The organism is Cryobacterium sp. TMT1-66-1 (genome assembly GCF_004403435.1).
GTDB classification, from domain to species: Bacteria; Actinomycetota; Actinomycetes; order Actinomycetales; family Microbacteriaceae; genus Cryobacterium; species Cryobacterium flavum.
This window is the reverse complement of sequence record NZ_SOGP01000011.1, coordinates 56,922-285,916: the sequence shown is the minus strand read 5'-3', so window position 1 is coordinate 285,916 and position 228,995 is coordinate 56,922. Positions and strand designations below refer to the sequence as shown.

Sequence of the window (228,995 nt, the reverse complement as noted above, 5' to 3'; positions counted from 1 at the left end):
GACGCGCACGGAGACCGGCCAATACGTAGTCGAGATGGTCATCAATATCAATGAGGATGCGCGATCCAACCGTATCGCTGGGGGGCAGTGAGATCATGACTCGCAACAGACTATTCGGTGCCGTGCTGATCTTGATCATGGGCGCTTCGGTCGTTCTTGGTGGACTTTTGGGGATCGCGCCAAAACTGGACGAGATTCAGGCCGCGAACTCCCAACGCACGGCGGTATTGGCGCAAAATGCTGAGCAGGCGGCTGACCTGATCGTTCTCAAGCGGAATTTTGCCGGCATCGCGGAACTCCGCACCTACCTCTCCACCTTGCAGGACGCGGTCCCCGTTGATGCCGGGATTCCCAAATTTCTCGATGAGGTGGGAGTCATCGCCCGCCAGAATGGCGTAACACTGAATTCGCTGGCCATCAGCGATGCGGTTGCTTTTCTCCCCGCCCCAGTGCCGGCAGCTGACAGTGCAACAACGGCAGAGACCGTCACAGCACCTGCAGCAGACGCCACGGCGGCTAACGCGGCGGAGTCATCACTCACCCCGGAGAACTATCTGGCTGTGACCGTTTCGATGACGATTGCCGGCCCCCACAGTAATCTCTTCGACTTCGTGGCGGGCCTGCAACACGGCCAGCGAAGCATCGCTATTTCCACGGTGCAGACCGATACCGGTGACGGAGCGGACGAGAACACGATGACCATTACCGGCACGATCTACGTGCTGCTGGATCCAGCCGGTATTACGCGCGCCAAGTAACCCGACGCCACGCCTCAGTCCCCGATGCCTTGAGTGCCGGGGGCTTTCGTGTGCCCGCTGGCGGCTATCGTGGCGGCAGATTCACGGGCCCGCAGACCCCCAGATCGCGGGACTATCGCCGCACCGCCAGCCTCAATAACGTTGCGCCTTACGTAGACCTCTCGCGAACAAGACTTACCCTCTGGCTCCATTCTTGCGAGGCCTGCTTCGACCGTATGCCGCACCCTCGGCATCCGTTCGTGAACGACCCGCACGGCCGTACCTGTTCCGCGGCAATCAGTACCCGACACTTGCTCTGCGAAAAGGATTGAATATGGACGACCCGAAAATCTCTGCGCTGTTCGATCACACCGCGTCGCCAGACGGCGGCTTCGTGCTTGCCCCCCTGCCGGGCTTCACCCCGGTCTCGGCTTCCGCTGCCGTGAACGCCACCCACCGAGACGAAATCCGTGTGCTGCCCACGAACCGCAGGCACCGCGTGGCGCTGCGAAGCGTGCCCGGAGACCGCATTCTGCGCAGCGTCGACGCTGCGGTCCCGGACGTGCTCGGCGCACCAGACCCCGATCTAATCGAAGCGCTCACTGAGGTCGTGCTGCGCCAGGCTTCCGACCTGCACGTCTCCGTCGCCGCACCGCCGAGCATTCGCCGCGACGGCGATCTGGGCCCGGTGGGCATCGGCCCGGCCTGGTCGAGCCAGAAGGCAGACGTCGCGATTCGCAGCATTCTCACCTGCGCCCAGCAGGCCAGCTTTGATCGCGACCACGAACTCGACTTCGCCTACACGCTGGAGGACGCCGGTGTCACCGGCACGTTCAGCCGCTTCCGGGTCAACGTACACCAGCAGCGTGGCGCCGTCGGTGCGGTCTTTCGGCTCATTCCGAGCGAGATCAAAGACCTCAAAGCCCTCGGTATTCCGCAATCGGTGGCCGCGTTCGCCGGGCTGCCCCGCGGCCTGGTGCTCGTGTCCGGGCCCACCGGCTCTGGCAAGTCCACCACACTGGCCGCCCTCGTCGACCTCGTGAACAGCACCAGAGCCGACCACATCGTCACTGTGGAAGACCCGATCGAGTTTCTGCACGCGCACAAGAAATCAATCGTGACCCAACGCGAGGTGGGGCACGATACGGCGAGTTTCGCATCCGCTTTGAAGCACGTGCTTCGGCAGGACCCCGACGTAATTCTCATCGGTGAGCTGCGCGATCTCGAGACCATTCAGGTGGCGCTGACCGCCGCCGAAACTGGCCACCTCGTGTTCGCGACCCTGCACACCCAGAGTGCTGCCCAGACGATCGACCGCATCATCGACGTGTTTCCACCGCACCAGCAGAACCAGGTGCGGGCGCAGCTCGCCCAAACGCTGCAGGGTGTGGTCTGCCAGACCCTGGTGAAGTGGGCGAACGGTTCCGGCCGGGTTGCCGCCACCGAGGTGCTCGTCACCACGCCGGCCATCGCCAACCTCATTCGCGAGGGCAAAACGCACCAGATCGAATCCATGATGCAGACCGGCCGGGACAAGGGCATGCACACCATGGACCAGCACCTCGCCGAACTGGTCAACACCGGCCAGATCACCCGCACGGCCGCGCTCGCCAAGGCCCACGACGTCATCGGGGTTGAGCTGCTGATCCACCGCAGCGAATCGGCGGCGGGCAGCGGGGGCTTCGCCTTCGCGGACGCGAGCAGGTACAGCGGCGCCGGCACAGAATCGGCCGGCGGCTACGACACCGGCCGCGATGCCGACTACAACGCCGGGTTCGCCCGCGCGGTTCTCTGATGCCGCAGACACTGGTCTTCAGCTACACCGGCCGTGACACCCGGGGTAAGAACGTGAAAGGGCGCGTCGACGCGCTCAATTCGGGGCAGGTTGCCGCCAGACTCAACTCGCAGGGCATCGCGCCGGTGTCGATCGTGGAAGCCCCGCCGGCGACGGGAATGGCGCGGTCCATCTCGCTGCCGGGCTTTTCGCGCGCGGTCAGCCTGAAAGACCTCGCCATCATGAGTCGGCAGTTCGCGACCATGATCTCGGCCGGACTCTCGCTGCTGCGGGCGCTGCGCATCCTCACCGAGCAGACCGAGAGTAAGCCTCTCGCTGCGGTGCTCACTCTGGTGCGGGACGACGTCGAGGCCGGCCAGTCGATCTCGGAGGCGCTCGCGCAGCATCCGCTGGCCTTCCCGCCGATCATGGTCAACATGGTGCGGGCCGGCGAAACCGGCGGCTTTCTCGACCGGGCCCTGGACTCGATCGCCGAGAACTTCGAGAAGGAGGTCAAGCTGCGCGGCACCATCAAGTCGGCCATGACCTACCCAGTCATCGTGCTCTCGATGTCGGTCGCCGCTGTGGCGATCATGCTGATCTTCATCGTGCCCATTTTTCAGGACATGTTCGCCGGGCTCGGCGGTGCGCTGCCGCTGCCCACCCAGCTGCTCGTGTCGATGTCGGAGTCGATGATCTACATCGTGCCAATCGGCCTCGTCGCCGGCATCGCCTTCGCCCTGTGGTGGCGTCGCAACAAACACACCGACCCGGTACGCCGGGTGCTCGACCCGCTGCGGCTGAAGGTGCCGGTGTTCGGCCCCCTGCAGAAGAAGATCTCCGTGGCGCGGTTCAGCCGCAACTTCGCCAACATGCTCGGCGCCGGTGTGCCCATTCTGCAGGCCCTCAAGATCGTGGGGGAGACCAGCGGCAACTGGGCCATCGAGAATGCCCTGACCCAGGTGGCCGAGGGCGTGCGCCGCGGCCAGTCGATTTCGGAGCCGCTGCAGGAGCACGCGATCTTTCCCGCCATGGTCACCCAGATGATCGCCGTGGGAGAGGATGCCGGCACGCTCGAGTTGATGCTCGACAAGATCGCCGACTTCTACGATCAGGAGGTGCAGGCGGCCACCGAGCAGCTCACCGCCATGATCGAGCCGCTGCTGATCGCCTTTCTGGGCGTGGTCATCGGCGGCATGGTCGTCGCCCTCTACCTGCCCATCTTCAGCATCGCCAGCATGATTAAGTAGTCCTTTGGCTGCCAGCTGACCCCTGCCTCGGTGGGGGCATTTGGCGCGCCGTGTACGGACGGGTCGATCCCTTCTGGGTGCCCTTCCTTGTGGGGGTGGGTAAAACCCCAAATCACCCTCGAATGTGGGTCGTGCGCGAGAAAATCTCGCCCCTAATCTGAAGCTCCGATCGCACCCTCGGTCGCACAGCTTCACCGCAGCACGTTTCACAGCATCACGAGTCCTTACCCGGCTCGCTCTCGTACGGCCCACTCCAACCCGAATGGACACACCATGATCACTCGCCTGCTCGCTTCCCTCAACCTGCGCCGCGCACGCTTCACCGAGAACCAGAGAGGGTTCACGTTGATCGAGCTGCTCGTCGTCGTGATCATCATCGGAATTCTCGCGGCCATCGCCATCCCGGTCTACCTGGGTGTGCAGAACAACGCCAAGGACGCCAGCGTGAAGAGCGACCTCGCCAACGCCAAGACCGCCATCATCGCCGTTCAGACCGAGACCGGCGCCATGCCGGCTACCGCCCTCGACATCTCGTCGATCGCCGGCGCCGCCAGCTACGGCTACACCAAGGGCCCGAACACGACGTCGATCAGCTACAAGAACCTCACGACGACGACGTTCTGCATCGGCGCCACGAGCTCGACTACGGCCAAGTACTACGTGACCGAGTCGCTCGGAATCACCAACAACGCCACCACCGCTGCACCCGCGACCTGCACCTGGTAGTCAGGCAGCGGATGCGCCGGCCTCGCCGCAAGCATCCGCTCAAAGCATCGCTTCACCGATGCACCGGCGTGAGCCGGGGCGGGCCTTCGGGTCCCCCTGGCCGCGCGGCTCCGTCTCACCCTCGACCTGATTCTCGCGAAGGAGGCTCATGTGAACACCCTGCTGCGTCACCTGGACCGCCGCCTCGCCACCAACAGCAATGCAGAGGCCGGCATCAGCCTCATCGAAGTGCTCGTCGCCATGCTGATCTTCGCCATCATCGCCGTCGGCGTTGGCTACGGCATCGTCACCTCGCTTTACCTCAGCAACGACGCCCGGTCCCGCGAATCCGCCGTGAACCTGGCCGCGCAGGAGATCGACCTGGCACGCTCGGCTCCCAACGTCTTCGAGGTTCTCGCCCGCACCTCCACCGTGGTGCAGAACGGTACTACTTTCAGTGTGCACCGCTCCACCGACTGGGAAACCTCCACCGGCGCCGACGGCAACTGCGGTTCCGGCGGCGGCCAGCTTCGTTACCGCCGCGTCAACGTCACCGTCACCTGGGACAGCATGCGCGCCACAACCCCCGTCGTACGTGCCGACAGCGCGCTCGCCCCGGGCAGCCGCATCAACGATCCGGCGCTCGGCACCATCCTCGTCTCCGTGCTCACCGCCTCCGGCAGCGGCGCCGCCGGCGTGGCCATTTCCGCCGTGCCGAACGCGGTGCCGAACGGTGCCCAAACTCTTTCTGTCGCCCCACCGGCAACGGATGCTCAGGGCTGCAGCTACCTGCTCAAGGTCAAGCCCGGCACCTACGACGTCACCGTCTCCTACCCCAACTTCGTGAATAAGGACCAGGCGACCACGTCGACCCAGACGGTCGGCGTTGCGGCCGGCGGGGCGGCATCCGTCGCCTTCGCCTACGACCTGGCCGGCATCGTCACCGCCCGCTACGGCACCAACGTCACGTCGGGCTCGACCCTGCTGCCGAGCAACCTGAGCACCACCTTTCGGAGCACCTATAAGCCCTACGTGGCCGTCAACGCGACCAATGCAAACGTGCAGACCTTTCGATTGCATCCGTTCGCTGCCGGCTACGAAGCCTTCGCCGGCAGTTTCATAGCGGCTACCCCGAGCACCCCCGGCTGTGTGTCGGTCGATCCGGCCGCCTGGACCACCCCGGCCGCCGACGGAGCGATCGGCACTGCGGTCGCGCCCGTGGCTACGCTGCCCGGCGGCGGCGCGAACGTCGACGTGCCGCTCGGCGCATTCACGGTGGCCGGCCTGGCCGGGCAATACCTGCTGGCCGTCTCACAGCCGGCCGGAGTTGCGGCCGGTGACCCCGGCTGTGCTCTCGGGACCACTTTTAGCTTCGGGCCGCTGCCCGCCGGGGCCTCGGCCCAACTCGGCCTCCCGTTCGGTTCATTCGCACTGTTCTCTGGTGCTTCCAGCGCCACGACAATGGCACCGGTCCCGGCGTCGAACCTGGCCCTGCTCACTCGCGGCAGCATTGCCGGTTCCGTCGTCACGCTGGACCCGCGCCTGGTCGTGGCCCCGTGACGCGCTGGCAGCTGCTGCGGGCAGGCAACAGGGAGAGCGGGCTCTCCCTCGTTGAACTGCTCGTCTCGATCGTGCTGCTCGGCGTGCTCCTGACCATGACCTCCGGACTGTACATTTCTGCGACCCGGTCGCTCGATCAGGCCAAGTCGCTCGGCAGTAATACCCGACAGGTGTCCAACGGTATGAACGAGGTGGCCCGGGTCATTCGCGCGGCCACGGCGAACCCCGTGGCGGGGCATCCGCTCACCGATCCAGCGCTCGAGCAAGCGACCGCGGAAGCGCTCACGCTGTACGCCTACGTCAACCTCGGCATGTCGGCGCAGCGACCGGTAAAGATCCAGCTGGCGGTCGACGCCGACCGGCGCCTGATCGAGACCCGGTGGGCCTCGATCGCGCTCGCCGGCGGATTCTTCACCTTCGAAACGACTCCCCAGTCGACGCGCATCGTCGCCGAGACCGTCGCGCCGAGTCGCACCGCGTTGTTTCGCTACCTGGACAGCGCCGGAGTGCCTGTGGCCAGCGCCGGTGCTTTCACGGCCACCGAGCTGCGCAGCATTGCCGCCATTTCGGTGAATCTCACCGTGCAGGCCAGCGTGACAGATTCCCGCAGCGCCGTCACCCTACAGAATACGGTCGGTATGCCCAACGTGGCTCTGGCGGCCCGGCCATGAGCGCACGGTGGAACGCGCGCGACTCCGCCTTCGTGCGCGCAGCTCGCGCGCGCCTCGGGCGCGGGCCGAATGAACCGGACGCCGCCTCCGAACGCGGCGCGGCGCTCGTCGTCGTGATCGGCCTCGGGCTGCTGCTGCTCACGCTCGTGGCTACCGCTATGACCTTCTCGGTCAGCGGCAGCCTCAAGGCCACGAGTGACCAAAACTGGAACGGCGCTATGGCCGCCGCCTATGCCGGGGTCGCCGAATACGAAAGCCGCCTGGCCAACGACAACACCTACTATCATTACGGCAACTCGGCCGCCGCCTTCAGCGCCGGAAGCACGCTGACCCCTCCCTCGGCGCCCAATCCCGCGTTCGCCGTGGGAGCGGCGGGCGGCTGGGGTAGCGTTGCCGGCAGCGGCAGCGGCGGCACGGCCAGCTACCGGTACGAGGTCGACAACTCCGCCTATTCCACCTCGGGCGTTCTGCGCATCCGCTCCACCGGCCGGGTGGGCACCGTCACCCGTAGCATCGTTGCCAACCTGCGCCAGGACGGGTTCATTGACTACCTCTATTTCACGATCTATGAGATTCAGGATCCGGAGCAGAGCGGCCTGACCGCCTGCGCCGATACCTATGCCTGGGCGGGTCGCTCAGTACCCTGTAGCGATATCGCCTTCGGCGGCGGCGACGTCCTCAACGGTCCGGCGCACTCCAACGACACCATCCGCATCTGTGATGCCACGTTCAACGGGCTGGTCACCACCGGCAGCCCGGGTCCGACCGGGTCGAATTACCTCAAACAGAACTCGAACGGCGGCGCCTGCTCCGGTCAAGTATTCAACGGCGGCCAGCCGACCACCAGTCCGGTCGTCGCGATGCCGGCTACCAACATGCAGCTCAAGCAGGAAACCCGAACCGACGCCGGTGTCGACGCTCCGGGCTGCCTGTACACCGGCCCGACCAGCATCGTGCTGAACAGCGATGGCACCATGACCATCCGTTCGCCCTGGACCAAAAAGACCCGCATCGTCGGGGACCCGGCGACGTCGGGCAGCACACCGGCGGCCTGCGGCCTTCCGGGAATGGCCAATGGCCAGCTCGGCTCGACGGCCGGCGCCACCGTCCCGGTGTTGAACGCGAACCTGATCTTCGTGCAAAGCGTTCCGGGCATCATCACTGATCCGAACTATACAAGCAGCACCGTCTGGCCGAGCGGCCAAAGCGCGGCCACCTGCTCCGTCGGCAACGGTATCGGCTTTCCCGTGACGCATGAAACCGCGCCAAGCCCCCGGTCCTATGACTGCCGCAAGGGCGATGCCTTCGTCAAGGGAACCCTGGACGGCACGATGACCATCGCCACCGACAACTTTCTCTACGTCACCGGCGACATCATTTATTCGGATGCCTCCACCGACGTGCTCGGGCTGGTCGCGCAGAATGCCATCTGGGTCTGGAACCCCTACTGCGACAGTACGCATGGGGTGATTTGCCCGGGGGTTGGCCTCGGTGCAGGCGGTGCCATCCTGCCGGACAATCGGCGCATCGACGCGGCCATGCTCTCGCTCGACCACACCATTCAGGTGCAGAACTACGACCGCGGCGGCGCGCAGGGAACGCTCACCATCAACGGTTCCCTCGCACAGAAGTACCGCGGGATCGTGCGCTCCGGCAGCAACGGCTACATCAAGAATTACATTTACGATCCGCGCTTTCGCTACATTGCGCCGCCCAAATTCCTCTCGCCAGTGTCGGCCCACTACAGCGTGAACCTGCTGGTTGAAGTGAGTTCGGCGTTCACCGCGCGGGGTGCGACGGTTCCGTAGTGACCGGCCGCGCCCAGCATCCACTCGTCAGTTCACCCGTCACTATATATAAGGAGCATTCCTCGTGGCCCAGAGCGTCGTAGGAATAGACATCGGCACCGCGCACCTTCGTGCCGTCGAGGTTCGAAACCCCGGCAAGAGCCGGCCCACCGTGCTGCGCTACCACGAGGTGCCGCTGCCGAGCGGCGCGGTGAGCGGCGGCGAGGTACTCGAACCGCACACCGTCGCTGCCGCGCTGAAAGCCCTGTGGTCGAGTGGCGGGTTTCGCTCCCGCCAGGTCGTACTCGGCATGGGAAACCAGCGGGTGCTGGCCCGCGACCTGAGCGTGCCCAAAATGTCGCTCGCCCGCATACGCCAGTCGCTTTCGTTCGAGGTGCAGGACCTGCTGCCGGTCCCCGTCGCTGACGCCCTGCTCGACTTCTATCCCATTTCGGAATCCACCACCGAACACGGCCCCACCGTGAACGGACTGCTCATCGCGGCGGTCAAGGCCGCGGTGGTCGCCAACGTGTCGGCGGCCCGGCTGGCGGGCCTGACCACGATCGACGTCGACCTGATTCCGTTCGCGGTCAGTCGCCTGCTGGTCACCCGACCTGGCATCGACGGCGTCGTCGCGGTGATCGACCTCGGTGCCACGACCACGAGCGTGGTCATCACTCGGCAGGGCGTGCCGCAGTTCGTGCGCATCATCCCCACGGGCGGCGACGACGTCACGCAGGGCGTCGCTGCCGGCCTGAAAACGGATGCCGCCACCGCCGACCTCCTCAAACGTCGCGTCGGCCTGTTGGCCCGCGCTGCCACCGACGCCCGTCACGGAACCCCCCGAAATGCGGTCCCGTTCGACGGGGTTGTAGAGGGCGGATCAGGCCCGATCGACACGCGCGGCGCCACCATCATCGCGGAGATCATGAACGATCAGCTCGGCAGCGTCGTCAACACCCTCAACTACTATGCCAACACGCGGCCCAGCGACCCGGTGACCGCGATCGTGCTCAGCGGTGGAGGAGCCCAGATGCCGGGGCTGCCGGAGGCCGTGTCGAAACTGACCCGCCTGGGGGTGTCCACCGGGGATCCGCTGTCGACGGTGGGGTTGGCATCCGCTATCGATGCCGAGGGGCTGCGTCACGACAGCTCCGCCTACACCGTGGCCCTCGGACTTGCGCTCGGGCGTGCAGCATGAGGCGCCATGCGAAAGACGACCTGCTGGTCATCGGCGGCGACCAGCGGGTGGACCTGCTCCCGCCCGAGGTGCGCGCCGAACGTCGTGGCCAGCAGCAACGTCGGCGGCTGACCGTCGGTGTGGTCGGGGTGGCGGTAGTCGTAGCCCTGCTGGTCGGTTCGGCGAGCGCTCTCGCGTACACGGCCCAGGCGAATCTGGCCGACGAGCAGGCCCGCACCGCGACCCTGCTGACCGAGCAGGGCCAATATTTTGCCGTGCGAACGCTGCAGAATCAGGTCACGCTCACCGAGGCGGCCCAGCGGGTGGGAGCTTCCACCGAGATCGACTGGAAGACCTACCTCGACGCCGTTCAGAACACCCTGCCGCCCAGCGTGACGATCACCAGCGTGCAGGTCGATTCGGCAACACCGCTCGCGGCCTACACCCAGGCGACGGCTCCATTGCAGGGATCACGGGTGGCCACGGTGTCGTTCACCGCCACGAGTACCGTGCTGCCTGACATTCCGGCGTGGCTGACCGCGCTCGGCGCCCTCGACGGGTTCGCCGATGCCCTTCCCGGCTCGGTCGCCCTCGATCAGACCACGGGCATTTACACGGTCACCATCTCCATGCACATCAACGACTCCGCGTTCGCACACCGTTTCGACCCGACCGAAAAGAAGTAGCCATGGACCATAACAAACTCTGGCTCATCGGCTCCGTGCTGGTGACGAGTGTCATCGTCGTGCTCGGCGCTGTGCTGGGCATTGCGCCCCAGCTGGAGAGCATGAATGCCGCCAACGCGAGCCGCACGGTCGTGCAGGCGACGAATGCCGAACACGTCGCGCTCCTGGCCCGGCTCAAGCACGACTTCAAGAACCTAGACGCTCTCACGAGCGAAGCGGATGCGCTCGCCGAGTCGGTTCCGAGCGGCTCGGCCATGCCGGCCCTGGTCGACCAGCTCGACGCCCAGGCTGTCGCCACCGGGCTCATGCTCACCGGGATGACCGTGACCGAGGCGGTGGCCTACGTTCCGGTTGTTCCGGTCGTCGCGGCTGCGCCCGCGGTAGATGCTGCGGCGGTTCCGGCTGCTGTTGCGGAGGTTCCAGTGGCTGTTCCGGCGGTGGCGCCCGCAGCCCCGGCCAGCAGCACGGCGATCACCGCAACGAACTTCGCCGCCTTTCCGATGCAGGTCACGGTCACGGGCAGCTACGCCGAGGTGCTCGATTTCGTCGCGGGTCTGCAATCCGGGAGCCGGTTGTTCCTCGTCGACGGACTGGGCACGGTCGCGGCTCCCGGACTGCCGGGCCTGGTGAACGCGACCATCTCGGGGCTGGTGTATTCGCTCGTGGCGCCGGCGGCAGCATCCACTGGATAATAGGGCGGCGCGCCGAGTCTCCGTGGCATTTGCTGTGCCCTTGGTACAGTAGAAGTCAGTCACGGCGAAGGCCACGAGGAGTTCAGCATGAGCGACAACACGCCAACCGACGGCAAGAAGAACCCGGAAACGGATGCTGCCGCAGCGCCCGATTCGAGCGCGCCCGAGCAAGATTCCACCGACCAGAGCGGTGCCGCCGAGCACGCCGCGGTCGTGGTCGAGCCAACGGCTTCGGTCGCCGAGCCCGTTCAGGAACCCATCGTCATCGACTATGACGCCATCAACGCCAACCTGAGCGCTGCCGAGCGCGCCGACGCCGTATCCGCTTCGGCCGACGCCCGCAACCTGGCCCCCATGTCAGCGGCCGCTCCGGTCGCGCCCCGCGATGCCGACGCACCGAGCCTTGCCGACGACTACTCCGACTCCTACACTCCCGCCGAAACGGTTCCGGCCACGAGCGCCGCCATTGAGTCAGAGCCGGCGTCGCCCGTCGTGCCGGTCGCGCTCGTCGTGGGAACGGCCGCCACCGCGGAGACGCCGATCGACTACTCCGTCGTCGAGGCCCCCCGTGACGTGCCGGTCTCGACCCCGCCGTCGTACACGCCCCCGGCCCAGTCGCCGATCTACGTGCAGGCACCCACCAAGCCCAAGGACCGCAGCAACCGGGGCGGCGGCATTCTGATCGCCCTGCTCGCCACGGTGGTTTTCGCGGTGCTGTACGCCGTCGCGGCGTTCATCATCATCGGCGTGACGAGCGCGACCATGGCCGTCACCGTGAGCACCTTCACGTCCTTCGTCGGGCTGCCGAGATTCTACATTCCGGTCATCTTCTTCTTCCTGGCCTATGCCGCCCTGATTGTGCTGGTCAACCGCGGCGGCTGGTGGGCTTACGTGCTGTTCGGTTTCTTCGTCGGCGTCGTGGTGTACTTCTCCTACATCGGCGGGGCTATGCTCGGCCTCGTGATCGACGGCCAGTCTGACGGCCTGACCCCGACCGAACTCAGCCGCATCGTATCGACCCTGTGGCTGAACCCCGGCGCCATCGCTGCCGGGCTCATCGCCCGCGAGGTGCCGATCTGGGCCGGAGCCTGGATCGCCCGCCGCGGACGCCGCGTCACCGCGAAGAACCTCGAGGCCCGCACCGAGTACGAGCGCCTGCTCGCCGACGGCCCCCAGGTCTCCCGCCCCTAGTTCCTTGCGGACGGGGCCCAGGCCCCGTCCCGGGGCCCAGTTTATAAACCGGGCACATGGCTCGGGCCCAGGCCCCGTTCGGCACCGGTAGCCGGCGGGCGGGCCTACGCTGGAGCCATGCGGGAATATCGAAAGTACGCGATCACCATGGCGGCCTTCTCGGTCGCCCTCTACGTTGCCGTCATCGTCGCGGCGTTCGGCGTGCTCAGCCTGCTGCTCAATCGTGACGTCATCAACGAAACGGATGCAGGCGCCCTCCTCGGCCCCATCATGGTCACCACAGCGGTCCTCGCGTTGGTCTGGGTCATGCTCAGCGCGGTGCTGCGCTCGCCCGAACGGCTGACGCAGGTTCCGCCGTTGCCGATCTTCATTGCCGGAGTCGCTGCCTACCTCGGCTATTGCGTCTCCGGGGGAGTGGTCTATAGCCTCGGCGCCGGCGAACTCTTTCGCGCGGTCATCTTCATCGGCGGCGAAATGGTGGGCCCGTTCGCGATCGCCGTCGCCGTGAGCGGCTGGCTCATCGCCTTTTTGTTCTTCGTGGTGCTGCTCGCCAAACCCGCTGGCTCCGGCGCTCCCGAGTGGCCCTGGGAGAAGAACGACGACAACTAGCGCGCTGATGGGGCGTTTCGTGACGTCTCGCGCGAGCGGCACTCTCAGCAGCCCCATTCATGGGGCCGATGTTGGCATCTCGCGTACGACCCGCGTACGAGTACCCTTATGCACTATGGATAGGTCCATCGAGTCGCGCGTCAACCACGAGGTTGAGAACTGGCTGCGTTGGATCACCCGGTGGCGTCCCGCAACGCACCGCGGACGTGCCCGCCTGTGCCGCCAATGCTTCGGATCCCCGATCATCGACTCCGCCGGACTCGCCGTCGACGTTCCCCACGTCGTTCAGCACGCCCTTTCCATGCGCATGAAGATCGTCATCGACGCCTCGGTCGACGAATATACCGAGCGCAATCTGCCGCTGCTCGCGCACGAGCTCAACCTGAGCGAGCGCCGCGAATCCGCCCAGGCCTATCGGCCGGCTGAGGGCCTCGAACCGGAGTTTCGCGGGCTCGATCTCGACCCGCAACCCGCAGCGGATGCCCCCTACCTCTTCACCTTCAGCGAACTCGCCGACCAGCAGCCCGCCGAACTTCAGCCGGCACCCCCGTCCTCGCCCGATGCCGCAGAGCAGGAACTCCAGCTCGAGCTCCCCGCCCCGGCACCGTTCGAACCGCTTCCGCCGCTCAGCCCCGAAGAGAAGGCCGCCCTGAAGGCCGAGATGGCCCTCGCTGACGAGTTCGCCACCCAGGTCGGCCTGCGGGTTTGCGCCCAGCTCGCCCAACAAAAGCCCCGCTTGCTCGCCGCAATCGCGGAGTTCGTCGAGCCCCAGGTGCAGGCCCTGCTGGCTGACCTCGAGAGCACCCTCGACTCGCCGCTGTGGCCGCGCAATCCCTAGCCGAGCCGCAGCATCCGTTCTCGGTCCGGGCCCACCTTGTGAACGTGGGCCCAGTCTATAAACTGGGCCCACGGACGGGGCCCGGGCCCCGTCCGCAGAGGGCCTGTTCTGACAGTGCTAAACGGGGAAAAGGGCCGCGCGGCGGCGGGCCTGACGCGGGGCGCAACCCATTTGACCATGGAGGCCCAGCCGGGCTAGAATTATCCGGTGTGCGCTTTGTCGTGCACCTGAATTATGCCCTCTTGAGAGCACAGGTGCGAGATTCCACACATGTAGGGCTGGTCAAAGACCACGCCCCCACGGCATACCCACCAAAACACGCGCGAGCAATCGTGTGGGTTCAAGCGGGTCCAGATGAACTCGATCCCACCCGTCAGGACAAGATCGAATGCTAACCATCACAAAGCTGTCACCGTGCAGCAATATCAAGGAGTAATTAGTGCCCACCATTCAGCAGTTGGTCAGGAAGGGCCGTAGCCCCAAGGTCACCAAGACCAAGGCTCCCGCCCTGAAGTCCAACCCGCAGCAGCGCGGCGTTTGCACCCGCGTCTACACCACCACCCCGAAGAAGCCGAACTCGGCTCTTCGCAAGGTCGCCCGCGTCAAGCTTTCCAACGGCACCGAGGTCACCGCCTACATTCCCGGCGAGGGCCACAACCTGCAGGAGCACTCCATGGTGCTCGTGCGCGGAGGCCGTGTTAAGGACCTCCCCGGTGTGCGTTACAAAATCATTCGCGGCGCACTGGACACCCAGGCCGTCAAGAACCGTAAGCAGGCCCGCAGCCGCTACGGCGCAAAGATGGAGAAGAAGTAATGCCCCGTAAAGGACCCGCTCCCAAGCGCCCTGTCATTGCCGACCCGGTTTACGGTGCCCCCATCGTCAGCCAGCTCGTCAACAAGATCCTTCTCGATGGCAAAAAGGGCCTCGCCGAGCGCATCGTTTACGATGCCCTCGCCGGAGTCTCCGCCAAGAACGAGCTGGATGCCGTCGTCACGCTGAAGAAGGCACTCGACAACGTTCGTCCGACCCTCGAGGTGCGTTCGCGCCGCGTCGGTGGTTCCACCTACCAGGTGCCCGTCGAAGTGAAGCCGCACCGCGCCAACACGTTGGCCCTTCGCTGGTTGACCAGCTACGCCAAGGCGCGTCGCGAGAAGACCATGACCGAGCGCCTCACCAACGAGATCCTCGACGCGAGCAACGGCCTCGGTGCCGCTGTCAAGCGTCGTGAAGACACTCACAAGATGGCTGAAGCGAACAAGGCCTTCGCGCACTACCGCTGGTAGTTAGAACCATCGAGCATTCCTGATCAGCAGGCAGGCGCGTGTCAAACACGCGCCTGCCTGCTGCTAAGCGGATGCTCAAGGCCTTGTTCCGCATTCCCACCCCTACCCTTCCGGAGGACCCCCGTGGCACTTGACGTGCTCACCGACCTGAGTAAGGTCCGCAATATCGGCATCATGGCTCACATTGATGCTGGCAAGACCACCACGACTGAGCGCATCCTGTTCTACACGGGTGTCAACCACAAGATCGGCGAGACCCACGACGGCGCCTCGACGATGGACTGGATGGCGCAGGAGCAGGAACGTGGCATCACGATCACCTCCGCTGCGACGACCTGTTTCTGGGACAACAACCAGATCAACATCATCGACACCCCCGGACACGTGGACTTCACCGTGGAGGTGGAGCGTTCGCTCCGCGTTCTCGACGGTGCTGTTGCCGTGTTCGACGGCAAGGAGGGCGTTGAGCCCCAGTCCGAAACCGTGTGGCGCCAGGCCGACAAGTACGACGTGCCCCGCATTTGCTTCGTCAACAAGATGGACAAGCTCGGCGCCGACTTCTACTTCACGGTCGACACCATCATCAAGCGCCTCGGCGCGAAGCCGCTGGTCATCCAGCTGCCGATCGGTGCAGAGTCTGAGTTCGAGGGTGTCGTTGACCTCGTTCAGATGCGCGCACTGACCTGGCGCGGCGACTCCAAGGGTGACGTGGAGATGGGCTCGAAGTACGCCATCGAAGAGATCCCCGCCGACCTCGTGGAGAAGGCTGCCGAGTACCGCAAGCTTCTGCTCGAGACCGTTGCCGAAACCGACGACGACCTCATGGAGCGTTACTTCGCCGGCGAAGAGCTGACGGTTGCCGAGATCAAGGGCGCCATCCGCAAGCTCACCATCAACAGTGAGATCTACCCGGTTCTGTGTGGTTCTGCGTTCAAGAACCGCGGCGTTCAGCCGATGCTCGACGCTGTCATCGATTACCTTCCGACGCCGCTCGACGTGCCTGCCATTGAGGCACACGACCCGCGCGACGAAGAAAAGGTCATCATGCGTCACCCCGACGCCGAGGAGCCCTTCACGGCGCTCGCGTTCAAGGTTGCGGTGCACCCGTTCTTCGGTCGCCTCACCTACGTGCGCGTGTACTCGGGCCGTCTCGACTCCGGAGCCCAGGTCATCAACTCGACCAAGGGTAAGAAGGAGCGCATCGGCAAGATCTTCCAGATGCACGCCAACAAGGAGAACCCGGTGGCCTTCGTGACCGCCGGTCACATCTACGCGGTCATCGGCCTCAAGGACACCACCACGGGCGACACCCTGTGCGACCCGAACGCCCAGGTCGTACTCGAGTCCATGACGTTCCCTGACCCGGTTATCGAGGTCGCTATCGAGCCGAAGACCAAGCAGGACCAGGAAAAACTGGGCCTTGCCATTCAGAAGCTCGCCGAAGAAGACCCCACTTTCCGTACCGAACAGAACCAGGAAACTGGCCAGACGGTAATCAAGGGAATGGGTGAACTTCACCTGGACATCCTGGTCGACCGCATGAAGCGTGAATTCAACGTTGAGGCGAACGTCGGCAAGCCCCAGGTGGCGTACCGCGAAACGATCCGCAAGGCCGTTGAGCGTCACGACTACACGCACAAGAAGCAGACCGGTGGATCCGGCCAGTTCGCGAAGATTCAGATCGCGATCGAACCGATGGAAATCACTGCTGAGAAGTCGTACGAGTTCCTCAACAAGGTCACCGGTGGTCGTATCCCGCGTGAGTACATCCCCTCGGTGGATGCTGGAATTCAGGATGCGCTCCGCGTAGGCATCCTGGCCGGCTACCCGATGGTGGGTGTTCGAGCCAGCCTGCTTGACGGCGCTGCGCACGACGTCGACTCCTCGGAGATGGCCTTCAAGATTGCCGGCTCGATGGGCTTCAAGGAAGCCGTTCGTAAGGCGAACCCCGTTCTGCTCGAGCCGCTGATGGCCGTCGAAGTTCGTACCCCTGAGGAATACATGGGTGACGTAATCGGCGACCTCAACTCGCGTCGTGGGCAGATCCAGACCATGGAGGATGCGCAGGGCGTGAAGGTAATTCGCGCACACGTTCCACTGTCGGAGATGTTCGGATACATCGGTGACCTGCGGTCGAAGACCAGCGGCCGTGCGGTGTACTCGATGACGTTCGAGAGCTATGCGGAGGTCCCGAAGGCAGTTGCCGACGAGATCATCAACAAGAACAAGGGCGAATAGCCCCTAAGGTGGCCTTCGGGCCAAAATCGCTTCGGCCACCTGGCCCTAGTAACATAAGTAGACACATCCAGCGCATACCGGCCGCTCATAACGGCGGCCGTGAATTTGCACGCGAGTCCTGAGGAGGACCCACAGTGGCCAAGGCCAAGTTCGAGCGGACAAAGCCGCACGTAAACATCGGAACGATCGGTCACGTTGACCACGGAAAGACCACGCTGACTGCAGCGATCTCCAAGGTTCTTGCCGATAAGTTCCCGTCCAAGATCAACGTTCAGCGCGACTTCGCGTCGATTGACTCGGCTCCGGAAGAACGCCAGCGCGGCATCACGATCAACATTTCGCACGTTGAGTACGAGACCGACAAGCGTCACTATGCGCACGTCGATGCTCCGGGCCACGCTGACTACATCAAGAACATGATCACCGGTGCTGCTCAGATGGACGGCGCAATCCTCGTGGTTGCCGCTACTGACGGCCCGATGGCTCAGACCCGTGAGCACGTTCTTCTCGCCAAGCAGGTCGGCGTTCCGACCCTGCTCGTCGCGCTGAACAAGGCCGACATGGTTGATGACGAAGAGATCATGGAGCTCGTCGAGCTCGAAGTTCGTGAACTTCTCTCCAGCCAGGGTTTCGATGGCGACAACGCCCCCGTAATCCAGGTCTCCGCACTCAAGGCGCTTGAAGGCGACGAGAAGTGGACCGGCAACATCCTTGAGCTCATGAAGGCTGTTGACGACTTCATTCCGGACCCGATCCGCGACAAGGACAAGCCGTTCTTGATGCCGATCGAGGACGTCTTCACGATCACCGGCCGTGGCACCGTTGTTACGGGCCGCGCCGAGCGTGGAACCCTCAAGATCAACTCCGAGATCGAGATCGTCGGCATCCGCCCGACGCAGAAGACCACGGTTACCGGTATTGAGATGTTCCACAAGCAGCTCGACGAGGCTTGGGCCGGCGAGAACTGTGGACTTCTTCTTCGTGGCACCAAGCGCGAAGACGTTGAGCGCGGCCAGGTCGTCGTCAAGCCGGGTTCGGTTACGCCGCACACCGACTTCGAGGGTACCGCGTACATCCTCAGCAAGAACGAGGGTGGCCGTCACAACCCGTTCTACGCGAACTACCGCCCGCAGTTCTACTTCCGCACCACGGACGTCACCGGCGTCATCACGCTGCCCGAAGGCACCGAGATGGTCATGCCTGGCGACACCACCGACCTGACTGTCGCGCTGATTCAGCCGATCGCCATGGAAGAGGGCCTCGGCTTCGCTATCCGTGAAGGTGGCCGCACCGTCGGCGCCGGCACGGTGACCAAGATCATCAAGTAATTTCCTTTATTTAGATCTGAAGAAAAGGGGTCGGACCTTCGGGTTCGGCCCCTTTTTTGCACCCCTGACGCAATCGAATCTTTCAAGCGGATGACGATCGCTCACTACCCGACGCGGGATTGGGAATATCCGGTTATGGTCTGCGCATGCAGATATCGAAACTGGAAATGCGCATCCTCCTGGGGATCGCGATCGTTGTGGTGGCCATTCTCGCCGTGGTGATCGTGCCCCGCCTGGCCGGGTCCGCTCCCGCTGCCCAGTCATCGATCGCCCGGGTGACGCAGACGCCGACGCCGTCGGCGATCGCCACGTCCACGCCCGCACCAACGCCAACAGCCCAGACCGAACAGCAGATTCTCGACGGCATCGTGACCAGCACCGTCAGCGTCTACAGCGTGCTGGTCTGCGACAGCCTTAAACAATATGCCGCCCTGTCGATTCCCGAGATCATCACCAAGGTGCTCGCCGAATACCCGACCACCGGCCTGTCCGACCAATCCCGTCAGATCATGGCCCAGCGTGTGCTGACCGAATCCACCGCCAAGAGCTGCCCGGAACAAAGCCCGCGAGTGGCCGCCGGAATCGTTCAGGGCTAGGTCACCCGCCGCACTAAAACGGATGCTCGTGGCCGGTCGGCCGCGGGCATCCGCTGGTATATCGCGCGACACGCCGCGCGCGACACGCCCGGGTTGCATGTAATGGCAACTGTGTGGCAGACTCTTCTAGTTCAACATTTTCGGCGTGCGCTACGCGTCGCCGGAATCACTGCCAGGCAGTGCATAGTCGCGTCACACCCTTTCGAATAACACGTGTCGAAATGTGCAGATCGCAGGCTAGGCCGCAGGGAGCAGAGCGCAGCGTAAATCAACGATCTGGTCGGCGTGGGTAAAACCGTGCCGTCCCCCAGGTTCTGCTTCTGGGAGTCGGCGTTGACGATGAGCGTCGATTATTTGGCGTGAATCGAAATTGACATATGAACAGTGGTGCTAATAGCAGCAGTGCTACTACGGCGTCCAATGCAACCTCGGCAAATCCTGCCGTGGTCTGTAAGACGCCTCGACAGAGAGAGAGTTCGACATGGCGGGACAGAAGATCCGCATTCGACTTAAGTCGTATGACCACGAGGTCATCGACATTTCGGCGCGCAAGATCGTCGACACAGTGACCCGTGCGGGCGCTACAGTCGTCGGCCCGGTGCCGCTTCCGACCGAGAAGAACGTGGTGTGTGTCATCCGTTCCCCTCACAAGTACAAGGACAGCCGGGAGCACTTTGAAATGCGCACCCACAAGCGTCTGATCGACATCATTGACCCGACCCCGAAGGCTGTTGACTCGCTCATGCGCCTCGACCTTCCGGCCGACGTCAACATCGAGATCAAGCTCTAGGGCCCGCGATGTCTTACTCCGATACCAAGACCACCAAGGGTCTCCTCGGCAAGAAGCTCGGCATGACCCAGGTGTGGGACGAGAACAACAAGCTTGTTCCCGTTACCGTCATCGAGATCGCGCCGAACGTTGTCACGCAGATCCGCACCAAGGCCGTCGACGGCTACAACGGCGTTCAGATCGCCGCTGGCCCCATCGACCCGCGCAAGGTCAACAAGCCCCTTGCCGGTCACTTCGACAAGGCCGGCGTCACGCCTCGTCGCCACATCACCGAGCTCCGTACCGCGGATGCCGCTGATTACAACCTGGGCCAGGAACTCACCGTTGACGGTGTCTTCGTTGCCGGCTCCAAGGTTGATGTCATGGGCACCAGCAAGGGTAAGGGTTTCGCCGGTGTTATGAAGCGTCACAACTTCAAGGGTGTCTCCTCCTCTCACGGTTCGCACCGCAACCACCGTAAGCCCGGTTCCATCGGTGCTTCCTCGACCCCGAGTCGTGTCTTCAAGGGCATGCGCATGGCCGGTCGTATGGGTGGCGAGCGCGTAACCGTGCTGAACCTCAAGGTGCACGCTATTGACGCCGACAAGGGCCTCATGCTCGTCAAGGGTGCCGTTCCCGGTGCCCGTGGCCGCCTCGTATTCGTTCGCAACGCAGTGAAGGGAGCCTAGTCACTATGGCTACAGCACTCGACATCATTGACGCCAAGGGCAAGAAGGCAGGCTCTGCCGAGCTTCCCGACGAGCTCTTCGACGTTCCCGCCAACATTCCTCTCATCCACCAGGTCGTTGTTGCGCAGCTCGCTGCCGCACGCCAGGGAACGAGCAAGGTCAAGCGCCGTGGAGAAGTTTCCGGTGCCGGCCGCAAGCCGTTCAAGCAGAAAGGAACCGGTCGCGCTCGTCAGGGCTCCATCCGCGCTCCTCAGATGACCGGTGGTGGAATCGTCCACGGACCGACCCCGCGCAGCTACGACCAGCGCACCCCGAAAAAGATGATCGCCGCAGCCCTCAAGGGTGCACTGAGCGACCGCGCCCGCGGTGGCCGCCTGCACATCGTCGAGGCACTGTTCACGGCTGAGACCCCCAACACCAAGGTTGCCCTGGAGCTGCTCACGCAGATCGCCACGAGCAAGCACGTGCTGGTTGTTCTCGAGCGTACCGACGAGACCACGTTGCGCAGCATTCGCAACATCCCGACGGTGCACATCCTTTCGTGGGACCAGCTCAACGCCTATGACGTGCTCGTCAGCGACGACATTGTCTTCACCACCGGCGCGTTCAACGCGTTCGTGGAGAGCAAGACCAAGAAGGAAGAGGTGGCCGCATAATGACTATCGCGACCAACAAGGACCCCCGCGACATCATCATCTCTCCGGTTGTCTCTGAGAAGAGCTACGGCCTGATTGACGAGGGTAAGTACACCTTCATCGTTGACCCCCGCTCGAACAAGACGGAGATCAAGCTCGCGATCGAAAAGATCTTCAAGGTGCAGGTCGCTTCGATCAACACCCTGAACCGCGTGGGCAAGACTCGCCGCACCAAGTTCGGCATGGGCAAGCGCAAGGACACCAAGCGTGCCATTGTCACGCTCAAGTCTGGCTCCATCGACATCTTCACGGCCGTCGGCTAAGCGACAAGGCAGAGGGATAACTAATGGCTATTCGTAAGTACAAGCCCACGACCCCGGGTCGACGCGGTTCATCCGTTGCCGACTTCGCGGAAATCACGCGTTCCACCCCGGAGAAGTCGCTTCTGCGTCCGCTCTCCAAGACCGGTGGACGTAACAACCAGGGCCGCATCACGACCCGTCACATCGGTGGTGGCCACAAGCGCCAGTACCGTGTGATCGACTTCAAGCGCAACGACAAGGACGGCGTCAACGCCCGCGTCGCTGAAATTGAATACGACCCGAACCGCACGGCGCGCATCGCGCTCCTGCACTTCATCGACGGCACGAAGCGTTACATCATCGCGCCGAACAAGCTCAGCCAGGGCGACATCATCGAGTCTGGAGCCGGGGCTGACATCAAGCCCGGCAACAACCTGCCGCTGAAGAACATCCCCACCGGTACCATCATTCACGCGATCGAGCTGCGTCCGGGTGGTGGCGCCAAGATGGCCCGCTCCGCCGGTTCGTCGGTTCGCCTGGTCGCGAAGGAGGGCGTCTACGCCCAGCTTCGTCTGCCGTCTGGTGAAATCCGCAACGTGGATGCTCGCTGCCGCGCGACGATCGGCGAGGTCGGCAACGCCGAGCAGTCGAACATCAACTGGGGCAAGGCCGGACGTATGCGCTGGAAAGGCGTTCGCCCGACCGTTCGTGGTGTTGCCATGAACCCGGTCGATCACCCGCACGGTGGTGGTGAGGGTAAGACGTCCGGTGGACGTCACCCCGTCAGCCCCTGGGGCCAGAAGGAAGGGCGCACCCGCCACCCGAATAAGGAAAGCGACAAGCTCATTGTTCGTCGCCGCACCGTCGGCAAGAAGCGTAAGTAGGAGTAGACGATGCCAAGAAGTCTTAAGAAAGGCCCTTTCGTTGACGACCACCTGCTTCGCAAGGTGTTCGCGGCGAACGAAGCCAAGAGCAAGAACGTAATCAAGACCTGGTCGCGCCGCTCGATGATCATCCCCGACATGCTCGGACACACCATCGCAGTGCACGACGGACGCAAGCACATCCCGGTGTTCGTCACCGAGAGCATGGTCGGACACAAGCTCGGTGAGTTTGCGCCCACCCGCACCTTCCGTGGACACGTGAAGGACGACAAGAAGGGCCGTCGCCGCTAACGCGGGGACGTGAAGGAGGAGAAGAAATGGTGGAGTCGATCGCACGCGTGCGTCACATCCGCGTTACCCCCCAGAAGGCTCGTCGCGTCGTTGACATGATCCGCGGCAAGCAGGCGCACGAAGCGCTGGGAATTCTGAAGTTCGCGCCCCAGGGCGCTTCCGACCCGGTCTACAAGCTGGTGGCCTCGGCCATCGCCAACGCCCGAGTCAAAGCAGATGCAGCCAACACGTATCTGGACGAGCAGGACCTGTTCATCAGTCGGGCATTCGTTGACGAGGGTACGACCCTCAAGCGTTTCCAGGCTCGTGCCCAGGGTCGCGCATTCGAAATCAAGAAGCGCACCAGCCACATCACGGTTGTGCTCACCACTCCTGAGGAGGGTACGAAGTAATGGGTCAGAAAGTAAACCCCTATGGCTTCCGTCTGGGAATCACCACCGATCACGTATCGCGTTGGTTCTCTGACTCGACCAAGCCGGGTCAGCGTTACGCTGACTTTGTTGCAGAAGACGTCAAGATCCGTCGCCTGCTGAGCACCAGCCTTGACCGTGCCGGCGTCAGCCGTATCGAGATCGAGCGCACTCGTGACCGTGTTCGCGTTGACATTCACACCGCCCGTCCGGGCATTGTGATTGGTCGCCGCGGCGCGGAGGCCGAGCGCATCCGCTCTGACCTTGAGAAGCTCACCGCCAAGCAGATTCAGCTGAACATCCTCGAGGTCAAGAACCCCGAGCAGGATGCCCAGCTCGTCGCGCAGGGTATTGCCGAGCAGCTCTCCGCTCGTGTAGCTTTCCGCCGCGCGATGCGTAAGGGCCTGCAGGGTGCACAGCGCGCCGGCGCCAAGGGTGTTCGCATCCAGGTGTCGGGTCGTCTGGGTGGCGCCGAGATGAGCCGCAGCGAGTTCTACCGCGAAGGCCGTGTGCCCCTGCACACCCTGCGCGCGAACATCGACTACGGCTTCTACGAAGCCAAGACCACCTTCGGCCGTATCGGCGTGAAGGTCTGGATCTACAAGGGCGACATCACCAACAAGGAACTCGCTCGCGAGCAGGCCAACGCTAAGTCGTCCCGCCCCGAGCGTCGTGACGATCGACCGCGCCGTGCACCTCGTGCAGATGCTCCGGCAGCGGCACCGGTCGCAGCAGGAGTTGAGGCTAAATAATGTTGATTCCACGTAGAGTCAAGCACCGCAAGCAGCACCACCCGGGTCGCACCGGCCACGCTACCGGCGGCACCACGGTGTCCTTCGGTGAGTACGGCATTCAGGCGCTGACCCCCGCGTATGTGACCAACCGTCAGATCGAGTCCGCTCGTATCGCCATGACGCGTCACATCAAGCGTGGCGGAAAGGTGTGGATCAACATCTACCCCGACCGCCCGCTGACCAAGAAGCCGGCCGAAACCCGCATGGGTTCCGGTAAGGGTTCGGTCGAGTGGTGGGTTGCCAACGTCAAGCCGGGTCGCGTTCTGTTCGAGCTCAGCGGTGTCACCGACGCCGTTGCGAAAGAGGCGCTGACCCGCGCAATTCACAAGCTGCCCCTCAAGGCACGCATCATCAAGCGCGAGGAGGGCGACGCATAATGGCGATCGGAACCAAGGAGCTCGCCTCAGTCGAGCTCGATACTTTTGACAATGAGAAGCTGTTCGACGAGCTGAAGAAGGCCAAGGAAGAGCTGTTCAACCTGCGCTTCCAGTCGGCCACCGGTCAGCTCGAAAGCCACGGCCGCCTCCGCGCGGTCAAGCGCGACATCGCTCGCATCTACACGGTTCTCCGTGAGCGCGAGCTGGGCATCCGTGCCACCCCGGTCGTAGCCCCGGCTCCGGCCAAGGCTGAAAAGGCCGAGAAAAAGACCAAGAAGGCCAAGGCCGCAGTGGAGTCCACCGACGACGCTGCAGCTGAGGCCGTCGAGACGAAGGAGGCCTAGTCATGGCGAAGACTGACGAAACGGTCGTCGCGGGCGAAGCCACCGAGCTCGTACGCGGATACCGCAAGACGCTGCGGGGTTACGTGACCAGCGACAAGATGAACAAAACCATCATTGTCGTGGTCGAAGACCGCGTGAAGCACCCGTTGTACGGCAAGGTCATCCGCCGTACATCCAAGCTGAAGGCGCACGACGAGGCGAACTCCGCCGGCATCGGCGACCTGGTCCTGATCAGTGAGACCCGTCCGCTCAGCGCTTCCAAGCGCTGGCGCCTGGTCGAGATTCTTGAGAAGGCCAAGTAAGCCTCGCGCTTACTTGACGTAAAGGAGTTATAAAGTGCTTCAGCAAGAATCACGAGTCAAAGTTGCCGACAACACCGGTGCCAAGGAACTCTTGACCATCCGCGTTCTCGGTGGCTCAGGCCGTCGCTACGCCGGCCTCGGCGACGTCATCGTCGCCACGGTCAAGGATGCAATCCCGGGCGGCAACGTCAAGAAGGGTGACATCGTCAAAGCTGTCATCGTTCGCACCAAGAAGGAGACCCGTCGTCCAGACGGCTCCTACATCAAGTTCGATGAGAACGCTGCAGTGATCTTGAAGGCAGACGGTGACCCCCGCGGCACCCGAATCTTCGGACCGGTCGGTCGCGAGCTTCGCGACAAGAAGTTCATGAAGATCATCTCGCTGGCACCGGAGGTTATTTAATCATGGCCAGAATCAAAAAAGGTGACCTCGTTCAGGTCATCAGCGGCCGCAGCCAGGCTCGCGGCGGAGACCGTGGCAAGCAGGGCAAGATCATCTCCGTCGACGTCGAGAAGAACCGTGTCCTCGTTGAGGGCATCAACTTCGTGACCAAGCACGTTCGCGTCGGACAGACCCAGCGCGGCACCAAGACGGGCGGCATCGAGACCTTCGAAGCCCCCATCCACGTGTCCAACGTTGCCATCGTCGACCCGGAGACCAAGAAGCCGACCCGCGTCGGCTTCCGCCAGGAAGAGGTAACGAAGGACGGCGTCTCCAAGACGGTCCGCATTCGTTACGCCAAGAAGTCAGGGAAGGACCTCTAATGGCTGACACCGCAGTTGTTGAAGGCACTGTGGGCGCCGCGCCCGTCAAGGCCCTGCCGCGCCTGAAGCAGAAGTACCGCGATGAGATCAGTGCCAAGCTCTCCGCAGAACTCGGCTTCACCAACGTGCACCGCATCCCCACCCTGACGAAGATTGTCGTCAACATGGGTGTCGGAGAAGCAGCACGCGACGGCAAGGTGATGGACGGTGCGGTTTCTGACCTCACCAAGATCACCGGCCAGAAGCCGCAGGTCACCAAGGCCCGCAAGTCCATTGCGCAGTTCAAACTGCGTGAGGGACAGCCCATCGGCGCCCACGTCACACTTCGTGGCGACCGCATGTGGGAGTTCCTGGACCGGCTGCTCAGCCTGGCCCTTCCTCGCATCCGTGACTTCCGCGGTCTGTCCGACAAGCAGTTCGACGGTGCGGGCAACTACACCTTCGGTCTGACCGAGCAGGTCATGTTCCACGAGATCGACCAGGACCGCATTGACCGCGTTCGCGGCATGGACATCACGGTCGTCACGACCGCGAAGACCAACGACGAGGGTCGCGCGCTGCTCAAGGCGCTCGGTTTCCCGTTCAAGACGGACGACGTCAAGTAGGAGTTCCTCACTACAGAGGAACAAATTCAACTAGAGTTGGGAGCTTGCGCTTGCAAGCTCCCGACTATGGTTGGCCTCGCCCACAGTTTTTCACTGGGCGCACACAGATTTTCACCCCGGAATCCGATCAACCGATCGGGTTCCTCACCACCACAGGTCGTCATTCGTGTAACGGATGGGCGAAACCAGGCGAGAAAGGCACCACAAAATGACAATGACAGATCCGGTCGCAGACATGCTGACCAGACTGCGCAACGCGAACTCGGCGTACCACGACACCGTGTCGATGCCGCATAGCAAATTGAAAGCGCACATCGCTGACATCCTCAAGGCTCAGGGTTACATCTCCGCCTGGACCGTCAAGGATGCAACAGTAGGCAAGACCCTCACCCTGGACCTCAAGTTCGGTCCGAACCGCGAGCGCTCCATCGTAGGCATCAAGCGGGTTTCCAAGCCCGGCCTCCGCGTGTACGCAAAGTCGACTGAGATCCCCACGGTTCTCGGCGGCCTCGGCGTTGCCATCCTGTCCACCTCCAGCGGTCTGCTCACCGACCGCCAGGCTGAGAAGAAGGGCGTAGGCGGAGAAGTTCTCGCCTACGTGTGGTAACTGAGAATGTCACGTATTGGAAGACTCCCCATCCCGATCCCCGCTGGGGTCACGGTTGTGGCTGACGGCCAGGCCGTCTCCGTCAAGGGCCCGAAGGGCGAGCTCGCGCTCGTCGTTTCCAACCCCATCTCGGTGTCGATCGAGGACGGTCACGTTCTCGTCACCCGTCCGAACGACGAGCGCCAGTCGCGTTCGCTGCACGGTCTGACCCGCACCCTGATCAACAACCAGATCATCGGCGTAACCGTTGGTTACACCAAGGGTCTCGAAATCGTCGGTACCGGTTACCGCGCGGCGCAGAAGGGCACCTCCGTTGAGTTCGCCCTCGGCTTCTCGCACCCGGTCGTCGTCGAGCCGCCCGTCGGAATCGTTTTGACCGTTGAGAGCGTCAACAAGCTCACGGTCAGCGGAATCGACAAGCAGGCCGTCGGCGAGGTTGCCGCCAACATCCGTAAGATTCGCAAGCCAGAGCCCTACAAGGGCAAGGGTGTGCGTTACGCCGGCGAGATTGTTCGCCGCAAGGCCGGAAAGAGCGGTAAGTAACCATGGGACTCGGAACTAGAGGCAAGAGCAAGGCCGCAGCCCGCGGACGTCGTCACACACGTCTTCGCAAGAAGATCGAGGGAACGGCGCTTCGCCCGCGCCTCGTCGTCACGCGCTCGGCTCGCCACGTATTCGTGCAGGTCGTCGACGACAGCAAGGGTTTCACCCTTGCGTCGGCATCCACGCTCGAAACGGACTTGCGCACCTTCGATGGTGACAAGACCGCCAAGGCCCGCAAGGTCGGTGAGCTTGTTGCTGAGCGTGCGAAAGCCGCCGGCATCGAAGCCGTTGTATTTGACCGTGGTGGCAGCAAGTACGCAGGACGCGTCGCAGCCATCGCTGAGGGAGCTCGAGAGGGTGGATTGAACCTGTGAGCACTGAAAAGATCGAAACCACAGCACCTGTTGCTGCCGTTGCCGAGGCGCCGGTTGAAACCGCTGCCTCCACGACCCCGCCGCAGAACGAGCCTCGCGAGGCTCGTCGTGGTGGCCGTGAGCGCAACCCGAACAAGGACCGCGGAAGCCGCGATGCCGACAAGAGCCAGTTCCTGGAGCGCGTCGTCACCATCAACCGCGTGTCGAAGGTCGTCAAGGGTGGTCGTCGCTTCAGCTTCACCGCTCTCGTCGTCGTCGGCGACGGTAACGGCCTGGTCGGCGTTGGATACGGTAAGGCCCGCGAGGTCCCGACCGCTATCTCCAAGGGCGTCGAAGAAGCGAAGAAGAACTTCTTCCGCGTTCCTCGCGTTGGCCTGACCATCCCGCACCCCGTGCAGGGTGAAGCCGCAGCCGGCGTCGTTCTGCTTCGTCCGGCAGCAGCAGGTACCGGCGTTATCGCCGGTGGCCCGGTGCGCGCCGTACTCGAATGCGCTGGCATCCACGACGTGCTGAGCAAGTCGCTCGGTTCGTCGAACACCATCAACATCGTGCACGCCACGGTCGAGGCACTGCACCAGCTCGAAGAGCCGCGTGCGGTTGCGGCTCGCCGTGGCCTCGCCTATGAAGACGTGGCTCCGGCCCGTTTTCTTCGTGCCGACGCCGCTGCAGCTGCAGCGGCCGCAACCGCGAAGGCAGGTGCCTGATGGCCCAGCTGAAGATCACACAGATCAAGTCCAAAATTAGTGAGAAGCAGAACCAGCGCGACACTCTTCGCAGCCTGGGTCTGCGACGCATTGGCGCCGTCACCATCCGCGAGGACAACTCGCAGAACCGTGGCTACGTCAACACCGTCGCTCACCTCGTAAAGGTCGAGGAGATTGACTAATGGCTGACGAGAAGGAAGCTACCAAGGTAGCCGACAAGCCCGGCGCATTGAAGGCTGCTGCCCCCAAAAAGGCCGCAGCACCGAAGAAGGCTGCTGCCCCCAAAAAGGCAGCCGTTGCAGCAGAGCCCACTGAGCCCCGCGAGCACGTGCTGAAGGTACACCACCTTCGCCCGGCACCCGGAGCGAAGAAGGCCCGCCAGCGCGTTGGCCGTGGTGAAGGATCCAAGGGTAAGACCGCGGGTCGAGGCACCAAGGGCACGAAGGCACGCTACAGCGTGCGCGTCGGCTTCGAGGGTGGGCAGATGCCTCTGCACATGCGCACCCCGAAACTGCGTGGATTTAAGAACCCGTTCCGCGTCGAGTACCAGGTTGTCAACCTGGAAAAGCTCGAACTGCTCTATCCGGACGGCGGCGATGTCACCATTGCCAGCCTGATCGCCAAGGGTGCCGTTCGTGACAACGAAAAAGTCAAGGTTCTTGGAACCGGTGAAATTACCGTTAAGCTGAACGTGACGGTCGACAAGGTCTCTGCTTCAGCTGAGCAGAAAATTGTCGCCGCGGGTGGAGCTGTAAAGTAAGTCCGTAGACGCTCAATCGAGCTTGTCGAATCCGTCAATCGAGTAAATCGTTTGGTGTGATTCGACAAGCTCGATCGTTTTAAGTCGATCTGCCGCTTTACATCGACATGCACTGTCGATCTGCGTAAAAATCTGGAGGCCTTTTTGTTTAGCGCCATTGCGCGGATCTTCCGCACACCCGACCTTCGTAAGAAGATCGGCTTCACCCTGGGCATCATTGCTCTGTTCCGTCTGGGCTCGTTCGTACCGGCCCCGTTCGTGGACTTCGGCAATGTGCAGCTGTGTCTCGCAGCCAACCAGGGCACGAGCGGCCTCTACGAGCTCGTCAACCTGTTCAGTGGTGGTGCCCTGCTGCAGTTGAGCGTCTTTGCGCTCGGCATCATGCCGTACATCACGGCCTCGATCATCGTGCAGTTGCTGCGCGTGGTCATCCCCCACTTCGACACCCTCTACAAAGAGGGTGCATCGGGCCAGAGCACTCTGACCCAGTACACGCGTTACCTCACCATCGCCCTGGGTATTCTGCAGTCGACCACGCTGATCACGGTGGCTCGAAGCGGCGCCCTGTTCGGGACATCCGCCAGCACCGAGTGCACGCAGCTGATCACCAACGACGCCTGGTATGCCATCATGCTCATGGTCATCACGATGACCGCCGGCACCGGCGTCATCATGTGGATGGGTGAGCTCGTCACCGAACGCGGCGTCGGCAACGGCATGTCGCTTATGATCTTCATCTCGATTGCCGCCCTGTTCCCCGGCTCGCTTGCCTCGATCGGCCAGCAGCAGGGTCCCGACACCCTCATCATCGTTCTGATCGTCGGAATATTGGTGGTCGCCGGCGTGGTCTTCGTCGAGCAATCGCAGCGGCGAATACCGGTGCAGTACGCCAAGCGCATGGTCGGCCGACGCACCTACGGCGGCAACAACACCTACATTCCGATCAAGGTCAACATGGCCGGCGTGATCCCCGTGATCTTTGCCTCCTCGCTGCTGTACCTGCCAGCCCTGCTCGCGCAGTTCAACCAGCCGGCCGCCGGAACCGAAGCGCCGGCCTGGGTAGTCTGGATCTCGCAGAACCTCACCGGCGGCGACCAGCCGCTGTATATGGTCATGTACTTCCTGCTCATCATCGGCTTCACCTACTTCTACGTGGCCATCACGTTCAACCCCGAAGAAGTCGCCGACAACATGAAGAAGTACGGCGGGTTCATTCCCGGCATTCGCGCCGGCCGCCCGACCGCTGAGTACCTCGACTTCGTGCTGACCCGCATCACGCTCCCCGGCTCGATCTATCTGGGCCTGATCGCGCTCATCCCGTTGATCGCGTTCTCGGTTATCGGCGCCGACCAGAACTTTCCGTTCGGCGGCGCGAGCATTCTCATCGTCGTCGGCGTGGGGCTCGAGACGGTCAAGCAGATCGACTCGCAACTGCAACAGCGACACTATGAGGGGCTTCTTAAATGACGCGCTTACTACTGATCGGCCCGCCCGGCGCGGGCAAAGGCACCCAGGCGGAGCGTCTGGCGCTCGCCTTCGACGTTCCCGCTATTTCCACCGGTGACATCTTTCGCTACAACGTGACCAACAACACCCCGCTGGGGCTCGAGGTCAAGTCGTTCATGGATGCCGGCGCCTACGTGCCGGACACCCTCACCAACGCGATCGTCGCTGACCGTCTGAAAGAAGCGGATGCCACCAACGGTTTTCTGCTGGACGGCTACCCGCGCACAACCGATCAGGTCGTTGAACTCGACCGCCTGCTCGTTGCCGGCGGCACCCAGCTCGACGTGGTCGTTCTGATCACCGCCGACACCGACGAGGTTGTCGCCCGACTGCTGAAGCGTGCAGCCGAGCAGGGCCGCGCGGACGACACTGCCGAGGTCATCCGTCACCGTCTTGACGTCTACGCTGAGCAGACCGCTCCGCTCATCGATGTGTACAGCGCCCGCGGCCTCGTCGTCACCATCGACGGCCTCGGTGCCGTTGAAGTGGTCACCGACCGCATTCTCGCTGCGCTGGCCGAACGCGGCCTGCTCCAGGGCAGCAGCACTCTCTAGCAACAGTTTGGGGCTGGGCCGAAAGGCCCGGCCCATCATCATGTGCAGCACCAATTGAATAATCGCTCCCGTTCTCGGAGCTAGTTTGTAGGAAATCAGTGAGTCTTCGACGTTCCATCTACAAGAACCCAGCCCAGCTGCGCCTCATGGTGGCACCGGGTCTGGCCACCGCGGCATCGCTCAAAGCTGCCCGCGCGGCCATGGTCATCGGCGCGACCACCCTCGAGCTTGATGCCGCTGCTGAGGCCGCCATCGCCCTGCTCGGCGGTAAGCCGAACTTCAAACTCGAACAGGGCTACCACCACACTGTGTGCGCCTCGGTGAACGACGACGTCGTGCACGGGATCCCGTCTGCACGTCGCCTCGGCGCCGGCGATATCGTCTCGATCGACAGCGGAGCGATCATCGAAGGCTGGAATGGGGACGCCGCGTTCAGCTTCGTGCTGCCCGACGCCTCGAGGCCCGAGATCGTGGCGGAGCGCCAAAAGCTGTCCGACGTGACCGAGCAGTCGCTCTGGCACGGTATCGCCCGCCTGCACACCGCGCGCCACCTGAACGAGGTCGGCGACGCCATCGAGGACTACATCGAGTCGCAGGGCACCTACGGCATCCTCACCGACTATGTCGGCCACGGCATCGGCCGCTCCATGCACGAAGCCCCGCCGGTGTTCAACTACCGCGTGCGCCAGAAGGGCCCGGATGTGAAGCCGGGCCTCGTGGTGGCCATCGAGCCGATGGTCGTGCTCGGCTCGATCGACACCTACACCCGCGACGACGACTGGACCGTCGCCACGAGCGACGGCAAGGCCGCAGCGCACTGGGAGCACAGCGTCGCCGTGCACAAGGACGGCATCTGGGTGCTCACCGCCGAGGACGGCGGAGCTTCCGGCCTCGCCCAGTTCGGAATCGTTCCCGTCCCAATTCCGTAGCTGGCTGATCGCGTAGCTACTGGTCCATCAGGTGCACGTCGGCTCGGTCGGCGGGGGTGCTCGCCAGTTCCGGCGGGAGCGCGGTATCCCTGCTGGAGGCGATTCGCGCGGCTTTCCGCTTCGACCTACCCGGCGATTCGCAGAGCGCCGAGTTTCAACGCCTGCTGGCCGGGGAAGCCGCGCCGCGGATTGCGGAGGTGGTCTGCGGGCTGGCGCCGGGGCATCCGCTGTTTGACGCGGTCACCCGGGACATCGCCGCAGCCCAGCGGGTGAGCCGCTGCACCAGAACCCGAGCCGCGCCCACCGGCGCCCCTGACTCCTGCGGCCATACCTGCTTCCGCCGAGTCGGGGACGCTGGTGCGCGGGAGATTATAGGACTGAATTGCCAAAAGGCAATCTCATACCATAAGCTTGATCTTTGGTGTCTGGTGTCGTCTTTTGTGGCGTGTCAGGCATCAATCCCGCATGACCAGCAATCAATACAGAGCGACAGTGAGGGTATGGCCAAAAAAGACGGTGTCATCGAAATCGAGGGCGCAGTAGTCGAAGCTCTGCCCAACGCGATGTTTCGCGTTGAGCTGTCAAACGGCCACCGAGTTCTTGCCCACATCTCGGGCAAGATGCGCCAGCACTACATCCGCATCCTCCCGGAGGACCGCGTGATCGTAGAACTCAGCCCGTACGACCTGACCCGCGGCCGGATCGTCTACCGCTACAAGTAACGACTGCTGTAAGTAACGGCCCTCGGCATCCCGCGGGTACGAAGACAGCGAAAAACAAGGAATCACCATGAAGGTCAAGCCCAGCGTCAAAAAGATCTGTGACAAGTGCAAGGTCATCCGCCGTAACGGCAACGTGATGGTCATCTGCGAGAACCCGCGTCACAAGCAGCGCCAGGGTTAAGTCTCCCTTCGAGATTTACCTGAATAACTGAATATTTACTAGCAGTTCCGGGAGCCCGTGAGGGTGACACCATCGGTTGGAGGCCGGTGTACAGGAGCTGTTACAGACCTCCATCACTAACAGGAGACACAATGGCACGTCTAGCCGGCGTCGACATCCCGCGCGATAAGCGCGTGGAAGTTGCATTGACTTACATTTACGGTGTTGGCCGTACGAGGGCCCTCAAGACCCTCGCCGACACTGAAATCGACGGAAACATCCGCGTCAAGGATTTGAGCGACGACCAGCTCGTCCTTCTCCGTGACTACGTCGAGGGTTCCTTCAAGGTTGAGGGTGACCTCCGCCGTGAGGTTGCCGCTGACATCCGCCGCAAGGTTGAAATTGGCAGCTACGAGGGCATTCGCCACCGCAAGGGCCTGCCCGTTCGCGGACAGCGCACCAAGACCAACGCTCGCACCCGCAAGGGCCCGAAGCGCACCGTAGCCGGCAAGAAGAAGGCGCGCTAGGCCCTCGGCCTAGCCCGCTAACGCCTTTAGGATTCAGGAGAAATTCATGGCACAACCCAAGTCGGCCGTACGGAAGCCGCGTAAGAAAGAAAAGAAGAACATTGCTGTGGGCCAGGCCCACATCAAGAGCACCTTCAACAACACGATCGTGTCGATCACCGACACGACCGGTGCCGTCATCAGCTGGGCCTCGTCGGGCCAGGTTGGTTTCAAGGGTTCGCGCAAGTCGACCCCCTTCGCCGCACAGCTGGCCGCCGAGTCGGCCGCCCGCCAGGCGCAGGAACACGGCATGAAGAAGGTCGACGTGTTCGTCAAGGGACCCGGCTCAGGCCGCGAGACCGCGATCCGTTCACTGCAGGCCGCTGGCCTCGAGGTCGGTTCGATCAACGACGTGACGCCCCAGGCTCACAACGGATGCCGTCCGCCGAAGCGCCGCCGCGTCTAAAGCACTCGCTGTATCTCGACGGGCTCGGCACTTCGTTGCTGCCGAGCCCGTCGGGACTCTTTTCTTTCAACTTTTCACTCTCTCGTCATTGCAAGTGTCATATAGCGGACACTTAGCCGAAAGGAATCAACAGTGCTTATTGCACAGCGTCCAACGCTCACCGAAGAGAACATCTCGGAGTTCCGTTCACGGTTCATCATTGAGCCGCTCGAACCTGGCTTCGGCTACACCCTCGGCAACTCGCTTCGCCGTACCCTGCTCTCCTCGATCCCGGGCGCTGCTGTAACCAGCATCCGTATCGATGGCGTGCTGCACGAGTTCAGCACCGTTCCCGGGGTGAAGGAAGATGTCACTGAGATCATCCTGAACATCAAGGGACTTGTCGTCTCGAGCGAGCACGACGAGCCGATCACCGCGTACCTGCGCAAGCAGGGTGCCGGCCAGGTCACCGCCGCTGACATTTCGGCTCCCGCCGGCGTCGAGGTGCACAACCCCGAACTGGTCATCGCAACCCTCAACGACAAGGCGAAGTTCGAACTCGAACTGACCATTGAGCGTGGACGTGGTTACGTCTCCAGCACCCAGAACCGCAACGAGTTCTCCGAGGCCGGCCAGATTCCGGTCGACTCGATCTACTCGCCCGTGCTCAAGGTGACCTACCGCGTCGAGGCAACTCGTGCCGGTGAGCGCACTGACTTCGACCGCCTCGTCGTTGACGTGGAGACCAAGTCGGCTATCTCGCCTCGCGACGCCATCGCATCCTCTGGCCGCACCCTGACCGAGCTGTTCGGTCTGGCCCGCGAGCTCAACACCGCCGCCGAGGGCATCGAGATCGGCCCCGCGCCGGTTGACGCCGTGCTCTCGACCGAGCTTTCGATTCCGATCGAAGACCTCGACCTGTCGGTGCGCTCGTACAACTGCCTCAAGCGCGAAGGCATCAACAACGTCAGCGAACTGGTCGCCCTGTCGGAGACCCAGCTGATGAACATCCGCAACTTCGGGCAGAAGTCGGTTGACGAAGTGAAGGACAAGCTCGTTGAGCTCGGCCTGTCCCTGAAGGATTCGGTTCCCGGATTCGACGGCGCGCACTTCTACAGCGGCTACGAAGAAGAGACCAACTAAGGCTCGCGCTTCAACGCTGCCTTTCGATTTTTTGATACTGGAGAATACCAATGCCTAAGCCCACAAAGGGCCCCCGTCTCGGTGGCGGCCCGGCGCACGAGCGCCTCATGCTTGCGAACCTGGCCGCGGCCCTGTTCACCCACAAGTCGATCAAGACGACCGAGACCCGTGCCAAGCGCCTGCGTCCGCTCGCCGAGCGCATGGTGCAGTTCGCCAAGCGCGGCGACCTGCACGCCCGTCGTCGCGTCCTCGCGACGATCACCGACAAGTCCGTCGTGCACGAGCTGTTCACGGTCATCGCCCCGCAGGTCAACGAGCGTCAGGGCGGTTACACCCGCATCACGAAGCTCGGTTTCCGCAAGGGTGACAACGCGTCCATGGTGCAGATGGAGCTCGTTCTCGAGCCCCTGACCCCCAAGGTCAAGCGCTCCAAGACCGCGACCGTCGCCGCGACCCCCATTGGGTCCGAGGACGTCGTAGTCGAGGACGTCGTAGCTGACGATGTCGTCGTCGAAGACGCAGCAGCAGAGGCCGACAAGAAGTAGCATCACCCCCGCTCGCGAGAGCGCAAAAAGTGCCCGATTGGATCGCTCAATCGGGCACTTTTTGCGCTCTCGACGAAAGATAGGGTTGGGGGATGGATCTACACGAGACTTCGTTGGCCGAACGCGTGGGGGTCGCCCCGGCTCCGGTTCTTCCGCAGCACCCGGATGTCGCGGCGTGGCGGCCCGCCACCACCGCCGACATCGACGGCATCTGGCAGCTGCGCCGGGCCATGGGCGAAGTCGACCACCCCAACTACCTCACGGCTCGCGGTGCGATCGCCGCCGACTTCGGCTACTCCCACTTTCATGCGGAGCTCGATTCGCTCGTGGGCATCGACGCCGCCGGCAGCATCCTCGCGGTCGGCATGGTCATGTTCCCGCCCCGCCAGGTCAGCCTCGTGCGCTCGATGCCGATCGGCGGCGTACACCCCCGACTGCGCGGCCGGGGCATCGGCCGCCAGCTGCTGGAGTGGCAGCTCGGCCGGGCGAAACAGCAGCTAGCGAGCTCGACCACGACGCTGCCCGGCTGGATCCTCAGCTACGCCGACGAACGTTCCCCGCAGAACGCCGCCCTGTTCGAGCACGCCGGCCTCAGCCTCGCGCGCTATTTTCTCACCCTCGAACGCCCATTGGATGCGCCGGTGCGCGTGATCGACCCGGCCACCGGCATCCGTGTCGCCGCGTATACCGCGGCGGTCTCGGCCGAGGTGCACCGCACCCGAGATGACTCCTTCATGGACCACTGGGGCAGCCAGCCGATGAGTGACGAAAACTGGAATGCCTTCGTGGGCGGAAAATGGTTTCGCCCCGACCTGTCATTCGTGGCTTACGGCACCGACGCGGCCGGCACCGAGCAGGTCGTCGGCTTCGTGCTCTCGACAGCGAATGAGAATATCTGGGCCATGCAGGGGTTCACCGGCAGCTATATCGACCTGGTCGGCGTCTTGAGCGGATGGCGCGGCCGCCACATCGCGCAATCCCTCCTGGCCGCCCAGCTGGCTGCCGGGCAGGCACTCGGCCACGAGCGGGTGACCCTCGCGGTGGACTCTGCCAGCCCCACCGGCGCCCTCGGCCTGTATACCGGCATGGGTTTCGTGCCCACCCACAAGAAGATGGCGTACACGCTCGAGTTCTAGACCTGGCCCCGTTCGGGACGGCGCGGATAGGGTGAAGCATGACCGATCACACGACTCCACTCTCTGCGCGCGTGACCGCTCCCGCGCAGCTGCCCGTTCCTGAGCATGCCGAGGTCGCACTGTGGCGCCCGGCGACGTCCGACGATATCGACGCCATCTGGGAGCTGGAGAAGGCAATCGGCCGGGCCGACCACCCCAACTATGTGCTGGAGCGGGATCAGATCGCCGAGATCTTCGACTTCTCGTTCGTCGACCCGGCGACCGACACCCTCGTCGCTCTCGACGCCGACGGTCACGTCGTCGCCGACGGCCTGGTCGTGCTGCAGCCCGGGCAGGAAACCCTGGTGAAAGCCAACCTGAGCGGCGGGGTACTGCCCGCGCTGCGCGGCCGGGGCATCGGCCGTGAGCTGCTGGGCTGGCAGGTCGCCCGCGCCCACCAGCAACTGGCCACCTCTGGCAAGATGCTCCCAGGCTGGATCTCCACGTTCTCTGACGAGCGTGCACCCCAGAACGGGCGCCTCTACGCACGGTTCGGTCTGGCCTGCACGCGCTACTTTCTCACCCTCGACCGCCTGCTCACCGACCCGATCCGCGAGGTCACGGTGGGCGCGGGCATCCGCGTGGCCGGGTATACGCCCGAGCTGTCGGCGGCTGTGCACGCCGCGCGTGATGCCGCCTTCATGGATCACTGGTCCAGCCAGCCCATTCCCGACGAGAGCTGGAACGCGTACGTCACCGGGCCGTCGTTCACCAACGACCTTTCGTTCGTGGCGTTCGCGACCGAGCCCGACGGCAGTGAACACGTCGTTGGCTTTGTCATGTCGAGCGTGAACGAAGACGACTGGGCAGCGGCCGGCTACCGCAGCAGCTACATCGGACTGGTCGGCGTGCTGAGCGGATGGCGCGGCCGCCACATCGCGCAGGCCCTGTTGGCCGCGCAGCTGGCCGCCAGCCGGGCCGCCGGGCACGAGCGGGCCACCCTCGACGTGGACTCGGCGAGCCCGACCGGCGCGCTCGACCTGTATACGGGCATGGGCTTCTTCGCCACCAACCGGGAGCTCGCCTACGTGCTCGAGTTCTGAAGTGTCAGCGGTAGGGCGGCGAACTTGGCGCGTCGCGATCACGCATCAACCAGCTGGTGTCCGGCAGCGGCGGCACCGCCGCCAGACGCTGAACCGCGGCATGCACCTCGTCGGCGTAGAGCTGGCCGCCGGTCGGCCCCGGGTGCACGTGATCGCCGGCCAGCAGGTCGAGTCGCCCCGCGATCACGTCGTGCCAGCTCGCGAGTTCGACCCGGCGATTGCCCGAAGCGAACTCGGCGAGGCTGGCGTTGACGCCGTCGGTCCAATCCCGTTCGGCGTAGGCGTTCACGAGCACGAGCTGCCGGTCGGGCCCGAGAATGCGCAGAATCTCGGTGAGTTCGCTGGTCGTGATCGGCCCGTTGGTGCCGAGCCCGATCACCACAACCGGCTGCAACTGGCCCGCCGCCTCGAGCGCCAGCAATATGTCATCTGCGGAATACATCCCGCGGGAGACCGACGCGTCAACGGTCATGCCCGCGAAGGTCGCCTGCAATTCCGGAGCCGACGCGAGCATGACGGAGTCGCCGATCGCGGTGATCGGTCCGTCGACCAGGGCTGGGGTCGCGGTGGCCTGGCGGGCAGCCTCGGAGGCCGCAGCCTGCGCGGCGGCCCGGGCCGCGGCATCCATTGCCCGTTGGCCCCGTTCGATGCGGAGTTGCGCCGTGGTCTGCGCCGGCGCGGCCACGACGGCGGCGGTGGTGCCGCCGACCAGCAGCAGCGACAGGGCGGCCGTCGCAGCGATCAGGCGGCGGCGACGGGTGGGTCCGGTCCACAGCGCACCGATCTGACGGATGCTGCCGCGCACGCCGACCTGCCGGATCGGCACTTCCAGCCAGCGGTACGACACTGCGGCGAAGACCAGGGTGATGACCGTGGCAACGAGGCCGATCGGCAGCAGGCTGCTCGCGCGGGACGATGCCGGCCAGAGCAGCTGCACCAGTACGAGGATCGGCCAGTGCCACAGGTAGATGCCGTAGGAGCGCTCTCCGAGGTAGCGGAGCGGGGCCGCGTCGAGCAGACGCCCGAACCGGCCGCCGCGCACTCCCGCCCAGATGGCGACGGCTGTGGCGACGGAGACCGCGACGAGGCCGCCGCGGTAGGTGGCGGTGCCGTCTTCCGGCAGCCAGAGTGCGAAGGCGATGATCGTCAGGATGGCAGCCCCGCCGAGCCACGGACGCAGTCGGGGCACTTCGTTGCGTTGTCCGCTGGGTCGACGGAGCAGCAGGGCCAGGGCAGCGCCCGCGAACAGGCCGAAACTGTGGGTGTCGGAGCCGTAGTACACCCGGGTCGGGTCCGCTCCGGGCTGGTACAGCACGCCCATCCACAGGGCCGAGGCGATAAACAGCGTGGTGACGATGGCCAGCCGAACGCGCGGCCGGCCAATCAGCAGCACGCCCAGCAGGAGCAGCGGCCAGACCAGGTAGAACTGTTCTTCCACCGCGAGCGACCACAGGTTGCGCAGCAGTTCGGGTTCGTTGACGCTGAAATAGCTCGCATCATTGGCGATCGACACCCAGTTGTAGCCGAAGGTGCTGGCCCCGACGAGTTGCGCGCCGAGCCCGACCAACACGTCGCTGCCGATCACGAAGGCGATGGTGCAGCTGATCAGCACGACCGGAATGAGCGGGGGCACCAGCCGGCGGGCGCGGCGTTGCCAGAACCGGTGGAGCGAGATGCGCCCGGTGCGGGTGTGCTCGGAGACCAACAGTCCGGTGATCAGAAAACCACTGATCACGAAGAAAACGTCAACGCCGATGAAACCGCCGGGCAGCATCGCCGGAAAGAAATGGTACAGCGCGACGGCAATGACGGCGAGCGCGCGCAGGCCGTCGAGGCCGGCCAGGCGAGAGCTGCGCGGGGCGTTCGTCGGCCCCAGCAGGGGAGTGTTGACCGGCCCGAGTGCGGCGGTCGCTGGCCGAGTTCTCCCGGTGAATGGGAACAAACGCGGGGAACGAGTCATGGGCAACACAGGGTTTCTTTGGCACTCATTATGGGGGTGGGCCATGGGCCGGTTTCAACGATAACCCGAGCGCGCCGCCTAGGCTTACCCTCGTGAATCTTTTTGTGCCCCGCGCCGTGAACGCTGCGCTCGGCTCCACGCGCATCCGTCTTGACCTCTCCTACGATGGCACTGATTTTACCGGTTGGGCCCGCCAACCGGGCTTTCGAACCGTTCAGGCCGACATTGAAAATGGCCTTGCCGGCATTCTGCAGAGCTTTCCCCCGCACCCCACCCTGATCGTCGCCGGCCGAACGGATGCCGGGGTGCACGCCCGCGGGCAGGTCGCCCACTTCGACCTCACCGCCGAGCAGGTGCACTCCCTGGTGCGCATCCAGCGCGGCACCGGAAACCGCCCGCCGGTCGACCTCGGCACTGCCGTGCTGCGCCGCCTCGGCGGCATCCTGGTGACCAAGCCCGACATCGTGCTGCGCCGCGCCACGGTCGTGCCCGGCGGCTTCGACGCCCGGTTCTCGGCCATGTGGCGCCGTTACGAATACCGCATCAGCGACCCCCTCGCCCTACGCGACCCGCAGCAGCGGCTGCGCACCACGTGGCATCCGTTTAAACTCGACCTCGCGGCCATGGACGCCGCAGCCGCGACACTGGTGGGCCTGCACGACTTCGCCGCCTACTGCAAGCCGCGCCCCGGAGCGACGACCATCCGAACCGTGCAGGACTTTCGCTGGTCGCGCGACGACGACGGCCTGATCATCGCCACGATCAAAGCGGATGCCTTCTGCCACAGCATGGTGCGCGCCATGGTCGGCGCCTGCGTGGCCGTGGGGGAGGGGCGCCTCGACGGCAGCACTCTCGCACACCTGCACTTCGACAAGCACCGCATCAGCGAGTTCAAGGTGATGCAGGCGCACGGCCTCACCCTGATCGACGTCGGCTACCCCGACGACGCGTCCCTGGCGCAGCGCGCCATTGACACGCGCAACCGGCGCTCGCTTCCTGGGCAAGTTGCGTCCACGGTCGCCTCCGACTAGTGTTGACTCTTGGTGTCTGTGCGTTGCAGCGCGGCACCCGAACGTGAGCCCTCCATCGACAGTGTTCTCCTTTAGAACACGCCCGGAGCGGGATTCACGAACACCTCCGTTCGAAAAAGAAGAAAGCAGCACAACAGTGACGCGCACTTACACCCCCAAGGCAAGCGAACTCCAGCACGACTGGGTTGTCATCGATGCCACCGATATCGTCCTCGGACGTCTGGCCAGCCACGCGGCAATCCTGCTGCGCGGCAAGCACAAGGCCACCTTCTCCCCGCACATGGACGGTGGCGACTTCGTCATCATCGTCAACGCCGAGAAGGTTGCCCTGACCGGTAAGAAGCTCGACCTGAAGATCGCCTACCGCCACTCCGGTTACCCGGGCGGCCTCACGGCGACCAACTACTCCGAGATGCTCGAGAAGCACCCGACCCGTGCGGTTGAAAAAGCGATCCGCGGCATGCTGCCGAAGAACTCGCTCGGCCGCGCCCAGCTCACCAAGCTGAAGGTTTACGCCGGCCCTGAGCACCCGCACTCCGCTCAGCAGCCCAAGCCGTACACCCTCAGCCAGGTCGCGCAGTAGCGCCGGCAACCAGACTTCTCGACTCTCAGATACTTAGATACACGGATAAAAAGGATTCCCATCATCGTGGCGAAGATCGCAGACCAGATTGACCAGGCTCCGGAGAGCTACTCCACCGAGACTCCGGCCGAAACCGTAACCAAGGCGCCCCGCGCCGTCCTCAACGTTCCCGGCGCAGCCGTCGGCCGTCGCAAGCAGGCCATCGCCCGCGTGCGCATCGTCCCCGGCTCCGGCACGATCGTTGTCAACGGCCGCGAGTTCGCTGACTACTTCCCGAACAAGCTGCACCAGCAGCTCATCAACGACCCGTTCAAGGTTCTCGACCTGCTCGGCTCGTACGATGTCATCGCCCGCATCACCGGTGGTGGCCCGTCCGGCCAGGCCGGCGCGCTTCGCCTCGGCATCGCACGCTGCTTGAACCTGATCGACGAAGAGAACAACCGTGCCATCCTCAAGAAGAACGGCTTCCTCAGCCGCGACGCTCGAGTCAAGGAGCGTAAGAAGGCCGGACTCAAGAAGGCCCGTAAGGCACCTCAGTTCAGCAAGCGCTAACCCGATAGCCGACGACGAAATGACTCGTCTGTTCGGCACGGACGGCGTTCGGGGCCTGGCCAACCGTGATCTCACGGCTGGCCTGGCCCTGAGCCTTGCCCAAGCCAGCGCCGCAGTGCTGGCCAAGGGACGTCGTGCCCAAGCACGTCTTGAAGCGGGCCGCCGGCCCGTCGCCGTGGTCGCCCGCGACCCGCGAATCTCCGGTGAATTCCTGACCGCTGCAGTCTCGGCCGGCCTGGCCTCCAGCGGTGTCGATGTTCTCGACGCCGGCGTCATCCCCACGCCAGCCGCGGCCTTCCTGATCAACGACATCGGGGCCGACTTCGGTGTGATGATTTCTGCCTCACACAACGCGGCCCCCGATAACGGCATCAAGATCTTCGCCTATGGCGGAACCAAACTTCCCGACGACGTCGAGGACCGCATCGAGAGCCACATCGGTCGCGACACGCTGATGCCGATCGCCGGCGACGTTGGACGCATTCGTCGCTTTGCTGACGCCGAAGACCGCTACGTGGTGCACCTGCTCACCACCCTGCCGCACCGCCTCGACGGCATCCACGTCGTACTGGACTGCGCGCACGGCGCCGCCGCCGGCGTGTCGCCTCAGGTGTTCACGGATGCTGGTGCTCGCCTCACGGTGATCGGCGCCGACCCCGACGGCCTCAACATCAACGACGGTGTGGGCTCCACCCACCTCGACAACCTCGCCAAGGCCGTGCTCGAGCACGGCGCCGACGTCGGCATCGCCCACGACGGCGACGCCGACCGTTGCCTGGCCGTGGACAAGGACGGCAACATCGTCGACGGCGACCAGATCATGGCTATTCTCGCCGTGTCGATGGCCGAACGCGGTGTGCTGAAAGACCGCACGCTGGTCGCGACCGTGATGAGCAACCTCGGCCTGCGCAAGGCGATGGCGGCCAACGACATCGCCATGGTGCAGACCAAGGTCGGCGACCGGTACGTGCTCGAAGAACTCAACGCCCACGGGTATTCCCTCGGCGGCGAGCAGAGCGGTCACGTCATCATGACCAAGTTCGCCACTACCGGTGACGGCATTCTCACCGGGCTGCACCTCGTCGCCGAAATGGCGCGCACCGGTAAAACCTTGGCCGAACTGGCATCCGTTATGACCGTGTACCCGCAGATTCTGGTCAACGTGCGCGGAGTCAACCACAAGGGTCTCGGCGCCGACGACGTCATCGCCGAGGCTGTGCTCGCCGCTGAAGCCGAACTTGGCGACACCGGTCGCGTGCTGCTGCGCCCCTCGGGCACCGAGCCGATGGTACGGGTCATGGTGGAAGCCGCCGACCAGCACACCGCCGACCGCCTGGCGAACTCCCTCGCCGACGTGGTCCGCGAGCGCCTGGCCCTCTAGCCCGTCCCTGTCAGGACGGGTCAGACCTTGCGCAGGAGCACCGTGGAGACCGCGTGCGTGGGGTCCTTGCGCAGCACCAGGGTCGCCCGCGACCGGGTGGGGCGAATATTCTGCAGCAGGTTGGGCTGGTTGATGCTGGTCCAGATGCTGCGCGCCTTGCCGCGAGCCTCATCTTCGGTGAGGTCGGCGTAACGATGAAAGAACGAGTTGGGGTTGGCGAACGCGCCGCGTTGCAGCTTGAGAAAACGCTCCTCGTACCAGCGGGCAATGTCCTGGGTGCGGGCATCCACGTAGATGGTGAAGTCGAACAGGTCACTGACCGAGAGGCCGTGCCCAGGGCCGGGCGGCTGCAGCACGTTGAGACCCTCGACAATGAGAATGTCGGGCTGGCGTACCACAATCTGCGCGTCGGGCACGATGTCGTAGCTGAGGTGCGAGTAGAACGGTGAGCGCACCTCGGGGGCGCCGCTCTTGACCGCGCTCACAAAGCGCAGCAGGGCCCGTCGGTCGTAGGACTCCGGAAAACCCTTGCGTTCCATCAGCCCGCGGCGGTTCAGCTCGGCGTTCGGAAACAAAAACCCGTCGGTCGTGACCAGTTCCACCCGGGGGGTGTCGTCCCAGCGGGCGAGCATCTTCCGCAGCAGTCGGGCGGTCGTGGATTTACCGACCGCGACGGAGCCGGCCACACCGATCACGAACGGGGTCGGGCGGGCGCGTTCGCCCAGGAATCCACTGGTCGCGCGGTGCAGTGTGCGGGCATTGGCCGCGTAGAGGTTGAGCAGGCGGCTCAGCGGCAGGTAGACATCCGTCACCTCGTTGATGTCGAGCGGCTCGCCGATGCCGCGCAATTGCACGATCTCGGTTTCTTTCAGCGGCAGCAGAGTGGTCGGCGCGAGGGCCGCCCAGTCGGCCCGGTCGAGCTCCACAAAAGGGGTACCGTGACCGTTCAATACAGGGGCCAGCACCGGATCGGACATTCCCCCAAGCTTAGTCCGACTAAAATCGACTTCCATGTGCGGAATCGTAGGTTATGTCGGAAGCAATAAAACCGTTGACGTTCTCATGGGCGGGCTCGGACGGCTCGAATACCGTGGGTACGACTCCGCGGGAATAGCCGTCATCGATGAGTTCGGTGTACTCAACACCGCCAAGAAGGCCGGCAAGCTGTCGGCCCTCACCAATGAGCTGAAGGCTCACCCCATCAACGACGGCACGACCGGAATCGGTCACACCCGCTGGGCCACCCACGGCGGACCCAACGACGAAAACGCGCACCCGCACCTCGGCGACAACAACAAGCTCGCCCTCATCCACAACGGCATCATCGAGAACTTCGCCCCCCTGCGCGAGGAACTACTCAATGAGGGATACACCTTTCTGAGTGAGACCGACACCGAGGTCGCCGCGGTGCTGCTCGGCCGCGAATACCAGCGCGTCGGCGACCTCGCCGAAGCCTTCCGCATCATCGTCGCCCGTCTCGACGGCGCCTTCACGCTGCTCGCCGTGCACCAGGACCAGCCCGGCGTCGTCGTCGGTGCCCGCCGTAACTCCCCGCTCGTCATCGGCCTCGGCGAGGGCGAGAACTTTCTCGGCTCCGACGTGGCCGCGTTCGTCGAATACACCCGCCGCGCCGTCGCCATCGGCCAGGACCAGATCATCACGATCACAGCGGATGCCGTCACCGTCACCGACTTCGACGGTCACCCCGTCGAGACGGAAGAGTTCGACATCGCCTGGGATGCCTCCGCCAGCGAAAAGGGCGGCTGGTCCAGCTTCATGGCCAAGGAAGTCTCCGAGCAGCCGGACGCCGTCGCCAACACCCTGCGCGGCCGCATCGATGACGACCAGGTCGTCGTTCCCGAACTGACCGCGTTCGGCGATGACGTGCTCGCGGGCATCCGTCGCATCGTCATCGTCGCCTGCGGCACGGCCGCGTATGCCGGCCAGACCGCCAAGTACGCCATTGAAAAATGGGCGCAGGTGCCGGTGGACGTTGAACTGAGCCACGAGTTCCGCTACCGCGACCCGGTGCTCAGCGCCGATACCCTGGTGATCTCGATCAGCCAGTCCGGCGAGACCATGGACACGCTCATGGCCGTCAAGTACGCCATGTCGCTCGGTGCCAAGGCCATCTCCATCTGCAACACGCAGGGTGCGACCATCCCGCGCGAGAGCGACGCCGTCATCTACACGCACGCCGGCCCCGAGGTCGCAGTGGCATCGACCAAGGCCTTCGTCGCCCAGATCACCGCACTCTACCTGTTCGCCCTGCACCTGGCCCGCGTGCGCGGCAGCCTCACCGAGGCCGAACAGGCCGTGCAGGTCGCCGAACTGCAGGCCATTCCGGAGAAGATCCAGGCCGTTCTCGGCGTCGAAGACGAGGTGCGTCAGCTGGCCCGCTGGATGAGCGACACCCGCGCTGTGCTGTTCCTCGGCCGTCACGTCGGGTTCCCGATCGCGCTCGAGGGTGCGCTCAAGCTCAAGGAACTCGCCTACATCCACGCCGAAGGCTTCGCCGCCGGAGAACTCAAGCACGGCCCGATCGCGCTGATCGAACCCGGCCAGCCGGTGTTCGTGGTGGTACCGAGCCCGCGCGGCTCCGCCCACCTGCACCCGAAGGTCGTCTCCAACATCCAGGAGATCCGTGCCCGCGGTGCCCGCATCATCGCCATCGCCGAGGTCGGCGACGCCGCCGTGCTGCCGTTTGCCGACACCGTCATTCACATTCCGCTCGCGGCCCCCCTGTTCGAACCGCTGCTGGCCGTGGTGCCGCTGCAGATGTTCGCGATGGAGCTCGCGATCGCCAAGGGCCTCGACGTCGACCAGCCGCGCAACCTCGCCAAGTCCGTCACGGTCGAATAAGCCACGTTGAATCGAGCAGCGTGATCAAGGGCATCGGGGTTGACGTGGTCGACCTGGCGAGGTTCACCCGCCAGGTCGAACGCACACCGCGCCTCGTGCCGCGGTTGTTCACCGAAAACGAACGAAATCTGCCGGTGCATTCCCTCGCGGCGCGCTTCGCCGCCAAGGAAGCCCTGATCAAGGCCCTCGGCGACAGCGCGGGGGCCACCTGGCAAGAGATGGAAATCGTGAACGACCCGCACGGCAACCCCGAATTCAAGCTGAGCGGGGCTGCCCTGCACGCGCTGACCGACCGCGGCATCAGCCGGGTGCACGTCACCATGACCCACGACGCCGGCGTGGCCTGCGCCTTCGTCGTCGCGGAGGGTGAAGCGTGACCGGCTTTCGCGAGGCCGTGATCGACCTCGCCGCCATTCGCCACAACATGGCCCACCTGCGCGCCGTAGCCGGCACCCCGCACGCAATGGCGGTGGTCAAAGCCAACGCCTACGGGCACGGTGCCGTTCCGGTGGCGCGCGCCGCCCTGGCCGGCGGGGCGGACTGGCTCGGCGTCGCCGACATCGACGAGGCCCTGGCCCTGCGAGACGCGGGCATCGACGCACCGATTCTGGCCTGGCTGCACGACCCCGACGCTGATTTCAGCGCCGCCATCGACGACGACGTCACCCTGGCCTTGTCGTCTGTGCGTCAGGTGCAGCAGGTAGCGGATGCAGCGGCGGAACTCGGCAGGGCCGCATCCGTTCACCTGAAACTCGAGACCGGCTTGAGCCGCAACGGCGTGCACGAATACGACTGGGCCGCCGTCTTCGCGCTCGCCGCCGCCCTCGAGCGGGTCGGCCTGCTGCGCGTCGACGGTGTGATGAGCCACCTCGCCAACGCCTCGGCCGAGGACGACCAGAACGCCCTGGACTGTTTTGAACGCGGCGTTGCGGTTGCCCGCGCCGCCGGCCTGACCCCCACGCTCGTGCACCTCGCGTCGTCGGCTGCGGCCCTGCGGTTGCCGGCCGCCCGTTTCACCATGGTGCGGTTCGGCATCACCCTGTACGGGCTGTCGCCGTTTGAGGATGCGAGCAGCGACGATCTCGGGCTGGTTCCGGCGATGACCCTGCGCGGCCGGGTGGCCCTGGTACGCCGGGTGAGCGCCGGCGCCGGTGTCTCCTACGATTACCTGTGGCGGGCGCCGCAGGATTCCACCCTCGTGCTCGTGCCGCTCGGCTACGCCGACGGCATTCCCCGGCAGGCGTCGGGAACGGCGCTCGTGCACATCAACGGAGAGAACTACCCCCTGGTCGGTCGGGTCGCGATGGACCAGTTCGTGGTCAACCTCGGCGCCGACGACCCCGGCGTCGCCGTCGGCGATGAGGTCGTGCTGTTCGGCGACCCGGCCACCGGTGCGCCGAGCGCCACCGACTGGGCCGATGCAGCGGGCACGATCAACTACGAGATCGTCACCCGCATCGGGCACCGGGTGATCCGGCGGCACCTCAATGGCTGAGCGCGTTCGTACGATTGCGGATGCAGTGGCGATGCATCGCTTCGGCGTGATCCTCGCCGGCATCCTGCAGGCCGGGGACCTCGTCGTGCTCACCGGACCGCTGGGGGCGGGCAAAACCACCCTCACCCGCGGCCTGGGCGAGGGGCTGCAGGTGCGCGGAGCCGTCACCAGCCCCACCTTCGTGCTGGCCCGCACGCATCCAAGCTTGGTCGGCGGGCCGCCGTTCGTGCACGTCGACGCCTACCGCCTCGGCAGTGCCATGGAACTCGACGACCTCGACATTGATTTCGCCCGCTCCATCGTGGTGGTCGAGTGGGGCCGCGGCCTGCTCGACGGCATCACCGAATCCTGGCTGGACATCGAGATCGAGCGACCGCAGGGTCGCGCGGAGGCAGCGCGTGAAACGGATGCGGCGGCATCCGTTCTCGACCTTGATCACGACCTCGACGAACCGCGCACCCTGACCCTCACGGGTCACGGCCAGCGCTGGGCGCGTCTGGCCGACTCGATGCCGTGACCTTGGGCCGTGGCGCCCACTATTCGATTACTCTCGCTCTGATCGGGCTGCGGCGGGACGCCCGTTCTCCCCTACTTGAGCAGGGCTACGTCGGAGACGAGCTCGATGTGCGAGAGCATCGCCGCGGTCGCCGCTGTGGCGTCCTGCGCCCGGATCGCCTCGGTGATGGTGCGGTGTGAGGCGAGGGACTGCTCCGGCCGGCCCGGCTGAGCGAGGGATTCGAGCCGGGTCTCGAGTATCATCTCTGCGATGAACGTCATGAGTTGGGCGAGCACCGGGGAGTGAGCAGCGGCAGTGACGGCTTGGTGGAAGAGCTCGTCGCCGTGCGCCCCGCGGTCGCCGACGGCGATTTCCTCTGCCATCGTCCGGAGCGCATCCTCGATCGCGAGCAGGTCGGCATCCGTTCGGCGTTCCGCGGCGAGCTCGGCGAGTTTGACCTCGAGGGTGGTGCGTGCTTCGACAATCTCGGGCAGCCGGTTGCGGTGCTCCCGCAGCCCACTGATCACCGCTGCGATGCTCGGCCGGTAGACGAGAACGGCGCCGGTGCCGTGTTGAACATCGATGACGCCGAGCACTTCGAGAGCCACGAGGGCCTGGGCGAGCGTGGCGCGGGAAACGCCGAGGCGTTCGGCGAGGTCGCGCTCGGCGGGTAACAGGTCGCCGGGGCCGAGGTGGGCGGACTCGATGTAGGCGAGAAGCTGGGCCACGAGCTGTTCGTACAGGCGTGGTTTCGTGACGCGCATGAGCGGCTGGGGTATTGCGTCCCTCGTCATGTCTGCCTCCCCATCAGTATTCGACCCAAGGTTACACGGCTCTTGACAAAGTCGCCTACTGTCTAGGAGGCTAGTCCAGTGAGCCAATAGCCCACATTCACCTGAACCTATGGAGGAACAACGATGTCCGCTCCCGTCATCTCAATCATCATCCTGGCGGTGATGTTTCTGATCGCCACGCTTTTGCCCGTCAACATGGGTGCGCTGGCCTTCGTGGGTGCCTTTCTACTCGGTGCCGTCTTTCTCGGCATGGAGACCACCGATATTCTCGCCAACTTCCCGGGCGGGCTGTTCCTCACGCTCGTCGGGGTTACGTACCTGTTCGCGATTGCGCAGGGCAACGGCACGATCGACCTGCTGGTGCGCGGCGCAGTGCGGCTCGTCGGCGGTCGGGTGGCCCTCATCCCCTGGGTGATGTTCGTGATCACCGCCGTGATCACGGCCGTCGGTGCGCTTTCCCCGGCCGCGGTGGCCATCGTGGCGCCGATTGCGCTCGGCTTTGCCCGCAAGTACAAGATCAGCCCGCTGCTGATGGGCATGATGGTGATCCACGGCGCGCAGGGCGGCGGATTCTCGCCGATCGCCGTCTACGGCGTGATCGTGAACAGCCTCATCTCGACCACCGGGCTCGACGCGAGCCCCACAGCGGTGTTTCTGTCGAGCCTCATCTTTAACTTTCTGATCGCCGTCGTGCTGTTCATCGTTCTCGGTGGCCGAAACCTTATCTCGAGCCGGGTCGGACATTTCGTGGAGCAAGCCGCCGAAGCGCGCATGGCCGTAAGTGTCGGTGCGCGCGCCGGCGGTGATGTGGCGTTCAAGGGCTTCGGCTCCGGCATCTACGGCCCCCGCGACCCCGCGGGCGACGGAGTGGCGGCCACGGCCACCCGAGGAGAGCGCATCCCTCAGCTTGTGACGGTGGCCGGCCTCATCGCCCTCGCCGTGATCGCGCTCGGCTTCAAGGTTGACGTGGGCTTCGTTGCCATCACAATCGCCGTCATCCTCGCCCTCGTCTCGCCCGCGGCGCAGAAGGGCGCGGTCAATAAGATCAGCTGGTCGACCGTGCTGCTCATCTGCGGCATGCTCACGTTCGTCGGTGTTCTCGAAGAGGCCGGCACCATCGAATACGTATCGGGAGCGGTGGCCAACCTCGGCATGCCCCTGCTTGCGGCACTCTTGATCTGCTACATCGGTGCCGTCGTCTCGGCCTTCGCCTCGTCAACGGCCATTCTGGCTGCGCTGATTCCGCTCGCCGTGCCGTTCCTCGCTACCGGGGATATCAGCGCCATCGGCGTGATCTGCGCGCTCGCCGTCGCGTCGACCATCGTGGACGTGTCGCCGTTCTCGACCAATGGCGCTCTCGTGCTTGCCAACGCCCCCGACGACGTGGACAAGGACCGCTTCTACAAGCAGATTCTCGCCTACAGCGGAATCGTCGTCGTGGCCGGGCCGGCCATCGCCTGGGCCGTGCTCGTGCTGCCCGGTTGGCTGTAACCCGCCACCTGCCGAAATACTGAGAAAGGACCGAACATGAGTACCAGCATCCGCTCCGAAACCGGTATGCAGGGCCCGCTGTCGGGCTATCTCGTCGTAGACCTGAGCCGCGCGCTTGCCGGCCCGCACGCCACCATGATGCTCGCCGATCTCGGCGCGCGCGTGATCAAGGTGGAGAACCCCATCACGGGAGACGATACCCGCGGCTGGGGCCCGCCTTTCGTGGGCCCCGCGAACGATCCGCAATCCACGTATTTTCTCTCCTGCAATCGCAATAAAGAATCCATCGCCCTCGATCTGAAGAGTGACGACGGCCGGGAGGTGCTCAGCGAGCTGCTGCTGCGCGCGGACGTTGTGGTGGAGAATTTTCGCCCAGGGGTGCTCGACCGGCTCGGATTCTCGCCCGAGGCGATGCACGCTCTCAACCCGGCGCTGGTGATTCTCTCGATCACCGGTTTCGGCCACGACGGCCCCGAATCGAGCCGCAGCGGCTACGACCAGATTCTCCAGGGCGAGGCCGGACTGATGTCCCTCACCGGCTCTGGCCCCGACGACCCGCAGCGTGTGGGCGTGCCGATCGCCGATCTGCTCTCGGGCATGTATGGCGCGTTCGGACTGCTCGCCGCGCTGCTTCAGCGCGAGCGCACTGGTCAGGGACAGATTGTGCGCACCTCACTGCTCGCCGCGCTGGTGGGAGTGCACGCCTTCCAGGGCACCCGCGCCACGGTGGCCGGAGAGGTGCCGGAGGCCCAGGGCAACCACCATCCGTCGATCGCTCCCTACGGGCTCTTTCCCTGCCGCGGCGGCAGTGTGCAGATCAGCATCGGCAGTGAGAAACTCTGGGTCACCTTCGCAGCCGAGTTCGGGCTCGATGCTGCGCGATCCGAGTGGGCCACCAACGCGCAGCGCGTGCGCAATCGGGAGGGTCTCAAGGAGGCCATAGCGGATGCCTTCGCCCACTTCGATGCCGCGACCTTGCTGAAGAAACTGACCGACGCCGGAATCCCGGCCGGCAAGGTGCGTTCCCTGGATGAGGTCTATCAATGGGATCAGGTGCTCTCGCAGGGGCTGCTGATCGACGTTGAACACGAGGTGCTCGGCCGGATCAGCCTCCCTGGTCCACCGCTTCGGTTCTTCGGACCCGCCGATACGGTTGAGACAACGAACACGATGCACTCCGCTCCGCCGGTGCTCGACCAGCACGGTACCGACATTCGCACCTGGCTCAACCGCTCACTGGAAGGTATCGCACTGTGATTTCTCAATCCGCGCTCACAACTCGCCACCTGAACGCCACGGAGCTCATCGACGTGGTGCTCGATAACGGCTCCTTCACGAGCTGGGATCAGCCCGTGGTCGACCCCGCCCCGAACGAGGAGTACCGGGCCGACCTCGTGAAGGCCCGAGCGAAGAGCGGCACCGACGAGTCGGTGCTCACCGGCGAGGGGCTGATCCGCGGCCGCCGGGTGGCGATCGTGGTGAGCGAGTTCGCGTTTCTCGCCGGATCGATCGGGCTTTCTGCTGCCGACAGGATTGTGAACGCGATCGAACGGGCCACACGCGAGGGGTTGCCGGTCTTGGCCGGACCGGCATCCGGCGGTACCCGCATGCAGGAGGGCACGTTGGCCTTTTTGTCGATGGTGAAGATCACCGCGGCCGTGCGCGCGCACCGCGAGGCGAGGCATCCGTATCTGGTGTACCTGCGGCACCCCACCACGGGCGGGGTGATGGCCTCATGGGGCTCACTCGGGCACGTGACGGTGGCCGAGCCGGGCGCGCTGCTCGGGTTTCTCGGCCCTCGGGTCTATGAGGCGCTGTACGGCAAGAAATTTCCGGAAAACGTGCAGGTCTCCGAAAACCTGTTCAACCAAGGGCTGATCGACGCCGTTGTGCCGCCGGAGCAGTTGCCGGAGATCGTGCACCGCGCCCTCACAATCCTTACCGACCGGGCCTCTACGCCGGTGGCGGCACCGGAGACCCTGAACGTGCGGCCGGCAGCGAGCGGCGCGTGGTCATCCATTTTGATTTCGCGCAACCCGCGGCGACCGGACCTGCGCCAGCTGCTCGCCTACGGCGCGCACGACGTGCTGCCGTTGAACGGCACGGGCGAGGGTGAGAAGGACCCGGGGCTCATGCTCGCCATGGCACGGTTCGGGCAGCAGAGCTGCATCGTGCTCGGGCACATCCGGCCGCGGCCCTCGCAAGACACCAGGATGGGCCCCGGATCGCTGCGGGAGGCCCGGCGCGGCATGCGCCTTGCGGAAGAACTCGGGCTTCCGCTGCTCACCGTGATCGACATCGCCGGCGCCGCGCTGTCGAAGGAGGCCGAGGAGGGCGGCATGGCCGGGGAAATCGCCCGATCTCTGCACGAGCTGATCGGCCTGCGGTCGGCAACCGTGTCCGTGCTGCTTGGACAGGGTGCCGGCGGCGGGGCGCTCGCGCTGCTGCCCGCCGATCGTACGATCGCCGCCCAGCACTCCTGGCTGTCGCCGCTTCCTCCTGAAGGGGCCAGTGCCATCGTGCACCACAACACCGATTTCGCGCCGGCCATGTCGGAGGCGCAGGGCGTGAACGTGGCCTCGCTGTACGCCAATCGGATCGTCGACCACATCGTGGACGAGCGCCCCGACGCCGCAGACGAGGGACGGGCGTTCTGCCAGCGCTTGGCGTCGGCCATCGAATACGAGCTGTCCGCGCTCTCCACGGTGCCCGTTGATGAGCTACTTCCGCGCCGCCTGGCCCGCTACCACTCCCTCGGTCGCTGACCCCTCGTCATTTCGGTGTGGTGCATGGTGTCGGTTGCGCCCCGTTCGGCGATTACCCCGCGGGCCAGGTTTGCCATGCCGGCCAGAACGTTTTTGGCCCCGTTGGCTCGGTACATGTCGGTGGGCCGAATTCTTGTCACGGCTTGCCTAGACGATAATCGAACGAGACGAGCAGGGGCCCTCAGACTGCCCGATGTTGGCCACGAAAGGACACGTCCATGATGCAAGCGATTCTGGTCGAACCGGGGACTGCCGGACCGCAACTGGTGCTGCGTGAACGCGCGGTACCGGTTCCAGGACCGCGCGACGTGCGCATTCTCGTGCACGCGGCATCGGTGAATCGGGCGGATCTGGCCCAACGCTCCGGAACCCATGAGCCGGCGGTTCTGGGAAGCCCTCCGCCGGTGGTCGGGCTCGACGCGGCCGGCGAGGTGGTCGAGATCGGTTCCGACGTCACCTCACTGCGGGTTGGCGATCGCGTCATGACCATCGTCGGCGGGGGACTCAGTGAGCACATCGTGGTCGATGCGGGCCTGCCGATTCCGATTCCCGACGGGTGGAGTTACGCCGAGGGGGCGGCGGCCGTTCTCGGGCTCCTGACCGAACACAATGCCCTACGCACCCACGGTCGGTTGCAGCCCGGTGAGACCGTGCTGGTCCATGCCGCGGCATCCTCGGTCGGCCTGCAGTGTGTTCAGCTCGCGAAATACCTCGGTGCCGGGCTCGTGATCGGTACGACCCGCTCGGAGGGCATGACCCCGCTGATCCGATCGGTCGGTGCCGACCAGGTGATCGTCGTTGGCGATGACGGCTTCGCCGATCAGGTGCTGGCGTTGACCGATGGCCACGGTGCCGACGTCATCGTGGACCACGTCGGCGGTCCCTACCTGGCCGACAACATCCGCTCGGCCGCCATCGCGGGCCGCATCATCGGGGTGGGGCGACTGGGCGGCAGCGAGGGCACGCTCGATTTGGAAATGCTCGCCTACAAGCGACTCGCCCTGCACGGGGTCACCTTTCGCACCCGCTCCACCCAGGACAAGATCGACCTCGTCGCCGCGCTGCGTGCCGACGTCGACCTTGGCTCGCCGGTTCTTCGACCGCTCATCGACCGGATCATGCCGTGGACCGAGGCCGACGCGGCCCAGACTCTGATGCGCACCAACTCCTCCCTCGGCAAGATTGTGCTCGCCGTTGGCGATGCGGCCGCCGAGAATTCGAACACGGGAAACTCTCACTAAATGACATTTCTTGAAGGCGCGATCATCCTGGTCGCCGGAATTGCCGCGGGCATCATCAATGTGGTGGCCGGCGCTGGAACCCTGATCACCTTTCCCACCCTGCTCGCCCTCGGTATCCCTCCGATCACGGCGAACGTATCCAACACGGTTGGTCTGGTTCCCGGGTCGATTGCCGGAGCTTACGGTTATCGCCGGGAACTGCGCTCGCAGTGGCGGCCCGTGGCCTGGATGGCGGTGTTCTCGGCCGTGGGCGGTGTGATCGGCGGGTTGCTGCTGCTGGTCCTGCCCGAGGAGGCCTTCTCGGCGGTCGTTCCGTTCCTGCTGCTGCTCGCCGCGCTGCTCTCCGCGATCCAGCCCCGCGTGGCCCGTTACGTGCGGCGCAAGTCTCCCGAAGGCACCACGACCGACACTCGGCCGATCACGTTCGGCCTCGTGCTCGGCATTCTCGGCACGGGGGTCTATGGGGGATACTTCGGCGCAGCGCAAGGAGTGGTGCTGTTGGCACTGCTGGGTATTCTGTGGTCCACCGACATGCACCGGGCCAACGGTGCCAAGAATGTGCTGGCCGGCATGGCCAACCTCGTCTCTGCAATTATTTTCATCTCCAGCGGCACGGTCGACTGGGTGATCGCTGTGCTGATCGGCGTTGGTTCCGCCTTCGGTGGCTGGCTCGGTGCCCGCATCGGGCGAAGGCTCTCGGCTCCGGTGTTGCGTGCGATCCTGGTGATCGTTGCCCTGACAGCCGCCGTCGTGCTCTTTCTGACCTGATCGCGGCCCCAGGAAAGCCAGCCGCGCGAAGCGCTGGCCTATGAAAGCCAGCCGCGCGAAGCGCTGGCCCATGAAAGCTAGGCTGAACGGGTGCTACTTGCCATCGACACCTCCGCCGGCACGAGCGTCGCCGTCGTCGACCTTGCCCGCGGAGTCATCGCCGAACGCGGTGAAGCCGACACGATGCGTCACGCCGAAATCGTCGGCCCGTTCATTCTGGAATGCCTGCAGGAAGCGCATGTCGCCTCGGCTGACCTCTCCGGCGTCGTCGGCGGCATGGGTCCAGGCCCGTTCACCGGCCTGCGAGTCGGTATCGCCTCGGCCCGCGTCTTCGCCCTCGGGGCTGGCACTCCGCTCGTACCGGTGATCAGCCACGACGCCATCGCCTACGGCCACTACCGCCGCGGCCACTCCGGCCCGCTCGTCGTCGTCACCGACGCTCGCCGCCGCGAAATCTACTGGAGCGCCTATTCCCAAGCGGATGCCGTTGGTCTGCCCGTGCGCGTCGGCCAGCCCGGCCTTGCCAAACCGGCCGACCTCGACGACGAGGGCTGGCTGCACGCCGGGTGGCCGCGCCTGGACGCCGCCACTGTGTCGGCCGGTGAACTCGGTCTGGTCGCTGAGTTGAGCTACGCGCACGGACGCCCGTTCGCGGCCAATGAGCCGCTCTACCTGCGCTCGCCCGACGTCACCCTCTCGAACGGTCCGAAGCGAGTCAGCCGATGACCTGGCAGCTGCGCCGCGCGCACGAGGCCGATCTTGAAGCCATCATGCACCTCGAGACGACCACTTTCGTCCATGACGCCTGGTCGCCGACCATGATGGCGCGCGACCTCGGCGACCCCGCCTGCTTCTACCTCGTGGCGTTTCCGCCCGACGACCCCAGCACGGTCGAGGGCTACGCCGGCCTGCTCGCCCCGCGGGGAGCCGTCGAGGGCGACATTCAGACCATCGCGGTCGCCGAATCCGCACGCGGACGCGGCCTGGGCCGCACACTCATGCAGGCGCTCATCAATGAGGCCCGGAAGCGCGGCGCCCGGCTGATCTTTCTCGAGGTGCGGGCCGATAATCCCGGTGCCCAGCGCCTGTACGAACGCCTCGGATTCATCGAGGTTGGCGTGCGCCGCGGCTACTACCAGCCGGACAACGTAGATGCCATCGTCATGCGTCTCAATATTCCAGAATTGGAATCTATGCTTGTGGAGACCTCGTGATGACCATAAACCGCGCTGATCCGCTCGTGCTCGGCATTGAAACGTCCTGCGACGAAACCGGCATCGGCATCGTGCGCGGAACCACCCTGCTCTCCAACACCATTGCGAGCTCAATGGACGAGCATGCCCGTTACGGCGGTGTCGTGCCCGAGATCGCGGCCAGGGCGCACCTTGACGAGCTCGTGCCGGCCATCAACGCGGCCGTTGCCGAGGCGGGCATCCGCTTGAGTGATCTGGACGCCATCGCGGTCACCTGTGGGCCCGGACTCTCCGGCGCGCTTATGGTCGGCGTCGGCGCAGCCAAGGCGCTTGCCGTGGCGCTCGACAAACCGATCTACGCGGTCAACCACCTGGTCGGCCACGTCGGTGCCGACCTGCTGCAGGGAGAGCTTCGGCACGGCGACACCAAAACCGGCGACACCAAAACCGGCGACACCGCTCCGCTCGAGTACCCGACGATCGCCCTGCTGGTCTCCGGGGGCCACACCTCGCTGCTGCTCGTGCGCGACCTGGTCAGCGACGTCGAGCTGCTCGGCGAGACCATCGACGATGCCGCCGGCGAGGCCTTCGATAAGGTCGCCCGGCTGCTCTCCTTGCCCTACCCCGGCGGGCCGCAGATCGACCGGGTCGCGCTCGGCGGCAACCCGAAGGCCATTCGGTTTCCACGCGGACTCAGCCAGCCCAAGGACATGGCCGTGCACCGTTACGACTTCTCCTTCTCCGGCCTGAAAACCTCGGTCGCTCGCTTCGTCGAACAGCGCCAGGACGCTGGCGAACCCGTGCCGATCGGCGATGTCGCGGCCAGTTTTCGGGAGGCGGTCGTCGATATTCTGCTCACCAAGGCCCTCGCCGCCTGCGCCGACTACGGCGTACCGCGGCTGCTGCTCGGCGGCGGTGTCATCGCCAACAAGCGTCTGCGCGAGGTCGCCACCCAGAGAACGGATGCTGCCGGCATCGTTCTGCGCATCCCGCCCCTCTCCCTGTGCACCGACAACGGTGCCATGATCGCAGCCCTCGGTGCGCAGCTCATCATGGCCGGGCATGAGCCCTCAACGCTGCAATTCGGCGCCGATTCCACCCTGCCGGTCGGCCAGATTCAGGTCTGATCTGCCACAGAATTCGCCCACGCGCGGGCACACGGGATATTCTGGCTCTGCGACCCCGAACATTCCGCACGAAGGAGACCGCAGATGTCTGATCCCACCCAGCCCCCCGTCGATCCGACCAGCAGCGAACCGACCAGCAGCGGCCCGGCGAGCAGCGACCCGACGGGTTCGACTCCGGCCGACTCCAGCCTGCCGCCGGCCTACCCGGCCGCTCCGAGCTACCCGGCACCCGGCGCTCCGGCCGCTTCCGGATCTGGCCAGGCTCCCGCCTACGGGCAGCCCGCCGCGTATGGCCAGCAGCCGGCCTACGGCCAGAACCCCTACGGCCAGCAGAACCCGCAGGACAAGTACAATGTTCTTTCGATCATCTCGCTCGTCACCTCGATCCTCCTCATCTCAGTGGTCGGCATCATCACCGGCCACATCGCCCTGAGCCAGATCAAGAAGACCGGCGAAAAGGGACACGGGCTCGCCCTCTGGGGAACCATCCTCGGCTACGTCGGCCTTCTCGGTGGCGCTATCTTCGCCGCTTTCACGATCATTCTGCTACTCGCGGCGGCCTCCACCGGCACGAGCTACAACAACTAGCCACGCAGACGGCCCCGTCGGGGCCACGCGGCACGTTTCGATCGACAGGGGCCACCCCCCCACAAGCTGACCGTATGCGCGGCCAGAGGACAGCCATGACTACACCCCATCCGCACGACGAGACTTCGGCGCAGCTGCAGTATACGCGCCCTCCCGCGCCACCCGGCAGCCAGTTGGACTGGGCCTCGACGGTCACCGCTCCCACCGAGTTCGTGCCGTACAGCTACACCGAAGCCGAGGTGCAGCGCATCACCGGCCGCCGTCGGCTCGCGGTCTCCTCCGTCGTCTGTGGCCTTCTCGGTCTCGCACTCGGCGTGGTCGGGGTGTTTGGTCTACCGATCGCTCTCATTGCGATCACCCTCGCGCTGATCGCGCGCACCACCGAGAATCGGGCGCGCACGCTCTGGCGGAGTGGCCTCGTGAGCGGTCTCGTCGGGGTTCTGCTGGCGGCCGGCTGGATCCTCTACATCAGCCAGATCGTGCTGCCGCTGCTGTAATCCGCTACCGCACGCGCTCCACGAGCAGCGCCACGCGATGCCCGGCCGCCCTGGTCAGAATCAACGTTGCGGCTTCCGGTCCCTTCAGCTTCAGCCGGGTGCGCAGCGTCGCCGGATCAACGTCGACGCCGCGCTTCTTGATCTCGAGGGTGCCGATACGCCGCTCGAGCAGCGCCAGTCGCAGCTTCTTCTCGTCGAACGGGAGCGTTTCGAGCACCCGAAAAGCGCTCGCGAACGGCGTCGGTGTGAGCGTGTCGTTGGTCAGGTAGGCGATGCCCTCACTCAGCATGCGGGCATCCAGTGAACGGGCCAGATCGCCGATCAGGCGTGCCCGAATCACCGCGCCGTCCGGTTCGTAGACGTAGTTTCCGAGGCTGCCAGGTTCGACGTCTGCACTGTCGTCTGGAGCCGTCAGTTCGTGCCTCCCGTCTGCCGTCAGGAGCAGGGCCGACCGACGGATGCCGGGGCGCGCGAGGGCGCCGAACCACAGCCCCATCTCCACCAGCTGGCCGTCCACCGACACCCACTGCGCTTCGGCGTCGACCGGAATCTGGTCGCGGTCGTGGCCGGGCCCGAGCTTCATACCGAGCGGCAGCTTCGTCGCGAGCAGATAGGCGAAGTCAAGCGAGGGGGAGTAATCCTCGGAGCGGGTCAGTCGCGTCGTGTTGCTGTGCCCGCTCGTGCGGCGGGCCGGGTCCAGCCAGACCGCGTCGAAATCTTCGAGGTCGACCGTCTCGGCATCGGCCTGCAGCGCCGAGGCGTTCGGAAACGGCGCGAGGTTGAAGCTTGCTACGGTCGCCGTGACCTCGTCGGCATCAACGGCCACGACCGACAGATCCAGCGCGGCGAGGGCCATGGCGTCGCCGCCGATACCGCAGCCGAGGTCGGCGACCCGCGGCGTGCGGCCGAGCGCAGCGCCGAGACCATTGAATCGGCCCGCGTGCAGGGCGGCGACACGCAGCCGGGTGGCCTGTTCCAGGCCGGCCTCTGTGAAGAGCATCCGCTCGGCGAATTCACCGAACTTGAGGGCGGCTTTTGCCCGCAGCCGCGATTGGCTGAGCACGGCCGACACGAGTCCGGGCGCGTGCCCGGCCTTGCGCAGATCGCTCACGAACTTCAGCACGTCGCCGTGGGTGTCGTAGGGCGGCAGCGAGTCCAGCAGCCGCAAACTCGCGGGGGAAAGCAGCTCAACGAGTTCGGTTCGATCCATGCTGCAACGCTACCAAAATGACCCCCATCTGGCACTCACGTTGCGTGAGTGCCAGAACCCCCCTAAACTTCACTTGGCACTCTCGCTGTGAGTCTGCTAACCCAAATCTTAGAAAGAGGTCAACCGTGTCGGTCTCCATCAAGCCGCTCGAGGATCGCATCGTCATCAAGCAGGTCGATGCCGAGCAGACCACCGCATCAGGTCTGGTCATTCCTGACACCGCGAAGGAAAAGCCCCAGGAGGGCGAAGTTGTTGCAGTCGGCCCCGGCCGCATTGACGACAACGGCAACCGCATCCCCCTCGACATCGCCGTCGGCGACAAGGTGATTTACTCCAAGTACGGCGGAACCGAGGTCAAGTTCGGTGGCGATGACCTTCTGGTTCTCTCCGCTCGCGACGTGCTCGCCGTGGTCGTACGCTAACACCAAGCAGTCGGTCGTTCTAGACTGAAAACTCCCGGATAGCCCCGCTATCCGGGAGTTTTCTGCTTTCTTCACCTCTGCCGAGTCAAGGACCCTCATGTCGGATGCCGTAAGCCCAGTCGCGACGACCGGTACCGCCGCCGGCACGCATCGCTCCGGACTCATCTTCGGCGGCCTCTCCTACGCCCTCTGGGGTGTGCTGCCGCTCTACTTTCTGCTGCTCGCACCGTCGGGTGCCTTTGAGATCGTGGCCTGGCGGGTGCTGTTCTCCCTGGTCTTCTGCGTACTGATCATCACGGTGACCCGCACCTGGACGGTTCTCGGGCGGGCCCTCAGGCAGCGGCGCCTGGTATTGACCATGGGCCTGGCCGGGGTCTTCATCTTCATCAACTGGCAGACCTACGTGATTGCCGCGACCACCGGTCACGTGGTCGAAGCGGCCCTCGGCTACTTCATCAACCCGATCGTCACCGTGCTGCTCGGCGTCTTCGTGCTGCGGGAACACCTGCGCCGCCTACAGTGGGTGGCCATCACCATCAGCTTTCTCGCCGTGGTCGTGCTCGCCGTCGGGTACGGCTCACTGCCGTGGATCTCGCTCATCCTCGCTTTCTCCTTCGGACTCTACGGTCTGATCAAGAAGCGAGTGGGCCCGAGCGTCGATGCCGTCACCGGCCTCACCCTGGAGACCGCCTGGCTCGCACCGGTCGCCGTCATCCAACTGGTCGTGGTCTCCGGCATTTCCGGGCTCACCTTCGGCACGGTGTCGCCCTGGCATACAGCTGGCCTGCTCGCGGCCGGCATCATCACCGCGGTACCACTGCTGCTGTTCGCTGCCGCCGCGCGGCGCCTGCCGTTGACCGTGCTCGGGCTCATTCAGTTCGTGGCCCCGGTGCTGCAGTTTCTGGTGGGCGTGTTCATCCTGAACGAGGCGATGCCCCCCGAACGCTGGCTCGGTTTCGGGCTGGTCTGGGTTGCCCTGATCATTTTGACGGTCGACATGGTGGCCTCCGGCCGCACTCCCCGCCGCAGTACCCTCGAACCCGCCTAGCTTGCCCGGCCTGGCCCGGCCCCGGCCAGCCGATACGCTGAACCAACAGCACGCGCCAGCCCAGCCTACGCAGCACCGATTCAGCCCAGCACCAGAGGATCCACATGCCCCGTCGCCCCATGATCGCCGCCGTTCTGCTGCTTGCCCTGGCACTGACCGGCTGCACCGGTGCGCCGGCCGCCAGGCCGAGCCCGACCCCAACACTCGTCGCCAGCACGGCGCCCACCGGCGACGGCACGCTTCTCATCGGCACGCTGTTTCCCATGACCGGCGCCAATGCCGCGAGCGGTGCCGCTCAGGTAGCCGGCACCGAACTCGCCATGCGTGACATTCTCGCCGACCAGACAACGCCCACCCAGCCCGTGCAGCTCATCCACCGCAACGTGGCCGGCGACCTCGCCGCCGCCTACGCCGACCTCGCGACGCGCGGCGTCGATCTGGTGCTGTGGGACGCGACGACGGCATTGCCAGCGGATGCTGAAGGACTGATTGGCAGCGCGGCCATCGTTGCCCTGATCGACTTTGCCAATGGTGGAACCCCGCTCGCCGCCACGGACGAGTTCACCGCGCGACTCAAGACCGCCGATCCGACGCTGACGGCCACCGCTGGCGGTGCAGAGGCCTACGACGGAGTGATGACGGCCGCCCTGGCCGCCGTCATCACCGGCGACGATGGCGGTTCCTCGCTCGAGGCTGGCTGGCCCCAGGTGATTTCCGGAAGCGCCGTGTGCGCTTCCTGGGGGGAATGTATGTTCGCCATGACGGAGAAACAAATCATTGATTATCAGGGGATTACCGGCCGTCGTTCGTAACGATTTGGTCGCATTACAAAGTTCTCCCATCAGGGGGTATGTTTCTGGGCCCTTGATTGCCTACTCTGACACCACGGCAGTCAACCGGCTGACCAGTCTTACCCCTCTTTATAAATCAAGGAGCAACATGAGCGTTTTCGCGAAGGCCTCGGCTTCCCGCTCAGTTCGTACCCTCGTTACCGGTGTCGCCCTCATCGGCGTGAGCGCCCTTTTGCTCACCGGCTGCAGCAACGGTGCTGCGACCACACCCACCGACGCGGCCACAACCACAGCGGCATCCGACTTCAAGCCGGTCGCTTCCGGAGCGCGCGACCTGTCCCTGAAGATCGGCACTATTCTTCCGCAGAGTGGTGGACTGGCCTTCCTCGGCCCGCCCGAAGAAGCCGGAGTGAAGCTCGCCGTGCAGGACGTCAACGCGGCCGGTCTCGGTATCAAGGTTGAAGCGATTTATCGCGACTCTGGCGACACGACGACCGACACCGCGACGACTTCGGTCACCGACCTGCTCTCGCAGAACGTGACAGCCATCGTCGGAGCGGCCTCATCTGGCGTCTCCAAGACCGTGATCGACCAGATCACCGGTGCTGGCGTTGTGCAGTTTTCCCCGGCCAACACCTCTGACGCGTTCACGACCTATGCCGACCAGGGTCTGTATTGGCGTACCGCACCCTCCGACGTGCTCCAGGGTGAAGTGCTCGGCACCCAGATCGCTGACGACGGCAACGCCACCCTTGGCTTGATCGTGCTCAACGACGCCTACGGGACCGGACTCGCCAAGTACGTTGGCGACGCGTTCACCAAGTCTGGCGGCAAGGTCGTCGCAACCGCACTGTTCAACGAGGGCGACCCGTCGTTCTCCGCGCAGATCGCCGAAGTCACCGCTGCGGCCCCCGACGCGATCGCTCTGATCACGTTCGACCAGGCCAAGGTCATCATTCCGGACCTCGTGGCCACCGGCTTCCCGGGAAAGCAGTTGTACTTCGTTGACGGCAATCTTTCCGACTACAGCGCAACCTTCGCTCCCGGTCTCGTCGAGGGCGCCAAGGGCACGCTGCCAGGCCTCGACACGGCATCGCTCGGCGACTTCACCGACCGCCTGCTGACGGTCGACCCGACGCTGACCGACTACAGCTACGCAGCCGAGTCTTATGACGCCGTCGTCCTGATCGCCTTGGCCGCCTATGCGGGCAACGACGTTTCGGGTACCTCGATCGCGAGCTACCTGCGTCAGGTCTCCGGCGGCACCGGCGACGGCACCAAGGCCACCGATTTCAAGTCCGCTGCTGCGGATCTGAAGGCCGGCAAGCAGGTCAACTATGACGGCTTCTCTGGTCCGATCACGTTCGATGAGAACGGCGACCCGACCGGCGCGACCATCGGCATCTACCAGTTCGGTGCCGACAACAAGTACAAGCGCATCAACTAGCTCCACCGCTCCCGCTCTACTGAGCGATCTGAAGGGCCCCGGCTTCGGCCGGGGCCCTTCTGCGTATACGTGAGCCGATCCTGAAGCGCGAGCCGTGGCATCCGTTCGCCGGCACACACACAGAAGCGGCGCCCGAGGTGATCTCGGACGCCGCTGGAGGCTCGTACAGGGGGTGAGAGCGCTAATCCTGCCCGAGGGTGCCGAGGTACAGGCCGATCACCTTGGGGTCGTTCAAAAGCTCACGTCCGGTGCCGGTGTAGGCATCGCGACCCTGATCGAGCACGTAGCCGCGGTCGCAGATTTGCAGGCAGCGGCGTGCGTTCTGCTCGACCATGATCGTGGTCACACCAGCCTTGTTGATCTCTTTGACGCGCAGGAACGCTTCGTCCTGGCGCACGGGGGAGAGGCCGGCGCTCGGCTCGTCGAGCAGCAGCACGTGTGGACCCATCATGAGCGCGCGGCTCATGGCGACCATCTGTCGTTCGCCGCCCGACAGCGAACCGGCGCGCTGCGACATCCGTTTACTGAGCTCCGGGAAGATCTCGGTAACGAACTCGAGCCGCTCGATCAGACCCTTGGGCTTCTGAAAGATGCCCATCTCGAGGTTCTCGCGAATGGTCAAGGTCGGAAAGACGTTGTTGTTCTGCGGCACGAAGCCGACGCCCTGGGCGACGAGCTTGTTGGCCTTGAGATTGGTGATGTTGTTGCCGCGCAGGAGGATCTCGCCGTCGCGCACTTTCACCAAGCCGAATATGGCTTTGAGTAGCGTCGACTTGCCTGCGCCGTTCGGGCCGATAATGCCGATCAGCTCGCCGTCGTAGGCGGTGAGGGAGCAGGCATTGAGAATATTCACTCCGGTGACGTAGCCGGCGGTGACGCTCTTGACCTCGACGACGGCGTCCCGGGTTTCGGTCGGTGCCGGCACGATTTGCGGATTAGCGTTCGTCATCGAGCAACTCCTTAATGGCTGAAACGTGCACGATCTCGGCATCGGGGTCTTCCCCAATGTCTTCGTCATGGTGCTGACCGAGATATGCGTCGATCACGGCCGGGTTCTTCATGACCTCGTGCGGGTCGCCCTCGGCGACCACCTTGCCCTCGGCCATTACGATCACCCAGTCGGCGATGTGGCGCACCATGTGCATGTCGTGTTCCACGAACAGAACGGACATGCCTTGCGCCTTGAGGTTGAGAATGTGGTCGAGCAGCGACTGGGTCAGTGCCGGGTTGACCCCGGCCATGGGTTCGTCGAGCATTACCAGGGTCGGATCGCTCATGAGCGCTCTGGCCATTTCGAGCAGCTTGCGCTGCCCGCCGGAGAGGCTCGCCGCGTAGTCGTCTTTCTTGGTATCAAGCTTGAACCGGGTGAGCAGATCGAGTGCTTTGGCGCGGTTCTCCTCCTCTTCATTGCGCCAGAGAAACGGCATCAATGCGCGGAACATGTTCTCGCCGGTCTGGCCCTTGGCACCGAGCAGCATATTGTCCATGACGGTGAGCAGGCCGAGCGCCTTGGTCAACTGGAAGGTGCGAATCTGGCCCATGCGGGCCACTCGGTACGCCGGAACACCAGCGAGGGAGCGACCGTTGAAGGTCCACTTTCCGTCGTCGGGCTTGTCGAAACCGGTCAACAGGTTGAACAGGGTCGTCTTACCGGCGCCGTTCGGGCCGATCAGTGCTGTGATCGCGCCGCGCGGAACCTCGACGTGATCGACGTCGACCGCGGTGAGCCCCCCGAAGGTGCGCCGCACGTTGTCGACGACCAGAATCGGGTCGACCTTCGCACAGCCGGGTGCTGGTTCTCCGATGTGCAGGCCGGTCGCTTTGACCGGCTTTGTGATGGGAACGGGCGGCTCGAGGGGAGCGGCCGGAACAGCGTTATCGGACAAAAGCCAACTCCTTCTTATTGCCGAAGATACCTTGCGGTCTGAAGATGACTATTAACATGATCGCCACTCCCACCAGTACGAAGCGCAGCTGGCCGGCCTGAATGGACGTCATGAACGGCAACCAGCCTGCTTCGACGGCCCGAGCCATGAAACCCGAGAAGAACGACAGCAGCACCCAGAAGATCATTGAACCGATGATCGGGCCGAGCACCGTGGCGGCCCCGCCGAGCAGCAGAATCGCGTAGATGAAGAACGTCAGAGTCGTCTGATAATTCGACGGCACGACCGCTCGCGGCAGCGCGAAGATCATTCCAGCGATGGTACCGAACACACCACCGAGAATGAGCGACTGCATTTTGTAGGCATAGACGTTCTTGCCGAGGGCACGCACGGCGTCTTCGTCTTCGCGAATGCCCTTGATGACGCGGCCCCAGGGGCTGCGCATGATCTGCCAGACCAGCAGGGCCGCGATAATCACGATCGACCAGGCCACGATGCGCAGCCAGGTGTCGTAGGCGTTGTTCTCGAACGGCCCGAACCCATAGCTGCCATCAGCTAGCGGGTTGAGCGCCGCGAACTCGTTCTTGTACCCACTCAGGCCGTTGGCCGATCCGGTGACGGAGGCGAAAGTGTTCGTCGTGAACAACAGCCGCACAATCTCGGCGGCAGCGATCGTGACGATGGCGAGGTAGTCGGCGCGCAGTCGAAGCGTGGGAATACCCAAAATCAAGGCAAAGAGCACGGATGCCCCCACGCCGACCAGAAAGGCTCCCCAGACGGGAAACCCGAAGGTCAAAATGGAGATGGCGTAGCCGTAGGCTCCGAGGGCCATGAACCCGGCCTGTCCGAAGTTCAGCAGGCCGGTGTAGCCGAAGTGCACGGCGAGCCCGAGGGCGGCGAGTGCGTAGGCGGCCGTGGTCGGGCTGATCAGCTCGACGGCGGCGTTATTGAAGATTGCTCCCCAGTCCATCGTGAACCCCTAACCAATTCTCTCTTTGCGACCCAAAATGCCTTGCGGTCGAAACAGCAGCACCAAGATCAAAACAACAAGGGCGCCGACCACTTTCAGGTCGGACGGGAGCCACAGCGTTGACAGTTCAACGAAGAGGCCGACGATGAGGGAGCCGACGAGGGCTCCGAACGCCGTGCCGAGACCGCCGAGGGTCACAGCGGCAAAGACCAGCAACAGCATCTGGAAGCCCATGTCCCAGCTGACGCCGGGGCGGAAGTAGGCCCAGAGAACGCCACTGAGTCCGGCGAGTGCGGCCCCGACCACCCAGACGATGCGGATGACATGGTCGACGTCGATGCCGCTCGCCGACGCCAAGCTGGGGTTGTCGGAGACGGCGCGGGTGGCCTTGCCGATGCGGGTTCGCAGCAGAAAGTAGGCCACGGCCAGCAGCACGACGATGCTGATACTCATGCTGGCGAGGTCGATCGGGGAGAGTGAGATCGCGCCGAACTTGAGGTCGGCCATGCCGGCACCCGGCAGCTGGCTGGTGCTGCCGCCGAAGAAGTACTGGTAGAGATAGCGCAGTGCGAGGGAGAGCCCGATGCTCACGATCATGAGCGGAATTACCGCCACGCCCTTGCGGCGCAACGGTTTCCAGATCACCGCATCGAGGCCGAACCCGAGAGCGCCGCTGAGCAGAATGGCAATCAGAATGGCGAGCCAGATCGGCAGGCCCAACTGCACCGAGAAGACCAAGGTCATCAACGCGCCAAACGTGATCATCTCCGCGTGGGCGAAGTTGCTCAGCCCGGTGGTTCCGAAGATCAGCGACACTCCGATCGCCGCGAGGGCCAGCAGTAGGCCAAAGTTGAGGCCGTTGACAAACCGGTTGACGAACTGGTCGAAGAAGCTGACAGTGTTGCGGGTGCCCTCACCGAGGAAAAAGTTCACCGAGCGGCGGTCGGTGAGTCCGAACTCCGCGTCGATGACATTGCCACCCTTGGCGACGATAACGCCCTTGGGCAGGGTTCCCTCATCGAGAGTTACCTTGTAGGTTTCCTTTTCGGGAACTCCGATGGCCCACTTACCCTCGGCGTCCGTCACGGTATCGGCCTGGTAGCCGTTGCCGTCAACGGCGATGGCCACCTTGTCGAGGGCCTTGCCGTTGAACTGCACGTTGCCGGAGATAGTGAAGTTGTATTCCGTACCGACCGCATCGGCCTGCGCGCTGCCTGCCGAGAATGTGGCCATGGTGAAGGCTGCTAGCAGCGTCACAAACAGGATGGCGAGCATCCTGGGTATGTATCTTTGAGCCGTATGTGTGGGGTGCACGGGACCTCCATGTTGGTGCCGACCGACGGGTAACCGGGCGGGCGCCGGGTGACTACTGCCAACTTCTCTGTTGAGAGTATTTGCCGATTATGTCCTATAAGTTTCGAAACACCGCACCGTGTTGACAATGGTGTGCGGAATGTGATGAACCCAAACACGCTTAACATTGGAGGACCGGTTAATTTTCGTGACTTTCCGGTTAATTTTCTGTTTTTCAGCTACAGGTAAGGGGTTTCATGGATCAGCCAGATCCGTTCGGATTCACCGGGCTCACCTACGACGACGTGCTGCTCCTGCCGGGGCACACCGACGTCATTCCGAGCGAGGCGGTCACCAAATCCCGCCTGACCCGGCGAATCGACGTGTCGCTGCCGCTGCTCTCCAGCGCCATGGACACCGTCACAGAGACGCGCATGGCGATCGCCATGGCCCGAGAGGGGGGCCTTGGCATTCTGCACCGCAACCTCTCGATCGGGGACCAGGCCGAGCAGGTCGACCTGGTCAAGCGCAGCGAATCCGGGATGATCACCAATCCGGTCACCACCTCGCCCGACGCCACCGTGGCCGAAGTCGACGCCCTGTGCGGCCAGTTCCGCGTCAGCGGGCTGCCCGTCATCGACGGTGACGGCATTCTGGTGGGCATCATCACCAACCGTGACATGCGCTTCGTGCCGTACGCCAAGAAGGCCCTCACCCGGGTGCGCGAGGTCATGACGACCTCGCCGCTGATCACCGGCAAGGTCGGCATGGCGCCCGAAGACGCCCTCGCCATCTTCGCCAAGCACAAGATTGAGAAGCTCCCGCTGATCGACGCCAACGGCAAGCTCACCGGCCTGATCACCGTGAAGGACTTCGACAAGAGCGAGGAATATCCCCTCGCCACCAAGGACGACGCCGGACGCCTGCGCGTCGGCGCGGCCATCGGCTTCTTCGGCGACGCCTGGCAGCGCGCGACCGCCCTGCTCGAATCGGGCGTTGACGTGCTCGTGGTCGACACCGCCAATGGCGACAGCGCCGGGGTGCTCGACATCATTCGTCGGCTGAAGGCCGACAAGGCCTTCGCCGACGTCGACGTGATCGGTGGAAACGTGGCCACCCGCTCCGGCGCCCAGGCTCTCATCGACGCGGGCGCCGACGCCATCAAGGTGGGCGTCGGCCCCGGCTCCATCTGCACCACCCGCATCGTGGCCGGTGTGGGCGTTCCGCAGATCACCGCCGTCTACCAGGCCTCCCTCGCCGCTCGCGAAACCGGTATTCCGGTCATCGCCGACGGTGGGCTGCAGTATTCCGGTGACATCGCCAAGGCCCTCGTGGCCGGCGCCGACACCGTCATGCTCGGCTCGCTGCTCGCCGGTTGCACGGAAAGCCCCGGCGAACTGGTGTTCGTCAACGGCAAGCAGTTCAAGACCTATCGCGGCATGGGTTCGCTCGGTGCCCTGCAGACCCGCGGTACGAAGACGTCGTATTCGAAGGACCGCTACTTTCAGAGCGACGTTCCGAGCGATGAGAAGCTCATTCCTGAGGGCATCGAGGGCCAGGTGCCGTTCCGCGGCCCCCTCGCAGCTGTGGCCTATCAGCTTGTCGGGGGCCTGCGTCAGTCCATGTTCTATGTGGGCGCCCGCACCATCGCTGAGCTCAAGCAGAAGGGCAAGTTCGTGCGCATCACGCCCGCCGGTTTGAAGGAGTCGCACCCGCACGACGTGCAGATCGTGGTCGAGGCCCCGAACTACCGCCGGTAGGGAGGGGCCGGCATCCGCTTGAAAAGAGGATGTCGGGGGTTCCCTCTAAACTGGAACCATGGAAATCGAGATTGGCCGTTCCAAGCGCGCTCGCCGCGTATATGCCTTCGACGACATCGCGGTGGTGCCGAGCCGGCGCACCCGCGACCCGGAGGACGTGTCGGTCGGCTGGACCATCGACGCCTACCAGTTCGCCATTCCCGTGCTCGCCGCCCCGATGGACTCCGTCGTCTCGCCGACCACAGCCATCATGATGGGCCAGCTCGGCGGCGTCGGCGTGCTCGACCTCGAAGGCCTGTGGACCCGGCACGAAAACCCGGAGCCGCTACTCGCCGAAATTCGCAGCCTGCCCGCCGATAAGGCGACCGCGCGCATGCAGGAGATGTACTCCGCTCCGATCCAGCCCGAGCTCGTCACCGCACGCCTCGCTGAGATTCGGGCGGGCGGCGTCACCGTGGCCGGCGCCCTTTCGCCCCAGCGCACCCAGGAACTCTACGAAACCGTCGTCGCCGCCGGTGTTGACCTGTTCGTGATTCGTGGCACGACAGTGTCGGCCGAGCACGTGTCGCAGAACCAGGAACCGCTCAACCTCAAGAAGTTCATCTACGAACTCGACGTTCCCGTCATCGTCGGCGGCGCGGCCACCTACACGGCTGCCCTGCACCTCATGCGCACCGGAGCCGCGGGTGTTCTGGTCGGTTTCGGTGGGGGAGCCGCGTCGACCACCCGCACGACCCTCGGTATCCACGCCCCGATGGCGACCGCGGTAGCGGATGTCGCCGGCGCGCGTCGCGACTACATGGACGAGTCCGGCGGGCGCTACGTGCACGTCATCGCCGACGGCGGCCTCGGGACCTCGGGCGACATCGTCAAGGCCGTCGCCTGTGGCGCCGACGCTGTCATGCTCGGCACCGCACTGGCCCGGGCAACGGATGCTCCCGGCGGCGGATTCCACTGGGGCGCCGAGGCTCACCACCCGCAACTGCCACGCGGCAAGCGCGTGCAGGTGGGCACAGTGGCCCCGCTCGAGGAGATTCTCTACGGCCCGGCACCGGTGGCCGACGGCACCGCCAACCTCATCGGCGCGCTGCGTCGGTCGATGGCGACCACCGGCTACTCCGATCTCAAAGAATTTCAACGGGTTGAAGTGGTTGTCGCGCCGTACCGAGTGAACTAGCGTCGAAGATAGCGGAACTTTTCGTAAATAACCCTCAACACTGTTGTCGCAGCACGCCCTGACCTCTCGTCTTGAACATTGAGTCTGAACAGGAGTAGCAATGACGTCCCACAATTCGGTCACCCGATCCACAAAAATGGGGCCTGAGGAGCGGATCGCCGCTCTCGCCAAGCTCAAAGACAAGGAACTCGACATTCTCGTCGTCGGCGGCGGCATCGTCGGCGCCGGCGCAGCCCTTGATGCCGTCACGCGTGGTTTGAGCGTGGGCATTCTGGAAGCCCGGGACTGGGCGTCGGGCACGTCGAGCCGGTCATCCAAGCTCGTGCACGGCGGCATTCGCTATCTGGAGCAGCTCGACTTTCGTCTCGTTCGCGAAGCGCTCACCGAACGAGGACTGCTGCTGCAGCGCATCGCACCACACCTCGTGAAGCCGGTGCGGTTTCTGTACCCGCTCAAGAAACGCTTCACCGAACGTTTCTACATCGGCGCCGGCATGCTTCTCTACGACATCTTCTCCTACACCGGCGGTCGTCCGCCCGGAGTGCCGCACCACCGCCACCTGTCCAAGAGCCAGGTGCAGAAGCTCATCCCGAGCCTCGCCAATGACGCCCTGGTCGGCGGCATCACGTACTACGACGCCCAGGTCGATGACGCCCGCTACGTGTCGTCGCTCGTGCGCACCGCCTCGTTCTACGGAGCCCACGCGGCCAGCCGGGTGCGGGTCGAGGGCTTCATCAAGGTGGGGGAGCGCGTCGTCGGCGTGCGCGCCCACGACCTGCAGACCGACGAACACTTCGACGTGCGGGCCAAGCAGGTCGTGAACGCGACCGGCGTCTGGACCGACGACACTCAGCGCATGGTCGGCGAACGCGGCACCTTCAAGGTGCGGGCCTCGAAGGGCGTGCACCTCGTCGTGCCGCGCGACCGGTTCCAGAGCGCTATGGGACTGCTGCTGCGCACCGAGAAGAGCGTACTGTTCGTCATCCCGTGGGGCCGGCACTGGCTCATCGGAACGACCGACACCGATTGGCACCTCGACAAGGCGCACCCCGCTGCTACGGCGGCGGATATCGACTACATCCTCGAGCACATCAACGAGGTGCTGAGCGTTCCGCTCACCCGCGAAGACGTTGAGGGCGTCTACGCCGGGCTGCGTCCGCTGCTGGCCGGCGAGAGCGACCAGACCTCCAAGCTGTCCCGTGAGCACCTCGTCGGGCACTCCGTTCCCGGCCTCGTCGTCATCGCCGGCGGCAAGTGGACCACCTACCGCATTATGGCCAAGGACGCAGTGGATGCCGCGGCGTCGGCTCTCGACGGTCGCATTCCCGCGTCGGCGACCCAGGACATCCCCTTGCTGGGCGCCGAGGGTTATCAGGCCGCCTGGAACAAGCGCGGCAAGATCGCCAGGGCGTTCGGACTGCACACCGTGCGGGTCGAACACCTGCTCAACCGGTACGGCACCCTCACCGACGAGTTGCTCGACCTGATCAAGGCGAACCCGGCGCTCGCCGAGCCGCTGCCCGGCGCCGATGACTACATCGGTGCCGAGGTCGTCTACGCGGCGTCGCACGAGGGTGCCCTGCACCTCGAGGACGTGCTGGCGCGTCGCACCCGCATCTCGATCGAGGCCTGGGACCGCGGGGTGTCGGCCGCGCCGGTCGCCGCAGCTCTCATGGCTGACGTGCTCGGCTGGGACCAGGGGCGCATCGACCGGGAGGTCGGCTTCTATCTCACCCGGGTCGCCGCCGAGCGGGCCTCGCAGGAGGAGCCGAACGACGAATCCGCCGACCGGGTGCGCCTCGAGGCTCCCGACATCGTGGTCACGAACTAGCGCGCGCCGCGCGGCGCCGCCGACCGGGTGCGCTACCGGGGTCCTCGGGTCACGCGCACCTCGACCTCGCGCTCGACAAAGGTCCATTCCGTCGTCCCCCGCAGCTCAGCCAGTAGATCGTCGAATGCGGCCGCGTTGATGGGGGCGAACTCGAACCAGGTCAGAAAATCAAACGGTCCGCCCAGGTCGCGACAGTGATGCAGCCTCCGGGCCACGGCCGGCAGATAGTCCATGGAGCGGCGGATGTGGTGGCTCGTCTCCTCAAAGATGGCTCGTCGTTCGTCCTGGGCCAGTTCCCACCACTCGTTCGATTTCGTGATCGGAATGAGCGAGGCCACGGTGGCGTCCGGTCGGCCCAGCGCCGGGGACTGCGCGTTCAGTCGCGTCAGTTCTGCGGCGGTCGTGTAGCGCTGATTGCTGACGGCGCCGCGCAAAACCCAGTCGGGAGAACTCGTCGCTTCAGTCGGCGAAACCGTCGGTGCGGTGTAGTCAGCTCCCTCGTGGACGAGCAGACGCTCGGCCGCGAGGAGCCCCGCACCGCTGACGGTGGTGATGCGTTCGATCTGCCACGGCCCGGTCTTGCCGGCAATAAAAGTAACGGGCAGGGCGTCGGCCATGGATTCTTCCTGACGGTAAGGGTACTCCGACGCTAGCACCGGGCGCGCGACGGATGTCGTCGGCACGAACCCGCGCGCGGCGGAAAAAAGCGGCTCCGGTAGAATGAGGGCACTGCCCCTAAACCTCAGGAGTCATGACAATGGTTGATGTTCGGCGGGTCAAACTTCCCGGCGTGGGTGTGCTGCACACCTTCATCACGGATGACGGTGGCAAGGTCGGCGTCATCGCCCACCGTTCCGGCCACAGCGACCTCATTACCTTCGCTGACGACGAGGGCGGCCCCGACGCGAGCAAGGTCTCGCTTCGGCTCAACGAAGACGAGGCGCACACCCTCGCCGAGCTCCTCGGCGGCACCCAGATCACCGAGTCGCTCAGCGCCCTCGACCAGATTCCCGGCCTCAGCATCGACTGGTTCACCGTCGACTACGAAGACCACATCGCCGGCCAGGCGCTTGGCAACCCGGCCGATCGCGGTATCGCCGGACTCACCGTGGTGGCCGTCGTGCGCGGAGAATCCGCCAACCCGGCACCGGCCGCCGACTTCAAGGTCTTTCCCGGCGACACCCTCGTCGTCGCTGGCTCGCCGGAAAAGGTCGTCAAGGCCTTCGCGTTCTTCCGCACCGGTGAAGTGAAGGCGAAAACCGTCGACGCTCCACCCGGGGGGTAAGCGATGCACCTGGGCGAAGACCTTCTGGTTCTCGGCATCCTGCTCGTCGTCGCCTACATCCTTGGCCGCCTGGGCAAGATGATCGGGCTCCCCACCATCCCGATCTACATGATCGTGGGCGTTCTCGCGAGCCCGAACACCGACTTCTTCCCCCTCGACTTTCAATCCGCCGATATTGAGCTCATCGCCGTGTTCGGCCTGATCCTGCTATTGTTCAGCCTCGGCCTCGAATTCGACCAGGAAGAATTCTTCGGCAACGCCAAGACTCTGATCATCTCCGGTGGATCCTGGGTGCTCATCAACATGGGCGCCGGCTTCATCTTCGGCCTGCTCGTGGGCTGGGGCCCCCGCGAAGCCCTCGTCATTGCCGGCATGACCGGAACCTCCTCGAGCGCCATCATTACCAAACTGCTCATCGAACTGCGCCGCCTGGCTAACAAAGAGACCCCGATGATCCTCGGCGTGACGGTCGTCGGCGACATCTTCATCGCCATCTACCTCTCCATCGTCTCGGTCGTGCTGAGCGGTGAAACCGAGATCTGGCCGATCGTGCTCCAGCTCTCCATCGCGTTCCTGTTTCTGGTGGCCATGTTCTCGCTCGCCCGCTGGGGCGGCCGCGTCGTCTCGCGCCTGATGCGCACCAAAGACGACGAACTGTTCACCATTTTGTTCTTCGGGCTCGTGGTGCTGTTCGCCGGCATCGGCGAGATCATCGGCGTGACGGATGCGATCGGCGCGTTCCTGATCGGCGTCGTGCTCGGCGCGAGCAGCTATCGCGCCAGAATCGAACGCGTCGCCGTGCCCCTCCGCGACATCTTCGCGGCATTCTTCTTTCTCAACTTCGGACTCGCCCTCGACGTAGCCCAGTTCGGGTCGGTGATCGGAGTCGTGCTGATCGCCATCGTGATGACCTTCGTACTCAGTCTGCTGTCTGGGGCGCTGCTGGCCTGGCTGCACAAGATGGGGCCACGCGAAGCACTGAACACCGCCGCGATCTTTGTCAACCGCGGCGAGTTCACGCTCATTTTGGCAACGCTGTCGGTGTCGGCCGGGCTGGATCCGCGGCTGCAACCGTTCGCCGGGCTCTACGTGTTATCGATGGCCATACTCGGCCCGCTGTTCGCGGCGAATTCCGAGAAGATCGGATCGGCGCTGCGTCGTCGGGTGCCGGCATCTGTTGCGCCGCGCGCACCGCGCAACCCCATGCTCGACGAAGAGATCGCGCTGGTCGAGGCGGCGACCGCCGCCCAGGCGGCCGATGCCGACGAGTTCACCCGCCGTACGGCCAAACGCGACTCGGCTAATTCCCAACCGGCGGAAGATACGGTTGCCAGAGCGAAACGCTCGCATTCAGATGTAGATTCCATGGCTGATTTCGCGCTCGGTCAGCATTCCCCAGAACCCGACGACGCGGCCGACCGGACGGCACGCAAACCCGGGCGAGAAACTCACACAGGTGACTATTCGTGATCAGAATGATGGTGCGCCCCCGCTGGGTCGCTGCACTGCTGCTTGCCCTCGGCGTTGCCGCGGCGTTCGCCCTGCTCGGGCACTGGCAGCTCGAGCGCGCCATCGAATCCGGCGTGGTCGTGGAGCGCAGCACCGAACAGGTCAAGCCTCTCGCCGAGGTGGCGCAGCCCGACGGGGGAGTGACGCAGATCGCGACCGGCCAAATGGTCAGCACCGAAGGCACCTGGGTGCCCGGTGACGACACGCTCATCTCGACACGCTTCAACGGCGGCGTCGAAGGGTTCTGGGTGGTCAGCCATTTTCAAACGGATGCTGCCGCCAGTATCGCCGTCGCGCGCGGCTGGGCCCCCGATAAGGTCAGCGCCCAGGCTGTCATCGATGCGCTGCAAACCGAACCGGAAAACACCCCGGTTACCCTGACCGGGCGCTTCCTCACCGGCGAGGCACCCGAGCTGCCCGACCCGCAGGGTGACTCAATGGAACTGACCAAGGTGGCGCCATCCGCTTTGATCAATTTGTGGGCTGATTTCACCGACGAGTCCGTGTATTCCGCGTATATCGTCGCCGCCGAAGCCCCGGGCGGACTCGACAAAATCGACTCCCCGGTGCCCGAAGTCGATCAGTCGCTCAACTGGCTGAACATCTTCTATGCCATCGAGTGGGTCGTCTTCGCCGGATTCGCCGTGTTCCTCTGGTATCGCCTGGTGCGCGACGCGCTGGAGCGCGAGCAGGAAGAGGCCGAGCTCGAATTGGTCTCTGCAAGCACTCCCAGCGCTGGCGCATAGAATTACCCCATGCCACTTGATCCCAAGCCCGCCGATATTTCCCGAATCCCCGGTGCGCTTCGGCTCTACCAGGTGTCGTCCATCATCACCGGTGTCTTTCTGCTGCTGCTCTGCGCCGAGGTCTATGCCAAGTTCATTCTCGGTTACGAACTCGAAATGAACGGCGCCGATGGCTTTCTCGCCTTCGTGCCGCGCGACACGGTCGCCGCAATCAACCTGAGCACGATCATCCTGATCGTGCACGGCTGGTTCTACGTGCTCTACCTGTTCGCCGACTTCCGGCTGTGGAGTCTCATGCGCTGGCCGTTCCCGCTCTTCGTGCTGATTGCGCTCGGCGGCATCATCCCCACGCTCTCGTTCTTCCTGGAAGGCCCCATGACCCGCCGCGTCAAACGTTCCCTCGAGCAGCTCGAAGCGAAAAAGGCCGCCGAGGTGCGTTCGTGAGTGTCGTCGACACAGCATCAGCGGATCCCTCACGCGCCGATTCAGCTGCGGTCGCCGACTCAGGCCTCGATCGCCCCGTTCTGGTGGTCGATTTCGGTGCGCAGTACGCGCAGCTGATCGCGAGGCGCGTGCGGGAGGCATCCGTTTATTCGGAAATCGTGCCGCACACGATTACCGCCGCCGAAGTTCTGGCCAAGAACCCGCGCGGAATCGTTCTCAGCGGCGGCCCGTCGAGCGTGTACGCCGATGGTGCGCCCGCGTTCGACGCCGCGATCTTCGAGCTCGGCGTGCCCGTACTCGGCATTTGCTACGGCTTCCAGGTGATGGCGACCGCTCTCGGCGGCACCGTCGCCCACACCGGTGCCCGCGAATACGGCTCGACCCCGGTCACCGTGAGCAACGGCGACAACGTGTTGCTGGCAAACCAGCCGGGCAACCAGACCGTGTGGATGAGCCACGGCGACTCGGTTGCCACGGCGCCGGAGGGCTTCACCGTGCTCGCCTCCTCGGTCTCGACCCCGGTCGCCGCGTTCGCCAACGACGCCAAGCGCCTCTACGGCGTGCAGTGGCACCCCGAGGTCAAGCACTCCGAAAACGGGCAGCACGTGCTCGAGAACTTTCTGCACCGCGCCGCCGGCATCAACCCCGACTGGAACAGCGGCAACGTCATTGCCGAGCAGGTCGCGAAGATTCGCGCCCAGGTCGGCACCGGCAAGGTCATCTGCGGCCTGTCCGGCGGAGTCGACTCCGCCGTCGCCGCCGCCCTCGTGCACAAAGCGATCGGCGACCAGCTGGTCTGCGTGTTCGTCGACCACGGCCTGCTGCGCCAGGACGAGCGCCGCCAGGTTGAGGAAGACTACGTCAAGGCCACGGGCATCCGCCTGGTCACCGTGGACGTGCGTGAGCAGTTCCTAGTGGCCCTCGAAGGTGTGAGCGACCCTGAGACCAAGCGCAAGATCATCGGCCGCGAATTCATTCGCACCTTCGAGCAGGCCCAGGCCGAACTCATCGAAGAAGCCAAGGAAATCGACGGCGACCCGATCCGCTTCCTCGTGCAGGGCACGCTCTACCCCGACGTCGTCGAATCCGGCGGCGGCAGTGGCACCGCCAACATCAAGAGCCACCACAACGTGGGCGGCCTGCCCGACGACCTCAAGTTCGAACTGGTCGAACCGCTGCGCACCCTGTTCAAAGACGAAGTGCGCGCGATCGGCGCCGAGCTTGGACTGCCGGCCGAAATCGTGCAGCGCCAGCCGTTTCCCGGCCCCGGCCTGGGAATTCGCATCGTCGGCTCGATCACCCAGGAACGCCTCGACCTGCTGCGTCAAGCGGATGCGATCGTTCGCTTCGAACTGACTGCCGCCGGCCTCGACCGCGAGATCTGGCAGTGCCCGGTCGTGCTGCTGGCCGATGTGCGCTCGGTGGGCGTGCAGGGCGACGGCCGCACCTACGGTCACCCGATCGTGTTGCGCCCGGTGTCTTCAGAGGATGCCATGACCGCCGACTGGACTCGCCTGCCCTACGACCTGCTCGCCAAGATTTCGAACCGCATCACCAACGAGGTCGACGGCGTGAACCGCGTCGTGCTCGACGTGACGAGCAAGCCGCCGGGAACCATCGAGTGGGAGTGATCGCGCAGTAAAAAGGGCCGGCTCGCGAGAGTCGGCCCTTTCTGTGTGCCCGGCGCCGGCATCCGCTCGTGGTCGCGCCCGAAACGGGTGCGCTCATACTCCTTCCACCGCGATGCGGTTGCCTTGGCAGAGCGGCGCGCAGTACAGTCGAATCATGTTCCGCTCCTGATTGTTCCGTGCTCTCGTGCATTCCGCGCGATTGAGCACCGAATTTTTCAACGATCAGGGACACGATGCTACAGATACGGGACTACCGCACTTCCGACGAACGAAGCTGGCTCACCTGCCGCTTGCTGAGTTTTTTTGACACCGATTACTATGACGACGTCAAAATTTGCAAGACAACATTTGCGAGTGATCGTGTGTAATTAGTTGCCTGCAGGGGCGATGTCGTCGTTGGACTGATCGACGTCGAGATCGACGGCGACACCGCGACGATCGACTCAATAGCCGTGCATCCGGATGCTCAACGCCACGGAATCGCCTCAAAGCTCCTGCGGCATGCCGTACAGCGGCTGCCGGAGCGAGTCACGTCGCTCGATGCCTGGACGCGAGAAACCGCGAGTGCAAACGACTGGTACACCTCGGCAGGATTCGCGGAGAACTATCGCTACCTGCACGTCTACAAGGAGTCAGCGAGCGGGGACGACGGATTTGAGTCTCCCGCTGGACTGTCCACACCCGTGCACGCCTTCATGCACGCGCGCTTCGAACTCGAGGATGAGCTTCGTCAGCGCTACTCCCGTGTATACGTCTGCCGCCAATATCTCTTGCGACTGCGGGCGCCAAGCCCCCGTTACCTTGTAGGTAGCCCTTGAAGCTTTGCTTCTGAAGGGTGTTGGCCTGTTAGGCCCGGCATGGTTATTGCCCCCAGTCATTGATGATCCGGGGGTGTTGTCACCGGGCCTACTGGCATTGGATGATCAGGGGCAGGATCGTGGGGGAGCACGATGACAGCCAGCACCGCACAACACACGAAGACTCCGCCACCGACGGCGATCGGCAGTGCAAGGCCAACCACAGCCAGCAGGCCGCCGAGCGCCGAACCGAGCGCCAGCCCGAGCAGGCTGAGCACGCGGGACGCCGCGTTTACCCGTCCGCGCAGGGCGTCGGGCACGAGTCGTTGCCGGAGGGAGGTGGCGCAGATTCCCCAGACCACGGCGTGCAGGATGTAGACCGCGAGAAGCACAGCGGCAACAACTCCGTTGGTGGCGATCGACAGCGCGAACAGTGCTGCCGCCGCCGTGACGAGGCTCGCAATAATCGTGCGCCGGTAGCCCATCGTGCCAACGACTCGTGCTGTCGAGAACGAACCGACCAATCCGCCGAGCGCTGAAACAGCCAGGATCACCCCGTAACCGAGGGCATCGAGGGCGAGGCGTTGCCCGGCGAACAGCACGAGGATCGAGAAGGGGAGCATGTAGCCCACACTGGCAAGCGCGCCGATCAGCGCCAGCCCGCCAACCGCGCGGTTGCCCGCGAGCCATCGCGCACCCTCGATCGCCTCGCGAAAAATGGGCTGGCGCAGGGTGAGGTCGGGGCTCGACCCATCGAGCCGCCGGATCGGCAGCGCCAGGGCGAGAATCCCGGCCGCAGCCCACAGCCCGCCCATGAGATATAGGGGAGCGGCGGTCAGGGCGGCAAACAGCAGTCCACCCAGCGGCGGTCCGGCGAACTCATCGGCGATCAGCTGCGCGGCTGAAATGCGACCATTGGCCCGATCCAGCTGCGTGACCGGTACGACCCCGGGCAACAGCGAAACGGATGCGTTGTCCGCCGCGCTCTCCAGCGTTCCGACGACCGCAAACGCCGCGTAGAGCAGCGGCAACGTTGCGAGGTCCAGCTGCACGGAGACGGCCAGGGCGAGTACCGCGAACCCACGGATGAGGTTCGCGCCAATCAGCAGCGTGCGCCGATCGACTCGATCGACCCATACCCCGATGGGCAGCGCGACCAGGAGCCGCACCAGGGCGTACGTCGTGGCCAGACCCGCGACCAACCGCGGATCGTCGGTGAGCGACGCCGCGAGAAGCGGCATCGAGATGAACGCGACTCCATCAGCGAGATTCGAGGACGCACTCGATGCCCACAGCGCTCGAAATGGGCGACCGAGCGACATAACCCGAGTCTACGCAGGGATTCACGCGGTGCGCTGCGGGCGAACCCCGGACTGAAACCGTCGCCGTTGCGATTGACTGGGCAGATGACCCACACCCTGAGGCTCGGCGCGAAGGAGAATCATGACCAGCCCTGAACTTCACGACTGGCCGGCGAGCGATCCGAAATTCCGGCGCTCGGAAGTGTCAGCGGTCGTGGGCAGCGGTGACGCGGTGTGGGAGCGCGCCGCCGGGGATGTGCTGCGCTGGCGGGTGAAGACGGCGAGCGGGTTTGCCGTGGATTCGGCGGCGCCGGTGTCGCCCGGCGACCGGGTACTCGTCACGGCACGCCTGATCGCGCTGACCGTCGTCGAACCGGTGGAGGTCGTTTCTGTCGTCGACGAGCCGAACCGGGTCGGGTTCGCCTATCGAACGCTGCCCGGGCATCCGGTCAGTGGCGAGGAGGCGTTCATCATGCACCGCCACGGCAACGAAGTGCATCTCACGGTGCGATCGCTGACGCGGGCGGCCCCGCAGCAGCCGTGGCGCGCCCTCTACCCACTACTTCGGGTCGCTCAACTCATCGTTCGCCGGCGCTACCTGCGTTCGCTGCGCTGATTCGTTCAGTCCGTGGGTTGCCGCAGCGTTGATCCTCTGCAGCAGCCCCACCAGAAGCGATTGCTCGTCGTCAGAAAGAATCGCGGTGATGGTTCGCTCGGTCTCGACGTGCGGGGCCAGGGCGGCGTCGATGAGCCGCTTACCGGCATCCGTCAGCGCGACCAGGGTACCGCGGCCATCGTCGGGGTTCGCCTCCCGGCTGACCAAACCTCGCGTCTGCAGTTTGTTCAGGCGCTGGGCCACCGCGCTCGTCGAGATCATCGCATCGCGGGCCAGTGCCGCCGGGGAGATCCGGTAGGGCGCACCGCTCCGCAGCAGCGTCGCGAGCACGTCGAAAGAGGATGCGTCCAGGCCGTACCGCGCAAAGGTCGCGGCCAGGCGGGACTCGACGGCCAGAGCGGTGCGACTCAAGCGGCCGATGACGGCCATCGGGGAGACATCCAGATCGGGCTTCTCGGTGCTCCACTGCTCGAGGATTCGATCGACCTGGTCTGTCATGGTTCCACACTATCAATTGCTAAGCACTTAGCTATAATAGCTAAGTGCTTAGCAATCGATTCCTTCTGTTGGCGACCACCGCCCTGGCTCCCGTTCTTTGGGGAACCACCTATCTGACGACGACGGCGTTGCTGCCCGCGGATCGGCCGCTGCTCGCGGCATTCCTGCGCGCGCTCCCCGCAGGGCTGCTGCTCCTGGTGCTCTGCCGCCGATTGCCGCGCGGCGAATGGTGGTGGAAGTCCTGGGTGCTCGGCGTGCTCAACATCGGGGCGTTCTTCGCGCTGCTCTTCATCGCGGCCTACCGGCTCCCTGGCGGAGTGGCCGCCATCGTCGGAGGCCTGCAGCCGCTCGTGGTCGCATTGCTCGCCAGTCGCGTGCTGCACGAGAGGATGACCGGACGCGTTCTGGCGAGCGGCGCGACCGGTGCCTTCGGCGTCAGCCTCATCGTGCTCCAATCGCAGGCGAGGCTTGACGCCATCGGGATCCTGGCCGCTGTCGGCGGCACGGTCTGCATGGCCTCGGGCATCGTGCTCTCCAAGAAGTGGGGGCAGCCGGCGCCGCTGCTGGCGACGACTTCGTGGCAGCTCATCGCGGGCGGGCTCAGCCTGCTGCCCGTTTTGCTCCTGCTCGAAGGCCTTCCGACCACGCCGTTGACCGTGGCCAACCTCGCCGGCTACGCGTACCTCGCTGTGGCCGGCACGGCATTTGCCTACGTCGCCTGGTTCCACGGCATTGCGCGCCTGCCCGCGAGCACCATCGCATTCCTCGGCCTGCTGAGCCCCGTCGTGGCCATCGTGCTCGGCTGGGCGATCGCCGGAGAGCACCTTGCCCCGATTCAGATCGCGGGAATCGTCATCGTGCTCGGCTCGATCGCGGCCGTCATCGTCGCCAGGACCCCGAAACGCGGTGTCTCCCTGCATCGACCCAGGTTTGCCCGTGGCCGCGCCCGAAACGGGTGACCGCTACGGTAACCGGCGTAGCGACTGCCGATATTGGGGGCGCACATGGGATGACCCCGGGGCGGGCATCCGTTTAGTCAGTCTTTGGGCGCTTTGAGGTAGCGGCGGATGGCGAGCACGACCACCCAGGCGAGCCCGAGGAGCACGATGCCGCTGCCGATGTAGCCGAACGTGGCGTTCACGCCGGTGGATTCGAGGGGAAGCAGCGCGTGCAGGTCAGTGAAACTCATTGCTTAAGCCAACCACAGTGTGGCGTGCGTGGGGTACGAAAAAGCGCCCCCGTTCCGAAATAACGAGGGCGCCTGATCAAGCGGATGCCGCTACTCGCGGGTGAGCACGAAGATGCGCAGCATTTCGACGTAGAGCCAGACGACGGTCATGATGATGCCGAACGCGCCGGTCCAGCCGTATTTGCGCGGCAGGCGGTTGTTGACGCCCTTCTGGATGAAGTCGAAGTCGAGCACGAGCGAGTACGCGGCCAGGAGCACAGCGAGCAGGCCGATGAGGATGCCGAGCTTGATGTCGAAGCCGAGAATGCTGATGCTCTGGCTGCGCATGCCGAAGGCCTGATCGCTGCCGCCAAAAATCATCATTCCCACGTTGATGAGCGAGAACGCGGCGTAGCCGATCATGGCGACCAGGAAGATCTTGGTGGCTTTCTTCGAGGCGCGGATCTTGCCGCTCTTGAACAGGGCGAGCGTGACACCGACGACTACGAGGGTGGCGAGAACCGCCTGCATCACGACGCCCCCGTAGAGGTCCTCGAAGACGCGCGAGATGCCGCCGACGAACAGGCCCTGGGCCCCGGCGAAGGCGAGAATGAGCGGAGCGGACGGCTCCTTCTTGAAGGTGTTGACCAGACCGAGCACGAAACCGGCGATGGCACCCAGAATGAACAGGAACGGGAGCACCGGGGTAGCAACCCAGGAGATCATTGCCGCGACGAGCAGCAGCGCGAAGCCGAGGCCGGTCTTGGTGATGGTGTCTTCGTAGGTCATGCGTTCGGTGTCCTGCGCACCGGCCGAGGGCCGGTTGTACATCGACTGCAGATCGTTGTCCGAGAGGGCCTGCGACGACGCCACTGCGCCGCGAGGGCCGAACGCCTCGTTGCGGGAGAAAGCGGGGTTGGAGGATGCCATGTGTTGCTGTACTCACAATCAGCTGGTGGAGTTTGGGTGCGCCTGGTGCGGCACGTACTCCACGGTACCCGAGAGCACATGCGAATGTGCAGGGGATCAGCCGATTTGCAGCATTGCAGGCGGTGGTTCGCACCCATTTCGCTGCGAGCGGATGCCGGCCCCCAGCATCCGTTCTGGCCCCGTTGTTAGCCTGAAACCATGCAACCGATCGTGATTGGCCACCGCGGGGCCAGCGGGCACCGGCCCGAGCACACCCGCAGCGCATTCGACCTCGCCTTCGGCCTCGGCGCCGACGCGGTCGAACCCGACCTCGTCGCCACCCGAGACGGGGTGCTGGTGATCCGCCACGAAAACGAGATCTCCGGCACAACGGATGTCGCCACCCGCGCCGAATTCTCCGCTCGCCGCACCGAGAAACACATCGACGGAACGCTCGTCACCGGCTGGTTCACCGAGGACTTCACCTGGGACGAACTGCGCACTCTGCGGGCCAGGGAACGACTGCCCGCCCTGCGGCAGGGCAACACCACCTTCGACGACCAACAGCCGATCCTGCGCCTGCGCGACCTGTTCGACCTGGTCGATGCCGCAGCCGAACACACCGACCGGGTGCTCGGTATCGTGGCCGAAATCAAGCACAGCAACTACTTCGCGAGCCTCGACCTGCCACTGCCCGAGCTGTTCGCTGCCGAGGTCTCCGCCGCAGGCTGGAACACCGACCGGCTCACCGTGGAGAGCTTCGAACCGAGCGTGCTCGCGCAGGTTCGGGCCCAGGGCGTGCGTGGCAAACGCATCTTTCTGCTCGAAGACCAGGGGCACCCGGCCGACCAACTCGCCGAGTACGGGGCCGGTGCGCTCAGCTACGCCGAGCACCTCACCGCTGGCGGGCTCTCGAGCCTGGCGGCGGGCCGCTCGGCCGGCGGCTCCCGCAGCAGCATGGGCTCGAGCACGGCCACGAGTGACATCGGGGTGGACGGCATCAGCGTTCCCAAGTCGCTCATCCTCAAAACGGATGACGCGGGTGACGTGATCGGGGCATCCGCTCTGGTCGATGATGCGCACGCCGCCGGACTGGAGGTCTACTGCTGGACTTTGCGCCCGGAGAACAAGTTTCTGGAGACAACCTTTCAGAGCGGCACCCGAAAGGCTGATTTCGGCCACTGGCAGTCCGAGTTTCGCCTGATTTTCGACTCGGGCGTCGACGGGGTGTTCGCCGACCACCCCGATCTGGCCGTGCACGTGCGCGACGAGCGGCGCTGACCCGTGGGCGTCATCCCGGCCTCGTGTCAGGGGCCTCGCCTACACTGGAAACCGACATGACCACACCTCTGAACGCGGAATCCGCACCCGTCACCACCGGCCGCTCGGCCACGCCGATCATTCTCGATTCCAATGGGTATGCAGGCCCGGGCGGTACGCAGCAGAGTCCCTTGCTTGACGGGCTCAACCCGCAGCAGAAAGAGGCCGTGGAATACCGCGGCCAGGCCTTGCTCATCATCGCTGGCGCCGGGTCGGGCAAGACCAGCGTGCTCACCCGTCGCGTCGCGAGCCTGCTCGAAACCCGCGATGCCTGGCCGAGCCAGATTCTCGCGATTACCTTTACCAATAAGGCCGCCGCCGAGATGCGCGAGCGGGTGCACGCCATCCTCGGGCAGGGCTCAGACGGCATGTGGATCAGCACCTTCCACTCCTCCTGCGTGCGCATCCTGCGCCGCGAAGCCGAAAAGATCGGCCTGTCCAGCACGTTCAGCATCTACGACTCGGCCGACACCAAGGTCACGCTCAAACGCATCATCAAGGGCCTCGACGCCGATACCTACGGATTCACGCCGGGGTCAGCGGGCGCCAAGATCTCCAAGCTCAAGAACGAGCTCGCCGATGCCGATTCCTATGCGCGCAACGCCAACATGAGTGACCCGCAGGAGGTCATGTTCGTCGAGATTTTTCGGCAGTACCAGGCCCGACTGCGCGCAGCGAGCGCGCTCGACTTCGACGACCTCATCGGCGAGACGGTCTACCTGTTCCGTGCTTTTCCCAAGGTCGCCGCGCTCTACCGGCGCCGTTTTCGGCACCTGCTGGTCGACGAATACCAGGACACCAACCACGCCCAGTACGCCCTCGTGCACGAGCTCACCCGACCGGTCACGCCCGAGCTCGCCCAGGAGATGGAAGACGACGGCGTGCACGTGCGCAACCTGCGCGACGCGTCCGGCGCCATCCCCGGGGCGTCACTCACCGTGGTCGGCGATTCCGACCAATCGATCTACGCCTTCCGTGGCGCCGACACCCGCAACATCAGCGGGTTCGAGCGGGACTACCCGGGCGCTAGGGTGATTCTGCTCGAGCAGAACTACCGGTCGACCCAGAATATTCTCTCGGCGGCGAACGCCGTGATCGGCCACAACTTCGACCGTACAGACAAGAAATTGTGGAGCGCCGGCGGCGACGGCGAGAAGATCGTCGGCTTCACCGCCTACTCCGGGCACGACGAAGCCCAGTTCGTCTCCGACGAAATCCAGGTGCTGCACGCGGCCGGCATGGCCTACCGAGACATGGCCGTGTTCTACCGCACCAACGCCCAGACCCGAGCGCTCGAAGAAATCCTGGTGCGCTCCGCGACCCCCTACCGGGTGGTCGGCGGCACCAAGTTCTACGAGCGGGCCGAGATCAAGGACGCCCTGGCCTACCTCATCGCCGTCGCCAACCCGGTCGACGAACTCGCCCTGCGCCGCATCCTCAACACCCCGAAGCGCGGCATCGGCCCGGCCACCGAAACCGGTCTGTCGAGCTTCGCCGACGACAACGAACTCACCTTTCGGCAGGCCATGCGCAATTCCGCCGCGCTCGGCCTCGGCCCCAAGGTGACCGGCGCCATCCTCAAACTTGCCGAACTGCTCGATGCCGCCGCGCTCATGCTGGTACCGACCTCGGTCACCGACGACGGCGTGCCGGTCGGCGGTGCCAACGTCTCCGAAGTGCTCGAATTTCTGTTGAACGGCAGCGGGCTGCTCGCCGGCTTACGAAACAGTCGCGATCCGCAAGACGAGGTGCGCGCCGAGAACATCGAAGAGCTCGTGGCCCAGACCAAGGACTTCAACAAGGAGAACCCCGACGGCGGTCTCGTCGACTTTCTCACCCAGGTGTCACTCGTGGCCGCCGCCGACGACCTCGACGATGCCTCGGGAACCGTATCCCTGATGACCCTGCACACCGCGAAGGGCCTCGAATACGAGGCAGTGTTCCTCACCGGAGTGGAAGAGGGGCTGCTTCCGCACCAGATGTCGGCGAACGAGCCCGGCGGCCCGGCCGAGGAACGGCGCCTGTTCTACGTGGGCATCACCCGCGCCCGCAAACGGCTTTACCTCTCCCTCGCCATGACCCGCGCTCAGTTCGGCGACATCAACGTGGCCATGCCGAGTCGATACCTACAGGAGATTCCGGCCGACCTGATCGACTGGAAGCAGTCGCCGGGCATGGCCAATTCCCGTGGTGGCACCCAGCCGCGAGCCCTCAATGCGCGACGCGACGGTGGCTTCGGTGGGTTCGGTAATTCACTGGGCACCGGCTCGAACGATGGTTACGGCGGGCGCAGCAGCTACGGCACCAGCAAACAACCGGTCGGGCTGCCGCCCGGCAAGCCGAAGACGGAGTGGGCGAACAAGATCACCGGAACGGTGCGCGACAACGGTGGCCTCGAGCTTCAGGCGGGTGACCGCATTCGCCACCACGACTTCGGCGAGGGCCGGGTCAACCAGGTCACCGGCGAAGGTACCAAGCGCATCGCGCACGTGCAGTTCGACACTGCGGGCGCCAAAAAGCTGTTGATCAAGATCGCCCCGATCGAAAAGATCTAGCGAGCACCCCGTTCAACCCGCGCCAGGGCCGGAACCGGGCCAGCCCGAATCCCTGCGCCAGCCCGAATCCTTGAGGCAGTGGGCGCTCAACCTGCGCTCCTTCCAGTTCGAGGTCGCTCGACTGGGCAGCGTCTTCGCCCTGGTGATCGTGCTGCTCGCGCGGGCGCGGGTCCGGCTGAAAAACAGGCATTGACGACACACAGACTGTTCACAGGTTATCGATAGCTGTTCGATGGCCCCCCGGTCGATGCTCTACTCATGAGCCTCGACACGCGCACCAACCGAACCGGCCAGGCGCCCACACGCCGCACCCGTACGGCGTTGCAGCACCCCGCGTACCAGAAGCGGATGCGCCTCGCCGACAGCCTGCAGATTCTCTGCGTGGCGTCGGTCGCCATCGTCATCGCCATCTTTCTCGCCGACGGGGGAGCAGCCAAGTTCTCCGCTCCGGCCGACGCTTTCACCTCGCTCGGAATCGTCGCCGGACTGGTCGGAACCGACCTGCTGCTCGTGATGCTCGTGCTGGCCGCGCGGCTGCCCCCGATCGACCGCGCTTTCGGACACGACCAGGCCATGGCCGTGCACCAGTCGCTCGGCAAGCCCGCCCTCTATCTCATCCTCGGCCACGCGGCGCTGCTCATCACCGGCTATGCCCTCGCCGAAAACGTGAACGTGTTCGTCGAGGTCTGGAACATGTTCACGACCCTGCCCGACATGCCGCTCGCCTTCCTCGGCCTCGCGCTCATGCTCGGTGTCGTGATCACCTCGCTCGTGGTCGTGCGCCGTAAGTTTCGCTACGAGGCCTGGCACGCCGTACACCTGCTCGCCTACCTCTCGGTGCTGGTCGCCATCCCGCACCAGCTGAGCGTCGGCAACCTGCTCAGCGAGGGGGCCATTGCCCGCTATTACTGGCTCGCCCTCTACGTGGCGGTCGCCGGCTCCATCATCGTGTTTCGCTTTCTGCTTCCGGTCTCCCGGTCATTGCGTCATCAGCTGATCGTCGACCGCATCGACGCCGTCGCTCCGGGCGTGGTCTCCATCACACTGACCGGCCGGCAGCTGGACAAACTCCGGGCGACCTCCGGGCAGTTCTTCGTCTGGCGGTTCTGGTCCCACGGACTCTGGTGGCAGGCGCACCCCTTCTCCCTGTCGTCAGCGCCGAGCGAGCGCGGACTGCGCATCACGGTGCGCGGTCTCGGCGATGCCTCGCAGCAGCTTCCCCAGCTGAAGCGCGGCACCCGAGTGAGCTTCGAAGGCCCGTACGGGCTCTTCACCGAGAACGCTCGCACGTCGCCCCGCGTCGTCTTGATCGCCGCCGGCATCGGCGTCGCCCCCATCCGCTCGCTGCTGGAAACGGTATCGTTCGCGCCGGGCAACGCCACCGTGCTGCTGCGCTCGCACAGCCTCGGCGATACTTACCTGGTCGACGAGCTGACCGACCTGTGCCGGGTGCGCGGCGCTGAACTGCGCATCATCGCCGGCAAACGTCCCAAGGGCGTGAGCACCTGGCTGCCAGCGGATGCCGCCCGCGCCGGCATCACCCTGCGCAAGATCGTGCCCGAACTGCTCCACTGCGATATCTACATCTGCGGTCCCCGCCCGTGGACCGACGCCGTTGTGCGAGACGCCCGCGCCGGCGGGGTCCCCAAGAAGCAGATCCACTACGAAAGGTTTGACTGGTGAGAGCACGTGCCGTAGCACTGGCCGCACTGGCCTCCGTCTCGATCGTCGGCATCGGCTGGCAGCTCGGCTCGCAGGCTATCGACGCCTCGCAGAGCCTGACCGCAGCCACCGGTACCGGCGCAGCTGCCGCCGCCGCCTCGGCCGCAACGGATGCCGCCGCCCAGGCCGCGGCGACCGCGAAAGCGGCCGCCGACGCTGCGGCCACCGCCCAAGCCCAGGCCGATGCCGCCAACACCGCTGCCTCGACGAAGGCAGCAACGGATGCGGCGGCAGCAGCAACAGCCGCGGCCGACGCAGCTGCCAACGCGGCCGCGGCTGCAGCCACCGCGGCGACCGCATCGTCGCAATCGGGAACCTTCACCGGCTCGGTCGTCGCCACCCAGTTCGGCAACATGCAGGTGTCCGTGACGATCGCCAACGGGGCGATCACCGAGGTCACTCCGCTGCAGCTGACCAACCGTGGCGGCCGATCGGTTGCCATCAGCAACCAGGCCGCGCCGATCTTGCGCTCCGAGGTGCTCGCGGCCCAATCCGCGAGCGTGCAAAACGTGAGTGGCGCCACCTATACGACCCAGGGCTACCTGCGGTCGCTGCAGTCGGCCCTCGATACGGCCGGGTTCTAGGTGCCTGCCGTGCGCCGCGACTCTGAGCGGATGCCCGCGCTCACCTTTGCAACGATGGGCACCGTCGTCAGTTTGCGACTCGGCGATTTCGCTGCCGATACCGCTGCCGGTGACCTGGTCGAGACAGTGTTTCGGCGCTGGGATCAGCAATTCAGCCTCTACCGAGACGACTCGGAGCTGTCTCGGGTCGCGCGCGGGGACATCCGTTTGACCGACGCGAGTGAGACCCTGCGCAACTGTTACGCCCTCGCGCTGGACTGGCGGGATCGCACCCGGGGCGTATTCACTCCGCATCGTGCGGATGGCGTGATCGACCTGTCCGGGGTGGTCAAGGCGCTCGCCATCGCCGAAGCCGGGGCGGCCCTGATCGCGAGCGGCTTCGCCGACTGGTCGATCAACGCCGGCGGTGACGTGCTGGTCAGTGGTCAGCCGGGCGAACGATTTGAGGCGTGGGAGTCCGCCGACAGTGCGATGCCGACCGGGCATCGAGTGGCGGCGCCGGCCGCGGCGACCGAGCACCTCGAATGGGTCGTGGCGATCGTCAATCCATTCGATCGGGGTGACGTGATTGCGAGCGTGCCGCTGCGGCATCCGCTTCGAGCCGTGGCCACCTCGGGCAGCGCGGAACGCGGCGAGCACATCTGGACGGCGTTGAACGGTGAGCCGTCGCCGTTTCGCCAGGTGAGCGTTTTTGCCGCCGATATCGTCACGGCCGACGTGCTCGCGACGGCGATCGTGGCTGGCGGCGAGGCGACGTTGAACGAAATGACCGAGCGCTTTCCCATCGATGTTCTCGCCGTGTTGCGTGACGGCCAGTTGCTCGCGACGCCGGGGCTGCGCCGGGCCGAATAGGTCATTTCAGACTGCCCGGACAGTTTGTACCTGGCGCTTGATCGACCGCAGCTTCGACCTCGATCTGGATCCAGACGCCTACGCCGATCTCGACTTCGACAACGACGACCGGTACTGATCAGCTGACCGGTCGTGCTTGGTCAGTCGTGATCGAGCAGGCGGTGGTCGGGGTCGAGGGTGCCGAGCAGTCGACCGCAGATCTCGCTGAGCTGGCCGACCTGGCGGGCGGTGAGCGGGTCGAACACCACGGTGCGCACCTCATCGACGTGGCCGGGAGCGCTGGCGACGACCTTCTGCCAGCCCGTTTCGGTGAGGCGGGCCAGGGAGGCGCGGGCATCCGCTTGCGAGGCACAGCGGGTGAGGTAGCCCTGCGTTTCCAGGCGGGTGAGCACGTGTGAGAGCCGGGAGAGTGAGGCGTTGGTGCGTGAGGCGAGTTCACTGAGCGGCAACGAGTGTTCGTCGTTCTCGGAGATCATGGCGAGCACGTAGTACTCGAAGTGGCTGAGGCCGGCGTCACGTTTCAGCTCGGACTCCAGGCGGGCCGGGAGCAGCATCGTGACCGCCATCAGGCGCAGCCAGGCGATGCGCTCGTCCTCGGTGAGCCAGCGCGGCTCCGGGGTGCGTTGGGGCGGGGAAGTCATAACAGACAATCTACCAGTTGACTTGACGTTTCAACTAAAAAGCCCTAGGTTTTAGTTGTTGCTTCAAGTAAGTAACGATCCACATCGTGAACACGACCAACAGGCCTCACCCCCCCAATAGAAAGAGAATTCCCATGACTGACATCGTTATCATCGGCAGCGGCAACATGGCTCGCGGCATCGGAACCCGTGCAGTGGCGGCCGGCCGCAGCGTGCAGATTCTCGGACAGGACCTGGCCAAGGCGGCGGCGCTCGCTGCCGAACTCGGGGCATTCGTGACCAGCGGCCCGGTCGACTTCGCTGCTGTCGACGGCGACATCGTCGTGCTCGCCGTTCCCTACGATGCGGCCCGCGCCCTTGTGACCGGCTATGGGGCCGCACTCGCCGGCAAGACCGTGATCGACATCACCAACCCGGTCGACTTCACGACCTTCGACTCCCTCACCGTCGCCCCCGGCACCTCAGCGGCCGAAGAACTCGCCAAGCTCGCCGCCGACGGCGTCAACATCGTCAAGGCCTTCAACACGACCTTCGCCGGCACGCTCGTCACCGGGTCGGTCTCCGGCCAGCCGCTCGACGTGTTCGTCGCGAGTGACTCCGACTCGGCCAAAGCCGCCGTCGAGTCGTTCGTCACCGACGCCGGACTCAACCCCATCGATGTCGGCCCGCTGCGTCGCGCCCGCGAGCTCGAGGGCTTCCAGCTGCTCATCATGACCCTGCAGGTCAACCCGGCACACGCCTCGTACAACTGGAACACCGGCCTCAAGGTGCTCGCCTAGGCGCAGATCCGGCTGGGCGCCGCCCGCCCGCCCAGGAGGCGGCGTGCAACACCCTAGGCTCGCAGCATGACCCTGACCGACGAACGGATGCGTCGGCCAGCGACGCTCGCCCGCAGTCTGCTCGTGGCGGTCGGCGCCGGGATCGCGACCGGGCTGCTGGCCCGCGCGCTGTATGCAGTGCTGCCGGAGCCGTGGACCACGCTCGCCAACACCAGCGCGCTGTGGGGCCTGCTTCCGTTCACCGTTGCAGCGCTGACCCGAACCCGCGGGTCGCGCGCGATCCTGCTTGGCGTGACCGCGCTGGCGGCGATGGTCGCAACCTGGGCCGTGCTCGGCCCGGAGTCGCAGCCACCCCGCGTGCTCGTGCTGTGGGGGATCGTCGCCATCGGCGCCGGCGCGCTGTGTGGGCTGGCGGGTGACCTGGCCGGTCGACGGCATCCGATCGCGCACCGATTGGGTTTGGCCGTGATGAGCGGGCTCGTCCTCGGCGAGGCGTTCTACGGCGCGCTGCTGATCGGCGGCCCGCAGTGGTGGGGCGAGGGCGCCCTGGGCCTGCTCCTGGCTCTCGGCGGAGGTCGCCGCTGGCCAGACCGGGCAGTGGCGCTCGCGCTGGCCGCTCTGATGGCGGCCAGCCTGTTCGGCGTCTACCTGCTCTTTGACGCAATCGCCGCCGGCTAGAACCGTTGCGGCCGACAGACTAGGCGGGGGTCGGCATCCGCTGGCGAGAGGCGCGCTGCACGAGCGCGGCGATGGCCCGCCAGCCGAGCAGGAACACGCCGAGCACAATAGTCGTGACGATCGCGAAACTGAGCTGCACGCCCTGGCCGCTGGCCAGGCGCAGCAGCAGGCCGCCGGCCACGGTGGCGATCCAGATGCCGATGCCGGTCCAGACGATCGTGCGTGGGTGACGCCAGGCACGCAGCACCAGCCAGCCGATGATCAGACCGCCGAGGAACGGCCAGTAGGTCACGCCGATGCCGGCCAGGCTTTCGCCGTGGCTGAGACGGCCGATCGCGGCGAAGGCCAGAACGAGGACCGCGTCGAGCACGCCAGCGGTGCGGATTGATGATCGAGGAATGGGGCCAGCCCCGATGTGCAGTGATGCCATATTTTCAGCCTATCCACGCGATGAGGGCGTAACCCGGAGTTGCCTGTGAGCCATCGTCTTAGATGCCGCCGCCGATCAGCGCACCGATGACATAGGTCACCGCGAGGGCGAGAATGCCGCCGATGACGATGCGGGCGATGGCGCGCGGCTTGGGGCTGTTGCCGAGGTGGGCGCTGAGCCAGCCGGTAATGACGAGGGCCACCAGCACAGCAAAGAAAGTGGCTCCGATGCGCCACTCGGCCGGTGGCAGCAGCACGGCGAGCAGGGGCAGTGCAGCGCCGACGGTGAATGCGATAGCGGATGCGTACGCCGCGTGCCAGGGATTCGACACATCCTGCTCGGTGATGTGCAGCTCGACTTCGAGGTGCGCGGCGAGGGCGTCATGCTTGGTGAGCTCGATTGCCACCTGTTGGGCGGTCTGGCTGGAGAGCCCCTTGGCCTCGTAGAATCCGGCCAGTTCGGCGAGTTCCTCGTCGGGCTCGTTCTCGAGTTCCCAGGTTTCTTTGGCGATGAGGGCGCGTTCGGAGTCGCGCTGGCTGCTCACCGACACATACTCGCCGAGGGCCATCGAAATCGCGCCGGCGAGCAGGCTCGCGACACCGGCGATGAGAATCACATTGGAATCGGTGGTCGCGGCGGCGACTCCGACGACGAGGGCGGCGACGGAGACGATGCCGTCGTTCGCGCCCAGAACACCGGCGCGCAGCCAGTTCAGCCGGGAGGCGAGCCCGGCGGCGTGCGGTTCCACCGCTTGAGCAAGATCAGTCATAGCACTAGATAAGCACTCGGTGGCGGCGTCGTCCAGCAAGGTGTGGCTAGCCTTCGCGCTGGCATTTTGTGGCGGCCCAGCGCCGTTTCGGGCGCCTATGGTGTGCGCCGTGACGTTCAATTCACGCGATAGAGTTTTCGAGGGCCAGTATGTCTTGATGTCGAGCTAATTTACGGCCGGACTGCTGTTACCAACAACCTCATATATCTTCACCGGCGGTGTGATCGCCAAGACGCGGATTGGAAGAGCAGCGTGGATCTTTACGAGTACCAAGCGAGAGACCTCTTTGAGGAATATGGTGTGCCGGTTCTGCCGGGCATCATCGCGGACACCCCCGCCGAAGTACGTGCAGCGGCCGAGAAGCTCGGTGGCGTTGTCGTCGTCAAGGCACAGGTCAAGGTTGGCGGCCGCGGCAAGGCCGGCGGCGTCAAGGTAGCTAAGACTCCGGATGACGCCGAGGCCGCCGGTCGCGACATTTTGGGCCTGGACATCAAGGGCCACACCGTTCACCGCGTCATGGTGGCCGGCGGCGCCCGCATCAAGGCGGAGTTCTACTTCTCCGTGCTGCTGGACCGGTCCAACCGGTCCTACCTGTCGCTCGCCAGCTACGAGGGTGGCGTGGAGATCGAAGTTCTCGCTGTCGAGAAGCCCGAAGCGCTCGCCTACACGGCCGTCGACCCGATGGTCGGCATCGACCTCGCCGTTGCGAAGCAGATCGCGATCGACGCCAAGTTCCCGGCCGACCTCGTCGACAAGGTCGCTCCGGTCTTCGTCAAGCTGTACAACGTATTCAAGGGTGAAGACGCGACCCTGGTCGAGGTCAACCCGCTCGTCCTCACCGAAGAGGGCGACATCATCGCGCTCGACGGCAAGGTCACGATCGACGAGAACGCCGACTTCCGTCACCCCAAGCATGCCCTCCTCGAGGATGCCGCTGCGGCTGACCCGCTCGAAGCCAAGGCCAAGGCTGCCGGCCTCAACTATGTGAAGCTCGACGGTGAAGTCGGCATCATCGGCAACGGCGCTGGACTGGTCATGAGTACCCTCGACGTCGTCGCATACGCCGGCGAGAACTTCGGCAGCGTCAAGCCGGCCAACTTCCTCGACATCGGGGGCGGAGCATCCGCTGAGGTCATGGCCGCCGGCCTCGACGTCATTCTCGGTGATCCGCAGGTCAAGAGCGTGTTCGTCAACGTCTTCGGCGGTATCACAGCGTGTGACGCCGTCGCCAAGGGCATCGTGGGCGCGCTCGCCGAGCTCGGTTCGAGCGCCAACAAGCCGCTCGTGGTGCGCCTCGACGGCAACAACGTCGAGGAGGGTCGTCGCATCCTCTCCGAGGCGAACCACCCGCTCGTAACACTGGCCGCCACCATGGACGAGGGCGCCGCCAAGGCCGCCGAACTCGCCCACGCAGCGAAGTAAGGGACAACTCAGAATGTCAATCTTCCTCAACAAGGACTCCAAGGTCATCGTTCAGGGCATCACCGGAGGTGAGGGCTCCAAGCACACCGCCCTCATGCTCAAGGCCGGTACCCATGTCGTCGGTGGCGTCAACGCTCGCAAGGCCGGCAGCGTTGTCGTGCACGGCGACGTTGAACTCCCCGTCTTCGGCACCGTCAAAGAAGCCATCGAGAAGACCGGCGCCGACGTCTCCATCGTCTTCGTACCGCCGGTGTTCACCAAGGACGCCGTCATCGAAGCGATCGACGCCGAGATTCCGCTGCTCGTCATCATCACCGAGGGTGTTCCGGTGCAGGACTCGGCCGAGTTCTGGGCCTACGCCATCAAAAAGGGCAACAAGACCCGCATCATCGGCCCGAACTGCCCCGGCATCATCACGCCCGGTGAGGCACTCGTCGGCATCACGCCGGCGAACATCACCGTCAAGGGCCCGGTCGGACTCGTCTCCAAGTCGGGAACGCTGACCTACCAGATGATGTACGAACTGCGCGACCTGGGCTTCTCCACCGCGATCGGCATCGGTGGCGACCCCATCATCGGCACCACGCACATCGATGCGCTCGAAGCCTTCGAGAACGACCCGGAGACCAAGGCGATCGTCATGATCGGTGAAATCGGCGGCGACGCTGAAGAGAAGGCCGCCGAGTACATCAAGGCGCACGTCACGAAGCCGGTCATCGGCTACGTGGCCGGTTTCACCGCCCCCGAGGGTAAGACCATGGGCCACGCCGGCGCCATCGTCTCCGACGGAGCCGGAACCGCCCAGGGCAAGAAGGAGGCCCTCGAGGCCGCCGGAGTCAAGGTCGGCAAGACGCCGAGCGAGGCTGCCACCCTGCTGCGCGAGGCACTCGCCGCACTGTAGATCGCTTCAATGAGGGGCTCGCCGGAACGTCGGCGGGCCCCTCTTCCGCGCGTGGCGTTCCAATCTGCGGATATTTCAGCGGAGGCCCGAGGCGGGCCGCGCGACGACGCGGCGGTTCGCGCGCGCCCGAGCCGCGACGGCAGAATATCCGCAGTTATGAACGGAGGCCGGGGTAGAAGCTCAGCGTGGGCGCGTGCTGGTGAGCATTGTCGGCCCGGCGATATAGGCTCGCAACGGATGAACCGCATAACGACCGCCCTGCTCGCCGCTCTCGAGGCTCTACTTGTTGTCGCCATTGGTATCGGCATTGCCATGGTGCCGCTCACCGTACTCTGGGCCGCCCATTTCGGCTTGTCGGTGGAATGGTTCGTGTTCTGGCGGGCGGCCGCCGATATCTGGCTGCTCGGCAACGGCGTCGACCTCACGGTGCAACTCGGCCCCGACGTCGCCGCAGCCCTCGGCCTGGCCGGCGCCGACACTCCCTTCCTCATCTCGGTCGTGCCGCTCGGTTTCGCCATCCTGAGCGTGCTCATGGGCGTGCACACCGGCCGTCGCGCGGCCGAAACCCCGCACCGCTGGACCGGCGTCGGCGTGGCCGTCGGCACGTATGCCATTCTGGCCGCGCTCGTGACCCTGTCCGCCGTGTCGAAAACGGTGGCACCCAACCAACTGCAGGGGCTGCTGCTGCCGACGCTCGTCTACGCTGCCGGAGTTCTGGTGGGGGCCGAACTGGGGCGGCGCAAGGCTGCGGGGGCCGTGGAGGGTCTGGACCGTGTGAGTCGCGGCATCCGCTCGTGGTACCAGCGCATGCCGCACACCACTCGCACCGTCATCGAGGGCGCCCTGCGCGGCGGAACCGCCGCCGCCGCCGGCGTTCTCATCGTTTCGGCCGTGGCCGTGACCGCGCTCATCGCCCTCAACTACGCCACCATCATCGGGCTCTACGAGGCGGTTCAGGCCGGCGTTTTCGGTGGCGCCACCATCACCCTGGCGCAGCTCGCGCTCATTCCCAACCTGGTGATCTGGGCCGCCGCCTGGTTCGTCGGGCCCGGCATCGCGCTCGGCGTCGGTACCACCGTCTCGCCGATCGGCACCGTGGTTGGCACCCTGCCCGGTCTGCCGCTGTTCGGTGCGCTGCCGCAGGGTACTCCGGCCTACGGCTTTCTCGGGCTGCTCGTGCCCGTGCTCCTGGGCTTTATCCTCGCCGTCGTGACCCGGCAATTCCTTGACCGTCGGGGAGCGCCAGAGCGCACCAGCCTCGAGCACGTGCTCACCGGACTGGGCATGGGCGTCGTCGGCGGGACGCTCCTCGGCTTGCTGGCCTGGTGGTCGGCGGGCGCCATGGGCCCCGGTCGCCTCGCCCTGGTCGGGCCAAATCCGCTGCTGGTCGGCGCCCTCGCGGCAGCCGAAATCGGCGTTGCAGCGGCCCTCGGCATGCTGGCCGGCCGCGTTCGGCTCCCCTCGGTGCGTGCCGCCAAACGGTAAGCTCAAGACCGTGCTGTCTATTGTCGTGTTGATCTCCGGCGGAGGATCGAATCTGCGAGCCCTGCTGGAGGCGTCAGAAGACGCCGAGTTTCCCGCCAGAATCGTGGCGATCGGCGCCGACCGTGACGCCGACGGCCTCGAACTCGGCGTCGAATTCGGCATCCCGGCCTTCTCCGTTCCCTTCTCGTCGTTTCCCGACCGCGCCGCCTGGGGCGACGAACTACTTTCGCAAATTCAGCAGTGGCAGCCCGACCTGGTCGTGCTCAGCGGCATGATGCGCCTGCTGCCGCCGCGCGTGGTCGCCGCGCTGTCGCCGAACCTGATCAACACGCATCCGGCCTACCTCCCCGAATTTCCGGGCGCACACGCGGTGCGTGACGCTCTCGCTGCCGGGGCCGTGCAGACCGGTGCGAGCATCATCGTGGTCGACAACGGTGTCGACGAGGGCCCCATCCTCGTGCAGGAACGCGTCGACGTGCTGCCAGGCGATACCGAAACTTCCCTGCAGAATCGCATCAAGATCGTCGAGCGGCGCCTGCTCATCCAGGCCGTGCTCGACATCGCCAACGGACACATGAACCTCAAGGAGAACTCCAACGCATGAGTGGACACACCAACGCGCCCAGCTCGTACCGTAACCGCGACCAGATCGTAATCGAGCGCGCACTCATCTCCGTGAGCGACAAGTCCGGTCTGGTCGAGCTCGCCGCAGCCCTGAAAGCGGATGGTGTCGAAATCGTCTCCACCGGTTCGACGGCGGCCACCATTCGCGCAGCGGGCTACGACGTAACCGATGTCGCGGAGGTCACCGGCTTTCCGGAGTCCCTCGACGGCCGGGTCAAGACCCTGCACCCCGGCGTGCACGCCGGCATCCTCGCCGACCTGCGGCTCGAAACGCACGAAGCTCAGCTCACAGAGCTCGGCATCAAGGCGTTCCAGCTCGTCGTCGTCAACCTGTACCCCTTCGTCGAGACCGCCCTGAGCGGCGCAGAGCCGGCCGATGTGATCGAGCAGGTCGACATCGGTGGGCCGGCATTGGTGCGGGCATCCGCTAAAAACCACGCGAACGTGGCCATCGTTGTCGACCCGGCCAACTACGGCGAGATCATCGCCGCCGTGGCGGATGGTGGCTCGACCCTCAAACTGCGCCAGAAGCTCGCCTCGCTCGCCTTCGAGCACACCGCCGACTACGACCTCAGCGTCTCGGCGTGGTTCACCGAGAACGTCTACGACCAGTGGCAGGACGACACCGAGGCGCTGGGCGAAGACGTCACGTTCTCCACCATCGACGACGACGACGAAGAGGAATCCACCTTTCCCGCCGGCCTCGGTATCGAGGTCACCCGCGACGCCATTCTGCGCTACGGCGAGAACTCGCACCAGGCTGCCGCGCTCTACGTGGGCGAAGGCGGCCGGGGCATCGCCCAGGCCAAGCAGCTGCACGGCAAGGAAATGTCCTACAACAATTATGTCGACGCGGATGCCGCGGTGCGCGCCGCCTTCGACTTCAGTGAGCCTGCCGTCGCCATCGTCAAGCACGCCAATCCGTGTGGCATCGCCATTGCCAAGCCCAATGCACCGGATGCCATCGCCTCCGCGCACCTGCGCGCGCACGCCTGCGACCCGATCTCCGCGTTCGGCGGCGTGATCGCCGCGAACCGCGTCGTCACCCTCGGCATGGCCGAAACCATCAGCGAAATCTTCACCGAGGTGCTCGTCGCCCCCGGTTTCGAACCCGCCGCGGTGGAACTGCTCACCAAGAAGAAGAACATCCGCCTGCTCGAACTGCCGGCCGACTACGAGCGTTCCTCGCTCGAACTGCACCAGATTTCCGGCGGCCTGCTCGTGCAGGAGACCGACAGCTTTGAGGGCTTCAGCTCGGCCGGCTGGACTCTCGTGGCCGGCCCCGAAGTGGATGCTGCCACCCGCGCCGACCTGGAATTCGCGTGGAAGTCCTGCCGTTCCGTGAAGTCGAACGCGATTCTGCTGGCGCACGCCGGGGCATCCGTCGGTGTGGGAATGGGCCAGGTCAACCGGGTCGACTCCTGTCACCTCGCTGTGAGCCGGGCCGGCGAACGCGCCGAGGGAACGGTCGCTGCGTCGGACGCGTTTTTCCCTTTCGCTGACGGGCTCGAAGTTCTGCTCGACGCCGGCATCGCGGCGGTCGTGCAGCCCGGTGGATCGGTGCGCGACCCCGAGGTCATCGCCGCGGCCACCGCGGCCGGTGTCTCGATGTACTTCACCGGGGAGCGTCACTTCTTCCACTAGAACAAACGCGAGAAGCACCGCGCGATATTGACTCGGGGGTGCTTTTTGCATGCCTGGGCCGGTTATCCTGTTCGAGGCGGTGCCACACACCGGCTCCGCCGCATTCGGCCCACAAGGCCCGAGACAACGGAGTTTCCATGACCCTCACGCATCCAGCCGCCGCCCTCGACTCCCTCGCGCAGACAACACTGTCCCACGAGAAAGTGCTGATCACGACCGGGGAACGCTCCGGACTGCTGATCACGGTGGCCGTTCATTCCACCCGCCTCGGCCAGGCGCTCGGCGGCGCCCGCCTCTGGCAGTACGCGAGTTGGACCGACGCGGTCGCCGACGCCCTGCGACTCTCCGGCGCCATGACCCTCAAGAACGCGGCCGCCGGTCTGAACCTTGGCGGCGGCAAATCGGTGATCTACCTGCCGCTCGGCACCGTACTCACCGACGCCCAGAAACGCCTGGCCATGCTCGACCTCGGCGACGCCATCGAAAGCCTGAACGGTGCCTACATGACCGCCGAAGACGTGGGCACGAGCGCCGAACTCATGGCCATCGTCGCCGAACGCACGAGCCACGTCTGCGGACTGCCCGCCGCGAGCGGCGGAGTCGGCGAACCAGCCGATGCCACAGCGGCCGGAGTTTACTCGAGCATCGAATCCACCCTGGAGGCCCTGTTCGGCAGCCGCGAGGTGCCGGGCCGCCACCTCGTCATCTCCGGACTCGGCCAGGTCGGCGGACGCCTCGCGCGGGCACTCGCCGCAGCCGGCGCCACCCTCACCGTGACCGACATCAACCCCGACAAGCGTGCCCTAGCCGACGAACTTGGAGCCAGCTGGGTGTCCGTCGCCGACGCCCACCGAGTACACGCCGACCTGTTCGTGCCGTGCGGCCTCGGCGGCGTGCTGAGCGCATCCGTCATCGCGGAGCTGAACGTGCTCGGCGTCTGCGGCGCCGCCAACAACCAGCTTGCGACACCGGCCGGGGCGGCCCAGCTGGATGCGCGAGGCATCCTCTGGGCACCGGATTTCGTCGTCAACGCCGGCGGGGTCGTCTACCTCGCCATGGCGAGCGAACCGAACGCCGACCTCGCGCAGATCACCGCGCGTGTCGCGGGCATCGGCTCCGTGCTCACCCAGATCTTCACGGATGCCCGCGCCAACGAGATCACGACGCTCGCCGCCGCCGAGATGCTCGCCGCGGCGCGGCTGGGCGCCGCCCGGTAGCCCGTTTGCTCGCCCTGGCGCGCCCGCTTCGAGCGCCGAGAGCTACTGGCGTTAGGTAAGCCTGCTGGCGTGCCTGGCAGGTCGGTCGCGCCAGCAGCTCGAGGCCACCGGTGCAGCCTTCGGCCGCGCGACATCGTGGTCTGTGGTCTGTGGTCTGCGGTCTGCGCCCGGGGCACTACTCGCGGAGGTCGGCCGGGATTGTCGGAACGACGCGTGCGGCCGCACGGCGCTCCTTGAGCGTCGTGCGTGCGGCCTTGCCCAGTTCGGTGAGAATGGGGATTCCGGAGAGCAGGATGATGCCGATGATGAAGAACTCGGAATACTTCTCGACGAAGGCGATCTGGCCGAGGAAGAACCCGACCAGGGTGAGTCCGACGCCCCAGGCGAAGGCGCCAATGGCGTTGTAGGTCACGAAGCTGCGGTAGCGCATCTTGCCGACACCGGCGGCAACCGGCACGAAGGCCCGAAAGACCGGCAGAAAACGGGCCAGAATAATGGACTTGCCGCCGTGCTTGGCGAAAAAGGCGTTGGTGCGCTCCACATTCTTCGGGTTGAAGAAGCGGTTCTTCTCCCGCGAGAACACCGCGGGGCCGGCTTTTCGGCCGATGACATAGGCCAGCTGGTCACCGGCGAAGGCGGCAATGAAGACCACCAGGCAGGTCACCCAAATCGGCAGCGGAACAACGCCGGTCGCGGTGAGCAAGCCAACGGTGAACAGCAGGGAATCACCCGGCAGGAATGACAAAACGATGAAACCGGTCTCGATGAACACGACCGCGGCGACGCCCAGAAGCACGAAGGACCCAAACGAGTGGATCAGCCACTCAGAGTCGAGAAAATCGATTCCGAAGAGGGTGGGCAGCATGAAGAATCCTTCCAACGGGCGAGCGCGCGGGGCATGGCCATGCCGAGATGAGGCGCAGAACCCAGACTACGTGACCTCAGGCTGGGAAATGCCGGGTGGCCATTCCGCCCCGCGGATGCTCCCGCCCCAGAAAAACCTTGCGTTCTGCCCCCGTTTCGCCATAGTCTGAAAGGCTGCCTGATCCGGGGGCATCTGACACATATTCTTGAGGCGCCCAGGAGGCAGACATGACAAAGACAGCACCGATCACGCTCGCAGCGATTGCGACCGACGGCGCACACTTTGGCGTCTCCGCTGGGTCCCCCGCCGCCGTGCGTCTCGTCGGCTAGCCGCGACTCACCCCGCAACGACGAGCGATTCGCTCGTTCAGCCCGGCAGCTCGCTGCCTGCGCGTTCTGTACACGCGCACCCATCGCTCGATACCGGGCATCGCCGACCCGCCAGCGCCGTACGGCGCGAGCGTCTCGGGTGGCGACCACTCTGTCTGGTGACCACAAACATCCGCTTCACGCGCACCCCGCACCACAATCAGGACTGGACCATGACCACCACTGCACCACCGGCACCGCCGCCTCCCACCAACGACGCGGCCGTGCGCAGCAACACCTTTCGCAGCCTGCAACGGCTCTACCCCTATGCCAAACCGGCCCTGCCGCGCATCTATCTCGGCATGGTCGCCGCGCTGCTGGCCGGTCTCGTGGCCCTGGCCATCCCGCAGGTGCTGGCCTGGCTGGTCGACGGCCCGCTCCGCAGCGTCGGCTCCGGCGACAGCGCCTCACAGATCTGGCCGGCCGTGTGGATCGTGCTCGCCCTCGGCGTGGTCGAGGCGATCATGATCGCCCTGCGCCGCTGGTTCGTGCTCACACCCGGCACCCACATCGAGGCGCGCATGCGCAACCACCTCTACGCCCGCCTGCAGGACCTTCCGGTGAGCTTCCACGACCGCTGGCCGAGCGGCCAACTGCTCTCGCGCGCCGTGAGCGACTTGAACCTCATCCGCCGCTGGGTGTCGTTCGGGCTCGTGCTGCTCGTCGTCAACTTTCTCACCATCGTCGTCGGCGTCGTCATTTTGCTGTGGATGCACTGGTTGCTCGGCGTGATCTTCGTGGTCTGCTCGATTCCGATCTGGATCTACGGTTACGTCTTCGAGGAGAAATACTCGGTGATCGCCAGGCGCAGCCAGGACCAGTCCGGCGACCTCGCCACCGCGGTCGAAGAATCGGTGCACGGCATTCGCGTGCTCAAGGCCTTCGGTCGTGGCTCGTTCGCGCTCAAGAACTTCGCCTCACAGGCCGAAAGCCTGCGCGGCACCGAGATCGAGAAAGCCCGCGCCATTGCCGGCATCTGGCTCTGGCTGCTGCTGGTTCCCGATGTGGCATTCGCGCTCTGCCTCGTCGCCGGCGTCTGGCTCACCAGCCAGGGCGACCTGAGCGGTGGCGAGCTGCTCGCATTCTTCGCCACGGCGACCGTGCTGCGGTTTCCGGTGGAATCGATCGGTTTTCTGCTGTCGATGACCTTCGACGCGCGCACCGCGACCGACCGGTTTTTCGACATTCTCGACACCCCGAACGACATCACCGACCCGGCCGCTCCGGTCACCCTGAACGCGCCGCTCGGCCGGCTCGCGTTCGACAACGTGCACTTTCGCTACCCGGACTCGCCGGAGCGTTTTCCCGACCTGCTCGACGGCATCGACCTCGTGCTCGAACCGGGGGAGACCATGGCGCTGGTCGGCCTCACCGGCTCGGGCAAGAGCACGCTCACGGCCCTGACCACCCGGCTGTACGACGTGACGGCCGGTTCAGTGACGCTCGACGGTGTCGATGTGCGGGCACTGAGCCGCGAAGAGCTGCGCGGCCACCTCGCGATGGCCTTTGAGGACGCCACGCTGTTCTCCGCCTCCGTTCGCGACAACGTGCTGCTCGGCCGCGCCGATCTGGCCGAAAACAGCCCCGAAGCGGATGCCGCGCTCGCGCAGGCCCTGCAGATCGCCCAGGCCGGGTTCGTGCACGACCTGCCGCTCGGCGTCGACACCCTCGTCGGCGAGGAGGGCATGAGCCTGTCCGGCGGACAACGACAGCGCCTCGCGCTGGCGCGCGCGGTCGCGGCGCGGCCATCCGTTCTGATTTTGGATGACCCCCTCTCGGCGCTCGATGTGAACACCGAATCGCTCGTGGAGAACGCGCTCCGCGAGGTGCTCGTCGACACCACGGCGCTCATCGTGGCGCACCGCCCGTCGACGGTCATGCTCGCCGACCGGGTGGCGCTGCTCGAAGACGGCCGCATCACGGCGGTCGGTACGCACTCCGAACTGCTGCGCACCAGCCCGCACTACACCTTCGTCATCTCCAGTCTGGAAGACGAAGAACGCCGAGAATCAATCCGAGCGGAGGAAGTACTGTGAGCGTCACCGGAGTACAGGGTGAGGAACGCCACGACTTCACCAAGGCTGAAAGCAAGCAGATTCGGGCCCGTTCGCTGCGGCTGCTCGGTTCGCTGCTGCTGCCGGTGCGCGGCAAGGTCGTGCTCGCCATGCTCGTGGTGGTCGTCTCGACCGCCGCGCAGGTGGCCGGCCCGGCCCTGATCGCGTTCGGCATCGACCGCGGATTACCGGCGCTACTGAAGCAGGACTGGATGCCGTTGGCCGCGACCGGCGGGATCTACCTCGTCGCCGGGGTGCTCGGCGCGCTGCTCATCGCCTGGTACACAGTTCTGAGCGCCCGGGTGAGCCAGGCCGTGCTGATCGACCTGCGCAAGCGCGTGTTTGTGCACACCCAGAAGCTGAGCCTCGAATTTCACGAGTCGTACACCTCTGGACGTATCATCTCGCGCCAGACCAGCGACCTCGATGCCATTCGGGAGCTGCTCGACTCGGGTATCAACCAGCTGGTGCAGGGCATCCTCTATATGTTGTTCACCGCGATCGCCCTGGTGCTGCTCGACGGCACGAGCGGCCTCGTGCTGCTCTGTGCGTTGTTGCCGCTGGTCATTCTCACCCGCTGGTTCCAGGTGCGCTCGCAGAGCCTGTTCCGGCAGTCGCGGGTCGCGTCGGCGAGCCTGATCGTGCGCTTCGTCGAAACCATGACCGGCATCCGCGCCGTCAAGGCGTTTCGCACCGAGAAGCACAACGAGACGGTGTTCGGCAAGCTCGTCGAGAGCTACCGGCTGGTCAACGCCCGCGTGATCCAGCTGTTCGGAGTCTTCGACCCCGGATTGGTGCTGATCGGCAACGTCACGGTCGCCGCCGTGCTGCTGGTCGGTGGTTTTCGGGTGGCTGACGGCCAGCTGGCCATCGGCGCACTGCTTGCGACGCTGCTCTACACCCGCCGGTTCTTCGACCCGATGGAGGAGATGGCCATGTTCTACAACTCCTACCAGTCGGCCGCCGCGGCGCTCGAGAAGATCTCGGGCGTGCTCGAGGAACGACCCGGCGTGCCCGACCCGGTCGCCCCCGTGGACTTGTGGGAGGCACGCGGACGCGTGCGCTTTGAGAACGTGCAGTTCGCCTACCAGGCGGATCGCGAGATTCTGCCGCACTTCGACCTCGACATTCCGGCCGGGCAGACCATCGCCCTGGTCGGGTCGACCGGCGCCGGCAAGTCCACCCTCGCCAAGCTCATGAGCCGGTTCTACGACCCGACGGATGGTCGGGTGCGGCTCGACGACGTCGACCTGCGCGACCTGCACCCCAAGGATCTGCGCCGGGCGATCGTCATGGTCACCCAGGAGGCGTACCTGTTCAGTGGTTCGGTCGCCGAGAACATCGCGATCGGCAAACCGGATGCCTCGGCGCAGGAGATACGCGCCGCCGCGGCTGCCATCGGTGCTCACGACTTCATCGAGAGCCTGCCGAACGGGTATGACACCGACGTGAACAAGCGCGGCGGGAGGGTGTCGGCCGGTCAGCGCCAGCTGATCTCGTTTGCGCGCGCTTTCCTTGCTAACCCGGCGGTGCTCATTCTCGATGAGGCGACGTCGTCGCTCGACATTCCGAGTGAACGGCTGGTGCAGGAGGCGCTGCAGACGTTGCTGGCCGATCGCACTGCCGTGATCATCGCGCACCGCCTGTCGACGGTTGCGATCGCCGACCGGGTGCTCGTGATGGAACACGGGCGCATCGTGGAGGACGGCACCCCGAACGACCTCATCTCGGGAACCGGCCGCTTCGCGACCATGCACGCCGCCTGGCGCGACTCCCTGGTGTAGAGCGGGCGAGGCCGCCGACACTAATCGAGCAGGGGACCACGGCGCTCGGTGGCGTCTGGACCGAGGGGCTCCGGGCGGCCTGGGGTGCCTGGGGTGCCCGGGGTGAGCGTGGCGGGCACAGGCTCCTTGAGCTCGACAAAGATGGTGTGCGTGGCCGTATCGCCGATGTTGGACCCGGAATGCTCTTGGGCGGGAAGCCAGCGAGCGACGCCCTCCGGCAGGTCGACGTCGACGGAACGGCCGCCGCTTGACAGACGCCGCTGGAAGGCGGTCAGGGTGAACATGACACTGTCGGGGTGCCGATGCGGCACGGTTTCGTCGCCGGGCCGGTCGAGGTACTCGAGCACCCGCACCCGCTCGTTCTCGAAAATCACCCGGTAGAACTGGGGGTTGGTGACGACCGGATCGCTCTGCATGCCAGCATGGTAGCACCCCGCCCACCTCCCCACCGTGGGCGCGATCAGGGGCCAGGCCCGGACCGATCATCATGCTCATTCTGGGCACCGTGCTGGGTCTGGTCGGCGCCGGCATGCTCTCGGGGGGTACGGCTCTCGCCGTCGTCACCGCCGCGCAGGGGGATGACGGCTACTTCACCACGCAGGCCGAGACCTTCACTGTTGATTCCTCGGCGATCACCTCGCCGAACCTGGACGTTGGCAAGGACCTCGGAGTACCGACCGGCGTCGGGTTCGACATTGCCACGCTGCGCCTTAAGGCGAGCAATGTGGCGACCGACCAGGACGTCTTCATCGGCATCGCGCCGCGCGCCGACGTTGATACCTACCTCGCCGACGTGAACCACAGCGAGCTGCGCGAGGTACGGACGTCTCCGTTCCGGGTCGACTACCTCGACGTTCCCGGCACCCAAACAGCGGCCGCTCCCACGGACCAGAGCTTCTGGACCGAATCGGCCACGGGCACCGGCACCCAGGAAATTATTTGGAAGCCCGCCGCCGGCGACTGGTCCGTCGTCGTGATGAACGCTGACGGCAGCCCCGGGGTCGCGGTCAACCTCTCCGCTGGTGTGCACACCGATCTGCTCGGACCGATCGCTGTGGGACTCCTGGTCGGGGGCGGCATCCTCTTTCTGATCGGTGTGCTCCTCGTTGTGGCCGGCGCCATCGGCCTCGGTCGACAGCTCACACCGAAGCCGCGTAAGCCCGGGGGCGCGGGCACGGCACTGCAGCCGCCCGCTTTTGGCCGAGTGGATGCGACCGGCCCGATCACCCCGCCGCGACGAGTACCCGCCGTTCCGGCTAGACCAGGGTCCGGTCGAGCCGACCCCGGTCACCCGGTCGGAGGGCTGAAAAACCTACTTGTCGGAGCCGGCTGTCAGCCCGCCCACGATGTACTTCTGCAGGTAGAGGAACAGTGCCATCACCGGCAGGGCGGCGAGCACGGCACCGGCCGAGAAGGCGCTCCAGTCGGCGTAATTGGGGTTGGAGACGAGCTTGTACAGGCCCACGGCGAGGGTTTGCTTGTCGGGGTCGATGAGCAGCACGCTGGCCACGACGAAATCGTTGGTCGTGGTGATGAACGAGAGCAGCCCGACGACCGCGAGGATCGGGGCGACCAGCCGCAGAATGATCGTGAAGAAGATGCGGGCGTGGCTCGCCCCGTCGATCTTGGCCGCCTCGTCGATCGACGACGGGATCGTGTTGAAGAAGCCGTACATGAGGTAGGTGTTCACGCCGAGGGCGCCGCCGAGGTAGACCATGATCAGCCCGACCTGGGTGTTCAGACCGATCGCCGGGAACAGGTCACCGATCGTGCTCATCACGAGGAAGATCGCGACGACGGCGAGCAGCTGGGGGAACATCTGCACGAGCACGAGGGTCAGCAGTCCAACCCGACGACCGGTGAAGCGCATGCGCGAAAAGGAATATGCCGCAAGAGCGCCGAGGAAGACGGTGAGAATCGAGGTGGTGCCGGCGATGACGATGGTGTTGCCGAACCACTGGGCGAACGGGGCGTCGGGGGAGTTGAGAATGCGCGCATAGGCTTCGAAACCCACCTGCGAGAACAGCTCGTTCGACCCGGTGAGGGTTCCCTGTGGGTTGAGGGAGGCCGAGAGTACGTACAGCAGCGGAAAGCCGGAGAAGACGACCATGACGATGCCGATCGCGTGCCGCCACCCCGTGCGGCCGAACCACCGCTTGAACGTGAACGGTCGTTTCTGCGGGATCACCCGCGTGCCCTCGTCGACGGATGTCATCGGTTCAACTCCTCGAGTGCCTTGGTCTTGCGGAAGGCGATGACCGAGATGACCGCCACCAGGATGAAGATGATGATCGAGAACGCGCTAGCGAGCCCGTAGTCCCGGGCCTGCCCCGTGAAGGCGACCTTGTAGACCATCGAAATCAGGATGTCGGTGGCCCCGACATTCACGTCGGCCGCGGCATCGCGCGGCCCGCCACCGGTGAGCATGTAGATGAGATTGAAATTGTTGAAGTTGAACGCGAACGATGCGATGAGCAGCGGCGCGACCGACACCAGCAGCAGCGGCAGCTTGATCAGCCGGAACACCGCCCAGGGCCTGGCGCCGTCGACCGTGGCGGCTTCTTCGAGTTCGGCCGGGATCGACTGCAGGGCTCCGGTGCAGACCAGGAACATGTACGGAAACCCGAGCCACAGGTTCACCACGAGAATGCTGATCTTGGCCAGCCATTCGTTGGTGAGCCAGGGGATCTGCGCCCCGCCGAGCAACACTTGGTTGACGAAGCCGAAACTCTCGCTGAGCATGCCGGCCCAGACTAGTGCGGACAGGAATGCCGGAAAGGCGTAAGGCAGGATCATGGCGACCCGGTAGAACTTGCGACCCTTCATGCGCATGTCGTTGAAAACGATGGCGAGAAAGAGCCCGAGGAAGAATGTCGTCGCCATCGAGAGGGCGGCGAAGGTGATGGTCCACAGGGTTACGCTGATCAGGGGTGTGCGAATGCCTTTTTCCGTGAAGGCGCGGGCGAAGTTGTCGAATCCCACGTTGATGCGCCAGCCCGGCAGCATCTCCTCACCGGTCGCCGAGACGAAGGCACCGTCACCGGTGTCGGAGAAGACCGTGCCGGTCTGGGCATCCGTCATGGTGTCGGCCTGCTCGTCGTAGACGAGCGAGGAGAGGTAGAGGTAGGCACTGCTGCCGTCGTTGGTGCGCAGGGCGCCGTCGTTCGGGTCGTCGGAGAACGGCACCGTGAGGGCGGTGATTTCAGCCGTGCGCGACAGGATGTCCTGGAAGCTGAGGGTGGTGTAGCCGTCGAGCCCGACGGCCTCACCACCGGTGATGGTGGCATCGTTCACGGGCGCCAACGGGCTGTCGGCCGAGCCGAGGCTCACCTCGCCGCCAGGGTCGGTCACCAGAAAACTCAGAGTGCCGAACTGGTCGAGCACCGTGACCGCGTAGCTGGGGGAGTCGGGCACGCGCTCCTGGGCGCTGCTCATGAGCGCCGAGATGGCCTGCGCCTTGTCACTGTTGTGGCCGGTGCTGTAGTTGGTGAACCCGATGTAGGCGGTGTAGCCCACGACGAAGATCTGGAACACGACCAGGAAGATGACGCCGGGGGTGAGGTATTTGGCCGGGAGCTTGCCGGGCGTGAAGTAGATCCAGTTGACCACGAGCGTGACCAGGGCGACGAGCGCGAAGATGAGCCACTGCTGCTGCAGGAACAGGATGAACAGGCCATAGAGCGCGACGGCGTCCACGACGCCGAGCAGCGCCATCTTGACCAGGATGGCTTTCAGGCCGCCGGAGGCTGCTTCCGCGACCATAGCCGCGCGATGCTGCCGCTTCGACGGTTTGGTCGTGCTGACGTCGGTGTCATCGGTGCGCATGGTTCAGCTTTCGTCGGGTTCAACTCTCGTGCGGGGTGTGGTCGACGGGCGACCACACCCCGCGGTGGTGCGGTTGCTGCGGTTCTACGGCGGGTGCCGGTCAGCCGATGGCGCCCTGCACGTCGGCGGCCAGCTTCTGCCACGTCGCGGTGGGGTCTTCGCCGTTGATGATGGCGGCCTGGGCGATGCCCCAGAACTGCCAGACCTGGCCCATGGCCGGGATGGCGGGCATCGGCACGGCCTCAGCGCCGACCGCGGCGAAGCCGGCCACGATGGGATCGCTCGACGCTGCCTCAGCGGATGCCTTCAGCGCGGGAAGGACCTCGCCCGACTCGAACAGGGCGGTCTGCACGTCTTCGGTGGCCATGTAGTTCACCAGGAAGTCGTTGGCGGCGACCTTGTTCTGGCTCTGCTCGCTGATGAAGAAGCCCTTCACTCCGGCGAAGGGGGCTGCGGCGCCGGTCGACGGAGCGGCGATCGCGTCGACCGCGAGGTTGATTCCTGCGTCGAGAGCTGCGCCGACGTTCCACGGGCCGGTCAGCCAGAAGGCGGCGTCGCCGGACGTGAAGGCGGTCTTGGCGATGTCACCGGTGATCTCGGTGTTGAACACGCCGGTACCGGTCTTGCCCTGGGCGGAGAGCCAGGCAGCGAAGGCCTCACCGGCGGCGTTGCCAATTTCGAGCTGGGCGGCGTCATAGCCGCCGGTTGAGTCGGTGCCGAAGACCGGAGCTCCGAACGACGTCTGGAACGGGTAGAGGTGGTACGGATTGCCGTCGACACCCTGCTCGACCAGGAACGGGTAAGTCACGCCGGTGGCGGTGCCCTTGGCGATCATGTCGTCGTAGGAGGTGGCGGCCTCGGGCACGAGGTCGGCGTTGCGCAGCAGAGCGAGGTTTTCGACGGCGTAGGGCAGCTCGTAGACCTGGCCGTCGTACGTGGATGCCGTGATGGCGACGGGGAGGAAATCGTCTGCCTTGTCGCCGAGTTCGATCGGGCTGACGACACCGTTGGTGACGAGTTCACCGAGCCAGTCGTGGGCGCCCATGGTGATGTCCGGGCCCTTGCCGGTGGGGACCTGCTGAATGAAGTCATCCTTGAGGGTGGCATTGTCTTTGGAGACGAGGTCGACCTCCACTCCGGTCTTCTCGGTGTACGCGGCCGCGGCCGGTTTCAGGGCGTCGACGCGTTCGGCGTCGATCCAGACCGTCAGTGTGCTCGCGGAAGCGGCGTCGCCGGCGGTGTCGTCGGATGACGCGGGCGAGCATCCGGCGAGGGCGAGGGTTGCAACGCCCAGGAGGGCGCCGAGGCGGAGCAGGTTCTTGGTGTTCACCGTCATTGGTGTGGAGCCTTTCGCAAAATTGTGCCTGCGGCGATGCAGGCGGGCTGATTCCGACCCGGTTTGCAAGCGATTGCATCCCGGCCTTGATCGAGGTTAGCCCGAATACGCGCCATTCTGGTCACAGAACTGCAACGAATCGTGGAGAACGCGAATTCTGTGCGGATCATCCTGCAAACGCTTGCAGTGATCGGAAAATGTGTAACATATCGACTACGCCGCCAACGAGGGCGGCACGACGAGGGGCATCATGGTTGGAATCGCGGACGTCGCCCGTCACGCCGGGGTCTCGACGGCGACGGTGTCACGCGCTCTCAGCGGTGCCCACAACGTGTCGCCGGCCACGCGCCTGCGGGTGGAGGCATCCGCTGCCCAGCTCGGTTACGTCGTATCGTCGACAGCGTCGAGCCTCGCCTCCGGTCGCATGAAGAACATCGGTGTGGTCGTACCGTTTTTGAACCGGTGGTTTTTCGCGAGCGTCGTCGAGGGTGCTCAGCAAGCCCTGCAACGCCACGGCTACGACCTCACCCTCTATAACCTCACGGGCGGGCTCGAGGCCCGCCGCAGCGTCTTCGAACACTTCCTGCTGCGCCAGCGAGTGGATGCCGTCATCGCGGTGTCGCTGGAATTGACCGAGCACGAGGTGGCCCGTCTGCACGCCCTCGACAAACCGCTCGTCGGGGTCGGCGGCCCGCTGGCCGGCGTGCCAACCCTCACCGTGGACGACCTCGCCGTGGCACGCCTGGCGACCGAACACCTGATCGCTCTCGGCCACACCCGAATCGCCCATATTGGCGGGGACAAGGCCTTCGACCTGGACTTCAACCTGCCGACGAACCGGCGCTTCGGCTACGAAGCGGCGCTCGCGGCGGCCGGGATCACAGCACGCCGGGAGGACTATCGCCCGGCCGACTTCACCACGGCGGGCGGATACCAGGCTGCCAAGCAACTGCTTGGGCGGCCGCACGAACGCCCGACCGCCATTTTCGCCGCCTCCGACGAAATGGCCATCGGCAGTGTGCTCGCCGCCCGTGACCTCGGACTCGGTGTGCCCCGCGACGTGTCGGTGATCGGGGTTGACGACCACGAACAGGCGGCCTTCTTCGGGCTGAGCACGGTCGCGCAGTTTCCCAGGCAGCAGGGCGAGAAAGCCGTTGAGGTGCTCATGGAAGAACTCCGACCGCACCTGGAGCCGCGTACCGGGCTCAATATCAACATGCCGTTCGAGCTCATCGTGCGCGCCAGTACGGCGCGGCCGCCGGAGTAGTCCCGGCCGCGAGCAGATTACGCGAGCAGGTTAGGCGGGCGGTGACCAGCGGGCGGCGGCGTAGTCGACGCGATACGCGGCATCCGTTTTCGTGATGAGAACCGGCGTGTTTTCGGCGCGGTAGTGCGGTAGCGCCTGGGTCTCATGCCCGATCGGCGGATGCCCGCCGGCGCGAATCACCCGCCACCAGGCCGCATCAGAGCCGTAACGAGCCATGACTTGCCCGACCGCGCGGGCCGCGCGGGAACCGAGCTGCGCGGCCACGCCGCCGTAGGTCATCACCCGGCCGGGCGGGATGGAATCGACCACGCCGAGCACCCGGGACACGAAGTCGTCGGGCTCAGGCGTGCTCATCTGAGGCTCGACGCGGCTCAGAGCTTCAGCGAGCCGATGACTTCGCCGTACTGGGTCTCGCCGACATCGACGAAGCCCAGGCGGTGAAAAAAGGCCTCCGGGCCGTCGGCACCGGGCTCCCAGATGACGTTGACGTGGTCGAAGCCGCGATCACGGGCTTCAGCGGCGAGGGCTTCAGCGGCGAACTTGCCGACACCCTGACCCTGCGTCTCCGCGTTGACGTTGATGCGCCAGATGCAGGCGCGAAATTCTTCGTGCTCGGAGTTCGGGTCGAAGTTGCCGTGGATGAAACCAGCGACGACGCCGTCGAGAAGTACCACGCGCTGCCACGAGGTGGCCGGGTTGATCACCGAGGCGGCGACCGAATACGAGACCGGTGCAATGAATTGTTCCTGGCCAGGCTTGAGGCTCAGATTGTTGGCCGCGACGATGTTTCGTGCAGATAATTCTTCCAGCTTCAGCTCACCCATGTGTTCAGGCTAACGTGCGCCCGGGGTAGCCGGTAGTCGAGAGGGCGTTTGGCCCCCGCAATTCACCTCGCAAATTTATCTCGATGTCAAGATAGTTACCGTCCTCTAGTAAGCTTGACGGTGGTCGTGACGGCCACACTGAATATAGAGGAGATATTTTTGTCGAAGATCAAGGTTGAGGGAACAGTAGTCGAGCTCGATGGCGATGAGATGACCCGCATCATCTGGCATGCCATCAAAGAAACGCTCATTCACCCGTACCTCGATATCGACCTCGAGTACTACGACCTCTCCATCCAGAAGCGCGATGAAACCAACGACCAGATCACGATCGACGCCGCCCACGCCATTCAGAAGCACGGCGTCGGCGTGAAGTGCGCGACCATCACCCCCGACGAAGCCCGGGTGGAAGAGTTCGGCCTCAAGAAGATGTGGCTCTCGCCCAACGGCACCATTCGCAACATCCTCGGCGGCACCATCTTCCGCGAGCCGATCGTCATCTCCAACATCCCGCGCCTCGTGCCGGGCTGGAACAAGCCGATCATCATCAGCCGTCACGCCTACGGCGACCAGTACAAGGCCACCAACTTTCGGTTCAAGGGCAAGGGCACGCTCAGCATGACCTTCACCCCGCAGGACGGCAGCGAGCCGTCCACGTTCGAGGTGTTCGAGGCCCCGGGCGACGGCGTCGCCATGGGCATGTACAACCTCGACTCGTCGATCACCGACTTCGCCCGCGCCACCCTGGCTTACGGCCTCGAGCGCAACGTGCCGGTCTTTCTCTCGACCAAGAACACCATCCTCAAGGCCTACGACGGTCGCTTCAAGGACATCTTCCAGGACATCTTCGACGCCGAGTTCAAGGCCGGCTACGAAGCGGCCGGCCTCACCTACGAGCACCGCCTCATCGACGACATGGTCGCCTCGGCCATGAAGTGGGAGGGCGGCTACCTCTGGGCCTGCAAGAACTACGACGGCGACGTTCAGTCCGACACCGTAGCGCAGGGCTTCGGATCGCTCGGCCTCATGACCAGCGTGCTCTCCACTCCCGACGGCAAGATCGTCGAAGCTGAAGCCGCCCACGGTACCGTGACCCGTCACTACCGTCAGCACCAGCTCGGCAAGCCCACCTCGACCAACCCGATCGCGTCGATCTACGCCTGGACCCGCGGTCTGTCGCACCGCGCCAAGCTCGATAACAACAAGGCTCTGGCCGAGTTCGCGTTGACCCTCGAAGACGTCGTCATCAAGACCGTCGAAAGCGGCAAGATGACCAAGGACCTCGCGCTCCTGGTCGGCCCGGAGCAGAAGTACCAGACCACCGAGGAATTCCTCGCCTCGCTCGCCGAGAACCTGCAGACCCGCCTGGCGTAGTCAGCACCAGCGTCTCGGAAGGCCTCGACCGTAATCGGTCGGGGCCTTCGTGCGTTCTGCGTGACTGCAGGCGAGGCTTTCCTCGGTGGCGCTCGGCTGCACCGCGCGGGAGAATGCAGTCATGTCCCGCCTCCTCGTGTTCGCACGCCGATATCCGCTCGTCGCCGCCACGGTGCTCGTCGGCCTGCTCGGGCTCGCGCTCGGAATCTTCGGTCAAGCGGATGCCGTGCGCTGGCTGTTCAGCGGGTTCGGCATCGTTGCCGCCCTCGTTTCGTCCGTCGGGATGGTACGTCAACTGGTCCGGGGCAGCTTCGGCGTCGACCTGCTCGCCATCATCGCGATCGTCGCTACCACCCTCGTGGGCGAATACGTGGCGACCCTCCTCATCGTGCTCATGCTGTCGGGCGGCGCGGCCCTCGAAGATTATGCCGCTGGCCGCGCTGCGCGAGAACTCGACGCGCTCCTGAAACGTGCGCCTCAGATCGCTCATCGCCTCGACCCTGACTCGGGTGAGGCTACGGATGTGCCGGCCACCGAGGTGCGCGTCGGCGACCTGCTGCTCGTGCGCCCGTCGGAAATCGTGCCGGTCGACGGGCAACTGCAGAGCGACACTGCCGCGTTCGACGAGTCCTCGCTTACCGGCGAGAGCCTCCCGGTTGAACGCAGCGTCGGAGACCCGGTACTGAGTGGATCCATCAACGGGCAAATCGCAGCCACCCTGATGGCCACGGCGACCGCCGCGAACAGTCAGTACCAGCACATCATCGCCTTGGTCGAGGAGGCGTCAAGCAGTAAAGCCCCGGTGGTGCGCCTCGCCGACCGCTACGCCGTTCCGTTCACGGTGGGCGCTCTCACCCTGGCCGGTCTCGCCTGGGCGCTGTCCAACGATCCGGTGCGGTTCGCCGAGGTGCTCGTAGTGGCGACGCCGTGCCCGCTGCTGCTCGCCGCGCCGGTCGCGTTCATGGGCGGCATGAGTCGCGCCGCTCGGAACGGGATCATCGTCAAGGGCGCCGGCGTGCTCGAAGCCCTCTCCCGCGCCAAAACTATCGTCTTCGACAAGACCGGAACGCTCACCTACGGCACGCCCGCGATCAGCGAGGTGCGCCCCGAAGCGGGCTTCAGCGCTGACGAGCTGCTGACTCTCGCGGCGTCGGCCGAGCAGTATTCGAGTCACGTGCTGGCGGCATCCGTTCTTGGCGCCGCGCACGAGCGCGGTCTCGCGCTGCACACGGCGGACTCGGCGAGTGAGGCCGCAACCTTCGGCGTCGAGGCCCGATTCGGGCCCGGAACCGTGCGGGTCGGCAAGCTCTCGTTCATCAATGACGGGGCAGCGGATGCGACGGCTACGCACCTTGCCGGCGGCGAGCTGGCCATGTACGTCGCCGTGGACGGACGGTTCGCCGGCAGCATCGTGGCCAGCGACCGGGTGCGGGACAACGCCCGCCAGAGCGTCGCTGACCTCGCCCGTCTCGGCGTGCGGGAGAATCTCATGCTCACCGGCGATGCGCGCGCTACCGCTTTGCATGTGGCCGGCCAGGTGGGCATTGTGCACGTGCGAGCGGACTGCCTGCCGAGTGACAAAGTCGACGCTGTGCGGGCGCTGACCCGACGCCCGGTGATCATGGTGGGCGACGGCGTCAACGACGCTCCCGTACTCGCAGTCGCCGACGTTGGTATCGCGATGGGGGCCAAGGGCTCGACGGCGGCGAGCGAATCGGCCGACGTGGTCATTCTGCTCGACGATATCTCGCGTACCGTGCGGGCCGTGCGCATTGGCCAGGACACCGTTCGTGTTGCCTTGCAGAGCATCTGGCTGGGGATTGCCCTGAGCGTGGTGCTCATGGTGATCGCGGCGTTCGGCCTCATACCGGCGACGGCCGGAGCGATCAGCCAGGAGGTCGTCGACCTCATCACCATTCTGAACGCGCTGCGCGCCATCGGCGGTCGGCGCGATGCCGTGCGGGCTCGGCGGGCATCCGTTGGCGGTGCATCGGCCCCACTGGAAACCAGCGAAAGGGCAGACAGACCGGTACTCCCGGCAGTAGACAGACCCGTCTGATTCAGGGGCTACCCCGAGCCTGAATTGAGCATTGGTCAAGGTAACGATCGTGTTACCGAGCATTCTGCACCCTGTACGGGGGTGTCGCCCGTGCGATACGTTCACGAGCACGTTGTGCCCCGAACTGGGGCAGAGCGGCTAGCGCACTCCGATCCGATTGGACACGCACGTGAGATCACAGTTCAGGCGAACCACACTCCCGCCCGAAAGCCCGTATTTCGCTCCTCACCAGATGCGGCGGGTGATGGCACTCTGCGTGACCACGACCCTGGTTGCAGCCGGCGCCCTCGTGGGCGTGAGTGGCGTGGCGGCCGCCCCGATGGCTCCCGGCCTTGGCGGCATCATCGGCGCGGGCAGCCCGGTCACCGACTTCACCGACGGTCGCTACATCGTGACCCTGGCCGACAACGCTGTCGCCACCTACACCGGCGGTGTCGACGGTTTTGCACCGACCACACCGGATGCCGGCGCCCGCCTCGATCCGCACAGTCGCGCCTCGGCGAGCTATTCCGACTACCTGGCTGGTAAGCAAAAGGAGGTGGCGGCATCCGTTGATGCCACGATCGACTACTCGTACACCCTGGCCTTGAACGGGTTCGCCGCCGAACTGACCGCCGCGCAGGCGGCCAGGCTCTCGGCCGAGAAAGACGTTGTGGCCATCTCGCCCGACGAGCTCAAACACCTGACCGCTACCTCGTCGACCGAGTTTCTCGGACTCTCCGGCGATGACGGCGTCTGGGCGTCCACCGGCGGCGCCGACACCGCGGGCGAGGGCGTCGTCATCGGCGTGCTCGACACCGGTTTCGCACCGGAAAACCACTCGTTCGCCGGCGACGCACTCGGCGGCACGGCCGGTGACGAGCCCTGGCTCGACGGTGACACAATCACCATGACCAAGAGCGACGGCACCGTCTTCACCGGCGAGTGCGTCACCGGCGTGCAGTTCGACGCCTCGGACTGCAGCACCAAGGTGGTCGGTGCGCGCTACTTCGTGACCGGCTACGGCGCCGATCGCATCGGCGGGGTCGACGAGGGCGAATACCTGTCGCCGCGCGACGGCGACGGCCACGGGTCGCACACCGCGAGCACCGCCGGCGGCAACCACGACGTGACCGCGACCATCAGCGGCCTGGACTACGGCCTCATCTCGGGCGTTGCCCCGGCCGCCAAGATCGCCGCCTACAAGGTCTGCTGGACGGCCGCTCCCGGCGGAGACGACGGCTGCGCCACCTCCGACCTGCTGGCCGGTATCAACCAGGCCGTCGCCGACAACGTCGACGTGCTGAACTACTCGATCGGCGGCGGAGCGGCCGACACCACGGTCTCACCGACTGACCAGGCCTTCCTCGGCGCGGCCGCAGCGGGCATCTTCGTGGCCGCCTCGGCCGGCAACTCCGGCCCCGGTGCGTCGACGCTCGACAACGCCTCCCCGTGGATCACCACGGTCGCCGCGAGCACTATCCCCGGCTACGAGGCCACCGCCACCTTCGGTGACGGCACCGCCTACGCTGGAGGCTCGATCTCGGTCGACCGCACCCCGGGCGCCACCCCGCTGGCCGGCACTCTCGTGCGTGGTGACCTCGTAGCGGCGGAAGGCCACGACCCGGCCGACGCCCTGCTCTGCGGCCCCGATTCCCTCGACCCGGCGCTCGTTTCCGGAACCATCGTGCTCTGTGAACGCGGCGTTTACGACCGCGTCGCGAAGTCCGCCGAGGTTTTGCGGGCCGGCGGCATCGGCACGCTGCTCGTGAACAGCGTTCCCGGCTCGGTCGACACCGACGAGCACAGCGTGCCCACCATCCACCTCGACTCCACATACTGGGAGGCGACGTATGCCTACGCGGGCAGCGCCGCGGCATCCGTTATATTCACCGACGGGAATACGACCAGCTACACGCCGCCGACACCGCAGGTGGCCGGGTTCTCCTCGCATGGGCCGGTACTCGCCGACGGCAGCGACATTCTGAAGCCCGACGTGACCGCGCCCGGCGTGGCCATTCTCGCCGACGGTCCGAACGCAGAGGGTGGCGAGCCGACCTGGCAGTTCCTCTCCGGTACGTCGATGTCGAGCCCGCAGATCGCCGGACTCGCAGCGCTGTATCTCGGTGAACGACCGCTCGCCACCCCCAGCGAGATCAAGTCGGCCATGATGACGAGCGCGTATGACACCGTCGATGCGGGCGGCGACACCGTCACCGACCCGTTCACCCAGGGTGCAGGTCACGTCGACCCGACGAGAATGTTCGAACCGGGCCTGCTCTACCTGAATGACACCGAGGATTGGTACTCCTACATTCAGGGCATCGGTTATGACGTCGGCGCCGACCCGGTGGACCCGAGCAACCTCAACCTGGCCTCCATCGCGATCGGGTCACTGACCGCGCCGGAGACCATCACCCGCACCGTCACGAGCACCGAGGCCGGCACCTTCACCGCCCAGCCGGTGACGGTACCGGGCATCGACGCGGTCGTCTCGCCGGCCACGCTGAGCTTTGGCGCTGAAGGCGAATCGGCCAGCTACACCGTGACGTTCACCCGAACGGATGCCCCGCTCGATCAGTTCTCGACCGGCTCGCTCAACTGGGTGAGCGGCTCAGGGACGCTCGTGCACAGTCCCATCGCCATTCAGCCCGTTACCCTCGTCGCGCCGGCCACCGCCAACGGCACCGGGATTGACGGTTCGGTCGACGTGTCGATCACCCCCGGAGCCACCGGGGACATCGCGCTGAACCTGATCGGTCTCGCGGCCGGACTGCACCAGAGCGACCCGGCCGACCCGGCCAGTCCGAACACCGGATCCGGCACCGCCGGTGACGAGTTCAGCTACCAGGTGGAGGTACCGGAGGGTACCCAGCTCGCCCGGTTCGACCTCGACGCGGTCGACCAGACCGCCGATCTCGACCTGATCGTCTACCGCCTGAACGGTGACGGCGGTTCTCCGGTGGCCGGCTGGCAGTCTGCGACCGGATCGGCCGATGAACTCATCGACCTGGTCGACCCCGAAGCCGGTTTCTACCAGGTGATCAACTCCATCTACAGCGGAACGACCGCGTTCAACGTGAACACCTACTCGGTGCTCGCCGGCCCCGGCGCGGGGTCGTTCGCGGCCGCACCACCGGTCGTCGCGGGCCAGCAGGGCGTGGCGGCGACGTACTCGCTGTCCTGGTCGGGCCTTCTGCCCGAGACCGGTTACCTCGGTCTCGTCGGTTACGGTGACAGTTCGGTCTCAACGGTCGTCTCGGTCGCCAGTGGCGCAGCTCCCGAGCCGGAAGCGCCCGTGAACACGGCGTTGCCGTCGATCGAGGGCACCGCCGTCGTCGGCGCGAAACTGACCGCTCTGGCGGGAGAGTGGAACCTCGCCGGGCTGGCCTACAGCTATCAGTGGCAGGCCGATGGTCGCGACATCAAGAAGGCCACCAAGGTCGACTACACGCCGACCAAGTCGCTCGGTGGCAAGACGCTCACGGTGGTTGTCACCGCCCGGGCCGACGGGCTTCCGGCCGGCGCGGCTACCTCGGCCGGGGTCGTAGTGAAGTACTCCACCACCGTTGATGTGAAGGTCGATTCGAAGGCTAAGCCGCACTCCAAGGGCGCCACGATCAATGTGTCGGTGAAGACCGACGCACCGCGCTCGGCGTCGCTCGGCACAGTGCAGATTCTGGTCGACGATCAGAGCTACGACGTGGCCCTCGATCAGAAGGGCAAGGGATCGCTGACCCTGCCCGACCTGGACCGCGGCAGCTATACGGTTGTGGCGCAGTACGCCGGTACCGACCTCGTCGCCGCGGCGAACAGCAAGCCGCGCACGCTGACCGTGCGGTAGCAGGCGAGCGCCAGGCGCGCGCCGCGTGCATCCGTTTTTCAAGCGGATGCACGCGGCGCGCGTTGCGTGTGCCCGCTTGCGCACCCCCAGCCTGCGGTACCTGCGGAATGCCCCTATCCGGGGGTCGCCGAGCGCGCTACGGTCACCAGCGAACTGTCCCGCGCATCGGGACAGCGACACGTTCCTGTTGTGGAACGAGACCACCTCGCACCCTTATCGGATTGGACACCCACGTGAGTTCTTTCTTCAGGCGCACGATGTCTGCGCCGGATTCAGCGCTGAACCCAGCGCCAACATCCCGCTCGCGCCGCCGCGCCACAATCGCGGCCACCGTCGCCATCGCCCTGGTGGGCGCTTCCGTACTGGTCGGCGGCACCCTGCCCGCCGGCGCCGCCCCCGCAGCGACCGGTCTCTCCGGCAGCATCGCCTCTCCCGGCGGGCAGCGGATGGATTTCACCGCCGGACGCTACATCGTGACCCTCAGTGACGAGGCCGTTGCGCTGTATCAGGGCGGAGTCGACGGTTTCTCGGCCACCATGCCGGATGCCGGGGCCAAGCTCAACGCCCAAAGCCGCTCGGCCGAGACCTACAAGGACTACTTGACGCGCATCCAAAGCGAGGTGGCAGCATCCGTTGATGCCAAGGTGGCGTATTCCTACACGCTCGCCGTGAACGGATTCGCAGCGCAGCTCACCGGCAAGCAGGCGGCGGCCCTGGCCGTGAAGAAGAACGTGGTGTCGGTTGTACCCGACGCCCTCCGACACGTGACCGCCGAGTCGTCGACCGATTTTCTGCGGTTGAGCGGACCGAACGGACTGTGGTCCAAGCTCGGCGGAACCAGCGAGGCCGGTAAGGGCGTGGTGATCGGAGTGCTCGACACCGGCATCGCCCCAGAGAACCCGTCCTTCGCCGGCTCGCCGCTCGGCACGACACCCGGCGAGGAGCCGTGGCTCGACGGTGACACGATCACCATGAACAAGGCTGACGGAACCACCTTCACCGGCACCTGCCAGACCGGCGAGCAGTTCGCTGCGAGTGCCTGCAGCACCAAGGTGATCGGGGCCCGGTACTTTCTCGACGGCTTCGGAGCCGACCAGATCGGCGACGCGTCAACGGGTGAATACGTCTCCCCGCGGGACGGCGACGGTCACGGTTCGCACACCTCGAGCACCGCTGGCGGCAACGCCGACATACCGACGACCATCAACGGAGTCGACTTCGGCAACATCTCGGGGGTAGCCCCGGCTGCCAAGATCGCCGCCTACAAGGTGTGCTGGTCCGGCCCCGACAACACCGTCACGACCGACGACGGCTGCACGGACACCGACATTCTGAAGGCCATCGACCAGGCCATCTCCGACGGCGTCGACGTGATCAACTACTCGATCGGCGGCGGCCCCGCGCAGACCACGTTCTCGCCCACCGACGCAGCCTTCCTCGGCGCTGCTGCGGCGGGCATTTTCGTGGCTGCATCCGCTGGTAACGACGGTCCAACGGCATCCACCGTGGAGAACGCGTCACCGTGGATCACCACGGTCGCCGCGACGACGATTCCGTCGTATGAGGCGACGGCCACGCTCGGTGACGGTACGGCGTATGCCGGTGCCTCGATCACCGTCGACCGCACGCCGGGAGCCACCCCGCTCTCCGGCAACCTGCTGCGGGCCGACCTCGTAGCGGTGGACGGCTTCGACCCAGCCGACGCGTTGCTCTGCGCGCCGGGCGCACTCGACCCGGCCAAGGTGTCCGGCGGGATCGTGTTCTGCCAGCGCGGCGTCTACGACCGGGTGGCCAAGTCGGCCGAGGTGCTGCGGGCAGGCGGCAGCGGCATGCTGCTGGTCAACCGCACACCGGCCGACGTCGATACCGACGAACACTCGGTGCCGAGCCTCCACTTGGACGCCCCCGCCTTTGACCCGGTCTTCGCCTACGCCGCAACGGCAGGCGCGACCGTCACGTTCACACCCGACAACACGACCGCCACGCAGACGCCGGTGCCCCAGATGGCCGGATTCTCCTCCCGCGGGCCGGTGACCGCCGACGGCGGCGACCTGCTCAAGCCCGATATCGCGGCGCCCGGTGTCAGCATTCTGGCCGACGGCCCCAACGCGGAGGGTGCCGACCCGACGTTCCAGTTCGAGTCGGGTACCTCGATGGCCAGCCCGCACATCGCCGGCCTCGCCGCACTGATCCTGGGCTTTCGGCCGCTCGCGACCCCGGCCGAGATCAAGTCGGTCATGATGACGACCGCGAAGAACACGGTCGACGCTACCGGTGCCCCGGTGACCGACCCGTTCGCGCAGGGTGCCGGGCAGGTCAACCCGTCCTCGTTCGACTTTCCGGGCCTGGTCTACCAGAGCGGTCCAGCCGACTGGCTGGCCTACCTGCAGGGGATCGGTTTCGACGCCGGCGTGGAGCCGATCGACGCCAGCAACCTGAACCTGCCGTCGATTCAGATCGGAGCGCTGACCGCGCCCGAAACCATCACCCGCACGGTGACCGCCGTACGGGTGGGCACCTACACGGCAGTCCCGATCGAGATCCCCGGCATCACCGCCGTTGTGTCTCCGGCCGAGATGACCTTCAGCGCCGTGGGTGAGAAGCAGAGCTACACGGTGACCTTCACTCGAACGGATGCTCCGCTCGACCAGTACGCCACCGGCTCGCTGGACTGGGGCTTCGGAAACGGTGGTTCGGGCAACCCGGGCGACTTCTTCGACGTGGTGCACAGCCCGATCGCTGTTCGTCCGGTCACCGTCGTCGCTCCCACCGAGGTGGCTGGCACCGGCCTCGACGGTTCGATCGACATCACCGTGGCCCCGGGCGGGTCAGAACCGGTAGCGCTGAACCTCAGCGGCCTGGCCAACGGGGTGCACCAGAACAACGCCGCGGACCCGTCCGCTCCGCACAGCGGTGAGGGCGCGACCGGCGACCAGTTCACCTACGAGGTGGAGATTCAGACAGGCCGGCTCGCCCGGTTCGACCTGAACGCCGTCGACGATTCGACCGACCTCGACCTGTTCGTGCTGCTGCTCGACGGCCCGGGAGGCAACCCGGTTGCCGGCTGGCAGTCGGCTACGGGGTCCGCCGATGAGCACGTTGACATCCCCACCCCGGAGGCCGGCTTCTACCAGGTCGTTGTGGACGTCTTCTCCGGTTCGACGGCGTTCGACGTGAACACCTTCTCGGTCGCGTCGGGGGTTCCCACCAGTGGGTTCACCGCGACACCGGCGACGATCCAGGGGCCGCAGGGCGTGCCGATCACGTACACGCTCAGTTGGGCCGGTCTCGTGCCGAACACGCCGTACCTCGGTGTGGTCGACTACGGCGACAGCACAGCCTCGACGATTCTCGCCATTGCGGCGAGCGAGGGTGACAACACCCAGGCCCCGGTGAATACCGTGGCGCCGAGCATTTCCGGTACGCCGGAGATCGGGTCGGTTCTGACGGCTGACCCCGGCCAGTGGAACGTCGAAGGTCTTACCTTCGGCTACCAGTGGCAGAGCAACGGCGTCGACATCACGGGTGCGACGTCAGCCACCTTCACGCCGACCAAGGCTCTCGCCGGAACGACACTGACCGTGGTCGTGACCGCGTTGGTGCCGGACGGGCCGAGCGCAGCGGCCACCTCGGCCGGTGTTCTGGTGAAGTATGCCGCCAAGGTCGCGGTGACGCTCAACCACCGGGCCGTCTTCTTCTCCAGCCGGGTCACCGTGTCGGTCACGGTCACCAGCAAGGGGGAGGTCGGTGACACCGCCACGGTGACGGTCGACAAGCGCCGGTTCACCGTGGCGCTCGACGCGAACGGGCACGGCAGCGTCACGCTGCCTAAGCTCGGTCGCGGCCTGTACAAGGTGGTCGGGCACTACGCCGGCAACGACGCGGTCGCCGCCGCGAACAGCCCGGCCCGCTCCCTGCTGGTCGTGCGGTAGCCCGCCGCCGGTGCTCGGGCCCCGTGCAATCTGCACGGGGCCCGAGCTTCGTCTCGTTCCCAACGGGTTCCGGTCTCTTTCTGGACGGGTCCCGGTCTCTTTCTGGACGGGTTCCGGTCTCTTTCTGGACGGGGCCCAGGCCCCGTCCCTGGGCCCAGTTTAGAAACTGGGCCCGTGGTCATAAGGTGGGCCCGAGCGACGATGAAGGCGACGGATGCGCCGTCCGTCGCCTTCACGCGTGTCACGAGTTGTGCGTGTTCGTACTTTCCGGGCCCGGGCGGGCGCGCGGCAGCTTAAGCTGTAGGGATGCGAGCGGCGGGATGGATGCGGGGGCGACCCCGGGCATCCGCTGTAGCCGGATCGGGCGCAACCGGCGCGAGCCCGAAGCCGCGGCTGAACCGGGACGTGATCGTGCTCGGCGTCATCGCATTCTTCGTGATGGTCGGGTTCGGGGTTGTGGTTCCGGTGCTTCCGGTCTACGTGCAGAGCTTCGGGGTCGGCAACCTCGAGGTCGGTGCGGTCGTCTCGGCGTTCGCGCTTATGCGTTTCGTGTTCAGCCCGGCCTGTGGCCGCCTGATCGACTGGGCGGGGGAGCGCAGTGTGCTCGCCATCGGCATCGGAATTGTCGCGCTCTCCAGTGGACTGGTCGGCGCGGCCGACAGCTACGTGCAACTCTTGCTGCTGCGCGGTGCGGGCGGCATCGGCTCGGCCATGTTCTCGGTGTCGGCCATGACACTGCTGCTGCGCACGGCCGAGCCGGGCCGGCGGGCCCGTGCGATCGGGTTCTATCAGGGCGGATTCCTGATCGGTGGCATGGCCGGCCCGGCGATCGGCAGCCTGCTCGCGACCATCTCCCTGACCGCACCGTTCTTCTTCTACGCCGGCACCCTCACCGTGGCGGGCCTGGTTGGGCTGTTCCTGCTGCGTTCCGGCGGGCGGGGCAGCGCGCTCGCCGCGGCCGGCGCATCCGCTGTGCGCACGCCGTTTCGCACCGTGCTGCGCGACGAGCGCTTTCGCGCGGCCTGCATCGCCAACTTCGCCCAGGGCTGGACGTCCCTCGGTGTGCGCACGACGCTCATTCCGCTGTTCGTGGTGGTGGTGCTCGGCGGGACCAGCTCGTGGACCGGCATCGCTCTCGCGGCCGCGGCGGTGGCCCAGGCACTCGCGCTGGCGCCGGCCGCCCGGTTCGTCGATACGGTCGGGCGTAAACCGGCCATCATCGGGGCATTCACCGTGGCCGGGCTGGCGATCGTGGCCATCTCGTTCGCGCCGAACATCTGGGTGCTCGGCGCCCTGCTCTGCGTCTACGGGGTCGCCGCGGCGTTCATGGGCACCGCGCCGGCCGCAGCGGTGGGCGATGCTGCCGGCGCTCGCGGGGGACGCCCGGTGTCGGTGTTCTCCATGTGCGCGGATGCCGGTGCGATCGTCGGTCCGCTCGTCGCCGGCTTGCTGGTTGATACCTTCTCGTTCTCGGCCGGGTTCGCGGTGGGCGGGGTTTTCCTGGTCATTGCGGCGGCGTACGCGCTGCGGATGCCGTCGGAGCGCCTCGCCGTCTCGTAACAGCGGATGCGCGTGGCTGATTCAGGAAAGTCCGGCGCGGCCCACCGAGCTTCCACAGGAGTCCGAGGCGTTCCCTGGCCAGCGAAACCGATTTCCTGAACTAGTCCCCGAAAACGCGCGCACGAATTCCGGCGGGCATGGGACGAGTGGGAATACCACAGCAGATACATGCGTTTGCATAAACACCGAACGATTGATCTGCCAAGGAGACTAGCCATGACCGTCCAGACCAGCGGACTGCACCACGTCACCGCGATTGCGGGCGACCCGCAGCGCAACATCGACTTCTACGTGACCGGACTGGGCCTGCGCCTCGTCAAACGAACCGTCAACTTCGACGACCCGGGCACGTATCACCTCTACTACGGCGATGACTCCGGCCGGCCCGGGTCACTACTCACCTTCTTTCCGTGGGCCGGCATTCGCAGCGGACGCACCGGTGCCGGGCAGTCGACGACCACCGCGTTCTCGGTTCCGGCCGGCAGCCTCGGCTGGTGGAAAGCACACTTCGCCGCGCTCGGCGTGGAATCTGCGGTGACCGGGCGCTCCTCGCACGAGGAGCGCCTGTCGTTGCGCGACCCCGACGGCCTGCAGCTCGACCTTGTGGCATCGTCGACCGTGGATCCGCGCAATCCGTGGGATTCCGCATCCGTTCCCGCCGAATTTGCGGTGCGCGGCCAGCACTCCTCGGTGCTCACGGTGGCCGACCCGGCGAAGACCGTGCAGGTGCTCACGGCTGACCTCGGCATGCATGTCATCTCCGAATCGGATGGCCGCATCCGCGTCGGGGCCGGTGATGGTGCGGCCGGCAACCTCGTCGACGTGCTCGCTGACCCGGCCTGCGAGCCGGGACTGACCGCTGGCGGAACCGTGCACCACGTGGCGTTCCGGGTGCCCGACCGGGCCACCCAGGCCGAATGGCGCGAACAGCTCGTGGACAGTGGTTACGGTGTGACCGCCATTCTCGACCGGGACTACTTCACCTCGATCTACTTTCGCGAACCCGGCGGCGTATTATTCGAAATTGCCACGGACACCCCCGGCTTCGACATCGATGAGCCGCTGCTCGAACTCGGTCGGTCGCTCAAGCTTCCGCCGTGGCTCGAGCCGAGCCGTGAGGCCATCGAGAACTCGGTCGCGCCCGTCACGGTGCCCGCCGAGAACAACCCGGGGCTGGCGGATGCCGCGGCGCTGGCAGCCGCCGCGGCTCACGAATGAGTGACGTGACACCGGACTGGCTGCACCTGTTTCGGGCGGGTTCGCCCGACGCTCCGGTACTGCTCATGCTGCACGGAACCGGCGGCGACGAGCAGCAGATCAGTGGGCTCGCCGCCGCGCTCAACCCGACGGCCACAGTGCTCGCCCCACGCGGACGCGCGGCAGAGAACGGCATGAACCGCTGGTTCCGTCGGCTGTCGGAAGGTGTCTTCGATACCGAAGATGTCGCCCGGCGAGCCGACGACCTAGCCGGATTCCTGGTCTGGGCCCGGGACTACTACGAGTTGGGCGACCGTTCGCTCGTTGCCGTCGGGTTCTCCAACGGCGCCAACATCGCCCTCGCCCTGGCCCTGCTGCATCCCGAGGTGGTGGCGCGGGTGATCGCTTTCTCGGGGATGCACCCGCTCGACGTTTCAGCGGATGCGAGCGAGGTGGAGCGTGCGATCGGCGCGCGGGTCGCGGCGAGCGAGCTGGCGGCATCCGCTGTGCTGCTGCTGAATGGTCACAGCGACCCGATGGCACCGCTTGCCAGTGTGCAGAGCCTCGTGGAGGTTCTGGAAGCGCAGGGCGCGCGGGTGCAGCAGGAGCTGCGCGCCGGTGGCCACGGTATCGCCGAATCCGATGTCGCTGCTGCGGTCGCCTGGTTGGCCTAGCCGGCGAGGGTGCACCGCACGTGCCCGATTGACCCGTTCAGCATTGCTCTAGTGGGAGTGGTTAGCGAAGCTCTTTGCGACCGGAGATGACGCCGCTGGCCGTCGCGACCACGGCGAAAATCACCGTGATGATGGGAAAGCCGAGGTCCCACCAAGCGAGCGCGGCCGAGCCGAAGATGGCGATCTCGATGACTGCCTTACCGAACGGATCGAGGCGGAACACGGCCCGGGGCGACCGGAACAGCGCCCAGACCAGGATGGCGAAGGCGGGAGTGGCGAGGCCGAACAGAATGCCGGGCCAGGGGAGGGGCCAGGCGACGAACCCCCAGATTCCGAGGCTGACGAAGGCGAAGAGTTCGAGCACGAACCGGAGCATGTCGTTGGGGCCGATTTTCGGCAGGTCGCGCGTATCTGTCACCAGTCAATCCTAGCGATGCCCTGTGGCCTCGCGTTCCGGGCGTGCATTCCGGGCCCGCGCTGCGGACGGGGCCCAGGCCCGGACCCTGGGCCCAGTTTATAACCTGGGCCCCGTCCGCTACTTGAAGATGATCGTGCGGGCCCCGTCGAGCAGCACGCGGTTCTCGGCGAACCACTTGACCGCCTGAGTGAGGGTGCGGCTCTCCTCATCTTGTCCGATCGACACGAGCTCCGCCGGAGTGCGTGAATGATCGACCCGCACCACGTTCTGCTCGATGATCGGACCCTCGTCGAGGTTGCCGGTCACAAAGTGCGCGGTCGCACCAATGAGCTTCACGCCGCGCGCGTGCGCCTGGCGGTACGGGTTGGCCCCCTTGAACCCCGGCAGGAACGAGTGGTGAATGTTGATCGCCCGCCCGCCGAGCCGCGCGCACAGTTCCGGCGACAGAATCTGCATGTACCGGGCGAGCACGACGAGTTCGATGTCGAGGTCGTCGACCGCCTCGATGACGCGCGCTTCGAAGTCGGCCTTGCTGGCGGCATCCGTTATGGGCAGCGATTCGAACGGCACCCCGTAGAACCCCACGAGGTCGCGCAGCGTGCCGTGATTGCTGAGCACGAGCGGAATCTCCACCGGCAGCTGCCCGCCGCGCTGGCGAAACAGCAGATCGTTGACGCAATGACCGGCCGAGGAAGCGAGCACGAGCGTGCGCAGCGGACGCCCGACGACATCGATGATCGACGCCATCGCATAACGTTCGATTACCGGCGCGAGCGCCGCCTCGAGCTCGGGCCTGGTCGCCGGCGACTGCACCTGCAACCGCATGAAGAACCGTCCGGTGTCATCGCTGGAGAACTGCTGGCTCTCCGAGATATTGCCCTGCGCCTGCACGATCGCGCCGCTGACGGCGTGCACAATGCCGGGCTGGTCAGCACAGACCAGCGTGATTACCCAGTGGTGCGGGGTCGAAGAAGTCATTGGGCCAGAATACCCGGCGTGAGAGCGGATGCCGCGGCCCGCCCAGTTGCCGCCTCACCGGCTTTGGGTAGACTAGCTGTTGGTCGCACTGCACAAGTCGGCCCCGGGCGCGCACGTCGGCGCGCAGTCGAGTGGCTTCGATCTCGGTGTGAATAATCCCACCGGTCGTCCTCTTCGGCCCAGCTCGAATGCAGCCATGACCAACACCGCCAATATCTTTTTGCCCACCGGCTCGATCCCGGTCGCGCCGTCCAACCGAACCGAACCGCCGTTTCCCTGGGTCGGTTTGATCACCCTGTCTGCCGCCGTTTTTCTCTCGGTCACGAGTGAAATGCTGCCGACCGGGCTGCTCCCCGAGATGAGTCGCAGCCTGGGTGTCGCCCAATCGCAGATCGGGCTGCTGGTCTCCTGGTTCGCGTTCACGGTGGTGCTCACGAGCGCACCGGTCGCCATCTGGACCCGCCGCTTTCCGCGGCACGGGCTGATCATCGTCGTGCTCATCATCTTCGCGGTGAGCAATATTCTCACCGCCATCGCGCCGACCTACGAGTTCGTCGTCGCCGCGCGCGTGCTCGGCGGCGTCGCGCACGGACTGTTCTGGTCGGTGGTGGGTGCCTACGCCGGGCACCTCGTGCCGAAAGCGCAGATCGGTCGCGCCGTCTCGATCACGGTCGCCGGCGGCACGCTCGCCTTCGTGTTCGGGGTGCCGCTCGGCACCGCGGGCGGACACCTGCTCGGCTGGCGGCTCTCCTTCGTCGTGCTCGCCGGCCTGATGCTCGTGGGCGCGGTTCTGGTCTGGAAGTTTCTACCACCGGTCGCGCGGTATTCCACCGGCGTCGCGGCATCCGCTCACGCACCGAAAACCCGTCAGCCGCGCGACGCGACCGTGCCGGCCGTGGTGCTGATCTGCATCATCACCGGCATCACCATGATCGGCCACTACAGCTTTTACACCTACATCGCGCCGTTCCTGCTCGACGGGCTCAGTATTGACCCCGAACTGCTGGCCCCGATGCTGTTCGCCTACGGTGTGGCCGGCGCGGTGGGACTACTGCTCGTCGGCACGGTCTTCGGCCCGCGCCCGAGCCTCGGCCTCATTCTCGGCCTCGCCGTGAGCGCCCTCAGCGTGAGCCTGCTCGCCGTGTTCACGGCGACCCTGCCGGTGGCGCTCATCGCATTCGTGCTCTGGGGCATGGCGTTCGGCATGCTCCCTCCGCTGATGCAGACCCGGATGCTGCACGCCGCGTCGCCGCGCATCCGCGATACCGCAAGCGCCTTCTACACCACCGCGTTCAACGTCGGCATCGGCGGTGGTGCACTGCTCGGTGCGGTGCTGATCGACAGCGTCGGGCTCGAGCGGGTGCCGTTGGTCTACGTGGGGCTGCTGGTCGTTGCCCTCGTGCTCGTGGTGGTCACTGACCTCATGACGCAGCGCGCCCAGGCGCGCCAGGCCGCATCCGCTTAGTCGCGCGAACGGTCGGAGAGCGGACGGTTGGCCACGACCGGCACGCGGCCGGTGAAGCCGTCGCGGGCTGCGGCGATTTCGAGAATGCGACCGCGGCAGGCGTACCAGCCGATCATCAGTCCCGGAACGATGAGCACGAGCGAGCTGATCGTGAGGGTGCCGACCGGCCAGTCGAAAGCCATCAGCACGAGCACACCGGCCAGGAACACGAGCGTCAGATAGCCCGAGTACGGCGCCCACGGCATGCGGAACACCGGGCGCACCAGAATGCCGCGCTTGGCCCAGGCCTGCAGCCTCAGCTGGCACAGCACGATCATGCCCCAGGCGCTCACGATGCCGATCGCCGCCATGTTCAGCACGATTTCGAAAGCTTCATCTGGCACGATGGCGTTCAGGCCCACCCCGAGCAGGGTCACGACCCCGGTCAGCAGGATGCCGCCGAACGGCACTCCGTTGCGGCTGATCTTGCCCGCGAAACGCGGCGCTGAGCCGGCCAGCGACATCGACCGAAGTATGCGCCCGGTGGAATATAGGCCGGCGTTCAGCGACGACAAGGCCGCGGTGAGAACGACGAGGTTCATGATCACGTCGACGCCGTCGATGCCGATCGTGCCGAAGAACGTGACGAACGGGCTTTCGCCGGCTTTATATGCCGTGTACGGCAACAACAGCGAGAGCAGCAGAATGGACCCCACGTAGAACACCGCAATGCGAATGATGACCGTGTTGATGGCCTTCGGCATGACCTTCTCGGGGTTCTTCGTCTCCCCGGCCGTCGTTCCGACCAGCTCGATCGACGCATACGCAAACACAACGCCCTGCACCACCAGAACGGATGCGATCAGCCCGTTGGGCAGCCAGCCCCCGTTTTCGCCGATCAGCGCAAAACCGGCGGTGGCCCCGTCGAGCGGCGTGCCGAAGATGACCATCCAGGTTCCGACGATCAGGAATGCCACGATGGCGAGCACCTTGATCAGGGCGAACCAGAATTCCATCTCACCGAATACCTTGACCGAGAGCAGGTTGAGCGAGAGCACCAGGGCGAGTGCGGCGAGGGCGTACAGCCACTGCGGCACCTCGCCGAACGGCGCCCAGTAGGTGGCGAAGAAATTCATGTACAACGCCACCGCGGTCACGTCGACGATCGCCGTCATGGCCCAGTTGAGCCAGTACAGCCAACCGGTGACGAAAGCAGTCTTCTCGCCGAAGAATTCGCGCGCGTACGACACGAAGGAGCCGGAGCTCGGGCGGTGCAGCACCAGTTCGCCGAGCGCCCGCAGGATGAGGAAGGCGAAGAAACCGCAGATCGCGTAGACGAACACCAGGGCGGGACCGGCGCTGGCGAGGCGTCCGCCGGCACCGAGGAACAGGCCGGTGCCGATCGCACCGCCGATCGCGATCATCTGCACGTGGCGAGACTTGAGTCCCTTGTGCAGGGCGTCATCCTCGTGCACGCTCAGGGCGTCTTCGATGTGCTCGAACGGGGTCTCTTCGGGCGGAATCGCGTGGTCGTGGTGACCGTGCGGTTCCGACGACGAATCGCCCGACGCGGGCATGGATGAGGGCTGCTGGCCGCGGGTGGGGCTCAAAACGGTGCTCGATTTCGCTGGCCGGTCACGCAGAAGGCTTCGTGTGAGAAACGATTCGAGTGGCGCGGGAAGTGGCCGGAAACTGCACGCACGCGCGCTTCTGGCGGTGTGCGGCGTCGGCCGGGGGATAGCGCAACCCTACTCTGCGGCCCCGAGCCCTGCGCTGAGCGCGTTGCCAGAACCCCCGCCGGGGGGCCGCCTGTAGGCGATTAGACTAGACCTTCACACCCCGACCTGACAAGCCTGGAGGCCGCATGGTTCTTTTCCTCCTCGCGTTTGTCGTTCTTTCGGTGCTCACGCCCTGGCTCACCCGGCGTCTCGGCACCCGCGTCTTCTACCTGATCGCCCTGCTGCCGGCCGGGGCCTTCGCGTACACGCTCACCCAGACCGCCACGGTCACCGCCAGCGGGGCCGTGACCCAGTCGATCCCGTGGATTCCGCAGCTCGGTATCAGCCTGTCTTTTCGGGTCGACACGCTGGCCTGGCTGCTCGCCCTCGTCGTGACGGGCATCGGCGCCCTCGTCCTTATCTATTGCGCGCGGTATTTCACCGACGACGAGCCCAGCCTCGGCCGGTTCGCCGCGCTGCTGCTCGCCTTTGGCGGCACCATGTACGGCCTCGTCACCGCGGACGACCTGGTGATCATGTTCATGTTTTGGGAGATCACGAGCGTGCTCTCCTACCTGCTGATCGGGCATTACACGCATAAACGCGAGAGCCGCGGCGCCGCCCTGCAGGCGCTGATCGTGACGACCTTCGGCGGGCTGGTCATGCTGGTCGGTGTTGTGATGATCTCGGTCGCCTCCGGCACTACGAGCCTTGCCTATATCGTGGCCAACCCGGTGACCGGCACCATGGGCACCTGGGCCGTGCTGCTGATCCTGGTCGGTGCGCTTTCCAAGAGTGCGCTGGTGCCGTTCCACTTCTGGCTGCCGGCCGCGATGGCCGCGCCGACCCCGGTGAGCGCGTACCTGCATGCCGCCGCCATGGTCAAGGCCGGCATCTACATCGTCGCCCGGCTCGCCCCTGGCTACGCCGACAGCGACGGCTGGCTGCCGGTGCTCGTCACCCTCGGCGTCTGGACCATGGTCGTCGGCGCCTGGCGGGCCCTGCGCCAGTACGACCTCAAACTTCTGCTCGCCTACGGCACGGTCAGCCAGCTTGGCTTTCTCATGATCGCGATCGGCTTCAACACCCGCGACACCGCCCTCGCCGGCGCCGCTCTGCTGCTCGCTCACGCCCTCTACAAGGCCACGTTGTTCCTCGTCGTCGGCGTGATCGACCACCGGGCCGGCACCCGCGACTGGCGCAAGCTCAGCGGCGTCGGTCGCACAGCTCCCGGCCTCGCCGTCATCGCGTTCATCGCTGTCGCGTCGATGGCCGGCCTGCCGCCGTTGTTCGGCTTCGTCGCCAAGGAGGCTGTGTTCACCTCCCTGCTCGACGCCGGCGTCGGCGGGTCCGGCTGGGGCTACGCGGCGCTCATCGGCACGGCCGTCGGGTCCGTGTTGACGGTGGCATACAGCATCCGTTTCTTCTGGGGGGCCTTCGGCAGGCGCAAGGAACAGCCCCAGACCGTGCTGCACGCGAGCCCCTGGGACACCCTGCTCGCGCCCGGGGTGCTCACCGTCGCGACCATTGGTCTTGGTCTGTTCGCCTCCGTGCTCGACCCGCTGCTCGCGCCCTATGCCGACACCGTTCCGGGGGTCGGCAGCGTCACCGAACCGCCGTACCACCTCGCGCTGTGGCACGGGCTCGAGCCGGCCCTCTACCTGAGTGCGGCCGTGCTGCTGCTCGGCGCGCTGCTGTTTCGAGCCCGCCGCGGCGTGTCGAAACTGCAGGCGAGGGTTCCCGACTACATCGACGCCGGCCGCGGTTACGGCAAGGCCATCCGCGCCGTCGACCGCATCGCGGCCCGCGTCACCCACTTCGCGCAGCAGGGCGGACTCCCGCAGTACCTCGGCACCATCCTTACCGTCTTCGTGCTGGCCCTCGGTTTTGCGGCCTTCGTCAACCGCACCTGGCCGGACGCGATCGTGCTGTGGGACTACCCAGGTCAGGTGCTGATTGCCCTGATTATGGGAATCTGCGCGGTGATGGCGGCCAGGGTCGGACAGCGGATGACCGCCGTGATTCTTGCAGGCGTCACCGGTTACGGCCTGGTCGCCCTGTTCGCTTTTCACGGGGCACCAGACCTCGCCCTCACTCAGGCCCTAGTCGAGTCGATCACCCTGGTGATCTTCGTGCTCGTGCTGCGCCGACTGCCCGCGAACATCGCCCAGCACAACAAACCGGTGCGCCGCAAGCGTCGCCTGCTGATCGGCAGCCTGGTCGGCCTGGTCATGGGCACCATTGGGTTCATCGCGCTCGGGGCGCGGGACTTCGCGAGTATCGCCGGCGCGCTGCCCCGATTGTCGGTGGACGACGGGCACGGCGACAACATCGTCAACGTGATGCTCGTGGACATTCGCGCCTGGGACACCATGGGTGAGGTCTCGGTGCTCATCGTCGTGGCCACGGGCGTTGCGAGCCTGCTGTTCGTGTCGGGCCGCAACTCGGTCGTGCCCAGGTTGAAGGAATCCCGCAGCCTGCGCTCGGTGGCGAACCGTCGTCGCGTCGTCGCCGACCCCGAGCTATCGAGTGAGGGCCACGCCGTCACCCGGCAGGCTTTTCTCCTCGCCGGGCGTAAAAACGCCCCAAGCAGCCGGTCGATTCTCATTGAAGTGCTCGTGCGGTTGCTCTTCCATCCCGCGATGATCGTGTCGATCTACCTGCTGTTCGCCGGTCACAACCTGCCCGGCGGAGGGTTCGCTGGCGGGCTGCTGGCCGGCCTGGCCTTGGTGGCCCGGTATCTGGCCGGCGGACGCTACGAGCTCAGCGAAGCGGCGCCGATCGATCCAGGCAAAATCCTGGGTCTGGGCGTGATTCTCGCCGTGGGCATGGCCGTCGTCTCGCTGTTCTTCGACGGGATCCCGCTTGAATCGGCCTACTTCACGGCGTCCGTGCCCGTGCTCGGTGACCTGTCGTTTGGTACCTCTACCATCTTCGATATCGGCGTCTATCTCGTTGTCATCGGGCTGACCTATGACATTCTGCGCAGCCTCGGCAGCGAAATCGACCGGCAGAGCGAAAATGACGAGATCGGGCCGCGACCGGCCCCGGCGACCGACGCCGAACCTCCCACCGACACGGCTGCCGGCGTGAGCATCAGCCCCGTGAACGATTCCTCGAACGGAGGAGCATCCCAATGAGCGCCTCCCTCACCCTCGTCATTGTGATGGCCGTCATGTACGCGGCCGGCGTCTATGTGATGCTCGAACGCAGCCTCACCCGGGTACTGATCGGCTTCCTACTCGTCGGCAACGCCACCAACCTGCTCATCTTCATCATGAGCGGCCGGCCCGGAAGCTCGCCGATCGTCACCGGCTCGAGCGTCGCCGACATGGTCGACCCGATTCCGCAGGTGCTCATGCTCACCGCGATCGTGATCAACTTCGGCATCACCGCGCTGTTGCTCGCCCTGATCTATCGCTCGTGGTGGCTGGCCCAGCTCGGCGACGAGGGCGACACCCTCACCGACGAGCACGCCACCGAGAGTGCCGACGAAGCCGACGCCACCTTCCGCTCCTCCTCCGATGATGACGACGCGGTCGCCGAGTCGATCGATGACTTCGAGCGCGGCGACGGCGCCACGAGCGACGAAGACACCGTCTCCAGCAAAGCGGATGCGGCCGGCAGCGCCGGCGTATCCGCTCGCGCTGCGTCGAAAAAGCCCGAGGGAGATGCGCGATGACCGCCCTCGTACCCCTCATCGTCTGCCTGCCGCTGCTCGGTGCCGCCGTCGCGCTGATGCTCGGCCAGCGTCGTCGCCTGCAGGTGCTGGTGAGCGTGCTGAGCCTCGCCGCCGCCACGGTGATGAGCGCAGTGCTGCTTGCGCTGGTCGACCGGTTTGGAACCGTCGTGGTGCAGGTCGGGGGCTGGGAAGCGCCGTGGGGCATCGTGCTCGTCGTCGACCGACTCTCGGCGATCATGCTGCTCATCTCGGCGCTCATGCTGCTCGGCGTGCTGCTGTTCGCGGTGGGCCAGGGCATCGTCGACGGTGACACCGAGACTCCGGTCTCGATCTTTCACCCCACGTATCTCGTGTTGGCCGCCGGCTTGTTCAACGCCTTCGTTGCCGGTGACCTGTTCACCATGTATGTCGGTTTCGAGATGCTGCTGTCGGCGAGCTACGTACTTCTCACTCTCGGCGGTACCGGCGCGCGCATTCGCGTGGGCATCACCTACATCGTCGTCAGCCTGGTCTCGTCGCTGCTCTTCCTCAGCGCGATCGCTCTCATCTACGGGGCCACCGGCACGGTCACCCTCGCCCTCATAGCCGAGCGGATGCCCGACCTCCCCGCCGACATTCAGCTGATCCTCGGGCTGCTGCTGCTCATCGCCTTCGGGGTGAAAGCCGCCGTGTTCCCGATGTCGTTCTGGCTGCCGGACTCCTACCCGACCGCCCCGGCGCCGGTCACCGCGGTGTTCGCCGGGCTGCTCACCAAGGTCGGTGTCTACGCGATCCTGCGCACCCAGACCCTGTTCTTTCCAGACAATCAGTTCTCGATGCCACTCATGATCGTGGCGGGGCTGACCCTGCTGGTCGGCATTCTGGGAGCGCTCGCCCAGGCCGACATCAAACGGCTGCTCTCATTCACCCTGGTCAGCCACATCGGCTACATGCTCTTCGGCATCGCCATCGGCACCCCACTCGCCATTGCCGCGACCATCTTCTACGTCGTGCACCACATCACCGTGCAGACCACCCTGTTTCTCGCGGCGGGCCTGATCGACCGGGTCGGCGGCACCACCTCGCTGTCGCGGCTCGGCGGACTGCTGAAATCGTCACCGCTCGTGGCAATTTTGTTCTTTCTGGGCGCGCTCAACCTCGGTGGGATCCCGCCGTTCTCCGGCTTTCTCGGCAAGATCGCCCTGTTTCAGGCCGGCACGATCGTGGGCGACCCGATCATCTACGTGCTGATCGGCGTGGGCGCACTGACCTCGCTGCTCACCCTCTACGCCCTGGCCCGGGCCTGGAACATGGCGTTCTGGCGGCCGAAGAAACAGGTGAAGGACTACACCTCGTCGATGTCGGCGTCGCTCGTGGAAGACCCGCAGGACGAGGGCATCGTGCTGAAGAAGACGGTCTCCCCGCTCATGGTCGGTGCGACCACGTTCATGCTCGTGCTGGCCCTCGGCCTGACCGTGTTCGCCGGTCCGATCTTCGACCTCGCCACCCGGGCCGCCGCCAACATCAGCTCGCCGTCGACCTACATCGATGCCGTGTTCCCGAACGGAACCGGGTCGATCGCCGACAGTAATGTGGGCACCAACTTCGAGGGCGGCGCCAAGTGACCACTCCGAGCGAGCGCCTCGAAGCCGTCGGCAATCAAATTCCGCCGCTGATCGCCCTGATCGTGCTGTGGATGCTGCTCTGGGGCGAGTTCTCCTGGCTCAACCTGCTGGTCGGGCTCGTCGTGGGAATCGTCGTGACCGTGGCGTTTTATTTGGTGCCGGTGCAGCTGAGCGGGCGCGTGCATCCGCTGCACACCGTGGTGTTCTTCGTGCGGCTCATCGTGGACATCGTGCGGGCGTCGGTCGACGTGTCCTGGCTCGCGGTCAAGCCCCGGCTGGTCACGTCGAACGCGATCCTGGAGATACGGCTGCGCACGCGCAGCGACCTAATTCTCACCTGGACGGCGGTGGCCACCTCGATCGTGCCCGGCTCGATCGTGGTCGAAATCGACCGGGAATCGTCCATCCTGTACCTGCACGTGCTGAATATGCAGAGCGCCGGCGATATCGAGCAGTTTCGGCGGCGCGTACTCGACACCGAACGGCGCATCGTGCGCGGGTTCGGCTCGCACGAAGACGTCGAGCGGATGCGCGGGGTGCTGCCCGCAAACCGGCTCAGTGCTCGTCGATCAGGAAAGGAATTGTCATGATGTTGCAGATTGTGGCCGTGGTCGCGTCGGTCATGTTCGCGGTCGGGGCGCTCCTGTCGGTGTACCGCATCGTCATTGGACCGAGCGTGCTCGACCGGGTCATCGCCTCCGACGTGCTCGTGGCGACCATCATCTGCGCCCTCGGCGCCGAGATGGCCCTGAACCGGCACACCGACACCCTGCCGGTGCTGCTCGTGCTGGCGCTGTTCGCGGTGCTCGGTTCGCTCAGCGTCGCCCGCTTTCTGCGCGGTCGGGACAACGCATGAGCGCCGTTCTGCACGATGTGCTGACCGCAATTCTCGTGCTAGCCGGCGCCACCATGTGCCTGGCCGCCGGAATCGGGCTCATCCGTTTTCCCGACGTACTGTCGCGACTGCACGCCGCGACCAAGCCGCAGATTTTTGGGCTCATGGCGGTGACAGCGGATGTCGCGATCAACAATTTCTCGGTCGGAACCGTGACTCTCGTGGTCGCGATTGTGGTCTTCCAGGCCCTGACCGCGCCGATGGCCGCGCACCTGGTGGGCCGGGCCGCGTACGAGACCGAGCACCTGCGGCCGGACCTGCTCATTGTCGACGAGCTGAAGGACCGCCGGGCCGACCGCTGACGAGCCGACCGGTGACCCTCCGACCGCTGACCCGCCAGTTTATAAACTGGGCCCGCGGACATAAGGTGGGCCCAAGACGAGATCGCCATCGTCCAATGTGACGTTGCGTGTGTGGCCCTGACATGTCGCTGGTCGAGCTCGCCGAGACCGGCATCGTCCAACGCGACCCGGCTTGCGGTGGCGCACGGGCAACGTTCTACTGCGGCGGTTAGAGCAGCATGGGCTCCTGCAAGAGGGGCTCCTGTAAGAGGGGCACCTGCAAGAGGGGGTTCTTGCGGGGCAGCGCGATCAGCGTCTGCTCGGAGTCGATCTCGACCGGGGGGTGCAGCCAGTACAAGCCTCCCAAGAGAAGGATCTTCCAGTGCTTGTTGTGGAGCAGCAGGTGGTGGTGGGCGCAGAGCAGGATGGCTTGGTCGATGTTAGAAAGTCCGAGGTCAGCCCAGTTTTCGACGTGATGCGCTTCCGACCAGGACGGTGGTCGATCGCAGCCGGGCCAGCGGCATCCGCCGTCGCGGGCGGCGAGGGCTCGGCGTTGGTCCCGGTTGAACAGGCGTTCGTCGCGTCCGACGTTGAGGGGCTGGCCGTCCTGGCTGAACAGGATGCCGAGGCAACCGGCGTCGCACAGATGTCGGTCGATCGTCTCTTTCGATACGGGGGCCGGGCTTCCCGCAAAGTACCCAAACGGCCCGGTGGTGCTGGTGGCCTTAGCCGCGCGCGTGTTCTTCGTGGTCTGGGTGGCGCCCGTGGTTTCAGCCGGCGTCGCTTCGCGGGCTGCCGCGGCGTCCCGCTCGGCCGTCTCCGTCTCGCTCATCAGCACGCCGACGGCGACCAGCCGTCCCGCTTCGATGTGGCTGAGACCGGTGGCGTGCTGCACCATCAACGTCGGGTTGCCGAACCCGTGCCGTGCTGCCAGACCGGACTGCCCCAGCTGCGGCCGGGACCGCTCCGCGATCGTACCCGCCAGCAGGGCGGCCGCCGTGTTCGTCAGCCGCAACAACGCCGCAATCGGCACGCGCGCGGCGAGCACCTCCGCATCGGACAGTCCGGCGAATTCAGCGCTGGACCCACCGAGAGCGGCGACAGCATTCGCCGCCCGAGTGAGCTCCATCGCCAGGTTGGTCATGCTTCAACTCAACACGCAACCACCGACACGAGAAAATGTCACTCATAAAAGCACAACACCGGCAAAACCGGCAAAGAAAACCCAAAGAAATGTTTCGACAAGTCGATGAGTCTTCGGCGATCTCTAGTTCTTCGACGCTGACCGGAACGATCGTTGTGGCCCAGCGCACGTTCGTGTTGCCCCGTCTCATGGGGTTTGCACGGTCGAAACGCGATGCCCGGCGACCCGACGTTCGGGTTTCGCTTTGCCCGTAGCCTGATTTGAACCTCCGCACCAGCCTGTGGAAACACTCGGCAGGATTGTAGTAACCCGTCTACTCTGACCCCATGCGAAACCCCTCGCGTCACCAAACGCTGCACAACGCCGTGCTCAGCGCCCTCCTGATAGCCCTCGCGACCGGCGCGTTGAGCGGATGCTCCGCCACACCCGCCCCAGCACCCAGCGACACAGCCTCGCCCGTCGCCGAGGCAACACCCGCACCGACCGAAACATCTGCGGTCTTCGCTTCGAACGACGAAGCCCTGGCTGCCGCGACCGCGTTTTATGCGTCGTATCAGGGCATCGCAAACACGATCTCGCGCGAAGGTGGAGCTGATCCATCTCGAATATCGGACTTTGTCACAAAAGATATGTTGCCGGGCGAAATCGCAACCTTTGAACGACTGGCAGACCGCGGCGTACACCTTGTCGGCGATATCGATTTCGACTCGATGTCTGTGCAGTCGGCAGACCTGAATGCCGGGTCAATCAATCTGTACATGTGCTTAGACGTTTCCAAAGGCGAAGTCGTGGACGCAGGCGGCATGTCGGTCGCACCGCCAGACAGGCCCTTGCGCTACCCACTCGTTGTGGCCCTGGTTCAGAACGACGCATTGAATCAGCTTCTCCTAGAGAAATCGGAAATATGGTCCGGGTCAGATTTCTGCTAGTCGTTGCGGCCCTATTCGCCGCCCAGTTCTCTCAGGTGAGTGCCGCATCGGCAAGTGCTCACGAAGTGGTCGGGCTGACCGAGACCGTCGAACTTGGCAATGCCGTCGATCCGCCGCCAGACTCCGACGGCATGGCCCACGGAAATGGAGTGGATCTTGTGGCTGGCTACACCTCTGCACATGTTGGCGGCAAGTCTGCCGGCAAGCAGCACGGTTCCGGTGGAGGGTCGGTCACGCCCGCGCTGCCGACAGTGTGCGCAAACGGCGACCCGATGAAGCCCGGAATCGAAACGATTCCCTGCGGCAACGGCACATTTCTGCCTTTGGCCCAGCACAACGCACCCGCAGTCCCGTGCGCAGGATGCTCTCCCGACACCATCGTGCGGGTCTCCGACCTGCAGAACTTTCCCGCCTACCCCGCCCCCACCGGCATGGAGCCCAATGGCTGGGCGATCGTTGGGCTGGCCGCGAACTTCTGGGCCGGGGCATCCGCTCAGATCGGCGAAGGACTACTGCTGGGCGAACCGGCCCAGGTGATGTTCACGCCGATCGGCTACCGCTGGGACTACGGCGACGGCACGACAGCGGTATCCGCCGACGGTGGGGCGAGCTGGGCCGACCTCGGCCTCACCGAATTCTCCAGCACCCCCACTAGCCACAAGTACGCCGCGAGAGGCAGCTACTCGGTCACCCTCACTGTCGACTACCGCGCGGACTACAGCTTCGGCGACCAGGGCTGGCGACCCGTCGACGGCATCGTCACCGTACCCTCCGCGCCGTTCGCCGTCGTCGCGGCGACGGAATCCACTGTGCTCGTGGCCGAAGACTGCAATGCCAACCCTCGCGGACCCGGCTGCTGACGTACCTGCCCGCGTCGCGGCACCGGTTAGAGATCAGGGCACTCTACGTAGGGGCGCCATGACCTGGAACGAGTGCCGTGACTATCGAGACGGGCTGAAACCGGCAGGGTTGAAGCCGGCCGGCAGTTCGAACGGGTCGGGCACGCGGCTCGACCGGTCCGACGCGGCCACCAGGGTCGCCAGCTCACCGGCCGCCCTCTCGATGCGGGCGGGCAGGGTGGCCAGCCGGCTGTCCACTCCGCCGTCGCCGCTGCCCCAGTCCTCCGAGGCGGCGAACACCGAGGTGGGCACGACAACGGCGTGCAGGTAGGTGAACATAGGGCGCAGCGCGTAGTCGAGGGCCAGGGAATGCCGGGCCGTTCCTGCTGTCGCGCCGATCAGAACCGGCTGGTCGGTGAGAGAGCGGTTGTCGATCACGTCGAAGAACGTCTTGAACAGGCCGCTGTAACTGGTCGTGAAGATCGGTGTGACGGCGATCAGGCCGTCGGCCGCGGTGACGGCCTCGATCATCGTTTGCAGCCGCGGGCTGGCGAAACCGGTGAGCATGTTGTTCATCACGTCCTGCGCGTAGTCGCGCAGCTCGTAGGTCACCACTTGGGTCGTGACACCCTCGTCGGTCAGCCGCGCCACGGTGGCAGCGGTGAGCTTGTCGGCGAGCAGCCGAGTTGATGACGGCTGGCTCAGGCCGGCCGAAACGACCGCGAGGGTTCGCTCGGTCGTGGTCATCTCAGGCTCCGGTCTGCGTGGTGCGGGTGAGGCCGAAGGCGGCGCCGGTTCGGGCGGGTGCGATGGCGGCGGCGGTGTCGAGGTCGTCACGCAGCGCGGTCGTAGCGGCAACCGGAGTGTGGGCGGCGAGGCGCAGGGATTCGTGAGTGGGGCCATCCGGTACGTCGACCGGGCGGTTCTTCGCAAACTCGCGGCGCAGCACGGGCACGACCTCTTCGCCGAGCAGGTCGAGCTGCTCGAGTACGGTCTTCAGCGGCAGGCCGGCGTGGTCCATCAGCCAGAGCTGACGCTGGTAGTCGCCGACGTAGTCGCGGAATCCCAGGGTACGGTCGATGACTTCCTGCGGGCTGCCCACGGTGAGCGGGGTCTGCGAGGTGAAGTCCTCCATGCTCGGGCCGTTGCCGTAGACCGGGGCGTTGTCGAAGTACGGGCGGAAGTGGCGCTTGGCATCCTGCGAGTTCTTGCTCATGAACACCTGGCCGCCGAGCCCGACGATGGCCTGTGCGGCGGTGCCGTGGCCGTAGTGTTCGAAGCGTTGGCGGTAGTACTGCACCATCTTCGCGGTGTGCGAGGCGGGCCAGAAGATGTGGTTGGAGAAGAATCCGTCGCCGTAGTACGCGGCCTGTTCGGCGATTTCGGGGCTGCGGATACTGCCGTGCCAGACGAACGGCGGCACGCCGTCGAGCGGGCGCGGGGTGGACTGGAAACCCTGCAGCGGGGTGCGGAACTGGCCTTCCCAGTCGACGAAGTCTTCACGCCAGAGCCGGCGGAGCAGGGCGTAGTTCTCCAGCGCGAGCGGGATGCCCTCGCGGATGTCTTTGCCGAACCACGGGTAGACCGGGCCGGTGTTGCCGCGGCCCAGGGTGAGGTCCACCCGGCCGTCGGCGAGGTGCTGCAGCATAGCGAAGTCCTCGGCGATTTTCACCGGGTCGCTCGTGGTGATCAGCGTGGTCGCGGTGGAGAGGATGATGCGCTTGGTTTTCGCGGCGATGTAGCCGAGCATGGTGGTCGGCGACGACGGCACGAACGGCGGGTTGTGGTGCTCGCCGGTGGCGAAGACGTCGAGACCGACCTCCTCGGCCTTCTGCGCGATGGCGACCATGGCTTTGATCCGGGCGTTCTCGGTGGGGGTGTCGCCCGTGGTGGGGTCGGTGGTGATGTCCCCGACCGTGAAGATTCCGAACTGCATGCCATCCTCCAACTTTCTATGCGTCTGCATGTATATCTATCGTAACGGTAGAACCTGCGCGGCTATTCCCGGTCTTCGAGATTCACGGCACGTGCCCGCGAAGCTGGCAGGCGTTGCAACCAGTGCCAGCTTCCTGGACGCGTGCCACGAGGCGCGAGCGGATGTTTGGGCGGCGGGCGCGGGCATCCGCTGATATACTGATTGGGTCGCAACTGGCGTAGCACGAAGATGGGTCACCATCGGGGAGCGACTGACACGGTTAGTGGCCGCACGCCTGGGCCGCAACATCCATATATAAGGAGAACTCCGTGCCTGATTCCGCCACTGTCTTGAAGTCAACCTTCAACGAACCGCTCTCGGTCGTTGACCCCGAGATCGCCGCCGTGCTCGAGCAGGAGCTCGGTCGCCAGCGCGACTACCTCGAAATGATCGCGAGCGAGAACTTCGTTCCGCGCGCCGTGCTGCAGTCGCAGGGCTCCGTGCTCACCAACAAGTACGCCGAGGGATACCCGGGGCGCCGCTACTACGGCGGCTGCGAGTACGTCGACGTCGCCGAGCAGCTCGCCATCGACCGCGCCAAGAGCCTCTTCGGCGCCGCCTACGCGAACGTGCAGCCGCACTCTGGCGCCACCGCCAACGCGGCAGTGCTCTCCGCCATCGCCACCCCCGGAGACACCATTCTCGGCCTCGAGCTGGCCCACGGAGGCCACCTCACCCACGGCATGAAGCTCAACTTCTCGGGCAAGCTGTACAACCCGGTCGCCTACGGCGTCGATCCCGAGACCTTCCGCGTCGACATGAACGTCGTGCGCGACAAGGCGCTCGAGAGCAGGCCGAAGGTCATCATTGCCGGCTGGTCGGCGTACCCGCGCCACCTCGACTTCGAGGCCTTCCGCGCCATCGCCGATGAGGTCGGCGCGCTGCTCTGGGTTGACATGGCCCACTTCGCCGGACTCGTCGCCGCCGGCCTGCACCCCTCGCCCGTGCCCTACGCCGACGTCGTGTCGAGCACCGTGCACAAGACCCTCGCCGGCCCGCGCTCTGGGTTCATCCTCTCCCGCGACATGGCCCTGGCCAAGAAACTCAACTCGAACGTGTTCCCCGGCCAGCAGGGCGGCCCGCTCATGCACGTGATCGCCGCCAAGGCCACCGCGTTCAAGCTCGCCGCCGAGCCCGAGTTCAAGGAACGCCAGGAGCGCACCCTGCGCGGGGCCAGCATCCTCGCCGACCGTCTCACCGCCGACGACTCGCGTGCCCACGGCATCGATGTGCTCACCGGCGGCACTGACGTGCACCTCGTGCTCGCCGACCTGCGCCACTCCGAGATCAACGGCCAGCAGGCCGAGGATGCCCTGCACGAGGTGGGCATCACCGTGAACCGCAACTCGGTTCCGTTCGACCCGCGCCCGCCGATGGTCACCTCTGGCCTCCGCATCGGCACGCCCGCCCTGGCCACCCGCGGATTCGGCGACGCCGAGTTCACCGAAGTCGCCGACGTCATCGCCGAGGCCCTCAAGCCCGGCGCCGACATTGCAGCGCTCCGCACCCGCGTTGGCGCTCTGACGCAGGCGTTTCCGCTCTACTCCGGTCTGCAGCAGTAACTTTCGTCGAAGCGGATGCCGCTGACTGGCCCGTGGCATCCGCTCTCGCAGATGGATGTCGCCGGCCGCTCGGCTGGGCATCCGCTGTCGCCCGCCTGCGATGAGCCCGGCAAGCACCCGGTAATCAACACTGGACGGGGCCCAGGCCCCGTCCAAGCGAACCGAAGTACGGCACCGAACTGAACCACAACAGTAGGGATCCACGATGACGGCAATCACACTCGACGGGGTCAAGACCGCCTCCGACATCAAGGCCGAGCTGCGGGACCGCATCGCGGCGCTGCGCTCGCACGGCGTCGTGCCCGGCCTGGCAACCCTGCTCGTGGGTAATGACCCGGGTTCTGAGACCTATGTGGCGGGCAAGCACCGCGACTGCGCCGAGGTCGGCATCGAGTCGCTGCGCATCGATCTGCCCGGCTCGGCGACGAGCGCCGACGTGCGCGCGGCGATCAACGACCTCAATAACAGTCGCGAAGTCACGGGCTACATCATCCAGCTGCCGTTGCCCGTTGGTCATAACGAAAACGCGATGCTCGAGCTAATCGATCCGTCGAAGGATGCCGACGGCCTGCACCCGACGAACCTCGGGCGGCTCGTGCTCGGCATCGAGGGCGAACTGCGCTCACCGCTGCCGTGCACCCCGGCCGGCATCGTAGAGCTGCTACGTCGTTACGACGTGCCGATCGTGGGCCAGAAGGTCGTCGTGGTCGGCCGCGGCCTCACCGTGGGGCGCCCGCTCGGCCTGCTGTTCACCCGCAAGGGCCTCGACGCGACCGTCACGCTGACCCACTCGCGCACGGTCGACCTCGCCGGCGAAGTGCGTCGGGCCGATATCGTCGTGGCCGCCGTTGGCGTGCCGCACCTGATTCAGGCCGACTGGATCAAGCCGGGTGCCGCCGTGCTCGACGTGGGAGTCACCCGCGTGACGGACCCGGTCACCGGCACGGGCCGCCTGACCGGCGATGTACACCCGGATGTGGCCTCGGTGGCCGGGCACCTGTCGCCGAACCCGCGCGGCGTCGGCCCGATGACCCGCGCCATGCTGCTCTCCAACGTAGTGAAGGCCGCCGAGCAGTCCCTGCTGGCGTAACGCCAGCTGTGGTACCGGAGTAACTGTGCGTAACTGCGGAAATTTCGCAAATATTTGTGCGAAATCAGGGCGTCTCGCCCGCTCGAAACTGGAATTTCCGCAGTTGTGAACGACGCCTCCGGTATAGTGGCGACATTCAGGCTGGCTCCGCTCCTGCGCTACTGCTGGGCGAGGGCTGCGCGGTGCAGCTCGGTGTGTGCCAGGTAGCTCGTGGCGTTGTGCCGGATGCTCGCGATCTCCTCGTCGGTCAGCGTGCGCCGCACCTTGGCGGGAACGCCGGCCACGAGCGAACCGGGGGGAACAACGGTGCCGCCGAGCACGACGGCTCCGGCGGCCACGAGCGATCCGGTGCCGATGATGGCGCCGTTCAGAACGGTCGCGGCCATGCCGACGAGCACGTTGTCCTCGATGGTGCAGCCGTGCAGCACCGCGCCGTGCCCGACCGAGACGCCGGTGCCGAGGGTGAGCGGAAAGTCGGTGTCGACGTGGCAGGAGACGTTGTCCTGCAGGTTGGAGCCGGCGCCGATCGTGATCGGCGCAAGTTCCGCGCGCAGCACGGAGTTGTACCAGACGCTGGCCCGGTCGGCGAGGGTGACGTTGCCGACGATCACGGCGCCGGGAGCGACGAACGCGGTCTCGGCGATGGTTGGAGCCGGTGTGTTCGGCAGGACGATGATTCGGGCGGCGTTGTCAGCAGTCATACGCGTCAGCCTACTGCCGAGGGATGGCGCCACTCGGCTCGGTTTGCACCTGCGACCCCGCAGCGGCTCGGGTCGGAGCTATATCGCGTCGGGCATGCCCGGCCCCGCCCGCAATACACTGAACGGATGCGTGCACCCACCGGAATCCAGTATGAGTTGACCCGCGAAACCCCGAGCGGCCCCGCTCGCGCCGTCGTGACCGAGGTCGCGGCGGGACTGCGCGCATATTCCGTAAATGGCATAGACGTGGTGGAGACCTTCGACGAGTCAGTGCAACCGCCGATGGCGGCCGGAATTGTGCTCGTGCCCTGGCCCAATCGCATTCGTGACGGCAAATGGACTCAGAACGGAATCACCCGCCAGCTCGCTCTCACTGAGCCGGCCAAGCAGAACGCCAGCCACGGGCTGCTGCGCTTCGCGCCGTACCGGGAGGTATCGCGCACTACAGACACGGTAACCCTGGCGGCGACGGTCTTTCCACAGTCCGGCTACCCATTTCACCTTGAGACCGAGGTGACCTACGCGCTCACTTCCAGCGGGCTCGAGGTCACGCATCGGGTGCGCAACGTGGGAGCGGAGCCCGCGCCGGTCGCCGTGGGGGCGCATCCGTTTTTGAAGATCGGAGACGTGCCCACGGGCGACCTCATCGTGCGCGTGGATGCCGCGACCCACCTCGACGTCGACGACCGCCTCAACCCTGTCGGTGAAACCCCGGTAGACGGCACCCGGTTCGACCTGCGCGCGGGCGCCCGGGTCGGCGACCTCGACCTCGACGACGGCTTCGGCGGCGTCGGAGTCGGTGCCGAACATACCCTCACCGCGTCGGATGGCCGAAGCCTCACCCTCTGGGGCGATGCCAATATGCGCTACGTACAGGTCTTCACGCCGCGCATCTTTCCGGTCACGCAGGGTGCGGGCGAGCCGGTGCGCGGCCTCGCGATCGCGATCGAGCCGATGACCGCTCCCGCCGATGCGTTCAACTCCGGGGCCGGCCTGCACTGGGTAGAGCCGGGGGAGCAGTGGATCGTGCGCTGGGGCATCCGTCATGACGGGTTTGAGCTGCGTTAACGCTGCCCGGCCACGTCGACGAGTTCGGCCAGTACCCTGCGCACCGAGGCGCGGGCGAGCGTTTCCGGGCGACTCAACACGTCGATCTGCCGCCCCACAGTGAGGCCCCGAAACGGCACGAGCACGACTCCGTCGCCCTGTCGCGGCGCCATTGTGTAGCGCGGCAGCAGTGCAATGGCCGCCCCGGTCGCGACAACCGACGTCGCCACGAAGAACTCGTTGATCCGATGCACGATGCGCAGCGGCTGACCGGCCGCCGCCGCGACCACGTTCACCGCCTCGGCGAGCGGAAACCCAACGTGACCGGTGACCCACGGCTCGTCTCGAATATCGTCGAGGGTGAGCGATACCTTTACGGCCAGCGGATGCCCGACCGGCACGGCCACATCCAGCGGCTCGAACAGTAACGGCGTGACCGCGACGGTATTCGGCCAGGCCGGATCGTGCGGCACCCGGTGCGCAATCACCAGGTCATAGTCGGCGACGAGCGCCGCAAAACGCTCCCGCGGCACATCCTCGTCGCCGCAGCCCACGGTCGGGCCGCCACTCAAGTGCATTCGGTTCAGCAGCGGGCCGAACCAGGCCAGCCCCGCACTGTGGAACGCGCTCACGGTCACCGGCAGGCCGGGGTCGTTTTGAAACCGGGCCACGGCCTCGTCGGCCCGGGCCATCGCGGTCGAGACGTCGGCGGCGGCGCTCGCCAGGGCGACGCCGGCAGGGGTCAGCCGGAGCACCCGTCCGTGTTTCTCGGTGAGCTTGACGCCGGCACGTTGCTCGAGGGCGCTGAGCTGCTGCGAGACCGCCGACGACGACACGTGCAGGGCGCGGGCCACAGCGGCGACGCTTCCGCGCTCGCCGAGCTCCCGCAGTACGGCAAGCTGGCGCAATTCCATAAGCTCAGGCTAAAGCATCCGTTTATAAAATGGTGTCTAGACTTAACGAATGCCGCCGCGCACCATTACCTTATGACTTCCGTTCTGACCCGCCGTACTCTGCTGCCGCACCTGGGACGCTACCGCGTCGACCTCGTGCTGCTGCTCGTGGCCTTGGTCTGGGGTGGCAGTTACCTGAGCGCAAAGATGCTGACCGAGCAGGCGAGCGTGTCAGCCGTGCTCGCGCTGCGCTTTCTGGTCGCGGCGCTGGCCCTCGTGATCGTCTGGGTCGTGCGGCGCGAACGCCTTCCGACCCGGCGGGCGCTCGGGGTGGGCTTGCTGCTCGGGGCCACCCAGGCGAGCATCCTCTGGCTCGAGACCCAGGGCGTGGCATTCACCTCCGCCACGAACGCCGGGCTCATCATCAGCCTCACGATCATCATGACCCCGGTACTCGAGTCGGTGGCGGCCCGCCGCTGGCTGCCGCGCCCCTTCTTCGTGGCGGCGGTGCTCGCGGTCGTGGGGGTAGCGCTGCTCGTCTCCGGCAACGGATTCGCGCAGCCGAACGTGGGCGACCTGCTCATTCTCGCGGCGGCGGTCGTGCGCTCCCTGCACGTCACCATGATGGGCCACCTCGTTCGGGGCCGCAGCGACAGCACCATCACTCTGACCCTGCTGCAGGCGCTGGTCGGGGCGGCGGTCTTCACCGCGTTCGATCTTCCCGGCCTCGTCACCGCCGTCACCACCTTCAACCTGGCCGCCTGGATCGGCGTGCTCTACCTCGGCCTGGCCTGCAGCGTGTTCGCGTTTCTCGCGCAGATGTGGGCGATTCGCCGCACGTCGGCGGCCCGGGCCAGCCTGCTCATGGGAACCGAGCCAATTTGGGCGGTGCTCGTGGGAGTGTCGCTCGGCAGCGAAACCCTCGGCCTGATCGGCGCCGCCGGGGCCGCGCTCATCATCGTCGGTACGTTCTGGGGCCAGCGCATCGAGGCGGGTCACCGCCTGCGCGTCGGGTAGGCGTCCGCTGGGGGTGGCGGAAGAATGCCACGTCTGTATGCCGACCCGTCCGATTCGCGGGACACCTCGCGCACGGCTCGGCGCGCGGCCAGGAATCCGTTCCATCAACGACGAGTGCCTGCGGCTCGAAGGCCGCAGGCACTCACCAAGTGGATGTCGCAGCTAGGACAGCACGTCCCGCACCAGATCATCGTTCTCGTGGTTGCGCAGCCGGGAGAAGATATAGCCGCCGATCAGCAACGCGAACGGCAGAGCCACGAGCACCCAGCCGATGGTGCTGAGGCCCCAGGAGGTGGTGGTCGGGTCAACGCCGTCGGCCACGGTGCCGGCGAGCAGTCCGAAGTGGCTCATCAGCAGGTATTCGCCGAGCAGCAGGCCGAACGTGGCGAGAACCGGGGCGATCACCGTCTGGAAGATATTCTCGGTGCCCTTGTTGCGGCGAAAATACGCGATGATCGCGATGCTGACCAGAATCTCGATAAGTACGATGGCGATCACCGAGAGCCCGCTGAACCAGTAGAACAGGTTGAGTACCGGGTCGAGCTGGAACACCGCGAACACCACGAGCACGACGCCGGTGATGACGGACGTGACGAGCGACGCCGTGCTCGGCGCGCCGCGACCGTTGACCGTGCTGAGCGGCCCCGGCAGCGCGCCGCCGCGGCCGAGCGCGAACAGGTAGCGGCTCGCGGCGTTTTGAAAGGCGAGCAGCCCGGCGAACAGGCTCGACAGCACGAGGATGCCCATGAGCGTCGCCATCCACGGGCCCACGTATTGGGTCGCGAGTGCGAACAGCACTGCGGCCGGGTCTGCCAAAGGAACGCCCGCGACGGTCGAGAGTTCGACGGTCTTCTCAACCACGGTCGATGCGCCCATGCCGGTCACCATAGCGAAGGCGGTCAGGCCGAACAGAACGGTGATGACGACGACGGCGAGGTAGGTGGCGCGGGGAACGACGGTCTTCGGGTCCTTGGATTCTTCGCCGTAGATGGCGGTGGCCTCGAAGCCAATGAAGGAGGCGAAGGCGAACGCGAAGGCGATGCCGGCCGAGCCGGCCAGGCCGCCGGCAACGATGGCGGCGGGGTTGAACGAGGCCCAGAAGTTGATTCCTTCCGGCCCGCCGTCGAGCAGGATGGCGACCGCGGTGACCACGAGCGCGGTCAGTTCGAGCAGCATGAGCACGCCGAGCACCTTGGCGCCGACGTCGACGCTGAGCAGGGAGAGCAGGGTCACGATGCCCCAGGAAATGAGCGACCAGGCCCACCAAGGGAGCACGCCCACCTGGCCGGCCATGAGGGCGCCGAAGAATCCGTAGATGGCCAGCTGCACGGCGAGGTAGGCGAGAATCGACACGAACGCCGATGCGGTACCGAGGTGGCGGCCGAGGCCGCGGCCAATGTAGGCGAAGAACGCACCGGCATTGGTGACGCGCTGGCTCATCGCGGCGTAGCCGACGCTGAACACCAGCAGGGTGAGTCCGACAGCCACGTAGGCGCCGGGGGCCGCTGCGCCGTTACCGAGCACGATCGCCACGGGTACCGCGCCGGTCATGCCCACGAGAGGGGCCGCCGCCGCGACCACGAAGAAGACGATGCCGAGAACGCCGAGTCGGCCCTTGTGCAGGGCCGTTTCCGGTGCTGTCGCCTGGTCGGGTTTGGTCTGGGTCATGGCTACTCCTCGTTGAGTAAGAGGTCGGGTGCGCAAAACGGATGCACGCTGCATCCGCTTCACCTGTGGCTATCAGCGTGGCAATCTCTGGGCCAAACCGTTTGCCATTTGCGGCACCGCAGTTGTCGAATTGCGCATGCTGTGACGGTTGCCTGCCGTCGAGGCGCACGCCGACGAAGCGTGCCGCGCGACCGCGAAAGCGGGCTCAGACGCGACGGTAGGTGCTCGGCGTTTCGCCGAAAGCCGTGCGAAAGATGCGACTGAAGTGCGCGGCGTCGACGAAGCCCCAGCGAGCGGCGATGGTGCCCACCGAGCGGTCACCAAGAATGGGGTCGCGCAGGTCGCGGCGGCAGTGCTCCAGCCGGCGGGTGCGGATCCAGCTCGCCACGGTGCTGTCGGCCTCGTGAAAAACGTTGTGCAGGTGCCGGGTCGAGATGAAGTGGACGTTCGCGATGCTCGCCGGGCACAGCTCCGGGTCGCCCAGGTGGGCATCCACATACGAGCGGATGCGCCCCAGCAGGTCGCCGTGCGCCCCCGCCACCGGGTCGCGGCGCAGGTTCAGTTCGCTCTCGAACATGGTCGCGATCAGGTCGACGGCGTTGTAGGCGAGGCGGTGCCCACTCGCGCCGGAAAGCACGTCGAGGTTTTCCGCGAGCTGCACCATGAAAGGGCTGATCAGGCGGCCGAGTCCGGCGTCGCCGGGCAGCCGCACGGCGGTGAGCTGGCCCACCGAATCGGCCGGCAGGTCGAGTACGTCGTGCGGAAACATGAGCACGAGGGTGCGAAAGTCCTTCTCGAACTCGAGCGTGTATGGCCGGTTGGTGTCGTACACGGCCAGGTCGCCGGGGCGCAGGGTGGCCTCGCGGTTGTCCTGCACGAGCAAGCCGGTGCCGGTCAGTTGCAGGTTCAGCTTGAAATACTGTCGAGTGGATGCCGCGATCAGCGACGGTGTGCGAATCACCTGGTGCCCGATGGCGGTGACCTCGACGATGGAGAGCTCGTCGAGCACGCGCGAGCGCAAGGTGCCGTGAAAGCTACGGGAGGCACTGCGCACCTCGAGCGGAACGAATGACTGCGACACGAGGGTGCGCCACTGCGAGAAGGAGTCGGCGATGGCGCACTCCACTCGGTCGGTCGGGGCGGTCAGCGGAACGGTGTCCTCGGGTGGCATGGTGCTCGTGCCTGCGGCGCCCGTTACCGAGTTCACAACCGTCATCGTCACGAGCAGCTCCTTCGCCGGGTCCTGACCAGATCGGCCCTCGGGGGGCGTTTCATGATCGTCTGGAGCTAATGTAGTCCTGCAGGGCTCCATTGTCATTCTTTTTTCGACACTCGGCGAAAATAGATCTGCACGCAGATCGACGGAACTGGCTAGTATCCGGAGAGTGATTGACCGGTCGCGAGTGGAGCGAAAAAATGGATGACGATGCTCGCTTGGCCGCTGCTCAGCTGATCCGTAATCGAGTCGGGTGGGTATCTCTGGCCGCCGGCGCCCTGTTCGCCGTGTTCGGCGTGGTCTTCGACCAGGGCGCACTCCTGGCGTTGTCGGCTGCCTGCGGTTCCGCTTTCCTGTGGACTCTGCTCCCGGTGCGGGTCTCTCGGTCCCAATCGAAGGATGACGCGCCCACACAGTGAGCCTGGCCCGTCGTTGGCGCTGCCAACGGCTGCGCGCGCGGCTGACCGTTTCGGGCGCTCTCATGAGCGTCGGGCGCGCCCATCCGCTTGCGCGGGCAGCTTGTGGCAATCCGAGCAACCCAGGGCGCTAGTCCCCGGTCGAAAGCAGGTGCAGGTAGCCGTCGAGCTGGGCCACGAGCTGTTCCGGGGCGTGCTCGTCGGGGGAGAGCGCAGCGGTGATCTGCGCGCCGAGCAGCACGTTCAGGAGGTGACCCACGACATCCGTGTCGGTAAGAGCCGTGTGCATCTCGCCGGCTGCGCGTGCCTCGGCCAGGTGCCCGAGCAACGCAAGGCGCCACTGCAGCATCGACTCATCGTGCAGCTGCGCCTTGGCCGCATTGGTCAGCGCCTTCTGCCAGAACGGAATCACGATGCGCGCCTCGCTCACACGCGTCTCATCGAGCGGAAGAATTTCGTGACAGAAGGCGCGCACGGCGGCGAGCCCGGTCAGGCCAGCGGCCCCGCGCTCGATGCGCAGGTTGGTCTGGCTGAACACGTGCCCGAAGGCGAAGGTGAGCAGGTCGTCCTTGGTGCCGAAATAGGGTTTGAGTGCGCCGTTGGCGAAGCCGGCCTCGGTGGCGATCTCGCGCAGGGTCGCGCCCTCGATGCCGTGCCGGGCGATGATGCGCCAGGTGGCATTGACCAGCTCGACGCGACGCTGGTCGTGATCGACGACTTTCGGCATTGGCCCTCTTCTGGTGGTGCCGGTTAGAGCTGGGAGCATCAGCTTGTCAGAAAGATTCTTGAAAGGCTTGCCAGCAGCAGCGCTGACCATTTATATTCTACAACCATAGGAAATAAATCCCCGGAGCTGCAACCGCCGGGCCGAACCAGGAAATGAGACGCAATGCTCACCGCCGAGACTGCCGACATCGTCACCGACTTCGCACTTCCCACCGCGCAGGAACTGCAAACCGTGCGCACGATCCTGGCCGACGCCGGCCTGTTCGGCGACAGTATTCGGGTTGCCTATCTCGGCCTGCTCGACCCGCCGCGAGGTGCCACCGAGATCAATCGTCGCTTTCGGGTCTTTCTGCACGACGTGTCCGGCGCAGCCCCCACCGACGTGATCGTCTCGGCGACCCACGGCACCGTCGAGTCCCGCGTCACCCTCGACACCGCGCTCACCGGTGAACTGCCCGTGCTCGAGGAAGAATTCGGCGCCGTCGAAGACCTCCTCACAACGGATGCCCGCTGGCTCGCCGCACTCGCAGCCCGCGGCCTCGACGTGGCCACCGTGCGCGTCGCTCCCCTCTCCGCGGGGGTGTTCGAATACCCGAACGAGAAGGGCCACCGCATTCTGCGCGGCCTCGCCTTCGTGCAGAACTTTCCGGAGGACAGCGCCTGGGCCCACCCGATCGACGGCCTCGTCGCCTACGTCGACATCGTCGCGAAGACCGTAGACCAGGTGCTCGATTTCGGCGTCGTTCCCATCCCCGCCGAACACGGCAACTTCACCGATCCCGCCCTCACCGGCCCGCTGCGCGAAACGCTCAAGCCGATCAGTATCACCCAGCCCGATGGCGTGAGCTTTACCGTCGCCGGCGGCAACCACATCGAGTGGGAGAAATGGAGCCTCGACGTGGGTTTCGACGTGCGCGAGGGCGTCGTGCTGCATAACATCGGCTTTCGCGACGGCGCGAAGACACGCTCCATCATCCGTCGTGCGTCGATCGCGGAGATGGTCGTGCCCTATGGCGATCCGGCCCCCGTGCGGTCCTGGCAGAACTACTTCGACACCGGCGAATACCTCGTCGGCCAGTACGCCAACTCGCTCGAACTCGGCTGCGACTGCCTCGGCGAGATTACCTACCTGAGCCCGGTCATCACCGACGGCTTCGGCAACCCGCGCGAGATTCGCAACGGTATCTGCATGCACGAAGAGGACTGGAGCATCCTCGCCAAGCACAGCGACCTGTGGAGCGGCATCGAATACACCCGCCGCAACCGCCGCTTCGTCATCAGCTTCTTCACCACCGTCGGCAACTACGACTACGGCTTCTACTGGTACCTCTACCTCAACGGCACCATCGAATTCGAGGCGAAGGCCACCGGCGTCGTCTTCACGAGCGCCTACGCCGGCAAGGGCTATCCCTACGCCTCCGAAATCGCTCCCGGTCTCGGCGCCCCCTTTCACCAGCACCTGTTCAGCGCCCGCCTCGACATGGCCCTCGACGGCGACACCAACCGGGTCGAAGAAGAAGACGTCGTGCGCGTTCCGATAGGCCCCGGCAACGAGCGCGGCAACGCCTTCACCCGCCAGCGCACCGTGCTCGCCACCGAGCTCGAGGGCGTCAGACATGCGGATGCCGCCATCGGCCGCACCTGGCACGTCTCCAACCCCAATTCCCTCAATCGCCTCGGCGAACCCGTCGCGTACAAGCTGCACCCGCAGGGGCTGCCCGTGCTGCTGGCCGACCCGGAGTCGTCGGTGGCCCAGCGCGCGGCGTTCGCCACCAAGGGCCTCTGGGTCACCCGCTTCGCCGAAGACGAACGCTATCCCACCGGTGACTTCGTCAACCAGCACGCCGGCGGCGCCGGGCTGCCCGCCTACATTGCGGCCGACCGAGCGATCGACGGCGAGGATATCGTGCTCTGGCACACCTTCGGCCTCACCCACTTTCCGCGGGTCGAGGACTGGCCGATCATGCCGGTCGACACCGTGGGCTTCAAGCTGCGCCCCGACGGCTTCTTCGACCGCAGCCCCGTGCTGGACGTCCCCGCTAACGTGCCCCCGGCATCCGGTGGTCACTGCCACTGACCCGTGTCGCGCACGTCGCATTGCGGACGGGGCCCAGGCCCCGTCCAGGGGCCCAGTTTATAAACTGGGCCCCTGACCATAAGGTGGGCCCGGTGAGCGGATGCGTCAGCGCGGCGCTACCGCGCCTGCACACTCGCCCCCGGCCTGAGGTCGAGACGGCGCAGCAACTGGGCGTTCAGCGCCACGACCACGGTCGACACCGACATGAGCAGCGCCCCGATCTCCATCGGCAGCACGAACCCGATCGGCGCGAGCACCCCGGCAGCGAGCGGAACCGACAGCAGGTTGTAGCCGGCCGCCCACCACAGGTTCTGCTTCATCTTGCGGTAGCTCGCCCGCGACAACTCGATCACCGAGAGCACCGAACGCGGGTCGTCGCTCGCGAGAATGACGCCGGCCGATGCGATCGCCACGTCGGTTCCGGCGCCGATCGCGATGCCGACATCGGCCTGCGCGAGCGCTGGGGCATCGTTCACCCCGTCGCCGACCATGGCCACGCGGCGGCCCTCGTGTTGCAGCTCGGCTACCTTGCGCGCCTTGTCTTCCGGATGCACCCCCGCGAACACCCGGTCGATGCCGAGCTCGGCGGCCACGGACTGGGCGACCGCTTCGGCGTCGCCGGTGATCATCACCACCTCGATATCCAGCCGGTGCAGCGCGTCCACGGCCTGCCGCGACTCCTCGCGAATCTCGTCGGCCAGACCGATCGCGCCCACGACCACGCCATCGCGCAGCACGTGCAGAATGATCGCGCCCTGACGCTGCCAGACCACGGTCTCAGGCAGCGGCCGGGCCCCGTGCTCGTCGAGCATGCTCGGACCGCCGACGCTCACGCTGTGCCCGTCGACCAGACCGGTCACCCCGACCGCCGCGGCAGTGTGAAACTCGGTCGCGCGCGGCACGGTCAGCTCGCGGTTTCGCGCCGCCGTGACGATAGCACGGGCAAGCGGATGCTCGCTGTCACCCTCCACGGCCGCCGCCCACGCGAGAACGTCGTCGGCGGTGATCGGTGTCGAGACCGATCGTGAAGTGGCGGCTGAATCCGAACCCGAAGCAGAACCCCGGGCCGACGTGCCCGCCTCGACCGAACCCGGGCCAGCCGAACCTGCGTCAGTCTGCGCGGCCTGAGCCGTGGCATCCGCTTCGCTGCTCGCGACCTGGTCGGCAACAGCAACGTGACTGACCGTGGGCTCGCCCTTGGTGAGCGTACCGGTCTTGTCGAACAGCACCGACGTGACCTGGCGCATGCTCTCGAGGGCCAGGCGATCCTTGATCAGCACGCCGCCCTTCGCGGCGCGTTCGGTCGCGATCGACACCACGAGCGGAATCGCCAGCCCGAGCGCGTGCGGGCAGGCGATGACGAGCACGGTGATGGTGCGCACGACGGCATCCTGCGGCTGGCCGAGCGCGGTCCAGACGATGGCGGTGAGCACGCCGGCGCCGAGCGCGAACCAGAACAGCCAGCCAGCCGCGCGATCGGCGATGCGCTGCGCCCTCGACGACGAGTTCTGCGCCTCGCTGACCAGGCGCTGGATTCCGGCCAGCGCCGTGTCGTCGCCGACCGCCGTGACCCGCACGCGCAGGGCGGAATCGGTCGCGACCGTGCCGGCCACGACCTGGTCGCCGACCGAGCGCTGAACCGGCCGCGATTCGCCGGTGATCATCGATTCGTCGACGTCGGCCGTTCCCTCGGTGACTTGGCCGTCGGCCGGCACCCGCCCGCCCGGACGCACCACGACGAGGTCACCGAGCACCAGATCGCTCGGCGAGATCAAGACGATCTCGTCGCCGTCGACCAGCTCGGCCTCATCGGGCAGCAGGGCGGCGAGCGATTCCAGGGCAGTGGATGTCTGCGCCAGCGACCGCATTTCGATCCAGTGGCCGAGCAGCATGATCACAATCAGCAGGGCCAGTTCCCACCAGAAGTCGAGCTCGCCGTCGATGAGGCCGAGACTCGCGCCCCAGGAGGCGAGGAACGCGACCGTGATCGCGAGCGCGATCAGCAGCATCATGCCGGGTTTACGGGCCTTCAGCTCGCTGACCGCGCCGGTGAGGAAGGGGCGGCCGCCCCAGACGTACATGACGGTGCCGAGCACGGGAGAGATCCACATGATCCCCACGAAATCGGGCAGGGCATAGCCGGCCAGCATAGAGAACATGTGGCTGAACCCCACGACGGGCACCGCGATGATGAGCATGGTCCAGAACAGGCGCCGGAACTGCCCGACATGGTCGCTGTGGCCGGCGTGGTTCATGGCGCCGTGGTCCATCCCTGAGTGTTTCATCTCTGCGTGGTCCGTACCGCCTTGCGTTGCGGGTGCGTTGTGCTTCAAATCAGGCCGGGTCATTTCATTCCTCAGTGCTCAAAGCGGTGATGTATACCCCCCAAGGGTATACCCGTTGGTGAATTCACGCATCTGTTCTGTTCACTGTCGCAGGTTATAGGACCGGCGACAGCGAACAGCGGGTCACTAGCGTGCGGCGAGCAGGTCGTTCATCACGGCGATCTCGCCGGTCTGCGAGCTCACGATCGCCTCGGCCAGGGCGAGCGCGTCGGCGTTCTCCCCATCGTTCAGCTCGGCCCCGGCCATCGCGATCGCGCCCTCGTGGTGCATGATCATCTGGGTCAGGTAGAGCGCTCCGGCATCCGCTCCCGAGGCGTCCTGCAGCTCCATCATGTCGTCGTCGCTCATCATGCCGCCGGTGCCGTGGTCCATCCCGGTCATGCCGTCCTCGGTGGCATCCCAGTCGCTGAGCCAGCCCTGCATCGTTTCGATCTCGGGCGCCTGCGCGGCCTTGATCTGTGTCGCCAGATCGACGACGTCCTGGTCGACGCCGTCTTTGGCGAGCAGGTCATCGCTCATCTCAACGGCCTGTTCGTGGTGCGGAATCATCAGCTGCGCGAACATCACGTCGTCACTGTTGAAAGCGGATGCCGCCACACCCACGCACGAACACCTCGGGCACGGCCTCGAACACGCCGCGCCCAAATGTGCACCCGCGCAGCCCCGCAATCGGGCAGGCTTGAGCCATGGCGCAGAGCAGAACCCCGGGCAACGAACAAGTCGCCCCCGACCCGACCTCGGGCTCGACAACAGAAACCGCGTCCCCCGCAGAATCTCCGAACGACCAGGCACGCCGTACCGCCCTGAGAAGCATGAAGCGCCTCGCGGCCGGGCTGCTCGCCCTCATGGCCGTCATCTTCACGGTGTCGTTCGCCCTGCAGGAGAGCTACCCCTGGCTCGAATACGTACGCGCCGCCGCCGAGGGTGGCATGGTCGGCGCGATCGCGGACTGGTTCGCCGTGACCGCCCTGTTTCGCTACCCGCTGGGGCTAAAAATCCCGCACACCAACATCATCGCCAACCGCAAAGACGAGATCGGTGCGAGTCTCGGCGAATTCGTTGAGACCAATTTTCTTTCCGAAACCGTCATTCGCGGCAAGCTCGAATCCATGCAGCCGTCCCGCCGCCTCGGCGCCTGGCTCACCACTACATCCAACGCCGAACGCCTCACCGACGAGCTCGCCGTCGCCGGCCAGGGCCTGCTCAACCTGCTCGGGGACGACGCCATCAAGAACCTCATTGAATCCGTCGCGCGCGAACACTTGGTGAAGCCCGAGTGGGGCCCGAGCCTGGGAAAGGTGGGGGAGCGCCTCGTCACGAGCGGGCAGCAGCACGCGGCCGTCGACCTGCTGCTCGACCGCGCCGACGGCTGGTTGCGCGCCCACCCCGAGGCGTTCGGGCGCGTGGTGTCGCAGCGGCTGCCGACGTGGCTGCCCGGCTTCGTCGACAAACTCGTCGACGACAAGGCCTACCGGGAGGTGCTTGCGTTTGTGGCGTCCGCGCGAAACGACCGCAGGCATCCGGTGCGCAAAGCCCTCGACGAGTACCTCAGCGAGGTCATGCACGACCTGCAATATGAATCAGCCATGATCGCCAAAGTCGAAAATCTCAAGGACGAGATTCTCGACAATGCCAAGCTGCGGGAGTTCGCCGGCGACACCTGGGAGGCCGTCAAAGCGTCGCTCATCGAGGCATTGAGCGACCCGACGAGCGCGCTGCGGGTCGGCATCCGCTCGACGCTGAGCGACGTCGGCGAGAGACTCACAACGGATGGCGCCCTCGGCTCCCGCATCGACCGCTGGCTCGCCGACACAGCCAGTTACGTCGTCGCCAACTACCGGCACGAGATCGCCGGAGTGATCACCGAAACCGTGGAGCGCTGGCCCGCCGAAGAGACGGCCGCGAAGATCGAATTGCAGGTGGGCCGCGACCTGCAATTCATCCGCATCAACGGAACCGTGGTCGGCGCCCTCGCTGGTCTGGCCATTTTCACGCTCGCGCACGCGGTGGCCGCGCTGTTTTGAATCGCTTTCGACCCTGATGCGGGGGAGACTGGTCAGAACGAAAGGCTCCAATGCACGACCTCACCCGGTGGGCGCTCCGCCCCCTGATACGAGTGTGGACGGCGTCAGCCGAGCGCCAAGACCGCCACTTGCCCCGACCGAGCGACGCACCGCAGGCCCACGCCGCTGGAATCGACAGCGACCGGGTGCTCATTCTTGGCGGCGGACCGGCCGTTGGGTGGGGTGTGCTCAGCCACCAGCTCGCCCTGCCCGGCTGGCTGGCCCGCGAACTATCGACCCGTACCGGCCGCGGCGTGGACATCGACCTTCTGTCCAGCCGTACCATGACCGCCGTGAACGCGCTCACCACCCTGGCCGACACCCGGCTCGGCCGCTTCGACGCCGTCGTCGTCACACTCGGCGTCAATGAAGCGCTCGATCTCACCAGCGTTACCGAATGGCGCGACCGTTTGGCGGCCCTGCTCGCGGTGCTGGAACGTGAGACTTCACGCAGCACGACCATCTTCGTGCTCGGAATTCCGCCCATTCGCAGCATTGAGATCTTCAAGGGCCCACTCGCCCTCATCGCGGATTGGTCAGCCACCGACCTCAATGCCGTGAGCGAGCGGCTCGCCGCCGACGCGCCGCGCACCACGTTCGTGCCGTTCTCGCCCACGGCGACGCTCTCTCCAGACCGGCACCGCACCCCCGACGACTATCGCCGCTGGGCCGTGCTCCTGGCTGAGGCCATGTCCGACAACTTGGATTCAGCACGGGTCGGCATCACCGACCACCCTTCGACACCCCAATCGGATGCCGCCGGCCAGGAACGCGCGCGCCAGGCGGCCGTCGACGCTCTCGCCATTGTCGACACCCCGCCGGAGGCCCGATTCGACCGGCTGGTCGTACTCGCCCAACGCCTCTTCGACACCGAATCTGCCCTGATCAGCATCATTGATCACGACCGACAGTGGCACAAAGCCCGAGTGGGGCTGGACGCGCCGGAATTGCCCCGCTCCGGCTCGTTCTGCGCGATCACCATTGACGGCGACGGGCCGCTCATTATCGAGGATGCCCGCAGTGACGCCCGGTTCAGCGACAACCCGCTCGTGCAGGGTGATCCGCTCATTCGCTTCTACGCTGGTTTTCCCATTGAGTCGCCCTCAGGGGAGCGCATCGGCACCCTGTGCGTGTTTGACTCGCAACCCCGCTCGGCCGCCGACGTCGACCAGGTGCTGCTGCGGGAGCTCGCGCTGCTGGTGCAGCGGGAGCTGCGGGTAGGGCCGCGGAAGGGGTAGCAAGCAGGCCATCTCTCGGGGCAATACGGGTAGGCTCGCCGCGTGAGTGATTCCCTGCGTCGACGCCTACGGGCCCTGCCCGATTTTCCGGCGGACCTGCCCGCCTTCGATCCGGCCACGGCGCCGACCTCGCCGGTCGACCTCTTTCTCAAATGGCTCGAGCAGTCGCTGGCCGCCGGCGTGCCCCAGCCGCACGCCTTCAGCCTCGCGACGTCCACTGCAACCGGCGAGGTGTCGTCGCGCATGCTCATTCTGAAAAACCTCGAGCCGGCTTCCTCGGGCACGAACGCGGGCGTCGACTTCGGGGCCTGGCACTTCGCCAGCACCCGGACATCGCGCAAGGGGCGCGAGCTCACCGCCAACCCGCGTGCGGCCATGAACTTCTATTGGGCGGCCCTCGGGAGGCAGGTGCGAGTGGTCGGCGCGGTGTCTCTGTTGTCGGCTGAGGCATCCGCTCTGGACTGGGAGGAACGCCCCGGCGCCGACGGACGGTCCAACCCCGACTGGCAGCTCTACGCCCTGCTTCCCACCGAGATCGAGTTCTGGCAGGCGAGCGGCGATCGCCACCATATCCGTCACCGCTACGCGCTCTAAATGCCGGCCTACCGCCTAGGTTCGCCTGATAGGGCGTGGCCGGCCCGTCGCCCGACAGCGCTGCAGGGGCCGTCACCGCCACACAGGCTCAGGTCTGGGCACCCGAACCTGCGGGACAACGGCGGCGCTATCGTGCTGCCAGGTATTCCACGGCCGCAGTGCGCAAACGACCGTGAACTCCGCCGTAGGCCTGCGTATCCTTCAAAGTCCACTTGGGCAGTTTTGCCAACATCGTGTAATTGGGATCGCACACGTTGGCGGCCGGAGCGAGTCCCATCTGGCTGACCAGTTGATACGCATCGAGAGTGTCGAGACCGGTGAGATCGGATGCCCAGTTCACAAGGTCTTTCTGGCTGATCCGGAAGGCGTCTTCCAAGGGTCGAGCTGACCCGGTACTCATGATGAACTCGTCGTTCTCGAGTCGGGGCCACGCCGAAGCGCCGCCCTTGATGAGGTCCAGGGCGATGACCGAGTTCATGGCCGACTCAAGTCCGGTGCCACACACCTCGCCCTCTCCCTGGCGCGCGTGACCATCTCCGAGGGACAGCATCGCCCCGGCGACGTTGACCGGAAGGTAGAGCGTTGTTCCGGCTCTCGCTTCAGGGGTATCCATATTGCCACCGTGGGTGGAGGGCGTCACCACCAACCGAACCTCGCCTCCCGCTGGAGCAACACCCACGGTTCCGTGCATCGGATCGAGTGGGAGCGCGAGCGTGTAGTCCGAGTTCTTGGCGCGAAAAGTGGCCGTCCAGGCATCCAGATCGATGTCGTAAAACCACACCCGCTCTTCGAGCGGCTCATGCAGCATCGCTGTTTCGTGCGTCGCTGAGAGAGCGCCGAAGAGCGGGAAGGTGCTGGAGATGGCGTACCGGCGCGCCGGGATGATTGAAACGAAATGTACGGCCAGCACGTCACCGGGTTCCGCGCCGATCACTTCGATCGGCCCGGAGACCGGATTAAGTTCGTTGAACGGCACAATTTGACTGGGAAAATCCTCGGGGGTTTTCACCCGTCCGCCGAAGCAATCCTCCGTGCTGACTTCAACGATGTCGCCGGGGTGCACGCTCAGCAGGGGAGCGCGCCCCCCGAACACGTAGGAGTACTGTTCGGGGAGCGGAGTGAGCTGGTGTATGGCCATGTCGCTACCGCGTTTCGCTCGGTGTGGACACGGGGACGGGATTGGTCATGCGACCCGTTTTGTAGAGTAAGGCCGCGACCACAATTCCTATGATCAGCCAGGCCACGCCGAGGATTTGGGCGGACACTCGGGCGTTGTAGAGCACAAAGGCGAGAACCACGAACCCCAGGACCGGGAAAATCAGGTGTACGAACCACCGCCGGGACTTCTGCTTGACGATGAACCACCACACGACCGACACATTCAACAGCAGGAATGCTGTTAGCGCGCCAAAGTTGACCAGGGCCGCGATAGCACCGAGTCCATCCGGCAGTACTGTCAGAAACAGTCCGAGGATGAGGGAGATGGCCGCGACCAAAAATGTCGCATTGACCGGCACGCTGTGTTTCTCGCTCACTTTGGCGAGGAATTTGGGCAGCTGGCGGTCGCGCGCCATCGCATAGAGCAGGCGGGAAGTCGATGCCTGCGCGACGAGTGCATTGGCGAAACCCCAGGCGATGGCGGTCGATGCTGCAGTCAGGACATACATGAACGGACCACCGGCGACTGCGGCCGCTTCATAGAAAGCCACTCCCGTGGGGTCGCCATTGGCGATCAGGGCTGCAGGGTCTTCCACCAGCATGGACGCGACCCAGGTTTGTGCGATGAACAAAACACCCAGCAGGCAGAGCGCGGCGATCATGGATCGACCAAGCGATTTGCTGCTGCCGCTGTTTTCTTCGGCCAGGGTGGAGATTCCATCGAAGCCCAGAAACGACAACACGGCAATGGACGCGGCGCCGAACAGCAGGGGGAGGGAGAACGTTTCAGAATTGTAGAAAGCATCGAAGCTGAAGCCCTGGCCCTTGCCCTGCGAGACGGCGACGATGCCGACGATCAGGAAAACGGCCAGTACCAAGAGTTCGAGCACCAACATGACACGGATCACCACGGCCGCAAGGTAGATACCCAGGTAGTTGATAAACGTGTTGAGTGCGACGAAGAGAATCAGCCACAGCCAGATGGGAATCTGGCTGATGATTCCGTTCATCGCGATGGCGGCGACGAAGTACAGCAGGGTCGGGATGAGAATGTAGTCGAGCAGAATCATCCAACCGGCGATGAAGCCGACCGGGCGGTTGATCCCGCGACCGGCGTAGGTGTAGACGGAACCGGCCATCGGAAAGGCCTGGGCCATTTGCGAGTAAGAATTGGCCGAGAACATCATGGCGACCAACGCGATGATGTATGCGATCGGCGGCATCCCGCCCGAATCGTGAAAAACGCCACCGAAGATGGCGAATGGGGCGATAGGGACCATGAAGATCAGGCCGTAAATGATGAGGTCGCTGAAAGTCAGCGTTCTTTTGAGTTCCTGCTTGTAGCCAAATTGTTCAATACCGGAAGTGGCCAAGCCGCCAGACTTGGTCGTGGTGCTCATACGTGGTCCAATCGTCGTCGACAGACGTCATTGTTTCCAAGTGGAAATTTTCATCAGGCTACACCCCGTTGGGCATGCCGACAATCTCAAGATCGGTGCCATTGGCACGCGCCAAGCGCATTGGCCTGCGGGTGAGGTCGAATCCAAGCTCGGGACGATCACCAGGAACGCCCGCAGTTGCGGCAAAGAACTGTTCGGCCGCGTTGGCAGCTGAGCTACTTGCCAGCAAACCACTCATGCACAGGGCGGCCAGCAGATGCACACCGTCATAGCACCCCTCGGCATAGGAACCGGGAAGCGGCGCCGTCAGCCCGAAGCGTGCGACGTAGGATTCCAGTAGCCGAAGGTGTCGATCATCACCCTGCTGCAAGAAAGTGGGCATGGCGGAATAGAGTTCGCCGCTTGAGTCGCCCCCGACGGCGACCAGACAATTTTCGTCGAGGGCGGTGCATAGCCTCACGAAGGACTGGCCGGCATCCAACTCGGTAACTCCGCGGTGAAATTCGATGCCATCGCGGCCAACCAACGAGACCAGGATCGCGTCGGCGCGAGCCCGTCTGGCTGCCGCCACGAGTTCAGCCGCATCGACGTGCCCCATCGGCACAAGTCGATCCAACACGATGTGCTGCCCGAGTTCCCGCAGCACCGTCGTCGCCGCTCGGTGTACTTGACGCGGCCAGACATAGTCGCTTCCAATGAGCGCCCATCGTGTTATCCGTCTATTCCGAGCCAACCATGCGATCGGCTGGCGCAGATGGTCTTTCGGGTCGCTGCCGAGAAAGACGTTCCCTGCCCGGTCCCGACTGAACTCGTGCGGCGGAGTGAAAACGTAGGGCACCCTGTCGGCCACCCGCGCCGCCACGGCCACTCGAACATTGGACGTGTGGGTTCCCACCAGGCCTTCAACCAGGCCAGCTCCGACCAGGAGGTCGACCTCACGTGCGACGGTCTCGGGCAGTCCGCCGGCGTCGACCAGGACCAGTTCTAAGACCGTCTCCGTGGCTAGAGAGATCTCCTCCCCGGCCAGAATCGCGCAATTGATGACGGCCGGGCCAGCCACGCCGAGTAAACCCGAAAGCGGGGCGAGAAGTCCCAGCCGCAGTGCGTGGGGAGACGGGCCGCTCAGGAGAACTTCGCTCGGGAGTAATAAGCTGACCGGTGGCGTCATTGGTCCATTATCACGTCTGGAAATATCCAGCCCCATCACATGTACCTGCTGAGGAGTGAAATGGCGGAGGACTCGCACGGTAATCGCCCTGGGTCAGAATTTGCGGCCCCGCTGGCTGAGCTGGTCTGGACACTGTCCGACCTCGAACGGCGCTTAGCGCTTGGGTTGACAAACGCGCTCTCGGAAGAGGGTACAACGCCCGATCAGTGGCGAATTTTGGAGACACTAGAAAGGCTCGACTCGCCGACGATGGGGGAGTTAGCCGAGGTGTCGGGTATGGCGAACGCGAGCCTGAGCCGAACGGTCGACGCACTGGAAGACACGGCGTGTGCCTTTCGATTACCGACCGTTACCGACCGCAGACGAATCACAGTGCATGTGTCCGACCGGGGCCGTGACAAACTCGCGCGCATTCGTCAGATTGTCGTCGCCTGGGAGCAAACGCTTCAGCAGCGGCTCGGACCAGATGCCGCAACAGCCTTACTTGAAGCCGCCGACTTCGCCACGCGGGCGCTAGGGGGCGCTAGGGGGCGCTAGGAGCGAACCTTGACCGGCAATCTCGGCGCGCTCCGCCCTTCTAACAGAAATGCGCACCGAATCCGGGGGATTCGGTGCGCATTTGCCGCGCCACGTGCGCGATCATTGTGGGCCCCGTCGGGCTCGAACCGACGACCCAAGGATTAAAAGTCCTTTGCTCTACCAACTGAGCTAGAGGCCCGTAGGTTCTAATCTACCGTGGATTCGCGCCCAGCTTTTCTGGGTAGCGTGGGGGACAGCAAAAAACCGCCGTCTGAACCCGAAGGAGAACCCGCCGTGGCCGACAACTTTCACAAGCCCACCCTGTTCGCGGGGATCAAATTCGAGGCATTCCAGGGCGGCGACGATCCGGCGGCCATCAGCCGCGTCGCGCACGAGACCGCGCAGGCGCTGCTCAACCGGGTGCGCAGCGACCCCGACCCGGAGACTGTCGAACGCCTGGTCGCCTACACCGACGAAAACGGAATCGACGCTGTCGCTGAGCTGTGGTCGCGGGCCACGCCGCGCAGCCTGCCGGGCGCACTCTGGCGCATCTATCTCATTCGTATGCTGATTCGGCAGGATCCGGAGGGGTGCGCGTACCTGTACCAACGGGGAACGGATGCCGCCGCCACGATCGATCCGCTCGTCGCGGGCGCCGCCGTGCCCACTGGCCCGGCCGAGATCATGATCCTCGCCGATGAAATTCTGCGCGGACTGTTCACCGGCGACTTCGCGGTGGCGCTGGATCGTGGGGCCGCCTACTGTCGGGTCACCGCCGTCGGGGCCGCGAGCATCGCCGACGATCTCGAGCTGACCGAACCGCACCGCTCGTCGGAGCTGACCACGCGAGCGCTGCGATTCTCCACGACAGCGGCCGAGTTCGCCGCCTGCGCGCGCCTCTGGCGCCGCGACTCCCTGGAGTAGGTGGGCCTAGCCCTTCGCGCAGGGGCTGCCGTTCGAGTCTGGTCTCGCACCTTCTCACCGTGGTCGGGCCCAGGCCCCGTCCACGGGCCCAGTCTATAAACTGGGCCCGTGTTCATAAGGTGGGCCCGGACGTGCGCAACCTGTGCGCCACGGGCGAACATTCGACGCCGGCCGGTCCGCTCGAATACACTGGAGTCTGGTCGGGCCGCAGTAATCCCGGGTTCCATTATTCGCCGCTTCGAGCGGCCTCGCGCCGAGAGGTGCTCTGCGGCCCGACCTTCTTCAACACCGCGAGGCGTCATACCGGTCCCGGCGGCGCAGCGCGGCCGCAGGCATCCGCTTTTGGCGAATTGCTTGCCGCCAAGACCAATCCGTTATCGACTTCGCACCGAACCCTAGTCATGCAACGGGAAAAGACCTGACATGCTAGATCTCATGACTGTTGATCCCGCCGGAGACCTCGCGCCGCCAGCCCCTGCCACCAAGGAGGAGTTGCTCGGACGTGTGGCCCGCGGCGACCAATCGGCATTCGGAGAACTGTATGACCAGATCGCCCCGCGGGTGCTTGGTCTGGTCAAGCGTCTGCTCGTCGACCACGCACAGTCGGAAGAAGTGACTCAGGAGATTTTCCTGGAGATCTGGCAGTCGGCGTCGCGGTACGAACCCACGCGTGGTGGCGCGAGCACCTGGATCCTCACGATGGCACACCGGCGAGCGGTCGACCGAATTCGATCGTCGCAGGCCGGACGCGACCGTGATACCAAAATTGGAATCCGTGACCTGGCCGTTGCCTACGATCACGTGGCCGAAACTGTTGAAGTACGACTTGAACATGAAAGGGTGGAGAGGGCGATGACTCGATTGACTCAGCTGCAGCGTCAGGCTGTGAGCCTCGCGTATTACGGCGGGTTCAGTCACAGCGAGGTCGCCGATATGCTCCACATTCCGTTGGGCACCGTGAAAACGCGGTTGCGCGACGGCCTCATCCGTCTGCGCGACGAATTGGGCGTGGCATCATGACCGGCCGTAACGAGCATCACCCGGCCGATCTGGCTGGTGCTTACGCCCTGCACGCCCTCGACGCCGACGACACGGCCACCTTTGAAGCCCACCTCGCCGAATCCGAGCGGGCCCGCATCGAGGCTGCCGAGTTGAACGACACCGCGGTGGCCCTCGGCCTCGCCGTGGCGCCCGTGCAGCCGTCCGCCGCGCTCAAGGCGAACCTCATGTCCCTGCTCGCGTCGACCCCGCAGCTTCCGCCGCTTACGGCCGGCACAACGGATGCCCTCACCTCCGTTACCAACGCAGCTCCCGTCGTTGCCCCGATCGCCACCCCGACCCTGCCCGCGGGGCCGACCTCCACGACGCCGAATTCCGGTGGCGGCGCGCCCGCCGGCTCCGCGTCGGCGGTCACGGACATCAATTCCGGTACCGCGTCCGGCCCGCACCGAACGGCAACCGAGCGGGCCCAGGCCCGCTGGTTCAAGCGTCCGGCACAGTTCATGCTGGCGGCCGCGGCCGCGGTCGCGCTGTTCATCGGCGGATCCTTCTTCGGTCAGGTGCTGAACAGCAATCAGTTCGAGTCCCAGCAGGCCTCCGGACTCGCCCAGATCAACGCGGCCGACGACTCGCAACGCGCCGCGACGACCACCGCCAACGGGCAGGAAGCAACCCTGGTCTGGTCGAACAAACTTGGAATCTCCGCGGTGCTGGTTGACAAGCTGCCCGTGCTGCCGAGCGATCAGGACTATCAACTCTGGTACATCAACGGGGACGGCGCAGCTTCGGCCGGAACCTTCGACTCGACCGGCGATGGTACGGCCTGGCGCGTGCTTGACGGCACGATGCACGCCGGCGACCAGGTGGGTGTCACCGTGGAACCCAACGGCGGATCCGACCAGCCCACGACCAACCCCATCGTCGCGTTCCAGAGCTAACTGGCCGAGGCGGCCTCAGCTCGGCCGCCCACGCCGCGCCGGTCCCAGGTCGGCCGCCAGCCTGTGAGGGGGCGCAATTCGTCCTTTCCGCGCTCTTGCGTCCCCTCGCGGGCGACGCGGCGGGCCCGGGTGGAAGCATCCGTTTCACCGGAGCGGATGCCCACCCAGGCCGGGCGCGAAGTAGGCTCAGGGGCATGAGATTGCCCTTCACCCTGCTAATCGACCCCGTGCCCGCCGACTCGCTGCAGCAGGACTTCAGCGACACGTTCCACGAGATGGAATCGACCGCCCCGGCGCTGCGCGTCGGCGAGTTGAGCACCCAGCGCGGCGACGGAATCTTCGAGACCCTCGCCGTCGTCGACGGCCACCCGCAGGAGGTGGAGCCGCACATCAGCCGGCTGCGCAACTCTGCGCGCATCTGCGAGCTTCCGGTGCCGAATGCCGAGCAGTGGCGGGCCGCGATCGCCTACGCCGTGTCGCGCATTCCGCAGCGGGGCGCGATCGCCCTCAAGTTCGTGCTTAGCCGCGGCGTCGAGCACGGTCCGGCGCCCACGGCCTGGTTGCACGCGGCTGCGGCGTCGGACTTCACGGCTGTGCGCGCGAACGGCGTGCGGGTGGTCACTCTCGACCGCGGCTATCCGCGCGGGGCTGCCGAGAAGGCCCCCTGGCTGCTGATGGGCGCGAAAACGCTCAGCTATGCGGTGAACATGGCGGCGATTCGCGAGGCGCACCGTCGCGGCGCCGACGACACCATCTTTCTCACCACCGACGGCTTCGTCATGGAGGGTCCGACCTCAAGTGTCGTGCTGCGCATCAATGGCGAGTATGTGACGCCCGCGCCGAGCGGCGCTATTCTGCACGGCACCACGCAGCAGAGCATGTTCGACTACCTGCGCGCGCAGGGTTCACGCGTGGAATACCGCGACGTCACGCTCGAGGAACTTCGCCACGCGGATGCCGCCTGGCTCGTCTCCAGCGTGCGCCTCGCCGTGTCCGTGGTCGCCCTCGACGGCGAGCCGTTTCCCGCCGATCAGGTGCTGACCGACGCCCTGAACGCGTACCTGCTGGGCCGCACGGCGTAGTCGGGAGCTTCGCCGCGCCCGCTACCGGCCAGCGCGCCACCTTTGGCTGGCGCGCCGACCCGAAGCTGGCGCGCCGACCCGAAGCTGGCGCGCCGACGGTGGTCGCGGCGGGCCGCGGCATCCGTTGACACCGCCTTAAGTGGATGCCGACCCCGCGAGACCCCGCCGCCGGCCCGACAGCGGCAGCACCGCGAGCCCCACGATGATGGCGAGCAGAAAGAGTCGGGCCGGCAGCGACTCCGTGCTGCGCAGCAGGCCGGCGATCGGTTGGCCGACCACTCCGGTCACCGTGCCGACCACGCGGCGTTGCACGAGTTTGGTGACATCGGCGCTGCTGTTGGCGTCACCCTGGGTAGTGGCCTCGGCGCCGTCGACCGCGATGATGCGGTGCGTGTAGACGGCCCCGGTTTCGTCCCGCATGGTCACCACGGCGCCGGCAACGAGGTCGTCGCCGGTCGGCGGTGCCAGCAACACGATGTCGCCATACAGGTATGTGGGCGCCATCGACCCGCCGTCCACGCTCACGAGCTGCTGCCCCGACACCCAGGTGAACGCTGTGGGCCCGATCAGCGTCACCAGGATCACCCCGATCAGCAGCATTCGCCCGGTCGCCAGGACAGCGCGCAGCGTTGATCGCGGCGGTGTCGGTCGGTCGGTCACCGATTCACTCACTCACTCGTCTTCAGCCCGGTGAACCCGCTCGGTGCCGGCGTGAACCCGGCAGCAGTGTACGACAGCTGGTAGTAGTAGGTCGTGCCAGGAGTGAGGGAGCAGGTCACGTCGGCGCCCGCGCCGGTGGAAACTGCGCCGGCCGGGCAACTCCAGCTCTGGAAAATAGTGGGGTCGGTCGGGACCGGCACTGCGGAGTTCGTGGTGCTTCCGTCACCCAGCTGCCCACTGGCATTGTTGCCCCAGCAGTACACCGAGCCAGCGGCGATCGCGCAGGTCCCGTTTACTGCGGCATCGACAACCGCGACGTTCTGGTCTGCGAGCACACCGGTTCGCACGACTTCACGCGGTAAATAGGAGGAGGTCGTAGTCCCGTCGCCGAGTTGAGAACTCCCGTTGAGGCCCCAGCAATAGGCAACGCCACTGGCGGCTGCACAGGCGTGATAGCTGTCGACGCTGACGTCGGTGGCCGTTTGTCCAACGAGAAGCCCGCCAACGGCAGTGGGCGTTGCGCGCCACGCCGTCGTGCCATCGCCAACTTGGCCGTTGCCGTTGCCACCCCAACAATAGACCGCGCCTGCTGCCACGGCGCAGCTGAATCCATTTGCCGAATCGACCCTGGTCGTTCCAGCCGGGAGACCAATCACTGGAAGTGGTGTCAGCTCCATTTCGTCGTCGGTACCCGTACCGAGTTGACGGTACCAGTTGCTGCCCGAGCAGTACACGCTGCCATCGGCAATGGCACAGGTGTGGGTGTTGCCGGCGGTGATCGAGGTGACCGTCTTGCCGATCAGGTCGCCGACGAGGGCAATGGGCACCAACTGCTGATCGGTGGTGCCGATGCCCAGCTGTCCCCACCAATTGGCTCCCCAGCAATAAGCCCGCGCGTCGGCAACGGCGCAGGTGCTCGACTGGCTCGCGCTGATGCTGGTGACGTTGGATTTCGACGCGAGTTCGCCCTCGACACGCTCCGGCGTTAGGTGGTTTGTGGTCGTGTTGTCGCCGAGCTGCCCGTAGCCGTTCGTTCCCCAACAGTAGGCCTGACCCTCGGCCGTGGCGCAGGTGTAGTATTCGCCGGCCGAGATGGTGGTGACGGTTTTACCGTCGAGCAGACCGCCGACCGGCGTCGGCGTGGGCTTCGTGATGGTGGTTCCGTCGCCGAGCTGGCCGTAGTCGTTTTCGCCCCAGCAATAAGCGGATCCACCAGCAAGGGCGCAGGTATGGGAGAATCCGGCAGACACAGATGTGACAGTCTGCCCTCTAATGTCGCCAGACAACCCGCCAGCATCCGTCTTCGTCAGGTCAGCGCCGGTGTACACCGTGGTCGGGTCGCTGCCGTCGGCACTCAGTGAACGCTGCAGCGTGTAGCTCGGGTCGATGCCGGCCCCCCACGACGCATCGGGCCAGTCCACGCTCAAAGCGGTCGACGTGGATGCCGCGCCCCGGCTGGGCGAACCGGCTGCAGCGGGCGCGGTGGTCGCGACCGGCAGCCATCCGCTTGACGGGGCCGTCCACTCACCCACCGTGTAGGAGAGCTGGTAGTAGTAGGTCGTGGCGGGGGTGAGGGAGCAGGTGTCGCCGGTCAGGATCGCACCGGTCGGGCAGACCCATTCCGAAAAAGCCTTCGTGGAAACGGAGGTCGGCGTCGGCGACGCTGCCCCGGCCGCACCGTTCCCCAGTTCGCCGGAGTCATTCCTTCCCCAGCAGTAGCCTGCACCGTCAGAGAGAGCGCAGCTGTGCCACCGGCCGGCACTTACCTCCGTGATGATCTCCCCAGAAAGGGCGCCGTTGGTCACCGCGGCTACCGGTGAACGTTGTGTGACAGACCCGCCGTCACCCAGCTCTGAAAAGACGTTGGTGCCCCAGCAATACGGTTTTCCGTCGGCGATAGCGCAGGCGTGAATCTCGCCGACGGTGACGGCCGTGGCATCCAAACCGGTCAATGCTCCTGCGAGTGCAATCGGTGTGACACTTCCCCCTGGGGCGGATTCGCTGCCAAGCTGACCGTTGCCGTTCCGGCCCCAGCACAAGACGATTGCTCCTGCAACCGCGCACTGCGTGCCATTCGATGAGCTAATACTCGTGACGGGTTGCGCGTCTGGCAGCCCAACAACAGCGGAGGGTGTCAAGACATACATCTCGGAGGTGCTGACACCGAGGAACCCTTCGGAGTTGTTCCCCCAGCAGAGTGCGGCGTCACCGGCGATGGCACACGTCTGGAAGCGGCCAGGGCGGATGGCCGTGACGGGCGCGGTGGCCAGAATGCCACCGACCAGAGCGGAAGTTTTGCGGTTCCCTGTTCTCGTTCCGTCGCCCAGTTCGCCGGAAGAGTTGTCTCCCCAGCAGTAGGCCTGGTCGGCGGCGATGGCGCAGCTGTGCGAATAGCCGGCATTGATCTGCGTGGGGAGAGTTGCGGCGAGAGCGCCGGTCACCACCACCGGTGACCGGCTGCTGGTTGTGGTGTTATCGCCGAGTTGGCCATAGTCGTTGTTACCCCAGCAGTAGGCCGCGCCGGACGCGATGGCGCAGGTGTGGTCGATGCCGGCGCTCAGCGCGGTGACAGTCTGGCCGGCCAGAGCTTCTCCTCCAACCAGGGTTGGCACGTCGCGGCTTTGGGTGGTTCCGTCACCCAGCTGTCCATTGCCGTTGCTGCCCCAGCAGTATGCGGCCCCATCGGCTATCACGCAGCTGTGCGCGTTTCCGGAGCTGAGTGAAGAAAGCACCTTACCCTCCAGCACTCCGGGCAGCCCACCGGCATCCGTTGTCGCCAGGTCAGCACCGCTGTACACCGTGGCTGGGTTGCTGCCGTCGGCGCTCAGCGAGCGCTGAACTGTGTAGTCCGCTGCTGCGCCCGGGTCGACCGGTGCGGCCTCCCAGCCGAGTGAGAGGCCGGTCACACCTGCGGCGGTCAGAGCCGGGCCGGTCGGTGCTGTGAGAGTTGCTGTGCTGACCGCGTTGCCCATAACGGTGGCCTGCCCGGTGAAGTCTGCTCCACTACCCAGCAGGGGTGTCGCGGTGACAATCAGCAGCGCGCTGACGGTCGTGAGGGCTGCGCGGCGCACGCGGCGCAGCGTGGAGGTGGGCTGGATGGACTTCGACATGCGGGGTTCCGTTCAATGGGAGGCGGTGGTGGGCGTGGTGCGCCCTATTCCGGAACGATCTGTTTGGCATCGATGACGATGTTGAAGCCTGCGGTCGCGCCCTGAGCCAGATCGGTCGCGTTGCTGTTCAGCGTCACGGTGATCGTCGCCTCGCCGCTGGTCCCCGCCGAGAACACGCCGGCGTTGAGCAGGTCGGGCAGGGCAGCCAGCGTGCCGGTCTCGGTGACGGTACCACTGGTAATGGTCACGTCAAACCACCCCAGAATGGCGACCTTGTCGTCGACAGCCGCGGTTGAGGTGACGGCTTCAACACTGACCGAATACCGGGCGGGAACGGATCCGGTGTTGTCGAACTCGATCACCTTCTGCGTGCCGGCAACGCCGGGAAGCAGGTCGGTGACCGCCATGGCGACGGTCTCGGTTTCCACGGTGAGCGTGGCGGCCGCGACGCTGTTCGGTCCGATGGTCACCTCGTCGGTGAACAGAGCGGTCGTGCTGAGAAAGCCGCCTGCGCCGATTGCGACGACGGCGCTGCCGGCAAGAAACGCGAGGATCTTTGGTCGCAGGCGGTGGGAGGGCATGGATTCGATGTTGGTGGTCATGATTTCCCTTAGCTCACTAGAACTGGGTTGTGGATGAGTTGTGTTTGAAAGTGGATGCTGCCGGCCCGGCGGATCGCCGACGTACGGTCACACCTCGCGCGCGCTGATCAGGGACTCGAAGTGCACGACCGCGCCCTGCATCTCGTTGCCGGCATTGGCCCGCACGGAGATCGCGTAAGTGAGAACCAGCTGACTACCGGCCGGGATACGCAGGGCCACCGTCGTGGGAACGGCGTCGAGGTTGCCCGTGGCAACGAGCGTCGACGCGGTGGATCCGGCGAGCAACCGCGCGACGAACCCTGAGGCAGTCGACGTGTTGTTGATCACCCGCGTCGCCACGGTGACCTCGATGTCGAAATCGGCCGGGTTGTTCATCGTGAAGCGCAGGGCGTGGCTGGCCTCGCCGGGCTGCAGGGTCGCGGTGGTAGAGCCTTGATTGATCTGCAGGTCAGTGACGTCGAGCAGGGAGCAGGTATTTGTTTTTGTGGCCGTGGGAGTGGCCTGAGCCGACGGGATTGCGCTGCCCCCGAGAACGAAGACCGCGAGGAGCACGGCCAGCAGTCCGCCCGCCATGCGGTTGCGGCGATGCCGGTAGACCGCGACCACGACGAGGAGCCCTGTGATCAGCAGCCCCACAGCCAGAAGTGCGGTGGCGGCGCCGTCGAATCCGGTTGAGGTGAGCACGCCGGTCGCAGGCGTGTTGGACACCACGACAGTGCACGCGTCTTCCATGGAAAGCAAGACCATTCCCCCTAATTTGATGCGGACTGTTAGCTCATCACCACCTTGGTGTGAATCAGCTCCTATAGCACCCGTATACGAAATTACGTACTGTCGAGTCGGTGCGGTATCCCCAGAACGGGCGGCCAGTGACCTTCGTCGCCGGAATGTCTGCTGATTCAGGAGCGGTTTCGAGCGTCGTCAAACGGATGCCCCACGCCGGCGCGCTGTGGCCCGCTCGTGGGAGCCCCACCCTGGACTGGCCCGGGCCCGGACATGGAATGCACGGTGCTCGGAAACCGGCGGTGGGAGTGGGAGGCAGGGGCCCGGCATCCGTTTGTTAACCTGCTCGAATTGGGGTGACGTGCAGCGCCCACTATGCTCTGGGAGGACCGAGAGGAATAAATGAGAATTTCTGTCATTGGATGCGGCTACCTGGGCGCCGTGCACGCGTCGGCCATGGCTGAGCTGGGGCACGAGGTCATCGGTATCGATGTCGACGCTGTCAAGATCGCCCAACTTGCCATCGGTAAGCCACCCTTCTTTGAACCTGGCCTGCCCGAGGTTCTCACGTCCGCCATGAACAGCGGTCGCCTGCGCTTCAGCACCGACATAGCGGATGCCGCCGGCTCGCAGGTACACTTCATCGCCGTCGGAACCCCGCAGAAGCTCGGCAGCTACAGCGCCGACCTGCGCTACGTCGATGCGTCGATCGAATCGCTCATTCCGCACCTGGCCGACGGCGACCTCGTCGTGGGCAAGAGCACAGTTCCGGTCGGAACCGCCGCGCGCCTGGCCGAGCTCATCGAGTCCGGCAGCGGCGCCTCGCTGGCCTGGAACCCCGAGTTTCTGCGCGAGGGATTCGCCGTGCAGGACACCATCAGCCCCGACCGCCTGGTCTACGGCGTCGCTCCGGGCGATAAAGGCGAGCATGCCACCGCGCTGCTCAACGAGATCTACGCCACGGCGCTCGCTGCCGACACCCCCCTGGTCATCACCGACTATGCGACCGCGGAGCTGGTCAAGGTCGCCGCGAACGCGTTCCTCGCTACCAAGATCAGCTTCATCAATGCCATGGCCGAGATCGCCGAGGTCACCGGTGCCGACGTCACCCAGCTGGCGGATGCCATCGGTTACGACGGCCGCATCGGTCGCCGCTTCCTCGGCGCCGGCGTCGGTTTCGGCGGTGGGTGCCTGCCCAAAGACATCCGTGCCTTCACCGCCCGCGCCGAAGAGCTGGGGCGCGGCGAGTCCGTAGCCTTCCTCAAGGAGATCGACAAGATCAACCTGCGTCGCCGCCAGCGCGTGGTCGACCTGACCGTAGGGGCCCTCGGCGACGGCGTCTACAACGCCAAGGTCGCGGTGCTTGGCCTGAGTTTCAAGCCGCACTCCGATGACGTGCGTGACTCGCCGGCGCTCGACGTGGCCGTGCAGTTGCGCGGCCTGGGTGCCGACGTGGTGGCGACCGACCCGCAGGCCATCGAGAACTCGCGGGCGCGGCATCCGCAACTCAACTACGAGGAGTCGCTCGAAGAGACCCTGCGGGGAGCGGATGCCGTCGTGCTCGTCACCGAGTGGCCCGAGTTTCGGCACCTCGACCCGGTCTGGGCTGGTGCGCTCGTTCGTACCAAGACCGTGGTCGACGGCCGAAACGCCCTCGATCCCGCAGCCTGGCGTGCTGCCGGTTGGACCTATCACGGCCTCGGTCGCCCGTAGTACTTCGGACGGGGCCCGGGCCCCGTCCGCGGGCCCAGTTTTGAACGCGTTCTTACCTGGGCCGGCCGCGTTGCACTAGTCTCGAGACACACTTCAAGGGAATCGGGTCTCGTGCGACGCTGGCTGGCTCGACCCGATGTGCTCATGGTCGCGGCCACGGCCCCGACGTATGTCGCCACGCGTGAAGCCCTCACAGCGCTCTCCCCGCAGGATCTCACCGCCGTGCGTTTTCTCGTCGGCGCCGCCATCATCGGCCTCTATCTGCTCATCACCCGGCAGCGGCTCACGCTGCGGCGCCACGATATCCCGCGAATGATCGCCGTCTCGCTCTGCGGTTATGCCGGCTACGGCATGCTGCTCAACCTCGGCCAGGCCACCGTTCCCGCGGGAACCACCAGCCTGCTGCTCAATATCTCGCCGGTGTTCGCGTTCATTCTCGGCTACTTCGTGCTCGTCGAACGCACCACCCGGCTCGGCTACCTTGGCATGGTCATCGCGGTCGGCGGCGTCATCGTGATCACGCTCGGCGGCGGAAGCGCGACCGGGTTCAACGGCAACGCCCTCCTCATCGTGGGCGCCGCTCTGCTGCTGTCGGTCTTTCTGATCGTGCAGCAGCCGCTGTTCGCGCGGGTATCTCCCATTGAAACCGTGTTCTGGGGCTGTGCCATCGGCGGTTTCACCGCGCTGCCCACGGCCCGGTTCGCGATCGATCCCAGTCGGCTGACGGCATCCGTTTGGGTGGCGCTGGTGGTACTGGTGGTCGTGAGCACCGTGCTCGGCTACTGCCTCTGGAACCAGACCCTGTCGCGCACGAGCGTCGCCGAGGGCGGTTCGCTGCTGCTGATCGTGCCGATTTTCTCGCTGCTCCTGGGCTGGCTGCTGCTCGGCGAAGTGCCGACGATTGCCGCGCTGGTCGGGGGAGGCGCGGCCTTGCTCGGGGTCGTTATGCTCTCCCGGGCAACGTCGCGGCGCAAGCAGGCGGGGCTCGGGCTGCTCACCGGGGCGATTCCGATCGTCGGTGTGCTCGCCGGCGCGGTGCCGATCATCGGACTTCCGCGCGAGCACGAAGACGTGGCCGACCTCACGCTATCGCCGGATCTTGCCGCCCAGCTCTGTGACATCGCCATCGAGGCCGCGGATGCCGTCGGCGCCCAGTTGGTCACAGTGTCACTCTGGCGGGACGAATTCGAGGATCTGGTACGCGTGTACTCCAGCCGGCCGCACGTCTACCAACTCGGCGGAATCTCGTCGGAGCTGGATCCGAACTGGGTCGAGCAGTGTGTCATCGGGCAGCGTTCCTTTCTGGCCGACGACGAGGCGGGCGGCTTTGGAGCGCTCACCGCACCGAACTTGACCGCCACAGTGAACGCCGTCATCGTCGACGACGCCGGATTTCTCGGCAGCCTGAACTTTCTCGACGCGTCGGGCGTTTATACGTCGGCCAGCGTCGAGCAGGCCGAGGTCTTCGCCGCGCGCCTGGCGCCGGTGTTGCGGCGCGTGTCGGTCTGAGGCGCCGGGCCCACCTTATGAACCGTGGCCCAGGTTAGAAGCTGGGCCCACGGACGGGGCCCGGGCCCGTCCAGAGAACCAGCGCGCCTAGACTTGTCTGAATGTGGCTTCGGGGAGTACTCGTGGCGGCCCTCGCCGCCCTCGCTGCCTGGGGCGTGCATGCCGCCGTCCCCGCGGTCCCGCTGCTGACCATGGCCGTCGTGCTCGGAATCGTCGTCGGCCAGATTCCGGCCGTACGTCCCGTGCTCGCCGGGGCCCTCGCGCCCGGGCTGGCCGTCGCGGCCAAACCGTTCATGCAGCTCGGAATCGTGCTGCTCGGCCTCAAACTCAGCCTCGTCGACATAGCAGCTCTCGGCTGGGTGACCATCGTGACGACCGTCGCCATCGTGCTGCTCACGTTCGCCGGTACCCTCGGTCTCGGCCGCTGGTTCGGCCTGCCCGGCCATCAACCCCTGCTCATCGCCACCGGATTCAGTATCTGCGGCGCTTCCGCCATCGGCGCCATGAGCGGCGTCGTCAAGGCCAAAGATGAAGAGACCGCCACCCCGATCGCCCTGGTGACTCTGTGTGGAACCCTCGCGATCGCCGTGTTGCCGCTGCTGTGGCATCCGCTCGGATTGAGCAGTCTGCAATTCGGACACTGGGTCGGCGCCGGCGTGCACGACGTCGGCCAGGTCGTCGCGACAGCGCAAATTGCCGGCTCGGGCGCGCTCGCGGTGGCCCTCGTCGTCAAACTCACCCGCGTGCTCATGCTCGCGCCGGTCGTGGCCATCGCGTCCATCGTCGAGCGCCACCGGCTTGCCACTCTCGAGGCGGATGCCGCCGCTCCCGCTGCCTCCGATGTATCCAGGCCTGCTGCCGGCGACCCGACTGCCGGCGACGCCGCTGTGTCTGAACCGGCCACCCGGAGCAACCGGCCGAAGCCTCCACCGATCGTTCCGCTTTTCGTTGCCGGATTCATCGTGGCCATGCTGATACGCACGTTCGCTCCGCTGTCCGATCAGGTGCCCGAGGTCGCCGACCTGGTGCAGACCGCACTGCTGGCCATGGCGCTCTTCGCCCTCGGTGCGGCCGTCAACCTCGGCACCCTGCTGCGCTCGGGCAGTCGAGCGCTCGCGGTCGGGCTGCTGTCCTGGACGCTGATCGCGGCTCTGGCCTTCGGAGCCGTGCAGCTTTCCTGACTTTCACCCCGCTTCAAAAGCCGCTGCAAAACCTGCTCCGACCCGCGGGAGACGGCCGGGCGAACGCCGCTGCAACCCGCGGCAAGGCCGTTCCGCGGGCGTACGCCGCACGTTCACCGGGCTTAGTGCGGCCCGGCGAGCGCCCCGATCACCGAACGAATGGTGTCGAAGTCCGTGGCCAAAGTTCCCGTGCCGAGTGGGCTGGCAACCTGGGCGCGCAAATGAACCTCACTAACCCCGGTCGATGCCACCAGCGCTGCCACATTGTGCGCCCGAACCCCACCGCCGGCCAGGATGCGCACGGCCGAGCCGTGCTGGCGGAGGTCACGCAGCGCCCCTCCGCCGTCAATCGCCGTGGTCTGTCCGCCGGAAGTGAGAACGCGTTCAACGCCGAGTTCGCCGAGTTGTTCGAGGGCGGCGCCCAGGTCGAACACTTCGTCAAAAGCCTTGTGAAAGGTGACCGGTAGCTCTGCCGCGTCGGCGATCAAACGACGCATCGCGGTCTGATCGATGTGGTTGTCGCGCGTCAGCACACCCAGTACCAGGCCGACCCGCACGGCCGTGCCGGTGGCGGCGCGCCGAATTGCCCGAATGTCGGCCTGCATCACCGAGAGCTCCGACGCCGAGTTCACGAAGTTGCCGCCGCGTGGGCGAACCATCACCTGCACGCCAACGCGTCCGACGGAATCGAGCACACGCGTGAGCAGCCCAATGCTCGGAGTGGTGCCGCCCTCGACCAGATTGCCGCACAATTCGACCCGGTCGGCTCCGGCCCGCTCGGCCACGAGCGCTCCGTCCAGGTCATCGATGCAAATTTCGACGAGTGTGTGCATGAAAGTGTCCTGCCGCATTGATTCAGAAATGATTGCAAATGATTATTATATGTATTATAGAATCAAATACAATCACACCGGAAGTGAGCCCCCATTGGCCGAGATCGTTGTTGTAGAGAACAAACGAGCAGCTGGCGATCTGATCGCCGAGTCGATTCGGGCACTTATCGAGTCCAAACCCGACGCCGTGCTCGGGTTGGCGACTGGTTCAACCCCCTTGCCGGTGTACGCGTCACTGGCTCGATCGTTCTCGGAGCGTCCCCTCGATGTCTCGAGAGTGCGAGGTTTCGCCCTCGACGAGTACGTCGGGCTGCCGGCCGGCCACCCCGAGAGCTACCGGATGGTCATCGCGCGAGACGTCGTAGAGCCGCTGGGACTGTCCCCGGCCAATGTCCATGTGCCCAATGGCGACGTCGCCACGCTTTCCACTGCTGGTGCTGAGTACGAACGAGCACTGATCGCGGCGGGTGGAGTAGACGTGCAAATACTCGGCATTGGTCGAACCGGGCACCTGGGGTTTAATGAGCCCAGCTCGTCGTTTGCATCCCTCACCCGAGTGAAGACGCTCGCCCGAAAATCCCGCGCCGACAATGCCCGGTTCTTTGAGTCGCCGGATGATGTTCCAGTGCATTGCATCACCCAGGGACTCGGCACAATTCTGCGCGCCAGGCACCTGGTGCTGCTGGCCTTCGGAGAAGGCAAAGCCGCCGCGTTGGCCGCGGCCGTTGAAGGGCCCCTCTCGGCCAGCCAGCCCGGCACCGCCATCCAACTGCACCCCCACGTCACCGTCGTCGTCGACGAAGCGGCCGCGAGCAAATTGGTCAACCTCGACTACTACAAGTACATCTGGGCGAACCGCCCAGCCTGGCAGACGATCTAAGTCAGCTCACGCCCCGCGGCAAATACCGCTTCGACAGCAAGACCTTCGCCCAGCAGCACGGCGTCCGCCGCATAGCCGGCGGCCAGTAACCCCAGGTCGTGACCGCGACCGATGGCTCGGGCCGGTGTCTCCGTGAGCGCGGTGATGGCCTCGGCGATCGGCACGCCCGCCCCGGTCACAGCTCGGCGCAGCGCGACATCGAGGGTCAGCGTCGAGCCGGCAATCGATCCGCCATCGGTCAGCCGGGCGACGCCGTCGGTTACCGTCACGGCGAGCGAGCCCAGAAGATAGGCGCCGTCCGAGGCGCCAGTGGCGGCCATGGCATCCGTCACGAGGGCTATCCGGCCGGGCGCGCCCGCGAAGGCCAGCCGCACGACTTCCGGGTGCACATGGACGCCATCGTTGATGATCTCGAGGGTGACGCCTGCGGAATGCGTCGCGGCAGCCACGGGTCCGGGCGCGCGGTGATGGATGCCTTTCATCCCGTTGAAAGCGTGGGTCAAGATTGTCGCCCCCGCATCGAAGGCCGCGAGCGTTGTGGAATAGTCAGCGGCACTGTGTCCCACGGCGACCACAACACCAGCGTCGACGAGTTGCGCAATCGCGTCGATCGCCCCGGGCAACTCGGGGGCCAGCGTCATCTGGCGCAACTGTCCGTGAGCGTTCGCGAGCAGTCGATCGATCCGTTTCGCATCCGGGGCACTGAGCAGGGTGGGGTCATGGGCGCCACGGTAGGTCTGGTCGAGAAACGGCCCCTCGAGATGGGCGCCGAGAATGAGCGCATCGTGCTGTGCCAGGTCGGCAACGATCGCGACCCGCCGCTCGAGATCCGCCTGACTGGCGGTCACGAGCGACAAGACGCTCCGGGTTGTGCCGTGACGGCGGTGTACCTGCAGCGCCGTGGTGATGCCCTCGGCACCGTCGTCGAAAGCGGCGCCTCCGGCCCCGTGGCAGTGGATGTCTACGAAACCCGGCGAGAGTATGCGGCCGGCAGCGTCCGTGATTCGGGTGGTGGCCGTGGCCAGGCCGCGCCAGGTTGCACCTGTTCCGGTAGCGCTGATCGTGTCGCCGGAGAAAGCAACCCATGAGTCCGGCGTGGTCGCGCCGCCCGAAATCATCCTGGCGGAGTGAATAACGTGTGTCACTGGCCGACGATTACTTCGAGCCCCGCCTCGGCGAACGCCGACAGCTGATCCGCGGTGATTCCCGAATCCGTGATCAACGCGCTGAAGACCGTTAGGGCACCCAGAGTGGCAAAAGCTGTCGTTCCAATCTTGCTCGAATCGGCCACCACGAAAGCCCTCGTGGCACGCCGGGCCATGAGCGAGTTCACCGCGGCTTCTCGTTCGTCATTGACCGTGGCGCCGCGGATCGGATCGATTCCGTTGACGCCGATGAACGCGAGGTCAAGGGTTACCTGATTGAGTACCTCGGCACTGTACGGGCCGACGAGCTCATAGGACCGCGAATGCACCACCCCTCCGGTGACGACGGTCTTGATTTGAGGTCGCATGGCGAGCTGCGCCGCAATGTTGATGGCATTCGTGACGACGGTCAGATTGGAGTGGGGGCTGGCCTCCATAATGTCTGCGCGGGCAACGAGCACACTCGCGATGGCCGTACTGGTCGTGCCACCGCAGAGGCCGATGACATCCCCGCGCTCTATGAGTGAACTCGCCGCTACCGCAATCTTCTGCTTCTCCGGGGCGTGTTGCTCCCGCTTGTAACGCACGGGGAGATCGTAGGCGACGACCTGACCGGTGGCTCCTCCGCGCGTTCGGGTGAGCAGCTGTTGCGAAGCGAGCGTGTCGAGATCGCGTCGCGCCGTCGCGGCGGACACCTGGAGTTTCGTGATTATGTCGTCGACCTCAAGATGGCCCGATTCAGCCAGAAGGTCCAGCACAGCGATCAGACGCTCGGCGCGGTTCATGATTTCTCGTTTCTCAAGCTTCTCAGTTGCAAATCTATCCCGACGTTATGGCCCGGGTTCGTCGACAAGGCGATCCACGACGAGTTCCTCGACGAAGTTCGTAAATTGAGGAGAAATTTCTCCGGCCAGGGGCATGAGGACGGCAGCGGCAGACCAGGCGGTGGCTTGCCGCAGCAGGGCATCGGTATTCGTTATTCCCGCGGCTAACGAGACGGCGACGGCCGCCACGGCCGCATCCCCGGCACCGGTGGCGTTGCCCGCCAGCACTCGCGGTAGTCGTGCGTGCAGTGATGAATGCGGATGCTCGCGCGATACGGCAAGCATGCCCCGCTCTCCCAGCGACACCAGGACTAGTCCGGCGCCCAACTGCACCAGAGCGCGGGCGCCACCGACCGGGTCGACCATCCCCGTGGCGGCGACAAGTTCCTCACGATTCGGCTTGAGCACAGACGCACCCGAACGTGCTGCGGCCAGGAGTCCCGGCCCAGACGTATCGATGATGCTCGGAATCCCGCGTTCGCGCGCCACTTTCACCAGCTGGGCGTAGAAGGCTTCATCGGCGCCGCTCGGCAGGCTGCCGGAGCCCACCAGACATCGTGCGCCGGCCAGGGCAGCTGTCGTCTCTCCGGTCAGTCGGAGCCACTCCTGCCGCGTGTGGTTCTGGCCGTGCTCGTTCAAAATCGTGGTTTGTTCGCGCCCAGAATCAACGAGAGCGATAGTCCGCCGGGTGTCCGCTTCCACGGCGACTATGTAATGACGTATGCCCGCCTGTACGAGATCGTCCACGAGCGCTTGACCGGTGCGACCGCCGGCCGTCGCTACAGCCAATACGGGCTGGCCCTGCTGGTGGATGACCCGCGCCACGTTGAGTCCTTTACCGCCAGCACGAGCGACAGCGGTGGGCACCCTGTTGGTTTCCCCAAAACGGATGTCCGGGTGCAGGTACGTGAGGTCCACTGCGGAATTCGGCGTGACCGTGACGATCATTGGGCTACTCCGGCAGCGACTGCAGCAGCACGGGCATGGAGCGATGCCCCGAGAAGTCCGGCATTTTCACCGATACTGGCCGCGACCACGACCGGCTTTCGTTGGAAGCTCAGGAGATTGTCAACGCGCGTGCGCAGCGGGATGAGGAGTGCCGCGCCGGCCTGAGCCAGACCACCGCCGATCACAATGGCCTCGGGGGCCAGCACCGCTGCCAGCTGCGCGATGCTCAAAGCTAGGGCGTCGAGGGCGTCGTTCCAGATCGACTGCGCTTGGGGATCACCGTCGACGGCTCGCTCAATGATTTCTTTGGCGCCGGGCATCTTCGTTCCCGTGGCCCGCTCGTAGCGGCGCACGATGGCACCGGCCGATGCGATGGTTTCGAGACAGCCGGTCGAACCACAGGCGCACAGTTCGCCCGCCGGGTCGATGATGGCGTGCCCCAACTCACCGGCGTATCCGCCCGCCGAATGAGCTCGCCCCCCGATGAACAGCGACGCCGCAATGCCGGTGCCGATCACGACGACGGCCACATCTCGGTATGGCCGGGCTGCGCCGAGCCGGAATTCCGCTTCCCCGGCTGCGCGGACATCGTGGGAAAACGATGCGGGCATGCCCAGACGTTTCTCGGCGAGATGTTTGAAGGGGGCATCCGCCCACTGCAGATTGGCCGCGCGGATCCCGATTCCCTGATCGTCATCGACGATGCCCGGGGCGATAAGCCCGACCGCCAGTGGTTGCACGAGCGGGAAGTCCGTCGCAAAACCGGCGGTGAGGTCCGCAATTTCTTGCATCACGGCATCGACGGTGTGCACACCACGATGCGGTGTGGGGACTCGGGTCAGACCGAGCATGGCACCGGACGCATCGAACAGCGCGGCCTTGATGTCGGTCCCACCAATGTCGAAGGCGACGACGGCTGCACCATCCCCGAGGGGCTCAATTGAGACGGCCGCGGGAAAGTTGGTCACGAGTCGAGTATGACTGACCGCGTCAGGCTCCGAGGCAGGTCGGGGTTGAGGCCCTTGGCGCGGGCGCGGAGCAAAGCGAGCTTGTGTACGCGCACGAGGTTGGCCAGCGGGTCGAGGGCGCTCGTTTCGAAGCGTGCGCCGGTGGCGAGCACATCCTCTCGAATACCTGCGGGCGCCGCGCCGAACATCCAGGTGATGCGCCCGGGGGCGGCGATGCTGATTGGACCGTGTCGATATTCCATCGCGGGGTAGGACTCGGTCCAGGACTGTGTCGCCTCGCGCATTTTGAGTGCGGCCTCGTGAGCCAGACCGACGGTCCAGCCCCGGCCGAGAAAGGTGATCTGTTCTGCGCCGATGATCCCGTCATCGAGTTCGTCTGCGACCGCCAACTCGGCGTCAGCGATGGCCGTGCTGAGATCTTCGCCGAGGCTCGCGCGGAGAAAAGCGAGCGCCGTGGTCGCGAATCGAGTCTGCACGACCGACTGCTCATCGGCGAACGGCAGGGCGATGAGGTCATCCACCTCGTCAACGAACGGCGAGGTCGTGTCGCCGACGATTCCAACGATCCGAGTTCGACCGCGGTGTGCCTTCACAATGTCGAGCACTTCAGTCGTGGTCCCGGAGCGAGTGAGGGCAATGATGGCGTCATAATCGCGATCGATGAAGGCCTCGGAGGCCGAGAAAGCGTCCGTCACCCCGTGGCCGGCGCTCTCGCGCAAGGCCGCGTAGGACTGGGCCATGAACCAGGAAGTGCCGCAGCCAACCATGGCGACTTTCTGCCCACGAGAGGGGAGCAGTCGCTGTTCATCGGTCATCGCAACGGCACGGGCCCAGGTCTCGGGTTGTGAGGCCAGTTCCGTCGCCATGTGTTCTTCGGTGGATGTCGTCATGACCGTGGCTCCTCGGTAAGTTGTGGATCTTTCGGATTGATTGGTTGCGATCATTCAGGTGGAATGACGCCGATTTGAAAATTCGCGGTCATTTCTGACTGTTAATGATTGTAGAGCTAGAAAATCAATCACTACCAACTATTCTAAGCGTTTGTTGACGTCATGTAACGATCTGATATCAACAGTTGTGCTGACACGACCCGCGCGCCAAACTGGTCAAAACCTGGATGGATATGACTGTTCAGGTGCTTTTGCAGTCAAAAAACATCATCAGACGATAAGGAAATCAGACATGAAGAAGTCTCTGCGATTGGGGGGCATCGTCGTGACAGCGACGCTGGCCACGATGTCACTAGCCTCCTGTGGTTTTGGTGGCGGCAACGCGTCGGGCGGGTCCGACGGATCGGGCACGACCGTGAACCTGTTGGTCCCCAGCTACTCGGACAACACGCAGGCACTGTGGGAAGGCGTCATCTCCGACTTCGAAGACGCCAACAGCGATATCAAGGTCAACCTCGAGGTGCAGTCCTGGGACAACCTGACCGATGTCATCACGACCAAGGTTCAGGGAAACGCAGCGCCTGACATCATGAACGGCGGCCCGTTTGCGGGTTTTGCCGCGGATGACCTGCTGTACCCGATCGACGAAGTAGTGTCGGCCGACACACTCGCTGATTTCCAGTCCTCGTTTGTTGAGAACGCTTCCGTCGACGGCGTCCAATTCGGCGCGCCCCTGCTCGCCTCGGCCCGTGCACTTTTCGTCAACGAAGACCTGTTGGCACAGGCCGGCGTAGCCGCTGTCCCGACGACATGGAGTGAGCTGCTGGATGCGGCCACAAAGATTTCCGCCATCGGCGGGGGAGTAGCCGGGTACGGGCTGCCGCTCGGGTCCGAAGAAGCGCAGGCGGAATCGGCGGTCTGGTTCTACGGTGCCGGTGGCGGTTTCGGTGATGCCAGTGCGATTACGATCGACATCCCCGAAAACCTTGAGGCTGCCAAGTTCATTCAGTCGATGGTTGATGCCGGCGCGACGCAGGCGGATGCGGGCGCTACTGACCGCAGCCCCCTCATGGACGTCTTCGTCCAGGGCAAGATCGGTATGATCATCGGGCTTCCGCCGACGGTCGGTCAGATCGCTGAGGGCAATGCTGCACTCAACTACTCCGTAAACCCCATCCCCACGGTTGACGGCTCGGCCTTTACCCTCGGGGTAGCCGATCACCTCATGGCATTCAAGAATGACGGATCCAAGCAGGAAGCCATCACGAAGTTCCTGGACTTCTTCTACTCTGCTGACCAGTACGTGCCGTGGGTAACCGCCGAGAACTTCCTCCCGACCACCCAGTCCGGTTCCGACGCGATGGGCGACACTCCGGCCCTGGCGCCGTTCATCGAGGCTCTGCCCGGTGCTCAGTTCTACCCGAGCACGAACCCCAACTGGTCGGCGACGGATGCCGCGTTCAAGAGCTTGATCGGGCAGCTGGCCCAGGGCAAGGATGCGCAGGCCGTTCTCACCGAAATTCAGGCCAAGTCAGACGAAGGCTAACAGCCTTCGCGCCGTGCGCGACCTCGCTCCAAGTTGATCACAAGGAATATCGGTGGATTAGGAAATGACTCAAACAATTCATGAACCACCGACCCAGACGGGGACGGCCACCGGCCGTCCCCGTTCGGGGCCTGCGCGTCAGCGTGCAGCAGCGGGTACCCGCCTGTCCGATCTGATCTCCGCTTTGCCGTGGATCGGGCCGGCACTCGTCCTGATCTTCGGCGTCGTACTCTTCCCTGCCGTCGTCATGTTCTACAACTCCACCAGGGACATCAGCCTGAGCGGTCTCGACAAGGGTCCCGTCGGGTTTGCCAACTATGCAACGCTCCTTGAATTCACCCCGCTCGGCGGAATCATGCTGCGCACCCTGATCTGGGTCGTTGCCGTCGTGGCTCTCACCGTTCTCATCTCGCTGGTCCTGGCCCAGTTTCTCAACAAGTCATTTCCCGGGCGCCAGATCGTGCGCCTCGCCGTCATCATCCCCTGGGCAGCGAGCGTGGTGATGACCACGCTCGTGGTCTACTACGGGCTCGAAGGGTACATCGGCATCATCAACAAGTTTCTCGTCGACATCCAACTGATCGACGGACCATACGGCTGGACCAAGAACCCGGTCAGTGCCTTCAGCTGGTCGATCGGCATTGCAGTTTTCGTCTCCCTCCCTTTCACGACCTACACGATTCTCGCCGGTCTGCAATCGGTACCCGGCGATATTCTCGAGGCCGCCAAAATGGACGGTGCCGGTCGCATCCGCACCTATTTCGGGATAGTCCTTCCACAGCTGCGCGGTGCATTATCCGTAGCTGTCTTGATCAACATCATCAACGTCTTCAATTCGCTGCCGATCCTCAAAATCATGACCGGGTCGATTCCCGGCTACGACGCTGACACGGTCATGACGATGATTTTCAAGTACATCCAGAATGAGCACAAGATCGACGTGGCCAGCGCGCTGAGCGTCGTTGCCTTCCTGATCGTGATCGTGATCGTGGCGATCTACGTCAAGGTCGTCAAGCCTATGAAAGAGGTCTGATTATGACCGCCCTGCTTACGTCGGCGCCGCGCGCTGCCCGCAAACCTCGATACACGGCTGATCAGGTTCCGCTTTCGACAGTGATCTGGCGCATGATTGCCGGCGCCGTGGTGCTGCTTATTTTCGTCATTCCCTACCTGATCATGTTCTTCGGGTCAGTCAAGACAAAGAGCGAGATTCGTTCGGTTGAGCCCACCTATTTCCCCACGGAATGGCACTGGGAGAACTACCTCACCATGTGGTCCACACCCGAGACCCCGCTGGTGCAGAATCTCATCTCGACGATCGTCATCTCCGTTTTCGCAACTCTTCTGGTGCTTCTCGTTGCACTACCGGCCGCTTATTACACGGCCAGGGCGCGCTTTCCCGGACGCCTGGTCTTCATGTTCCTGGTGATTGTGACCCAGATGCTGCAGCCGGCCGTTCTCACCTCCGGCCTCTTTCGTCAGTTCGGGTTCCTGGGCATTTCCGATACCTGGCTCGCCATGATCTTGATCAACGCGGCGTTCAATCTGTCCTTTGCTGTCTGGATCATGCATAGCTTTTTTGCTGGAATCCCGAAGGAAGTAGACGAAGCCGCGCAATTGGATGGAGCGGGTCGCCTCACGGTGTTGTTCAAGATCAACCTCCCCCTCGTCTGGCCGGGCATCGTCACCGCAATCGTGTTCACCTTCGTGGCCTGCTGGAACGAATTCGCCGCAAGCCTGGTCATCCTCTCGACGGCGGGCAACCAGCCCATGGCCGTTGCCCTGACCAAGTTCGTGGGGCAGTACGAAACCAGCTGGCACTACGTCTTCGGTGTTTCCATCGTCGCCATCGTGCCGGTCGTGGTGCTCTTCATGCTCATTGAAAAACGCCTCATCGGTGGTCTCACCGCTGGCAGCGTCAAGTAACCAATCAAGTTCTCGGAGACCGAATGACGTTAGTCCTCACCCGAAGCCTCATGGATTCGGCCTATCAGCGCGGGGTTGCTATTGGGGCGTTCAACGTGCTCCATCTCGAGACGGCCGAGGCGCTCGTCGCAGCAGCCGAGCAGGCCGAACTTCCGGTCATACTTCAAATCTCAGAGAACTGCGCCCAGTATCACGGCGGACTCGAACCGATCGCTCTATCCACCCTGGCGGTGGCGCGAGCGTCAGCCGTCGAGGTCGCAGTGCATCTCGACCACGCCCAGAATGAAGAACTCGTCTACGAGGCGATCGAACTCGGCTTTGGGTCCGTGATGTACGACGGAGCGCATCTGGGATTTGATGAAAACGTCGCGATCACGGCGCGAATCACCCAGTACGCGCAGTCTCGCGGCGTATATGTCGAGGCTGAACTGGGTGCGGTTGGCGGCAAAGATGGCGCCCATACACCGGGCGTGCGAACAGACCCGGGTGAAGCAGCCGCGTTTGTGCGCAGCACCGGTGTCGACGCACTGGCGGTAGCAGTCGGTTCATCGCACGCCATGACGGAACGCGTGGCAGCAGTCGACTACAGCTTGATCGCGCGACTGCGGGCCGCTCTCGACGTGCCCTTGGTCCTGCACGGGTCATCCGGCATTGCCGATGAGAACATCGTGAAGGCGATTCGAGCCGGCATGACCAAGATCAACGTCTCGACGCAGCTGAACAAACACTTCACCGAGGCGATTCGCGGTTATCTCGCCGCGAATGCCGCGGTTGTTGACAGCCGCAGGTACGGGGCAGCCGGACGTGCCGCCGTTGTACAGGAAGCAGCCCGCCTGATGCGACTTTTCGCCGCGTAGGTTATCCCTTGACCGCCCCAGCAGTCAGCCCCTGCACGATGTATCGGCTGGCGAAGGCGAACAAGACCATGGTCGGAATGATCGTCAAAACCGCTGCCGCTGACATCGAGCCCCAGTCGATGTTGAAGCTTGAGATGAACCCATTCAGGGCAGTCGGAATCGTCTTGTTTTGGTCACGGTTCATCAGCGTGACCGAGAGAAACAACTCGTTCCAGCAGTTTACGAAATTGAAGATGAACGCGGCGACGATCCCGGGCTTCATAACGGGAACGATGACTCTGAAGAGTGCGCCCAGCCGGGAGCATCCGTCGATCATTGCCGCTTCTTCCAACGCATCCGGCACGTTGGCGAAGAACCCGCGCAGCATCACCGTGCAAAACGGTATGCAAATCGCGATGTAGACGAGCACGAGTCCGAACTTATTGTCGACCAACCCCAGCTGCGACATCATCAGGTAAAGCGGGCCCAGGGCGATGAACGCCGGGATCATCTGGGTGACCAGAAACGCCATCATCAGCGCGCCCTTGCTGCGAAATTCGAACCGGGCAAGGACATATGCCGAGAGCAAAGAAATGAGCGTCGCGACGGTGGCGGCTACCGCAGCGATCACGAGGCTGTTGGCAAGATAGGTGCCGAACTGCGCCTTGCTAAAGAGGTTCACGTAGTTCTCGAGCGAGAAGACTTCTGGCCAGTAGGTCAGCGGAAAGCTGAAGATCGCCCCGGGGCCTTTGAACGACGTGATCGTGATCCAGTAGAGCGGAAAGATCGTGATGACGAGCCAGATCGCGAGAAAAACGATGCGAATGGTGCGGGCCAGCCTGGTTTCCCTGTCGATCATGTGATGACCGCTTTCTTCTCGCGAATCGCAAGGAGGTAGAAGATGGAGAAGATAAGCAGGATCCCCACGACAATGAGTCCCAGAGCGGATGCCTGCCCGTAGTCGCCGCGTTGGGTCGTCGCAATCATCCAGGTCGTGATGATGTGGGTCTGATTCGCTGGACCGCCGCCGGTCATGCCGAAGATGATGTCGGGAAAGTTGAAGATCCAAATCACACGCAGCAGAACCGTCAGCGCGAGCGTGGTGCGAATGTAGGGAATGGTGATCTGAAAGAGAGTTCGCGTTTTTCCTGCACCGTCGAGGGCTGCGGCCTCGAAGAGCTCCTCCGGAACGGATTGAAGAGCTGCAAGGATCATGATCGTGAAGAATGTAACGCCGTACCAGACGTTCGCGATGATGATGGCGACCATGGCCGTCGTGGGGTCAGCGAGCCACGGTATCGCTTGATCGGTGAGGCCGACTTTCGACAGTAGGTCATTGATCACGCCGAATTCACTGTTGAACATCCACCGAAACAAGATGCCGATCAGAAAACCGGAGATCGCCCACGGGAAAAAGATCAGGGCTTGGTAAAGTCCTCGAAAGGCAAATTTACGTCGGAGCCAAAGCGCGAGAGCAAAACCAATCACGAACTGCGGCACGAGAGAAGCCACGACCCAGGCGACTGTATTTCTCAGCACGGTGTAGAAGACCGGATCGGTCAGAATCGCCGCGAAGTTTTTGAATCCCACCCAGGAGGTGTCGGTGAGATTGCTCAGGTTCCAATTGCGGAAGGCCATCTGGCTGCCCGCGATCATCGGGTAATACACAAAGATGATCACGAATATCAGGGCGGGGGAGAGAAACGCCAGAATAGTCAGGCTTTTGCGAACGGTGAAAGTGCGCCGTTGCGAACGTCGTGTTCCCGGGTCCGGCCGTCGTGGAGCGCTCGGCGAATTCGCCGCGCGCTCCAGTGTTTCGGTACGTGGAGACGTCATAGAAGTTCCGCCTAGGCGTTCTTCCACTTTTCGACCCAGTAGGCATCCCAGCTGGCGAGAAGTTCCTTCTGAGTCATCTGGCCGATGAGCACCTGCTGTAGTTCAGAGTCGGACTTCTGGATCCAGTCGGTCCACCATGAAGAATCGCGCGGCTGGACTGCAGTGATGTAGGTATCGGGATTCTCGTTCATGGTTACGTAGCTGGCCCACGCGCCGGTCTTGTAGAAGTCGCTGTCTGCGGCGTCCTTCAGAATGGGAACGAGGCTGTTCTTCTGCGTGAAGGTGGCCGACGCATCGCCTTCCGACAGGAAGGAGATCAACTTGGCCGACTCGGCCTTGTGCTCGCTGGACTCTGCAGTGCCCCAGCCGGCGGTGGCCATGGGCTGAATCGCCTTACCCGTCGGTCCGGTCGGCATCGGGGCCGTTGTCCACTGATCGACGCTGATCGACTGCGCTTGTTCGAGGGTCGCGATTACTTCCGGATCCTGTAAGAGGAATCCCGTGGAACCGTTGGCGAACCCCTCCACCATTTCTGGGTACCCCCAGGCGACCGACGAGGGTGGCGACGCATTCTCGAAGAGAGCGAAGTAGGTCTCGAGGGCGTCAGCAGCTTCTGGCGCGGCAAAGATCGTGCTGCCGTCGGTGAGCTTGAAAGCATTGTCCTGGTCGATCTGGTCGGCTACGTAAGCCTCGATCGCCAGTACAACGTTAGTATTGCCGTTCTTGCCGCCGCGAAAAGCGTAGCCGAACTGACTCTTCGACTCGTCCTGCAAGGCCGTGGCCTGCGTGAGAAGTTCGTCCCAGCTGGTGGGTGGTGCCGAGAAGCCGGCCTCCTTGATGAGGTCGGTTCGGTAGAACAGGCTCGCACCATAAAAACCGTAGGGAATGTAATAGGACTTGCCGTCCGCGTTGGTCGCGTACTTGGCAGCGTTCACGGTCAGGTCGTCCCAGCCGGCCCAGCCGGCAAGTTCATCGGACATGTCGTACAGCCAGCCGTTGGTGGAAAACGGTCCAACCGTGATGTCGCGCACCTCAAGAACGTCGACCCCGGTACCAGACTGAAGCATCTGCTGAATCTTCTGGTCGGCCTGCTCGGTGGGAGGGGAGATCAATTCCACGGTAATTCCGGGGTTCTTCGCTTCGAAATCTGAGATCAGACCCTTGAGTACGTCGGTTCGGGCCGGGTTGGTCAGGCTTTCAACCATCTGCAGGTTGACGGTGCCATCCGCAGCATCCGAGGCGGCAGAGCACCCCGAAAGCGCCAGGGCCGTAGCGAGCCCCAGGCCGATCCATGCACACGTTTTCTTGTGAATCACAGCATTCCTCTTTTCATTGAGATCGGACGATTCTTGAGGCCAACGCCCTATGGCGATGGTGTAGCAGAAGGGACCTGGGCCCATTCGGTGAGTGCGGCAACGCAGTGCTCAACGAAATAGTCAAAGTCGGCAGCAGTGTTGTAGACATGCACCGACAAACGGAAGTAGCCGATCCCGCCGAAGCTCGTAAAGGCACCTTCGACGCCCAGTTCACGTAAGACTCGATCGCGGAGCGCGTCCGCTTCGTCGTGGGTCGTGGCGATCCCGTCGGGCAGACGAACGAGTCTGAGCGCGTTGACCGGCATGCCGACATCTACGTGATGGTCTTCGCCGGTAATCGCACCAAAAGCAGCGGTGATGGTCTCTTCGGCGTAGTCCGCAAGATCCGACATGTAGGTGCGCACGGCATCCCATCCCCAAGTTCGCCCGATGAAATCCAGGGCCGTCGTCGTGGCGAGGTAGCTCGTGAGGTCTAGGGTGCCTTGAGTGTCGAAGCGGTCGGGGAAGGGTTCGGTAGCGCCCCAGGAATCAATGAGTGGATATAGCTCAGCCGCCAGTGGGCCCCGGGCGACCAGAACGGATGTGCCGCGCGGGGCGCAGCCAAATTTATGAAGATTCCCGATCCAGAAGTCACAATCCAGCTCATTGAGCGGGTCCTCGTACAGCCCTGGCACGTGCGCTCCGTCGACGAGGAGCGGGATTCCACGACGGCGCGCCTCGCGGGCGACGGATTGTACCGGCAAGAATCGGGCGGTGGGAGAAGAAATATGGTCGACAATAATCAGCCCGGTGGCAGCGCTGAGTTCGGCCACAATGGCCTCATGAGCCTCGGCTGCGGTGGCATCCAGCGGAATATGCGCCGTACGTACCGTGCCGTTCCAGCGGCGGGCCAACCGCTCGGCACCCATGGTGACAGCTCCGTACCCGTGGTCGGTGACGACGATCTCCAGTCCGATCTTCGCCGGAAGGCTGGAGAAGACCACGCTTGCTCCGGCACTCGCATTGGGCACGAGGGCGGTGTCGTTTTCGCTTACGCCGAGAAACTTGGCAACTTCGCGACGGGTGCTTTTCACCATGGCCGGCAGCGCTGGAAACCACGCTACCGGGTTGGCATCCATCTGCGCGCGGAGTTGATTCTGATGTTCCTGGGCGACGACGGGCACAGCACCAAACGACCCGTGGTTGATGTGGATGGTTCGTGGATCGAGAGACCAGGCGGCCCGGGCTGGACGGCCGTCCGAAAGTGTCAATCCACGCGGTGGCGCGACTGGAGAGGTCAGCATGTGCTTCCTATTTCAATGTTCGTGGCTCGCAAACCATGACAAGACGTGTGATGACTCTCTGGATCACCCCACTTTCATGGCTGTTTTCAGGACTCTATCGGGATTGTTCCAAAAAGTCATCAGATGAGTTGAGATAAAGTGTTGTCGGGTGAGGAACGTGTCAGCTCGCCTCCGGCTTAGAATTAGATGGGGTTATCGGTAGTGGCGATTGGACGAAAGGATCCACGCATGTCGGCAGTAGACATCGCGTTCCACGGATTGCGTCACATGATCGCGTCCGGACGTCTCGGCGCTGGAGAGAAGTTCCCACCGGAGACCGCTCTCTTGAGTGAACTCGGCGTATCGCGCGGGTCTCTTCGTGAAGCAGTGCGCATGCTGTCGGCCCTGGGCGTGATCGAGTCACGGCATGGGTCGGGAACATACGTTTCTCAGTTGCGTCCCGAGGAAATCATGGGGAGTTTGGCGCTGACCGTCGACCTTCTGCCGCTGTCTGGACTCTTGGACATGTACGAATTGCGAGGTGTCCTCGAGTCGCATACTGCGGCCCAGGCGGCTGCTCGAATAAGCCCGGAGCAAACCGCGGAGCTTTTCGACTTGGTCGAGGCCATGGAGGCCGCCGCCGACCCCGAAATTGCCCCCGAGCTTGATGCTCAATTTCACGCGTTGATTGATCGGATCAGTGGCAACCCCACGCTGACCGTTCTGCTGGGCGTCTTTCGCGCCCGTTCGCGTGCCTATCAACTGTTCGCGCTGCCGGAAGGCGCGGAAATCCGGCGCGTCAGCGACCATGGCCATCGGACCATCTTCAACGCAATCGTCTTGCACGATCCTGCTGCGGCATCTGCCGCCGCGGCGTCCCACGTGGCCCAAACGGTCGAGTGGCTGCGCTTTTATCAGCCGGCCGTGCGCACTCCGTAGCGGGTCGCCCTCACTCCGCATTCCACCGTTGCTGAGTGGAATATTGCAGCGCGCCGCAGCCAGCAACGGTGCCCGAGTCGTTGACAACACCGCGCCAACGTGCCTACTCTGAACTCAGACGTAATTATGCAAATGACTTGCATAATGCTCACTACGAGGTGAGGGGGACCGCCATGGCACTGCATGAACGTGAAATGCTGGCCTTTCGCCGGCGCAATTCCGCCGCCTGCATCGGCGCCCTGCGCGACCACGGCGTGCTCACGGTCAGCGAACTGGCCAGCCTCACCGGACTCTCCCGCCCCACCGTCGAGTCGATCGTCGCCGAATTCGAAACCAACGGCCTGGTCACACACGAGCAGCAGACCACCACCGCAGCCAAGGGCCGTCCCGCCCGCCGCGTCGCGTTCAACGCCTCCGCCGGCTACGTCGCCGGCCTCGACCTCGGCCTGCACCGGGTTACCGTGCTGGTCAGCGACCTCGCCGGCACCATCGTCGCCACCGCCCTGCACGACATCACGACCGACATCACCGGCTCCGAACTCCTCGCTCTCGCCGCCGCGACCCTGAAACGCGCACTCGCAGAACTCGACGCCAGCCGGCTCACCTCCGTCACGGTGTGCATTTCGGGCATAGTGGATGCCTCCGGCCGCGTTCTGCAGAGTAACGTACTGCCCGAATGGAACGGCCTCGACCTCGCTGCGAGCCTCAGCGAACAGCTCGGCTGCCAGGTGTCCGTCGAAAACGATGTCAATATGGCCGCCCTCGGCGAACTGCACGCCGGCGCGGCACAAAACGCCGACGATGTCGTCTTCATCATGGTCGGCCACCGCGTGAGCGCCGCCATCATCCTCGGCGGAGCGTTGCACCGCGGCCGCAACTTTGCCGCCGGCGAGGTCGGCGACCTCGAATCCACCGGCTGGGGCTACCAGGACGTGCACGAGACCAGCGTGCTCGGCGCGTTCCTCGGCCAAAGCCCCGAAGACGTCTTCGCGGCAGCACAGGTCGGCGACCCCGACGCCCTCGAGCTGGTCACCCGGTTCGCGCGCCGCATCATCCGCGGTATCGCGGTCGTCGGGCTGACCGTCGACCCCGACCTCATCGTGATCGGCGGCGGGCTGTCCGCCGGGCCGGTGTTGCTCGGCGCGCTGCAGGCTGAACTGGCCCTGCTGGTCACCCGCAGCACGCAGCCGCCGCTCGTCTCCTCGGCGCTCGGCCGCACCGGCGTTGCCCTCGGTGGCCTCGTGCGCGCCCTCGAAGTCGTCTCGGAGCGGCTCTACGGCGCGAAAGACATCGCCGTGCCGCGCTTCAGCCTGCCCGCCATCCCTGTCACAGAAGCGGATGCCGAAGCCGCCCGGCCCGAATCAGCCCGGCCCGACCCGACCACCTTCGGCGCCCGCCTCGCAACCCACGCGGCCAGCGCGAACGGCAGCAGCTCGAACGCCAACACCGGCACCGCCACCCACCCACATTCCTGACCATTCATTAAACACGGCAGGGGAACCCAATGAGAAAAATCACCAGACTGGCGCCGCTCGCGCTGGTCGCCGCGCTCGCGCTGACCTCGTGTTCGGCACCCGTAGCATCCGATGAAGCCGTCACCGCAGACTCGGTAGCATCGATCAGCTACGCCATCTGGGACGAAAACCAGATTCCGGCGCTCGAGGCGAACATTGCCGCGTTCAACGAGATTTACCCGAAGATCGAGGTGAAGATCGACATCACCCCGTGGGCGCAGTACTTCACCAAGCTGCAGACCCAGGCGTCCGGCGACACCCTGCCCGACGTGTTCTGGATGAACGGCCCCAACTTTCAGCTCTACGCCGCCAACGACCAGCTCGAACCGATGACCGACCTCATCGACGACGGCGATGTCGACCCGGCCAACTACGTCGAGGTGCTCAACGACCTCTATTCCTTCGACGGTGTGCAGTACGGCATGCCCAAGGACTTCGACACGGTCGCACTCTGGTATAACAAGGCGATTCTCTCCGAGGCCGGCGTCGCAATTCCCGACGAAACCTGGACCTGGGACGACTTCGCTACGGCCGCCAAAACCGTCAGTGACACCCTCGCCGACCAGGGCGTCTACGGCGTCGCGACCGGCCTGACCGGCGGCCAGGAGGGCTACTACAACACGATTCTGCAGGCGGGCGGCAGTATCCTTTCTGAAGACGGCACGTCCAGCGGCTACGACGACCCGAACACGATTCGCGGCCTGCAGTTCTGGGCTGATCTCATTGCCGACGGTTCCAGCCCAAACCTGCAGCAACTCTCCGACACTCCTCACAACGCGTGGTTCACCAGCAGCAAGACCGCGTTCTTCTGGTCCGGCACCTGGAGCGTCGCCGAACTCGCGTCGGCAAGCAACACCCTCGACCTGAACGTGGCCCCGCTGCCTCAGGACGAGAAGCAGGCCACTGTCATCCACGGCCTCGCCAACGTGGTCTCGGCGGGCAGCGAGCACAAGTCGGCCGCACAGGCTTTTCAGGCTTACCTCGGCAGCGAAGAAGCGCAGACCCTGCAGGCCGAAATGGGAGCGGCCAACCCCGCCTTCATCGGCGCCGGCCAAGCCTTCCTCGACTCGGTCGAGCACTTCGACCTCGAGGTGTTCATCGACGAAGCCGACAACTATGCCTACCCATTCCCCATCTCGAAGGACACCGCGGCTTGGACCACGATTGAAAACGAGCTGCTGCCGCAGGCCTTCTCCGGCACTCGCACCGTTGAAGATGTCGCTGACGAGCTCGCCACTCGAATGAACGAAGCGCTGGCCAAGGAATGACCCTGCGCACCGGGAGCGCGGTCGGCGAGAGCCGTGCTCCCGCCGACCTCCCGGTGCCCGTAGCAACAACACCGCAAAAGAAGCCAAAGGGCTTCGACGGCTACTGGCCGTGGCTGTTCGTGCTGCCGACCCTGCTCGGTGTGCTCGGCTTCTACATTTGGCCGATCATTCAGACCGGCTACCTGAGCTTCACCGAAACCGGCCCGTTCGGCGGCGAAGAATTCGTCGGCATCGACAACTACCAAACCATGCTGGCCGACGGAAACGTGGCCCAGGCCCTGATCAACACCCTGATCTACACGGTCATCGTGCTGGCCGGCATTCCGATCGCGCTGCTCATGGCCAACCTGGTCAACCAGCCCGGCCTGCGCTTCGCGTCGTTCTATCGCGTGCTGTTCTTCATGCCCTACATCGCGATGCCCACTGCGGTCGCCCTGGTCTGGCGCATGATTTACAACGGTGATTTCGGCATCCTGAACTGGATGCTCTCGCTCGTCGATATCGATGGCCCGTACTGGACCTCGACCCCCGGCTTCGCGATCGTCTCGGTCGGCGTTGTCGGTATGTGGGCGTCGCTCGGGTTCGGGATCATCATTCTCGGTGCTGCCCTGAAAAACATCTCACCGGAGTATTACGAGGCGGCGCAGCTCGACGGCGCCACCAAGTGGAAGCAGTTCACCTCGATAACCGTGCCGCTCGTGACGCCGAGCCTGTTCTTCGTCACGATCATCTCGGTGATCAACGGGTTTCAGCTGTTCGACCTGCTCTACGCCATCATGGGCCAGTACAATCCGGCCCTGGTGCAGAGCCAGTCGCTGGTCTACATCTTCTACAACCAGGCCTTCATTCAAAACGACAAGGGCTATGCCGCGGCGATCGGCATGGTCATTCTCGTAACGATCGGCATCGTCACCTTCTTCCAGTTTCGGATGCAGAAAAAGTGGGTGAACTATGTCTAAACAGTCCCTCTCCCCGGCCCAGCAGGGCGCGAACAGCGTGCGCACCCACCTGGTGCTCGGCATCATCGGCTTCATTATGGTGTTCCCGTTCATCTGGCAGCTCGTCATCTCGCTCTCCACCAACGACCAGGTGATGAGCGTGCCGCCCACCTTCTGGCCGGGCGACCTGCAGTGGGGCAACTTCGTCGACGTCTTCACCAAGCTGCCGTTCTTCGACCAGTTCGGCGTCTCGGTCGGCATCACCGTCATCCGCGTGATCGGCCAGGTCGTGCTGTGCTCGATGGCCGGCTACGCGTTCGCCCGTATGCGGTTTCGCGGCCGCGGAATCTTTCTCGGCGTCATCCTCTCGATTCTCATGGTGCCGCCGCAGGTGTACCTCATTCCGCAGTTCCAGATCATCCAGAACCTCGGCCTGCTCAACACCATCATCGGCATCGCCCTGCCCGGCATCTTCAGCGCCTTTGGCGTGTTCCTGATGCGGCAGATCTTTCTCGGCCTGCCGATCGAACTCGAAGAAGCCGCCCGGCTCGACGGCGCCAACCCGGTCCAAATCTTCTACAAGATCATGCTTCCGCTAGCCACCCCGGGCATCAGCGCCCTGGTCATCATCACGACCCTATGGTCGTGGAACGACCTGCTCTGGCCACTCGTGGTCACGACCTACGCCGAGAAAATGCCGCTATCGGCCGGCCTGGCGACGCTCGCCGGCAGTATCACGACCGATTACCCGGTCATGATGGCCGCGAGCGTACTCGCGATGGCGCCCGTGCTCATCCTCTTTATTGTTCTGCAGCGTCGCGTCGTCGAGGGCCTCGCCTTCAGCGGCTCGAAGTAGCACCACCCCTTATATGTCTGGACTTCTCGTGAACATTGGCCTCATCGGTGCCGGCGGCATCACCCACGTGCACATTCCGGCCTGGCTCGCCCTCGGCGCGCGGGTCACCGTGTTCTCGCTCGAGGGCGGCGCCGAGGTCGCCGCGCAGTACGGCATCACCGCGGTCGGCTCACTCGATGAGCTGCTCGACGCGTGCGACGTGGTCGACATTTGCACTCCCACTCCAACGCACTATCGCCTCGCCGAACGCGCCCTCCGCGCCGACAAACACGTCATCTGCGAAAAGCCCATAGCGCTCCACCCAGCGGATGCCGCCGCTCTCGCCGAGCTCGCCGCCTTCGTCGGCAAGCAGCTGCACCCGGCCCACGTTGTGCGCTACTTTCCCGAGTACGCTCTGGCCCGAGGCGCCGTCGCCGCCGGAACGATCGGCGAGCCGGCCATTTTGCGGTTCAGTCGCATCGGCGAGTTTCCCACCTGGGCGAGCTGGTTCGCCGATGAGGAACAGTCCGGCGGAATCGTGCTGGACCAGATGATCCACGACCTCGACATTGCCCGCTGGATCGCCGGCGAGGTCACCGAGGTGTACGCCGTGAAGTCCGTGGGCGACGGATGCGAGACCGCCCAGGTCGTGCTCACCCACGAAAGCGGCGCGCTCAGCTACGTCACCGGAGTCTGGGGCGCGCCCGGCACCACCTTCGCCACGTCCTTCTCGATCGCCGGCTCGACCGGGGTGCTGAAGCACGATTCCCGAGCGGATGCCTCGCTCCGCTTCGACCTCGGCGCGCCCGTCGCCGGCACGCAGTCTATGCGCCCGGACACGTCGCTGGGCGAAAGCCCGTACCTGAGCGAACTGCGGGACTTCGCCGCCGCGACCCTGGGGGGACCTGCCCCGCGGGTCAGCCTCGCCGACGCCACCCGCGCGGTCGAACTAGCCGCCGCCGCGAACGCGTCGATCGCGTCCGGGCGAAGCGAGTCCGTCGTGCGTGAGGCGGTGGGGGCATGAGAGCCGTCGCGAATGCCCGACCGAACGCGTCCGTGCAACCGACCTCCTCGTTGTCCGAGCAAGCCGCGTCGAGCGGGGTCGCGCCGCAGCATCCGTTGTCTGAGCGCCCCCTGCGCGTAGCCCTGATGTCGTTCGCCCACGTGCACGCCGCTGGCTATGCGGCACTGCTACAATCGATGCCGAACGTCGAGTTGCGCGCCTCCGACCCCGACGGCGGCAACGAGCCGGCCGAACGGCGTGGCCGGGGCCTCGCCGACGACCTCGGCGTCAGCTACGTCGACAGCTACGCCGAACTGCTCGCCTGGCAACCCGACGCCGTCATCGTGACGAGCGAAAACGCCCGGCACCGTCCGTTGGTCGAAGCCGCAGCCCTGGCCGGCGCGGCCGTGCTGTGCGAGAAGCCGTTGGCCACGACCCTGGCGGATGCCCTCGCCATGCAGGCTGCCTGCGACGCGGCCGGCGTCACGCTGATGACCGCTTACCCGGTGCGGTTCTCGCCCGCCTTCGCCCGGCTGCGCGAACTCGTTCAGGCCGGTGGGCTGGGCGCGCTGCTCGCGGCGACCGGCACGAACAACGGTCAGATTCCGGTCGGGAACCGGGCTTGGTTCACCGACCCGGCACTCTCTGGCGGCGGTGCAATAGTCGACCATATCGTGCACGTTGCTGACCTGCTCGATGCCCTGACCGGGCTGACAGCCCAGTTCGTGCGGGCAGTGTCGAACCGCATTCTGCACGCCGACAAGCCCGAGGTTCGCGCCGAAACCGGGGGACTAGTCACGATCAGCTATGCTGGCGGCTTCGTCGCCACGATCGACTGCTCCTGGAGCCAGCCCGACAACGCGCCGACCTGGGGCGGACTGACCCTTCAGGTGGTCGGCACGCGGGGGATCGCGGACATCGATCCGTTTGCGCAGCACGTGGGCGGCGTCGGGGCCGATGGGGCCGTGTTTCTCGGCTACGGCAAGAACACCGACGAACTGCTCCTGAACGAGTTTGTGCACGCGGTGCGTGCCGGGCGGGCGGGGCAGCCCGACGGGGCCGCGGGCATCCGCTCGCTGAAAATCGTGCTTGCCGCGCAGGAGTCGGCGCGCACCGGCGAGGTTGTGTCAATCAGGTAAAACTCGGCCGACAGGTTTGCCCCAATAGCTGAGCTTGCGTCATAATCGCAAGGCGTGCCCGAAAGTCGGGCCGAACAGGTACCAGTTCCGAAACCCGAGTCGGAGGCTATACATGTCCGTTCAGTCCACCTTGGAGCGCCACGAGCGCGCACCCGACCCGGCCGGGTCCACCGGCGGAAAGTCTGCCACGCGCACCTTTCGTGGCGACATCGAGGGCCTGCGCGCGGTCGCCGTGATCGTCGTCATCTTCGATCACCTGCTCGGCTGGCCCTCCGGCGGATTCATCGGCGTCGACATCTTCTTCGTCATCTCCGGTTTTCTCATCACGAGCCTGCTGCTCAAGGAACATGCCCGCACCGGCCGCATCTCCCTCGTCGACTTCTACCGCCGCCGCATTCGCCGCATTCTGCCGGTCTCGCTCCTCGTACTCGTCGTCACCGTGGCCATTGGCTACCTGCTGCTGCCCGGCGCCCGCGCCCTCAGCACCCTGTGGGACGGCGTCTACTCGGCCCTGTTCGTGGCCAACTGGCACTTCGCCGCCGTCGGTACCGACTACCTGCAGGCCACCAACGCCGTCTCCCCGCTGCAGCATTACTGGTCGCTCGCGGTCGAGGAACAGTTCTACTTCGTCTGGCCGTTCCTGCTCATCGTGATCTTCGCCTTCGCCGGCCGCCGCACTCTCAGCGCCAGAGCCCTGATCACGACGGTTGCCGTCACGACCGGCGTCATCACCCTCGGATTTCTGGCCTGGAGCTTCTTCGAAACCTCGACCAGCCCGGCCATCGCCTACTTCTCCACCGGCGCCCGCGCCTGGGAACTCGGCATCGGCGCCCTCCTGGCCGCAGCCGCTCCCGGCATCGCCAAGCTGCCGGCTCTGATGCGCCCACTGCTCGCCTGGCTCGGCCTGGCTCTCATCGTTGCCAGCCTGCTCCTGATCAGCCGCGATTCGCCGTTCCCGGCGCCGTGGGGGCTGCTGCCCGTCGCGGGAGCCGCCCTGGTCATCGCCGCTGGAATCGGACAGCCCGAGCAGCGCCTGCTGTTTCTGCTGACCAACCCGGTCAGCCGCTATGTCGGAAAAATCTCCTACTCCCTCTATCTGTGGCACTTTCCGGTCGTGATTCTGCTCGCCACCGTCTTCGCCACCGACTCACCGGTCTACCTGCCACTCGCCGTGGTACTCATGGTGGCCCTGTCGGTGTTCTCCTTTCATTTCGTCGAGGACCCCATCCGCCACTCGCTCTGGCTCGAAACTGCCCAAACCCGAAAGCGAGAACGGATGCTCCGCCCCGCCACCACACGCCACTTCGGCATCACCCCAGCCCAAGCCTGGATCGGTGCCCTGGTCGTCGTGACCCTCGTCATCGTCTCGGTGTCGTTCATCGCCCTGAAGGGCGGAACGTTCTCCACCCCGCAGGCCGACCCGGCCCCGGTCGGCGCGGACGTCGGTCCCGAAACGCCCGACGCACCGGCTACCCTCTTGGCCACGCGGCAGTCCGACATCGCCGCAGCACTGGCGTCGACCGCCTGGCCGGCGACCACCCCCGCTTTCGGCGCCCTCGGCGACAGCTCCGGCGCCCCGGAATGGGTCGACGACAACTGCCTATCGGTCAGCGAGAAGAACGCCGCGGGGTGCGTCTACGGAGACCCTGCGGCCGCCAAAACCGCAGTTCTGCTCGGGGACTCCATGGCCATCAGCTACATGCCCGCCATCCGCGCCGCCCTCGAACCGCTCGGCTACAACGTGCAGTCGCTGACCATGTTCTCCTGCCCGGCCGTCAACATCTCGGTGGCGCCCAAGAACGCCTCCGACGCCTCGGCCGCCACCTGCGACGACCACCACTCCTGGGTCTACAACGAGGTCGCGCGGCTCTCGCCCGATCTCGTGATCATGTCGAGCCTGGCCGGATCCATCGTGCGCCTGGCCAGCGGCAACGAGGGAGTTGCAGCCCTCACGGAATGGCAGACCGCGACCGCCGACACGATCACGGCCCTGCAGGGGGCGACCGACCACGTCGCTGTGCTCTCCCCGCCGCCGGCCAGCACGCCGTTCGCCGAGTGCAAGACCCTCACGAGCGCCCCCGCCGACTGCACCTACAGCCCCTCGAGCCTCTACCAGAAGGTGGTCGCGACCGAGCAGGGAGCCATCGAAAAGTTCGGCGACTTCGCCCAGTACGTCAACGTCGTGCCGTGGCTCTGTGTCGACAACACCTGCCCGGCTTTCATCGACAACACGCCGGTCTTCTTCGACGGCCAGCATTTCGTGCGCGAGGCGAGCAACCAGCTCGGCCCGCTGCTGGCGGAGGCCCTGTTCCCGCCGGCCGCCTAGCCGCTCGGCGCGCGCATCCGCTTGGGCCGCGTCACCCCGTGGTCAGTGCTCGCGCGGCCGAAACTCGCGCGGCCACTCGCTCGCGCGAATGCGGCGGATCTCCTTGACCTCACCGATCGTGCCCCACTCGTCGAGGCCCAGGCGCGACAGCGGCCGCAGCTTGTCGATGAGCGGATGCCCGGCCTCGTCGACCACGTTGGTCGCGATGGCAATGTGGGTGACCTCGCCGAAAACGAGAGTGCAATCACCCATCGACAGCGTGGAATGCAGACGGCACTCGATCGCCGCGGGGGACTCGGCAACCCGCATGGCGGCCACGGTCGCACTCGGCTCGCGGGTGAGCCCGGCGCGATCGAATTCGCTCTCCTCCGGCCCAAAATCGGTGCCGGTGGCGTTGACTTCCGCAAACAGCGACTCCGGCGTGAAGTTCACCACGAAATCCCCGGTCGCGATGATATTGCGCACGCTGTCCTTTACCCCCACCGAGGTGAACTGCACGATGGGCGGCGAAACGGATGCCACGGTGAAGAACGAATGCGGCGCCAGGTTGTCGACACCCTCCGCCGACCGGCTCGATACCCAGGCGATCGGCCGCGGCACCACGAGCGAGTTGAGCAGGCGGTAGAAGTCGCGGCGGGGCAGGGTCTCTGGGTCGAAGTCAGTACGCATCCGCTCAGGCTAACAACTCGTTTAGCCCGCGTGGCCGGCGCCGCGCCCGGCCGGTAACCGGCCCGCGCCGATAGAGTGGCCTGATGCCTACTCTTCCCCGCCTGGTGGCCTTCGACCTCGACGATACGCTCGCGCCGTCCAAGTCCGCGCTCGACCCGACCATGATCGACCTGCTCGTGAAGCTGCTCGGCGTCACCGAGGTCTGCATCATTTCCGGCGGCCAGTTCGGTCAGTTCCAGGCCCAGATCATCGACAACCTGCCCGAGATCAGTGCAGAGAAGCTCGCCCGGCTGCACCTCATGCCCACCTGCGGCACCCAGTACTACCGGAGCGACGCCCAAGGCTGGACCCAGGTCTACGCCGAGAATCTCAGCGACGACCAGAAGGCGCGGGCGCTCCAGGCCGTCGAGCAGACCGCCCGCGACCTCGGGTACTGGGAAAGCGACACGTGGGGTCCGATCCTCGAAGACCGCGGGTCGCAGATCACCTTCTCCGCGCTCGGCCAGGCTGCCCCGGTTGCGTCCAAAATCGCCTGGGACCCGACGGGCGAGAAGAAGAATGCCCTGCGGGAAGCCGTGCAGGCTCTGCTGCCCGACCTCGAGGTACGCTCCGGCGGGTCGACATCCGTTGATATCACCCGGCAGGGCATCGACAAGGCCTACGGCATGAAGCGCCTGGCCGACCTCACCGGGGTTACCCTCGACGACATGCTGTTCGTCGGCGATCGCCTCGACGAGAACGGAAACGACTACCCGGTCAAGGTTCTCGGCGTGGAGTGCGTTGCCGTCGAAGGCTGGCCAGACACGGCCGCCCTGCTCGATGACCTGATTCCCCGCTACGTAGCCGTCTGAACCGCCTCCTGAGGCGCTCTACGTTGAACGCCCGGCATAACTCCTGCGATTTCTGACCTCCGAAACGTACTTTCGCATGTTTCCGGGGGTGCGCCGTCGGGCCCGGCGCGAATTGCAGGAGTTATGCCGAATGGCGTCGTGTGAGGGTCGGGTTATGGGTCCGCAGCGGCCCGACAACCGAGGTCGAGATACCATCCTGAGTTTTTCTCGTGTACATTTCGCTTGTGAAAGAGATACGGGCGGAGAACCGCGAGTGGATCAACTTCGCCAAGGGCGCGGCGATCATTCTCGTCGTGCTCTACCACTCGTCGCTGTTTCTCAACGACCTCGGCCTGGCCGGCAGCACGCCGCGACTGCGCCTCGTGCTCAGCTACTTTCCGATGCCGGTGTTCTTCTTCATCGCCGGTCTCACCGCACGGCGCATGCTCACCTGGAACTTCAAGGATCTCTGGCGTCGCCGCCTGCTCACCCTGGTCTACCTCTACCTGCTCTGGTCGGTCATCCGGGTGGTCTTCTACCTCGTCGTGCCGCACCTGCGCGGCACGGAGCGATCCCCGACCGACCTGGTCAACATCGCACTCCTCCCGGTCTGGCCCACGAGCAGTTACTGGTTCATCTGGGCTCTGGCCATCTTCACCCTGCTCGCCTGGCTGCTGCGTAAACTGCCGGTCCCGGCGCAAATCGGGCTCGCCGGGGCCGTGGCCGTGCTGTCGACCACGCCGGGAGTGCTCGACCTCGACAACGTCGGCTGGGACCGAGTCGCGGCCAATTTCATTTTCTTCATCACCGCGGTCTACTTTCCTCACGCCGTCTACCGCTTGGCGGCTCGGGTACGGGTGTGGCACGCCATCGTGCTCGTGGCCGCGTATATCGGCCTCGCCGTGCTGCTCGTGCCGCTGCACCTTTCCCGAGTTCCCGGGCTGATTTTGCTCGAAAGCGCGGTCGCCGTGGCGATGGGCGTGGCCTTGGCCACCCTGCTCGTGCGCGTGAAATGGCTGAACTTCATGAACGCCCTCGGCCAATACAGCTTTCAGATCTACCTGCTGCACCTGTTCCTCGTGGCCGGCGCCCTCGCGCTGCTCGCGCCCTTCGCCGAATCACCCTGGCTCGAACGGGCCGGCAACGCCCTGCCGTTCCTGCTCGCGGCCATCGTGCTCGTCGCCTCGCTCTACCTCGCCAAGCTCCTGCGCCGGTTCTCGTTCCTCTGGGTCAGCCCGTTCCGCAAACGCCAGACCACATCGGTCTCGCGTCGGGCTCATCTGAACGGAGACCTGTTGTGAAGAAATCTCGCCTGATCGGGGCATCCGCTGTACTGCTGGCCGCTGGCCTGCTGCTCAGCGGATGTTCAGCCACCCCCACCAGGCCAGTCACCGACGCGCACAGCGACTCGGTAGCGCTGCAGAACGACCTGCAATACGGTACCGCCCGTGGCCAGAAGCTACTGCTGAACGCCTGCCTGCCGAAGGGCAAGAAGAGTCCCATTGCGGCCATGATCCTCATTCACGGCGGCGGCTTCGACAGTGGCACCAAAGTCTTCGGCGGCATGACCGCACTCTGCTCAGAGCTGGCCGACGGCGGCATCGCCGCCTTCTCGGTTGACTATCGCCTGGCCCCGCGATTCGCCTACCCGGCCCAGGTGAACGATGTCACCGACGCGCTCGAATGGTTGCGGGAACCCGCCCAGGTCGCTGAGTTCGGCATCGACCCCGAACGCATCGGATTGTTCGGCAGTTCGGCTGGTGCGATCATCGCCGCCTCGATCGGTACCAACGGCACCGGCAGCCTCACCAGTGGCGACCGGGTCGCGGCGGTCGTGGCGATGTCGCCGGCGGTCGACCTCACCGAGAACGGGCTCCTGCTCGGCGACCCGTCAAAAACGGCGATCGCCTCTATTCTGCAATACCTCGGCTGTTCCGACTTCACCGACTGCCCGAATTCCCGCGAGGCGTCGCCGTTATACTCGGTGGACAAGACCGACCCGCCGTTTTACATCGCCATTTCAAAAAAAGAACTTGTTCCCGTCGAACAGGGGGAGGCCATGGCCCTCGCGCTCAAAGCGGTCGGTGTACCGGTCACTCTCGACGTGAAACCCGGTAAACGACACGCATTGGAGCTCCTCGACGAGACCACGCGCGCGAGTATTCGTCAGTTTCTGATCGACAATCTAGTTAACTCCTCGTCACGGACTGATTAAATCCTCAATACTGACGGTCCAAAAGTGAGGATTTTTATGCCACCATAGGTTTCTGTCATCGTGCACCCGAAGCACGATGCGTCGATCACGCGGGGAGAAGTGCCCATGGAACTGAAACGACTGGTTCGAATACTCCAAAAGCGATGGATTCTCATTGTTGCTTTCGTCCTGCTCGGCGTGGTCGGTGGAGCAGCAGCCGCGCTGATCACCCCCGTGCAGTACCAGGCCTTCACCCGCGTGTTCGTGGCCGCCCAGATTCAAACTGGCTCAACACCCGGTGACCTCGTGCAGGGCAACAACTTCGTCGTGCAGAAGCTGCCGTACTACCTTGACGTCGCCACGAGCCCCCGTGTGCTCGACCCGGTGATCGCAAGCCTTGGCCTCGATGAGAGCGCGGTCGACCTGGCCAAGCGGGTCACGGCCACCACCCAGCCCGGCTCAGCGGTCATTGAGATCGCAGCGCTTGCCTCCACAGCGGATGCCGCCCAGCAACTCGCGCAGGCCGTCTCGGAGAGCTTCACCGACGTCGTCATCAACCAGCTGGAGAAGCCCGCTGACGGCGGTGCCAGCCCGGTCACGGTCGGCGTGCTCGACCCCGCAGTCGCCCCCGACCACCCCGCGCTGCCTCAGCTCTACCTCAACCTCGCCGTCGGACTGCTGATCGGGCTGCTGGTCGGACTGGTCACCGCGCTCATCCTCGGGCTGCTCGACCGCCGCATCTACAACCGCGACGACATCGAACGACTCACCGTCGTTCCCATGCTCGGCGGTATTCCGCTGGAAGCCCGCGCCAACCCGATTATCTCGCCCGACGGTGCTTCCACCGCCCGCGCTGAGGCGTTTCGGGTGTTGCGTACCAACCTCGAGTTCGCCGACGCCGACACCGGTCGTCGCAGCCTCGTCGTGACCTCCTCCGTCTCGGGCGAGGGCAAGACCACGACGCTCGTGAACCTGGCCATCGTGCTGGCCGAGAGCGGTGCGACCGTCGCCGTCATCGACGCCGACCTGCGCACGCCCCGGCTCGCCGATTACCTTGGCCTCGACGCCGATCGTGGCCTGACCGAGGTGCTCCTCGGAGACGTGCAGCTCAAGGAATCCCTGCAATCGTGGGGTACGCAGCATCCGCTCACCGTCTTGTCGTCGGGCAAAATTCCCACGAACCCGAGCGAACTGCTCGGATCGACCGCCATGGGCACCGTGCTCGACGTGCTCAGCAGCAGCTACGACTACGTGCTCATCGACGCCCCGTCGGTACTCGCGGTGACCGACGCTGCCGTGCTCAGCCGCTGGACCGGCGGCACCATCCTGGTCGTCGGCGCGAACCGGGTGCGCGAACCCGAGCTGCTCGCCGCCTTCGACGCCCTCGAAGCGGTCGGCACGACGCCCCTCGGTGTCGTGCTGGCCATGGTTCCCACTCGCGGTCCCGACGCGCTCGTGCAGGGCGCCGGGTTCGCGGCTACTTCCCGCCCGGCACCCCGTGCCACCACCGCGATCGACGCGGAGACGAACGACGCGAGTCGCTCGACCCCGCCCGCCAGCGAGTCTGCCCCGGCAGACACACCCACCCGCGTCACCTGGTAGATCCACCCGTTCCATTTACGTGTGGCGCACGTTCGAAGACGCACGTTCGAAACAGTTCCGCAAAGGCTTTACCCGAAGGGAGCCTCAGTGTCCGTGCACTCGTCTAACCCCATCGATTCGTCGCCCTCCCAGCAACGAAAGCTTCTGCTCGTCGCCTCCACCGGCGGGCACCTGGCCCAGCTGGTGCGGCTGGCGCCCGGGCTGGGCGCGTCGCCCAGTTCGCTCTGGGTCACCTTTGATTCCATGCAGAGCCGGTCATTGTTGGCCGGCCAGCGCCGCATCCATGTGCCGTACGTGCGTCCCCGCGACTACCTCGGAATGATGCGCGCGGCCGGCATCGTTCGCCGTGTGCTCAGGCACGAAACGTTTGAGGGGGCAGTGAGCACCGGCGCCGGTCTCGCCGTCGCGGCGCTGCCTCAGGCCGCGATCAGCGGCGTGCCGAGCCTCTACATCGAGAGCGTCTCCCGCGTCGAGGGACCATCGCTCAGCGGGCGGATGCTCGCAGCCAGCCACCTGGTCAGCGTACGCACCCAGCATCCAGCCTGGGCCACCAACCGGTGGCGAACGCACCCGAGCGTGCTGTCCACCTACCATTCGTTGATTCGGCCAGCGCCGGAGCGCCCCAGCCTGTTCGTCACCCTCGGCACCATCGAGGGTTACCGCTTCGACTCCCTCGTCGACGCCGTGCTGGCCAGCGGCCTGGCCGATGAGCGCACCGTCTGGCAGGTCGGTTTCACCACCAAGCGCACCGACCTTCCCGGCCAGGTGCACCAGATGATGCCAACCGCACAGTTCGTCGATGCGGCCCTGAACTCCGACGTCGTGATCACCCACGCCGGTGTCGGCACCTTCATGGGACTGCTCGAAATGGGCATTTTTCCGGTGCTCGTGACCCGCCGCAAGCACCGCGGTGAACACGTCGATGACCACCAGATGCAGATCGCGGAGCTCGCCGAATACCTCGGCGTCGCCCGAGCCGTTGACTCGCCCGACCTCACGGCCGACGTCATCCGCTTCGCTGCCGGCCGTGCCATCGACACCGGTGTGCGCATTCCGCTGCCCAGCGACCGATGAGCCAGGGGAGCTCCCCCCAGCGGATGCGGCGCGACATCTTCGTGCCCGCCCGCGGCCAGTACGACAACATCGGCGACATTCTGCTGCGCCGCCAATTGCTCGACTGGTTGCGGGCGAGCGGCCCGCTGCACGTCTATGTCGGCGAGGCGCCCGACGGGTATGCCGAGGGGCTCGGTCTCACCCCGGTCGACGTGCAGTATCGTTCGTTTCGCCGGTGGTACGCCACGGCGCTGTCCAGTGCGGCCCGAGGCCGCGCCTCGTACGTGTTCAAACCGGGCGAGATCCAGCTGACCCTGATCGGCATGAAAGAGCACCTCGCCATGTTGCCGGTGCTCGCACTCGTGCGTGCTCGACACGGTCGCGTCGCCCGGGTCGGAGTGGGCAGCCGAAACTTCGCGCCGCTGCCGCGAGCGTTGATGGGGCCGTCCATCGCGCTGTCGAACGTGTCGTTGTGGCGGGATGCGGCGACGGCCGGGTATCTCGGGCAGGGCAGCATCATGCCCGACCTGGCCTTCGCCGGCAGCAGCGCTGATTCAAGCGGCGCTGATGCCGGTGCCACGGCCCGTCGCGACGTGCTCGTCGTGTCGATGCGCTCCGATCTGGCGTACCCGAGCGCCGCCTGGCTCGCCGGGGTGCGCGCCGTCGCGGCCGACAACGGCCTGCAGATCTGGTGCGTCACCCAGGTGTTGCGCGATGATGACAAGTGCGGCCAACTTGCCGCCGACCTCGGCGGCTCGGCGCTGCGCTGGAACGGCACCGGGCATGACGAGCAGGAACAACGCCTGCGTGCCCTGTATCGGCGGGCGGCGCTCACCGTGAGTGATCGACTGCACGTGCTCGTCGGCGCCCTCACCGAGGGGGCGGTTCCGGCCGCGCTCCTGGTCGACGCCAAGTCAGACAAGATCGCTCGGCATTTCGCCGCCGCCGGACTGCACGACGTGAGCATTGTCAGCGCGGGCCTGGCTGCCGCCGAGATCGCTGCACGGCTGCAGAATTTGCTGGGCCGTCGCACGGCTATTCTGGCCGGCCTGGCCGAGGCCCAGGACGAATTGCAGACCGTGCGCCGGCTGCTGGACCAGGTGCTGCGCGACGAGAGCGTGCGGTGAGCCTCGCCGAAGCGGGCGACACGGGTCCGATCAACACCGTCTCGAACGACGTCGAGTCCGACGATGCCGTGGTCGTTGCAGCCGAGTCCATCGATTCTGAACCGGGCGACATCGAACCGATCGAGACCGAACCGATCGCCATCGTGCACCCGTCCCCTGCAGCGGTCAGTGCCACCAGTTCCACGTCCATTCCCGGACCGACCCGCGTTTCGTTCGTTCCGGCTGCGCAGTCCGAACGCCTCCTCGCCGTGCACATCGGGCGCAGCGGCGAAGTCGCCGGCGGTATGAGTCAGGTCGTCAATGGCTATCTGGCACATTCTTTCGCTGACTTCGATCTGCGCATGGTCTCGTCGCGGGACGGCAGTGGCGGGGTGCGAGCAGCTGGGCTGGCGGCATCCGCTTTCTGGAAGGTGCTGCGCCTGTCCACGCCCGAGCGCACCGTGGTGATCGCGCACCTGTCGCAGGGCGGGTCCTTCGCGCGCGAAGGCGCGCTGCTCGCCCTGGCCCACGCGCGCGGGTTCGCCACGGTCGCTCAGCTGCACGGCAGCTCCTTCGCCGACTTTGCCGAGAAACGGCCCGGCCTGGTCGGGCGTGTCCTGCGCGCGGCCGACGTGGTGCTGACCCTGTCCGCCGAGTCGAAGGCCGCGGCCGCCGAGTTCGTACCGCTCGAGCGCGTCGTGCTCGTGCCGAATGCCGTCGCCGACGGGGTGCGGCGCGAGATCGAACCCCTCGTGGTGTTCGGCGGCGCGGTCAGCACGCGCAAGGGTGTCGACGTGCTGGTGGCGGTCTGGCAGCGGATTGCGCCGCAGCATCCGTTCTGGAAACTGGTCATTGCCGGCCCCATCGTCGACCAACCCGCAGTGCCGCTGACCCGCGGCGAATTCGTAGGGGCGCTCAGCCACGAGGCACTGATGAAGCTGCTCGAGCGGTCGGCGATCGCCGTGTTGCCCTCCCGCGACGAGGCGATGCCCATGTTCATTCTCGAAGCAATGGCCCGGAGGAACTGTGTTGTGGCGACGCGGGTCGGCGGCGTGCCGGCCGTACTGGCGAACGGTGTGGGCATGATCGTGGAGCCCGGCGACGCCGACTCGCTCGAGGCAGCCCTGCGGCACGCGATAACGGATGCCGCCTGGCGCGCCAAAAAGGCGGATCTGGCAAGATCCGCCTTTGAGACTACCTATTCGGCGGCCGCTGTCTTTCCGCTGGTCGAGCGCAGCTGGCAGGCTGCGCTCGACCGGCGAGCAGAACGTGTGTTATGAAATGCAGGCCTGGTTCGAGAAGCCGGAACCGGCGGCCGTGACGGTGTTCGAGCAGTAGACCTTGGTGCCGCTGGCACCCTTGCTGCCCTGCTCGTGCACGAAGAAGCCGTAGCCGGCGGCACCGACCGGGGCGGTGTTGCCGAAGAAGACGTTGCGCAGTCCCCAGCCGGCGACGCTTCCGTTGACCGCAAAGCCGTGCATGGTGCTGTTCTTGCCGGTGTTGTTGTAGATGCTCCAGTCGTTGCCCTTGACCTTGACCCATTCCTCGGCGCGCGGCATGGCGTTGGAACCGTCGATGACGTTGTCGCGGATGATGCCGTTCGACGTGCCTTCCTTGACCTCGATCGGCTGGGCGCCCGTCAGGCTGATGTCGTTGGCCATGAGCAGGGTGCGGTCGGTGTTGTCGGGCTGGCAGTTGGTCTGAGCGCACCAGTTGGCGTCTGAGGTTCCGATGTAGATGCCCTCGCCGTAGAACGGGTCGCGCTTTCCGGTGTTCTTGATGGTGTTGCCGACGATGGTGTTGTCGATGCTGAAGGCGCGAACGTGAATGCCCTCGTAGCCGATGTTGTCGACGAGAGTGTCGGCAACGGTGACGTGGTTGCTGCGGATCACGCTGATGCCCTTGAGGCTGTTGGTGACGGTCATGCCGGCTACCACGAGGTTGGACGAGTTGGTGATCTGAATGCCGTGGTTGTCCTGGATACTGCCGACGTTGATCACGGCGCTGCGCGGTCCGCAGACCCAGATCGGGTTGGAAGCGGTTCCATTGACGGTCATGTTGATCTGCTCGTTGTAGGTGCCGGGGGCCAGCTTGATGACGGTTCCGGGCTGGGCCTGGGCGAGCGCGGCCATGAGCTCCCTGGCCGTGGCCACGTTCACGGTGGCAGCGGGGCAGTCAGCGTAGCGGTGGGTGCTGATCGGAGCCGGGGTCGGCGCGGTGCTCGGCACGGCCGACACGATGAACGCGTCGACGATGCTGCTGGTACCGGTGGAGCGGGCATCCTTCTGGCCGGTGCGGGTCACCGTGATGGTGTGGGTTCCTGCCGAGAGGCTCGTGGTGCTGAACGCGTTCTGCTTGTAGGCCGTGGTCGCCGAGTAACCGTTGACCGTGGCAACGGTCTGGCCGTCGATCGCGATGGTGCTCGTACCCGAGCTGCTGGTCAGACGGGTGATGAAGGCAACGCTGGTGCCCTGAAAGGTGAACGCGGCGCTGCCTGAGGTCGTGGTGAACTGCACTCCGCCGCCCGAGTCATTGGCCGAGCCGGAGGTGCGCCAGGTACCGGCATACGAGACCGATGCCGAGGCGCTGTCGAAGGTGGTCGAGCCGGCCGGGGCCTGTACCGGAGCCGTGGTAGCAACCGGAGTCGAGGTGGGCTCAGGGGCCGGTGTCGTCGTCGTGCCTGCCGGGACCAGGGTGACGAAGGCGTCGACGATGCTGCTGGTTCCGGTCGAACGGGCATCCTTCTGGCCGGTGCGGCTGACCTTGATGGTGTGCGTTCCGCTGGAGAGGTTCGAGGTACTGAACAGGCTCTGCTGGTACTTCGTCGAGGCTGAGTAGCCGTTGACCGTGGCGACGACCTTGCCGTCGATGGCGATGTCACTGGTGCCTGAGCTGCTGGTCATACGTGTCACGTAGGCCACGGTTGACCCGGTGAAGGTGAGTGAGGCGCTCGACGTGGTCGAGGAGTACTTGATCGATGCGCCGTTGTCGGACGGCGAGCCCGTCGTGAGCCAGGTGCCGGAGTACTTGACCTGCGAGGAACTACTGTCGACCACCGTGGTGCCGGCGGGCGCAGTGGCGGCGGAGGCTGAGGCGACGCTGACGGGGATCATCGCGGTGAGGGGAACCAGCGCGGCGATGGCGACGGCGGCGATGATGGCGCGGCGTGAGATGCGGGGGAACAGCATTGTGGACCTTCCGGAAATTCATGGACAGTTGGTGGCGTCCATAAACCCGGGGGATTCCGACGCACATGATCTTCGTGAACTTCGGCTTCGTGCTGCCGTGATCACTTTGTCAATTAGCGTCTGAACTGCTGCGCGTTACCCGTGTGTAAATGGGTTTGTGGGCGCAATCTGAGCGGATGCCTCGCCTCGCCTCGCGCGAGCGCGCGCGGGAGGGCTCGGGGTGCTCCCGTGCGGCCGGATGGCCGAAACTGAAAAGACCTCGACGATTTTGCCCTGATCAGTGCTATTGCCCATTGTGGGCTATGCCCCGCAAACGGGGGCGTGTCCTGCGGGCCCCCGAGCGGGGTAGCCGCGGCGCGGCATCCGTCATTCCTGTGAAAGTGCCTAGAGAAAATATGAAACTGTTGAGTCTTTTGTCAACCTCGAAAATCGTGAAGCTGAGCGCGCGACAAACGGCCCTCAACGCGCTCCCTGAGCGCATTGAGGGCCGTGAGAATTTCGGCTATCGAGTGCAGGCGATGTTGGAGAGACCTTCGCCAGCGCGGGTGACCGAGTTCGAGCACGACACGTCGGTGTCGCTCGACCCCTTGGGGCCCTTCTCGTGGATGAAGAAGGCAAAGCCGCCGGCGTTCACCGCCCCGGAGTTGCCGGTGAAGGTGTTGCGCAAGCCCCAGCCGGAGACGCTGCCGTTGACTGCGAATCCGTGCAGCGGGCTGTTGGAGCCCCGGTTGCCATCGATGGTCCAGTCGTTGCCCTTGACCTTGACCCACTCTTCGGCATCGCTCATGGCATTGGCGCCGTCGATCACGTTGTCGCGAATGACGCCGTCTGACGTGCCCTCCTTGACCTCGATCGGCTGGGCGCTGGTGAGGCTGATGCGGTTGGACAGCACCCGGGTGCCGTCGGTTCGATCGGGCTTACAGTTGGTCTGGGCGCACCAGTTGTTCTCCGAGGTGCCGATGTAGATGCCCTCGCCGAAGGATGCGTCGCGCTTACCGGTGTTCGAAATGGTGTTGCCGACGACCGTGCTGTCGGTCGTGAAAGCGCGCAGGTGGATGCCCTCATAGCCGATGTGGTCGATGCGGGTGTCGGCGATGGTCACGTTCGTGCCGCTGATTACGCTGATGCCCTTGAGGCTGTTGGTCACGGTCATGCCCGCGATCACGAGGTTGGAGGAGTTCTTGACCTGGATACCGTGGTTGTCCTGGATGCCGCCAACGTTGATCACGGCGTCGCGCGAGCCGCAGACCCAGATCGGGTTGGAGGCGGTGCCGTTGGCGTGCATGTCGATCTGGCCTCTGTAGGTACCGGGGGCCATCCTGATGACGGTGCCGGGCCGTGCGCGGTCGACGGCCGCCATGAGCTCGTCGGAGGTGTGCACCGTCGTCGTCGCGGCGGGGCAGTCGGCATAGCGGTGCACTCCGGTCGACGGCGCGAGCGCGGGGACGGGCGCGGGTTCCGGAGCCGGGGCCACGCTGGTCGTGGCGTTCACGACGAAGGCGTCGACGATGCTGTTGGTGCCGCTCGAGCGGGCATCCTTTTTGCCGGTGCGACTGATCTTGATGGTGTGGCTGCCGCTCGACAGGGTGGTCGTGCTGAACGCGGTCTTCTGGTGCACTGTTCTCGCGGAGTACGCATTCACCGTGGCGACGACCTTGCCGTCGATCGACACGGTACTCTTGCCCGAGCTCGTGGTGGTGCGGGTGATGAAGGCCACACTGGTTCCGGTGAACGTCATCGACGCGCTGCCCGCACTGAACTGAAACCGCACGGAGCCACCCCGGTCGGCGGCATCGCGGGTGCTGCGCCAGGAGCCGGTGTAGGCGATCTTGGTCGAGGAACTGTCGATGATAGTTCGGGCCGGTCCGGCGGCGGCGGCCTCGATGCCCGGGATGGGGGCGGTCATCGGGACCAGAATAGCCACGGCGGCCGCAGTGAAGGCGGCGACAGTAGTCAGAGCGTGGCGAGTGGATGCGCGCGGGCGGGGGAGTGTGCGGGAAGTCGGCGTGCGGTCAGCCGGTGTGCGTTGGGGGCGGTTGCGGAACAGGTGCACGGTGGAGTCCTCCGGAGAGTCAGGGTCGCGAATGGACAGCTGGTGCGCGAGCGGCGCGGATGCTGGCAGAGCCGTATCGCAGAGCCGTATCGCAGGGCAGGCGCGGGTGAATTCTTGCCCGAGAATCGGTTCGTCGATCTCTGCGATTCGGTCAGGTTGGAGATATTCCGGTGATCTGTAGCGGGCGAGTCTTTCGACGGTTCGCTTCGTGCCGGATGCTGGCCGAGTCGTTGGGGTGCGATGCGTATTCAGCGTTCGAAGACCGAGATCGTAGGGGACTATTCGGATTGAACTGTGATCCCGAGCCTATCGAGAGCCAAAGTCGAATCCGTTTCACTTTCCTGTGAAAACGCCCAGAATGGCGCCCCTCCGCGTGACGTCTCTGCGCAGCTCGCCCGCTGCAGCCTCCACAGGCTCAGCACTCACCCTGCTCGGCGGCCAGGCGCAGCACCCGGCGGTGCAGCGGCACACTGACCTTCGCCGAGCCGGCCAGCGCGAGGCGCTTCCAGTCGCCACGACGCGCAGCGAGCAGCACCAGCCGCCAGGTGAGCCGGGAGCGCAGCTCGGCGACGATCTCGTCGCGTTCGTCGGCGTCGTACGGGCCGCTCAGGGCGTCCTTCAGTCCGGAGAGCAGCACGTAGCGCAGCCGAAAGTACCCGTACGAGTTCGATCCGATGATGCGGGTGTCGAGGGTGATCGCCGCAGTGGTGACGGCCTGCTCCACCAGCAGCAGCGACTCCGCTCGGCGCGACCCCGAGCGGATGATCGACCCACCGCGCACGACGTAGGAATACAGCACGTCACTGATGACGGCCACGTGAGCGGCCGCGGCGAGCAGTTGGGCGACCATGGCCAGGTCGGAGTGCACCCGGGCCGGGGTGAACTCGATCTCGCGCGTGAGCTCCCGGCGGAACAGCTTGTTCCACAGGTGCCCGGTGAGCTCGCCGTCGAGCAGCATTCCAAAAGCCTCGGCGCCGCTGATCGGACCATTCAGCGGCGGCGCAGCTAACGGGCGCCGCTGGCCGGGATAGACGTATTCGGCGCCGCAGACGATCACGTCGGCGCCGGTCGACCGGGCCGCCGCCACGAGTTTCTCGAGCGCCGACACCGCCCAGTCGTCATCACAATCGACGAACCACAGAAATTCGCCGCGGCTCTCAGCCACCGCGCGGGCCCGGGCGCGGGCGACTCCGCCGTTCTGCTCCTGTCGAAAATACGAAACGCTGGCGTGGGCGGCTGCAGCCCGCGCGCCGATCTGGGCCGTCGCATCCGTTGAGCCGTCGTCGACCACGATGATCTCGACCGACCCGGCGGCGGAAACGGTGAGCGTCTGCTGCAGCAGGTTCTTGATGGCGTCTTGAAGAAATTCCTCCGCGTTGTAGGCCGGAACAATGACGCTCACGACCGGATGCGCGACCGCCTCTGACCGCCCGGCGGCGTGCCCCCCGTTCACGCCGTGAGCTTTCGAATGGTGTCGGTCAGCTCCCGCAGAGAAGCGCGGGCCTCCACGACGTGGCGCAGGATCGGCTCCCGGCGGCTGATCACGTCGCGAGACCGGCGCTCGAGCGCCGCCGGGTCGGGCAGCGTCCAGCCGATCGTGGCGCCCTTGATGCCGACCGCGTCGAGGGTGCGGGCCGCCTTCGACGGCCCAGCGTCAGCGATCACGAGCGGCAGTACGCCCTCGGTCAGCCCGATCACGGCGGCGTGCAGCCGGTCACTCACCACGAGCAGCGACCGCTGGTACACCTCGCGCAGGCGAAGCTCCTGTGTTGCATGGTCCGGGCCGTCCCAGACCAGGGCCGTGCCGCCGAGTGAGACCGCGAGTTCTTCGGCGAGTGGCCCGTCGCGTTCAATCTGCGACACGGTGACGATCTCGAGCCCGAGAGTGTCGGCCAGACCGCGGAGCGCCGCGAGCCAGGCCGCGTCGGGGCGTCGCCCGTTGTAGCGCACCGAGACTGCGAGCAGCGGGCGATCCGCGGTGGACGCGATCAGGTCGGCATCCGTTGCTCCCGTGGCGAAGGCCCAGTCGGGAGCGATACGGCCGAGCCCCATCGCGGAACGGCTGTAGGCGTCGCGCCAGGCCACCAGGTCGCACAGGCGCAGGGTCGCCGCTACCGGAATGCGCCAGCCGGTCTTCTGCCGCACGCCGAACCCGGCGTGCACGGCATGGCCGCCGCGCAGCCGGTTGAGCGCCAGGTGTGGCGCCAACCGCAGATAGCGCAGCGCGTAGGCGCGTTGCAGCTCCATTTCGCCGGAGTTGAAGGCACACACGGATGCCTCCCGCAGCGTCGACCGCGAAATCTCTCGTCGCCACTCGGCGCTGGTGCGGTAGACCCGGTCTTCGTCGTGCAGGCCGAGCCCACTCAGATAGGCATCCGATCGGGCGCCCACGAACACCTGCAGTTCGCCGGCCCCGCGCAGCGCCTCGAGAAAGGCCCGCCGCAACACGGTGTCGCCGACATTGTCGATCTGGCCCATGGCCGAGGCGAAGATTCTCATGTGCGCTCCACAACCCGCAGCAGCACTCGTTCCAGGTCGGAGCCGCTGGCTTCCTCCGAGAATCGGGCCAGCCAGGGTTCGATGTTGTCGAGCGGCAGCTCGGCTGCCCGCAGGATGGCGTCGGCGAGGTCAACCGGATGAGCGGACAGCGCGAGTTCCCCCGTGATACCGGGCACAATCGCATCCGCTACCCCGAGTGCCCCCGACACGGCGACCGCCGGATAGCCGGCCGCCGCGGCCTCCACGAGCACATTGCCGAAGCCTTCCCGGCTCGAGGTGAGCAGGGCCACCGCGTTGTCGCCGAAGTGGTCGAACCAGTTCTCGACCCAGCCGCGGTGGTGAAAGACCACGTGCTCCTGCCGGGCCGCGGCCTGCACGTCGTCGAGCAGCGGGCCGCCGCCGAAGGAGACGACCTCGACGGCCACGCCGCGACGGGCGAGCTCCGCTGCGGCCGCGATGGCGAGCAGCGGACGCTTCTGCGCCACCAGCCGGCAGGCCAGCACGATTTGAATGCCATTGGCCGACCCCGGCCGGCGTTCGGATCGCTCCAGGATGGTGGTGCCGCCCGCTTCGGCCGGAGCGGTACCGTCACCACTCACCTCGACCCGCGCCGCGGTCGTACCCGGCCCGCGCGGGGTTCCGCGCAGCTTCGCGGTCGCCGGGTTGGCGACGACGGTGATGCGGTCGCCGCGCACCCCGAAAGCCGCGACCATTTCCGCGGCGACCGGATGTGAGATGGCGATCACGTGGTCGGCCCACCGATACAGGCGCTTGGCGAACCAGATCTTCACCCGGTGGGCGAGGCCCGAACCGGGCAGTCCGAGCGACACCAGGTTGCGCTCGCTCACCAGCACGCGCGGCCGCAGGCGCACCGGAATCAGGCGGGCTGCCGTCAGCAGCACCAGATTGGGGTGCGCCTGCAGGGAGATCGCCACGTCGGGCTGCCAGTCGAGCAGGCGGCGGCGCAGCGCGGAGGCTTTTCGCACATGGCCGTGCTGGGCAGAGAGGGAAATGGCTTCAACCCCGTCAGGCAGGTGCTCCGGCTTCACCTCGGCGGCGGTGAGCACGACGCTCACCTCGTAGCCCTGGTCGGCGAGCCAGCCCATCCAGGTGCGGGCCACGAATTCTGCCCCGCCACCGTGCAGTGACGGAATAACAAAGAGGATGCGGCGCAGGGCTGGGTGCCCGCGCGCATAGTCGGGCGGGGGCGGTGAGGAGAGTGTCATGCGGGGCCTTGTCTGTGGGGAGTCGGGCTCGGGGCCGTCAGGGCAGGGGAATGGGAACGCGTTGCACTCGGCAATCCCGAGAAGTTCAGAGCGGCCAGGCGCTGCACCTCGGGCAGCCGCGCGGCAAGCCGATCGCGATAGCTCTCTCGCTCGGCCAACACGGCCAGGGCCACCGGGATCATGCGCTCGGCTAGGCCGACGCCCGGTTCGACGCACAGTTCCTGCGTGTCAAAGAGCCGCATCATGCCGGCGACCTTGCCCTGGGTTGACAGGGCAACGGCGGGCACCTCGTGGAACATGGCCTGCACGGCCAGGTGCATGCGACCGGTCAGCACGATGTCGGCGCCGGCGCACAGCCCGCGCACTTCGGCCGGGCTGAGCAGCCGGTTCACCAGGACCACTCCGGAATCCGTCAGCCCGCCAGAGGCGGCCAGCCGGTCGAACACGGCTCGGCAGGCGGCCGCGTCGTCACCGCTGGTGCGCACGACGTGCGGCAGTAACACCACGCGGAGCCCCGCCTCTAGTAGTGCGGTGACGATTCGGGCGTACTCCGTGGTCTGGTCGAAGCTGCGGCCAACCAGCGCGCTCGCGTTGACCACGGCGTACCGGGCCGGTGTGGCCCCGAGATATTCCGTCACGGCCAGGCTACAACTGGTGCGGGCGGCGAACACGGCGTCGGCGACATCCACCACGTTCTCGAAGCGATCGGTGCGGGCGCGCTCGCTGGAGACCGGGTCGCGCAGCTGCAACCGCGTGCCCATCCGGCCGGCCCGGGCGAGCGACCGGCGCACTCCCACATTGGCGTGACCGTTCCAGCTGAAGCCGAGAATGCGCGCTTCGACGCCGATGCTGCGGGCCAGGCTGGCAATATCCGCTCGCCGGGAGGAGGCGCGCACGCTGTAGGCGCCGTCCATGATATCGGCGCCGATCACGGTCAGCGACCGGGCTCCGTCGAGTACCGGAGCCAGCAGGGCCATAGCCTGGCGGTGTACCCGCCCGGTGCCGTAGATCAGGTGCGGAATCGGTACGAGCTGCGCCCGCGAGGCATGCTGCGTGGGAATCCGCACGTCGGTGGGCCGGCGCACCAGCACCTGCACCGGTCCCTCCACGTTCTCAAGAAAAGCTTCGACCATGGCTTGGTCGCCGATATTGCCTTCGCCGGGCGGTGCAACGAGAACATGCCACCGCTGGGCGCGCAGATCGAACGGGCGCAGCTGGTTGGTCGCGTGTTGCAGCGCAGCGCGGTCGCGCAGATACGGCAGAGCGGATGCCGCGGCCAGGCCGTGCACGACCCGGTCCAACCGGCGGATGATGCGCAGCCGGGTGCGGCCGGCCGTGCGGTTCCGCGCCGGGATGCGGGCGGGGGACAGCTGGTCGGTGTCGATATCAACGCTGGGGCTGCCCGATTTCGACGCCTTCGCGGTGCGCAGAAAGCTGCGGGCCTGGGTGATCGAGCGCACATCGCGGCGAAAAATCGGCCAGATCAGCATGACCAGGCCGATCGCGGCGAGCAGCGCGACTCCGCCGAGGGTGACGCGCGCGAACGGAAGCTCGATCGGAATCCACTGCACGGCGGCCCAGCTGACGCCGGTGGCGAAACCGTAACCGAGAATCGCGCGCACGCCAGCCAGGAACATGGCCCGCGCCGGCGCATCCGTTACCCGGCTGATCCACCAGAGGCCGATCGGCCAGATCAGCGCGACGCCGATCGAGTACCCGGCGGCGACGCCGTAGACGCCCCAGAGCGAACCGACCAGCACGAAGGCCACCAGCAACGGCCGAGTGGTGAGGGCGAAATACAGGTTCTGCTTGGTGGCATCCTTCGACAGGAACACCCAATAGGTGGCGTAGGCGGCGGCTTCGAAGAACCCGGCGACGGCAAGAATCTGAAAGATCGGTGCGGAACCCAGCCACCGGCTGCCGAGCGCGATGCTGATGATCGGCAGGGCCTGGGCGCAGGAGAAGGCGAGCACGATGGTGACCGCGTGCAGCATGATCGTCTGCCCGAGCAGAATGAACCGGTCGTACTTGGGCGGGTCGTCCTGCAGCCGGGCCAGCACCGGCAGGGCCACCCGGGTGGACGGACCGTTGATCTGGTTGAGCGGCAGCAGCAGCAGCTGGAACGCCCGGTTGTACAGGCCGAGCGGGCCGGCACCGAGGGTGGCACCGATCACGATCGTGTCGGTGTTGCGACTGGCGTAGCCGAGCAGCTGGGTACCGGCCAGGTTCGACCCGAACACGATCAGGTGGCGCATGGGCGCGGCGCGGTGATACCAGCCGGGAAACCAGGTGGTGACCGGAATGAGAATGATGATGGTGAGAATGCCCTGGCTGATCTGCTGCCCGGCGAGAGCCCAGTAGCCGAAGCCGTTCAGGGCCATCACGATACCGACGAAGAGGGCGCCGACCTGCGCGCCGATCTCCGACCCGGCCAGGGCCACGAAGTGAAAGTTGCGGTTGAGGTCCGCGCGAAATTGGGTGGCCAGGCCGTTGAGCAAAAACGTTCCGGCGAGCACCTGGGTGAGCAGCACGAGCCGGTCGTCGCCGTACAGGGTGGCGATGAGCGGGCTGAACAGTACCGCGAGCAGCATGAGCGCGAGCCCGATCAGGCTGTTGATCCAGAACAGGTTGTCTTTTTGGTGCCGGCTGAGGTCGCGCACCTGAATGGCGGCCGACGACAGCCCGAAGTTGCGCAGCACCTCGCCGACGCCGATGATGGCAGCGACCGAGGCGACGAGGCCGTAGTCGCTCGGGGCGAGCAGCCGGCCGAGCACGACGATGCCGCCGAGCTGCACGCCGATGCGAATGAGCTGGCCGACCAGGGTGGTCGATGCTCCGCGCCCCGCGGTGCGGCCGAGTCCGGCGGTCGAGCGAGGTTTCTCGGGGGTTCCCGGCTGAATCGTGGCGGTCAACGGATGCTCCGCCCGGCAGCCACGGTGCGACCGGTCAGTTGCAGGGCCCGCAGGTAGGTGTGATAGCTCTGCAGGCCGAGCGTTTTCCAGTCGCGCCCGGAGAGCTGCGGGCGCGGTCGCGGGCCGGCCGCGCGCATCCGCTCGAGGGTGCCGAGCAGGATCTCCGGAGTGAGGTCGCCCTCGTAGAGGTAGATCCAGTCGGGGCCGACCTCCTCGGACAGCGCCTGGTTCGAGGGTGTCGACGGCACGAGAACCGGTCGATCGAGCGACAGTGCCACGAGCAGCACGCCCGAGTTGTGCATTTCGCGGTAGGGCAGCACGACCAGTTCGGCCCCGCCGACCTCGATCACCAATTCCTCGTCGGAGACGAAACGCAGCACGGAGCTGATCCTCGCATCGCGGGCGGTTTCGGTGCTGATGATCTCACCCAGCCCGCTCGACGGCCGGCCGACAATGCGCAGCGTCAGGTCGGGCCGAGGCAACGCTCGGAACACCTGCAGCAGCGTTTCGACGCCCTTGTACGGGCGGATCAAACCAAAATAGAGGATGCGCCCCGTCACCGAGTCTGGCAGCGGCATGCCGTTGAAACGGTCGCGATAGTGGCCGTGCAAAATGGTGACCGCCCGGGACTCGGGCTCGACCGGTGTGGTGGGGTTGAGCCGGATTACGAGGGCCGTGCGAGCGTCGAGCGCGTCCAGCGCGCGAGTTTCGGCATCGTGACCGGCCTCGTGCGGGGTCAGGTTGTGCGCGGTGCGCACGATCGGAATGCGCTGCAGCTTGGCGCGCAGCAGCAGGGCGTACAGCGCACCGCGGCGCAGCCGGGCCTTCAGCGGCCTCGGCGCGCGGATGAGCAGCTCCGGCCAGTGCACGTGAAAGACGTCATAGCGGCCGAGCAGCGCGGTGCGCCAGGAGAAGAATCGCATGGTCACCGCATCGGGAGCGCCCTCGACGACCTGGTTGACGTACCGGGTGGTGCCGTCGGGCGGACTCAGCGATTGTAAAACTGTCAGGTGTCCATTAAATGCTGTCATCATGCCCATTCCCCTTACGGGCCGGTGAAACGGATCGGCTAAACAGAACGGCTAAACGGATCAACTCAAACGTGAGAATCTGTCGGTTTAGCGTAGCGTGCACGGAGCTCCTGCGTCAGAGTCGTGCATACCCCCGTTTGGGGCGCACGGATGCCCGCCGCGCGGTGGGTGCGCGGCCGGATTCGAGCGGGCCGGCGGCATCCGCTCTGCTGGGATTCAGCGCCAGAATCAGCAGCAGGCCCAGCAACAGGTGCATCGGGCGCAGCGCGTCGATCGCGTTGAAGCCGGCGATGCACACCGTGTACGCCATCAGGGCGGCGGCAGCGCCGACCGCCCGACGGGTCAGAGCGTGCGCGACGGCCGAACCGATCATCAGCAGGAACAGCACCAGGCCGGGCAGGCCGATACTGATGAGCAGCTGCAGCAGCGAGTTCTCAATGGTGACCTCGTTGAACAGACGCCCGGTGATGCCGGAGGTGCCAGGGCCCGACCCGATACAGCCGGTGAGATTCGCGGCCTGCACCGACACCCACACGCCGAGGTCGCGGGCCTGCGAAGAGAGCTCGGCTTCGACGGAGTTGTTGCGAGCGGTGAAGGCATCGAACTGGAACAATCCCACCACGGCAATGACAAAGAGCCCGGCCAGCAGGGCGAATTTGCCCCAGCGCTTTTCGCCGCGCAGCACGAGCGACACCGCGTAGGCGAAACCGATGGCGATGGCAGCGGCGAGAATCGCCCCGCGCGAGACGGTGGCGACCAGGCCGAGGCCACTGAAGACGGCGGCGGCGAGCGCGGGCTTGGAGTTCTCCCGCAGCCAGATGCCAATGGCCAAGGCGCAGGCGACGGCAAAAAACAGGGCCGCGAAGAGCGGATGCCCGAATGACGCGTCGGCCCGATACACCGACCAGTGCTGGTGGTCGGTCAGCCCGAGCACCGAGAACAGGGTGCCCCAGATCGGGTTGAAGCGCAGAACCCCTTCGACGACCGCGTAGGCGCCGAGCCAGGCTCCGAGCAACAGCCAGGTGCGGCGAATCCAGTACGCCTCTCGGGTGCTGGTTCCGATGCATAGCGGCAGCAGAACGGCGGCACTGAAACTGATCATCCAACCCAGGCTCGCCTGCAGGTCGGTGGTGCGCGCGAGGGTGAACAGTGTCCAGACCAGAAACAGCAGGGCGAAGTAGCGGGTGGCCGACCGGAAGGGGGCCGACGGGGTCGCGGAGCCGGCATCCGTTTTCGTCGGCAGCAGGCGTCGAATGGCCCAGATGACGATGATCATGGTGGTCAGCGGCAGAGCGCCGATCGGGCCGTCCTGCGGCAGGATGCGCGCCGGAATCAGCGCGAAGGTGACGAGCGCGACGGCCGGAAGGATGTGCGCCGGCAGCAGGAACAAGGTGACGACGGCGGCAAAGGCCAGCAGGGTGAGTGGAATCAGAATGATGCCCACTGTGGTGATGAATCGGGGCAGCACGACGCTGGACACAATGACGAACAGTGCGGCGAGCACGACCAGGACGACCGGCGTGCTGCTCAATCGGCGCAGGGTGGAATCGAACATCGGCCGCCTCGGGTAGTAGTGGCGCAGTGTTGGCGCAGTGAATAGTTCGGGTATTGCGCAGCGCTATTGGTGCGAATAGCCGCAACGATAACACGTGAATTTTCCTCAGCGCCAGCGCAATGGTGTGAAAATCGGAATTTGGGTCAGCACGGCGGTGTGACAAGGGCCTTCACGAATCCGGCGCTCTGGTAGACGAACTGGTAGGCCCACTTGACTGGATCCATCGGCTGTGCGGCACCGATCATGGCGAGTTCCCCCGCGTAGCACCGGCTGATCTGCACCCGGGCCCGGCTCACGTGATAGCTCGAGGTGACCACGATCACCCGGTTCCAGCCGCGTTCGGTCGCAAACGCCGCGATGGCCTCGGCCTCACCGCGGGTCGTCGTGGGGTGCGGATCGAAACACTCCACGGTAATCGCCGTGCCCGGTACCGGCACCGCTCGCGCACACAGATTCGCCGGTCGGGTATCACCGCCGAACGCGTCGGAGATGAAGATCTTTCCGCTGTAGCCGGCCTGGGCGAGGTGCACGGCCTTCGCCACCACGGCGGCGCTGCCGAGTCCGCCGAGCACGACGATAGCGTCGGCGGCGACCGGTTGGTCCTCGCGCGGAAACATGACCGTTCGCGTGGTGACGGCCAGGAAGCCCACGGTCAGCAGCACGAGGCCGGTGAGCACGATCAGCGCGCGCTGCCGACGGGGGTGCCTCACTCGCTGCGCGGCAGCATCCGCTCTGCTGGTCGGGATTTCACCGCCGCGACCGGAGGGCGACCGGAGAACCAGGTCGGCACGGCGAATCCGTAGCGCAGCACCGGGAGGTCGCGCACCAGGCGCCAGAACAACAGCGAGGCAGCGACGGCGCCTCCGGCGACGATCAGGGGCAGCGCCGGGGCGAGGCGGTCGAGCCAGGCCTGGCCGCGCGCGAGCAGCAGCAGGCTGGTGATGGCGGAGACGAAGAGAACGTGCACCACGTAGATCGGCAGGGTGTTGCGGCCCACATAGGTCAGCCAGTTGAACGCGCGAAAGCCCACCAGAAACCGGGCCAGGAGCAGGCCGGCCCCGAGGGCGGCGAGGCTTACCAGCACGAGGCTGCCGGTGATGAACGGCACCCGGGCGTCGACGGTGAGAATCACTCCGGCCAGCACGAGGAAGCCCGCACCGAAACCGAGCCCGAGCGAGAGAGCGCCGAACCGGCTGGGCCGGTCGACGAAGGCCAGGATCCATTCGCGCAGGTAGCAGCCGAGCAGAAAGAACACGAAGTAGCGGCCGATTCCGTTCCAGGCGATGTTGCCGGTGTCGGCACGGGCGAAGAACAACACCGACAACGCGGCGGCAACACCGATCTGCACCCGCCAGTCGACGCGATTGCGCATCAGTTTCGCGGCCACGAAGAACAACGCGAGGGCGTAGAGAAACCAGAGGCCATTGCTCGGGCGCACGGGGGCGAGCAGCAGGTCGATCGGGTTGGTCTCATCGAAGCCCGCGGGGTTCGGCAGCAGCGAGAAATACGCGAAACGGATGAC

General features: G+C 65.4%; 217 protein-coding genes, 1 tRNA gene, 1 pseudogene and 1 riboswitch (2 of these 220 cut by a window edge). Of the genes and pseudogenes, 153 read left to right on the top strand and 66 right to left on the bottom strand.

What is annotated here, in order from left to right; all coding sequences use genetic code 11:
• The 50 genes from E3T29_RS10495 to E3T29_RS10250 form a co-directional block, all read left to right on the top strand.
• A protein-coding gene (locus E3T29_RS10495) for a hypothetical protein (RefSeq protein ID WP_134345356.1) crosses the window boundary here: on the top strand, positions 1–91 show its final stretch. It extends 569 nt beyond the left edge of the window; only the last 91 of its 660 coding nucleotides appear in the window; its start codon lies beyond the left edge, outside the window; its stop codon occupies positions 89–91.
• 31 nt (positions 92–122) lie between these two features.
• Positions 123–758, top strand: a complete 636-nt coding sequence (locus E3T29_RS10490) for a hypothetical protein (RefSeq protein WP_134345355.1) — start codon at positions 123–125, stop codon at positions 756–758.
• Between the two features lie 313 nt (positions 759–1,071).
• The gene (locus E3T29_RS10485) at positions 1,072–2,532 is read left to right on the top strand and encodes a type IV pilus twitching motility protein PilT (protein ID WP_134345354.1); all 1,461 of its coding nucleotides are present in this window, start codon (positions 1,072–1,074) and stop codon (positions 2,530–2,532) included.
• On the top strand, positions 2,532–3,761 hold the full coding sequence (locus tag E3T29_RS10480; protein ID WP_134345353.1) for a type II secretion system F family protein: 1,230 nt from the start codon (positions 2,532–2,534) through the stop codon (positions 3,759–3,761). The genes E3T29_RS10485 and E3T29_RS10480 overlap by 1 nt, the downstream gene beginning before the upstream one ends.
• Positions 3,762–4,034: 273 nt before the next feature.
• Positions 4,035–4,487: a prepilin-type N-terminal cleavage/methylation domain-containing protein gene (locus E3T29_RS20700; protein WP_198417746.1), complete on the top strand. Its 453-nt coding sequence runs from the start codon at positions 4,035–4,037 to the stop codon at positions 4,485–4,487.
• 150 nt (positions 4,488–4,637) lie between these two features.
• Positions 4,638–6,026, top strand: coding sequence for a type II secretion system protein (locus E3T29_RS10470; protein WP_166789932.1), 1,389 nt, complete (start codon positions 4,638–4,640; stop codon positions 6,024–6,026).
• Positions 6,023–6,697: a type II secretion system protein J gene (locus E3T29_RS10465; protein WP_166789931.1), complete on the top strand. Its 675-nt coding sequence runs from the start codon at positions 6,023–6,025 to the stop codon at positions 6,695–6,697. The genes E3T29_RS10470 and E3T29_RS10465 overlap by 4 nt, the downstream gene beginning before the upstream one ends.
• Complete coding sequence (locus E3T29_RS10460; RefSeq protein WP_241987756.1) at positions 6,694–8,505, top strand: hypothetical protein; 1,812 nt, start codon at positions 6,694–6,696, stop codon at positions 8,503–8,505. The genes E3T29_RS10465 and E3T29_RS10460 overlap by 4 nt, the downstream gene beginning before the upstream one ends.
• 64 nt (positions 8,506–8,569) lie before the next feature.
• Positions 8,570–9,685, top strand: a complete 1,116-nt coding sequence (gene pilM, locus E3T29_RS10455; RefSeq protein WP_134345350.1) for a type IV pilus assembly protein PilM — start codon at positions 8,570–8,572, stop codon at positions 9,683–9,685.
• Entirely contained in the window at positions 9,682–10,350 is a 669-nt protein-coding gene (locus E3T29_RS10450; RefSeq protein WP_134345349.1) for a hypothetical protein, read from the top strand. Before pilM ends, E3T29_RS10450 begins: the two co-directional genes overlap by 4 nt.
• A 2-nt stretch (positions 10,351–10,352) precedes the next feature.
• Positions 10,353–11,042, top strand: coding sequence for a hypothetical protein (locus E3T29_RS19660; RefSeq protein WP_166789930.1), 690 nt, complete (start codon positions 10,353–10,355; stop codon positions 11,040–11,042).
• An 87-nt stretch (positions 11,043–11,129) separates the two neighbouring features.
• The gene (locus E3T29_RS10440; protein ID WP_134345347.1) at positions 11,130–12,233 is read left to right on the top strand and encodes a hypothetical protein; all 1,104 of its coding nucleotides are present in this window, start codon (positions 11,130–11,132) and stop codon (positions 12,231–12,233) included.
• A gap of 117 nt (positions 12,234–12,350) precedes the next feature.
• Positions 12,351–12,842 (top strand): DUF6121 family protein, encoded by a 492-nt coding sequence (locus tag E3T29_RS10435; protein WP_134345346.1) that lies wholly within the window; start codon positions 12,351–12,353, stop codon positions 12,840–12,842.
• Between the two features lie 115 nt (positions 12,843–12,957).
• Positions 12,958–13,680, top strand: a complete 723-nt coding sequence (locus tag E3T29_RS10430; protein ID WP_134345345.1) for a spermidine/putrescine ABC transporter substrate-binding protein — start codon at positions 12,958–12,960, stop codon at positions 13,678–13,680.
• 439 nt (positions 13,681–14,119) lie between these two features.
• Positions 14,120–14,494, top strand: coding sequence for a 30S ribosomal protein S12 (gene rpsL, locus E3T29_RS10425; protein ID WP_035834602.1), 375 nt, complete (start codon positions 14,120–14,122; stop codon positions 14,492–14,494).
• Positions 14,494–14,964, top strand: a complete 471-nt coding sequence (gene rpsG / locus E3T29_RS10420) for a 30S ribosomal protein S7 (protein WP_092107221.1) — start codon at positions 14,494–14,496, stop codon at positions 14,962–14,964. The genes rpsL and rpsG overlap by 1 nt, the downstream gene beginning before the upstream one ends.
• A gap of 123 nt (positions 14,965–15,087) precedes the next feature.
• On the top strand, positions 15,088–17,202 hold the full coding sequence (gene fusA, locus E3T29_RS10415; RefSeq protein ID WP_092339447.1) for an elongation factor G: 2,115 nt from the start codon (positions 15,088–15,090) through the stop codon (positions 17,200–17,202).
• Between the two features lie 134 nt (positions 17,203–17,336).
• On the top strand, positions 17,337–18,530 hold the full coding sequence (tuf, locus tag E3T29_RS10410; RefSeq protein WP_092107225.1) for an elongation factor Tu: 1,194 nt from the start codon (positions 17,337–17,339) through the stop codon (positions 18,528–18,530).
• Positions 18,531–18,676: 146 nt separating this feature from the next.
• Positions 18,677–19,126 carry a hypothetical protein gene (locus tag E3T29_RS10405; RefSeq protein WP_134345344.1) on the top strand — a complete coding sequence of 150 codons (450 nt, stop codon included), beginning with the start codon at positions 18,677–18,679 and terminating at the stop codon, positions 19,124–19,126.
• Positions 19,127–19,607: 481 nt separating this feature from the next.
• Positions 19,608–19,916, top strand: coding sequence for a 30S ribosomal protein S10 (rpsJ, locus tag E3T29_RS10400; protein ID WP_035834607.1), 309 nt, complete (start codon positions 19,608–19,610; stop codon positions 19,914–19,916).
• Between the two features lie 8 nt (positions 19,917–19,924).
• On the top strand, positions 19,925–20,584 hold the full coding sequence (gene rplC / locus E3T29_RS10395; protein WP_134345343.1) for a 50S ribosomal protein L3: 660 nt from the start codon (positions 19,925–19,927) through the stop codon (positions 20,582–20,584).
• 5 nt (positions 20,585–20,589) lie between these two features.
• Positions 20,590–21,240, top strand: coding sequence for a 50S ribosomal protein L4 (gene rplD / locus E3T29_RS10390; protein ID WP_092107231.1), 651 nt, complete (start codon positions 20,590–20,592; stop codon positions 21,238–21,240).
• Entirely contained in the window at positions 21,240–21,542 is a 303-nt protein-coding gene (gene rplW, locus E3T29_RS10385; RefSeq protein ID WP_092107233.1) for a 50S ribosomal protein L23, read from the top strand. Before rplD ends, rplW begins: the two co-directional genes overlap by 1 nt.
• 23 nt (positions 21,543–21,565) lie before the next feature.
• Positions 21,566–22,405 (top strand): 50S ribosomal protein L2, encoded by an 840-nt coding sequence (gene rplB / locus E3T29_RS10380; protein WP_092339441.1) that lies wholly within the window; start codon positions 21,566–21,568, stop codon positions 22,403–22,405.
• Positions 22,406–22,414: 9 nt separating this feature from the next.
• Entirely contained in the window at positions 22,415–22,696 is a 282-nt protein-coding gene (gene rpsS / locus E3T29_RS10375; RefSeq protein ID WP_092107237.1) for a 30S ribosomal protein S19, read from the top strand.
• 26 nt (positions 22,697–22,722) lie between these two features.
• Positions 22,723–23,088, top strand: a complete 366-nt coding sequence (rplV, locus tag E3T29_RS10370) for a 50S ribosomal protein L22 (RefSeq protein ID WP_092339439.1) — start codon at positions 22,723–22,725, stop codon at positions 23,086–23,088.
• On the top strand, positions 23,088–23,858 hold the full coding sequence (gene rpsC / locus E3T29_RS10365; RefSeq protein WP_092107240.1) for a 30S ribosomal protein S3: 771 nt from the start codon (positions 23,088–23,090) through the stop codon (positions 23,856–23,858). The genes rplV and rpsC overlap by 1 nt, the downstream gene beginning before the upstream one ends.
• Positions 23,858–24,277: a 50S ribosomal protein L16 gene (rplP, locus tag E3T29_RS10360; RefSeq protein ID WP_035880247.1), complete on the top strand. Its 420-nt coding sequence runs from the start codon at positions 23,858–23,860 to the stop codon at positions 24,275–24,277. Before rpsC ends, rplP begins: the two co-directional genes overlap by 1 nt.
• Positions 24,277–24,621, top strand: coding sequence for a 50S ribosomal protein L29 (rpmC, locus tag E3T29_RS10355; RefSeq protein WP_134345342.1), 345 nt, complete (start codon positions 24,277–24,279; stop codon positions 24,619–24,621). The genes rplP and rpmC overlap by 1 nt, the downstream gene beginning before the upstream one ends.
• A gap of 2 nt (positions 24,622–24,623) precedes the next feature.
• Positions 24,624–24,923, top strand: coding sequence for a 30S ribosomal protein S17 (rpsQ, locus tag E3T29_RS10350; protein WP_035834619.1), 300 nt, complete (start codon positions 24,624–24,626; stop codon positions 24,921–24,923).
• A gap of 34 nt (positions 24,924–24,957) precedes the next feature.
• Complete coding sequence (gene rplN, locus E3T29_RS10345) at positions 24,958–25,326, top strand: 50S ribosomal protein L14 (protein WP_035834620.1); 369 nt, start codon at positions 24,958–24,960, stop codon at positions 25,324–25,326.
• Positions 25,327–25,328: 2 nt separating this feature from the next.
• Positions 25,329–25,688 (top strand): 50S ribosomal protein L24, encoded by a 360-nt coding sequence (gene rplX, locus E3T29_RS10340; RefSeq protein ID WP_134345341.1) that lies wholly within the window; start codon positions 25,329–25,331, stop codon positions 25,686–25,688.
• Positions 25,688–26,293 carry a 50S ribosomal protein L5 gene (rplE, locus tag E3T29_RS10335; protein WP_134345340.1) on the top strand — a complete coding sequence of 202 codons (606 nt, stop codon included), beginning with the start codon at positions 25,688–25,690 and terminating at the stop codon, positions 26,291–26,293. Before rplX ends, rplE begins: the two co-directional genes overlap by 1 nt.
• 208 nt (positions 26,294–26,501) lie before the next feature.
• The gene (gene rpsH / locus E3T29_RS10330; protein WP_092107248.1) at positions 26,502–26,900 is read left to right on the top strand and encodes a 30S ribosomal protein S8; all 399 of its coding nucleotides are present in this window, start codon (positions 26,502–26,504) and stop codon (positions 26,898–26,900) included.
• Between the two features lie 6 nt (positions 26,901–26,906).
• Positions 26,907–27,443 (top strand): 50S ribosomal protein L6, encoded by a 537-nt coding sequence (gene rplF / locus E3T29_RS10325; RefSeq protein ID WP_092339429.1) that lies wholly within the window; start codon positions 26,907–26,909, stop codon positions 27,441–27,443.
• 2 nt (positions 27,444–27,445) lie between these two features.
• A complete protein-coding gene (rplR, locus tag E3T29_RS10320; RefSeq protein WP_092107252.1) occupies positions 27,446–27,817 on the top strand; it encodes a 50S ribosomal protein L18 in 372 nt (123 codons plus the stop codon).
• Positions 27,814–28,521 (top strand): ribosomal protein S5, encoded by a 708-nt coding sequence (rpsE, locus tag E3T29_RS10315; protein ID WP_369827303.1) that lies wholly within the window; start codon positions 27,814–27,816, stop codon positions 28,519–28,521. Before rplR ends, rpsE begins: the two co-directional genes overlap by 4 nt.
• Positions 28,521–28,703 (top strand): 50S ribosomal protein L30, encoded by a 183-nt coding sequence (rpmD, locus tag E3T29_RS10310; protein ID WP_066597599.1) that lies wholly within the window; start codon positions 28,521–28,523, stop codon positions 28,701–28,703. Before rpsE ends, rpmD begins: the two co-directional genes overlap by 1 nt.
• Complete coding sequence (gene rplO, locus E3T29_RS10305) at positions 28,703–29,281, top strand: 50S ribosomal protein L15 (RefSeq protein WP_134345339.1); 579 nt, start codon at positions 28,703–28,705, stop codon at positions 29,279–29,281. Before rpmD ends, rplO begins: the two co-directional genes overlap by 1 nt.
• 144 nt (positions 29,282–29,425) lie before the next feature.
• Positions 29,426–30,748 carry a preprotein translocase subunit SecY gene (gene secY, locus E3T29_RS10300; RefSeq protein ID WP_134345338.1) on the top strand — a complete coding sequence of 441 codons (1,323 nt, stop codon included), beginning with the start codon at positions 29,426–29,428 and terminating at the stop codon, positions 30,746–30,748.
• Complete coding sequence (locus E3T29_RS10295) at positions 30,745–31,341, top strand: adenylate kinase (RefSeq protein WP_134345337.1); 597 nt, start codon at positions 30,745–30,747, stop codon at positions 31,339–31,341. The genes secY and E3T29_RS10295 overlap by 4 nt, the downstream gene beginning before the upstream one ends.
• 146 nt (positions 31,342–31,487) lie before the next feature.
• Complete coding sequence (gene map, locus E3T29_RS10290) at positions 31,488–32,270, top strand: type I methionyl aminopeptidase (protein WP_134345393.1); 783 nt, start codon at positions 31,488–31,490, stop codon at positions 32,268–32,270.
• Between the two features lie 500 nt (positions 32,271–32,770).
• Positions 32,771–32,992, top strand: a complete 222-nt coding sequence (infA, locus tag E3T29_RS10285) for a translation initiation factor IF-1 (RefSeq protein ID WP_035834638.1) — start codon at positions 32,771–32,773, stop codon at positions 32,990–32,992.
• A 67-nt stretch (positions 32,993–33,059) separates the two neighbouring features.
• A complete protein-coding gene (rpmJ, locus tag E3T29_RS10280; RefSeq protein WP_035834639.1) occupies positions 33,060–33,173 on the top strand; it encodes a 50S ribosomal protein L36 in 114 nt (37 codons plus the stop codon).
• A gap of 131 nt (positions 33,174–33,304) precedes the next feature.
• Positions 33,305–33,679, top strand: coding sequence for a 30S ribosomal protein S13 (gene rpsM, locus E3T29_RS10275; protein ID WP_134345336.1), 375 nt, complete (start codon positions 33,305–33,307; stop codon positions 33,677–33,679).
• A 46-nt stretch (positions 33,680–33,725) separates the two neighbouring features.
• Positions 33,726–34,124, top strand: a complete 399-nt coding sequence (gene rpsK, locus E3T29_RS10270) for a 30S ribosomal protein S11 (protein WP_035834641.1) — start codon at positions 33,726–33,728, stop codon at positions 34,122–34,124.
• A 132-nt stretch (positions 34,125–34,256) separates the two neighbouring features.
• Complete coding sequence (locus E3T29_RS10265; protein WP_092339419.1) at positions 34,257–35,246, top strand: DNA-directed RNA polymerase subunit alpha; 990 nt, start codon at positions 34,257–34,259, stop codon at positions 35,244–35,246.
• Between the two features lie 50 nt (positions 35,247–35,296).
• A complete protein-coding gene (gene rplQ, locus E3T29_RS10260; RefSeq protein ID WP_134345335.1) occupies positions 35,297–35,791 on the top strand; it encodes a 50S ribosomal protein L17 in 495 nt (164 codons plus the stop codon).
• A 92-nt stretch (positions 35,792–35,883) separates the two neighbouring features.
• A complete protein-coding gene (locus tag E3T29_RS10255; protein WP_134345334.1) occupies positions 35,884–36,927 on the top strand; it encodes a GNAT family N-acetyltransferase in 1,044 nt (347 codons plus the stop codon).
• 38 nt (positions 36,928–36,965) lie between these two features.
• The gene (locus tag E3T29_RS10250) at positions 36,966–38,009 is read left to right on the top strand and encodes a GNAT family N-acetyltransferase (protein WP_134345333.1); all 1,044 of its coding nucleotides are present in this window, start codon (positions 36,966–36,968) and stop codon (positions 38,007–38,009) included.
• Between the two features lie 4 nt (positions 38,010–38,013).
• On the opposite strand, the gene E3T29_RS10245 is transcribed toward E3T29_RS10250, so the two are convergent.
• Positions 38,014–39,969 carry an acyltransferase family protein gene (locus tag E3T29_RS10245; RefSeq protein ID WP_166792376.1) on the bottom strand — a complete coding sequence of 652 codons (1,956 nt, stop codon included), beginning with the start codon at positions 39,967–39,969 and terminating at the stop codon, positions 38,014–38,016.
• A 92-nt stretch (positions 39,970–40,061) separates the two neighbouring features.
• Here E3T29_RS10245 and truA point away from each other — a divergent pair, with 92 nt between their 5' ends.
• From truA to glmM, 4 genes are all read left to right on the top strand, one after another.
• Positions 40,062–41,000 (top strand): tRNA pseudouridine(38-40) synthase TruA, encoded by a 939-nt coding sequence (truA, locus tag E3T29_RS10240; RefSeq protein WP_241987754.1) that lies wholly within the window; start codon positions 40,062–40,064, stop codon positions 40,998–41,000.
• Between the two features lie 136 nt (positions 41,001–41,136).
• Positions 41,137–41,583, top strand: coding sequence for a 50S ribosomal protein L13 (rplM, locus tag E3T29_RS10235; protein ID WP_092107284.1), 447 nt, complete (start codon positions 41,137–41,139; stop codon positions 41,581–41,583).
• Between the two features lie 66 nt (positions 41,584–41,649).
• Positions 41,650–42,135, top strand: coding sequence for a 30S ribosomal protein S9 (gene rpsI / locus E3T29_RS10230; RefSeq protein WP_092107287.1), 486 nt, complete (start codon positions 41,650–41,652; stop codon positions 42,133–42,135).
• Positions 42,136–42,154: 19 nt separating this feature from the next.
• Entirely contained in the window at positions 42,155–43,516 is a 1,362-nt protein-coding gene (gene glmM, locus E3T29_RS10225; RefSeq protein ID WP_134345330.1) for a phosphoglucosamine mutase, read from the top strand.
• Between the two features lie 20 nt (positions 43,517–43,536).
• Here the strand turns inward: glmM and coaA are convergent, their stop codons facing one another.
• Positions 43,537–44,493, bottom strand: coding sequence for a type I pantothenate kinase (coaA, locus tag E3T29_RS10220; RefSeq protein ID WP_092339409.1), 957 nt, complete (start codon positions 44,491–44,493; stop codon positions 43,537–43,539).
• Positions 44,494–44,527: 34 nt separating this feature from the next.
• On the opposite strand from coaA, the gene glmS reads away from it, so the two are divergent.
• The 4 genes from glmS to tsaE are packed head-to-tail and all read left to right on the top strand — an operon-like array spanning position 44,528 to position 48,390.
• Positions 44,528–46,378 carry a glutamine--fructose-6-phosphate transaminase (isomerizing) gene (glmS, locus tag E3T29_RS10215; protein ID WP_134345329.1) on the top strand — a complete coding sequence of 617 codons (1,851 nt, stop codon included), beginning with the start codon at positions 44,528–44,530 and terminating at the stop codon, positions 46,376–46,378.
• Positions 46,379–46,398: 20 nt separating this feature from the next.
• Positions 46,399–46,755, top strand: coding sequence for a holo-ACP synthase (locus E3T29_RS10210; protein WP_134345328.1), 357 nt, complete (start codon positions 46,399–46,401; stop codon positions 46,753–46,755).
• Between the two features lie 47 nt (positions 46,756–46,802).
• Positions 46,803–47,873, top strand: coding sequence for an alanine racemase (gene alr / locus E3T29_RS10205; protein WP_134345392.1), 1,071 nt, complete (start codon positions 46,803–46,805; stop codon positions 47,871–47,873).
• Positions 47,866–48,390: a tRNA (adenosine(37)-N6)-threonylcarbamoyltransferase complex ATPase subunit type 1 TsaE gene (tsaE, locus tag E3T29_RS10200; RefSeq protein ID WP_198417745.1), complete on the top strand. Its 525-nt coding sequence runs from the start codon at positions 47,866–47,868 to the stop codon at positions 48,388–48,390. Before alr ends, tsaE begins: the two co-directional genes overlap by 8 nt.
• A 71-nt stretch (positions 48,391–48,461) precedes the next feature.
• On the opposite strand, the gene E3T29_RS10195 is transcribed toward tsaE, so the two are convergent.
• On the bottom strand, positions 48,462–49,163 hold the full coding sequence (locus E3T29_RS10195) for a FadR/GntR family transcriptional regulator (protein ID WP_134345327.1): 702 nt from the start codon (positions 49,161–49,163) through the stop codon (positions 48,462–48,464).
• A gap of 123 nt (positions 49,164–49,286) precedes the next feature.
• Between E3T29_RS10195 and E3T29_RS10190 the strand changes: the two genes are divergently transcribed.
• The 10 genes from E3T29_RS10190 to E3T29_RS10145 all read left to right on the top strand — a co-directional run bounded on the left by E3T29_RS10190 (position 49,287) and on the right by E3T29_RS10145 (position 58,833).
• Positions 49,287–50,654 carry an SLC13 family permease gene (locus tag E3T29_RS10190; RefSeq protein WP_134345326.1) on the top strand — a complete coding sequence of 456 codons (1,368 nt, stop codon included), beginning with the start codon at positions 49,287–49,289 and terminating at the stop codon, positions 50,652–50,654.
• A 36-nt stretch (positions 50,655–50,690) separates the two neighbouring features.
• Positions 50,691–51,911 carry a CaiB/BaiF CoA-transferase family protein gene (locus E3T29_RS10185; protein WP_134345325.1) on the top strand — a complete coding sequence of 407 codons (1,221 nt, stop codon included), beginning with the start codon at positions 50,691–50,693 and terminating at the stop codon, positions 51,909–51,911.
• The gene (locus E3T29_RS10180) at positions 51,908–53,419 is read left to right on the top strand and encodes a carboxyl transferase domain-containing protein (RefSeq protein WP_134345324.1); all 1,512 of its coding nucleotides are present in this window, start codon (positions 51,908–51,910) and stop codon (positions 53,417–53,419) included. Before E3T29_RS10185 ends, E3T29_RS10180 begins: the two co-directional genes overlap by 4 nt.
• 218 nt (positions 53,420–53,637) lie before the next feature.
• Positions 53,638–54,660, top strand: a complete 1,023-nt coding sequence (locus E3T29_RS10175; protein WP_198417744.1) for a zinc-binding dehydrogenase — start codon at positions 53,638–53,640, stop codon at positions 54,658–54,660.
• Complete coding sequence (locus E3T29_RS10170; RefSeq protein ID WP_134345323.1) at positions 54,661–55,428, top strand: sulfite exporter TauE/SafE family protein; 768 nt, start codon at positions 54,661–54,663, stop codon at positions 55,426–55,428.
• Positions 55,429–55,518: 90 nt separating this feature from the next.
• The gene (gene tsaB, locus E3T29_RS10165) at positions 55,519–56,154 is read left to right on the top strand and encodes a tRNA (adenosine(37)-N6)-threonylcarbamoyltransferase complex dimerization subunit type 1 TsaB (protein ID WP_134345322.1); all 636 of its coding nucleotides are present in this window, start codon (positions 55,519–55,521) and stop codon (positions 56,152–56,154) included.
• Positions 56,151–56,642 carry a ribosomal protein S18-alanine N-acetyltransferase gene (rimI, locus tag E3T29_RS10160; RefSeq protein WP_134345321.1) on the top strand — a complete coding sequence of 164 codons (492 nt, stop codon included), beginning with the start codon at positions 56,151–56,153 and terminating at the stop codon, positions 56,640–56,642. The genes tsaB and rimI overlap by 4 nt, the downstream gene beginning before the upstream one ends.
• Entirely contained in the window at positions 56,642–57,748 is a 1,107-nt protein-coding gene (gene tsaD / locus E3T29_RS10155) for a tRNA (adenosine(37)-N6)-threonylcarbamoyltransferase complex transferase subunit TsaD (protein ID WP_134345389.1), read from the top strand. The genes rimI and tsaD overlap by 1 nt, the downstream gene beginning before the upstream one ends.
• 84 nt (positions 57,749–57,832) lie before the next feature.
• Positions 57,833–58,336 (top strand): DUF4190 domain-containing protein, encoded by a 504-nt coding sequence (locus E3T29_RS10150; RefSeq protein ID WP_134345320.1) that lies wholly within the window; start codon positions 57,833–57,835, stop codon positions 58,334–58,336.
• A gap of 95 nt (positions 58,337–58,431) precedes the next feature.
• Positions 58,432–58,833, top strand: coding sequence for a hypothetical protein (locus E3T29_RS10145; RefSeq protein WP_134345319.1), 402 nt, complete (start codon positions 58,432–58,434; stop codon positions 58,831–58,833).
• 4 nt (positions 58,834–58,837) lie between these two features.
• Here E3T29_RS10145 and E3T29_RS10140 read toward each other — a convergent pair whose 3' ends face one another.
• Entirely contained in the window at positions 58,838–60,043 is a 1,206-nt protein-coding gene (locus E3T29_RS10140; protein ID WP_134345318.1) for a class I SAM-dependent methyltransferase, read from the bottom strand.
• Positions 60,044–60,168: 125 nt separating this feature from the next.
• Here E3T29_RS10140 and groES point away from each other — a divergent pair, with 125 nt between their 5' ends.
• The 4 genes from groES to E3T29_RS10120 all read left to right on the top strand — a co-directional run bounded on the left by groES (position 60,169) and on the right by E3T29_RS10120 (position 63,751).
• Positions 60,169–60,465, top strand: coding sequence for a co-chaperone GroES (gene groES, locus E3T29_RS10135; RefSeq protein ID WP_092339382.1), 297 nt, complete (start codon positions 60,169–60,171; stop codon positions 60,463–60,465).
• 97 nt (positions 60,466–60,562) lie between these two features.
• Positions 60,563–61,513 carry an EamA family transporter RarD gene (gene rarD / locus E3T29_RS10130; RefSeq protein ID WP_134345317.1) on the top strand — a complete coding sequence of 317 codons (951 nt, stop codon included), beginning with the start codon at positions 60,563–60,565 and terminating at the stop codon, positions 61,511–61,513.
• A gap of 104 nt (positions 61,514–61,617) precedes the next feature.
• Positions 61,618–62,325 (top strand): ABC transporter substrate-binding protein, encoded by a 708-nt coding sequence (locus E3T29_RS10125; RefSeq protein ID WP_134345316.1) that lies wholly within the window; start codon positions 61,618–61,620, stop codon positions 62,323–62,325.
• A 127-nt stretch (positions 62,326–62,452) separates the two neighbouring features.
• On the top strand, positions 62,453–63,751 hold the full coding sequence (locus E3T29_RS10120; RefSeq protein ID WP_134345315.1) for an ABC transporter substrate-binding protein: 1,299 nt from the start codon (positions 62,453–62,455) through the stop codon (positions 63,749–63,751).
• A gap of 181 nt (positions 63,752–63,932) precedes the next feature.
• Here E3T29_RS10120 and E3T29_RS10115 read toward each other — a convergent pair whose 3' ends face one another.
• From E3T29_RS10115 to E3T29_RS10100, 4 genes are read right to left on the bottom strand one after another with little or no spacing between them, the layout of a single operon-like run.
• Positions 63,933–64,700, bottom strand: coding sequence for an ABC transporter ATP-binding protein (locus tag E3T29_RS10115; protein WP_174774958.1), 768 nt, complete (start codon positions 64,698–64,700; stop codon positions 63,933–63,935).
• Positions 64,687–65,589: an ABC transporter ATP-binding protein gene (locus tag E3T29_RS10110; protein ID WP_241987758.1), complete on the bottom strand. Its 903-nt coding sequence runs from the start codon at positions 65,587–65,589 to the stop codon at positions 64,687–64,689. Before E3T29_RS10110 ends, E3T29_RS10115 begins: the two co-directional genes overlap by 14 nt.
• A 37-nt stretch (positions 65,590–65,626) precedes the next feature.
• Positions 65,627–66,607: a branched-chain amino acid ABC transporter permease gene (locus E3T29_RS10105; RefSeq protein ID WP_104089515.1), complete on the bottom strand. Its 981-nt coding sequence runs from the start codon at positions 66,605–66,607 to the stop codon at positions 65,627–65,629.
• A gap of 9 nt (positions 66,608–66,616) precedes the next feature.
• Positions 66,617–67,882: a branched-chain amino acid ABC transporter permease gene (locus E3T29_RS10100; RefSeq protein ID WP_134345313.1), complete on the bottom strand. Its 1,266-nt coding sequence runs from the start codon at positions 67,880–67,882 to the stop codon at positions 66,617–66,619.
• 275 nt (positions 67,883–68,157) lie between these two features.
• Here E3T29_RS10100 and guaB point away from each other — a divergent pair, with 275 nt between their 5' ends.
• The 3 genes from guaB (at position 68,158) to E3T29_RS10085 (ending at position 72,668) form a co-directional block, all read left to right on the top strand.
• Entirely contained in the window at positions 68,158–69,660 is a 1,503-nt protein-coding gene (guaB, locus tag E3T29_RS10095) for an IMP dehydrogenase (protein WP_134345312.1), read from the top strand.
• Positions 69,661–69,718: 58 nt separating this feature from the next.
• The gene (locus E3T29_RS10090; RefSeq protein ID WP_134345311.1) at positions 69,719–70,837 is read left to right on the top strand and encodes a GuaB3 family IMP dehydrogenase-related protein; all 1,119 of its coding nucleotides are present in this window, start codon (positions 69,719–69,721) and stop codon (positions 70,835–70,837) included.
• Positions 70,838–70,937: 100 nt separating this feature from the next.
• On the top strand, positions 70,938–72,668 hold the full coding sequence (locus E3T29_RS10085) for a glycerol-3-phosphate dehydrogenase/oxidase (protein WP_104089516.1): 1,731 nt from the start codon (positions 70,938–70,940) through the stop codon (positions 72,666–72,668).
• Positions 72,669–72,700: 32 nt separating this feature from the next.
• On the opposite strand, the gene E3T29_RS10080 is transcribed toward E3T29_RS10085, so the two are convergent.
• A complete protein-coding gene (locus E3T29_RS10080) occupies positions 72,701–73,285 on the bottom strand; it encodes a chlorite dismutase family protein (RefSeq protein ID WP_134345310.1) in 585 nt (194 codons plus the stop codon).
• A gap of 134 nt (positions 73,286–73,419) precedes the next feature.
• Between E3T29_RS10080 and E3T29_RS10075 the strand changes: the two genes are divergently transcribed.
• The 6 genes and pseudogenes from E3T29_RS10075 to E3T29_RS10050 form a co-directional block, all read left to right on the top strand.
• Positions 73,420–73,953, top strand: coding sequence for a cation:proton antiporter regulatory subunit (locus E3T29_RS10075; protein ID WP_233193339.1), 534 nt, complete (start codon positions 73,420–73,422; stop codon positions 73,951–73,953).
• Between the two features lie 3 nt (positions 73,954–73,956).
• A complete protein-coding gene (locus E3T29_RS10070; RefSeq protein WP_134345309.1) occupies positions 73,957–75,423 on the top strand; it encodes a cation:proton antiporter in 1,467 nt (488 codons plus the stop codon).
• A gap of 5 nt (positions 75,424–75,428) precedes the next feature.
• Positions 75,429–76,208 (top strand): SURF1 family protein, encoded by a 780-nt coding sequence (locus E3T29_RS10065; protein WP_092339360.1) that lies wholly within the window; start codon positions 75,429–75,431, stop codon positions 76,206–76,208.
• 9 nt (positions 76,209–76,217) lie between these two features.
• Complete coding sequence (locus E3T29_RS10060; protein WP_092339358.1) at positions 76,218–76,652, top strand: DUF3817 domain-containing protein; 435 nt, start codon at positions 76,218–76,220, stop codon at positions 76,650–76,652.
• Between the two features lie 83 nt (positions 76,653–76,735).
• Positions 76,736–78,283 (top strand): glutamine-hydrolyzing GMP synthase, encoded by a 1,548-nt coding sequence (gene guaA, locus E3T29_RS10055; protein WP_241983034.1) that lies wholly within the window; start codon positions 76,736–76,738, stop codon positions 78,281–78,283.
• Between the two features lie 380 nt (positions 78,284–78,663).
• Positions 78,664–79,101, top strand: a pseudogene (locus tag E3T29_RS10050) (GNAT family N-acetyltransferase); the annotation flags it as partial.
• A gap of 56 nt (positions 79,102–79,157) precedes the next feature.
• Here the strand turns inward: E3T29_RS10050 and E3T29_RS10045 are convergent.
• Complete coding sequence (locus tag E3T29_RS10045) at positions 79,158–80,402, bottom strand: MFS transporter (RefSeq protein WP_134345306.1); 1,245 nt, start codon at positions 80,400–80,402, stop codon at positions 79,158–79,160.
• A 121-nt stretch (positions 80,403–80,523) separates the two neighbouring features.
• On the opposite strand from E3T29_RS10045, the gene E3T29_RS10040 reads away from it, so the two are divergent.
• Positions 80,524–80,997: a DUF1990 family protein gene (locus E3T29_RS10040; RefSeq protein ID WP_134345305.1), complete on the top strand. Its 474-nt coding sequence runs from the start codon at positions 80,524–80,526 to the stop codon at positions 80,995–80,997.
• On the opposite strand, the gene E3T29_RS10035 is transcribed toward E3T29_RS10040, so the two are convergent.
• On the bottom strand, positions 80,941–81,495 hold the full coding sequence (locus tag E3T29_RS10035; RefSeq protein WP_134345304.1) for a MarR family winged helix-turn-helix transcriptional regulator: 555 nt from the start codon (positions 81,493–81,495) through the stop codon (positions 80,941–80,943). The genes E3T29_RS10040 and E3T29_RS10035 overlap by 57 nt on opposite strands.
• A 44-nt stretch (positions 81,496–81,539) precedes the next feature.
• Between E3T29_RS10035 and E3T29_RS10030 the strand changes: the two genes are divergently transcribed.
• Complete coding sequence (locus tag E3T29_RS10030; RefSeq protein ID WP_134345303.1) at positions 81,540–82,454, top strand: DMT family transporter; 915 nt, start codon at positions 81,540–81,542, stop codon at positions 82,452–82,454.
• Between the two features lie 77 nt (positions 82,455–82,531).
• Here the strand turns inward: E3T29_RS10030 and E3T29_RS19655 are convergent, their stop codons facing one another.
• Both E3T29_RS19655 and E3T29_RS10025 read right to left on the bottom strand, forming a co-directional pair.
• Positions 82,532–82,684, bottom strand: coding sequence for a hypothetical protein (locus E3T29_RS19655; RefSeq protein WP_158252815.1), 153 nt, complete (start codon positions 82,682–82,684; stop codon positions 82,532–82,534).
• Between the two features lie 90 nt (positions 82,685–82,774).
• A complete protein-coding gene (locus E3T29_RS10025; protein ID WP_134345302.1) occupies positions 82,775–83,593 on the bottom strand; it encodes a Bax inhibitor-1/YccA family protein in 819 nt (272 codons plus the stop codon).
• A gap of 198 nt (positions 83,594–83,791) precedes the next feature.
• Here E3T29_RS10025 and E3T29_RS10020 point away from each other — a divergent pair, with 198 nt between their 5' ends.
• The 6 genes from E3T29_RS10020 (at position 83,792) to E3T29_RS10000 (ending at position 90,605) form a co-directional block, all read left to right on the top strand.
• Positions 83,792–84,853 carry a glycerophosphodiester phosphodiesterase family protein gene (locus tag E3T29_RS10020; RefSeq protein WP_134345301.1) on the top strand — a complete coding sequence of 354 codons (1,062 nt, stop codon included), beginning with the start codon at positions 83,792–83,794 and terminating at the stop codon, positions 84,851–84,853.
• A 56-nt stretch (positions 84,854–84,909) separates the two neighbouring features.
• The gene (locus E3T29_RS10015; protein WP_104089527.1) at positions 84,910–87,447 is read left to right on the top strand and encodes an ATP-dependent helicase; all 2,538 of its coding nucleotides are present in this window, start codon (positions 84,910–84,912) and stop codon (positions 87,445–87,447) included.
• A 70-nt stretch (positions 87,448–87,517) separates the two neighbouring features.
• Positions 87,518–87,640 (top strand): hypothetical protein, encoded by a 123-nt coding sequence (locus E3T29_RS20475; RefSeq protein WP_255575192.1) that lies wholly within the window; start codon positions 87,518–87,520, stop codon positions 87,638–87,640.
• A gap of 65 nt (positions 87,641–87,705) precedes the next feature.
• Positions 87,706–89,130 carry a ferric reductase-like transmembrane domain-containing protein gene (locus E3T29_RS10010; protein WP_241987753.1) on the top strand — a complete coding sequence of 475 codons (1,425 nt, stop codon included), beginning with the start codon at positions 87,706–87,708 and terminating at the stop codon, positions 89,128–89,130.
• Positions 89,127–89,753, top strand: coding sequence for an FMN-binding protein (locus E3T29_RS20230; RefSeq protein ID WP_241987752.1), 627 nt, complete (start codon positions 89,127–89,129; stop codon positions 89,751–89,753). The genes E3T29_RS10010 and E3T29_RS20230 overlap by 4 nt, the downstream gene beginning before the upstream one ends.
• A 9-nt stretch (positions 89,754–89,762) precedes the next feature.
• The gene (locus tag E3T29_RS10000) at positions 89,763–90,605 is read left to right on the top strand and encodes an FAD:protein FMN transferase (RefSeq protein WP_370449148.1); all 843 of its coding nucleotides are present in this window, start codon (positions 89,763–89,765) and stop codon (positions 90,603–90,605) included.
• A gap of 140 nt (positions 90,606–90,745) precedes the next feature.
• Here the strand turns inward: E3T29_RS10000 and E3T29_RS09995 are convergent, their stop codons facing one another.
• Positions 90,746–91,246, bottom strand: coding sequence for a MarR family winged helix-turn-helix transcriptional regulator (locus E3T29_RS09995; RefSeq protein WP_134345300.1), 501 nt, complete (start codon positions 91,244–91,246; stop codon positions 90,746–90,748).
• 134 nt (positions 91,247–91,380) lie between these two features.
• On the opposite strand from E3T29_RS09995, the gene E3T29_RS09990 reads away from it, so the two are divergent.
• Complete coding sequence (locus E3T29_RS09990; RefSeq protein ID WP_134345299.1) at positions 91,381–92,025, top strand: NADPH-dependent F420 reductase; 645 nt, start codon at positions 91,381–91,383, stop codon at positions 92,023–92,025.
• A gap of 66 nt (positions 92,026–92,091) precedes the next feature.
• Complete coding sequence (locus tag E3T29_RS09985; RefSeq protein ID WP_134345298.1) at positions 92,092–92,703, top strand: DUF6518 family protein; 612 nt, start codon at positions 92,092–92,094, stop codon at positions 92,701–92,703.
• A 19-nt stretch (positions 92,704–92,722) separates the two neighbouring features.
• On the opposite strand, the gene E3T29_RS09980 is transcribed toward E3T29_RS09985, so the two are convergent.
• The gene (locus E3T29_RS09980) at positions 92,723–93,133 is read right to left on the bottom strand and encodes a DUF3054 domain-containing protein (protein ID WP_092339328.1); all 411 of its coding nucleotides are present in this window, start codon (positions 93,131–93,133) and stop codon (positions 92,723–92,725) included.
• Positions 93,134–93,191: 58 nt separating this feature from the next.
• Positions 93,192–93,902, bottom strand: a complete 711-nt coding sequence (locus E3T29_RS09975) for a VIT family protein (RefSeq protein ID WP_134345297.1) — start codon at positions 93,900–93,902, stop codon at positions 93,192–93,194.
• A gap of 252 nt (positions 93,903–94,154) precedes the next feature.
• Here E3T29_RS09975 and sucC point away from each other — a divergent pair, with 252 nt between their 5' ends.
• The 6 genes from sucC (at position 94,155) to E3T29_RS09945 (ending at position 101,195) form a co-directional block, all read left to right on the top strand.
• A complete protein-coding gene (gene sucC, locus E3T29_RS09970; RefSeq protein ID WP_092339324.1) occupies positions 94,155–95,324 on the top strand; it encodes an ADP-forming succinate--CoA ligase subunit beta in 1,170 nt (389 codons plus the stop codon).
• A 13-nt stretch (positions 95,325–95,337) separates the two neighbouring features.
• On the top strand, positions 95,338–96,225 hold the full coding sequence (gene sucD, locus E3T29_RS09965) for a succinate--CoA ligase subunit alpha (protein ID WP_134345296.1): 888 nt from the start codon (positions 95,338–95,340) through the stop codon (positions 96,223–96,225).
• Between the two features lie 237 nt (positions 96,226–96,462).
• Positions 96,463–97,710 carry a DUF6350 family protein gene (locus E3T29_RS09960; protein WP_134345295.1) on the top strand — a complete coding sequence of 416 codons (1,248 nt, stop codon included), beginning with the start codon at positions 96,463–96,465 and terminating at the stop codon, positions 97,708–97,710.
• Positions 97,711–97,720: 10 nt separating this feature from the next.
• Positions 97,721–98,314, top strand: a complete 594-nt coding sequence (gene purN, locus E3T29_RS09955; protein WP_104089806.1) for a phosphoribosylglycinamide formyltransferase — start codon at positions 97,721–97,723, stop codon at positions 98,312–98,314.
• Entirely contained in the window at positions 98,311–99,978 is a 1,668-nt protein-coding gene (gene purH, locus E3T29_RS09950) for a bifunctional phosphoribosylaminoimidazolecarboxamide formyltransferase/IMP cyclohydrolase (RefSeq protein ID WP_134345294.1), read from the top strand. The genes purN and purH overlap by 4 nt, the downstream gene beginning before the upstream one ends.
• Before the next feature lie 137 nt (positions 99,979–100,115).
• On the top strand, positions 100,116–101,195 hold the full coding sequence (locus tag E3T29_RS09945; protein ID WP_134345293.1) for a Glu/Leu/Phe/Val dehydrogenase dimerization domain-containing protein: 1,080 nt from the start codon (positions 100,116–100,118) through the stop codon (positions 101,193–101,195).
• Between the two features lie 175 nt (positions 101,196–101,370).
• Here the strand turns inward: E3T29_RS09945 and E3T29_RS09940 are convergent, their stop codons facing one another.
• Positions 101,371–102,060 carry a DedA family protein gene (locus E3T29_RS09940; protein ID WP_134345292.1) on the bottom strand — a complete coding sequence of 230 codons (690 nt, stop codon included), beginning with the start codon at positions 102,058–102,060 and terminating at the stop codon, positions 101,371–101,373.
• A 541-nt stretch (positions 102,061–102,601) separates the two neighbouring features.
• On the opposite strand from E3T29_RS09940, the gene E3T29_RS09935 reads away from it, so the two are divergent.
• Entirely contained in the window at positions 102,602–104,464 is a 1,863-nt protein-coding gene (locus E3T29_RS09935; protein ID WP_134345386.1) for an ABC transporter ATP-binding protein, read from the top strand.
• Positions 104,461–106,266, top strand: coding sequence for an ABC transporter ATP-binding protein (locus tag E3T29_RS09930; protein ID WP_134345291.1), 1,806 nt, complete (start codon positions 104,461–104,463; stop codon positions 106,264–106,266). The genes E3T29_RS09935 and E3T29_RS09930 overlap by 4 nt, the downstream gene beginning before the upstream one ends.
• Before the next feature lie 20 nt (positions 106,267–106,286).
• On the opposite strand, the gene E3T29_RS09925 is transcribed toward E3T29_RS09930, so the two are convergent.
• The 5 genes from E3T29_RS09925 to E3T29_RS09905 all read right to left on the bottom strand — a co-directional run bounded on the left by E3T29_RS09925 (position 106,287) and on the right by E3T29_RS09905 (position 111,427).
• On the bottom strand, positions 106,287–106,682 hold the full coding sequence (locus tag E3T29_RS09925) for a cupin domain-containing protein (protein ID WP_241983019.1): 396 nt from the start codon (positions 106,680–106,682) through the stop codon (positions 106,287–106,289).
• Between the two features lie 44 nt (positions 106,683–106,726).
• Positions 106,727–107,557: a hypothetical protein gene (locus E3T29_RS09920; RefSeq protein WP_134345290.1), complete on the bottom strand. Its 831-nt coding sequence runs from the start codon at positions 107,555–107,557 to the stop codon at positions 106,727–106,729.
• Positions 107,558–107,578: 21 nt separating this feature from the next.
• Positions 107,579–108,481, bottom strand: coding sequence for a sugar ABC transporter permease (locus tag E3T29_RS09915; RefSeq protein WP_134345289.1), 903 nt, complete (start codon positions 108,479–108,481; stop codon positions 107,579–107,581).
• Complete coding sequence (locus tag E3T29_RS09910) at positions 108,478–110,091, bottom strand: ABC transporter permease subunit (protein WP_092339303.1); 1,614 nt, start codon at positions 110,089–110,091, stop codon at positions 108,478–108,480. The genes E3T29_RS09915 and E3T29_RS09910 overlap by 4 nt, the downstream gene beginning before the upstream one ends.
• Positions 110,092–110,191: 100 nt before the next feature.
• A complete protein-coding gene (locus E3T29_RS09905; RefSeq protein WP_134345288.1) occupies positions 110,192–111,427 on the bottom strand; it encodes an extracellular solute-binding protein in 1,236 nt (411 codons plus the stop codon).
• A gap of 250 nt (positions 111,428–111,677) precedes the next feature.
• Here E3T29_RS09905 and E3T29_RS09900 point away from each other — a divergent pair, with 250 nt between their 5' ends.
• The gene (locus tag E3T29_RS09900; protein ID WP_134345287.1) at positions 111,678–112,694 is read left to right on the top strand and encodes a LacI family DNA-binding transcriptional regulator; all 1,017 of its coding nucleotides are present in this window, start codon (positions 111,678–111,680) and stop codon (positions 112,692–112,694) included.
• Positions 112,695–112,724: 30 nt separating this feature from the next.
• Here E3T29_RS09900 and E3T29_RS09895 read toward each other — a convergent pair whose 3' ends face one another.
• Both E3T29_RS09895 and E3T29_RS09890 read right to left on the bottom strand, forming a co-directional pair.
• Positions 112,725–113,048: an MGMT family protein gene (locus E3T29_RS09895; RefSeq protein WP_092339297.1), complete on the bottom strand. Its 324-nt coding sequence runs from the start codon at positions 113,046–113,048 to the stop codon at positions 112,725–112,727.
• A gap of 17 nt (positions 113,049–113,065) precedes the next feature.
• The gene (locus tag E3T29_RS09890) at positions 113,066–113,518 is read right to left on the bottom strand and encodes a GNAT family N-acetyltransferase (RefSeq protein ID WP_092339295.1); all 453 of its coding nucleotides are present in this window, start codon (positions 113,516–113,518) and stop codon (positions 113,066–113,068) included.
• A gap of 159 nt (positions 113,519–113,677) precedes the next feature.
• Here E3T29_RS09890 and E3T29_RS09885 point away from each other — a divergent pair, with 159 nt between their 5' ends.
• From E3T29_RS09885 to E3T29_RS09855, 7 genes are all read left to right on the top strand, one after another.
• Entirely contained in the window at positions 113,678–114,892 is a 1,215-nt protein-coding gene (locus E3T29_RS09885) for an NADP-dependent isocitrate dehydrogenase (protein WP_134345286.1), read from the top strand.
• A gap of 121 nt (positions 114,893–115,013) precedes the next feature.
• A complete protein-coding gene (locus E3T29_RS09880) occupies positions 115,014–116,951 on the top strand; it encodes a heavy metal translocating P-type ATPase (protein WP_134345285.1) in 1,938 nt (645 codons plus the stop codon).
• 256 nt (positions 116,952–117,207) lie between these two features.
• The gene (locus E3T29_RS09875) at positions 117,208–120,774 is read left to right on the top strand and encodes a S8 family serine peptidase (RefSeq protein WP_241987750.1); all 3,567 of its coding nucleotides are present in this window, start codon (positions 117,208–117,210) and stop codon (positions 120,772–120,774) included.
• Between the two features lie 257 nt (positions 120,775–121,031).
• A complete protein-coding gene (locus E3T29_RS09870; RefSeq protein WP_134345284.1) occupies positions 121,032–124,706 on the top strand; it encodes a S8 family serine peptidase in 3,675 nt (1,224 codons plus the stop codon).
• Positions 124,707–125,030: 324 nt separating this feature from the next.
• Positions 125,031–126,266, top strand: coding sequence for an MFS transporter (locus E3T29_RS09865; RefSeq protein ID WP_134345283.1), 1,236 nt, complete (start codon positions 125,031–125,033; stop codon positions 126,264–126,266).
• Positions 126,267–126,482: 216 nt separating this feature from the next.
• The gene (locus tag E3T29_RS09860) at positions 126,483–127,484 is read left to right on the top strand and encodes a ring-cleaving dioxygenase (protein WP_134345282.1); all 1,002 of its coding nucleotides are present in this window, start codon (positions 126,483–126,485) and stop codon (positions 127,482–127,484) included.
• Complete coding sequence (locus E3T29_RS09855; RefSeq protein WP_134345281.1) at positions 127,481–128,137, top strand: alpha/beta hydrolase; 657 nt, start codon at positions 127,481–127,483, stop codon at positions 128,135–128,137. The genes E3T29_RS09860 and E3T29_RS09855 overlap by 4 nt, the downstream gene beginning before the upstream one ends.
• A gap of 61 nt (positions 128,138–128,198) precedes the next feature.
• On the opposite strand, the gene E3T29_RS09850 is transcribed toward E3T29_RS09855, so the two are convergent.
• Both E3T29_RS09850 and purU read right to left on the bottom strand, forming a co-directional pair.
• The gene (locus E3T29_RS09850) at positions 128,199–128,555 is read right to left on the bottom strand and encodes a YrdB family protein (protein ID WP_241987749.1); all 357 of its coding nucleotides are present in this window, start codon (positions 128,553–128,555) and stop codon (positions 128,199–128,201) included.
• 117 nt (positions 128,556–128,672) lie between these two features.
• Complete coding sequence (gene purU / locus E3T29_RS09845) at positions 128,673–129,533, bottom strand: formyltetrahydrofolate deformylase (protein ID WP_092339282.1); 861 nt, start codon at positions 129,531–129,533, stop codon at positions 128,673–128,675.
• Between the two features lie 196 nt (positions 129,534–129,729).
• Here purU and E3T29_RS09840 point away from each other — a divergent pair, with 196 nt between their 5' ends.
• Positions 129,730–130,998: an MFS transporter gene (locus tag E3T29_RS09840; protein WP_134345280.1), complete on the top strand. Its 1,269-nt coding sequence runs from the start codon at positions 129,730–129,732 to the stop codon at positions 130,996–130,998.
• On the opposite strand, the gene E3T29_RS09835 is transcribed toward E3T29_RS09840, so the two are convergent.
• The gene (locus E3T29_RS09835; protein ID WP_092339510.1) at positions 130,995–132,554 is read right to left on the bottom strand and encodes an amino acid permease; all 1,560 of its coding nucleotides are present in this window, start codon (positions 132,552–132,554) and stop codon (positions 130,995–130,997) included. The genes E3T29_RS09840 and E3T29_RS09835 overlap by 4 nt on opposite strands.
• 287 nt (positions 132,555–132,841) lie before the next feature.
• Between E3T29_RS09835 and E3T29_RS09830 the strand changes: the two genes are divergently transcribed.
• The 6 genes from E3T29_RS09830 to mnhG are packed head-to-tail and all read left to right on the top strand — an operon-like array spanning position 132,842 to position 139,178.
• Positions 132,842–135,835, top strand: a complete 2,994-nt coding sequence (locus tag E3T29_RS09830; RefSeq protein WP_134345279.1) for a Na+/H+ antiporter subunit A — start codon at positions 132,842–132,844, stop codon at positions 135,833–135,835.
• The gene (locus E3T29_RS09825; protein ID WP_134345278.1) at positions 135,832–136,377 is read left to right on the top strand and encodes a sodium:proton antiporter; all 546 of its coding nucleotides are present in this window, start codon (positions 135,832–135,834) and stop codon (positions 136,375–136,377) included. The genes E3T29_RS09830 and E3T29_RS09825 overlap by 4 nt, the downstream gene beginning before the upstream one ends.
• Complete coding sequence (locus E3T29_RS09820; RefSeq protein WP_134345277.1) at positions 136,374–137,981, top strand: Na+/H+ antiporter subunit D; 1,608 nt, start codon at positions 136,374–136,376, stop codon at positions 137,979–137,981. The genes E3T29_RS09825 and E3T29_RS09820 overlap by 4 nt, the downstream gene beginning before the upstream one ends.
• A complete protein-coding gene (locus E3T29_RS09815; protein ID WP_134345276.1) occupies positions 137,978–138,571 on the top strand; it encodes a Na+/H+ antiporter subunit E in 594 nt (197 codons plus the stop codon). Before E3T29_RS09820 ends, E3T29_RS09815 begins: the two co-directional genes overlap by 4 nt.
• Positions 138,568–138,837, top strand: coding sequence for a monovalent cation/H+ antiporter complex subunit F (locus E3T29_RS09810; protein ID WP_370449147.1), 270 nt, complete (start codon positions 138,568–138,570; stop codon positions 138,835–138,837). The genes E3T29_RS09815 and E3T29_RS09810 overlap by 4 nt, the downstream gene beginning before the upstream one ends.
• Positions 138,834–139,178 carry a monovalent cation/H(+) antiporter subunit G gene (gene mnhG, locus E3T29_RS09805; RefSeq protein ID WP_092339272.1) on the top strand — a complete coding sequence of 115 codons (345 nt, stop codon included), beginning with the start codon at positions 138,834–138,836 and terminating at the stop codon, positions 139,176–139,178. Before E3T29_RS09810 ends, mnhG begins: the two co-directional genes overlap by 4 nt.
• Before the next feature lie 208 nt (positions 139,179–139,386).
• Here the strand turns inward: mnhG and E3T29_RS09800 are convergent, their stop codons facing one another.
• Positions 139,387–140,301 (bottom strand): DUF222 domain-containing protein, encoded by a 915-nt coding sequence (locus E3T29_RS09800; RefSeq protein ID WP_134345275.1) that lies wholly within the window; start codon positions 140,299–140,301, stop codon positions 139,387–139,389.
• A gap of 326 nt (positions 140,302–140,627) precedes the next feature.
• Between E3T29_RS09800 and E3T29_RS09795 the strand changes: the two genes are divergently transcribed.
• Complete coding sequence (locus E3T29_RS09795) at positions 140,628–141,230, top strand: hypothetical protein (protein ID WP_134345274.1); 603 nt, start codon at positions 140,628–140,630, stop codon at positions 141,228–141,230.
• A 35-nt stretch (positions 141,231–141,265) separates the two neighbouring features.
• Positions 141,266–142,090, top strand: coding sequence for a PKD domain-containing protein (locus E3T29_RS09790; RefSeq protein ID WP_134345273.1), 825 nt, complete (start codon positions 141,266–141,268; stop codon positions 142,088–142,090).
• 81 nt (positions 142,091–142,171) lie between these two features.
• Here the strand turns inward: E3T29_RS09790 and E3T29_RS09785 are convergent, their stop codons facing one another.
• Positions 142,172–142,816: an FMN reductase gene (locus E3T29_RS09785; protein ID WP_092339264.1), complete on the bottom strand. Its 645-nt coding sequence runs from the start codon at positions 142,814–142,816 to the stop codon at positions 142,172–142,174.
• A 1-nt stretch (position 142,817) separates the two neighbouring features.
• Entirely contained in the window at positions 142,818–144,005 is a 1,188-nt protein-coding gene (locus E3T29_RS09780; RefSeq protein ID WP_134345272.1) for an LLM class flavin-dependent oxidoreductase, read from the bottom strand.
• Between the two features lie 198 nt (positions 144,006–144,203).
• Positions 144,204–144,292: riboswitch (ZMP/ZTP riboswitch) on the top strand.
• 21 nt (positions 144,293–144,313) lie between these two features.
• Here E3T29_RS09780 and glyA point away from each other — a divergent pair.
• Both glyA and E3T29_RS09770 read left to right on the top strand, forming a co-directional pair.
• Positions 144,314–145,606, top strand: coding sequence for a serine hydroxymethyltransferase (gene glyA, locus E3T29_RS09775; RefSeq protein WP_304997025.1), 1,293 nt, complete (start codon positions 144,314–144,316; stop codon positions 145,604–145,606).
• A gap of 205 nt (positions 145,607–145,811) precedes the next feature.
• On the top strand, positions 145,812–146,696 hold the full coding sequence (locus E3T29_RS09770) for a bifunctional methylenetetrahydrofolate dehydrogenase/methenyltetrahydrofolate cyclohydrolase (RefSeq protein ID WP_134345271.1): 885 nt from the start codon (positions 145,812–145,814) through the stop codon (positions 146,694–146,696).
• Between the two features lie 158 nt (positions 146,697–146,854).
• Here E3T29_RS09770 and E3T29_RS09765 read toward each other — a convergent pair whose 3' ends face one another.
• A complete protein-coding gene (locus E3T29_RS09765; protein WP_134345270.1) occupies positions 146,855–147,397 on the bottom strand; it encodes a gamma carbonic anhydrase family protein in 543 nt (180 codons plus the stop codon).
• 126 nt (positions 147,398–147,523) lie between these two features.
• Here E3T29_RS09765 and E3T29_RS09760 point away from each other — a divergent pair, with 126 nt between their 5' ends.
• Positions 147,524–148,465 (top strand): aldose 1-epimerase family protein, encoded by a 942-nt coding sequence (locus E3T29_RS09760; RefSeq protein ID WP_134345269.1) that lies wholly within the window; start codon positions 147,524–147,526, stop codon positions 148,463–148,465.
• On the opposite strand, the gene E3T29_RS09755 is transcribed toward E3T29_RS09760, so the two are convergent.
• A complete protein-coding gene (locus tag E3T29_RS09755; RefSeq protein ID WP_134345268.1) occupies positions 148,462–149,358 on the bottom strand; it encodes a LysR family transcriptional regulator in 897 nt (298 codons plus the stop codon). The genes E3T29_RS09760 and E3T29_RS09755 overlap by 4 nt on opposite strands.
• A gap of 72 nt (positions 149,359–149,430) precedes the next feature.
• Here E3T29_RS09755 and E3T29_RS09750 point away from each other — a divergent pair, with 72 nt between their 5' ends.
• A complete protein-coding gene (locus tag E3T29_RS09750; protein WP_134345267.1) occupies positions 149,431–150,354 on the top strand; it encodes a DMT family transporter in 924 nt (307 codons plus the stop codon).
• A 162-nt stretch (positions 150,355–150,516) separates the two neighbouring features.
• On the opposite strand, the gene E3T29_RS09745 is transcribed toward E3T29_RS09750, so the two are convergent.
• Both E3T29_RS09745 and E3T29_RS09740 read right to left on the bottom strand, forming a co-directional pair.
• Positions 150,517–152,022 (bottom strand): APC family permease, encoded by a 1,506-nt coding sequence (locus tag E3T29_RS09745; RefSeq protein WP_134345266.1) that lies wholly within the window; start codon positions 152,020–152,022, stop codon positions 150,517–150,519.
• Between the two features lie 205 nt (positions 152,023–152,227).
• Positions 152,228–153,193, bottom strand: a complete 966-nt coding sequence (locus E3T29_RS09740; protein ID WP_134345381.1) for a helix-turn-helix domain-containing protein — start codon at positions 153,191–153,193, stop codon at positions 152,228–152,230.
• Between the two features lie 245 nt (positions 153,194–153,438).
• Between E3T29_RS09740 and E3T29_RS09735 the strand changes: the two genes are divergently transcribed.
• Positions 153,439–153,657 (top strand): hypothetical protein, encoded by a 219-nt coding sequence (locus tag E3T29_RS09735; protein WP_134345265.1) that lies wholly within the window; start codon positions 153,439–153,441, stop codon positions 153,655–153,657.
• Positions 153,658–153,784: 127 nt separating this feature from the next.
• On the opposite strand, the gene E3T29_RS09730 is transcribed toward E3T29_RS09735, so the two are convergent.
• Complete coding sequence (locus tag E3T29_RS09730; RefSeq protein WP_092339247.1) at positions 153,785–154,381, bottom strand: TetR/AcrR family transcriptional regulator; 597 nt, start codon at positions 154,379–154,381, stop codon at positions 153,785–153,787.
• A gap of 162 nt (positions 154,382–154,543) precedes the next feature.
• On the opposite strand from E3T29_RS09730, the gene E3T29_RS09725 reads away from it, so the two are divergent.
• Positions 154,544–156,457: a primary-amine oxidase gene (locus E3T29_RS09725; protein ID WP_134345264.1), complete on the top strand. Its 1,914-nt coding sequence runs from the start codon at positions 154,544–154,546 to the stop codon at positions 156,455–156,457.
• A gap of 116 nt (positions 156,458–156,573) precedes the next feature.
• On the opposite strand, the gene E3T29_RS09720 is transcribed toward E3T29_RS09725, so the two are convergent.
• Entirely contained in the window at positions 156,574–158,742 is a 2,169-nt protein-coding gene (locus E3T29_RS09720) for an HAD-IC family P-type ATPase (RefSeq protein ID WP_241987748.1), read from the bottom strand.
• 186 nt (positions 158,743–158,928) lie between these two features.
• On the bottom strand, positions 158,929–159,405 hold the full coding sequence (locus E3T29_RS09715) for a DUF305 domain-containing protein (protein ID WP_241987747.1): 477 nt from the start codon (positions 159,403–159,405) through the stop codon (positions 158,929–158,931).
• 83 nt (positions 159,406–159,488) lie between these two features.
• Here E3T29_RS09715 and E3T29_RS09710 point away from each other — a divergent pair, with 83 nt between their 5' ends.
• The 3 genes from E3T29_RS09710 to E3T29_RS09700 are packed head-to-tail and all read left to right on the top strand — an operon-like array spanning position 159,489 to position 162,697.
• Positions 159,489–160,826: a DUF445 domain-containing protein gene (locus tag E3T29_RS09710; RefSeq protein ID WP_134345262.1), complete on the top strand. Its 1,338-nt coding sequence runs from the start codon at positions 159,489–159,491 to the stop codon at positions 160,824–160,826.
• Between the two features lie 50 nt (positions 160,827–160,876).
• Positions 160,877–162,103 carry a GAF domain-containing protein gene (locus tag E3T29_RS09705; RefSeq protein WP_134345261.1) on the top strand — a complete coding sequence of 409 codons (1,227 nt, stop codon included), beginning with the start codon at positions 160,877–160,879 and terminating at the stop codon, positions 162,101–162,103.
• Positions 162,104–162,145: 42 nt separating this feature from the next.
• Positions 162,146–162,697 (top strand): pyridoxal 5'-phosphate synthase, encoded by a 552-nt coding sequence (locus E3T29_RS09700; RefSeq protein ID WP_134345260.1) that lies wholly within the window; start codon positions 162,146–162,148, stop codon positions 162,695–162,697.
• A gap of 127 nt (positions 162,698–162,824) precedes the next feature.
• On the opposite strand, the gene E3T29_RS09695 is transcribed toward E3T29_RS09700, so the two are convergent.
• The 3 genes from E3T29_RS09695 to E3T29_RS09685 are packed head-to-tail and all read right to left on the bottom strand — an operon-like array spanning position 162,825 to position 166,423.
• A complete protein-coding gene (locus tag E3T29_RS09695; protein ID WP_134345259.1) occupies positions 162,825–163,835 on the bottom strand; it encodes an acetamidase/formamidase family protein in 1,011 nt (336 codons plus the stop codon).
• A 4-nt stretch (positions 163,836–163,839) separates the two neighbouring features.
• Positions 163,840–165,255, bottom strand: coding sequence for an APC family permease (locus E3T29_RS09690; protein WP_134345258.1), 1,416 nt, complete (start codon positions 165,253–165,255; stop codon positions 163,840–163,842).
• A gap of 58 nt (positions 165,256–165,313) precedes the next feature.
• Positions 165,314–166,423: an ABC transporter substrate-binding protein gene (locus E3T29_RS09685; protein WP_166792375.1), complete on the bottom strand. Its 1,110-nt coding sequence runs from the start codon at positions 166,421–166,423 to the stop codon at positions 165,314–165,316.
• A 39-nt stretch (positions 166,424–166,462) separates the two neighbouring features.
• On the opposite strand from E3T29_RS09685, the gene E3T29_RS20695 reads away from it, so the two are divergent.
• Positions 166,463–166,960 carry a MarR family winged helix-turn-helix transcriptional regulator gene (locus E3T29_RS20695; RefSeq protein WP_134345256.1) on the top strand — a complete coding sequence of 166 codons (498 nt, stop codon included), beginning with the start codon at positions 166,463–166,465 and terminating at the stop codon, positions 166,958–166,960.
• A 108-nt stretch (positions 166,961–167,068) separates the two neighbouring features.
• Here the strand turns inward: E3T29_RS20695 and E3T29_RS09675 are convergent.
• Positions 167,069–167,141, bottom strand: a tRNA-Lys gene (locus E3T29_RS09675).
• 95 nt (positions 167,142–167,236) lie between these two features.
• Between E3T29_RS09675 and E3T29_RS09670 the strand changes: the two genes are divergently transcribed.
• From E3T29_RS09670 to E3T29_RS09655, 4 genes are all read left to right on the top strand, one after another.
• Positions 167,237–167,866, top strand: a complete 630-nt coding sequence (locus E3T29_RS09670; RefSeq protein ID WP_092339233.1) for a DNA-directed RNA polymerase subunit beta — start codon at positions 167,237–167,239, stop codon at positions 167,864–167,866.
• A gap of 435 nt (positions 167,867–168,301) precedes the next feature.
• Complete coding sequence (locus E3T29_RS09665) at positions 168,302–168,886, top strand: sigma-70 family RNA polymerase sigma factor (protein WP_166789926.1); 585 nt, start codon at positions 168,302–168,304, stop codon at positions 168,884–168,886.
• Positions 168,883–169,803 (top strand): anti-sigma factor domain-containing protein, encoded by a 921-nt coding sequence (locus E3T29_RS09660; RefSeq protein ID WP_134345255.1) that lies wholly within the window; start codon positions 168,883–168,885, stop codon positions 169,801–169,803. The genes E3T29_RS09665 and E3T29_RS09660 overlap by 4 nt, the downstream gene beginning before the upstream one ends.
• Positions 169,804–169,997: 194 nt before the next feature.
• Complete coding sequence (locus tag E3T29_RS09655; protein ID WP_134345254.1) at positions 169,998–170,885, top strand: aminodeoxychorismate lyase; 888 nt, start codon at positions 169,998–170,000, stop codon at positions 170,883–170,885.
• Between the two features lie 135 nt (positions 170,886–171,020).
• Here the strand turns inward: E3T29_RS09655 and E3T29_RS09650 are convergent, their stop codons facing one another.
• From E3T29_RS09650 to E3T29_RS09635, 4 genes are all read right to left on the bottom strand, one after another.
• Positions 171,021–171,557: a signal peptidase I gene (locus E3T29_RS09650; protein ID WP_134345253.1), complete on the bottom strand. Its 537-nt coding sequence runs from the start codon at positions 171,555–171,557 to the stop codon at positions 171,021–171,023.
• Positions 171,554–174,655, bottom strand: a complete 3,102-nt coding sequence (locus tag E3T29_RS09645; RefSeq protein WP_134345252.1) for an RCC1 domain-containing protein — start codon at positions 174,653–174,655, stop codon at positions 171,554–171,556. Before E3T29_RS09645 ends, E3T29_RS09650 begins: the two co-directional genes overlap by 4 nt.
• A gap of 44 nt (positions 174,656–174,699) precedes the next feature.
• Positions 174,700–175,257 carry a hypothetical protein gene (locus E3T29_RS09640; protein ID WP_134345251.1) on the bottom strand — a complete coding sequence of 186 codons (558 nt, stop codon included), beginning with the start codon at positions 175,255–175,257 and terminating at the stop codon, positions 174,700–174,702.
• 87 nt (positions 175,258–175,344) lie between these two features.
• A complete protein-coding gene (locus E3T29_RS09635) occupies positions 175,345–175,965 on the bottom strand; it encodes a hypothetical protein (RefSeq protein ID WP_166792374.1) in 621 nt (206 codons plus the stop codon).
• A gap of 417 nt (positions 175,966–176,382) precedes the next feature.
• Between E3T29_RS09635 and E3T29_RS09630 the strand changes: the two genes are divergently transcribed.
• From E3T29_RS09630 to E3T29_RS09620, 3 genes are all read left to right on the top strand, one after another.
• Positions 176,383–177,693 (top strand): UDP-glucose/GDP-mannose dehydrogenase family protein, encoded by a 1,311-nt coding sequence (locus E3T29_RS09630; protein WP_092339224.1) that lies wholly within the window; start codon positions 176,383–176,385, stop codon positions 177,691–177,693.
• Between the two features lie 111 nt (positions 177,694–177,804).
• On the top strand, positions 177,805–179,202 hold the full coding sequence (locus tag E3T29_RS09625; protein ID WP_134345249.1) for a DMT family transporter: 1,398 nt from the start codon (positions 177,805–177,807) through the stop codon (positions 179,200–179,202).
• A 101-nt stretch (positions 179,203–179,303) separates the two neighbouring features.
• Entirely contained in the window at positions 179,304–180,383 is a 1,080-nt protein-coding gene (locus E3T29_RS09620) for a YeiH family protein (RefSeq protein ID WP_134345248.1), read from the top strand.
• A gap of 122 nt (positions 180,384–180,505) precedes the next feature.
• On the opposite strand, the gene E3T29_RS09615 is transcribed toward E3T29_RS09620, so the two are convergent.
• Positions 180,506–181,216 carry a copper homeostasis protein CutC gene (locus E3T29_RS09615; protein ID WP_166792373.1) on the bottom strand — a complete coding sequence of 237 codons (711 nt, stop codon included), beginning with the start codon at positions 181,214–181,216 and terminating at the stop codon, positions 180,506–180,508.
• Positions 181,217–181,310: 94 nt separating this feature from the next.
• Here E3T29_RS09615 and E3T29_RS09610 point away from each other — a divergent pair, with 94 nt between their 5' ends.
• Positions 181,311–182,096 (top strand): glucosamine-6-phosphate deaminase, encoded by a 786-nt coding sequence (locus tag E3T29_RS09610; protein ID WP_134345246.1) that lies wholly within the window; start codon positions 181,311–181,313, stop codon positions 182,094–182,096.
• On the opposite strand, the gene nagA is transcribed toward E3T29_RS09610, so the two are convergent.
• The 5 genes from nagA to E3T29_RS09585 are packed head-to-tail and all read right to left on the bottom strand — an operon-like array spanning position 182,093 to position 186,871.
• Positions 182,093–183,241 (bottom strand): N-acetylglucosamine-6-phosphate deacetylase, encoded by a 1,149-nt coding sequence (gene nagA / locus E3T29_RS09605; protein WP_241987746.1) that lies wholly within the window; start codon positions 183,239–183,241, stop codon positions 182,093–182,095. The genes E3T29_RS09610 and nagA overlap by 4 nt on opposite strands.
• The gene (locus E3T29_RS09600; RefSeq protein WP_134345245.1) at positions 183,238–184,026 is read right to left on the bottom strand and encodes a DeoR/GlpR family DNA-binding transcription regulator; all 789 of its coding nucleotides are present in this window, start codon (positions 184,024–184,026) and stop codon (positions 183,238–183,240) included. The genes nagA and E3T29_RS09600 overlap by 4 nt, the downstream gene beginning before the upstream one ends.
• Before the next feature lie 45 nt (positions 184,027–184,071).
• Positions 184,072–185,013, bottom strand: coding sequence for a 1-phosphofructokinase family hexose kinase (locus E3T29_RS09595; protein ID WP_134345244.1), 942 nt, complete (start codon positions 185,011–185,013; stop codon positions 184,072–184,074).
• Positions 185,010–185,981 (bottom strand): ROK family protein, encoded by a 972-nt coding sequence (locus tag E3T29_RS09590; RefSeq protein ID WP_241987745.1) that lies wholly within the window; start codon positions 185,979–185,981, stop codon positions 185,010–185,012. The genes E3T29_RS09595 and E3T29_RS09590 overlap by 4 nt, the downstream gene beginning before the upstream one ends.
• On the bottom strand, positions 185,978–186,871 hold the full coding sequence (locus E3T29_RS09585) for an SIS domain-containing protein (RefSeq protein WP_134345243.1): 894 nt from the start codon (positions 186,869–186,871) through the stop codon (positions 185,978–185,980). Before E3T29_RS09585 ends, E3T29_RS09590 begins: the two co-directional genes overlap by 4 nt.
• A gap of 292 nt (positions 186,872–187,163) precedes the next feature.
• Here E3T29_RS09585 and E3T29_RS09580 point away from each other — a divergent pair, with 292 nt between their 5' ends.
• The 4 genes from E3T29_RS09580 (at position 187,164) to E3T29_RS09565 (ending at position 191,200) form a co-directional block, all read left to right on the top strand.
• Entirely contained in the window at positions 187,164–188,417 is a 1,254-nt protein-coding gene (locus tag E3T29_RS09580; protein ID WP_134345242.1) for an extracellular solute-binding protein, read from the top strand.
• A gap of 64 nt (positions 188,418–188,481) precedes the next feature.
• On the top strand, positions 188,482–189,450 hold the full coding sequence (locus E3T29_RS09575; protein ID WP_092339204.1) for a carbohydrate ABC transporter permease: 969 nt from the start codon (positions 188,482–188,484) through the stop codon (positions 189,448–189,450).
• Between the two features lie 2 nt (positions 189,451–189,452).
• Positions 189,453–190,343: a carbohydrate ABC transporter permease gene (locus E3T29_RS09570; RefSeq protein WP_198417743.1), complete on the top strand. Its 891-nt coding sequence runs from the start codon at positions 189,453–189,455 to the stop codon at positions 190,341–190,343.
• A gap of 23 nt (positions 190,344–190,366) precedes the next feature.
• A complete protein-coding gene (locus tag E3T29_RS09565; RefSeq protein WP_134345241.1) occupies positions 190,367–191,200 on the top strand; it encodes a class II fructose-bisphosphate aldolase in 834 nt (277 codons plus the stop codon).
• Position 191,201: 1 nt separating this feature from the next.
• Here the strand turns inward: E3T29_RS09565 and E3T29_RS09560 are convergent, their stop codons facing one another.
• Genes E3T29_RS09560 through E3T29_RS09545 form a run of 4 tightly spaced genes read right to left on the bottom strand, consistent with a single transcriptional unit; the run spans position 191,202 to position 195,614 of the window.
• Positions 191,202–192,038: a carbohydrate ABC transporter permease gene (locus tag E3T29_RS09560; protein ID WP_134345240.1), complete on the bottom strand. Its 837-nt coding sequence runs from the start codon at positions 192,036–192,038 to the stop codon at positions 191,202–191,204.
• Positions 192,035–193,015, bottom strand: a complete 981-nt coding sequence (locus tag E3T29_RS09555) for a carbohydrate ABC transporter permease (protein ID WP_134345239.1) — start codon at positions 193,013–193,015, stop codon at positions 192,035–192,037. Before E3T29_RS09555 ends, E3T29_RS09560 begins: the two co-directional genes overlap by 4 nt.
• Positions 193,016–193,026: 11 nt before the next feature.
• Complete coding sequence (locus tag E3T29_RS09550; RefSeq protein WP_241987744.1) at positions 193,027–194,331, bottom strand: sugar ABC transporter substrate-binding protein; 1,305 nt, start codon at positions 194,329–194,331, stop codon at positions 193,027–193,029.
• A 47-nt stretch (positions 194,332–194,378) separates the two neighbouring features.
• A complete protein-coding gene (locus E3T29_RS09545; RefSeq protein ID WP_134345237.1) occupies positions 194,379–195,614 on the bottom strand; it encodes an aminotransferase class V-fold PLP-dependent enzyme in 1,236 nt (411 codons plus the stop codon).
• Between the two features lie 228 nt (positions 195,615–195,842).
• Between E3T29_RS09545 and E3T29_RS09540 the strand changes: the two genes are divergently transcribed.
• The 8 genes from E3T29_RS09540 (at position 195,843) to E3T29_RS09505 (ending at position 205,555) form a co-directional block, all read left to right on the top strand.
• Positions 195,843–196,532, top strand: coding sequence for a FadR/GntR family transcriptional regulator (locus E3T29_RS09540; RefSeq protein ID WP_134345236.1), 690 nt, complete (start codon positions 195,843–195,845; stop codon positions 196,530–196,532).
• Positions 196,533–196,705: 173 nt separating this feature from the next.
• The gene (locus E3T29_RS09535) at positions 196,706–198,007 is read left to right on the top strand and encodes an ROK family transcriptional regulator (RefSeq protein ID WP_134345235.1); all 1,302 of its coding nucleotides are present in this window, start codon (positions 196,706–196,708) and stop codon (positions 198,005–198,007) included.
• Between the two features lie 29 nt (positions 198,008–198,036).
• The gene (locus E3T29_RS09530) at positions 198,037–199,314 is read left to right on the top strand and encodes a sugar ABC transporter substrate-binding protein (RefSeq protein ID WP_134345234.1); all 1,278 of its coding nucleotides are present in this window, start codon (positions 198,037–198,039) and stop codon (positions 199,312–199,314) included.
• Positions 199,311–200,273 carry a carbohydrate ABC transporter permease gene (locus tag E3T29_RS09525; RefSeq protein ID WP_134345233.1) on the top strand — a complete coding sequence of 321 codons (963 nt, stop codon included), beginning with the start codon at positions 199,311–199,313 and terminating at the stop codon, positions 200,271–200,273. The genes E3T29_RS09530 and E3T29_RS09525 overlap by 4 nt, the downstream gene beginning before the upstream one ends.
• Complete coding sequence (locus E3T29_RS09520) at positions 200,266–201,108, top strand: carbohydrate ABC transporter permease (protein WP_092339186.1); 843 nt, start codon at positions 200,266–200,268, stop codon at positions 201,106–201,108. Before E3T29_RS09525 ends, E3T29_RS09520 begins: the two co-directional genes overlap by 8 nt.
• Before the next feature lie 13 nt (positions 201,109–201,121).
• Positions 201,122–202,111 carry a Gfo/Idh/MocA family protein gene (locus tag E3T29_RS09515; RefSeq protein ID WP_134345232.1) on the top strand — a complete coding sequence of 330 codons (990 nt, stop codon included), beginning with the start codon at positions 201,122–201,124 and terminating at the stop codon, positions 202,109–202,111.
• Positions 202,108–203,229 (top strand): Gfo/Idh/MocA family protein, encoded by a 1,122-nt coding sequence (locus E3T29_RS09510; protein ID WP_134345231.1) that lies wholly within the window; start codon positions 202,108–202,110, stop codon positions 203,227–203,229. Before E3T29_RS09515 ends, E3T29_RS09510 begins: the two co-directional genes overlap by 4 nt.
• A 112-nt stretch (positions 203,230–203,341) precedes the next feature.
• Positions 203,342–205,555 carry an acyltransferase family protein gene (locus tag E3T29_RS09505; protein ID WP_134345230.1) on the top strand — a complete coding sequence of 738 codons (2,214 nt, stop codon included), beginning with the start codon at positions 203,342–203,344 and terminating at the stop codon, positions 205,553–205,555.
• Positions 205,556–205,597: 42 nt separating this feature from the next.
• Here the strand turns inward: E3T29_RS09505 and E3T29_RS09500 are convergent, their stop codons facing one another.
• Positions 205,598–206,224 (bottom strand): flavin reductase family protein, encoded by a 627-nt coding sequence (locus E3T29_RS09500; protein ID WP_134345229.1) that lies wholly within the window; start codon positions 206,222–206,224, stop codon positions 205,598–205,600.
• A gap of 83 nt (positions 206,225–206,307) precedes the next feature.
• Between E3T29_RS09500 and E3T29_RS09495 the strand changes: the two genes are divergently transcribed.
• From E3T29_RS09495 to E3T29_RS09465, 7 genes are all read left to right on the top strand, one after another.
• A complete protein-coding gene (locus tag E3T29_RS09495) occupies positions 206,308–207,075 on the top strand; it encodes an HAD-IIB family hydrolase (RefSeq protein ID WP_092339174.1) in 768 nt (255 codons plus the stop codon).
• 224 nt (positions 207,076–207,299) lie between these two features.
• Positions 207,300–208,355, top strand: a complete 1,056-nt coding sequence (locus E3T29_RS09490) for an acyltransferase family protein (RefSeq protein WP_166792372.1) — start codon at positions 207,300–207,302, stop codon at positions 208,353–208,355.
• Positions 208,352–209,269 carry an alpha/beta hydrolase gene (locus tag E3T29_RS09485; RefSeq protein WP_166792371.1) on the top strand — a complete coding sequence of 306 codons (918 nt, stop codon included), beginning with the start codon at positions 208,352–208,354 and terminating at the stop codon, positions 209,267–209,269. The genes E3T29_RS09490 and E3T29_RS09485 overlap by 4 nt, the downstream gene beginning before the upstream one ends.
• Positions 209,270–209,374: 105 nt before the next feature.
• The gene (locus E3T29_RS09480; RefSeq protein WP_134345226.1) at positions 209,375–210,850 is read left to right on the top strand and encodes a polysaccharide biosynthesis tyrosine autokinase; all 1,476 of its coding nucleotides are present in this window, start codon (positions 209,375–209,377) and stop codon (positions 210,848–210,850) included.
• Positions 210,851–210,937: 87 nt separating this feature from the next.
• Entirely contained in the window at positions 210,938–211,924 is a 987-nt protein-coding gene (locus E3T29_RS09475; protein WP_198417742.1) for a glycosyltransferase, read from the top strand.
• A 23-nt stretch (positions 211,925–211,947) separates the two neighbouring features.
• Complete coding sequence (locus E3T29_RS09470; RefSeq protein WP_134345225.1) at positions 211,948–213,030, top strand: polysaccharide pyruvyl transferase family protein; 1,083 nt, start codon at positions 211,948–211,950, stop codon at positions 213,028–213,030.
• Entirely contained in the window at positions 213,027–214,289 is a 1,263-nt protein-coding gene (locus tag E3T29_RS09465; protein WP_134345224.1) for a glycosyltransferase family 4 protein, read from the top strand. Before E3T29_RS09470 ends, E3T29_RS09465 begins: the two co-directional genes overlap by 4 nt.
• Here the strand turns inward: E3T29_RS09465 and E3T29_RS09460 are convergent.
• From E3T29_RS09460 to E3T29_RS09420, 10 genes are all read right to left on the bottom strand, one after another.
• Positions 214,284–216,197, bottom strand: coding sequence for a right-handed parallel beta-helix repeat-containing protein (locus E3T29_RS09460; RefSeq protein ID WP_134345223.1), 1,914 nt, complete (start codon positions 216,195–216,197; stop codon positions 214,284–214,286). The two genes, E3T29_RS09465 and E3T29_RS09460, sit on opposite strands and share 6 nt — an antisense overlap.
• 502 nt (positions 216,198–216,699) lie before the next feature.
• The gene (locus E3T29_RS09455) at positions 216,700–218,103 is read right to left on the bottom strand and encodes a right-handed parallel beta-helix repeat-containing protein (RefSeq protein WP_134345222.1); all 1,404 of its coding nucleotides are present in this window, start codon (positions 218,101–218,103) and stop codon (positions 216,700–216,702) included.
• 562 nt (positions 218,104–218,665) lie between these two features.
• Positions 218,666–219,703 carry a glycosyltransferase family 2 protein gene (locus E3T29_RS09450; RefSeq protein WP_166792370.1) on the bottom strand — a complete coding sequence of 346 codons (1,038 nt, stop codon included), beginning with the start codon at positions 219,701–219,703 and terminating at the stop codon, positions 218,666–218,668.
• Positions 219,700–220,749: a polysaccharide pyruvyl transferase family protein gene (locus tag E3T29_RS19650; protein ID WP_166792369.1), complete on the bottom strand. Its 1,050-nt coding sequence runs from the start codon at positions 220,747–220,749 to the stop codon at positions 219,700–219,702. The genes E3T29_RS09450 and E3T29_RS19650 overlap by 4 nt, the downstream gene beginning before the upstream one ends.
• Positions 220,746–221,975, bottom strand: a complete 1,230-nt coding sequence (locus E3T29_RS09445; RefSeq protein WP_134345220.1) for a glycosyltransferase — start codon at positions 221,973–221,975, stop codon at positions 220,746–220,748. Before E3T29_RS09445 ends, E3T29_RS19650 begins: the two co-directional genes overlap by 4 nt.
• Entirely contained in the window at positions 221,972–224,887 is a 2,916-nt protein-coding gene (locus tag E3T29_RS19645) for an oligosaccharide flippase family protein (RefSeq protein ID WP_166792368.1), read from the bottom strand. The genes E3T29_RS09445 and E3T29_RS19645 overlap by 4 nt, the downstream gene beginning before the upstream one ends.
• The gene (locus E3T29_RS09435) at positions 224,884–225,921 is read right to left on the bottom strand and encodes a GDP-mannose--glycolipid 4-beta-D-mannosyltransferase (protein WP_134345219.1); all 1,038 of its coding nucleotides are present in this window, start codon (positions 225,919–225,921) and stop codon (positions 224,884–224,886) included. Before E3T29_RS09435 ends, E3T29_RS19645 begins: the two co-directional genes overlap by 4 nt.
• Before the next feature lie 112 nt (positions 225,922–226,033).
• Positions 226,034–227,473: a hypothetical protein gene (locus tag E3T29_RS09430; protein ID WP_134345218.1), complete on the bottom strand. Its 1,440-nt coding sequence runs from the start codon at positions 227,471–227,473 to the stop codon at positions 226,034–226,036.
• A gap of 143 nt (positions 227,474–227,616) precedes the next feature.
• Complete coding sequence (locus tag E3T29_RS09425) at positions 227,617–228,183, bottom strand: YdcF family protein (RefSeq protein WP_134345217.1); 567 nt, start codon at positions 228,181–228,183, stop codon at positions 227,617–227,619.
• Positions 228,180–228,995 carry the 3' portion of an acyltransferase family protein gene (locus E3T29_RS09420; protein WP_134345216.1) on the bottom strand. 279 nt of this gene lie beyond the right edge of the window, so the window shows 816 of its 1,095 coding nt (coding positions 280–1,095); its start codon lies beyond the right edge, outside the window — the gene reads right to left on this strand; the stop codon is at positions 228,180–228,182. The genes E3T29_RS09425 and E3T29_RS09420 overlap by 4 nt, the downstream gene beginning before the upstream one ends.

Bases quoted from the DNA above. Each gene is read 5' to 3' on its own strand.
- E3T29_RS09690 (WP_134345258.1), bottom strand. From the start codon at position 165,255: ATGAGCACCACGACCAAGTCTGGCGGCTTGGCCACTTCCGGTATTGAA.
- alr (WP_134345392.1), top strand. From the start codon at position 46,803: ATGGCCCACCTGCGCGCCGTAGCCGGCACCCCGCACGCAATGGCGGTG.
- E3T29_RS09900 (WP_134345287.1), top strand. From the start codon at position 111,678: ATGGTTGGAATCGCGGACGTCGCCCGTCACGCCGGGGTCTCGACGGCG.
- E3T29_RS09505 (WP_134345230.1), top strand. From the start codon at position 203,342: ATGTCCGTTCAGTCCACCTTGGAGCGCCACGAGCGCGCACCCGACCCG.
- E3T29_RS09480 (WP_134345226.1), top strand. From the start codon at position 209,375: ATGGAACTGAAACGACTGGTTCGAATACTCCAAAAGCGATGGATTCTC.
- E3T29_RS09740 (WP_134345381.1), bottom strand. From the start codon at position 153,193: ATGCCACCCGAGGACACCGTTCCGCTGACCGCCCCGACCGACCGAGTG.
- E3T29_RS09620 (WP_134345248.1), top strand. From the start codon at position 179,304: ATGTGGCTTCGGGGAGTACTCGTGGCGGCCCTCGCCGCCCTCGCTGCC.
- E3T29_RS09685 (WP_166792375.1), bottom strand. From the start codon at position 166,423: ATGACGCCACCGGTCAGCTTATTACTCCCGAGCGAAGTTCTCCTGAGC.
- E3T29_RS09575 (WP_092339204.1), top strand. From the start codon at position 188,482: ATGACTCAAACAATTCATGAACCACCGACCCAGACGGGGACGGCCACC.
- E3T29_RS09665 (WP_166789926.1), top strand. From the start codon at position 168,302: ATGACTGTTGATCCCGCCGGAGACCTCGCGCCGCCAGCCCCTGCCACC.
- E3T29_RS09945 (WP_134345293.1), top strand. From the start codon at position 100,116: ATGACCCTCACGCATCCAGCCGCCGCCCTCGACTCCCTCGCGCAGACA.
- E3T29_RS10105 (WP_104089515.1), bottom strand. From the start codon at position 66,607: ATGGACTGGGGAGCAATCTTCAATAACGCCGCCGTCGAGCTGATCAGC.
- mnhG (WP_092339272.1), top strand. From the start codon at position 138,834: ATGAGCGCCGTTCTGCACGATGTGCTGACCGCAATTCTCGTGCTAGCC.
- E3T29_RS20700 (WP_198417746.1), top strand. From the start codon at position 4,035: ATGATCACTCGCCTGCTCGCTTCCCTCAACCTGCGCCGCGCACGCTTC.
- E3T29_RS10080 (WP_134345310.1), bottom strand. From the start codon at position 73,285: ATGGCCGACGCCCTGCCCGTTACTTTTATTGCCGGCAAGACCGGGCCG.
- E3T29_RS19660 (WP_166789930.1), top strand. From the start codon at position 10,353: ATGGACCATAACAAACTCTGGCTCATCGGCTCCGTGCTGGTGACGAGT.
- E3T29_RS09800 (WP_134345275.1), bottom strand. From the start codon at position 140,301: ATGACCAACCTGGCGATGGAGCTCACTCGGGCGGCGAATGCTGTCGCC.
- E3T29_RS09980 (WP_092339328.1), bottom strand. From the start codon at position 93,133: ATGGCATCACTGCACATCGGGGCTGGCCCCATTCCTCGATCATCAATC.
- E3T29_RS10085 (WP_104089516.1), top strand. From the start codon at position 70,938: ATGACGTCCCACAATTCGGTCACCCGATCCACAAAAATGGGGCCTGAG.
- purU (WP_092339282.1), bottom strand. From the start codon at position 129,533: ATGACTTCTTCGACCCCGCACCACTGGGTAATCACGCTGGTCTGTGCT.
- E3T29_RS09895 (WP_092339297.1), bottom strand. From the start codon at position 113,048: ATGAGCACGCCTGAGCCCGACGACTTCGTGTCCCGGGTGCTCGGCGTG.
- rarD (WP_134345317.1), top strand. From the start codon at position 60,563: ATGTCGGATGCCGTAAGCCCAGTCGCGACGACCGGTACCGCCGCCGGC.
- E3T29_RS09430 (WP_134345218.1), bottom strand. From the start codon at position 227,473: ATGTTCGATTCCACCCTGCGCCGATTGAGCAGCACGCCGGTCGTCCTG.
- rimI (WP_134345321.1), top strand. From the start codon at position 56,151: ATGACCTGGCAGCTGCGCCGCGCGCACGAGGCCGATCTTGAAGCCATC.
- E3T29_RS09660 (WP_134345255.1), top strand. From the start codon at position 168,883: ATGACCGGCCGTAACGAGCATCACCCGGCCGATCTGGCTGGTGCTTAC.
- E3T29_RS09925 (WP_241983019.1), bottom strand. From the start codon at position 106,682: ATGCAGAGCGATCCGGTCGTCACCAACCCCCAGTTCTACCGGGTGATT.
- E3T29_RS09725 (WP_134345264.1), top strand. From the start codon at position 154,544: ATGCTCACCGCCGAGACTGCCGACATCGTCACCGACTTCGCACTTCCC.
- E3T29_RS09720 (WP_241987748.1), bottom strand. From the start codon at position 158,742: ATGAAACACTCAGGGATGGACCACGGCGCCATGAACCACGCCGGCCAC.
- rplQ (WP_134345335.1), top strand. From the start codon at position 35,297: ATGCCTAAGCCCACAAAGGGCCCCCGTCTCGGTGGCGGCCCGGCGCAC.
- E3T29_RS09565 (WP_134345241.1), top strand. From the start codon at position 190,367: ATGACGTTAGTCCTCACCCGAAGCCTCATGGATTCGGCCTATCAGCGC.
- E3T29_RS10480 (WP_134345353.1), top strand. From the start codon at position 2,532: ATGCCGCAGACACTGGTCTTCAGCTACACCGGCCGTGACACCCGGGGT.
- E3T29_RS09570 (WP_198417743.1), top strand. From the start codon at position 189,453: ATGACCGCCCTGCTTACGTCGGCGCCGCGCGCTGCCCGCAAACCTCGA.
- E3T29_RS09825 (WP_134345278.1), top strand. From the start codon at position 135,832: ATGAGCGCCTCCCTCACCCTCGTCATTGTGATGGCCGTCATGTACGCG.
- E3T29_RS09995 (WP_134345300.1), bottom strand. From the start codon at position 91,246: ATGACTTCCCCGCCCCAACGCACCCCGGAGCCGCGCTGGCTCACCGAG.
- E3T29_RS09600 (WP_134345245.1), bottom strand. From the start codon at position 184,026: ATGAACCGCGCCGAGCGTCTGATCGCTGTGCTGGACCTTCTGGCTGAA.
- E3T29_RS10460 (WP_241987756.1), top strand. From the start codon at position 6,694: ATGAGCGCACGGTGGAACGCGCGCGACTCCGCCTTCGTGCGCGCAGCT.
- E3T29_RS09840 (WP_134345280.1), top strand. From the start codon at position 129,730: ATGACCAACACCGCCAATATCTTTTTGCCCACCGGCTCGATCCCGGTC.
- E3T29_RS09455 (WP_134345222.1), bottom strand. From the start codon at position 218,103: ATGACCGCCCCCATCCCGGGCATCGAGGCCGCCGCCGCCGGACCGGCC.
- E3T29_RS10245 (WP_166792376.1), bottom strand. From the start codon at position 39,969: ATGACTCGTTCCCCGCGTTTGTTCCCATTCACCGGGAGAACTCGGCCA.
- E3T29_RS19655 (WP_158252815.1), bottom strand. From the start codon at position 82,684: ATGAGTTTCACTGACCTGCACGCGCTGCTTCCCCTCGAATCCACCGGC.
- E3T29_RS09765 (WP_134345270.1), bottom strand. From the start codon at position 147,397: ATGACTGCTGACAACGCCGCCCGAATCATCGTCCTGCCGAACACACCG.
- E3T29_RS09500 (WP_134345229.1), bottom strand. From the start codon at position 206,224: ATGCGTACTGACTTCGACCCAGAGACCCTGCCCCGCCGCGACTTCTAC.
- E3T29_RS10035 (WP_134345304.1), bottom strand. From the start codon at position 81,495: ATGACAGACCAGGTCGATCGAATCCTCGAGCAGTGGAGCACCGAGAAG.
- E3T29_RS09855 (WP_134345281.1), top strand. From the start codon at position 127,481: ATGAGTGACGTGACACCGGACTGGCTGCACCTGTTTCGGGCGGGTTCG.
- rpsH (WP_092107248.1), top strand. From the start codon at position 26,502: ATGACAATGACAGATCCGGTCGCAGACATGCTGACCAGACTGCGCAAC.
- E3T29_RS10190 (WP_134345326.1), top strand. From the start codon at position 49,287: ATGTCCGCTCCCGTCATCTCAATCATCATCCTGGCGGTGATGTTTCTG.
- E3T29_RS09870 (WP_134345284.1), top strand. From the start codon at position 121,032: ATGTCTGCGCCGGATTCAGCGCTGAACCCAGCGCCAACATCCCGCTCG.
- E3T29_RS10175 (WP_198417744.1), top strand. From the start codon at position 53,638: ATGATGCAAGCGATTCTGGTCGAACCGGGGACTGCCGGACCGCAACTG.
- rpsC (WP_092107240.1), top strand. From the start codon at position 23,088: ATGGGTCAGAAAGTAAACCCCTATGGCTTCCGTCTGGGAATCACCACC.
- rplC (WP_134345343.1), top strand. From the start codon at position 19,925: ATGTCTTACTCCGATACCAAGACCACCAAGGGTCTCCTCGGCAAGAAG.
- rplF (WP_092339429.1), top strand. From the start codon at position 26,907: ATGTCACGTATTGGAAGACTCCCCATCCCGATCCCCGCTGGGGTCACG.
- E3T29_RS09495 (WP_092339174.1), top strand. From the start codon at position 206,308: ATGCCTACTCTTCCCCGCCTGGTGGCCTTCGACCTCGACGATACGCTC.
- E3T29_RS10430 (WP_134345345.1), top strand. From the start codon at position 12,958: ATGGATAGGTCCATCGAGTCGCGCGTCAACCACGAGGTTGAGAACTGG.
- E3T29_RS09915 (WP_134345289.1), bottom strand. From the start codon at position 108,481: ATGACATCCGTCGACGAGGGCACGCGGGTGATCCCGCAGAAACGACCG.
- E3T29_RS09780 (WP_134345272.1), bottom strand. From the start codon at position 144,005: ATGCAGTTCGGAATCTTCACGGTCGGGGACATCACCACCGACCCCACC.
- E3T29_RS09515 (WP_134345232.1), top strand. From the start codon at position 201,122: ATGTCTGGACTTCTCGTGAACATTGGCCTCATCGGTGCCGGCGGCATC.
- E3T29_RS10115 (WP_174774958.1), bottom strand. From the start codon at position 64,700: ATGACGAACGCTAATCCGCAAATCGTGCCGGCACCGACCGAAACCCGG.
- E3T29_RS10255 (WP_134345334.1), top strand. From the start codon at position 35,884: ATGGATCTACACGAGACTTCGTTGGCCGAACGCGTGGGGGTCGCCCCG.
- E3T29_RS09905 (WP_134345288.1), bottom strand. From the start codon at position 111,427: ATGACGGTGAACACCAAGAACCTGCTCCGCCTCGGCGCCCTCCTGGGC.
- E3T29_RS09910 (WP_092339303.1), bottom strand. From the start codon at position 110,091: ATGCGCACCGATGACACCGACGTCAGCACGACCAAACCGTCGAAGCGG.
- E3T29_RS10045 (WP_134345306.1), bottom strand. From the start codon at position 80,402: ATGTCGCTCGGTCGCCCATTTCGAGCGCTGTGGGCATCGAGTGCGTCC.
- E3T29_RS10170 (WP_134345323.1), top strand. From the start codon at position 54,661: ATGACATTTCTTGAAGGCGCGATCATCCTGGTCGCCGGAATTGCCGCG.
- sucD (WP_134345296.1), top strand. From the start codon at position 95,338: ATGTCAATCTTCCTCAACAAGGACTCCAAGGTCATCGTTCAGGGCATC.
- E3T29_RS09770 (WP_134345271.1), top strand. From the start codon at position 145,812: ATGACGGCAATCACACTCGACGGGGTCAAGACCGCCTCCGACATCAAG.
- E3T29_RS09710 (WP_134345262.1), top strand. From the start codon at position 159,489: ATGGCGCAGAGCAGAACCCCGGGCAACGAACAAGTCGCCCCCGACCCG.
- rpmJ (WP_035834639.1), top strand. From the start codon at position 33,060: ATGAAGGTCAAGCCCAGCGTCAAAAAGATCTGTGACAAGTGCAAGGTC.
- E3T29_RS10040 (WP_134345305.1), top strand. From the start codon at position 80,524: ATGACCAGCCCTGAACTTCACGACTGGCCGGCGAGCGATCCGAAATTC.
- purH (WP_134345294.1), top strand. From the start codon at position 98,311: ATGAGTGGACACACCAACGCGCCCAGCTCGTACCGTAACCGCGACCAG.
- glmS (WP_134345329.1), top strand. From the start codon at position 44,528: ATGTGCGGAATCGTAGGTTATGTCGGAAGCAATAAAACCGTTGACGTT.
- rpsG (WP_092107221.1), top strand. From the start codon at position 14,494: ATGCCCCGTAAAGGACCCGCTCCCAAGCGCCCTGTCATTGCCGACCCG.
- E3T29_RS09865 (WP_134345283.1), top strand. From the start codon at position 125,031: ATGCGGGGGCGACCCCGGGCATCCGCTGTAGCCGGATCGGGCGCAACC.
- E3T29_RS09705 (WP_134345261.1), top strand. From the start codon at position 160,877: ATGCACGACCTCACCCGGTGGGCGCTCCGCCCCCTGATACGAGTGTGG.
- tsaE (WP_198417745.1), top strand. From the start codon at position 47,866: ATGGCTGAGCGCGTTCGTACGATTGCGGATGCAGTGGCGATGCATCGC.
- E3T29_RS09810 (WP_370449147.1), top strand. From the start codon at position 138,568: ATGATGTTGCAGATTGTGGCCGTGGTCGCGTCGGTCATGTTCGCGGTC.
- rplE (WP_134345340.1), top strand. From the start codon at position 25,688: ATGGCTGACACCGCAGTTGTTGAAGGCACTGTGGGCGCCGCGCCCGTC.
- E3T29_RS09555 (WP_134345239.1), bottom strand. From the start codon at position 193,015: ATGACGTCTCCACGTACCGAAACACTGGAGCGCGCGGCGAATTCGCCG.
- E3T29_RS10450 (WP_134345349.1), top strand. From the start codon at position 9,682: ATGAGGCGCCATGCGAAAGACGACCTGCTGGTCATCGGCGGCGACCAG.
- E3T29_RS09940 (WP_134345292.1), bottom strand. From the start codon at position 102,060: ATGCTGCCCACCCTCTTCGGAATCGATTTTCTCGACTCTGAGTGGCTG.
- rpsS (WP_092107237.1), top strand. From the start codon at position 22,415: ATGCCAAGAAGTCTTAAGAAAGGCCCTTTCGTTGACGACCACCTGCTT.
- E3T29_RS10145 (WP_134345319.1), top strand. From the start codon at position 58,432: ATGACTACACCCCATCCGCACGACGAGACTTCGGCGCAGCTGCAGTAT.
- E3T29_RS09595 (WP_134345244.1), bottom strand. From the start codon at position 185,013: ATGATCGTCACGGTCACGCCGAATTCCGCAGTGGACCTCACGTACCTG.
- rplB (WP_092339441.1), top strand. From the start codon at position 21,566: ATGGCTATTCGTAAGTACAAGCCCACGACCCCGGGTCGACGCGGTTCA.
- rplV (WP_092339439.1), top strand. From the start codon at position 22,723: ATGGTGGAGTCGATCGCACGCGTGCGTCACATCCGCGTTACCCCCCAG.
- E3T29_RS10150 (WP_134345320.1), top strand. From the start codon at position 57,833: ATGTCTGATCCCACCCAGCCCCCCGTCGATCCGACCAGCAGCGAACCG.
- E3T29_RS10435 (WP_134345346.1), top strand. From the start codon at position 12,351: ATGCGGGAATATCGAAAGTACGCGATCACCATGGCGGCCTTCTCGGTC.
- E3T29_RS09580 (WP_134345242.1), top strand. From the start codon at position 187,164: ATGAAGAAGTCTCTGCGATTGGGGGGCATCGTCGTGACAGCGACGCTG.
- E3T29_RS09630 (WP_092339224.1), top strand. From the start codon at position 176,383: ATGAGAATTTCTGTCATTGGATGCGGCTACCTGGGCGCCGTGCACGCG.
- E3T29_RS10025 (WP_134345302.1), bottom strand. From the start codon at position 83,593: ATGGCATCCTCCAACCCCGCTTTCTCCCGCAACGAGGCGTTCGGCCCT.
- E3T29_RS10020 (WP_134345301.1), top strand. From the start codon at position 83,792: ATGCAACCGATCGTGATTGGCCACCGCGGGGCCAGCGGGCACCGGCCC.
- E3T29_RS10010 (WP_241987753.1), top strand. From the start codon at position 87,706: ATGAGCCTCGACACGCGCACCAACCGAACCGGCCAGGCGCCCACACGC.
- rplD (WP_092107231.1), top strand. From the start codon at position 20,590: ATGGCTACAGCACTCGACATCATTGACGCCAAGGGCAAGAAGGCAGGC.
- E3T29_RS09560 (WP_134345240.1), bottom strand. From the start codon at position 192,038: ATGATCGACAGGGAAACCAGGCTGGCCCGCACCATTCGCATCGTTTTT.
- E3T29_RS10060 (WP_092339358.1), top strand. From the start codon at position 76,218: ATGCCACTTGATCCCAAGCCCGCCGATATTTCCCGAATCCCCGGTGCG.
- E3T29_RS09435 (WP_134345219.1), bottom strand. From the start codon at position 225,921: ATGATGACAGCATTTAATGGACACCTGACAGTTTTACAATCGCTGAGT.
- E3T29_RS09460 (WP_134345223.1), bottom strand. From the start codon at position 216,197: ATGCTGTTCCCCCGCATCTCACGCCGCGCCATCATCGCCGCCGTCGCC.
- E3T29_RS09695 (WP_134345259.1), bottom strand. From the start codon at position 163,835: ATGGCCATACACCAGCTCACTCCGCTCCCCGAACAGTACTCCTACGTG.
- E3T29_RS10250 (WP_134345333.1), top strand. From the start codon at position 36,966: ATGACCGATCACACGACTCCACTCTCTGCGCGCGTGACCGCTCCCGCG.
- E3T29_RS09960 (WP_134345295.1), top strand. From the start codon at position 96,463: ATGAACCGCATAACGACCGCCCTGCTCGCCGCTCTCGAGGCTCTACTT.
- E3T29_RS09540 (WP_134345236.1), top strand. From the start codon at position 195,843: ATGTCGGCAGTAGACATCGCGTTCCACGGATTGCGTCACATGATCGCG.
- E3T29_RS10090 (WP_134345311.1), top strand. From the start codon at position 69,719: ATGGAAATCGAGATTGGCCGTTCCAAGCGCGCTCGCCGCGTATATGCC.
- rplR (WP_092107252.1), top strand. From the start codon at position 27,446: ATGGGACTCGGAACTAGAGGCAAGAGCAAGGCCGCAGCCCGCGGACGT.
- E3T29_RS10015 (WP_104089527.1), top strand. From the start codon at position 84,910: ATGACCACACCTCTGAACGCGGAATCCGCACCCGTCACCACCGGCCGC.
- E3T29_RS10140 (WP_134345318.1), bottom strand. From the start codon at position 60,043: ATGGATCGAACCGAACTCGTTGAGCTGCTTTCCCCCGCGAGTTTGCGG.
- E3T29_RS09530 (WP_134345234.1), top strand. From the start codon at position 198,037: ATGAGAAAAATCACCAGACTGGCGCCGCTCGCGCTGGTCGCCGCGCTC.
- E3T29_RS10100 (WP_134345313.1), bottom strand. From the start codon at position 67,882: ATGCTCGCCATCCTGTTTGTGACGCTGCTAGCAGCCTTCACCATGGCC.
- E3T29_RS09655 (WP_134345254.1), top strand. From the start codon at position 169,998: ATGAGATTGCCCTTCACCCTGCTAATCGACCCCGTGCCCGCCGACTCG.
- E3T29_RS10485 (WP_134345354.1), top strand. From the start codon at position 1,072: ATGGACGACCCGAAAATCTCTGCGCTGTTCGATCACACCGCGTCGCCA.
- E3T29_RS09990 (WP_134345299.1), top strand. From the start codon at position 91,381: ATGACTGACATCGTTATCATCGGCAGCGGCAACATGGCTCGCGGCATC.
- E3T29_RS09860 (WP_134345282.1), top strand. From the start codon at position 126,483: ATGACCGTCCAGACCAGCGGACTGCACCACGTCACCGCGATTGCGGGC.
- tsaD (WP_134345389.1), top strand. From the start codon at position 56,642: ATGACCATAAACCGCGCTGATCCGCTCGTGCTCGGCATTGAAACGTCC.
- rplO (WP_134345339.1), top strand. From the start codon at position 28,703: ATGGCTGACGAGAAGGAAGCTACCAAGGTAGCCGACAAGCCCGGCGCA.
- E3T29_RS09585 (WP_134345243.1), bottom strand. From the start codon at position 186,871: ATGACGACATCCACCGAAGAACACATGGCGACGGAACTGGCCTCACAA.
- coaA (WP_092339409.1), bottom strand. From the start codon at position 44,493: ATGTCCGATCCGGTGCTGGCCCCTGTATTGAACGGTCACGGTACCCCT.
- E3T29_RS09640 (WP_134345251.1), bottom strand. From the start codon at position 175,257: ATGACCACCAACATCGAATCCATGCCCTCCCACCGCCTGCGACCAAAG.
- E3T29_RS10440 (WP_134345347.1), top strand. From the start codon at position 11,130: ATGAGCGACAACACGCCAACCGACGGCAAGAAGAACCCGGAAACGGAT.
- E3T29_RS09835 (WP_092339510.1), bottom strand. From the start codon at position 132,554: ATGCCCGCGTCGGGCGATTCGTCGTCGGAACCGCACGGTCACCACGAC.
- E3T29_RS09445 (WP_134345220.1), bottom strand. From the start codon at position 221,975: ATGACACTCTCCTCACCGCCCCCGCCCGACTATGCGCGCGGGCACCCA.
- E3T29_RS09795 (WP_134345274.1), top strand. From the start codon at position 140,628: ATGCGAAACCCCTCGCGTCACCAAACGCTGCACAACGCCGTGCTCAGC.
- E3T29_RS10065 (WP_092339360.1), top strand. From the start codon at position 75,429: ATGATGGTGCGCCCCCGCTGGGTCGCTGCACTGCTGCTTGCCCTCGGC.
- E3T29_RS09935 (WP_134345386.1), top strand. From the start codon at position 102,602: ATGACCACCACTGCACCACCGGCACCGCCGCCTCCCACCAACGACGCG.
- E3T29_RS09760 (WP_134345269.1), top strand. From the start codon at position 147,524: ATGCGTGCACCCACCGGAATCCAGTATGAGTTGACCCGCGAAACCCCG.
- rpmD (WP_066597599.1), top strand. From the start codon at position 28,521: ATGGCCCAGCTGAAGATCACACAGATCAAGTCCAAAATTAGTGAGAAG.
- rplX (WP_134345341.1), top strand. From the start codon at position 25,329: ATGGCCAGAATCAAAAAAGGTGACCTCGTTCAGGTCATCAGCGGCCGC.
- E3T29_RS10185 (WP_134345325.1), top strand. From the start codon at position 50,691: ATGAGTACCAGCATCCGCTCCGAAACCGGTATGCAGGGCCCGCTGTCG.
- infA (WP_035834638.1), top strand. From the start codon at position 32,771: ATGGCCAAAAAAGACGGTGTCATCGAAATCGAGGGCGCAGTAGTCGAA.
- E3T29_RS09745 (WP_134345266.1), bottom strand. From the start codon at position 152,022: ATGACCCAGACCAAACCCGACCAGGCGACAGCACCGGAAACGGCCCTG.
- E3T29_RS09785 (WP_092339264.1), bottom strand. From the start codon at position 142,816: ATGACCACGACCGAGCGAACCCTCGCGGTCGTTTCGGCCGGCCTGAGC.
- rpmC (WP_134345342.1), top strand. From the start codon at position 24,277: ATGGCGATCGGAACCAAGGAGCTCGCCTCAGTCGAGCTCGATACTTTT.
- E3T29_RS10120 (WP_134345315.1), top strand. From the start codon at position 62,453: ATGAGCGTTTTCGCGAAGGCCTCGGCTTCCCGCTCAGTTCGTACCCTC.
- E3T29_RS10070 (WP_134345309.1), top strand. From the start codon at position 73,957: ATGCACCTGGGCGAAGACCTTCTGGTTCTCGGCATCCTGCTCGTCGTC.
- E3T29_RS09520 (WP_092339186.1), top strand. From the start codon at position 200,266: ATGTCTAAACAGTCCCTCTCCCCGGCCCAGCAGGGCGCGAACAGCGTG.
- E3T29_RS10295 (WP_134345337.1), top strand. From the start codon at position 30,745: ATGACGCGCTTACTACTGATCGGCCCGCCCGGCGCGGGCAAAGGCACC.
- E3T29_RS09645 (WP_134345252.1), bottom strand. From the start codon at position 174,655: ATGTCGAAGTCCATCCAGCCCACCTCCACGCTGCGCCGCGTGCGCCGC.
- rpsM (WP_134345336.1), top strand. From the start codon at position 33,305: ATGGCACGTCTAGCCGGCGTCGACATCCCGCGCGATAAGCGCGTGGAA.
- E3T29_RS10405 (WP_134345344.1), top strand. From the start codon at position 18,677: ATGCAGATATCGAAACTGGAAATGCGCATCCTCCTGGGGATCGCGATC.
- E3T29_RS09470 (WP_134345225.1), top strand. From the start codon at position 211,948: ATGCGGCGCGACATCTTCGTGCCCGCCCGCGGCCAGTACGACAACATC.
- rplW (WP_092107233.1), top strand. From the start codon at position 21,240: ATGACTATCGCGACCAACAAGGACCCCCGCGACATCATCATCTCTCCG.
- E3T29_RS20695 (WP_134345256.1), top strand. From the start codon at position 166,463: ATGTACCTGCTGAGGAGTGAAATGGCGGAGGACTCGCACGGTAATCGC.
- E3T29_RS09975 (WP_134345297.1), bottom strand. From the start codon at position 93,902: ATGACTGATCTTGCTCAAGCGGTGGAACCGCACGCCGCCGGGCTCGCC.
- E3T29_RS09545 (WP_134345237.1), bottom strand. From the start codon at position 195,614: ATGCTGACCTCTCCAGTCGCGCCACCGCGTGGATTGACACTTTCGGAC.
- E3T29_RS09525 (WP_134345233.1), top strand. From the start codon at position 199,311: ATGACCCTGCGCACCGGGAGCGCGGTCGGCGAGAGCCGTGCTCCCGCC.
- E3T29_RS09830 (WP_134345279.1), top strand. From the start codon at position 132,842: ATGGTTCTTTTCCTCCTCGCGTTTGTCGTTCTTTCGGTGCTCACGCCC.
- rpsQ (WP_035834619.1), top strand. From the start codon at position 24,624: ATGGCGAAGACTGACGAAACGGTCGTCGCGGGCGAAGCCACCGAGCTC.
- E3T29_RS10075 (WP_233193339.1), top strand. From the start codon at position 73,420: ATGACAATGGTTGATGTTCGGCGGGTCAAACTTCCCGGCGTGGGTGTG.
- E3T29_RS09890 (WP_092339295.1), bottom strand. From the start codon at position 113,518: ATGGGTGAGCTGAAGCTGGAAGAATTATCTGCACGAAACATCGTCGCG.
- E3T29_RS10125 (WP_134345316.1), top strand. From the start codon at position 61,618: ATGCCCCGTCGCCCCATGATCGCCGCCGTTCTGCTGCTTGCCCTGGCA.
- E3T29_RS09735 (WP_134345265.1), top strand. From the start codon at position 153,439: ATGGATGACGATGCTCGCTTGGCCGCTGCTCAGCTGATCCGTAATCGA.
- E3T29_RS09615 (WP_166792373.1), bottom strand. From the start codon at position 181,216: ATGCACACACTCGTCGAAATTTGCATCGATGACCTGGACGGAGCGCTC.
- E3T29_RS09880 (WP_134345285.1), top strand. From the start codon at position 115,014: ATGTCCCGCCTCCTCGTGTTCGCACGCCGATATCCGCTCGTCGCCGCC.
- E3T29_RS09985 (WP_134345298.1), top strand. From the start codon at position 92,092: ATGACCCTGACCGACGAACGGATGCGTCGGCCAGCGACGCTCGCCCGC.
- rpsJ (WP_035834607.1), top strand. From the start codon at position 19,608: ATGGCGGGACAGAAGATCCGCATTCGACTTAAGTCGTATGACCACGAG.
- E3T29_RS09535 (WP_134345235.1), top strand. From the start codon at position 196,706: ATGGCACTGCATGAACGTGAAATGCTGGCCTTTCGCCGGCGCAATTCC.
- E3T29_RS19650 (WP_166792369.1), bottom strand. From the start codon at position 220,749: ATGAGAATCTTCGCCTCGGCCATGGGCCAGATCGACAATGTCGGCGAC.
- E3T29_RS09755 (WP_134345268.1), bottom strand. From the start codon at position 149,358: ATGGAATTGCGCCAGCTTGCCGTACTGCGGGAGCTCGGCGAGCGCGGA.
- glmM (WP_134345330.1), top strand. From the start codon at position 42,155: ATGACTCGTCTGTTCGGCACGGACGGCGTTCGGGGCCTGGCCAACCGT.
- E3T29_RS10195 (WP_134345327.1), bottom strand. From the start codon at position 49,163: ATGACGAGGGACGCAATACCCCAGCCGCTCATGCGCGTCACGAAACCA.
- rpsK (WP_035834641.1), top strand. From the start codon at position 33,726: ATGGCACAACCCAAGTCGGCCGTACGGAAGCCGCGTAAGAAAGAAAAG.
- E3T29_RS09820 (WP_134345277.1), top strand. From the start codon at position 136,374: ATGACCGCCCTCGTACCCCTCATCGTCTGCCTGCCGCTGCTCGGTGCC.
- rplP (WP_035880247.1), top strand. From the start codon at position 23,858: ATGTTGATTCCACGTAGAGTCAAGCACCGCAAGCAGCACCACCCGGGT.
- E3T29_RS09750 (WP_134345267.1), top strand. From the start codon at position 149,431: ATGACTTCCGTTCTGACCCGCCGTACTCTGCTGCCGCACCTGGGACGC.
- map (WP_134345393.1), top strand. From the start codon at position 31,488: ATGGTGGCACCGGGTCTGGCCACCGCGGCATCGCTCAAAGCTGCCCGC.
- E3T29_RS09730 (WP_092339247.1), bottom strand. From the start codon at position 154,381: ATGCCGAAAGTCGTCGATCACGACCAGCGTCGCGTCGAGCTGGTCAAT.
- E3T29_RS09510 (WP_134345231.1), top strand. From the start codon at position 202,108: ATGAGAGCCGTCGCGAATGCCCGACCGAACGCGTCCGTGCAACCGACC.
- guaB (WP_134345312.1), top strand. From the start codon at position 68,158: ATGGATCAGCCAGATCCGTTCGGATTCACCGGGCTCACCTACGACGAC.